This window comes from Litoribacillus peritrichatus (genome assembly GCF_039537985.1).
GTDB classification, from domain to species: Bacteria; Pseudomonadota; Gammaproteobacteria; order Pseudomonadales; family Litoribrevibacteraceae; genus Litoribacillus; species Litoribacillus peritrichatus.
In genome coordinates this window covers 1-230,686 of sequence record NZ_BAABBN010000015.1, presented here as the reverse complement: position 1 = coordinate 230,686, position 230,686 = coordinate 1, and the positions used below count along the sequence as shown (strand labels likewise).

Here is a 230,686-nt window from a genome sequence, read left to right as displayed (position 1 = left end):
CCAAAATCGCCCTCACCCATGAGAGCTTCACCACTCAACTTGAGCAGAATACGCTTATATTTAGCTTGACTGTCTTTGACGGGCATAAACCTAATCTCGCATATTTTAAATCACGCGCAAGTATACACGATTTCAAAAAAAAAGCGTCCAATGGACGCTTTTTCGAACAATCTAAGCAAGAACTTATTTACCTGCCAATTGCTCCGCAACTTCTTGAGCGAAGTCTTTCTTCTCGACTTCAATACCTTCACCCACTTCAAAGCGAACAAAAGTAACAACCTCAGCGCCAGACTGCTTAGCCAATGCACCAACAGTTAACTCAGGGTTTTTAACAAAAGGCTGCTCAACCAAGCTATTCTCTTTCAAGAACTTCTTAATACGACCACCCATCATTTTCTCAACGATCTCTGCCGGCTTGCCTTCCATATCAGGCTGCGCCTTAATGATCTCTTTCTCTTTTTCTACTTCCGCGTCAGACATATCCTCTGTTTTAACGACACGAGGATTAACTGCAGCAACATGCATAGAAATGTCTTTTGCCAACTCAGCTTCACCCGCAGTCAACGCTGTTAGCACAGCAATGCGGTTGTTTGAGTGAACATAACCATCTACCAAAGCGCCTTCAACGATCTGAAGACGACGAACTGTCATGTTCTCACCGATCTTCTGAACCAACGCCTGACGAGTTTCTTCCAACTCACCAGCCATCAAAGCTTCAACATCTGTTGATTTTTCAGCGAACGCCTTATCCAACACACTGTTTGTTAGCGCAAGGAAAGCTTCGTCACGAGCAACGAAGTCCGTCTCACAGTTTACCTCAAGAATCACTGCGTACGACTTATCTTCAGCAACTTTAACTGCAACAACACCATCTGCCGCTGTGCGATCTGCTTTCTTAGCAGCCTTCAAGCCAGAGTTTTTACGAAGGTTTTCAATCGCTAGATCTACATTACCATCTGTTTCTTTAAGTGCTTTTTTACACTCAAGCATACCTAAACCAGTACGCTCACGTAATTCTTTAACCAATGCAGCTGAAATCGCCATATCCATCAACCTCAAAAAATTTAAACGAAAAACTAGAAATAGGGGGCAAGCCCCCTATTCACAGAAAAAGATATGAAACTTAAGAGACAGAAATATTATTCTGCCGCTGCCGCCTCTTCTTTAACTTCAACAAACTCATCAGCTGATGAATCAGATGCTTCAAGAACAGTGTTAGCCACAGTCTGAGCATACAATTCGATTGCACGAATTGCGTCATCATTACCAGGGATTACAAAATCAACCCCATCAGGATTACTGTTTGTATCAACGATACCAACAACAGGAATGCCCAACTTGTTTGCTTCGTTAACTGCGATACGCTCATGATCAACATCGATAACGAAAAGAATATCAGGCAAACCACCCATATCCTTAATACCACCAATGCTTAGCTCAAGTTTAGCCATCTCGCGCTGACGCATTAACGCTTCTTTTTTGGTCAACTGGTCGAAAGTACCATCTTTAGACTGCTGCTCAAGCTCACGGAAGCGACGAATTGACTGACGAATTGTCTTATAGTTAGTCAACATACCACCCAACCAACGGTGGTTAACGTATGGCATACCACAACGAATAGCTTCTTCTTTCATGATCTTACCAGCTTGACGCTTAGTACCCACGAAAAGAACCTTATTCTTGTTAGCTGCTGCTTTTTTAACGGCCGCTAGAGCTTCATTAAACGCAGGAACAGTGTACTCCAGGTTAATGATATGAATCTTGTTACGAGCGCCAAAAATGAACTTACCCATTTTTGGATTCCAGTAACGAGTTTGGTGACCAAAGTGAGCGCCTGCTTTCATCAGGTCGCGCATAGAAATCTGAGACATCTTAACTACCTATATAGTTTGGGTTATTCGTCCGCACCCCCAACCATCCCAACCTTAAAAAAGGCACCCGGGCTAGCTCTATGGAAGTACGTGTGATGTTCCGCTTAAATAGCGGGCGGCATTTTATACCACAAAAGCCGTTACAAATAAAGCCAAGATAAGCCTGACACCATCTGTTTTTTAATCCGTCTGTCCGCTAAAATGAAACGCAATTTATTAATCATATGACGTTTCAGCTTCTCTGATGATCATGGAAGCGATACAAGAATCACTAGGACTCTCTCAATACAATGACTGCCACCATCAAAACACCAGAAGAAATTGAAAAAATGCGCGTAGCAGGACGTCTTGCTGCTGAAGTCCTGGAGATGATCGAAGAACATGTAAAACCCGGCATATCCACTGGCGAGTTGGACCGTATTTGTCACGATTACATCGTCAACGTTCAAAAAGCCATTCCGGCCCCTCTCAATTACAAAGGGTTTCCGAAATCCATTTGTACCTCGGTAAACCACGTCATCTGCCACGGCATTCCAAGCGACAAGAAAATCCTGAAAAACGGTGACGTCATCAACATTGACATCACCGTCATTAAAGATGAATACCACGGCGACACCAGCAAAATGTTTTTTGTTGGCAAGCCCACGGTACAAGCGGAGCGCTTGGCGAGAATCACTCAAGAATGTCTGTACATAGGCATCGACATGGTTAAGCCAGGCGTACGATTAGGGGACATTGGCCACGCCATCCAAAAGCACGCCGAGTCAAATTATTATTCGGTTGTTCGTGAATACTGCGGCCACGGCATTGGCAAAGTTTTCCATGAAGACCCACAGGTCATGCACTACGGTAAGCCAGGCACGGGCATGGAATTAAAAGAGGGAATGACGTTTACCATCGAACCCATGATCAATGCAGGCAAGCGCTTCACCAAACTATTGCCTGACGACTGGACAGTTGTCACAAAAGACCACAAGCTATCCGCCCAATGGGAGCACACCCTCGCCGTTACCGCAGATGGCGTTGAAGTACTTACCAAACGCAAAGAAGAAAATTTCTGATTCATACATTCAGCAAGTGCCCGACTGACTGACACAGACTTAGTCGGGCCTCCAAGTGAGACCTTCGAAAATCATGAATACATATCAGCCAGACACCTCTCTTTTTTGTAATGATTTTTTCAATAATTCCCTCTCATTTGGCAATTCCATCATCCAAACTCTCAAGCAACAAATTTCTGATGCCAACGACCGGCTCGACCAGCGTTTTAAGTCAGAAGAAGACATTCACCACCTGATTTATGATCGAGCCTGGTTTATTGACCAAATTCTGGAAAAAGCCTGGGAACACAGCTCACTGAACGAAGTAGCCACCGCCTCACTGATCGCCGTCGGGGGTTATGGCCGAGGTGAACTTCATCCGAAATCAGACATTGATGTCCTGTTATTATTTGATGCGACCGAACCAGAAGCCCATCAGGAAGCCATAGAAACCTTCCTAACTCTGTTATGGGATCTCAACTTAAACATAGGTCACAGTGTTCGGACCATTACGGAATGCAAAGAAGAAGCAGAAAAAGACATCACCGTCACCACAAACCTCACCGAAGCCAGAACCATATCAGGTAACGAAGATATTCTACTTAAAATGACATCACTCACTGGCCCATCTTTCATCTGGGACAGCAAATCATTTTTTCAGGCCAAATGGGAAGAACAACAGCAACGTCATCGAAAGTTTAATAACATCGAATACAACCTTGAACCTAACATCAAAACTTCGCCCGGTGGTTTAAGAGATATCCAAACCATCATGTGGATCACCAAACGTCAGTACGGTGCCAACACCATGAGCGAACTGGTTCGATTGAGCGTTCTCAACGAAGAAGAACTGGACATGCTGACGCGTGGGCAGGAGTTCCTCTGGCAAGTGCGTTATGCGTTACACATGATCACCGGCCGCCCGGAAGACAGATTATTATTTGACCACCAACGAAAAATTGCTGAGTTATTTGGCTACCAGGACAACGGCAGCCGCCTGGCCGTTGAACAGCTCATGCAAAAATATTATCGAACGGTGCTCCAATTAGGCGAACTGAACGATGTCATTATCCAGCACTTCAATGAAACCATTCTGTTAGCAGACGAGCCAGATGAAGTCATTGAGATCAATGAACGCTTTCAAATTCGCAATAAATTCATTGAAATCAAAGACCCCAAGATTTTCGCCAAAGAACCTTCCTCCATGCTGGAAATTTTCCTGCTTATGGCGAGAACCGACGGTGTAAAAGGCGCAAGAACCACCACCATTCGAGAACTACGCAACCATCGTCACTTGATTGATGACAACTTCAGGGCCAATCCAGTGAACACCAGCATGTTCATGGCCCTGATGAAAACCAAAACCCGCTTGGTTACTCAGCTTTGGCGCATGAGAAAGTGGGGCATACTCGGTCGCTACTTACCCGAATTCGCCAGCATCACTGGCCAAATGCAACACGACCTGTTCCACATTTACACTGTAGACGCCCATACATTGCAGGTCGTCAGAAACATGCGTCGCTTCCGGTTTGCAGACAACAAAGACCAGTTTCCCCTCGCCAGCCGCTTAATTCATGAAGTTCCGAAGGTTGAACTGGCATACATCTCCGGCCTCTATCACGATATCGCCAAAGGTCGCGGAGGCGACCACTCAGAACTGGGCGCCATCGACGCCAGAAAGTTCTGTGAAAAGCACGGATTAAACAAATGGGAGACCGACTTAATTTGCTGGCTGATCGAAAACCACCTACTGATGTCCATGACCGCCCAAAGAAAAGACATCAGCGACCCGGAAGTCATTCAGGAGTTTGCAGAAAAAGTTCAGGACAAAATCCACCTGGACTACCTGTTCATTCTTACTGTCGCCGATATTAACGCCACCAACCCCACACTCTGGAACAGTTGGCGGGCCGCGCTCATGAGACAACTTTACACCGAAACCTGGCGAACACTGCGACGCGGGTTGGATCACCCAATCAATCCTCAGGAATACTTACAGGATCGCGAAGAAGCCGTGTTGGAACTGCTTCTTGACAAACCATACCGAGAGCAGCAAATCCGAGACCTTCTGAATCAATTAGGGCAGGATTATATGTTCCGGAATACACCGGGTGAGATTGCCTGGCACACAGAAGCCATTCTGGAACACAAAGACAGCTCACAACCCCTGATTGAACTCATGGAAACCACCGACCGCGAACATGAAGGCGGCACTGAAATATTCATTTACACCAAAGACGAGCAGCACCTATTTGCAGTCACCGCCTCCGTCATGGAGAACCTGAACCTCAACATTCAGGATGCTCAGGTCATCATTTCAGACAATGGTTTTACCGTAAACAGCTTCATCGTTTTGGACGACAACGGCGACCCCATCGGGGAAAACTCATTACGCATCGAAGAAATCAAGTCCAGCCTGATTGTCGCACTTGAAGACTCCAGCAACTACCTGGATCTCATCAGTAAACGAACACCAAGACAATTAAAACAATTCAAGATGCCCACTCAAGTCGTCATTCATAACGATCCAATCAAACAAATGACCGTTCTTGAGGTAACAGCTCCGGATCGCCCCGGCGTTTTAGCCATGATTGGCCGCGTCTTTGTAGATTTTGACGTTCGAATTCAGAACGCCAAGATTGCCACACTCGGCGAGAAAGTGGACGATTTGTTTTATCTGACCGATAACGAAAACAACCCGATCAGCGATCCGGAAATTTGCAGGCTACTTCAGCAAGCCATCTGCACAACTCTGGATAAACACAGCAACAACCAATAAACGCTGACATTAAAAACATACAACAACCAAAAAGCCAATTTGACTCGATACGCTCCATCAAGGACAAAAAATGAATCCGGACTTAAACAAACTGCAACCTTACCCATTTGAAAAGCTGACAAAACTGAAAGCCGGAATCACACCGCCAGCCGATAAAAAACACATTGCCTTATCCATAGGCGAGCCTAAGCACCCTGCGCCTGAGTTTGTTCTAAAAACACTGATAGAATCTTTACCGGAAATGGAAAGATACCCAAGCACGAAAGGCTTGCCCGAGCTGAGAGCCACTATTGCTGACTGGTTGTCCAACCGCTTTTCGATCAACACGGTAAACCCGGAAACACAAGTGCTTCCTGTAAACGGCACCCGTGAAGCGTTATTTGCTTTTACACAAGCCTGCATCGACCGTACGGCAGAAGCACCCACTGTCATCAGCCCCAACCCATTCTACCAAATCTACGAAGGGGCTGCGTATTTAGCAGGTGCTACACCAGAGTTTATCCCCTGCCTCGAAGACAACAACTTCAACCCCGACTTTGGCCAAGTCACTGACGATCAATGGAACAACTGTCAAATCCTGTTCCTTTGTTCACCGGGAAATCCAACCGGAGCGGTACTTCCCAAAGAAACACTGACACAACTGATCCAACTATCAGACAAACATGACTTCATCATTGCTTCGGACGAGTGCTATTCCGAAATTTACATTAATGAAGACGAAAAACCTGTGGGGCTGCTTCAGGTTTGCGCTGAATTAAACCGAACCGATTTCAAAAACTGCGTTGTTTTTCATTCATTATCAAAACGCTCTAACTTACCAGGCCTGAGATCCGGGTTTGTCGCAGGTGACGAAGCCGTACTTTCCAAATTCCTGCTGTACCGTACTTACCACGGCTGCTCAATGGGCATTCATCATCAACTCGCATCCATCGCAGCCTGGAAAGATGAAAACCACGTCAAAGAAAATCGGGTTCAATACCAGCAAAAGTTTAAAAAAGTGTTAGAAATTCTTAAGCCAGTCATGGACGTTGAGCAAACCGACGCAAGCTTTTACTTATGGCCAAAAACACCGATTGATGAAGAAACCTTTGCACAACGCCTTTTTGCCGAAGAAAACGTCACCGTACTACCAGGCAGTTATCTTTCCAGAACAATCAACGGTATCAACCCTGGCAAGAACCGCATCAGAATGGCGCTGGTTGCCGAAGTGGACGAATGCATTGAAGCTGCACACAGAATCAAAAACCTAATTTCCAGACTGTAACCCAATCGAGGTCTCAAATGTCCACCACCATTTATGGTATTAAAAACTGCGACACAATGAAAAAAGCTTTTAAGTGGCTAGAAAGCAACAACATTGAATACAGCTTCCATGATTATAAAAAAGCAGGTCTGGAAGAGTTACAAGCCAATGAATGGGTCAACGAACTCGGCTGGGAAAATGTGATCAACAAGCGAGGCACCACCTGGAGAAAGCTTGATGATACAATTAAAGACACCATGAACAATGAAACAGCGGTTCAAGTCATGATAGAAAACCCTTCCATCATAAAAAGACCACTGTTAATACACAACGATTCGAAAACCCTTGGTTTCAAGGAAGCCGAATACCAAACTATTTTCGGCTAATTTTAAGTACCCTTTTACTCGTAATATTAAGTCAATTCACTAGGAGACAACATGGCTTTTGCATTTGCAATCGGTGTAGGCACCAAAAATGAAAAAAACGAATGGCTAGAAACTTTCTTTCAAGCACCGGTTCTTTCGCCATCAAAATCAATCATTGAAGCCGCCAAAACCACGCTGAACTACGAAGGTGGCAACGCAACCATTGAAGCCAACGCAGACCTTTTGGCCAAACTGGCCTCTGCACTTGAGTCCGAAGGCGAAGCCTCTCAGGCAGAAGTCGCTAACATCTGCGCCAAAGCTTCAGCACCGACAGTCATTGTTATTCTGGAAAGCGATGAACAAGCAGAAAGCACTCCGGAAGTGTACTTAAAGCTTCATTTGCTTTCTCACCGTTTGGTTAGACCGCACGGCGTGAACCTATCTGGTATCTTCGGATTACTTCCAAATGTGGCCTGGACAAACCTAGGCGCTATTGACCTGAACGAACTTCCTAAAAAACAACTGGAAGCCCGTGCAAAAGGCGAACTGATCCAGGTTCAATCGGTTGACAAGTTCCCTAAAATGACAGACTACGTGGTTCCGTCCGGCGTGCGTATCGCAGCCACTTCACGTGTACGCCTTGGCGCTTACATTGGCGAAGGCACAACCATCATGCACGAAGGTTTTGTTAACTTTAATGCGGGCACAGAAGGCACTTCAATGATTGAAGGTCGAATCTCTGCGGGCGTTATGGTTGGTGAAGGCAGTGACTTAGGCGGTGGTTGCTCGACCATGGGAACACTTTCTGGCGGCGGCAACATCATTATTTCTGTGGGCAAAAACAGCCTTCTTGGTGCAAATGCGGGTATTGGTATCCCAGTTGGCGATCGCTGTATTGTTGAAGCCGGCCTTTACATCACGGCAGGCACAAAAGTTATTATGCTTGACGACCAAAACCAAGAAGTCGGTGTAGTTAAAGCGCGCGAACTGGCAGGTAAAGATGATTTACTGTTCCGCCGTAACTCACAATCTGGTGCAGTGGAATGCAAAACCAATAAATCAGCCATCGAGCTGAACGAAGCACTGCATGCCAACAACTAATTTAGATTAGTTGCTCCCTTGAAAGCCCCCGAAAACACCCCGTTTATCAGGGGCTTTCATCTTTATTTCCCGACACTTCATCCGATCAGTAGTAATAAACTACTCTACATTTCTTAACCAACCATCTGAAATTTCAAAATTTTTGCATTGCGTCTCATAAATGGATTAAGTAGCATCACTAAAAATAGACTATCATTAGATGCTAGTCCGCATATTTGCCTGCGCAGGAATAATTATGGAGAATTCGAGAATGTTAACGTGCAGTTATCGCAGTATTATATATATCTTTTTTGCCTGGATGCTCGCAGCCTGCGGCGGCGGAGGCGGTGGTGGTGTTGATGCCAGTGATGGGAATATTGGTGGAGATTTAGCCGAACTTACGATTACCCCTGATATTACACCTTTCACTGAAGGGCTCCCTTTTTCAATTGATGCGGACTCTCAGCTTACTATTCGAGCTACAGTAACAGATGCATCAGGTGCTCCAGTAACTAATGCTCAAGTAAGTTATTCTATTGATGTAGGTAATATTGATACCTTATCCACTATAACTAATAGCAGCGGTATTACCGCTACAGCTGCTATTCTTTCTGCTGGTGCTACTGGTTCTGCAACTGCAGGAACTCTTAGAATCACAGCAATTTCCGGCTCTTCCGTTGGAGTAAAAACTGTACCGTATATTTCTGCTGAAAACGGGGAGGACTCGCCAGTCACACCAACACCATCTGACACTACAGTAGAATTAACGTTCTTAAGCGCTTTCGATGACTCCACAACCCCCCCTACAGAAACAGCATTTCTATCACAGCAGTCAATACCCTTTGGCGACACAATATTTGTTAAGGTTGTTGTATCACCTGCCCAAGCAGGAACCCCATCAGTTGCTATCAGCTCAACCACTACATCTAACGGATCAACGATTCCATTTGGCTCCCTAGATACCACATCTCTAGAAATAACAACAGATTCAGGCGGTGAAACAAGCTCAGGTGTAGTTGCATTAAGGCCTGGCGACCAAAGTGGCACAGCTTCAATTACCGCAACATTTGGCGAGTTTTCTGATCAAGAAGATATTTCAATCATCAACCCATCCATTCTGATTGGTTTTGCTAATGACGACAACTCAATTAACACCAGCTCAATTAAAATTAACGATGATGATTCATTGAATAGCGTAACTCTGTCCTCTGGAGGGACCGCACTTCTTGCAACAGAAATCTTTATTGAAAATACAGCAGGCACGTTTACCCATAGTGGTAACAACTATTCAAGATATACTCAGTCGGCAAAAATCGACTACACTTCAAATTGCGCAACAACGCCTGACTCACAAAATCCAGCAATTAATAGGTCATCTATTAGCTACTCATCCAGTGACAGCAACACCATCAGCGGCGTAACCTTAGCCACCTATAAAACTGTCAGCTGTACATCAACCGATACCGTTCAGGCTTCTACAACCATCAACAACACGCTATTCACTGCAACCACTGCAATTAACTTTAACCCTCAAGTTGCAAACTTAATTGAATTTGTTGATGTAAAAGATTCCGCAGGAAACAGTATTAACAGCATTGCCTTGCAGGGGTCACCATCAGTAGTTCCTCAAAGCGCTCAAGTCACTTTTAGAGTCTTGGATGACAGCAACCCTGTACAAGGTGTCAAAGTATTTTTTAGTTTAACTACGTCAAAAGGCGGTGTTAGGTTATCTACTGATGATCCTGACACTGTCACCTATCCTGATGGTATTCCTCTTTCTACTGACGCTGACGGCGAAGTCACTGTTATCGTCACCTCTGGAAATTTACCTACAGGCGTAGCTATTAGCGCAAGAATTGAAGACCCTACCGATCCAACGAACAATCCGAACAATGATGTGATTGATGGCGAAGTTATTCCTGTTACCTCCACTGCACTAGCTGTAAATACGGGCATACCTCATCAAGGAGGTTTTACAATTGCTGCTGATAATCGAGTACCAAATGCGTTTGATTATCAAGGCGTACCTGTTGAGCTAACTGTTTTCGCTACAGATGTAAGCGGTATAGCTGCACCAAATGGGACATCCATTAATTTTAAAACTGAAAATAATGCCGGACAATTGGTAAATGAAAATACTGTAGATTCAAATAACTGCCTAATTAATAACGGGAGTTGCAGTATTACGTGGAAATCACAACAGCTTTCAAACAAACCTGATGTTAGCCAGGCTATAGATAAATTCATTGATACAGCAAACCCAATCAGCGGTAAAAACATTAATGATGTAGACATTTTACTTGCTACGCTTTCTAACGGTAAGACACTCTACCAAGCAATTGTAGAATTTGGAGATGACATAGTCACGTCAAATACTGAGGTCATTCCTGTTAGCCCTGGAACCTTTACGACAGACCTTACCAGCTTTGGGATCACAGCAAACGACCTTTTGACTGACTCAACCAGCAGTGAAAATAGCTTAGGTTCTACTTATACCACGTTAATTGACTTAAGTGCTTTTGACGCTTCTCCTGTACCAGTGTTAAGACATCAGATGCCGAACGATACTCTGATAGCAAATTACACAATTGCCGATGTACTTGCAGCCGAATCAATTGCTTCATTAACATCTATGAATATTTCAACTCTTCCATTTTCTTCCTACATTAGTAATAAAAATGACCGTTACGGCAGAGTTCAAGTTCTTTCCTGGACTACAGGTGAAGAAACATTTACTGACGATGGTGGCGACGGTTTGTTTAACGGAAACCTTGCAGCAGAAGAAATTGATGATTTACCTGAAGCATTCACAGACAACAATCAGGATGGTGTTCGAGATCAAGACCCTGGCGTAAACCTGGAAGAGTTTGAAGACTTCAATGGTAACACCACTTATGACGCAGCAAATGGCATCTACAACGGGTTTAGGTGTGATGATGCTGCACGTACTGCAGGTCACTGCCCCGACATCAATAAACTAGTAGATGTACGCGCCTCAGCAACAATAATCGCGGCAACTAAATCTCTGAATCTTGCATTTGTCGCTCCTGGCACAGACCTGACACTTGCCGACTACAGAGGAACTAATACATTTAGACCTCTCACTCAGAAAAGCGCTATCTATAAAGGAATGCTAAGACCTGTAACCAACGGAGTCAAGTTCGACGATAACGGAAATATAACGGAAATCAATATCGATGAAACTCCCAGCAGCAGTTTTACTTTTACAGTGATTGTTTATGATGAAAATGGGAATCCTCCTCCGTCAGGCACAACCATTGATGTAGTCGCACCTACAACTGCAAAGCTTGATAGCCCAACTGCGACGCTGACCACTCCCTCTACAGATGACCCTTATTCTTTTACAGTAACGATCTCCAGAGATCCCGATGCTGAAGATACTAGCTCTGGCCTAAGTATTACCTGGACAACACCTGCCAACGTGTCAGGACCAGCACTTTCGGCCACCAGAACAATAACCATCGCTCAAAACCCTTAAATAGCCCAAGCCCCTCCCCGAGGGGCTTTTTCTTTTCTGCTCATCTTCCTGTAAAATCCCCATCTTATTATTCACCTCCTCATTGTGAGCTTAAGATGTCCAACGTTTCTTCAACACCTCTGTCCCCAACACTTGATCTGGCTTTTGATTTAATCAGCCGTGATTCCGTCACGCCAGACGATAAAGACTGCCAGCAAGTCATGATTGATCGCCTTGAAAAGTGTGGTTTTAAGATTGAGAAACTGCGTTTTGGGGAGGTTGATAACTTCTGGGCTCGCCGTGGTGAAGGAGAACCCGTACTGGCATTTGCAGGCCATACCGATGTGGTACCTACTGGCCCACTTGAGAAATGGGACACCAACCCATTTGAGCCAACCATTAAAGACGATGGCATGCTTTATGGCCGTGGTTCTGCTGATATGAAAGGTTCGCTTGCAGCTATGGTCGTGGCTGTGGAACGCTTTGTAGAAGAGCATCCGAATCACATTGGCTCGGTTGCATTCTTAATCACCAGTGACGAAGAAGGCCCGGCCAAAAACGGCACGGTAAAAGTGATTGAGCACCTACAGGCTCGTGGTGAACATATTGATTGGTGTATTGTCGGTGAGCCATCAAGCACCAACCAGTTAGGTGATGTGGTTAAAAACGGGCGTCGTGGTTCCTTAAATGGTTACTTAACGGTTAAAGGTCAACAGGGGCATGTTGCCTACCCGCACTTGGCCAACAACCCGATTCACATGCTGGCCGACGCCCTTTCTGAGCTGACTAACCATGTATGGGATAACGGCAATGAATTCTTCCCTGCCACCAGTTTTCAGGTAACGAACATTGAATCAGGCACTGGAGCCACGAACGTCATTCCTGGTGATCTGAAAATGGTCTTTAACTTCCGCTATTGCACGGAAGTGACGGCCGAACAGCTAATGGAAATTACCGACGCCATTCTTAACAAGCACGGCGTTGAATTTGAAATTGAATGGGCCTTGTCTGGTCGGCCGTTTTTGACTTCCGGCGGCTCATTGATTGAGGCGGTTAAACACAGCGTCGAAAAAATTACAGGTTATCAGCCAGAGCTATCCACATCCGGTGGTACTTCAGACGGCCGCTTTATTGCACCAACGGGTACTCATGTGGTCGAGCTGGGCCCTTCCAACGCCACCATTCATAAAATTAACGAATGCGTGTGTGCAGAAGACCTCAACCTTCTGACCGATGTTTATCAGCAAATACTGACGGACTTACTGGCAGAAGGTTAATTTTGCGATTATTAAGACTGATTAGCCCCCGAGGTCTTACATCGAGTGAGATATTCAAACGTTTCGTTATCTCCGTCTCGGTGTTTGCGTTGGGCGCTATGATGCTCTTATTGGCAGAGTCAAACATAGAACCGTCCATCAAACAGGAAGTTGTCGCTCTCATAGGCGTAATATTAGCCAGTCTTGGCGGGGCTTATGCTTTCATTCACTATCTGGCATTACTATTCTCAAGATTGAGAGGCAAATAACTACATGTACCCAGACATAGAAATTTACATCAAGAATACAAGCATCGAAGACATCACGGCCTGGCTGACGTCTGAACTGGGAACCACCAAAGACCTGGGCATCATTAAGTCAGGGCTGCACCACTTCACAGTGGAATATCAGGATAAAACCTTACCTGTTATGATTTTCCCCAACGCTGTGGGTAAAGCCTGGACCAGCGTCTGGTTTGATACTGCAGACACCCCGTGGGATGACGATCTGACTTGCGGAACTGTTGCTGCAAAAGCACTGGAGACGGAAGTGCGTTGCACCAGAAGTGGCTGGACTGAAGACCAAGATCCTGACGAATGGACTAAGATATCCGCCACCGGCGAAACAGAGGATTTTCTTTGGAAAAAGTAAGGTCGGCTTAGAAGCAAAAATTAAGACCTATATTTAAGAAACTAAGCTAACGAACCTAAAACGCCTTTTTAGTGTAGATATCGAATCGTCCTGATTTACCTTTTATTTGCACCGAAGGCGTTTTCCCTGCCAAAAACGGTGCAGCTTTTGGTCTCTTAACCACTACTCGATGCTTTGCAATCCGAAACGCTGGGTCAAATAACTGGTCAGCGTCTTCGTCACCGCCTATCAACTGCTTAAAAACGCGCATTTCTTTTTTCACCAGTGCCGACTTATTACGATCAGGAAACATCGGATCAAGGTAAACCACATCCACACTGTTATCTTCATAAGCACCACTGCCAGAAATGAAGTCCTCGGTGTGAAGCTGCATTCTTCCAGCAATGGCCATTACTTCAACCGACATACTGGCCCGATCCAATCCATCAAGCAATAATTCTCGCACCACAGGGTTACGTTCAAACATTTCAACATGACAGCCCAGCGCGGCCAAAATCAAGCTGTCTCGCCCAAGCCCTGCGGTTGCATCAATGACTGAAATCACCCGATCAGCCGCCACCTTACTTAAGCCAACGGCTTTAGCCACTTGCTCGCCTTTGCCACCACCATGCTTCAGGCGATGCACCATGGTATTTCCTTCGAAAGAAACGACCACAGGCCCCGGAGCTTTTTTCCCCACCGCTTGAAGCGACACGTCATCAGCAAAAATGAGCGCCTGATGCTTTTCTGCGTCCAATAAAGACAGGTCCAACTCAGCATCCCCTTTTATGCCAATAAGCTGCCCACCATGGGATTCAATATAAGCTTTGGCTTGAGCTTCTCTATGAGGCGTAGCCAAGACAAGTAACGCCTGCTTGACCCGCGATGGCTGAATCTTAACAACTGACCCCACAACAAATCGCCCCTATTACTCTTCTCTGACCCAGTGCATTAGATGGACTGCACAGGAACCCAATACGCCGTTGCAATTAAGCAGACACCCAGAACACAGCGATAAATTACAAACGGCATGACACCAATTCGGTTAATGAAGACCAAAAAAAGCTTAATGCACAAATAAGCACTGATTGCTGCCAATAAAGCACCGACGCCCGCTGCCATGAGCGAAGCATCGCCGCCTTGTTCGGCCAGATCTTTTCCTTTAAACAAACCGGCGCCCAATATCACGGGTATCGACAGCAAGAAAGAAAAACGCGCAGCACTGTCTCTCGTCTGCCCTAAAAATAAAGAAGCCGTCATGGTCACTCCTGAGCGAGAAGTCCCTGGAATTAAAGCAAATACCTGCGCCAAACCCACTGCAAACGCACCTTTGAATCCTAAAACTTCAAGCGGTTCTTTTCTGGAACCGGCTTTATCCGCCCAAAGCAGTAACAAACCAAAGAAAATAGAAGCTGCACCAATAACTAAAACCGAACGCAGATTCCCTTCAATAAAGTCTTTCAATGTTGCACCAAAAATCACCACAGGAATGGTCGCAATAATAATCCACCAGCCCAACTGCGCTTCTTTGGTAAACCCTTTTCCTGCAAAGCTTGCAAACCAAGCCACTGCTATTTTATAAACGTCTTCCCGGAAATAAATCAAAACAGCGGCCAATGTCCCCACATGAACGGCCACATCAAAAGTAAGCCCCTGATCTTCCCAGCCGAACAACTGAGCAGGCAAAATTAAATGCGCAGAACTGGAAATGGGTAAAAACTCAGTCAATCCCTGAATCACTGCCAAAAAAACTACTTGAAACCATCCCATCGAACTCTCCTTTCTGGTGGGAAACCATCGACCATTAGACTATTTGTTTTGATCAGACTTCTTTTTCGCTACGTTATTTCTCACGTACACTGGCTCCACCTGATCAGCACTTTGCCATTGCACCAAGTCAGCGTGAGCAAGTGCGTAGTCAATCATGGCGTCAGCCCTTGGTCTTTGTTCTGCATCCTGAAGAACATCCGACGACAACCCCACAAACTGGTTTTCGTAAACAAGCCCTGTCCCCGTGATCGCCTTAACGCCTTCAAAAGTAAGCTGATCCGCCGATGTAACATTCGGCCCTTGGTTCAGTTCCAGCCCATTACCGGTTATGGAATAACGCGCCCAATACAACTCATTCATACGAGCATCAATGGTCGCTAAAACATAGCCATCGGTCACGGATTCACTTTTAGCCACTTGATAGGCCAGTGCTGCCAATGTCGAGATAGCAGCGACAGGTTTATTAACTGCAAAAGCCAACCCCTGAACCACACCAAACGCAATTCTTAATCCGGTAAAGGAGCCTGGCCCAGCGCCTACAATAAAGCCTTCAACGTCCGCTATTTCCACCTCATTACTTGCCAGTAAATCCTGAATCATCGGAAGAATATTCAACGTATGTTCTCTGGGTAATAACTTGTGGGATGCATGAATAACCCCGTTATGGAGTAGCGCCACAGAACAAGCATCTGTAGAAGTGTCTACAGCCAAAATGCAAGATTTCATAATATTTTTTAGTGTGAAGTAGAAAGTAAACAGACAAAGAAAAGGCCCAAAAACAGAGTGTTTTCAGACCTTTCAAGCGTATCAAGTTATGTCAACTAGCCTTTTAAAGCAGCCATCACTCGATCACTGATTTCAGCAACAGCACCGACACCCGCCACCTTATGCAGCTTAGGAGCTTCGGAATCGGCCGCAGCCCAATCAGAATAATAACCAACCAAAGGTTTTGTTTGCTCATGATAAACGGCCAAGCGCTTACGCACTGTATCTTCGTGGTCATCATCACGCTGCATCAAAGGTTCACCCGTGACATCATCCTTACCTTCTTCTTTTGGCGGATTGTATACAACATGATAAACACGGCCGGAGTTTTCATGAACGCGGCGACCACTCATACGCTGTACGATTTCTTCGTCAGCCACGTCAATTTCAAGAACGTGATCAATTTTAACGCCTGCATTCTTCATTGCATCCGCTTGAGGAATGGTACGCGGGAAGCCATCAAACAAAAAGCCGTTGGCGCAATCGTCTTCTTTAATACGCTCTTCGACCAATGCAATAATAATGTCGTCAGAAACCAGTCCACCAGTTTCCATAACTTCTTTGACTTTTAAGCCTAACGGGGTGCCAGCTTTTACTGCTGAACGCAACATATCACCTGTAGAGATTTGAGGAATTCCGAATTCCTCGGTAATATTTTGGGCTTGAGTCCCTTTCCCTGCGCCCGGAGCGCCTAACAGAATAACTCGCATAGGGTTCACCTAAGTTAAATAAAATTGGCAGGAATTATAGGTCTTTATATAACGATTATCTAGACATCAATTGGGATATAACCAATAAGCCTGACTTTACGAAATTGAAGACTTGAAATAACAACACTGATAGTAGAATTTTTTCCTTTACAATTTCAAACATAACTTTCAAAAACGACCACATTAACTTTGAAATCTTGATCTAAACTAATGATTAGAGAGATAGAGTTAACGCAAACGGGATTGAAGTAATGAAAAGACTGCAAGCCTTACTTGAAGAATGGCAATCACACTCCATTCAGAATTTGGAAGAAAAAGAGTTTTCCGTTAAGTTGTCGAAACAAGATGCCGCCCGCATCAATGCACTGTCCGATCTGTACCCCAGATTAAGCACTCAGGACGTAGCCCGAGAATTGCTTCACATTGCGCTGGATGAAGTAGAAGCGTCCTTTCCTTACGTCAAAGGCAAGAAAGTGGTCGCAGAAGATGAAGAAGGCGACCCAATTTATGAAGATGATGGCCTAACGCCCAAATATTTACAGCTCACCCGAGAGCACATTAAACGCTTAAAAAGCGCTGCCAATTGCAATGACAGTGAGTCAGCGTAATACGTTACTCTGACTTATCTGAATTATTCGGCCTTTCAAGTTGTTTCACTCTCGACCAGTAGTTGTCTTGCTGGTCGAGTGAAAGCGATGAAAAATCCACACCATCCTGCTCCGCCAATGCTTCCATTGCTCTGAACCTACGTTCAAATTTCAGATTCGCTTTAATGAGCGCCGTTTCTGGGTGCACTTTATGATGCCTCGCTAAATTAACGCAGCAAAATAATAAATCGCCAATTTCCTCCTCCAGATGCGCCTCATCTGAGGCTTCCTCAACTTCCTGAAGTTCGGACAACAACTGCTTTTTAACGGACTGAACATCATTCCAGTCGAAGCCAACGGAAGACGCTTTTTTCTGTAGTTTCCAGGCTTTAATTAAGCCAGGTAAACCATCAGTGAGATTATCCATCGCGGATGGCTTTCGTTTACCAAGATCGCGTTTACCAAGATCGCGCTTACCAAGCGACTCATCCCGCTCCTGATCTTTAATCGCATTCCACTGCTGATGTAAGTCCTGATCCGTCAACAAAGGTTTTTCAGGAGAGCTTAGACCCTCCCCGACACGTAACTCACCATCAGGAAAAACATGAGGATGACGGCGTAACATTTTAGACACTAAGCCATCAATCACATCATGAAAATCAAACCAACCTTTTTCGTCTGCCAGCTTGCTGTAAAAAATGGCCTGAAAAATCAAATCTCCAAGCTCTTTTTTTAATTCATCCCAGTCCTGTCTGGCAATGGCGTCAGCAACTTCATAAGCCTCTTCCAATGTATGAGGAACAATAGTCTCAAATGTTTGCTTTTGATCCCAAGGACAACCGCCCTCAGGATCTCGCAGCTGAGCCATCAAATGAATCAAATCGTCCAGATTATAAGCCATTCGCTATAATTACCTTAACCTTCGCTGTGTCGATGTGCATCGATAATGTTCGGCAGCATATCGATTTTAGTGATGACCCGGCTCAAATCTGAAAGATCTGAAATTTCTGCGGTAATCACCATCGTAGCGATGTTTTTATCCTTATTAGAGCTGGTATGCATGGCGGTCAGGTTAATTCCCTCGTTCGCCAACACCAAAGTAATATCACGCAACAAGCCCGCTCGGTCATAAGCTTTGATCTTAATATCAACCGGGTAGGTGTCGGTGGGTTCAACCCCCCAATCCACCGAAATCATTCGCTCGTCATCCGTTTTGCGTAAATACAACACATTAGGGCAATCTTGACGGTGTACACTGACGCCCTTACCTCGCGTGATGTAACCCACGATCGGGTCACCCGGAACCGGTTTACAACACGAAGCCAGGCTCGTTAACAAACTACCAACCCCTTGGATCTGAATATCCTCTGTGCCACGAGGCTTAGGCGCACGCAAGTTTAGCGGTTTCGGGTGCTCTTCCGGCGTCAGGAAGGACTGAGCGGCATGAATCACTTGCCCCAGCCGAAGATCGCCGGCTCCGATGCGCGCAAACATATCTTCTTCGCTCTTTAAATCCACCTTTTTAGCCAGTTCTTTCAGGTTGATTTTCTGAAGGGAAACTTTCCGCAGTTCCGGCATCAAGAGTTCACGACCATCAATAATATTCTGGTCCCGAGCTTGCTCTTTAAACCAGTGCTGAACTTTGGCTCGCGCACGTCCGGTATGCAAATAACCCACGTCTGGGTTTAGCCAATCTCTGCTTGGTTTCGCTTCTTTGGCGGTAAGAATCTCTATTTGTTCGCCCGTTTTAATTTTATACGTCAGCGGGACTATCTTTCCATTTACCTTCGCTCCCCGGCATGCGTGCCCAACTTCCGTATGAACACGGTAAGCAAAGTCTAACGGGGTCGAGCCCGCAGGAAGGTCCACCACATGACCATCCGGAGTAAACACATAGATTCGCTCTTCAGAAACGCCTAAGTCCAGGTCATCACCAAGACCATCCAAACTCCCCATGTCGTCTTGCCATTCAAGAACCTGACGCAACCACATGATTTTTTGTTCATAAGAATCTTGCTTCGACTTGGTGTCCGTTCCCTTGTACAGCCAGTGAGCACAAACGCCCAGCTCCGCTTCTTCGTGCATGTCTTTAGTACGAATTTGCACTTCAAGTGTTCGGCCCTGATGAGTGATCACAGCGGTATGCAACGAGCGATAACCATTAGGTTTCGGTTGCGCAATGTAATCATCAAACTCCTGCGGAATATGTTTCCATATCGAATGCACAATGCCCAACACCGCATAACAGTCCCGGATTTTGTTCACCTGAATACGAACGGCACGAATATCATAGACCTGATCAAACGGTATCTTCTTGCGCTGCATTTTTCGCCAGATACTGTAAATATGTTTCACCCGGCCATTAATTTCAGCTTCGATACCCATACGGGAAAAGGACTTTTGCAGCATATCGATCACATCTTCGATGTATTTTTGACGATCGATACGCTTCTCTTCCAGCAAACTCGCAATACGTTTATACGCAATGGGTTCCAGGTAACGGAACGATAAATCTTCCAATTCCCATTTAATATGACCAATACCGAGTCGGTGAGCTAACGGGGCATAGACATGAAAAACTTCTTTCGCCACTCGCATTTTTCGTTCACGTGAGGCGTTTTTAACCGCTCGAATCGCACAAGTTCTTTCCGCTAATTTAATCAGTGCCACTCGAACGTCATCAATCATGGCCACCAACATCTTCCGAATGTTGTCCATCTGGCTTTGTTGTTGACCTAAGACCATCTGGTCGGTCGGACTGATTAAAGTACCAATGGCCGCCATTTTAAGGACACCTTCAATCAGGTCAGCGACGTTTTGGCCAATTTCATTACGAACGCGCTCAATGGATATGCGCCCCTCACGGACAGCTCTGTAAATAATCGCTGCAACCAAGGTGTCCTGGTCTAACTGAAGATCCGCAAGGATTTCGGCCATTTCAATGCCGACGTTCATGCAGCCGTATCCATCCGGCCACGTGTTTTCACCCAAATTTTCGTCAAACTGAGCAACTTCCGCTAAGTGACAAGCAAAGCGAATCTGGGCAATGTTCTGAACTTCAACTTTATCGGAGAGCAATTGGAGCCATTGTTCTGCATCCAAATGACCATTTTCTTTAAGAGGCTGGTCTTTCCGTACAGTCACCATAATCCAACATGTCCTTATGGAATAAGCATAAATCAGGCATTCTAATCGACTGAATGAGTTCCGTCGATGAACACCCCTCGTCTTTGGTTAAGCCTTTCGCTCAAACATGAGCAAAGTCTCAATATGTGAAGTTTGTGCAAACATATCAATCAACTGTGCTTGCGTTATGTCATACCCTTGGGCAAGAATTTCTTTGCTATCCCGAGCCAGCGACAATGGATTGCAAGAAACATAAGCAATTTTCTTAGCTCCGGTCCGGCCAATATGTTGTGAAATTAGCTCAGCCCCGGCTCTGGGCGGATCTAAAATAACTTTATCTGCGCCCTGATCGAGCCACCCCAAGGCATCTTCATCAAAAAGATCTTGTTTCACAGAGTTAACGTTAGACAATCTATTCTGTTTTGCATTCAGTTGGGACTTATCAACCATTTCAGCAATCGCTTCGACCGCCGTTACCGACTTTGCGACCCTGGCTACCGGTAAAGAAAAATTGCCCAACCCACTGAAAAGGTCTAACACGTGATCATCTTCGGTAATCTCCAACTGAGTAATCACCTCAGAAACTAAAGACTGATTCACACTCGGGTTTACTTGCAAAAAATCTTCCGGGGTATAAGCAATCTTTAAACCACCTTCAAGTTGGTACTCCGATTCATGGCCAGAAATAAGCGTTAAGGGGCCTTCTCCGACCCGGAACCACAGTGACACACCGGCGGATGCAAAGGCTTTAACCATATCCTGAATAACATCTTCGGGAATCGGCTTCATCAAACGAAAACAAACAGACCGTGCATCTTGATCAGCAATGCACTCTATGTGTGCAAATAATTGTAGACTCTTTAGGTAAGACGCATTTTGATGAAGGTCATTTAATGTACAATTGACTAATTCTAAAGCCGCCTGAAGCTCCGGGTGAACAACTAAACATTCTTCAAGTTCAATAATTTTTTTACTTTTAGCAGCCCGAAAGCCCACGAGTAGTTTTTGCTTACTCCGATCGAAGTAACAAGCCAATCGGATTTTCCGGCGATAGCCAAAACCTGTCGCAGTGTTCTCTGAGGCCTTAGCTACAATAGGCACGCCCCAAGGAATGTCATCACAACCCAAACTGCGGCTTAGCATTTGATTAACAGACGCTTGCTTGCTTTTGAGCTGACCTTCATGGTTTAAATGCTGCAAATCACAGCCGCCACAGAGTTGAAAAATTGAACATGGCGGGTTGACTCTGAGCTCAGAAGGTTCAAGTACCTTAAGCAGTTTAGCTTCTACACGTTTATTGTTTGCTGCAACAACTTCAGCTTTTATGAGCTCACCCGGCAATGCCCCTTCAATAAAACACGCACGCCCATCAACACGAGCAATGCCCCGCCCATCGTACCCCAAAGACTCGACCGTCAACTCCAGTGGTGTTTGATCTAAGTTCAGCGCGTCAGCGGCCTTGGGTTTTCGAAATCCTGATTTTCTGTGCTTCAAAGTTTTATCGGAACGATGTGATTTACGAGACATAACACTACTTACGGCTAATAATAAAATACGGCTAAAAATAAAGGCAGAGTAAAACCCATGGGTTCTACTCTAAACAAAGGAAAATCGATTTTACTGGCTGAAAACACCGGTAGAAAGATAACGATCGCCACGATCACAAATAATAGCAACAATCGTAGCATTATTGACTCTTTCAGAAAGGTCCAACGCTGCAGCAACAGCACCACCGGATGAAACGCCACAAAAGATGCCTTCTCGGGTGGCCAGGTCTTTCATCGTTTGTTCTGCTTTTTCCTGCCCCATATCGACTTTTTGATCCACCCGGAAGTCTTCAAAAATGGATGGCATATATTCCTGAGGCCATCGGCGAATTCCGGGAATGGCAGCCCCCTCTACAGGCTGCAAGCCTATGATTTGAATGTCCGGGTTTTGCTCTTTCAAATACCGGGAAGTGCCCATGATGGTTCCGGTGGTTCCCATTGAGCTTACAAAATGGGTAATCTGGCCCGAAGTCTGCTGCCAGAGTTCGGGACCAGTGGATTCATAATGAGACAAAGGATTATCAAAGTTACCAAACTGATCCAATACCCGGCCTTTGCCTTCTTCCTGCATTTTCAAAGCCAAATCCCGGGCGGCTTCCATCCCCGCCTCTTTGGTGACGGTAATCAGTTCCGCACCGTACGCAGACATCGCAAGCTTCCGCTCTTCACTCATGTTATCCGGCATGATAAGCACCATTCGATAACCCTTGATCGCTGCAGCCATGGCCAAAGCGATACCGGTATTGCCACTGGTGGCTTCAATCAATGTATCACCGGGCTGTATGTCTCCCCGTTGCTCTGCGTGATTAATCATGCTTAACGCAGGCCTGTCTTTGACCGACCCCGCCGGATTATTCCCTTCAAGCTTTACAAGCACCACATTACTAGGATTTGGGTTCAATCGTTGTAAACGGATAAGAGGTGTATTACCGACACACTGCTCAATCGTAGGGTAATCGTGATTCATGATATGGTGATCCAACTATTGCTTAACAATCAATTCATTAACTGGGAAGAGTGCGTTAAAGTAACTCTATATTAATTCGATGGCACATCATACGACGTTTAAGTGTCAACTAATAAGAATATAACGCACTATTTTTATTCATCTTAAGCATAATCCGTTTCAAAAAAGAGATATTCCATGAAAAACTGGGGCATTCAATCCCGTATATTGCTTATAACTTTACTGCCTTTGATCACGATTTCCTGCGTGTTAGGCGGCTATTTCATCAAAGTCCGATTGAATGACCTGGATACTCTTGTTGAGCAGCGAGGGCTAGCCACCATTCGTCAACTCGCACCGGCCTGTGAATACGGTTTAATCACCAACAACACCCAAGTACTTCAGAAAGTCGCCAACAGCACCCTGAACGAACTGGACGTCAGAGCCGCCAAAATTTACAACAAGTACCAACAGCAACTCGTTCACTCCGGGCCGAACATGCATAATGTTGAACGGGACAGTGAGCTTCCGCACGAGGTAACCATCTACCGTTATGGAGATACCATTCGGTTAATCACACCGATTTTCGCTCAGAATCTTCCTAACCTTCAAAAAGTTGAGGCCACCTTGAACCCGACTTTAGGAGAAGAACTCTTCTCTGAAAAAATTGGTTGGGCCGAACTTGAGCTCTCTCTAACCAATACTGAACTGAAAAAGTATCAGGCCTTACTGACTTCCTGCCTGCTCTTATTCTCTGGCGTATTGGTTTGCGCGGTCATTACTATTCGCTTTAGTCGGGAAATCACGACCCCTTTAATCAAACTGACTCACGCCGTCGAAAGCATTAAACAAGGTAATCTGGATGTACGAGTCAACTCTGAGTCGGGTGGCGAACTTCGGATTCTTGAAAGTGGTGTTAATTCAATGGCGTCCTCACTTAAAACAGCGTATGACGAAATGCAGCAAAGCATTGACCAAGCCACGGAAGATTATCGTCAAACGCTGGAACAAATTGAAATTCAAAACGTCGAGTTAAACCTGACTCGAAGAGAAGCGCTGAAAGCCAGCCAGATTAAATCTGAATTCTTAGCCAATATGAGCCATGAGATCCGAACACCACTCAATGGAATCATCGGCTTTACTAACCTCATTCTGAAAACGCAACTGACAGCACGACAACTGGATTACACCAGTACCATTAAAAAATCTTCAGAAGGCTTACTGGCCATCATTAATGATGTGCTCGACTTCTCCAAGATTGAAGCAGGCAAGCTGGTATTGGACAAAACACCCATGAACCTTCGGGATTTGATCGAAGAAATCCTGACCATGATGGCACCTGCAGGCCAGGATAAAAGTCTTGAACTTGTTTCACTGGTTTACAGCGATGTTCCCTCCGACTTGATCGGAGATCCATTAAGAATCAAACAAATCATTACCAACCTGGTTAACAACGCCATCAAGTTTACCAACAAAGGCAGTGTCATTGTTCGCACCATGCTGGAAGAGCAGAAACAAAACACCGTCACCTTAAAAATCAGTGTCACAGACACTGGCATTGGAATGACCGATGACCAACAACAAGAACTCTTCAGAGCCTTCACACAAGCAGATACATCAACCACTCGTCAATATGGTGGCACCGGACTTGGACTGGTAATTTCGAAAAAACTGGTCGAACAAATGAGTGGTGACATTGGCATTGAAAGTACCTTAAACCAAGGTTCCACCTTCTGGTTCACCATAAAAGTTCAAACAGAAGATGACGCATCGACCATTTACGAAATGAATCGCCTGATGAAGAAAAAAGCGCTGATTTTTGATACCCATCCAACCGCTCGATTAGCGCTTTCTCATGCCATGCAACAATGGGAAATGGAAGTTGATGAAGTGGACGACCTGGAAATTCTTGAAGAACTGGCGTTTCAGGCCAACAACAACCAGGCTCCGTTTGATGTCGTTGTATTAGGCATCGGCAAAGACCAGTTGGAAAACAAACAAATCATGGACTCTATCCGAAGAATCCAAGAGCACCTAAACCTGAAAACCATAGTTTTAATCAACACCACAGAACAACAGGCGGTACAGCGCTTCCAGTTGCTCAACGTCACCTGTTTGACCAAGCCGATTATTTCTACCAAGCTCCATGCTGCACTGATCAATGGGATTTTTGAGAAAAATACGCCGTTACTACCTCAGAAATCGGAGCCAACCTATAATGAACTATCCCACCCCGGCAAAGTATCCATTCTTGCGGTTGATGATAACGAAGCCAATTTAAAACTGATTAAGACACTTTTGACCGACATGGGGCACACCGTTTACGAAGCAAAAAATGGCGCGGAAGCGGTTGAGCAAGTTCAAATCAACACGCCAGATCTTGTTTTTATGGACATTCAAATGCCGGTTATGGATGGCGTCGAAGCAACAAAAACCATTCGTAGCCTCGATGAACGAAAATACCTGCAAATTCCTATCATTGCACTCACCGCCCACGCCCTTTCCGGGGAAAAAGAAACGCTGATTAAAGCGGGCTTAAATGATTACATGACCAAGCCCGTATCTGAAGATCAACTCATTGCAACCATCAATAAATGGGCCAATATTGAGAGTAATAACACAACCTCAAACACTTCACCGGGTGCTCAGGAAGAAAGAGCCCTGGTTGAAAAACCATTTACTCCGCCTGAACTGGACGAAACCTTGGTCAGTGTTGATATTCAGGAATGTATAAAGTTAGCAGCAGGCAAAGAAGATTTAGCCAGAGATATGCTGGGCATGCTGATTGAAAGTTTCCCCAGGGACATACCGCCAATCACAGAAGCGTTCGAGAACGATCAAAATAACGACCTTTTAAATACCGTTCATAAAGTACACGGCGGTACCCGCTATACAGGCGTTCCCAAACTCAGGAGCATTTGTCATGCCTTTGAAACCGCGATTAAAGAGAATAACGGTAAAGCCCAACTGGAAGTCTTTTACCGAAAACTCATTGAAGAAGTGGAAAGTGTAAAATTGTGGACTGAAAACAACGACTGGCTGGATTAAGCCAGCCGTCTTGCCTCGTGCGGGCTGAGTTGAACTTATGTGTTTCCAGTTCAACTCAGCAACAGGCCTTGTAAATGAGCTAAATAGCTAACGTTCCAGAATCACAAACCCCACAGCATAGTCCCGTTCGTCCGAAAGGGTAATATGCAGCGAAGTCACCCCCTTTTGGGTCGCTATCTCTAAAGCACGCCCTGCTAACGTCAGCACAGGTTGCCCGGAATCAAGATTCGAAATTTCAATATCTTGCCAGGTAATCCCGTTCGCCAGCCCTGTCCCCAACGCCTTCAATGCGGCTTCTTTTGCCGCAAAACGGCTTGCCAAATAACGATGAGGCTCCGCTTTATCACTGAACACGGCCAGCTCATTTTCAGTCAAAATACGTTCGGCAAACTTCTTTTGGCGATCATAGGCTCGCTCTATACGGGAGATATCACAAATATCCGTACCAATGCCGACAATCATGAAACGGCGGAATCTCTGATGATCGACTTCATTTCAGATACAGCTTCAGCCAGACCGCTGAACACCGCGCGCGCTATGATAGCGTGCCCAATATTCAATTCATTGATTCCCGGAATTGCGGCAATAGGCTGAACATTATGATAATGCAGTCCGTGACCCGCATTAATGACCAGCCCTTTCGATAAACCATAGGACACCGCATTTTTGATACGCTCCAGCTCCAATGCTTGTTCTTCTGCAGTTTCTGCATCAGCATAAGCACCAGTGTGTAATTCCACCACAGGTGAGCCCGTTCGAACAGCCGCATCCAACTGTTCAGGTTCCGGATCAACAAATAAAGAAACTTCCACACCAGCCTTAGCCAACCGCGCAACCGCAGCCGAGATATGCGCTTCATTGCCAACCACATCCAACCCCCCTTCGGTGGTCAGTTCCTCTCGTTTTTCAGGCACTAAACAGCAATGGGCGGGTTTTATTCTTTCTGCGATCGAAACCATTTCTTCGGTCACAGCCATTTCCAGATTCATTCGAGTCGTCAGTGTTTGACTTAAAATCTCTATATCCCGATCAATAATATGTCTGCGGTCTTCTCTTAAGTGAACCGTAATACCGTCTGCTCCCGCTTGCTCCGCAATTGAAGCAGCATACACAGGGTCTGGGTACCGAGTCCCCCTTGCCTGTCTTAGCGTTGCGATATGATCAATATTAATTCCAAGTAATACTGGCTGACTCATGCCTGTGTTCTTCCTTTAATTGACTAAAAGTAATTTCATTCGCTTAAGCTAACACCCTTTTTTCTTAAAGCTAGTAAATAATGTCCGGCTTTTCAGTGTTTCGCCTTTCAATGTCGAGTGTATTAATATCCGCATTAAGCGTTTGATATCCGATAAAGATACTTCGGTATCCAAACAATTGGCTTCAAATTTAAGTAAATGTTCGCCCAAAAAACATTGTGTTCGATTTTTTTCAGTAAATCGCTGATCAACTTGAGTCAGTCCAAAACCCAACTCGGAGTGATTAATACAGCGATAAAAGTGGCCTGAATTCAAAGGCGCACCAGTCAAAACATCGGAGAAAATATCCGAAATATTGCCAGTTTCAACCAACAGCTGAAGTTCATACGCTCGAAGTATGGGTTCAATATAGAGCTTTTGCGCCATAGACTCTAGCAGCCAAACATAATGGCTGTACAGTTCTTCAGAGGCAGCAAATTCGGGCAACAACTTATAGTTCAGTTCATTGACGTAAAATGCACTGTATAGAAAATCAGAAACGATGGAAGAATGGCAAATCAGAGGATGCTGACGATTAATTTCAATATGCGTTAATTGCAGAGATGTTTCAGAGGCTCGCCAGGAAATCAGCAAGGGCTTGAACAAGGGGATTTGACCTTGCTCACTGTACTTACCTTTTACCCAAACATTCAGGCGGCCATATTCGCGGGTGAAAAACGTACAAAGTGCGTCTTTCTCACCCACACAACGCTGATGTAATAAAAATGAAGGCTGAAACTCAACGTGTTCAGACACGGATTGAAATCTTCTGAAGTTATTCCATTTGATCTAAATAGCCAAGACTTTGAAGCGCTCGTTCATCATCAGACCAACCACTTTTAACTTTCACCCACAGCTTAAGCACGACCTGATTATCAAACAAAAGCTCCATATCCCTACGGGCGTCGATGCCTATTTGCTTAATGCTTTCACCTTTATTACCAATCAGAATCAACTTTTGACCTTGCTTTTCAACATAAATGGTTGCATCAATATGGATACGACCTTTAATCACTTTAAAGCGTTCAATCATAACCGTCATCTGATAGGGCACTTCTTCGCCCATCAAACGCATGACTTTTTCACGAACAATTTCAGCCGATAAGAATCGCGAACTTCGGTCAGTCAGTTGATCCTCAGGGTAAATATAGGGGCTCTCAGGGAGCAAGGCTTCGACTTTTTGCTGAAGTACATCGACTTGTCTGCCCGTTTTAGCAGACAAAGGAATCATCTCAACAAAATCATGTTTCGCACTGATCTCCTGAAGAAACGGCAGCAAAGACTCTTTGTCTTCCAGCCAATCCACTTTATTCACCGCTAAAATGGTAGGAATGCCTGAGCGTTTTACCTTTTCAAGAACGTAGTCTTCTTCTTCAGTCCAAGCGGTTCTATCAATAATAAAAACAACCACATCCACACCGTCCAGTGCTGATGCAGCCGCCTTATTCATAAAACGATTCAGGGCTTTGTCTTTGTTTAAGTGCAATCCAGGGGTGTCGACATAGACGGTCTGGACACCCTCTTCCGTTTTCACACCCATGATCTGATGACGGGTTGTTTGAGGCTTACGGCAAGTAATGCTGATCTTTTGCCCTAAGATTTTATTCAACAACGTTGACTTCCCAACGTTAGGTCGACCGACAATCGCTACATAACCGCAACGTGAATTTTCATTACTATCTAAGCTCATTAACTACTCTCCAAGCTTTAAACGTTCTCACGGGTATCAACGCCTAATAAAATAAGCGCTTCAGCGGCTGCTACTTGCTCTGCGATCCGACGGCTTGTTCCCGTTCCTGTGGCGACCTCTTCCGTACCTTCCACTCTGCATTCGACATGAAATGTCTGCTTATGTGACAGGCCTTTCACCTTGACCACTTCATATTCAGGTAACGCCAATTTACGAGACTGCAAAAACTCCTGTAAGCGGGTTTTAGGATCTTTAAGGGTATCTTTAATGGATAATTTATCGAGCCGTGACTGATACCAAGCCAAAATGACTCGCTTACAAACGGACATGTCGCCATTATTCTCAAGATGAATGGCCCCAATAATAGCTTCCACGGCATCGGCCAGAATGGACTCACGACGATAACCGCCGCTTTTCAGTTCACCTGCGCCCATTTTCATGAAGTCGCTCAAGCCAAACTCCAGCCCTAACTCAGCTAAAGTAGCACCCTTCACCATTCGGGCCCTTAAACGACTTAGATGCCCTTCCTGAATATCTGGAAAACGACGATAAAGATCTTCACCTATCACAAAATTGAGGATGGAGTCGCCCAGAAACTCAAGGCGCTCGTTATTAGTGTTTCCGACACTTCTGTGGCTCAGCGCCAACTCTAATAACTCAATGTCTTTAAAACTGTAACCCAGCTTTTTATCTAAACTTTTATACTTACTTGTCATTGAAATGCAGTTAGTTGCTCTGAATGTTTACATGATTTTTAAAAGTTAAAACCACATCGATGTTGGAAACCATTGGAATACGTTTCTCATAATCAATTCTTACCTGAAGATGGTTTTCATTTTCAACATAGGTAATGTCTTTAGGCTTGATCGAATAAATACTATTGATATCTAGGCGCTTAACTATCAACGTTGAAATTTCGTCATAAGAAGCTTCAGATAAAGAGCGATCCTGACCTAAGGGCTTTAATACTGATCTAATTGTATTGTTATCCAAATACTCGGGAACAATTTTCAATCCCATCCATGCAGCAAACCCAACAACAAATAAAGTAAACATTAATGACCACATGGTCCAACCAGCTTGTTTTCTAGCCTGCATTTTCTACTCCATAAGTGTTCAATAAATTATCCAAAAGCCGGAATCAGATCACTCAATCCATCGACTTTCAGAGAATGAAGGTAAGTTGAAAATGCCTTCCCAGTGCATCCACACTGCGAACGCCTTACCCACCACCAATTCGTCAGGAACAAATCCCCAGAAACGGCTATCGTTACTGTTGTCTCTGTTGTCGCCCATCACAAAATAATGCCCTTCCGGTACCGTCCAGGTTTTATTCACCCGCGCCATGGAGCTCGCTTTATAAATCTGATGAGAAACCTCTCCTAACTGTTCAGTATAGCTCCCCATTCTGTTTTGTAAGCTTGGTGGCTGAATGAGCGTTTCTTCGACCAGTTTATCATTGATAAAGAGCTGCTTATCTTTATAAGTAATTCGGTCACCCGGTAAGCCAACCACTCGTTTAATAAAGTTGATTTTAGGATTGTTTGGGAATTTGAACACCATAACATCACCACGGGCAGGATCTTTGTACGGCACCACCTTAGTACCAGCCACTGGGAGTCTTAAGCCATATTCAAATTTATTCACCAAAATGAAGTCATTAACTTTTAACGTCGGTAACATCGAACCCGAGGGGATTTGAAAAGGCTCTGCAACAAACGAACGCACAACCAAAACAACAAAAAACACAGGAAAAAAGGACTTCCCCAGCTCAATTAGGTATGGCTCCCGAGCCAACTTATCCAGAACTTCTTGCTGTTCAGAGGATGGCGTGTCCGTTGCTTTAATACCCAACTTCGTTCGCATCTCGGAGATTTTTTGTTTTCTGGGTTTCTGGAATACCAACACATCCAATAACCAACCCAGGCCACAAGCGAACGTTAAAACCACTAAAACCAGCGGAAAATCGATATCCATATCAGTCATCTACCCTTAATACCGCCAGGAACGCTTCCTGCGGAACTTCAACACTGCCCACTTGCTTCATTCGCTTTTTACCTTCTTTTTGCTTCTGAAGCAGCTTCTTCTTACGGCTCACGTCACCACCATAACACTTAGCGGTCACATTCTTTCGCAAGGCTTTTACATTTGAGCGAGCAATTACCTGGTTTCCGATACTCGCCTGAATTGCCACATCATACATTTGACGAGGGATCAATTCTTTCATTTTCTCAACAAGTGCTCGGCCTTTGCTCTGGCTAATATCTCTGTGAACAATGACCGCTAAAGCATCAACCCGGTCACCGTTGATCATGATATCCAGGCGAACCATGTCCGATTGCTCAAAACGCTCAAAGCTAAAATCTAATGATGCAAAACCTCGACTCACCGATTTAAGACGATCGAAGAAGTCCATCACCACTTCACTCATTGGAATTTCATAATTCAGTGAAACCTGACCGCCAACAAACTGCATGTCTTTTTGAACGCCGCGCTTAGACACGCATAAAGTAATAACATTACCAAGGTAGTCCTGAGGAACAAGAATGTTCGCCCGAACAATCGGCTCTCTCATTTCAGCAATTGACCCCACCGGCGGCAAACGAGAGGGGTTATCAACCTGTACGGTCTCGCCTTTAGTGGTTACTACTTCATACACCACGGTAGGAGCCGTAGTAATCAAGTCCAGATTATATTCACGCTCCAAACGTTCCTGAATGATTTCCATGTGCAGCATGCCTAAGAAACCACAGCGGAAACCAAAACCTAACGCATCGGAAGACTCTGGTTCATAAAACAAAGAAGCATCATTCAACGTCAGTTTGGCCAATGCTTCACGAAAATCTTCGTAATCATCGGAGCTGACAGGGAAAAGGCCTGCGTACACCTGAGGTTTTACTTTCTGGAAACCCGGCAACATAGGCACATCTGGCGTTTTAGCCAATGTAATGGTGTCACCAACGGGGGCACCATGAATGTCTTTAATACTGGCACAAATAAAGCCCACTTCCCCAGCTTTAAGAATGCCCGTTTCAGTCCGTTTTGGGGTAAAAATACCAATACGATCAACGAGGTGCGACTGCCCCGTGGATTTAATAGTAATCTTATCGCCTTTCTTCAATGTTCCGTTTTTCACCCGGACTAATGAAATAACGCCAAGATAATTATCAAACCAGGAATCAATAATCAACGCCTGTAAATCACCGTCTACCTCACCCTCAGGTGGAGGAATTTTCTGAACCAGTGCTTCCAGCACGTCTTCCATACCCATGCCGCTTTTAGCACTGCAAGGGGTGGCATCAGTCGCATCAATACCGATAATGTCTTCAATTTCTGCCTGAACTTTTTCAGGTTCGGCTTGAGGCAAGTCCATTTTATTTAAAATCGGGACAACCTCTAACCCTTGCTCAATTGCGGTATAACAATTCGCTACGGATTGGGCCTCCACACCTTGAGCAGCGTCCACCACTAACAGCGCGCCTTCACAGGCCGCCAAAGACCGGGATACCTCATAAGAAAAATCGACGTGTCCGGGAGTATCAATGAAATTTAACTGATATGTATTTCCGTCTTTACTTTTATAATCCAAAGTAACACTTTGGGCTTTAATAGTAATTCCGCGCTCACGTTCAAGATCCATGGAATCCAAGACTTGAGCAGCCATTTCCCGCTCACTAAGGCCACCACACATCTGAATAAAACGATCTGCAATGGTAGACTTACCATGATCGATATGGGCAATAATCGAAAAATTACGAATATGATCCAAGGAACTCACAAAACCCTCGCCGTACGTCGACATCAAACTAAAAGAGCCGGGCATTTTAAACCATATTGATCACACACACACCAGAAATCATCAAATTCCTAAAATTAACCCCACTTTTTGAATCCACATCGGTCATCATCAGACAGTTTAAACAGACAAACCGGAAAGGTTTTAATGAGAAGGTAACCTTAATAAAACAGCCTAAAGCGCCCAACTTGTCAGCCTAGGAGCCGAGAATTTTTCATTTAAATTCAACGCTTTTACTAGCAATAATAGTGAAGAGTTCTATACTTGGTGAGCTTTCATAAAAAAAATAATCACCTTAAGTGTTTGTACTTCATACAAACAAAAACATCGACTGGAGCTAAGCATATAGACTCTCAATGACATGAAGAAAGGTCTTTTATTCGTACACCCACATTCATTGATGGTTTATCAACCACTTGCTTCCTATTGCCTAAAAACAGCCCCTTGTCCACTTACCATTAAAAACAAACCGCCTGCTCAGAAGCATAAACGCCTCTTCACCTTACTCCTGTTCCTCTTATTAAACTGCTTCTCAAATGTCGGAATTGCACAAACGGTCGATCAAAAAAAACTGCTAAAAATCGAAGCAGCTTACCTTTATAAATTCACCAAGTTCATTAAATGGCCCGATTCACGGTTTGTTACAACTTCAGACTTAAACATCTGTCTGATAGGCAATGATTTACAGGAATTAAACACCCTTCTTTCTCGGGGCATATCCGGGAAACAATCGAACGGACGAACATTAAAAATTTTTCACTTCCCAAATGGCATGCTAACTACTGACAAAAGCAGTTGCCACATGATTTACCTCAATCAAGACACCCAAATTCCGTTCGATGAAGCTATAGATCTGTCTTCTACTTTGATCATCAGTTCACCGAAAAACAAAAATACAGAGAACAGCTTATTGTTTTTAAAAATCGAAAATGGAAAGTTGGTCTTCTCGCTTGATCAGACTCACCTCACGCATTCTTTATTAGAAATCAATGCTGCACTTCTGTCACTTGCGAGGAAACGGTAATGAGCAAGTGGTTTAATAAGCTGACGTTCCAAAGCAAAGTTCTGTATTCCATCGTCGCTGTCAGCGTTCTGGCCGTTGTGGTGAGTGTCACTCCCCAACAAATCAATACCATTAACCAACAAAAACAAAGTCTGATCCAGCAATCCAGATTACAGGCTAAGTTTATAGGTCAAATTTCAGCGGCAGGGATCAGCTTTGAGCAAACAGAAGCCGTCAGCGACTTACTGTCATCCTTGAAAGTGTCTCCAAGTATTTTGGCTGCAACCATTTTAAAACGAGACGAGTTCACGCAAGACCTCAGTATCTTTGCTACGTTCGGTAAACCCATCAGCATCCAACAATTCAATACATTACTGGATGCTAATGACATCCAACTAAGTGACAAACAAACACATATATTTGAGCCCATTCTTCTCGATGGGTCTGTCATTGGTTACACAGTGCTCACCATAGATTTACTGCAATTGCAGAATCAGGTTTTCAACAGCATTTTTCTCACCATCATATCGGTGATTGCAGCATTAGGGATCTCGCTATACATCTCCAGAATTGCACAAAGAGCTCTGACCAAACCCATCGAATTGCTTACGGAAACCACCTCTAAAGTAGCATCACAAAAGGACTACAGTGTTCGAGCAGATATAGCGAGCGATGACGAACTCGGTGCACTCAGCGAATCATTCAACCGAATGCTTGAAGAATTAGAGCATTACGACATCGAGCGAAAAGAACAAGAACAAGAAATTCTAAGGCTCAACCAAAGCCTTGAGAAGAAAGTTGAACTGCGGACCGAAGAGTTAAACACCACCAACCAAAAATTATCCAGCAGCCTATCCCAACTGCAAAACACTCAAAAACAAATGGTGGAGCAAGAAAAAATGGCTTCTTTAGGCAGTTTGGTGGCCGGGGTTGCTCACGAGATTAACACCCCCATAGGAATTGGTATTACCGCCATTTCTCACCTCGAACACATCATCGAAGACATCGAAGAACCCTTTAAACAAGGAAAGCTAAGTAAAGGCAAATTTGAAAGTGCATTAGACAACTTAAAAGAGTGTCATGATTTGGTATACACAAACCTGGATCGAGCAGCACAACTGGTAAAAAGCTTTAAAATGGTTGCAGTAGATCAATCCAGTGAAGAAATGCGGTTATTCAATCTAAAGAGTTACGTAAACGACATCATCACATCACTCAGACCTGAACTCAGAAAGAAACAGCTTCGACTCGACCTCGAGATTGAAGATTCACTCTTCCTGAACAGCTTTCCTGGGGTATTTTCCCAAATACTGACCAACTTAATCATGAACTCCGTCATTCATGGCTTTAAGAAAGAAGCGTCCGGCGCCATCTGCATTTTAGCCAAGCTCGAAGACAATCAGCTGATCATTGACTACAGAGACGACGGAAAAGGGATTCCCGAAAGCGTAGCTTCGAAAATCTTTGACCCCTTCTTTACAACCAACCGCGACACAGGTGGCAGCGGCCTAGGCACACACATCATCTACAATCTGGTCACTCAGGCCCTTCACGGAACCATCACTCTCGCAAACGACTCCCACCAGGGCGCTCATTTTGTAATATCCATTCCATGGGATCATGTAAAAGCCGAATACTTATAACCCTGCAACATCCGGCAATAACCACTCAACACCCATATTTCCCTTTCCGTTCAGATCCATTAAACTGGCAAACCAATGAATACCTGAACCCAATAATCGGTACCAAAGCTAATGGATCATAAAGAAAACTTATTTGCGACAGCCATTTCAACGGTAGTACTTTTATCATTGGCTTTATCTATCAATTACTTTCTGCCACCACCTTCCCAAGATGATCTGTTATGGCTGATTGGTGCGGTATTACTGATATCAACAACAACCCGCTGGGCAGCCAAAAAAGTATACAGACAATACGTTCTTAAAAGACCGGCAGAATAATGACAAGACGTCTTAGCTCAAACGCTCCAATAAACACTAACTGAGAATGAGTAACAACCGGCTAAGCGCCTTGTTTCAGATATTTAACCAATAGACGTACATTTCTCGTATTCGCTCGGTAGGCCAGATCGAATATATCCCCCAGCACGGGCACAGACCCCACGACCACATCAACCATAATGTTAATGATCATTCTCACATAAATTCTCTTAGGCAAGTGCAGCGCTCTTGCCTTCCAAACCAACCAGCAACTCAACAACCCCGTAAATACATCCCCGGCCACAGGAAACAGTCCCAAAAGGAAATCCAGCCCAACCGGAATGTTTGTTCCCGGTATTCGCCATCGTGTTTCCATCAGGTCTGCAAAAGTCTCCAAACGTTTAACCAATGCCTTTTTGTGCTCTGTTTCTAAGGGCTTATCCATTACCTACTCACCTCCATTTACCATAAAAAAGCCAGAAAGCCGTTTGACAGTACGTAAAAAAACGACTTACCTTCAACCAAAATACCCTCTCAGAGGCGCCCTAGTAGGAACATTCTAATTTTTACATTTATATTTGAACGCATAATCAAACCCATAAAAGTTTTACAGCTCTATTACATCGTACAGCAAGGCAGCATTTACTTTACAGAGACGTGCATTAAATCACGATGAGAGTTGAGAGTAACCGCAACATGAGATCACCTGCTTACGTCATATGGGATCGTAAGCAAACATTTTACGAGAATATCAGCATGAGTGTACAAAAGACGTTGAACAATCAATTAGAGCAAGCGAAATCAGCACAAGCTAAAATCCAATCTGTCATGAACTCGCAGTTCGACAAAGCAGGTCTTGAAGTACGAAAAATCCTGAAAGACATGGGTGCAAACGTTGTAGATAACGAGCCAGTAAAAATTAAGGATGCACTTTTCGAGATTAAGCAGAATACAAGCTCCGTTCGCCAACTGGTCAACAACATTGATATCGCAACGTATGACGTTCGTAACCGTGTTTCCTGGAACGCTCACATGCTAAGTGCTTTGGCAGAACTAAAAGCAGTTAAAGCGGTTGAACAAGCCGTTGAAAACACAAAGCCAAAACTTGCCGCTTGCAAAGGCCAGGTTGAAAGCACAGTAAGCCCATACATTGAACAAGCAAACGGCTACACACAAAAAGTGCTTGAGCAAGTAAACGGTTACCGTAGCCAGGTAGAAACGGCTGTCGCACCTTACCGTGAAAAAGTAAATTCTCAGCTTGAGCTTTTAACAGCACAAGCCAGCTCTTTAAAAGAGCAAGTGAACAGCAAGTTGGGTCGTTAACAGATCTGACTTCACTGAATTACCTTCCCTTCTAGTCGGTAATTTCCCTTGTTTGCTGCCCAACTTAGGGCAGCTTTTTTTTGCCCTATCATTTTAGCTCTTTGCTTTATCCCAAATAGCAGGCAATAAAAAACCTCCCTTAGGAGGCTTTTCAGACAAACAAATGCAGATATTATTGCTTCAGAATAGCAACGTCATCTGCCTGAAGTCCCTTGTCACCTTTAATGACATCAAACTTCACTTTTTGCCCTTCTTTTAAGAAACGATGTCCACGACCACGAATTGAACGAAAATGAACGAAAATATCTTCACCTTGATCCCTGGTGATAAAACCAAATCCTTTTGAAACATTAAACCACTTAACCGTTCCTGTTTCTCTTACGTCTTCCTGCTCTGTAACGTAACGACTGCTTGCGGCATCACCACCTTCAGCCTTATCGGTTACTGAGCTAACAATCAATTGAACAACCAAAGTTGCAACCGCAAGAACAACGTAACCAATTAACATTGTTTCCACGGTGATAGTCTCAGGAAGCAGGCCTGCTACAGACAAAGCACCACCACCCACTAAAGGAGCAACAATTGAAGTAACAAGCGTTTTTATTATATTTTTCGAAGAATCACTATTACTCATACTACATACCATCTCTTATAAACTATAAACAACAAACTAATACAGATTTCCGAGCGCCATTATACACAGGATCAAACGTTCCTCGCCCAGTTATTCACAGGCAATCACCCAATAAATACAGCTAATCAGGTATTTTCCCCGGATAATGACTGTATACGTCGGCTAAATTGCAAACGTAATTCCTTAGATTATTACAACTACAGTATACTAACATCTGAACCATAGCATTATATGATTGTAAAAAATTTCCATACAAAACAAAATATTGCACAGTAAATTTATAGCAGGTTATTTATGGGCAGCAAAATCGAAGACTTGGAAATTAGACTGGCCTTTCAAGAGGACACCCTTGAAACGTTAAACCAAGTCATCATCGACCAGCAAAAAGAAATTGATAAACTGAACAGCTACGTGAGAATCTTGAAAGATAAAATTACCTCGGTAGAAAACACATCGACGTCACCGGAAAAAGAAGCACCGCCACCCCACTATTAAAAAAAACCCGGTAAGCATTGCTGACCGGGTTTTTCAATTACCTTGCTCGTTTTTTACGCCGAGACATTGCCACAAAAATCACTATTATCGTCAACACAGAAGGGATCAACAATATATTGATCAACTTCAGCTTAGTGCCTAATGCTTCAATATCCTGATCTAGATTCAAGCGAACTTCCCTCAAACGCTTTCTGATATCCAGTTTTTTCTGAATAAACGACGCCAAGGCCTGCTCTTGCTCTGCTGTGAGCGAAATTTCTTCACCACCCGGCCCCGGCTGCAACTCATTTAACTGCTGCTCGGTCTCCACCAATTGCTGCTCTAATACCTCTTCCTCGGCTCTGAATTTTTCTTCAGCCTCACGTTTTAGATCATCAACCACTTTAAACGAGCGTGTATAGCGACCACGACTGCGGATATCAATCAGATCAGCACTGCCTGCTAAGTTATCAAGCGAATTAATCACAAAACCTGCGTTATCAGCCCATGGCGTTGGTATCCGCTGACCAAAGAAATTTTGCACCTGAACCCACAAACGATCGGACAAAATATCTGTATCACCCACCAGAATCACATTGATCTTATCACTGGATGTAATAGCAGGCATGATCGTCTGCGTTTTTGGTTCAGCACTCTCTGCTTCGGTACTCTCTTCTTCAGCGGCGTCTTGCTCTTCTGCTGCTATGACAACATCCACCCCGTCCGGAAAGGCGGTTACCGCATTACCAGTCACCCGTGCCGCTAACACCAGAGGCAGGGACTTTGCTTCAAACTCACTGTACAACGACGTTGGGTCGGCCAAATTAGCCAGCAAGTTAGCATCCATTAACCCAGACTGCTCAGAAGAGCTCAAAAGCGGGGTAAAGCGGCTGGTGCCATCTTCCAGTTTGGTAAACGACATCGCAGAAGAAAACGTAATGCTTTCCAGGTCAGCCGTCGTGATATCGTCCGAAGAAATCACCGCATTATCTTCATCATTTAACAAATTTAATAACGCTAAATGTCGAACAGGTCGCTGAGATTGAGACAAATTGACCGCCATGGCGTATTGGGCGTCCGCCACAAACTGGCCACTGGAAGGCTCAACACCCCAGGCTTCCAACAACAATCTCAAATCAGACCCTTCATTACCGTCAAGGGGCGACATCTGCTGCTCTTGTTCTGCCTTAGGATCAACAAACACCATCGCCTTTCCACCGGAAAGCACGTACTGGTCTATGGCTAACAAGGTATCGTCGTTTAAATCCTTAGGATGAATCAGCATTAACACATCTACATCCGAAGGAATTTCAGTCACACTGTCTTCCAGCTCTCGCACATCAAACAACTGCTTAATTTGTTCAATCACCATCCAAGGTTCTTTCTGCTGTCGTGTCATGAAGTCCATGCCACCGTTAACGTCCAGCGTCGAAAGTATCCCCACCACAGGTAATTTAGGGTGAGCGGCGGTATAGATCAGCTTACTCAAGTCGTATTCCAAATACGATTCCTGATCCAGCTGAATGAAAGGAATCACTTGCGAATTCGATGTACTGATGTTTTCTAATGCCGACTTGTCTTCGGCGTCTTCGGAAGCAATTTCAGCGACCAAGCCAAAGTATAAATTTGCACCACCGGCATCGAGAGGAACGCCCTGCAAACCGTACTCCGTTGCTTCGTCTTCCTGCTCAGAAAAGGCCACCGGATCAATGATCTCCAGCGATAATTTACCATCGGAATAAACCACGTACTCTTCGAGTAACTCCTGTACTCGTTTGGCGTAATCCCGAATAGCTGGCAGCCCTTCGGTTTCTTTCCATGAGAAATAAAACTTCAGAACCACAGGTTCTTCAAGATCCGACACGATATTTTTCGTACCTTCCGAAATGGTGTACAGGTTATTGTCGGTCAAATCCACCCGGGCGCTCGAAAACAACCACTGAATCAACATCACTAACACCAGAAACGCACCGCACAAAGCGAATAAACCGGTGCGAGAATAAAATTTACTACCCATTTTCATCACCCCTTTACTCGGCTTTTTTCATATCAAGAACAATTGCGGTTGCTACTAACCAGGTCGATATCACCAAAGCAAAATACAACACGTCCCTTACATCTAACACCCCACGGGAAATGGCATTAAAATGAGTTAAGAAGCTCAAAGATGAAATCGCATCTATCAACCAAGCCGGTGCCCAGGATTGAAAAACATCCAGCACCATCGGAAAACCACTGACAATAAACAAGAAGCAAACCACTACGCTCAAAATAAACGCAATCACCTGATTGTTGGTTGTTGCAGATAAACAGCAGCCAATCGCCAAAAAGCCGCCAGCCATGAACCAGCTGCCTAAATAACTTGCTACGATCACACCATTATCCGGATCGCCCAAATAATTCACCGTTACCCAAATCGGGAAGGTTAATAGCAATGCCACTCCGATGAATAACCAAGACGCTAAAAACTTACCGACGATCAGATCCCGGGTTGGAATCGGCAACGTCATAATCAATTCAATCGTGCCGGTTTTACGCTCTTCTGACCAAAGACGCATCGCCAATGCAGGCACTAAAAATAAATACAACCAAGGATGAAAACTGAAAAAAGAGACCAGATCAGCCTGACCTCTTTCGTAAAAATTCCCAAGATAAAACGCAAACACACCATTCAGCACCAGAAAAATCACGGTAAAAATGAACGCCAATGGCGTCGCTAAATAACTGGCGAGTTCTCGCTTAATGACCACACCTAACATGCTCATTGAGTGCCCTCCCTTGTCATTGTTCGAAATACATCGTCTAACCGACCGCGCTCTACAAAGATCTCTTCAGCGTGCAAATTGGACGCTTCAAGAGCCTGGTTAACACGCGACAAAAGACCCGTCGCATTATCCGGAATTAATGTCAGCCAATCCCCTTCATTCAATACCTCAGCAACGCCCTCAATAGCGGACAGTAGCTCAGTATCTACAGCGTCGTTGAACCTAAGTGAAACGGCGTTATGATAACGGGACATGGCTTGCAATTCGGCTGGTGTTCCGTCCGCCACTTTGGTGCCTTGAGCAATGATCATCGCTCTGGTACAGACTGCCGTGACCTCTTCCAGAATATGCGTGGAAATAATAACAATCTTATCTTTAGACAGGTTTTGGATCAGTTCGCGTACATGTTGTTTTTGGTTTGGGTCCAAACCATCGGTCGGCTCATCCAAAATCAGAATTTTGGGATCATGCAAAACGGCTTGCGCCAAACCCACTCGGCGCTTAAAACCTTTGGACAAAGTTTCAATCGGCTGTAACCGAACCGACTCCAACTCCACTTTTTGAATCGACGTCTCAATACGACGTTTTGCCTCTTCGCCTTTAAACCCTCTCACTTCAGCAATAAACTGCAAGAAGGATTCTACGGTCATCTCTCCGTAGCTCGGAGCACCTTCAGGCAAATAACCAATCAGACGTTGGGCAGCAATCGTATCTTTAACAATGTCATGACCATCAATATTCACTGTACCGGCACTGGGCGCCAGAAAACCTGTAATCATTTTCATTGTGGTGGATTTCCCTGCGCCATTAGGCCCTAGAAAACCTAACACTTCACCCGGCTTAACTTCAAAAGACAAGTTATTCACCGCAGTAAAAGTGCCAAATGCTTTCGTCAACTGCTTGACTGTAATCATTGACCTCTCCGTGACTAGCTTAAAACTATCAAGAAACACTATGAGTTTTATAATCCTGCAGAGTTCCGTACCCGAACACCTGCAAATACCAAAATAATTTCGGGCAATATCATTGGGCCTAAAGCCAATTTTTTCAAGCTATTATCTGTTTGATTAGGTAGGTTTATTCTTTTCTTACTTAATAAGTTAGTTGTAGGCAACTCAAGACTTACCTTTAGTTAGCTATAAATCAAGAAAACTTCCTTCGGTAAAACCAGGAATTCCAGTCGCAAGGTCTTGGTTTTTTCTATTCAACCCCGATTATTAAAGAAATCCTCTTTAATTAGATACAAAAGAATGACATTAAAGGTACCTTTCAGGATTGGGATTCCCAATTATTCAGGGTACACTTGCCGCATCGTGGACAAGGGTAAAAGCCGACTCATGAAGAATTTCAACTTTGCCGAACTTATTTTCCGTTTCTTCCGAACCATTCTGGCAAAATGGATGAAAACCACCGTTCAAGGTGGCAGCCCACAGGAATTAGGGCTCGATCCGGAGCAACCCGTACTGTACGCAGTCAGGGTTCCGTCACTTTCAGCACAATTGGTCATTGATCAGGAGTGTACCACCCGAGGCCTGCCTTCAATTCGTTCGCCGATGCCCCAGTTTGGCGAAAAACGAAGTTACATCACGCTCAATCAGCGAAAAGGCAGCATTTTTAACAAGCGGCTGGTACCGGCGCCCTCGGAGCGCCTGATTAAAAGCATCGAAACGTTAAACGAGAATGAAGATCTCGATCTTCAAGTCATACCGGTCACCGTGATTTGGGGTCGTAATCCCGACAAAGAAAAGTCTCTGTTCCGCTCTTTATTCTCGGACAACTGGTCTTCTGCCGGTAAATTCCAGCAGTTCCTGACCGTTCTGATTCACGGTCGTGACACCTTAGTGCAATTCAGCAAGCCAATTTCGTTACGCTCTATCATGAAAGAGAACGAAAGCGCTGAAAAAACCGCACGAAAAATCCAACGTATTCTGCGTGTTCACCAGCGCCGCTCCCGAGAGGCCATCGTTGGCCCCGATTTATCTCACCGCCGTACGTTGATGCGCTCGCTTCTGCACAGTAACGTCATGCGCCAGGCGATCAAGCGAGAAGCAGAAGAGCACAATATTACGATTGAAAAAGCCGAAAAACGAGCGTTGAAATACGCCGATGAGCTGGCTTCCAACATGTCTTATTCAACCATTCGCTTCCTGGAAGTTATTCTATCCTGGGTTTGGAATAAGATTTACGATGGTATTGAAATCAATCATCTGGACAATCTGGAAAAAGTCGCTCGTGGTAATACCGTCATTTACGTACCATGCCACCGTAGTCACATTGACTACCTGCTGCTGTCTTTTCTTCTTTATCAAAACGGATACCAAACACCCCACATCGCGGCAGGTATCAATCTAAACCTACCGATTGTCGGCAGTATTCTGCGACGAGGCGGGGCTTTCTTCATGCGCCGCTCTTTTAAAGGCAACCCGCTGTATTCAAGCTTGTTTAACGAATACATGCACAACATGTTCACCCGAGGCTTCTCTGTTGAATACTTTGTCGAAGGTGGCCGAAGCCGAACCGGCCGAACGTTAAGCCCGAAAGCCGGTGTATTAGCGATGACGGTTCGCAGCTTCCTTCGTGATTCTAAAAAACCGATCAAGTTCATGCCGGTGCATGTGGGTTATGAAAAGATTCTAGAAGGCAATACCTATCTGGGTGAGCTGCGCGGCGCTAATAAAGAGAAAGAGTCGGTAGGTGTGCTATTCAAAGCACTGAAACACCTGAAGAATTCATTTGGTAAAGTTCGAGTTAATTTTGGTAATGCCATTGACCTGAAAACCGAACTGGACGCTTTCAGACCTGGCTGGCGCGACGAGGACTTAGGCGAAGATTTTCGTCCTGAGTGGCTGAACGAATTTGTCGATCAACTGGCCAACCGTGTTGTCACCCACATCAACAGCAGTGCCTCAGTGAACCCAATCAACTTGATTGCAGCGGTGCTGTTGTCCACGCCAAAGCAAGCGCTGAGTGAACATGTTTTAGTTGATCAGTTAAACCGTCTGAAGCGACTCATGGTTGATACCCCATACAGTGAGTTGGTAACGCTGCCGGAAGGCAACGGAGCCGACTGGGTCAAATACGCAGAAGACATGAAAGCCATCAGCCGTAAAGAACACTCACTGGGCGACATCATCCTGACCGATGAAACCCAGGCGGTACTGTTGACCTATTATCGCAACAGCATCTTACACTTGTTGGCCATTCCATCCCTGATTGCAACGCTTTGCTCGAACAACCCATCCATTGAGCGGGGCTATGTGGTGCGCTTATGCCGCTGGATTTACCCATATTTAAGGAATGAACTTTTCATTCATTGGAATGAAGATCAGGTAGAAGCCAATGTAAATTTATGGATTGACCACCTGGTTGATCAAGGGTTAATCAAGCTGGATGGCAACTGTTTACTCAGCCCGGAAGCAGGCAGTTCCGAGTTTGTAACCTTGCAATTAACAGCACAACCGATCACAGCAACCATGGAGCGTTACTACATTGCCATCGAATTACTGCGCATTCGGGGCAAAGGGGTGCTTGATGCCAAAGAATTGGAAAAACAAGCAACGGCGATGGCTGAACGCCTATCCATTCTGCACGGTTTAAATGCGCCAGAGTTCTTTGATAAAGCCTTGTTCAGAGGCTTGATCAACATTCTTCTGGAACGAGGTGTGATCACTCAGGCCGAAGACGAAACCCTGCATTTCGATGAACAGATCGATACCATTGCAGATGACGCGCGTCTGATCCTCAACTCACAGGTCCGACACAGTATCCTTCAGGTGACTCGACATAGCCCGGAAGAAGAGCAAGAAACAAAAGAGGCAGAAAAAGTCGAAGACGCATAAATTCTGAGGAAATAGAAAACCAACAGGAATACAACCCAAAAAGCCCCGTATTTGTAAAAATACGGGGCTTTTTATTTGGAGTACTTGTTTGCAGAGTGCTTCAGGTTTCGAGCGCTATAGCAGCCCTCGAATGGATTTAGAAACCACCAAAGACTTCAGCTCATCCGGTGCAATGTGATTGCTCATTCCCAAACGCACCAGCGTCTGTAAATAATACTTTAGAGCCTCGTTCGAGCTTTGCTTAATCAGTGGCGTAGTATCAATCAATACGTTCAGCCGCTGAATCAACTGATCCGCCAACCCGTTTAAATAGGCCTCAACAGAGCCACACGTTTTATACAAATCCATGGCATTCACTGCGATCCCTTCTGTTCGGGGAAAGTGGGACAACATCAGATTCCAGGCGTCCCCCTCAGCATCCTGATCGCCGCTTTGCCGAAAATCGCTTCGAAATAACACCGTCGGAATATCCAACTGTTTTGCCACCATAAACTCAGCAACTGTACCTGAATCAAGCTCTGGCCCATCAAACTGGGCCAGTAACAAGTCACAACCAATCAGCGCCGCATAGTCCGCATTTCGAATATCCTTGGAACGATGCGTGGGCAATTCCAAAGATTGAGGTAAGACCGCCTTGAAACGGCCTTCAGAGCGGCGTTCTATAGCATTGGCCAGCATTTCATTGCCAATCAGACTTTTGTAACTGAACAGCTCTCCGGCCAAATAATAACTGTACGACTCAGAACTCATGCTTGCTGCTTCCTGTTATCTGACATCCCTTTATTCGACAACCTTTTGTCCGACACCCTTTTATCCGACATCTAGCCCTCTGAGCGCCAGATAGATTCTGAAATAAAGCATTATTAATCGAACAATAAGCAAACAACTATAAGCCACCCAGCAAGTCATTTAATAGCTTCTTAGTACCGTCAATGTCACCAGACATCCCTAAATAATCGGCTTTGATGGTATCGGCATCCGACAATTCATCCTGCAACATGGCATCCAAACGCTCGGTCACTTCCGCTTTATAGGTCGCAAGTTGACCTTCCAAGGCTTTGTTCAACACCGAACTCAGTACATCATCCAGATTGGATTTAATCGCCACTCCAGGTTGATCCAAACTGCCACTGAGAGTGGCATCAGCATCAATGTTCGAAATGGACGCCAGCGCATCTTTTGCAGATGGGTACTTCTCAAACATATCGCCCGTCGAGGTCAAAGACACAGCACTCATGTCCATGTTGACAGTACCCGATAATTGCTCATCTTGCGTTTTGATCTTGGCCACAATGTCGGCTAACCCTTTCGATAATTCAAAGTCGCCGGATAAAGGCAGCTTATCCACCTGATAGCCCTGCATGTTGGTTTCCAGCGCTATGATCGACTGCTTTCTTAAATCCACTGAAACCGCCAAATCGGCCGACTTCACTTGGTCGTTTAATAACTTAAGATCCAGTGACGTGGGTTTATCCGTAAGTTTTTGCTGATCGGTTATATCAGACGCCGTTCCGTTAAAACCAAACGGAACACCCAAACCACTAAAGTCACCGCTGACTTCGGCCTTCTTAAACCACACCAGTGGTTGCGGTCGCTCCTGATCAAAGCGAACAAAAATACCTTTTCCTCGCTCAACCACTACCTCTTCAGGCTCTGAAGCTTTAGCTTCTCCCATTCCCGAAGTCATTTCTTTCAGCTGTTTCAGATAACCTTTAAGCTCTGGCCCGAACAACATTTGAGCCACCTGATCGGTGCCCCCTTCGACTCCGACTTTATGCAATAAGTGATCGGCCTCTTGTTTCGGCGAATCCTTGAGTTCAGCCACCCGACGCTTTATTTCCGCCACGGTTTTGTCGAAATCTTTACGAAGTTGCTTGGCTTCTTTCAGATCACCATCGATGTCTTCCTTAAGGTCTTTCGCTTTGGACACCATTTTCAGCTTACCCATAAACCCTTTAGCGCTTTTAATTTCTTTAAAGCGGGCTTTATAGTCGTCTATTTTCTTTTCATCTTTCAGCGCATCAATGCGTTGCTTAAATGCCTCTTTGTTCGCATCAACGTATTGCTTTAGTGCTTGGTAACGCTGATAGGTCAATGAATTTTCTTTTTTCACTAACTCATCAATGTCTGGCAAATCCAAACCTGGCAGTGACAACGCTTCACCCGCCGACTCAGTCACTTTGTCGTCAACATTGTCCAACGTAACGATGTCACCAATCTCGCCGGAAGTGGTTCTTTCGGTATTAAACTGAATGCCTTTTAACTTGGCTTGATCGGAAATCAAGTGACCCGACAAAGCTTCAAAAGCATCAATGCTGACCGAAATTTCATCCACCTCTAACTGGTTTCTCATCGGCTGTTTTTTATCGGCCACTTCAAGCCCGGTCAGAGCCAAAGACGGCTTCGCCCAATCAACACTGACTTCATGCAAGGAAACTTTAGTGGATAAGGCGCGAGTTCCCGCCTGTTCAATCACAAATTTCAAAAGAGGCTCAATAACGAAATACGCAAGAATTACCAATACCGCAGCAACGCCTAAACCAGACCAACGAATCATCCCTTTCATGATTAAGCCCCCAACCCTTCGTACAACTTATAAAATTTGCTTCCTTTCAACATCTGGACAATCTTAAATTTCTCGACAAACTTCTGAACATTGCCCCGATATTTCTTCACGAAGAGAATCGTCAGCAGATAAACAGGCACCCACAACACAAGAATGGTGGCTGTCGCGCCCATCACTAAGGAATTATTAAATGCCGTCAGTTTCCAGAAACTGGATTGAATCAATCCTCCCCAAAGTTCCGCCAGAGAAGGGTTGGTCAGTAAGTTGTAACCCACCTGATGCAGAGCAGGATCAAAGATATAGGCAACCCCTTCAAATAACCCCCACACCAATAAAAACAGGGTCAAATTTGCTTTGAACACACAAACCAGGATGAATAAAAACAATAAGAACATGGAAAAACCAGGCATCAAACCAATGGCTAAGCCAAAACAAACCGCCAACGCCAGGTGACTGGGGTTTTGATCTGAATTCAAAAGTTTCAAGAGTTTGGCAAATATTGTCAGCATGTCCGCTCCCTAGAGGTTTGCTGTAGAAACTGTAAGAAATAAAGCTGCGTTAATTTTTTAAGTAAGTGTAACTGTCTACTCATGTTTTCACCAACCCAAATCCGAATGACCAACTAATGTTACTCAAGCTATCTAAGATTCAGGCTGGTAATTTCTTAAGAACTTTGAAATGATGACCGCCATAAAGTTTCAAACAATCGTTTGATTAACCGTCAGACACAGGAATCCTCTATGGCTACTTCAGCAACATCGAATGACCAGCGTGTTCTTTTTAATGTAAAAGATAACATCGCCTATGTTTCATTAAACCGACCAGAGAAACACAACGGTTTAGATTTGGATGTTTTTAAACAGCTCATCGACACCGCCAAAAAAATCACAAAAGACAAAAGTATTCGAGCGGTGATCCTAACCGGTGAAGGGGACTCTTTCTGCGCAGGACTGGACTTCAAAGCCGTCAGCAAAAAACCAAGCATGATACCCCAACTGTTTCTGAAAATGCCGTGGACCCAGTGGAATGATTTCCAGAAGGTTGCATTAATTTGGCGAAACATTCCTGTGCCGGTGATTACAGCCATTAAAGGCAACTGCTTCGGCGGCGGCTTACAAATTGCCTTAGGCAGTGATTATCGTATTGCCAGACCGGATGCCAGCTTATCGGTCATGGAAATTAAGTGGGGATTAATTCCGGACATGAGCGGAACAGTCACTCTGACGACGCTGACACGCTATGATATCGCACAAGAATTAACAATGACTGGCCGCCAGTTTTCAGGCCAGGAAGCTTATGATTTCGGTATCGTCAGTAAATTAAGTGACGACCCATTGGCAGAAGCCACCGAACTGGCAAAAACCATTGCCGAGAAGTCACCCGATGCCATCGCTGCCACCAAGTTCCTTTTCCGCAAGACCTGGAAAGCCAACCCGGTAACAGCCTTACTATGGGAGCGTTGGACTCAAATGCGCTTACTGGGCCGCAAGAACCAACGCATCGCAATGAAAAACGGATTGTCTGGTAAGAAAGACCCCTTCATCGATCGCTCTTCTTTTTGATACGCAGGCGAAAGACCGGCATCGAGTAAAATAGAAAAGAGCCTGAATCATGGCTCTTTTTTATTTACCAAAGATTTTTTCCTTCACTTGCGACGTCACCACCTCCAACGGCTTTTTTAACCGTGTCGGACGACGAACCAACTCGCCTGCACAATTCGGGCACACGCAACTCATCGCTTCAGTACAGGTTTTGCAAAACGTACACTCATAAGAACAAATATACGCTTCTTGCTGCAACCCGGTTTCTGCATTGCATTTTTCACAGTGTTTTTTCATTTTAAGCATGAGTATCTCCCTTGTTGACTGACGCAGTGTATAAAATCCGGTGTAAACAACAATGGTCAAATCGGTCATCTCAAGTTTGAATTTTGCCTTTTAAAGCACCGATCCTAATGAGCAAAAAACAAACAAATTTAAGTTACAAATCTTCAACAAGTAAATGATTCATTTTTAGTTGCATTCCCCAATATACTCCAATAGTTGAACAACTATTCAACAAACGGATTTAGAATTCCACCAAGTACGGTTAACGTAACATTCACGATAGAGGTATTCATGTCTCCAGAGACTTTATTTAACTCCCTTTGGGAACAGTACATTGCGTTAAACCCTGCCGTTGCTGAAATCCACCAGCTGTTTGCTGAGCATGAAGACCAGGTCATTAATGATCACATTGCCCTTCGCACCTTCCAGCACGAGAAAGTCGGCATCAGTAAAGTCGCCAAAGTCTTCGAAGAACTGGGCTATCGCCGTTGCGGAGAATATACCTTTGTAGAAAAGAAACTAAGCGCCGTTCATCTTGAACATCCAGAACAACCCTCACTGCCAAAAGTGTTCATCAGTGAACTAAAGCTCAACGAATGTTCTGAAGAGTTACAGCGCATTATTCAAAGTGAAGTGATAAACAGCATTGACCCGGACTTAGCCAATTCAGCGGAATTTTGTTTTTCAGGCCGAAGCTGGGATAACATTTGTTACGACACCTATGAAATGCTGAGGCAAGAATCCGAATACGCCGCCTGGATGTACGTTTATGGCTACATGGCCAATCACTTCACGGTAAAAGTCAACGCGTTAAGCCGCTTTGAAAGCCTGGAAGACGTGAACGCATTTGTAGAAAGCCATGGCTTCCAGCTCAATCAAGTGGGCGGTGTGATTAAAGGCTCTCCAGAACAGTGCCTTGAGCAATCATCCACGATTGCAGAAAAACGGCCGGTTACCTTTATCGAAGGCAACCGCGAAATTCCAAGTTGTTTTTATGAATTTGCCCGCCGCTACCCAACCGAAAATGGCATCGAGTTTTCGGGCTTCATTGAAGGCAATGCCGACAAGATCTTTGAAAGCACCAACATGAAGTAACACCAAGTCAATTTCAAAGGCCGTCTCAAGGGCAAAATCAAAAGCAATCCAGAAACAAAAAAGTCAGAGCATTGGCTCTGACTTTTTCGATATCACTGGATATCATGTCATAAATCGGTGACATCAACCCGGTATAAGCATTACTTAGTCGATCAACCCGTATTCATCGCGCAGCACCTGAATGATCTCTGCTTTCGGGTTATCCGAAATGTTCAGCGTTTCACCGATAACTTTTTCGGCAATGCCTACGTAAGTTTCAGAGACATTCATTAAGACCTCTAACGGCAGCTCATTATCTCTGGCCAGCGCCTGGCGTTCATCCATTCGGTCTTTATTCAACAAAATGTCCGGGTCAGGAAAATGATTTAACAATAACTGTCGGAAGCCTTCTTTCGAGTTTTCCACAACCTTACCGTCACGATACTGCGGGCCATCCCAAATACGAGAAGAATCCGGCGTGCCCACTTCGTCCATATAAATCAGTTTTTCATTCCCGGCCGCATCGTTCACATAGCCAAATTCAAATTTGGTGTCCACAAACACCTGATCCAGCTCCGCCAATGCATTTGAAATCACGCCAAAGCCATCTTTCAATAGCTTCTCATACACATCAATGTCGGACGATTGAGTAAAGTTAAAGGCTTGAAAGTTGTTGGTAATGTCATCGCGGGTAATGTTCACATCATCCACTTCTGGCACGCCAGGAATGCCTTTCAAAATACCTTTGGTTGAAGGCGTAATCAGAAGCTCCGGTAATTTCTGATCTTTTTTCAAACCGTCCGGCAGCTGTATACCACAGAACTCTCTTTCACCTTTCTCATACGAACGCCACATAGACCCCGTAATGTATTGGCGGCAAATGGCTTCAATCATCACCGGACGTGCTTTTTGAACAATCCACACAAACGGATGAGGAATGTCGAGAATATGGCTGTCGGCCAAACCTTGCTCACGAAACAGCTTAAACCAATGATTGGAAATCGCATTTAAAGCCGCGCCTTTGCCCGGAACGCCTTTCATGCCGCCTTCGCCTTGCCAGATACAGTCAAATGCCGAGATGCGATCACTGATGACCATAATCGCCAACGGCGCATCTTCGGCCACGTCGTACCCTTTTTCCTGAATCAGGCGTTTGCTGTCGGCTTCTGTTAACCAATAAACAGACCGTACTTTACCACTGTGCACCGGCTTATCTGTACGAATGGGCAGGTCATCATTTACAGCCAAAACTTTATCAGCAAGACTCATCATCTAATTCCTGTTAACTCATGTTGAGAATTTAAGGTAAGCTATCGATCGCTTGAAAACGCGCATACTACCAGATTTGATCTTCCTAGGGTATTTAGCAGTCATGAATAACCAACCATTTTCGCCAGCCAAACCCACCGCTCGACCGGCAACACAACCCACAACAAAACCCAGGCAAGCCAATGCGTTTGAGCGACTCCGAAACCGACGGTTAAACAAAGCCACCAAACCTTTTCAAGCCCGGGGCGCCTCCGTTGAACGATGCGGTGACTGCTTTCTCAGTTCCGCCGCCTGTATTTGCAGTTGGCGAAAACAAATGCATTGCAACATCGACATTGCTTTGCTGATGCATAATAAAGAAATCCTGAAACCAACCAACACAGGTCGATTGATTGCGGACTGTTTTCCCGAACAATGCCATGCGTTTGAATGGTCTCGTACCGAACCATGCCAGGACATCATTCACCTGCTACAAGACCCGAACCGTCAGTGTTTCATTCTCTTCCCCGGTGAACTTGTACCCGACCGGGAGGTTTATCATAACCCTCAACAAGACCAACTGGCTGACCTCTGCCAGCACAAAACACCCACCGTCATTTTATTAGACGGCACCTGGAAACAAGCCCGTAAAATGCTGTATCAGAGTGAGTGGTTACAAACCCCGCCCATTCTATCAATATCGCCAGAGCACTCCGCCACTTATGCATTACGCAAAGCGCCGAAAGAGCACCAGCTATCCACAGCCGAAGCAGGAGTTATGGTACTGAACGCCTTTGGGGAAGCGAAACAAGCCCGTCTGCTCCATCAATATTTCGAATTATTCAATCATCACTACCGGGCCATTCGTCGAACCATGGCGCCTGAAATGAACATCATCCACCAGCAAATGGCTGCAATAGACGAATAACCTGCCTTAATTAACCATGACCGCTTCAAGCTGGAACACGCTATTTGTTGTGGCTGCCATCACACATCGGAGGATTTAGCGTAGACTTACAGCCACAGAAAAACACCGTCGTTGACTCGGTCGCTTCGTATTTCATCGGTGAAAACTCACTGCCTTTATGCGAGCCATCACAAAATGGCTGGGAAGCACTTAATCCGCATGCGCACCAAAAGTATTTTTTACCCGCTTCCACATCCACAGCAAACGGCGTATCAGAAGCTCGTTTGGGTCTCGTCATTTTGATGCTCCTCATCTCATCAAGCATTAACGCTAAGCATAGATAAGATTTGGTCGGTGCCAAGCGAATCGTTTACCGCTCAGTAATAAACATTCCACAAAAAAGCATCGTAAAAAAGCCCCGTATGTAAAACACCGGGGCAAAGGTGGATCTAACAAGGAAAAGGGAACAACAAATCAGAAGTTATAATTCACTCCTACAGATGAAATAAACAGGCCGTCTTCATCCACAATCGAACTGTCTTTAATGCCATCTCCCAAGAACACATAGGCAGCATTTAAATCCACATCCCAATTTTCCGTGATTTCATAACGGCCGCGAATTCCCGCATACCAATTCAAAGCACTCTTGCCTTTGTAAGCATCGCGGTGCCCATTGGCTTCCTGATTACTGACCCCGTAAAAGTGGTCAACCGACTCGGCACTGGCCCATGTAGCACCGACGGTGGGGTTAATGTTCCAATCACTGTATTTGAAGTCGAAAGTGTAGTGCAGGTCAGCAGACTGGCCACCATGTTCTCCGGTAATCTCATCCAACACCGTCAGTTTTAACCGGCCCATCTCATTGGTATAGGTAGCATATAAACCCGCATCCAGCGTGCCGTCGCGCTCTTTCAGTCCATCCAGCTTTTCGTTGTCGTCGTACTCATCCTTATCCGATAGATACGAGTACTGGCCGGTCAAGACCGCGCCAAAACTGAAGCCATGGGTGCGATATAGAGTCACGCCCAGTTCACCGTCTCCGATGAAAAATGTTTCACCACGATATTCAATATTTGGAGTTAAAAAGCCAAGACTATCTTCATCGGCATATGGGTTAGTCATGCCACCAATGTAGCCGCCAACCACCCATTTACTGTCGCTGTCGCCCGGACTTGCCGCATCACTGACAAGCGCTTCTGAGTAAGCGTTGATTGTGATCAAAGATGAAAAGAGTGCACCCGCTGTCATTTGAAGTGCTTTTTTGGTCATGTTCATAATAAGGTTCTCGTTATGCCTGCGCCTTGCGCGGTCTTTAGCCTGTTAACGAGAACCATATTAATGAGGGCCGATGAACCCAAGCTTGCCGGTAGCTGAACCTCAGCTGAACCATCAAATTAATTCAGATTTAATCAATCGGCTCGCGGCATTCATACACAATGGTCCATGGGGAATAGATTGAAACGTAAGGCCAACTTAAACTCGCCAACCCGTTAATGAAGGTTCTTTCAACGGTAATGCTGTCCCATTGCTGATTGGCGCAGTTGTAGTCCACATTCATTGGTTTGCTGAATTCAATCAAGCCATTAAAGCCGAGGTGGTGCCATTGCTCACGAACAACGGTTTCTTCCATCTTAGGGCCGTTCTCAAATTTCATGGTACCGCACCCGGTCACCACCAAAGTACACAATGCAACGATCGTCTTTTTCATTGGTTACCCTCCGAGCGCTCGGCGCACCAGACCCGGGCTGAACGAGGATAATAAATCCCCAACGTAAACACCTGCCCTAAAATATCAACAAAAGTATCCACCGACTGCATTTGAATCACTGGCCGACCAGCACAGATTTCACGGACATTGACAGAATACTCGCCTTTCAACCCCCAAAACCAATAATGAAAACGCTTTTGATAGGTCGGCGCAGCACTCGACTCTTTTTGATGATCCGTCCGTAAAGTCACAGATGAACAGGCACTTAACGAACCAATCAAAAGAATAATCAATAATTTTCTCACGACACATATCCCTTGGTTGAGAATGTAATTTTGAACATAGCCCCTCCTAACATAGAAACGTCCGTCTCTATTTTCCCCTCATAACTTTTCACAATATCAAATACCACAGCCAGACCGATGCCCTGCCCCAGGCCTTGATTATCCAGTCGCTCACCGCGTCCAAATATTTTTTTACCCTCATGACGACTGAACCCGGCACCGTCATCCTCGATAATAATGACCTGCTGATTCTGTGCTTCAGTCACGCTCACCCGCACCTTTTGCTGACAGTGTTTAAACGCGTTATCCAACAAATTACCAAATATTTCCATCAAGTCATTTTCATCGCCACGAAAAGACAGTTGATCCGACGCCTGAACCTCCACCTCAAGTGCCTTATCCCGGTACACTTTCTTTAAGGCGTCCACCACCATCGTTAATACACTGCTGATTTGAGTGCCCTCACTCAATAAACTGTGGCCGGATATCACTGCACGTTTAAGCTGATATTCAATGGTATTGTTAATTCTTTGTAACGCAGTATTCATAACCTCATTACTGGAGTCCCGGTCAATTTCTCCACGAATGATGGCTATCGGAGTTTTTAAACTGTGAGCCAGATCAGCCATGCTGGCTCGATACTTTTCACGTTGACGATGTTCCTTATCAATCAAAGCGTTCAGGTTCTCTGTGACGCCCGTTAACTCCTCAGGGTAACGACCGAGTAGGCCATGTTGTTGACCTTGCTCTAAAAGTCGAATTTCTTCACCCAAGGCCGCAATCGGCCGGAATGCCATTCTTAACGCCAATAACTGGCACATCAATAAAACAGCTGTGATCGTGAAAAAACCACCAAACAGCCATAGCCGAAAACGGCCGATAACCGCATCCAGAGACGACTCATCTTCACCCACGATTAAATGATAATTAAATAAGCGACCATCCACATCCCAGGATATTTTATACGCCGCCGTCATGTATTCCGTGCCAGCTAAGGTATAACGATCAAAACGCCACGCCCCGGTATTCTCTGCCAATGGTAAATTTTTAACGGGTACCGTCAGCGATAATGAATGCCAAAGAGACGTTTGCTGATCGTCCACCACCACCGCCCACAAACCTGAATTGGCAGTATTAAATCCGGGGTTATGCAATATGGCAGGAATATACAGGTTGCCTTGATCCGTTTGGGTGACGGATAATAACGAAAAGATATGCAGTTTCAGTTTTTCGTGTGTATTTTTTTCCAGCTCTTCAGTGTAAATGATGTCCACCAGAAACATGCCCACCATCATGACCAAAGTCGCCACTAAAATGGTATAGCTGAAAAACCTTGTTCGCAGAGAAACCGGTTTCATATCAGGCTTTCACCGAAAATCGATAACCACGACCACGTAAGGTTTCAATGGGCTTAATTTGATTGTCCGGATCAAGCTTTTGTCGAAGCCTGGCCACCAACACTTCAATGACATTACTGTCCCTTTCCAATTCCTCTTCATACAGGTAATCCGCCAAAACGGCTTTTGAAGCCACTTTATTCGGATGCAACATAAAGTACTGGACCAGTTTATATTCAAAAGCCGTCAAACTGACGCTGTTGTCATGCACTAATACTTCCTGACTGTGTAAATCCAGCTTAATTGGCCCTTGCGTCAATTCACTGTTTGCGTAGCCGCCCGCTCTGCGCAACATCGCCTGTACTCGAGCGATCAGTTCTTCCAGTTGAAATGGCTTGACTAAATAATCATCCGCCCCCGCATTCAAAGCATGAACCTTATCCTGCCAGCTGCTCCTCGCAGTTAACACCAAAATCGGAATGGTGATGTTTTCCTTCCTGAGCTGGGTAATGACCTCAATGCCAGACATGTTTGGCAATCCAAGATCAATAATGGCGAGGTCATACTGATATTCTCTGGAACGGTACAAACCTTCTTCACCATTCAGACTGGCATCCACATAAAATCCGGCTTGCGTCAGTTTTTCCGACAATTGAGCCACCAAAGACGGATCATCTTCGATCAACAATAACTTCATGGCGTATCACTCACCTCAATTTGTTTCACTACACCCTCTTTGGACAAAATTTTAACTCGATAAACCAACTGGCCTTCTGAGGTGATTTTATCGGCGCTCAAAACCGTGCCTTCAAACTCGGCCCGTGCTTTTTCAATCGCGCCACGCAAACCCATGCCTTTAGCGGGTTCAGGCGAAGTCTCCTGAACGTACACCGAAGGTTTCATGATGTCTGTGTTCTGAATTTTATCTTCCACCCAGTGGGTAAAAGGCATGACAAAGCTTTCAACCTGATAGCCCGGCTGCTCCACATGGGTTTCAAACCAATCGTCTGAGGCACTTTGTTCTGCGTCTTTGATAACAGGAGGATCTATCGTATCGACACCCGATTCGGAAGGCAGCTGTGATACCTCGTCTGCACGAACCAGACAGGCATTCCCAAGCACGGCCCCAAAAAGCAATAACGTTCTGATGTATGTATTCACTAGGCACTTATGTTCATTAGGTACATATGTTCATTAGGCACTTTGACTGCAATCTTAAATTAATCCGAAGTATAGAGATTTAAACTGAACCTAAGCTGAATGAAAAATAACTCGGCCACTCTATAAAGTATCACAACCGCTTCAACTCAGAAAATCTGTGCTCCAGACCAAAAAGCCATCTAAACTTTCTACTCAGATAGCTTACTTTGTACCCGCAGTTTTAACTTTAATGGCTTCGAAGGAGAACCCTGTGAGCCAACTCAGGACATTCATCATCGCCGGCCTGTATCTCATGCTAATGGCGTGCTCTTCGGTCACCATTCACCCGACAGCAACCTTCAAATATTCCTCTGAGCCGACTTACCAAGATTCTCGTCATTTTTTCTTTTGGGGATTGGTCGGCCAAACACGGGTCGACGTAAAACAAATCTGTCAGCAAAAGCGTGTTGTTCAAATGCAATCGCAAGCCACCTTTGTGGACGGCTTACTGACCCTCATTACACTCGGAATCTATGCACCGCACTCAGTCAAAGTTTGGTGCGAATAAACAATAATGCCAATCAACTCAAACAGCTTAGGAGCGGGAAGCAATGAAATTATTAACGACTTTAGTCTCATTAATAATACTAAGTGCTTGTACGACCATTCATTTTGATAATGGGGAACCCATCGAAACCTTAGCCAAAACGGAACAGTGGCACCATAACGTGGCGTTAGATCTGGTTGAAGTCTCGGACGCCGTCAATCTGGAAAGGCGCTGCCTCAACCAAGAATGGACGTCCGTGAAAACAGAATTGTCGTTTTTAAATGGTCTGGCAAGACTGGCAGTGAACTGGATCGCACCCATTTGGTACCCAAAAACGGTGGAAATAAGTTGTGACTTCACAGACAAAAAACAACCATCAGCTCAAACTTTAAAGCTATGACCGCCTCTTTGCCCCAAACATCTCTGATTTTCTGATTAAACAGACCAAAGCGGTGCCTTTATTGACCTGTAAGCATTACGTTTCTTCAGAAACGAGTGCTAGAATTGGCCAATGCCGTATGAACACGTTTTCCTCTTTCCAACACATCAGAGAAAACGAATAACAACTGAATACAATTACTAGGGATACCCACAATGTCGAAGGGACAGCAAGTTCGTAAGACCATACAACATATTTCCAACTTCAAAAAAAGTGCATCGTCTGCCGATGTTTACCAAAATGTGGTCAACCACCCTTGGGCACAACCGTTGGTGAAAGCACTGAATTTACCCGTCCCTTTGCCATTAAAGCGCCAACAACAAGCCAGTGAAGAGTTTTTAAGAGGCAAAGCTCTGTTTGGTTCTGCCTCCACAGGCAACAAAGAAGCCAGCCCGGTGGCCAACGCCATTTTAACAACGTTATCGCACGGCTCTGCCAAACTGTTTTACCTTAAAGAGAATGATAGCCAACAAGACTTATTATCTGCCAGTAAAACCCACCCATTACGAATATTAACGGACGCATCTCAAAAGCTGTCTGCTCTGATCTACGACGCCACCAGCGTTGCAAACCCGGAAGAACTGACGGCAGTGTATGACTTTTACCATAACAACATCCGCCGACTTGGGGATCACTCCCGTATCGTGGTCGTAGGTTTAACACCTTCCAGCTGCAAAGAAGCGGCACAAGCGTCTGCAATGTATGCCCTTGAAGGTTTTATTCGAAGTACCGCCAAAGAAATTGGAGGCAAAGCCGCTACCGCAAACTTAATTCAGTTAGAAACTGGCGCCGAGCACTTACTGGAGTCTCCTTTGCGTTACCTTCTGTCTCAGCGTGCCGCTTTCATTACCGGGCAAGCGGTAACCCTCAGCAAAGTCAGTGGCAGCAATGAAAAAATCAACTGGCGCCAACCCCTGATGGACAAAACAGCACTGGTGACTGGTGCTTCAAGGGGTATTGGGAAAGCCATCGCCGAAACACTGGCAAGAGACGGAGCCAAAGTCATCCTGCTCGACATAGAACCCTGCAAGGAAGACCTTGAAAGCTTGGCTCGCCGCTTGGGCGGGCACGCCGTGATCGCGGACGTCAGTGATAAAAAAGGCCTGAACAAACTGATCAAAGACGTTCAAAAAGGCTCAGAAACGATCGATATTCTGGTCAACAACGCAGGAATTACTCGCGATAAAACCCTGGCACGGATGGATATCAAGCGCTGGCAGAGCGTCCTCGATATTAACCTGTCGGCCGTTCAACGCATCACAGAAGCGCTTGTGGATAAAAAAGTATTAAAAGTAAACGGCCGGGTGATCTGCATTTCATCCATTAACGGCATCGCAGGCTGTTTCGGTCAAACCAACTACTCAACCTCAAAAGCCGGTGTGATTGGCTACGTTGAAGCGATGGATAAAGTGCTTGCCCGCCGTAAAATCACCATTAACGCCATTGCCCCAGGCTTTATCGAAACTCAAATGACCCAGGCGATTCCTTTCTTAAGCCGTGAAATCGGTCGTCGGATTAATTCGTTATCGCAAGGCGGACAACCGGAAGACGTGGCCGAAGCGGTAGCAATGTTTGCTAACCCGGCATCGGCAGGGCTGCGCGCGAATACACTGAGAGTATGTGGTCAGAATTTAGTTGGTGCTTAGATTTATTTATTAATATCTTTAACGAAGTATTTAATCGCGTATCCGGAACTCGCTTCGCTCAAACAACGGATTCGCTAAAAATACTTCATTGAAGATATCCTGCCTACAGAAATCACCATCAAAGTTTTATGTACATATTTAAAGAGAATTCACTGTCTGAGCGTAGCGAGTTTTGAATGAACGGCTAAATAAGTACATAAAAATCTGTTTATGTAGCTCGGTACAAAAGAAACGTCATGAGCGAAGATCAGACAATGCTAAATTTTTCGAAGTCGCGGAGTTTATGTTTGATAAATGAGCATGCTGAGAGAAATTTCAACGCAGTATGATCAAGCGCAATAGTTTCCGCACGCAAGAAAGAAATAGGGGTCGCCTTGGCGACCCCACGTGAGCCTTTGTAAAGGCTCGTTCCAAGCGGCCCCCGTCTGATCACTGATCAGCATTTCAGGGCCTGGTCTTATATCAGAGCGTTACGTTCCGCTCAATGTAACGACTTTCGGTCAGAATACAGTCCCTCCCAAAACAATAGAATTGTGTCTAAGAGATCATCTGCGGAGTTCATGAAGTGTTCTTCGTTCACAACATGATTAAAGTAGTAATGTTCTAACTTCTTCATCCGCGCCATTCGATAAGCATCCTGATGCTGACCATTCCAAGTAAACAAAGAGACAGGAAAATCAGCAATACCGTTCGCATGCTTGTATCGAATCAAACCAGCCAAAATCTGATCCCAAAACCCTTGCTCCATCCAAAACTCCAGGGCAAACGCTGAAGCATAAGAGACTTCAGGGTCAGGGTGGCTGTAAAACTTTATCAGCTCTCGGCACACAAAGTCGGTGCTGTCTGTCGCCAACTCTTTCTGGCCGAGAATTTCAAAAGGCATTCCCAAGTGTTCAGCAACTTTAACGATCAGGTTCAAGTGTGGCGTCATAAACCGTAACAGACCGCCTTCAAGCTGATGGGTTTTCATATCACTGAAGTTCTGATCGCCACTCAGATTAAGGCTTAGCTGAGAGAAAGGATTGCCATTTAACCCTTTCATTTCAAAGCCATCCGCAATCATATCTTCAATCGCCGCTTGCTGAGCACTGTCGATGCTCTGCATTTGACTGAACTGTGCATGAGCAAGATTTTCTGCAAAAATCGCAAACTGAATCAAAAAATGCTGTACATCGTAATCGGTCAACTCCCGATCACTGAACCAATCCAAAAAATGATTTTCAGTAAATACTGGATGCTGAGCTACTTCTTGTGTAATTCGTTCTTTGAACCGAAGAAAGTTCTTCAATTCAACCGGTGTATATTTACCATCCAGATACGACATTAATGTGCTATCACTCAGGCCTTCCAAACCGTTAAGATCAAACTGTTGTATCGCAACTATTGGTGACTTCATTCAGACCTCGACTGGCTCATGACCGCTGAGAAAGAGCGTAGGGAAAACACTCCTGAACTACGAGCAACCGATTGTTTTTGTTAGGGCTTATTTCTCTGCCTTCCTGTATTTCAGAGTAGATGCCGTATCCATATGCCGCAAATTTCACATTCCAAAAACTGATAGACGGGTTCACATTTTTCACTTTTTCTTTGGGCAGTTAAAAGGTACTCTAGGGGTCTTCTGATCAAAGAATTATTAAGCACTAAAATCAGAAATTACAAGTCCATTACTTTAAAATTTAAGACTACAACTTCATGCCAGTATACCGCACTCCTGCTGCTCCACACATTATTGAATTTGAAGAAAAACGCAGCCGATTTGTCGCCCACCTGGCCCATTTCAATTCTGACAGCGAATTTAAAGCGTTTCTTGCACAAATACGGGAAGATCACCCCAAAGCCAGCCATCATTGCTGGGCACATATACTGCGTATGCCGAACGATGCTAAGGGCTGGAATCAAAGTGACGATGGCGAACCCAAAGGCACAGCAGGCAAACCTATGCTGAACATTCTGTCTCATGCCGATGTGGGGGAATGCGGTGTTGTCATCGCGCGCTACTTCGGAGGCACTAAACTAGGAACCGGCGGATTAGTCAGGGCTTACTCCGCCGCCACCAAACAAGTACTCGAGGAAGCCAGCTGGTCACCATTGGAAGCGAAAAAAATCCTGGAAATCGTCTCCGATTATCAGGAAATCAACCACGTTCAACGTTGGATGCAATCACATCATATCCAACCTCTGAATCAAATATTCGACGAAAAAGCACAAATAACACTACAAATCACTGAATCCCAATTTGACGAATTAGTTTCTATCGTTGAGGATTTAAGACATACCGCAGTAAAGAATGCATAAGTCATCATGCATTCCACGAAAAGGACACCCACCATGGAAAGACATCCTAAGCGACTCAAACCCAGCGAACTGACAGCTGCGTTTACGGTCTCTGAAAACGAATACAGCGCCACCAGTGAAGTTGAGCCATTCGATGGCATCTTAGGGCAAGACAGAGCCGTTACCGCCATAGAGTTTGGTGTTGCCATGGATCGTCCTGGCTATAACATTTATCTGATGGGCGAATCCGGCACGGGCCGGTCTTCTTACGTACAAGATTACTTAGCGAACATCGCCAGCGACGAAGACACCCCGAGCGACTGGGTATACGTCAACCACTTCGAAAACCCGAAAGAGCCGATGGCCATTGAGCTGCCTGCGGGGTTGGCCAATGATTTCAAGCACGACCTGGAGCGGTTTGTGGATAATTTGATGAGCACCTTTCCATCGGTGTTCGAACATCCCACCTACCAGCACAACAAAAACCAGATCGACCGGGCCTTTAACCAGCAATACGACAAAGCCCTCGACAACGTAGAACGAGAAGCCCTGCGCTCGAATATTGCGGTCTTCAAGGACTCCGGCTCCATTACCTTTACCCCAATCCGTGAAGGCAAAGCACTGGATGAAACCGAGTTTGCCCAATTACCCGATGAAGACCGTGAAATCATTCACCAGACCATCAGTGATCTGGAAGACATGCTCAACAATGAGCTGATTAACCTCCCGCAATGGCGCCGTGAAAGTAACGAGCTGCTGAGAAAGTTGAACCAGGAAACCATCAGCGAAGCCGTAGAACCTTTACTGAAACCGATTAAAAAAGCGTATGGCAAATACAACGGCGTTAAACTTTTCATTGAACGCACCAAAGAGCATTTACTGAAAACCGTGATTGATCAACTGGTGGAAGAGCGTGTTCTGGAAAAGGTAGAAGACTCCCAGAAACGCACCATGCTTCTGGATCAGTACGAACCAAGCATCATGGTCTCCCGCTCCCAGAACAATGGGGCACCGGTCATTTACGAAAGTCACCCAAGCTACCGAAACCTGTTTGGCCGCATTGAGTACACCCCGGATCAAGGCACACTGACCACCAACTACCGTCAAATAGTGCCGGGCGCATTGCATAAAGCCAATGGCGGCTATTTAGTGATTGAGGCGGATAAATTGCTGTCTGAACCCTTCGTTTGGGACGCACTCAAACGAGCGATTAAATCCCGCAAGCTGACGATGGAATCACCTTATTCTGACTTGGGCCTACTCAGCCCTGCGACCCTGTCGCCGGACAGTATTCCGTTACATGTAAAAATTATTCTGATCGGCTCCCGGGAAGTTTATTACCTGTTGCAAGACTACGACGATGAGTTCCGCGAACTGTTCAGAGTGCTGGTGGATTTTGATGAACGTTTGCCCCGAACCCCCACAGCGATTAACTTCTTCACCCAATTACTCAAAAGCCGGGTGGATGAAAAAGGACATAAAGACATCTCAGCAGACGGCGTCGCCCGGATGATTGAATACAGCTCCAGACTGGCCGACAACCAACGTCATTTATCCGCACGCATCGGTGACATTTTTGAACTGCTGGGAGAAGCCGAGCTGGTGCGCAAATTGGCGCGAGACCCGCTGATCGAGCGTAAGCACATCGATAAAGCGCTGTCGGCCAAACAAAACCGGACGGGCCGCATAGCCGATCGCATTTTGGAAGAAATGCTCGACGACACCATTCTGATTGACACCGAAGGCGAAGCCATAGGTAAGATCAATGGTCTGACGGTGCTGGAAATTGGCGACTCCATGTTCGGAACACCGGCCCGAATCACTGCTGTGGTTTACCCGGGTTCTCGCGGCATTGTGGACATTGAGCGCGAAGCCAATCTGGGCCAAGCCATTCACTCCAAAGGCGTGATGATCATGAGTGGTTACATGGGCAGCCGCTACACCACGGACTTCCCGTTAGCCATGTCAGCCAGTTTGGCGATGGAACAAAGCTACGGCCACATCGATGGCGACAGTGCATCACTGGCAGAGCTTTGCTGTTTGTTATCTGCACTGACCAAAACGCCGATCAAACAATCGCTGTCGATGACCGGCTCCATGAACCAACACGGAGAGGTACAGGCCATTGGCGGCGTTAATGAAAAAATTGAAGGTTTCTTCCGTCTTTGTGAAGCTCGCGGTTTAACCGGCGATCAAGGGGTCATCATCCCGAAATCCAACGTTCGTAATTTAGTGCTGGATAAGAAAATCATTGATGCCGTAGAAAATGGCCAGTTCCATATTTTCTCAGTACAACACGCCGATGAAGCGCTTGAGTTGCTGACTGGCGCCGTGCCTGGCGAAGAAGACAAAGACGGCACGTTCCCAGAAGACACCTTCAACGGTAAGGTCGTCAGCCGCTTAAAAGAACTGGCGGAAATAGACGAAGGCATGGAAGAAGAGGAAGAAGCCGACGGTTCAGAACAAGCTGACGAGGGCGAACAAACCAGCGAAGGTGGCGCACCGAAAAAAGCAAAACCAATTCACTGATAACGCTGTTAGCTGATTAATCATAAAAAAACCGGGGCCATCCCCGGTTTTTTTGTTTTTGATTCATAGCTGATTCGATAAGCCGCTTATTCAATAGACAGCCAGCCAAACCCTTCATCCTGATCGGCGACCCGAATCCATTGTCGCTCCCGTTGAATCACGGCATCGAGCGCATCGAGCGACAACTGAACATCATTATTCTGATGGCTGACATGAGACACCACCAAGTGCTGCAATTTGTCCTGATCCACATGGCGCACAAACTCAGCCGCTTGCTGATTGTTCAAGTGGCCATAATCGCCCGCTACCCGACGTTTCAAAGATGGAGGGTATGGGCCTTGGCGCAACATGTCCAGGTCATGGTTGCATTCCAACAGGATGGCATCGCAATCTTTGTAATGATTAATCACATACGGCGTGTAACTGCCTAAGTCAGTCAGCACGCCCAGTTTCCGTTCCTGGTGACTCACCACAAATTGCACCGGCTCTTGCGCATCGTGTGGCACGATCACAGGCTGAATCTTAAAAGCACCTACTTCAAATAACTCATGGCTGCAAATGACTTGCAGCTGCTGGTGTGCTTCCAGTGATTTTGCCCGAGCCGTACCATAGGTCATATACGCCGGAATTTTGTATTTACGTGCGAGCACAGGCACACCTTTGATGTGATCACCGTGCTCGTGCGTGACTAAGATTGCGGAGAGGTCATTCGGAGTAAGCTCAAGCGCCGCCAAACGGCGCACGGCTTCTTTGGCGGTAAAGCCACAGTCAATCATGATGACGGTGTCTTTGGCCTTTATGAGCGTTGCATTTCCTTTGCTGCCACTGCCAATGGATGCAAACTGCACTAGTACAAACGATCCTTAACAAACTCCAGCACTTCAAGCGCTTCGGATTTATCAATCTCGTTACCGTCTTTATCCGTGACCCGAACCTGAGCGCGATACTCGTCAATCTCAATCACTTTCAGAATCAGTTCACGATCACTTTCTTCAATCAGATCAGCACCAAAGATACGCGCGAATATGCCAGGCTCTTCTTCTTTCGCTCTGTGATTGTAGGTGACGAAAATATTCCCTTCGGAACGGTTTCGGTCAGTCACTTTCAAAATGCGCTCGTCTTCAGAGTTCACCACCGACGCCCAGGCACGATCAAAACGGGCTTCCAGCTGAAGTACCACGTTCGTCTCGGTATTCTCAATCGACACCCGCGATTCACCGACAATGCCTTCCGCTAGGAATGACGTGGTTTGACCAGAAACCACCTGCTTGGCCAAATAGGTAATTAATTCGTCTATTACCGCCGCCGAAAGCGCCAGATTTTCGGATTGTTTCGGCCAGGCTTCATTTGGCTCATACACAACAGGTGCGGAAACGCTGTCGTATAAGCCCACCGAACGCTGAACCACATGCACTTCGGTCAAACCGCTACGGATGCCCTGCTCTACCGAAACACGGTACTTATCCAGAAGATCATCGCCCAGATAAACACGGCCCTTAACACGGCTCATCAACGACTGGCGTTCATCGTTTCGTTTCACCCAACGTGTTTCAAGCACACCTTTATTCGGTTGTTCGTACACCACCGCAATGCGGTGTAAATCCCAAAACTGACGGACCAACGGCCAAACCTGATTGGGCGGTTGGGCAACAACAATCCAACGCTGATCGTCCAGCTTGCGAAGTTGAACGCCGTCTTTGTCGTCCGTCAACGAAAGTGGTTCCGGGCGAGGCACTTCGGCAACCAACTCTCCGGCACCAAGCTTTTTCAGCTCGGGCACAGGATACAGATCAATAAACTCCGTAGGAGACTGCCCTTTTAAGCCTTGAGTAGGCTTCGTTGCCTCAATATGTTTGTACTCTTCATCAAGATCTGTAAATAAAGAACATGATGACAACACAAGCGCAGCAGATAAAAAACTGAGAGACTTTACCCACCGACCTGAACCATTAGACCTTACATTTACAGACACTCAATATCTTCCTTAACTATTTTTATATTGCAGATTTTATATTGCAGAAAAGTCTTGCTAATAAAACGATACTAAGACACGGCACCCAAAGCTTTTAACGCATCATGCACTTGCGTGCGATATTGCTCTTGCAATACCGTCAGCGGTAAACGAATACCCAAGCCAACAAGCCCCATATCCGCCAACGCCCATTTCACCGGAATCGGATTGCTCTCAACAAACATGGCACTATGAACCGCCATCATTTCCTCATTGAGTGCTTTCGCTTCTTCCGCCTTACCTTCCAATGCCAACTTACAAAGATCTGACATTTGCTTAGGCAAAACGTTAGCCGTCACAGAAATATTACCGTGGCCACCCGCCAAAATCAGCTGGTAAGCGGTTGGGTCATCACCGGAATAAACGGCGATCTTGTCACCCACCAAATCAATTACTTGCTTAGCGCGTTCTATATCACCGGTGGCTTCTTTGATGCCAACAATGTTTTTAAGTTCAGCGATTCGAGCCACCGTTTCAGGCAACATGTCACAAGCGGTACGGCCTGGCACATTGTAAAGAATCTGGGGAATATCAACTGCATCAGAAATGGCTTTGTGATGCTGAAACAAACCTTCTTGTGTCGGCTTGTTGTAGTACGGCGTAACCAAGAGACATGCATCCGCACCTGACTGGCGCGCCGTTTCTGTTAACTCTATGGCTTCTGCGGTGCTGTTGGCACCGGTACCGGCGATCACAGGTAAACGACCAGCGACACGATTTACCACGTGTTTTATTACCAGGCAGTGCTCTTTCACATCCAGAGTCGCAGACTCACCAGTGGTGCCTACGGCAACAATCGAATCAGTGCCGTTTTCAATGTGAAAATCAATCAAACGGTCAAGAGCGTCCCAGTCGACTTTACCGTTGTCGAGCATAGGGGTAATCAGTGCAACAATACTGCCAGTAATCATTTGGCCTCTCCAGTGGAATTCCAAGCCGGACATTTTAGTGGTCAGCCCAGTAGGAAACAAGAGATATCACCGTGATTAAGTCGCTTTCTATAAAATTCCTCAACATTGTTCCATTTCAACATTTAACAACACTCCGTCATCGCCTATGATTGTTGTAATACAATCGACCGAACTCTTTCATTAAAAACAGAAAATTGAAGACCGCATTTTATTAAGCGGCTTGAAGGGAAATGTATGTCACAAGCACAAAACAACCTGGTCATTACCGCGTTAGGTTCAGACCGCCCAGGCATCGTAAATGATCTTTCCAGCCTGATCGCCAGCCACCAATGCAGCATCGTAGACAGTCGAATGACGGTATTAGGTGGCGAATTCGCCATCATTATGATGGTCAGTGGCAATGAAGATGGCATTCAGGAACTTGAAAACAAACTCAGCGCCGAAGTGGAAGCGCTCAACCTGACTACCATCATCAAGCGCACCTCCGGCCGTGAAACCTGCCACGACACCATTGCATACATTACAGAAGTCATTGCCATCGACAACCCGGGCATCGTCTCCGACATCGCCGGCTTTTTCTCCGCTCGTAAGATCAACATTGACGATCTAACCACCGGCACTTACGCAGCACCGCACACAGGCACGCAAATGTTCAACCTGACCATGCGCGTGAACATTCCAAGTGCACAAAGCCTGTCACAACTGAAAGACGACTTCATTCAGTTCTGTGATGACCGCAACTTAGATTCGAGCATTGAGCCGCTTCGATAGATAACCATCCTTTGCAACAAGTAATAAACCCATAAAACGCTCATTTTCAACCCAACACAGATTTTGTACGGAAACCTTCAATGACCGAATTAGCAATAGGCAACGCAGTCCCGGATTTCACCGCTGAAGCCACCAACGACACCACAGTGACCCTGTCTGAATTAAAAGGTAAAAACGTGGTGATTTATTTCTACCCGAAAGACAACACCCCAGGTTGTACCACCGAAGGCCAGGACTTCCGCGATGCCATCGCCGAGTTTGAAGCCAACAACACGGTCATCTTCGGTGTATCCCGTGACTCCATTCGAGTCCACACCAACTTTCGCGCGAAGCACGAATTTCCGTTCGAGTTAATCTCAGACCCTGAAGAAGCGTTGTGTAAGCACTTTGATGTGATCAAGCTCAAAAAACTGTACGGCAAAGAATACATGGGAATTGAACGCAGCACCTTCTTAATGGACGGTGAAGGCGTATTACGCAACGAATGGCGTAAAGTAAAAGTGAAAGGCCATGTGGATGAAGTGTTAGAAGCAGTGAAGGCGCTTTAATCTTTTCTTTATTTGATAGCGAGTTAACCCCTCTGTTTAATCAGAGGGTTAACTTTCCAAATCTATCTTTAATAAATTTAATCAAAAGATTAAAGTAATATCCCTATCTGCTGGTAAGACTCTCACTAACAATAATTTAGTGTCAGTCACTTGGTAATACAGGTTATAGCGATCCACCGGAAAACTTTTCAGACCTTTTGTCGTATTAGCTTCAACCAGATCAGGACGATCTCGGCCAATATCAGGAAATTCAATAAGTTTTAAAATTTTTTCATGCAGCTTATCAAGGTATCGATCGGCATTAACAGGATGATCATCTGCAATATACAACCAAATCTCCAGTAAATCATTTTCTGCTTCTGGTGAGATTTCAAGTTCAAGCATTCTTGGCCTTAGTCTGAAGCTTTGCTCTTCCTTTGGCCTTTATCGCCTCCATATCTAAAGGCTTTCCCTGACCGCGCTCCAACGAGTCCAAACCCTGATTAACATCCCGCCTTAAGGCTTCCAACCTCATTGACTGAATTTCATCCTGTTCTTCCAGCAGGCGGAGCGCTTCTCGAACTACTTCACTGGCAGATCGATACATACCAGTCTCAACCTTTGATTTAACAAAGCTCTCCAGCTCAGAAGTTAAAGAAATATTCATGATTAGGCCTCTCATTTTTGGCTGATCTACTCACTCATTATAACCATAATTAGCCAAGTTCGTTATTCGCATGAGCATCCCCAATCATCCTCTCGCTATACCGCTTCAAACACTTCATCTTCCGCATGATCACCATCATGAACCATGGCCTGAAGCGCCTGAAACTCAAGCTCTGATTTACCTATAAGCTCACAGGCCAACTCACTGCTGATGTTTTTATAGCGATACAAAGCCACAGCTAATAACTCCAGAGCCTGTTTCTCATCCAAACCACATTGTGCTGCAACGGAATCTTTGATTTCGATTTTCATGGGTAACTCTCCTGACATGACTGTTAGATTTATTTTTTATGACAGAGAAGTGAACGACTATAAACGTAAAATTTTTAAGCAAACACTGATTTGCGACAAGCAAGGAGGGTTTGACTATGAAAGTAAGAAAAAAGGATGACTTTGAGATCATCCTTTTAAAATACTCAGTCAATCATCTCCGGCACCCCATCCTGATGGCTCGCTACCTTAGGCCAGGCAGTCATGATGGCTTTAATCAGTGTCGCCAACGGTATCGCAAAGAAAATCCCCCAGAAGCCCCAAAGACCACCAAAAAAGATGACCGCGATGATGATCACCACAGGATGAAGATTCACCGCTTCAGAGAACAGCAAAGGCACTAAAATATTGCCATCCAACCCCTGAATCACCAAAAAGATGACCATCACAGTGATGAATTCAGAACCAGTGCCGAATTGAATCAGCCCCACCGCCGCCACCGGAATGGTCACAACAATTGCCCCCACGTAGGGAATCAACACCGACAAGCCCACCACCAAGGCCAAAAGCGCCGAATATTGTAGCCCCATGAACACAAAGCCAATATAAGTGGTGCCGCCAACAATCAAAATCTCTATGGCTTTGCCTCGAATGTAATTGGCGATTTGTTCGTTCATCTCCTCGCCTACTTCAGTTAACATCCGGCGCTTTTTCGGCAAAAGTGAAGTGAGGTAACCAATAAAGTAGTCTTTGTCCTTCAAAAAGAAGAACACCATCATCGGCACCACCACACAGTAAATCAGAATGGTGATGACGCCAGGAATACTGGATACACCAAGCGACAATAAAAGTTGCCCGACTTGGCCAATTTCGCCTTTAGCAATGCCAAACCACTCATCCAGTTGCGCCGAACTGAGGATGTTTGGGTAATCATGACTCATCGCCACCGCATAAGATTGTAGCTCGGTACTGTACCTGGGGACTTCACCAATAAAAGAGGTTAACTGAGACCACACCAAGGGCATCAAAACCAAAATTAACGCTAAGGAAATGCCAATAAAAAACACCACCGCCAATGAAACAGCAAGCAAGTGAGGAGCACCGCGATCAGTGAGTAAATTCACCAGGCCTTGCAGCATGTACGCAATAATAACAGCGGCGATTACGGGGGTTAAAATGGCACCGAACAACCAAATACAAAGGCCGGAAATCAACAAAAGAAGCAAAAAGACCATGGCTTCTTCTTCAGCGAAATACAGGCTCGCCCAGCGCCTTAAAATATTGACCATGTTAAATTCCTTTCCGTATCCAGTAGCTGTAGACATCGTTAGTATCGTCCGCCGCAACAAGGTCATGTACTGAGTTGTTGACGAACACCTGAATATCTCGCCAAGAGCCTGCATCGGTCGCAATGACCTTCAGCAGTTGGCCGCCCGATAACTTATTTAATGCTTGTTTGGTTTTTAATAACGGCAACGGGCAATTGAGTCCACTGGTATCTAATAATTCATCAAAAGTTTGTGGAACTGGCTGTTCAGTCATATTGTCTCAACTATTCTTAAGGAGTAAGGTCGTCTGTTTGTGATTTACTGAGCGAAACGCACCATTTTTGCGAGTTAGCTTTAGTGACATAACACTCAGATACATGCCATGGATATACATAAAAGAAGACTTGATATAGTCTAAGAAAAAATACTTCGGGTGTCGCTAGCATAAATGAATAAAACCTACCGCATAATCGCTTTTTTGTGTTGTTTTCTGATCACCTTTCAGTCAACTGCGTTTGCGGCTGCTCAATTACCGACCCTGGGAGATTCCACGTCCGGTTTTATCTCACTCGACCAAGAATACCAGCTGGGTCGTGGCTGGTTAAGAGCATTACGCAGTCAAACGCCAATTTTGGAAGATCCACTGCTCAACGATTACCTGGAATTCACAATCTATCGTCTGGCTGAGAACAGTCAATTAACCGATCGTCGTATTGAGACAATTATTGTTGATAATAAATCCCTGAACGCATTTGCAGTTCCTGGCGGCGTGATCGGGGTGAACACCGGGTTATTCCTTTATTCTCAGTCCGAAGGCGAATTCTCTTCCGTACTCAGTCATGAATTGGCGCACATCAGCCAACGCCACTTTGCCCGGCGCGTTCAGGATGCTCAAAAGCGACAACCACTGACACTCGCAGGCTTATTAGCGACCGTTTTACTGGCCGTAACCACCGGCGGGACAGCCGCCATTGCTGCTGGTTCCACGGCTTATGCCGCGAATGCACAGGCGTCATTAGCATTCAGTCGGGACATGGAGCAGGAAGCTGACCGAATCGGCATGGAAACCCTATACAATTCCGGGTACAACCCAAATGAAATGACCGACATGTTCCGCAACATGAATGACGCCAAACGCTACTTTGGGACAAACCCACCCGAATATTTGTTAACTCACCCGTTAACCGAGTCACGAGTCTCTGACAGCGCCAACCGCGCATCCCAATACCCGGCCGTCAAAAACGGACGCACCAACTTCGAATACCAATTAATGAAGCGCCGTGTGGAAGTCCACACACTAAAATCCGCCGACGCTTGCACCAATAAATACGAATCCGCCGTCCAGGAAAGCAAAGGCACCAGCAAACATACCGCACAATACGCTTTGGCCATTTGCTACACCGAAGACAAACAATTCGAAAAAGCCTTAGCCACCCTGAAGCCTCTGCAAGAGCTGTGGCCTCTCAGCATTACCATCAATGTGCTGGAAGCTGAAATCCTGTCAAAAAAACGGGATTTAGATGAAGCTGAAAGCATTCTCAAAAAAATGCTGAAAGACAACCCGGAGAACTACGTCATTACTATGTATCTGGCGAATACTCTGGGTAAAAACGGCAAAGCCCGAGAGTCTGCCTTTCTACTGCAAGACATGAGTTTTAAACGCCCGGATGATGCTCATGTCTGGAACCGTTTAGCAGAAGCCCAGCGCATCAATAATAATCAAATTGGTTATTACAAGGCCGCCGCCGAGTATTACCAGTTGAACGGGGATTTCACCAACTCACAACGCCAGTTAATGCGCGCATTGAAACTTGCCGAGTTTGACTTCCACGAGAAATCCATCATTGAAGAACGAATCAAGTACATAGAATCGTTAAAAACCGAGTTTAATCAGTAACTTCTTCTTTCGTCACTCTCAGCTTCCAGCCATAGAAGCTGTGAGCGATGTGTTTGTATTTTCCCCCTTTGAAACCATTTCGACTTATTTGGACGTAATATGAATTTTGGCAGTGACAACCAAACCGGAGCCTCGCCTCAAGTACTTGAAGCCATCATGAAAGCCAACGACGGCTTTCTACACGGTTATGGCGATGAGGATTACACACGACAAACCGTGGAGCAGCTCAAGCGACTTTTTGACTGTGACCTGGAGGCTTATTTTATACCAACCGGCACTGCCGCCAACTGTTTAGCCTTATCCAGCCTGGTTAACCCGTGGCAGACCATTTTATGCCACCCTGAAGCCCACATCATTCAGGATGAAAATACCGCCCCAGAGTTATTAACAGGCGGCGCGCGACTGAAAGCCATCGCAACCGAACAACCTAAAATCCATCTGGAAGATTTAAAAAAAGTATTAAGTTATCAAGCCAAAGAAGCGCCACACAACAGCCTTGCTGGGGCAATGAGCCTGACTCAATGTACAGAGCTGGGCCAGGCATACCAACCAGAAGAAGTGAAACAACTTTGCTTGCTGGCGCATCAGCACGGCCTGAGCGTACACATGGATGGAGCGAGATTCAGTAACGCAGTGGCCCATCTTGGCTGCCATCCGAAAGAAATCAGCTGGCAAGCCGGGGTGGACGTTCTTTGTTTGGGCGCTACCAAAAATGGCGCACTGGCGGCCGAAGCGGTGATATTTTTTAATAAAGAACTGGCGGTGGATTTTGAACAACGTCGCAAACGCGCTGGCCACTTACTGTCCAAAGGACGCTTATTCAGTGCTCAGTTTCAGGGTTGGCTTGAAAATGACCACTGGCTGGAACTGGCCACGCACGCAAACCGGATGGCCGAAATGATGGCCAAAGGCCTTTCAGAAAAACCAGGCTGTCGCATTATCTTTCCGGTGGAGGCCAATGAACTGTTTGTAACGCTCCCTAAGAGCACCACAGAGCGTCTTCAACAACATGGAGCAGAATTTTATGAATGGCCAACATCCGGCCTTGCTGAGCATCTGCAGCCATCTGAAGGTGAACAAATGATCCGACTGGTCACTTCGTTTATAACCAAAGAACACGAAGTAAAGCAATTCTGTGATCTGATTTAAACCACCAAAGCCCTATCTAAAACGAAAAAAGCCGTGCTTGGTAAATCAAGCACGGCTTTTTTATTCAAGGTGACCCGTAAAGAACACCAATCACTCCAACCACACCTAAGATAAGTTACTTGGGTGCGTTAAAGTCCAGCATACGCTGCAATGGAATCATGGCTTTTTGGCGAACGTCTTCGTCCACAAAAATTTCTTCTCCACCATGTTTAAGCACGTTTTCAATACGCTCTAATGAATTCATCGCCATCCAAGGGCAGTTTGCACAGCTCCGGCAAGTCGCGCCTTCACCTGCCGTTGGCGCTGCAATCAGCTCTTTCCCCGGAGCGGCTTGTTGCATCTTGTAGAAAATACCGCGATCCGTCGCAACAATGCATTGCTTATTTGGTAACTCGGTAGCGGCCTTAATCAACTGGGACGTTGAGCCCACCACATCCGCCAATTCAACCACCGCTTCAGGTGACTCAGGATGAACCAAAACTGCCGCATCCGGATACACCTTCATCAGATCTTTCAGCGCTTTGGCCTTAAACTCATCATGAACGATGCATTCGCCATCCCAAAGGATCATGTCAGCACCAGTCATGCGTTTCACATAACCGCCCAAATGCTTATCCGGCGCCCAAATCACTTTTTCACCTTTGGCAGCAATGTGCTCCGCCACTTCCAACGCAATGCTGGAAGTAACCACCCAATCGGCACGAGCTTTCACTGCGGCAGAGGTATTTGCATAAACCACCACCGTTCGATCAGGGTGCTGGTCACAAAAATCAGAAAATTCTTTTTCAGGGCAGCCAATGTCCAACGAACATGTAGCATCCAGTGTCGGCATTAAAATACGCTTTTCAGGGCTTAGGATTTTAGCCGTCTCGCCCATGAATTTAACGCCAGCCACAATCAAGGTATCGGCAGGATGATTTTTACCGAAACGAGCCATTTCCAGTGAGTCGGCTACACAACCGCCCGTCTCTTCTGCCAAAGCCTGAATGTGCTCATCACAATAATAATGCGCGACCAAAGCGGCATTATGTTCTTTTAACAGGGCGCCGATACGCGCTTTGTAGGCCAGGACTTCTTCTTCAGACAAAACTTTAGGGGCCGATTGGAAATGCTGCTGAACAAACAAACGATCTAAATCAATTTCAATTCTGGGCTGGCTCATCGAAAACTATCTACTTATCAGTCATTAGTATCACGGTAATTTCGAAAGTATTTTAACACAACGGAGCGATTAGGACTAAAAAACAGGGAAAAGTTCGTGATTCAAAACAAAATCACCGACAAAAAGAACGAGACCATAAGCCACGCAAGAGGCAATAAATTACAGATAAAAAAAGGGCGCTTTTTATAGCGCCCTTTAAAAGAATGGTGGGTCGTGCAGGATTCGAACCTGCGACCAATTGGTTAAAAGCCAACTGCTCTACCAGCTGAGCTAACGACCCATTATCTGGTTTCAAATAAGCTGACCAGGTCAACTTCTTACAATACGTGGTGGGTCGTGCAGGATTCGAACCTGCGACCAATTGGTTAAAAGCCAACTGCTCTACCAACTGAGCTAACGACCCATCATTCGGTAAAACATAAAGCCGAAATACATCAACTTTATTTAAAAACTGGTGGGTCGTGCAGGATTCGAACCTGCGACCAATTGGTTAAAAGCCAACTGCTCTACCAGCTGAGCTAACGACCCGGAGAGGCTGCGTATAATAACGTCAAAATAATCAAATGCAAGACCTTTGGAGAAAAATCTTGGATTTTTTTGAAAATTTCTCGTTATTCAATTCCCCCTAAACAAAACAATCCTACTTACCAACAAACGTGACTTATTGGTATCGCGTAGGATCAACCAAACCCGCCTGCTCAAAACCCACCTGACGAAGACGACAGGCATCGCATTTGGCACAGGCACGACCATCGTCATCCGCCTGATAACAGGACACAGTATCGGCGTAGTTAACACCTAACTCTGTTCCTTCCGTAACGATATCCGCTTTAGAAAGCTTCATAAGCGGTGTATTGATAGTAATCTTCTGACCTTCAACGCCCATCTTAGTTGCCAGGTTAGCCATGCGCTCAAAGGCCTCAATAAACTCAGGGCGACAATCCGGATAGCCAGAGTAATCCACAGCATTCACGCCAATACAAATATCCTGAGCCTCGATGACCTCTGCCCAACCCAAAGCGATGGATAAAAATACGGTATTACGGGCAGGGACGTAAGTGACCGGAATACCGTCACTCTCTTCTTCCGGCACATCAATGCTGTCATCCGTCAGAGCAGAGCCACCGATATCATCAAGATTAAGGGTGACCACCTTATGTTCTTTGACGCCCATTTGTTGAGCAACACGCTGAGCCGCCTGCAATTCAGAGGTATGACGTTGACCATAATTGAAGCTCAAGGCATAACATTCAAATCCCTGGGCTTTGGCCATGGCCAAAACGGTTGCTGAATCCAGTCCCCCTGAAACCAAAACTATGGCTTTTTTCGTCATTGTCTTCTTAACCTCAATATTTAATCATCTTAAGCGCGTCAGGCATTATTGACGCATTAATTTGTGATTCGTAACGTTCTAATGAATTACGCTTCAATCTCAATAAATTATCTGCCGGGTTCATCGTTCCAAAGTAATTTGTGCAACTGCAACTGCATTCTCACCTGAATGCCATCTTCCACAATCCAGTCTGCCAGATCAGTTGCGGACACCTGATGAAAGCTGGGTGAAAAAAGTACGTCATCCACCCGGTCCAACAACTTGTATTGATCAACTTGTAATTTAGACCAGTCGTAATCCTGTCGGCTGCAAATAACAAACTTCACCTGATCCTGCTGATTCAAATGCGCAATGTTGTCGTACAAATTGCGGTGACTCTCTTTGGAATCCGGTGTTTTTAGATCCATAACCTTCACTACACGAGCATCGACCTTCGAAACATCAATCGCACCACTGGTTTCCAGTGAAACTTCGTAGCCTTTATCGCAAAGTCTTTCCATCAACGGCCAGCAATTTGGTTGAGCCAAAGGCTCACCGCCGGACACCGTAATGTGTTTTGCAGGGTACTTTGCAACTTCGTCCAGAATTTCGTCCAGCGTAAACCATTCGCCACCACTGAAAGCATATTCAGTGTCACAATATTCACAACGTAAAGGACAACCGGTTAACCGGATGAAGACAGTAGGCAGACCAACCGTGCGAGTCTCCCCCTGAAGAGAATAGAAAATCTCAGTAATTCGTAATTTTTCCGCGTCGGACATAGCTCAATAATTCGCCAGATGAAACATGAGGCGCGATATTACCCGATGCAGGGCCGAGTTTAAACCGATGATTACCCTATCGACAGGTAATCACCGATAAAAACATAACCAACAAGGCAGCAATTTAACAAAAACTCAAAGCTAAGCTACTGAAGACTTTCAAGTTTTGCTTTCGCTTTAACCGCTTCGGCAGACTTTGGATATTTCTTTAGCAAATCCCCCCAAAGTACTTTCGCGTCTTCCTCTTGGCCATTCGAAGCTTTAAGCGCCGCAAGGGAATACAAGCTGGATGCGGCCTTAATGCTGGTTGGATATTCCTCAAGGACACGGTTATAAAAGCTTTCCGCTTTCGTAACTTCACCGCCACGCTTATAAATCTGCGCTAACCAATAATACACATTCGGTTTCAGTGGCGTATCAGGGTAATCCCTAAGCAATTTAACAAACTCTAAAGCCGCTTTTGTATCGCGACCACCCTCATCCAAAATCGCTTTGGCTTTTCGGTAGCGAGTCTGATCCGTTTCTTTCGAAGCTGCGTCATCAGCGCTAGTCACATCGGCTTCTGAATCAACTGAATCCAATGCAACCGGAGAAGCTGTCGCTACTGAAGGTTTGCGCTTTTCCAGCACCACGACTTTTTCCGACAACAGCTGAATTCGTCGATCCAAATCCTGATACAAGGCTTTGTTGCGCTGCTTCAACTCACCGATTTCTTTCGCTTGTTGCTCAACCACAGCACGTAAGGTCTGAAGTTCACCCACCAACAATGAGCGATCATCCGCCAACGGATTGGCAGCCTGCACCGAGTCTGTAATGATCCCAAAGTCTTCCACATCATCGGTTTCATCCTTAGCGGCAACCGCCTGAGATGATTCATTGCCAACGTATTGGGAGGAAGATTTGTTTTCCGGATTTTGTACCGTATTCTGATTTTTAACTGTCGTGTTCTGGGTAGCAGGTTTTTGAGCAGGCACCACCGGGTTATTACCTCGCACACCAGGCGCAACATAAACCGGAGTTGACTCAGTTACCTGAACCGCATAGGCACTGACAGCAAAAAGGGGCTGCACCAGGCAAGCCCCCAAAAGATAATTAAACCATCTTTTCATATATTATCTAACCGATTAGTAGCTAAGCTCTACACGACGGTTTTTAGCAAGATCTGAATCAGACTTACCAAATGCAACTGGCTTTTCTTCACCGTAGCTGATCACTTCGATTTGAGAAGAAGCAACGCCTTCCGCCATCAAAACGCGAGCAACTGCTTTACCACGACGCTCACCCAAAGCAAGGTTGTACTCGCGAGTACCGCGCTCATCTGCGTGACCGGCCAAGTTTACCTTAGCACTGTCGTTTGCTTTCAAGTACGCAGCGTGTGCTTTAAGCGCATTCAATGCAGCCGGTCTGACTTCAGATTTATCGAAGTCAAAATAGAATACAGTCAAGGCATTCATAGCCGCTTCTTTTACTGCATTGGCTTCGGCGTTTGCATACTCAGCGCCAGACTCAACAGTTTGACCAGAAACAGACTGACCACTAACAGCCCCTGAAGTACCAGAGGTAGCTGTAGAAGTAGTTGAACCCGTGTTCTGTGTTTCTGCCTGGCTAGAAGTACCAGTAGTAGTTCCGGCCGTTTCAGTACCCGTGTTAGTTGGGGTCGATTCACAAGCAGCCAAGACAGCAGCAGACAAAGTTACCAAAGCTATTTTTTTAAATGGCGTAAAGTCCATAATTATTCCCATAATTCAGTTAGATTTGCAGTTTATAAATTCTCAGTGTTCATTGGCTCTAGGCTAAAGTCCTGTTTAGCTTTCGCTAATTGCCTACCACTAACGAGCCCTAAAGCTCAAACTTCAAGTTATCGTCTTATGTACGGCGACCAAGCAGGTTCACGAACATCACCCTTATTTGATGGAAGTCGCATACTGACATCTCCATCAATTGAAACCACAGATAACACGCCTTGACCCCGATACTTAGTAGCATAGATCACCATTCCGCCATTTGGAGCAACGCTCGGTGATTCGTCAAGATCACTTTCAGTTAAGACTTTAATACGTCCTGTTTGCAAGTCTTGTCTAGCAATATGAAAAACATTTGTATTTCTGTGCACCATTACCAAATAGCGTCCATCTTTGGTCATTTGTGCTCTCGCATTGTAATTGCCCTTATATGTTAAGCGTTCCACCTTGTTTGTTTCAAGACTCAGCCTGTAAATCTGGGGGCTTCCACTGCGATTTGAAGTAAAGATAATGCCTTTTCCGTCCGGAGTCCAACTTGGCTCGGTATCAATTGCATAATGTTTCGTCTTTCTGGTCAATTTTTTTGTTCTGAGATCAAGCACATAAATCTCCGGATTGCCATCACGAGACAAAACAAACGCCATTTTTTGATCGTCCGGCGACCAACTCGGAGCTCCGTTTAAGCCTTCAAATGACGAGACACGAACGCGCTTCCCTGTTTCTTTATATTGAACATAAATCGCAGGTCGGCCCAGCTTTTGGCCTTTTCTGCGTTCGAACGACACATAGGCCAGTTTTTTACCGTCGTTCGACCAATTCGGAGAAATGATTGGCTCATCGGAACGAAGCACATAACGAGCCCGGCCACCGTCCGCATCGGCAATGTTCAGTTGATAAACAGGTTCTGTTTTCACATTTTCAACCGTAACATAAGCAATTTCAGTAGAGAACGCACCGGGTTTACCCGTGATCTTTTCGTATACTTTATCACTGATGTAGTGGGCTATGTCCCTTAACTGATGCGCATCGCCGGGGACAATTTCAGCCAGCACCGACTGTCCCAGGAAAATATCAAACAGTTCAAACCGGACTTTGTATTTTTTTGAAGCACTGTCAAAGTCAATTTCACCAATGAGCACAAAATCACGACTGGTCCGCTCCCAGTCAGACATCACAAAGTCTGCCGCTTTATTCGGCAAGCTGTACATATTCTCGATGGGAAGCAGGTCAAAGTATCCACTGCGATAGAGATCATTCGAAATAATATCGGACACTTGTTCAGGCAACGCATTGCTGCCTTTCCAGGAAAAAGGCACCACAGCCACAGGAATGGCACTTTCGACGCCTTTAGTGATCAAAATTTTTAGTTCTGCTTTAGCATTCACTGATGTAATGAGCACTACAAACAGGATGAAAGCGCGCCATAGAACCATAGCTATTTATTCTCCTGATTCTGGAGCAAACTCCAGCTTAATACGTTGAATTTTTTTAAAGGTTGCTTCATCAAGATCACGAATTTCAGGAATAGTTCCCATCCGCCAAGCTGCTTGTTCCGCACTTCGATCAAAACCTACATTCCCAGAGGAGCGAACGGTTTCAACTTTTCTCAAGTCACCATCAGGCTGAAAGTACAATCTTAAGACAACATTCCACTGGCTATCATATCCAGGTGGTAGCTCCCAATTCGCATTTACCGACTCTTTAATAATCGCAGATATTTGAATAATCATATTATTCTGGCTTTCCTGGTTTTTCTTGCGCTCACTTGCCTGTCTTTCCAGCTCTGCAAGTTCTTGCTCAAGAAGTTCCAGCTCTTTCAACTCTTGCTCTTCCTGCTCTTTTTCCTTCCTTTCCAGCTCCAAACGTGCCAACTCTTCTTCCTGTTTACGAAGCTCTTCTTTGGCTTTGCGCTCTTCTTCCTGCTTTCGTTTTAACTCATCCGCTTTTTTCTTTTCTTCCGCCAAGCGCTTGTCCTCGGCTTCCTTTTTCTTTTGCGCCTGCTCTTTCTTCTTCAGGGCCAGGGCTTCTTGTTTTTTCTTTTCTTCCGCCGCTTTTTTCTTGGCTGCATCCTTTCGTTTTTGATCTGCCAGTTTTTTCTTGCGCTCGGCTTCTTTGCGCTTCTTATCTTCTATCTTTTTCTTTTCCGCCAATGCGCGCTTACGCTCCTGATCGGCTTTGCGCTTGCGCTCCGCCTCCCACTGCTTACGCTTCTCGGCCATGTTCTGTTGTTTTTTATATTTTAACGGGTCATCCGTTACCACCGAAGCCTTGACGTGCTGAGGCACCACAACCTGTTCTTTTTCGGTTTTTTCACTGCCCCAATTAATCAATAGCAACAGCGCAAACAGAACATGCAGTGCTCCGGAAATCAGCAGCGGTGTTTTAAGCGTTTTCAAAGCATTCATCGATTTAATTGGTCTCTACTGGCTCAGTAATCAAACCGACATTTTCGACGCCTGACTGTTGCAACTGCCCCATCAAAGCCACGACTTTACCGTAAGGAACGCGCTCATCTCCCCGAATCAACACCGCTGTATCCGGTGCCTGACTCCGCTTGGCTTTCACCCGAATCAGCAGTTTCTCCAATTCAATGGCTTTTCGGTTTGAGCTGCCTACTTCCAGAAAATAATCGCCTTGCTGGTTGATAGAAACAACCATAGGGTCTGCCTGTTTGGTTTCATCAATCAATTCAGAATCCACTTTTGGCAGCTCAACACTGACCCCTTGCGTTAATAAAGGCGCCGTTGCCATAAAAATTACAAGCAGCACTAACATAACATCAATGTAAGGAACCACATTGATCTCAGACATAGGCCTGTGCTTTTTATTTGAGCCACGAATAGGATGAGGAGCCGCCATGTTTATACCCTGTTTAACAATTTGACATCAGCTGTGTTTACAACGCCTTCTCCCTGAAGGCGTTTTAAATCGACTTACCCCTGAACGGAGTGGACTTTACGGTGAAGAATGGCTGAGAATTCATCGGCAAAGGTTTCGTAACTGCTGACAATATCGTCCGCGACGGCGGTAAAACGGTTATAACCAATCACAGCCGGAATCGCCGCAAACAAACCAATGGCCGTTGCAATCAACGCTTCAGAAATACCAGGAGCAACAACAGCAAGCGTTGCCTGCTTCATGGTTGCCAAACCACGGAATGAGTTCATGATGCCCCAAACCGTACCAAACAAACCTATGTACGGGCTGGTCGAACCTACGGTTGCCAAGAAAGGAAGCGTTTCTTCCAGTTTTTCTGCTTCCTTCGAGCACGCCACGCGCATGGCCCTTAACGAGCCTTCCATCACCGCATCCGGATCAACACTGGGTTGTTGTCTCAAACGACTGAACTCTTTAAAACCGGCGCGAAAAATACTTTCCATGCCACTGTCTGGGTTTGGGTTAGTCGACACTTCACGATAAAGCTGCGCCAAATCCATGCCTGACCAAAAGCGGTCTTCAAACTCTGAAGCTGAGCGTTTGGCCGCCGATAAAATTCGGGCTCTTTGGACAATGATGGCCCAGGAAGTTACGGAGGCCAGAAGAAGAATGAGCATTACCAGTTGAACCAGCAGCGATGCATCACTGATCAACTCCCATACAGATAGTTGTTCCTGCATGTATTTATCCCTTTTTGAAGATATATCCTGTAACGAAGGCCGTTACTTTGTGAAGGCCATTCGAGTTAGGTGCTTAAAGTAAGGTCTCAAGTGTACTACTTAAGAGTTTAAAAATATTGATTCGTTCATGCGTTTATGCACAAATTTATATCAATTCACACTTTTTCAGAAGAAATCAGGTTATTTATCTTCTTTTGGTACGTCTAAGCCAAAGTGCAAGTAAGCACTTTGGGTGACGACACGGCCTCTCGGCGTTCTCATAACAAAGCCTTGCTGAATCAAATAAGGTTCAAGAACATCTTCAATGGTATCCCGCTCTTCACTGATCGCGGCCGCCAGACTGTCGACCCCAACCGGGCCACCGTCAAACTTTTCGATCATGGCCAGCAACAACCTGCGATCCATGTGATCCAAACCGTGCTGATCCACATGCAGCATATTCAACGCCTGATCCGCAGCACTCTTATCCACAACCCCTTCGCACTTAACTTCCGCAAAATCTCTGACTCGGCGAAGTAAGCGGTTCGCAATACGCGGTGTCCCTCTTGATCGCCGGGCAACGACTTCCGCCCCGGCTACATCCATCGTCATACCCAGCTTTTCAGCAGAACGCTGTACGATGAAGGTCAGATCTTTCACTGAATAAAATTCAAGCCGCTGAACAATACCAAACCGGTCACGCAGTGGAGACGTCAACAAACCAGCCCTGGTCGTTGCTCCGACGAGGGTGAACGGTGGCAAATCCAGTTTAATGGATCGTGCTGCCGGCCCTTCACCGATCATAATATCCAGCTGATAATCCTCCATTGCCGGGTACAAAACTTCTTCGATCGCCGGACTTAAACGGTGGATTTCATCAATAAACAGCACATCGTGCGGTTCCAGATTGGTCAGCATAGCTGCCAGATCACCGGCTTTTTCCAACACAGGGCCAGAGGTGGTTTTAATATCCACACCCATTTCATTGGCTACGATGTTGGCCAAAGTGGTTTTCCCTAAACCCGGAGGGCCAAAAATCAAGGTGTGATCGAGTGCTTCTTCCCGCTTCCGGGCCGCCTCAATAAAGATCGACATTTGGTCGCGAACTTCATGCTGACCAACGTAATCAGCCAATCGTTTCGGGCGAAGCGCCCTGTCATGATTAAGCTCCACAGGAGCCTCTTCTGCTGAAATTAAACGATCCGGTTCTAACATGAAATCAATACCAATTCAGAGGTTTTATTAATAATTAAATTAACGGTTTAATGTGTGTTGCTTAACGCTGAACCATACTCTTTAGCGCCAGGCGAATCAGTTCTTCACTGGATTGTGCCTGACCTTTCACCGCATTCACCATCTTCGTAGCATCCTGCGGCTTGTAGCCTAATGCAATCAGGGCACTTTCAGCTTCCAGCTCAGCGTTCTGATCCGGAACAGGAGTATTACCAGAGGCAGCTTCCAGAGGCAACGCCGTTTCAGCACCCGCCCAGTCTTTAAGGCGATCTTTCATCTCGATGACCAGTCGTTCAGCAGTTTTCTTGCCGATTCCAGGCAGTTTCACCAATGCGGTAGTATCTTCTGCATGAATACAGGACACAAACTGATCAGCATCGAGACTTGATAAAATGCCCAGAGCCATCTTAGGGCCAACGCCATTCACTTTGATCAAGGTTTTAAACAAGGTTCGATCTCGTTTAGAAATAAACCCGTAAAGCAAATGCGCATCTTCTCTTACCGTTAGATGCGTATACAAAACAACGTTTGTTCCTACACTTCCTAACTGAAAAATCGTGGTCATAGGCGCTTCGATTTCGTAACCAACACCGTTCACATCAACCAACAGTTGAGGTGCATTTTTTTCTTCAAGTACGCCTTTAATCTGACCTATCACGCTCTTTCCTTTTCAAAGTTAAATCGTTCTGACCCGGCCTCGTCGCACAGCATTGGCTCCGCCCATCTTCACCATACTCAAGCGAGTATTGGCGTGGCATAAAGCAATGGCCAACGCATCTGCAGCATCGGCCTGAGGGGTCGCGGCCAGTTTCAACAAGGTTTTAACCATATGCTGAACCTGCGCTTTATCCGCACTGCCTTTGCCCACGACAGACTGTTTAACACGACGAGCCGCGTATTCAAACACGGGAAGGTTCTGGGAGGTTGCAGCCACAATCGCAGAGCCTCTCGCCTGTCCCAGTTTTAGTGCAGAATCCGCGTTTTTGGCCATAAAAACCTGTTCAATGGCCATCTCTTGTGGAATGTAAGTATCAATGACCTCATTCACACCTTCAAAAATGTATTTCAGCTTTTCTGGCAAGGTTTCACCCTTCACCCGAATGCAACCACTGGCAATGTATTCATGTTTCACGCCTACGGTATTAATCACACCATAACCCGTCACACGAGAACCGGGGTCAATCCCTAATATGATTGCCATAACTAACGCCCACTGAAATTTTAACTGGCCATCTTACAAAAGAACCCTGAACGGCTGATATAAATACCAGCCGATCAAGGTTCTTTATTACAACTTAAAAAATGGAATTATTCTTCAGTTGCTGATTTTCTAAGCTTGATGTTCAGCTCACGAAGTTGCTTGCTTGAAACTTCACCCGGTGCGTCTGTCATCATACAGCTTGCGCTTTGGGTTTTAGGGAAAGCAATAACTTCACGAATCGAGTCTGAGCCTGTCATCAACATAACCAAGCGATCCAGACCAAATGCCAAACCACCGTGCGGTGGAGCACCAAACTTCAATGCATCCAACAGGAAGCCGAACTTCTCTTGTTGCTCTTCTTCAGAGATACCAAGAATTTCAAATACTGCTTCCTGCATCGCCTGATCATGAATACGGATAGAACCACCACCCAATTCACAACCGTTAAGCACCATGTCATACGCTTGAGAAAGCGCATCAATTGGGTTTGCTTTCAGTTCTTCCGGCGTGCATGAAGGTGCAGTAAACGGGTGGTGAATAGCAGTCAAACCACCGTCCGATGTTTCTTCGAACATTGGGAAATCAACCACCCAAAGCGGAGCCCATGCACACGTATAAAGATCAAGATCTTCACCTAACTTACAACGTAGCGCACCCAGTGCTTCAGTAACGACTTTCGCAGAGTCCGCACCAAAGAAAATCAAATCGCCGTCTTCAGCCTGAGTACGCTCAAGAATTGCCTGGCGCACATCGTTTGGTAAGAACTTAACAATCGGAGACTGAAGGCCTTCTTCCACGTTAGATTTATCATTTACCTTGATGTATGCAAGACCTTTCGCACCGTAGATGCCTACAAACTGCGTATAGCCATCAATCTGCTTACGGGTCAGTTCAGCGCCTTTCGGTAGACGAAGCGCAGTCACACGACCTTTTGGATCTTTCGCCGGACCGCTGAACACTTTAAATTCTACTTCGGTCATCAGGTCAGCAACATCAACCAACTCAAGCGGGATACGCATGTCCGGCTTGTCGCTGCCGTACTTTTCCATTGCTTCTGCGTAAGGCATTCTAGGGAATGCGCCCAGATCAACGTCCAGCGTTTCTTTAAACAGGTTACGGATCATGCCTTCAGTGATCGACATGATGTCTTCTTCAGAAACGAAAGACGCCTCGATATCAATCTGGGTAAATTCAGGCTGACGATCAGCACGTAAATCTTCATCACGGAAACACTTAGCAATCTGGTAGTAACGATCCATACCAGAAACCATCAAAAGCTGCTTAAACAACTGAGGAGACTGAGGTAACGCGAAAAAGTTATTGGCGTGAGTACGGCTAGGCACCAAATAATCACGGGCACCTTCGGGCGTAGCGCGCGTCAGGATTGGTGTTTCAATATCCAGGAAGCCTTCACCGTCCAGGTGATTACGGATCGCCGTAGTGATTTTAGAACGCAGACGCAGTTTAGTCAGCATCTCAGGACGACGAAGATCCACATAACGATACTTCAGGCGGATGTCTTCACCCACACTCTGGTGCTCATCCAACTGGAACGGAGGCGTCTCTGCTTTGTTCAACACGATCAAAGAGTGACCAAGCACTTCAATTTCACCCGTAGGCATTTCTTTATTGGTCGTGCCTTCAGGACGATCACGAACCATACCCGTCAACTGAATAACAAACTCATTACGAACGCTGTCCGCTGTCGCGAAGCTGTCTTCACGATCCGGATCAAATACTACCTGCGTAATACCATCGCGGTCTCTTACGTCCAGGAAAATAACGCCACCGTGATCACGACGACGATGAACCCAACCGCACAGAGTAATCTCTTGTCCTACATGTTCTTTTCTTAAAGCACCGCAATAATGGCTGCGCATAATTTCTATTTCCTAAAATTTAATTATTTTTTCAAATACGTCATAAATTTCATCAAAGCCGCCCTTAAGATAGCTTTAATGAAATCAGAAATTTTATTCAGGCCAAATAAACCAAGGTAATCCATTGAAAAGTTAGCTATTTAAGGAAACAGCACAGTCTTTAACGTCCCAGGTCTCAAGCTATTTTTTGCTATGGCGTTTCGGTAACCAACCCAATAAGCTCATGTGATACCGAAAAAAGAGGCTTATTATAACAACAAAAAAAAGTCCGGCTACCACCAGTTAGCCGGACTTTTTACGTTATCAGAAATTTCTTTGGCCGAATACCTAAAATACTCGCTTAATTGATCGGCTCTACCAACACAAAAATCTCACGGGTGTTTGGGTTTTGCCAGGTTTGAGTCACTCTGGCTTTCACCGTTTTCGTGGAAACCTCTTCACTGCCCACCCGCTTTACTTTTGTATAAGCATTTTGGTTGTTTACTGTTTCGGTCGACATTTGAATGTATTCCACATCCACACCCTGACGAGCCGCTAACTCCTGTCTCGCCCTCGAAACAGCCAACTGTTTCTGAAAATGCACACCTTTAACATGAATCACGGATGAACCCACAGCGCCATTACCGGGATTCAAGATCCAACCTGGCATCGCAGGCTGAGCAACATGCTGCTGCACCGGTTGGCTTTGACACCCTGCCAACCACACAAACAACAGCGAACAGATCAATAAAAACGTGTTTTTCATTGATTTCCTCTTTCCTTAGTCGTTTCAGTATTCTCGAATCTCTTAGAAGAGACTTATAGTTATATTTTTCAATTCACTTATACGTATTTTTACGATTTATTCTTAGGGAACCTCTGAATAAGTCCCTCTCTGCTCAGGCCTATAAGAGAAATGTCTATTTGAGGCGCGGTTTTGAAGGCATAACGGGTTACGTCAAAAAGCCGCAACAAAAAAGAGGCATTTCTCTTAAGGCCCCGAAGGGCGGGGCTTTAAAAACGTTATAACTGTGTTGAACTTCTTGAAAAGGTCTAGACATTCTCTACGAAGCTCGCCTTGTTCTAACGTTTTTCTAGCGCCCGCTGAACTAGAGCGGACTTGTTCAGAGGTTCCTTAGTTATCAGTCTATCAGCTCTCGGCCATAACACATAGAATGGAGGAAATGTCTGACATAAAAATCAGAGGCTTAATTTACGTACTGTAAATAACGACCAACCACTTTCTTTAGGTAACCTCGGGTTTCTTTGTAAGGTAGACGAGTGGCCAAAATGTCATAGACCTCACTCGGCTCCAGCTGATTAATCCGGGCATAAGCCTTTTGCATACTTTTCTGATCAATAAAGGCTTTTGCCACGTTCGCAGTACCGGTATTGTAAGCAGCGATCGTACAGTACAAGCGACTTTCCGGGTTATGAATACCCCGCAAGTAGCGATAATTAAGCACATTCAGATAAGCCGCACCGACCCGAATATTATTTTCCGGATTGTACAAATACTTGGCTTTAAACAGCTTACTTTTACCGTAGATTTTCTTGGCTGCGTCTTTCCCGGCAGTACGTGGGACAATTTGCATCAAACCATAGGCAGGAATTCGGGAGCGCGCCATTGGGTTAAAACTGCTTTCGGTATGGATAATTGCCATCACCAATGCAGGCTCAAGCTTCCATTCTTTAGCGTATTTAGCTGTAGCCTCCCAATATCGGTCAGCTTTTTTCATCCCGTATTCTTCCGGGAGTGTTATGACGACAGTGAGGCGCCGGGAACTGGGCAAATAACTCTGGCTCACGCCATCGCCCGTGGTCAGTGCCTTTGCCACTGCCATGGAGTTTTCATTTTGGCTGGTCAACAATTCCGGTAGCATAGTGACCTGAGCACTTTCACCCTCAACCTGAATGGTCTGGTTCGATTGCTCAGCTGCCTTTTGCAATACAGGGTCATTCTCTACCGCCTGAGCCAAAGTGGAGGACAGGGTTTTATTCAGTTGTTCTGCAAGCTCAACCGACGACACCTGATCCGCATCAACATCAATAAACTCCACCACGATCTCATCAGCCTGATAGTCCACTAATGTGCGCTGAGTTAACGTTTCGTCGTATTCAACCCATTGATGACGACTGGTAAAGGTTGTATCCCCCCAGACCGCTTCAATTTCACCCATAAACTCCTGATACGCCAGATCAATTGCTTTTTCAAATGCTTCGAATTCAGCTTCAGTGGATTGCTTATACTGATCGAACTCGTTGATGACATCTCGGTAGTCAGAGGCATTCGCCTGTAAAGACCAGAAAGAAGCCGAACCACACAGCGCCGTCATGAGGGAGTAAATTAAAACGGGTTTAAAAACGTTCATAGCAGCCTGGTTCAACCCCTATCAATATAGTGTTTTTCGAATTCATAGTGATGACACACGTCGGCTCAAAAAAAATCTTAGCTGTGTGTCATATCCTTGAAAAACTGAGTGGGTGTAAATAGCTCCCCTTCCAGCAAAGATAAGCGAGACAAACGCTCTTTAAGAACCGAATCTTGGTAGGGTACAGCTTCACCTTGCCCCCAAACAGGACCAGGCCATGTTTCATCTTCGCGATAGCGAACCACATGATGAACATGCAACTGAGGAACCACGTTACCTAACGTAGCCACATTTAATTTATGGCCTGCATAAGCATCCATGATTTTCTGAGATAAGAAGGAGGTTTCCTGAATGTAATTTACCCGATCTTCTTCGACCAAGTGATAAAGTTCCGTCAACTGTGACTTACGAGGAACAAGAATAAACCAAGGGTAACGTTGGTCATTCATCATTAAGACCTGACACAACGGAAAATCACCAATATGGAACGTATCAGCGGCTAAGCGCTCATGTAATTCAAATGTTAATGGTCCATCCATAGCCTTTCTCCCAGGCAAAAAAAATTTGGTGCCTGCGGCAGTGCATTAATCGTATGCACTGCCTACAGTGTTAATTAACGCTTACCTTCGCGTCGGATCGCAGAAGAAGTGAAATTACGCTTATTCAGATTCACATCAAAGCGGTGAGGCTTATCGTCTGAAGTAATCAACCATTCTGCGTAATAGCCACCTTTCTTCAGGTCGTAAGTAAAGTTTCCTGCCGTCCATACCACAGGTACATCATAAAAACTCACTGAGTGGGCTTCACTGTAACGCCAGACATCCGGGTCGCCTTCAGCATACTCATCGGCCAGAGCAATTTGCCAGGAGTCTTCATCGATATAAAAAACCCGTTTTGCATATTGATGCTTAATACCTGCCCGCAGAGTCGCCTCTACGTGCCAAACGCGATGCGCTTCATAACGTGCAAAATTAGAATTAACCGTTCTTTCACCTAACAAATCATCCGTAGATACAGACTCACCCATCATTCGGTAAGCATTATAAGGAATGTATTTGATGGTTTTACCTACCACCTTCCACTCATACAAATCCGGAGCGCCGTTAAAAAGGTCAACCTGATCTACCGTTTTATAGCCATCACTGTTAAACAATTCATCAGCGTATTCTAAATCCGGAGTACGTCTGACACGACGCTGTCCTGGTTCGTAATACCAGGCTTTACGTGGAGACAACACCTGATCCAGCGTCTCGTGAATCAAGGTCATTTGACCAGCCACAGAAGGCGGAGAAATGTTTTTTGTCTTTCTTAAAAAGATTTTATTCTTTCTTTTTCCTTCAGAAATTTCAGGATTGGAGTAAACCCCAAAAATTTCAATTTCTTTACGCATTACTTTCTTAGCGCCGGTTTCATAAACAACCGCATCGGTCAAAACCGCTTCTGAATGCATGCCCCGATAACGAAGGATGTGATTCCAGATCATCTCTTCGCCAGTAGTAGCATTGGGAAACGGACTGGTCAGCCGAGTATTTTTCACACCCGTGCCTCTTGGTAAAAGTTCAGCCGTTTCTGAATTTTTTTTCAAAGCATCGTAGATGACATCGGAATAAGCAGCAGTTCGCCGAGTAGCGTAAACCGGAAATTTATGTTCAGGGTATTTATTCAAAAAAGCAATCTGACCGGCACTCAAGCGTTCTTTATGCTCTTCAAGGTTGGATTTTTCAATATAGAATAACGGCTTATCTTGAGGGAAAGGATCAATATAATCACCATCAAACCCTTCTGGCGGCTGCGTTAAACCACCTTCCCAATGCGGAATGTCGTTCCCGTCTCCCGCAATATCACTACCCATCGGAGTCTTCAGTTGATTTGCAACAACCTCAGTGGTCATGACCACAGTGAAGAATACCGAACTAATCAGAGTTACTGCTTTTTTCATTCCTTCTCACCCATTCGACTCAAGCGACCAGAGATTCTAGCGTCATTTCCAATCTATTGTATGTGTTTTTTGTAACCGAATCACAAAATTAGCCACGTTTTTTTGGTATTAGGGCTATACCTTGGGGCCTCCAATTTTTACAATAGCCGAATCATTTCCATTGTTCATATTAAATTCATTTTCTCGAGAATCATAATGCGCACCAGCCAATACCTGATCCCTACCATTAAAGAAACGCCTTCAGACGCCGTCGTTATCAGCCACCAGTTAATGCTGCGCGCCGGAATGATCAGAAAAATTGCATCAGGTTTGTATACTTGGTTGCCTCTGGGTTTGAAAACTTTGCAAAAAGTTGAAAACATCGTTCGCCAGGAAATGAATAAAGCCGGCGCATTAGAAGTCTTGATGCCAGCAGCGCAACCAGCTGAACTCTGGCAGGAAAGTGGTCGCTGGGAGCAATACGGGCCGGAACTGCTTCGTTTTAAAGATCGTCATAACCGGGATTTCTGTGTAGGCCCGACCCACGAAGAAGTCATCACAGACCTGGCACGTAACGAGCTGACCAGCTATAAGCAACTGCCTATGAATCTCTATCAGATTCAAACCAAATTCCGCGATGAAATTCGCCCTCGCTTTGGCTTAATGCGTGGCCGTGAGTTTTTAATGAAGGACGCTTATTCATTCCACGTTTCTCAGGACTGCCTGCAGGAAACGTACGATAAAATGCACGCGACTTATTGCAATATCTTTAATCGCTTAGGTCTTGATTTCCGCCCGGTAGAAGCAGACAGCGGCAGCATTGGCGGTTCGAGTTCACATGAGTTCCACGTATTGGCTGAATCCGGTGAAGACGATATCGTCTTCAGCACCGACAGCAACTACGCCGCTAACATTGAAAAAGCAGAAGCCGTTGCGCCAGCCACAGAGCGGACAGCAGCTACCGTAGAATTAACTGAAACAGCCACTCCGGATCAAAAAACCATTGAGGAAGTGTCTCAGTTCCTGAATGTATCCGCCGCCCAGGTTGTGAAAACACTGATCGTCGAAGGCACTCAGGAGGAAGACTCTGAAGCACCGGCGCCACTGATTGCACTGGTTGTACGTGGTGATCACGAGTTGAATGAAATCAAAGCAGAACACATTCCAGCTGTGGCAGAGCCTCTGACGTTTGCATCCGATACTCGCATCAAGGAAGTCATTGGCTGTTCTGCAGGTTCAATCGGCCCTGTTGGCCTGGAAATACCTGTCTATGTTGATCGTGCGGCAGCGGTACTGTCGGATTTCGTATGTGGTGCGAACAAAGATGATGTGCACCTGCAAGGAACCAACTGGGAGCGTGACGCTCAAATCACAGACGTTGTCGATTTGAGAAACGTGGTTGAAGGCGATGCCTCACCGGACGGCAATGGCACCCTGACCATCAAACGCGGTATTGAAGTGGGTCACATATTCCAATTGGGCCAAAAATACAGCGAAGCGTTGGGCGCCAAAGTTCTGGATCAAAACGGTAAAGCCCAGGTCATGACCATGGGTTGTTACGGAATCGGGGTGTCCCGCGTAGTTGCTGCTACCGTTGAGCAAAACAACGATGACCGAGGCATGATCTGGCCTGACGCCATCGCGCCGTACCAAATTGGTATTGTTCCTATGGGCAAATCCGAAGAAGTAAAAGAACTGACGGAAACCGTTTACAACACCCTAACCGACGCTGGCTACGATGTATTACTGGATGACCGGGACAAGAAAACCAGCCCGGGTGTTAAGTTTGCAGATATGGACCTGATTGGTATTCCGCACCGGATCGTAATCAGTGACCGGGGCTTGAAAGGCGGTACTATCGAATATAAAAACCGCCGTGAAGCGGATGCAAAAGACATCGCTAAAGAAGAGATCATTACCTTCCTGACGGAAACCGTTGGTCGTTAATCAAATGCCTGGCGCATTTCATTACTTTTTTAGACCCGGCGCTTTTCGCATAAACAAGGCCACCAGCATTTTGCTGTTGGCTTTGTTGCTTTGCCTGTTGCTGCCTGCTTTGGCCTCGGCATCCCAAACACCAAAACACCTCGACCCAGAACTCAAACAACGGTTATTGTCCGCAATGGACACCAAGAACGGTTTTAAAGACCGATTTGATGCTGACGTTTGGCTCACAGATATGGGGGCCCGGCTGAAGCGCTATATGCCCGACGATCAGACACGGCTGCAACTGCTTCTGGATATTCACCGGGAAGCCAGCATTGCAAAACTGAACCCGCAACTGGTCTTGGCCGTGATTCACGTTGAAAGTGGTTTTGATCGGTTTGCACTGTCTTGGGTAGGCGCCCAAGGGTACATGCAAATCATGCCATTTTGGAAGAATGAGCTCGGCCGAAGCGACGACAATTTAATGCACACAGAAACCAACCTGCGTTACGGTTGTACTATTCTCAAATACTACATAGACATGGAAAAAGGCAATCTTCAACGAGGCCTTGCTCGCTACAACGGTAGCTTAGGCAGAACCAAATACCCAGAAAAGGTATTTCGTTTCTGGGATCGCTATTGGAAAGTGAACTAAGTCGTTAATTTCATACCACTCGTCATATTCCTACACCCTTCCCGTCCATTTTCTTACTCAAATAATCTTTATCCCGTCTAGTCTGAATACCATGACTCATAGAAAATGGAGCAAAGACTATCGTACTTTCAATTGGCCGTATGCTGTTGGATAAGGAGATCATATGCAGCAGTCGTTACGACTAACCGTTCCTAAGGTTCATGTTTCTGGTCAGGGGCACTTGTACTCTGATCCGGGTGAGCTCAGCCGGATTTTAAGAAACCTGCCGTTTGCTGACATGCCTTCTGCGGTTATGAAGTCCATGAATATCCTATCGGTGGTTAATCGCAGCGAAGTCAGTTATCAGCTGCGACTCAAACTGATGCAGTCCTTCGATATTCCCTACGGCGTCTGTCATTTATTTTATACCCCTCAATGTCCTGAACAACTGGGCATTATTCGATCGAGATCCTTACAAGAGCAAGATGCTTTTCGTGAGTTCACTCAGGAAATGAGCTTCGGCTACAAACAGGTTCTCATCAGCGCCCTCGCTCATAACGACAAAAAACGCGCCTTTATCGCGCTCTACTCGTCTTTTTATTATTTATCTGCCTTATTGATGCTTTTCTACAGCGTTCACCAAATTCAACCTTTGAACATCTGGGGAGAAATGCACCGCCTCTATAAGCTTGCCGAAGACATGGAATGGGTTCGAATGCCACAAAAGAGCATCTCACTGACCAAAGGCATGACCCTGGAATGGCTGTATAAAAAATCATTATTGATGTTCACCGCAGACCCATATCACATGGAAACCTCGCACAATTGGTTACTTAATCACTATCTGAGTAAGTGGAGTTACTGCGCGGAGTTGATGCCCTTTCAAGAAAAACTGCCCGGCACCCATTTCAATATTGATTTAACCAAAAACCACCCTGTCACCACCAAAACCAATGGTATGTCGAATCAGGAGTCTCTCAGAACGCTTTTTACTGAGCACTTAGTCACTACCGCCACCAAACACATAGACCAAATGAACCATGGTGTTGACCTTCACTCCTTGGGCTTCATTTTAAACCCAAGCAAGCAGGACGCCGAAGAAGTGCTTGAAAATGCCATTGATCATTGGGCACAACGTTTCAACCGAACCGAAGCCAGAAGCCGTTGCAGTGTTCCGGCGACCATGACACTTGGTCTTTACCACTGTCACAAAGACATATCCAATACCGACCTGGAGTCCGAGTCCTCTTTAATAGACATTCAAATGATCGATTCCAGCCCGGCCGGTTGCTGTATTCGGGTACCCGGCACGATGAAACAAGACATCACCATCGGCCAAATCGTCATCATTCATATGAGCCGACCACACGCCAACGAAATCAATGTTATTTGTGGCGTCACCCGCTGGGTTTCTCAGGATCGGCATAAAGGCTCTAAAGTGGGTATCCGAATTCTTCCCGGTACGATCAAAGCCGGGTTTATTCGTGGCTTATCAGGCACCGAGATCGTACAACGAAACCACCCGGCGTTGGTGCTCGTAAGCCACACCAGCAGTCGTGATTACTCTGTATTAACCAGTCCCGGCTTCTATTTATGCGGCAGAACCTATGAATTATCCATTGTTCAGCCGCAACGCAGATATTTGATTAAAGCATCCAGCCTCGTCACCAATACACGCTCTGTAGAACACTTTAAGTTCCAAGCGGCCCATTAAAGCAGCGGATAATCGAAAATCACCATTAATCCTTCGCCCAACCATTCCTCCCTTCTGGGATTTTAAGTAGAATAGCGGCCTCTGTTTCTTCCACCTTGAGGTTCGTCATGTCCGCAAACGTCACCATTTACCACAACCCTCGTTGTTCCAAATCACGCCAAACCCTTCAATTGGTTGAAGAACAAGGCATTAAGCCTGAAATCAAGTTATACCTGGCAGACGCCCCCAGCGCAGAAGAACTGAAAGACGTATTAACCAAATTAGGGATTTCGGCACGCGAGTTATTAAGAACCAAAGAGCAGGAATACAAAGACCTGGACCTGAAGAACCAGGATCACACAGACGATGCCATCATCAGTGCCATGATTCAGCACCCTAAGTTGATTGAACGCCCGATCGTCATCAAAGGTGACCAAGCAAGAATCGGCCGCCCACCTGAGCAGGTTTTGGAGATTCTTTAATGCAGCCTTACGTTTTGGTGTTGTATTACAGCAGAAACGGCCATGTTGCTGAAATGGCCGATTTCTTAGGCCGGGGCGTTGAATCGGTAGGTGGTATCGAAGCCAGATTAAGAACCGTTCCGGCAATTTCACCCGTTACAGAACAAACGGAACCGAGCGTGCCGGAGAGCGGAGCCATTTACGCAACCCTCGACGACCTGAAACACTGCAGTGGTTTGTTGCTTGGCAGCCCGACACGATTTGGCAACATGGCGGCACCACTCAAGTATTTCCTGGATACCACCACATCCATCTGGCTCTCCGGTGCCCTGGAAAACAAACCGGCGGGCGTCTTCACTTCCACTGGCAGTCTTCATGGTGGTCAGGAATCCACTCTGCTTTCAATGATGACGCCCTTACTGCACCACGGCATGGTCATCACTGGCTTACCTTATTCGAACAGCGAGTTAAGCGCCACAACCACCGGAGGCACACCTTACGGAAGCTCTCATTGGGCTGGTACTCAGGGTGACAAAGCGTTAAGTGAGGATGAAAAAAACCTGTGTTATGCCCAGGGTAAACGGCTGGCCACACTGGCTCTGGCTCTCATCCATTAACCTATAAGAACAGCCTAATAACCGACGCTCTTAACTGCACGCCTCAAGGCTTACACGAGAACACAATGACTGAACGCTATCAAACGACTTTAAAAATATTCTGGGTACTTTTCGTCGGGCTGATCGCCCTGTTTGGCTTCGATAAGCTTATTCGACCAGAAACCATTGAGCGAACCCATCTTATATTACTGACCATTCAAGTACTGCCACTGCTGGCATTTCTGCCGATGCTGAGAAAGCCCACAGCGAGAACATTTCAGTGGTTTTGTTTCGCCTTGCTGCTGTATTTTATGATCGCCGTACTCAATGTATTCAGCCCGGGCATGTATTACATTGGTATTATTGAGAGCGTCATCGTCGGGCTCTTATTTGTAGCGGCTATGATGTTAGGTCGCTGGAAAATGCGCCAAAAAGATTAGAACAACTCTACTTCGCCGGCGGGTTCCTTAGCTGCATGTAACTCGCCTTGGTTCACTAATTTCTGATAACAATGAAGCTGATTTCTGCCATGTTTCTTGGCGTAATACAAAGCCGAATCGGCCTCACCAATCAACTGACCGGCTGACAAGGCTTTGTGCATCCGGGTATAGCCAATACTGACAGTCAATGGCCCGATCTGAGGGAAATGAAAAGCCTCAATGGCTGTTCGAACTCGTTCAAAAATGGCATCGCATTGCGCTTCTGTGACATTTCTCAGGATGACCGCAAACTCTTCTCCACCGTACCGAAAAAGCCAGTCATCTTCCCTGAACGTCTTAGTCATTTGCTGAGCAACCAACAATAAAACTTCGTCACCATAAACATGCCCAAAGCGGTCATTCACCTGTTTAAAATGATCAATATCAATCACACCTAAACACGCGCTGTTCTGGTTCTGATCATCATTTCGCTGATGATGGGACTGCTGTTCGAGTAATTTATACAGTTTTTCATCGAACTCGCCACGATTCATCAAGCCAGTCAATGCGTCGTGTGAACTGCTTTTCACCAGAAAAAACTGATTCGCATAAATACTCAGAAAGGCGTTTAAGAAAACTTCATCCTGAATTTTTGCTTTTCGCTCTAAGAGCAACACCGCATGCAAACCATGCCCGGTTGCAACAGGGATGGGGCGAATCTCCCCACAGTACAAGCCCTTGATACCCGTCGATTTATTATTAAACAGAGCCAGTAAATCCTGGGATTTTTCACCAAAAGGGTCAAAACCGGAAGCCAGTTCGAACAGCGCACTTCGTCCGCCTTCTCTGACAATATAAAGGGCAAAATCCCCCAGAATGATTTCTCTCAGCACGTCAGCGCAAACCGAGCTTATTTCCTCGACCTCTCGAGTCTCACTTAGGCGAATAAACGCCCGAAAAGCCACAGTCGTATCTAGCAAGCTGCCATCCTTCTGTTATGCAATCAACGCTCTAAAAATCGAACTCATCAACAATTTGTTCAACCCAGGCTTGCACCCGCTCTTCGGTCAACTCAGGCTGACAATCTTCATCAATGGCCAATCCTACGAACTCACTTTTATCGTCCGTCAAAGCTTTTGAAGCTTCGAATTCATAACCATCCACAGGCCAGTAGCCAATGACCGCACCACCCTGTTCTAATACCACATCATGCAGCATGCCCATGGCATCTAAAAAGTAATCTGCGTAGCCAAACTGATCGCCCAAACCAAACAAAGCCACCAGCTTGCCATTGAAATCTATATTACCCAGCTCTACCCAGAATTCTTCCCAGTCACTCTGAATCTGGCCATAATCCCAGGTAGGGATGCCCATAATTAAATAATCGTACTCTTCAAAAACCGACTTATCAGTAGATGAAATGTCATGCATTTCAACGGTATGACCGGTTAATAAATCACTGATTTTTTCTGCAACGGTTTCTGTATTGCCTAAGCTGGAGCCGTAAAACAAACCTATAGTAGCCAAGTGGTGCCTCTTTTAACTGACTGATTCCGTCCAAATTCGGATAATAAAAAGCTATCAAACCAGGAAGCGCCATTCTACAGGAAACTGAACCAAAACCCACTTCTTACCTCGATTGTCTTTGCTCCGTAATAATTCTGTTAAACAATGTCTGGATATTCTTAGATTTAACCCTGAGTGAATCGCAGATGAAAACCATTGCAGACTTTGAAAATACCTTCGCACGTCAGTATCGAAACTGGTTTCTCCAGAAGATTCAACTCTGCACGCCCAACCAAGCACTTACCGCGACCTTAGAAAATCATCCTCAATTACTGTGCATAATGAACCACGGTGGCTTCTTAGGGCCTTGGGCTGCAGCTCTCGGCTTTCATTACCTTTACCATCAATATGGAGGCCAGCACCGAAAACCCACCGGCATTGCCTGGCGAGGGTTTTATAAACTGCCGATTTATCGCCAGATAACTCAATTCCTAACTCAAACGAACCAACCATTGGATTTTGAACAGTGCCAGGCACTGCTGACTGAAAAAACCTTTAACGATATGATTATTCTGCCCGAAGGCACGAACTGTCACTATTTCAACGGATCAGAACTGCAACCCTTCATCAGCCACCGTTTCGTTGAATTAAGCCGGGCTACCCAAGTGCCGATGCTGCTCATGGTGCATTGCGGCAGTGAACACTGGAATATTCGTATTTCCGTGCCCAATCTATTGCTTCCTATTACCCGTTTTCTACCCAAGCGATACCGACAAGGGCTCGACAACAATAAACTGGTGAATGTTCCTCATATGTTAAAAGGCCGCATTCCATCACTGAAAATTGCTTGCAGTGTCTATCACTCTCGCCCTGACTGCCACAGTAGCGAAGAAGAAGCCCTGATCATCCGTAACATTATGCAGGAAATGTATAACCAGCTACGTCAGGATGTGACCAACCAGAACGCTTTCTTGGCACATCCATGTGCAGAGCAGAGAGTCCCTATGACTTAACCCGGATACAACCCCTAACCTCAGCTAAAACTCATATCGGATTAAAGTCATCACTACTTACATAGCGGTGATTCCATTGCAATAATTACATAGCGATCAGACTTTCAAAATATAAACCTAACTCTTTGCAGTTTTTTTGCTCCTCCGCTGAACTGGCTACAAACACGCGCCAATGCTTATCGTACTCCATGATCAATCTCCTATGTCGTGCTGACTTTGTTATTTATGGCCAACCTTTTCTGAGCACTCAACGCCCGAACAAAAGGCCATCGAAAATAAAAGCCCCAATGAGACTCATTACCTTCGCCTACCATACAAAGTAGTTCAGAATTCTCTCTGCTGGTGAGAACTACACCACATTAGTACGTTTTTTAACCAAGCATTACATATCAGTGCGAAATCGCATTTTTCGGAAAAAAAAACCTACAATTCCATGGATGAATTTTGTTCGGTAAGGTTGCTAACAAATGCTGTGGATAACTCTATGAATAAGTTATTAGCGATGAACAGGATGGCAAATAGAATAAGGGCTGAATGAAACCTATCACTTTTTAACCAGCCTCTGAAAATTGTTGAGTTTCGGCCACCCCTTGACTAATTAACAATCAACTCAATTCGTCACTTCTCACATTAAGTCAGCATCAAACACACTTAACAGCGTCTCCTGTCACACCCTCTTCTTTGGGTATTCCAGGCGAGTTAACGCGCCAGTATCGTTGTCCAGTTGCCGCCAGTGATCAATTTCCAGATCAATAAAAGCAATTCCACACGTGGGTAAATTCTCCAGATCTTCCCCGGTAACGGCAAATATCAAGTCATTTAAACCAGGGTTGTGACCAAAAATCACAGCGCTGTTCCACTTGTCTTTGATCTGCCGAATTTCGGTAATTAAGTGTTGGTAGGTCGCTTCATACAACTGTTCATTCAGTTTCAGAGTACTTAACGACCGATTACAGTACTGACCGAATATTTCAGCGGTGCGTATGGCTCGAGTAGCCGGACTGGACAACCAAATACCGGACTTTTCAAGTGCGCCGGCAGTTCGTAATGCCATCATAGGGGCATCTTGTATGCCTCTTTTGTTGAGCGGCCTGTCTTTATCAACCAGACCATCGTACTTCCAGCTGGACTTCGCGTGACGAATCAAAATCAGTTTTTTCATATAAAACGGCTCCTGTGTTAAAACAAAGCTGAACATGAAAAAAAGGGGCATCACCAAGGACGCCCCAAATAAAATCACACATCAACAAGGAAATCACACAGTTGATTCTCAGCGTTTAACGTTTCACTACCAGACACTGATCCACCCCTGAGTAATTTAGGGCACTACCTTATCGATCCAATATGTAAATTTTATGACACTGAATACTTAAAACAAATTGTTCTATTATGAAAGACAATCGTATGCAGCCTCAATCAATGCCTCCGCCCTTGGATCGACCAAAATATATGGCCCCATTAAGTTGTGAATGAACCCAAAGCCCAGCGCCTTATCCGGGTCTGCAAAACCGATACTGCCTCCGGCACCAGGATGACCAAAACTGCGCGTACCACCAAACTTAGCCAGCCTGCTTTCCTGAGACATCATAAACCCGGTGCTGAAACGGGTATCTGTGCGCAGTACCGGATCATAACCCCGAACCGTTTCAGACCAGCATAAGTTCAAGGTTTCCGGCTTTAAGATTTGTACGCCTTGATGAGCACCACCATTAGCAAGCGCCCCGTAAAGCGTCGCCAAAGCCCGGCCATTGGTATGACCGTTCGCCGAAGGCAATTCCATTTCCCGCCATGCTTTGCTGTTGGTGCCTCGTTGTGCCGAGGTGGGATTCGCAAACGCCTTTGAACAAACGCCCGTCGGATTCGTCATAATCTCTTTAAAAAGATTATCGACCATAGGGTCACCCTTCACAGGCCTTCCCCGTCCAATTTTTGCACAACGATGAAATTCTGATTCAGGTGTCCCGATAAAACAATCCAGGTTAAGCGGGCCGGCTATTTCCTGCTGTAAAAACTGGCCTATGGAGCGGCCCGTTGCGCGCTGAAACACTTCACCGATCATCCAGCCAAATGTCAGCGGCGCATAGCCGTGAGTTCCATAAGCCCACCACGGTGCTTGTTCAGCCACCGCTGCGCACATCACATTCCAGTCGTATAAATGCTCGGGCTGCACCATGTGATCAATGGCCGACACCCCGGTTTTATGACTTAAAATATCGGAGATCCTCAAATGCGCTTTGCCCTCTTGCCTGAACTCAGGCCAATGATCGGTAATCAGATCGTTCAGACTAAACAGGCCTTGTTCTACCGCTTTAAGCACACATACCGTAGCAATACCCTTGGTGCATGAAAATGCGTTTGCGATGGTATCCTGTTGCCACCCTTGCTGTTCGTCCTCATCCGCTGTGCCGCCCCAAATATCCACCACCAGCTCACCACGATGAACAATCGCCAGCGACGCCCCTTTTTCCTGGTCACTCATCAAAAGCTGTTCAAAAGCTTCCCTTACTGGATAGAACTCCGGTATTACAAATCCATTTACACTCGACATATAACGGCACACACCTGGCTAATTAAAGTTAACGAAACACATTAGAGCACGCTCTAAACTGTGAGTTCATAAATATCGAATTCTTAAACAATGAGTTTATAAACCATGCACGCATGGCCTGAACACTTGCTAAAACTCATCTATGCTGTTTATAGACTATGAGACCTTTGCACGGACTGTGAAACGATTTAGAACAAGGCAAAAATCAACAAAAAAGCGGAGTTTACTGGTCGTAAATGAGCATTTTGAGGCGATTTTTAACGCTGTTATTAGTCGTTGTAGCTTTCGAGCAAAAGTCTCACTATAAAGGTAACAAATAATATTGGGAATTACCGGATTCGATCAGGAGTGAACGAAGTTTATGAGTGAAGTCAGCATTCCAGGCAAAGACGAAATGGAAACGGCTTATGAGGTGATTAAGAAACTGCGTGTCCCTTCCGTGCCCTCTGTCATTGTGGAAGTACAAAAGTTACTGGAAGAACCCAACCTGAGAATCGATGAAATCACCGGCCACATCAGTCAGGATGCAGGTTTAACAGGCGAAGTGCTCAAATCCGCACGATCCCCGCTTTACGGACTCACAGAAGATGTGACGACCATTTCTCACGCAGTAAAAGTGTTAGGCGTTAAACGCTTAAGTGAAATATCCATCACCGTTGCCTTAAAGGCGGCACTCGACCCCATGAACGAGTTCCACCACAAGCTCTGGGAAGAAAGCCAAGTGGTTGCTACCGGATGTGCCTGGCTGGCCAGCGCGACAGGTCAGGTCGATCGGGACGAAGCCTACCTTGCCGGGCTATTTTCCAACATCGGCTGCATGTTGCTTTCTCAAACCTCCATTAAATATGAAATACTTTTCGAAAAAGCAAGATCATACCCGCTTAGCAGCCATAAACTTGAGGCCAGGCTAGTTAACACCAACCGTTCTGTTGTCGGTTTTATCATTGCCCAGCTTTGGAGCCTTCCGTTACCGGTTTGCAGTGCCATTTACCACATGCATGACGCCTCTTTATCATCCGCAAACGTGGGTTCTTTGGGTCCTTTGATCGGCGCGGTCAGAACCGCAACGCACTACATGGAAAAAATCATGTTGCTCAATGTTACTGAAACCAGCGAATTTCTGAAGTTTCACGACGCTGCAAGAGATGAAATCATGCTCGATCAACCCACTCTGGACGAGTTTACTGAATATATGGAAAGCCTGGTTTAATCTCGGTAAAGTACGCACCTCTGTGAATCAAGTGAGGTGTGTATGATTGGTGTGTTTGGCTCTGCCTTTAATCCCCCGACTCTGGGCCATAAAAGCGCCATTCAGCAAGCGGCTTTGCAATGTGATAAAATCATTCTGGTGCCCTCGGCCAGTCATGCGTTTGGCAAGAAAATGCTGGCTTACGACCTCCGGTTACAACTGTTAAAGCACTTCATCTCTGATATCCAGCCTGATGTGCCCTGCCCTCTGGAAGTATCGACCATTGAATCCCAAATGATAGCAGCAGGCTACCAGCCCATTTACACCTTCGACGTCCTCCAACAACTGGAAAACAAGCTGAACACCGATCAACTGAAATTTATCTTAGGGCCGGACAATGCTGCACCGAGCACCTGGGGAAAGTTTTACAAAAGCCAGGAAATCGACCAAAACTGGGGGAAAATCGAGTGCAATGAAGCCGTGAAAATACGAAGCACCAATCTGCGGGATGCGGTAAAAGCAGGAAATACGGAAGCGCAGCTATGGAATTTTACAACGCCCGGCGTTGCCCGGTTCATCTGCGACAACGGTCTTTACAACGCTGACGACTAATAGTCTTCCAATAACGTAAATTTAATTCCGGCCTGATCTAACCGTTCAATCAGTCGATTGCCCATGGCGGCGGCAGGCGTTAATACACCATAAACAGGCTCTAAATGCGCATTATCCAACACCAGCGCCAACGCTGATTCTGACAGCATTTTGGCGGTTTCGGTGTAACCAGGATCGCCGCCCCGCACGGAGGCCACCACCTTATGCCGGCCACTTCTGGCTCGAATGGTTACCTTAAACCATGCCCTTTCCCGATCCCCGTCTGTTGGCCCTTCGCCCTGAGGTAATAATTCAAGCAACTTGTTTCGGGTCCACTTAAACTGCGAAAGCGCGATCACCGACGAAAAGCCACCCAGAGTCATCAATAGCTTAGGCAGTCGCCTGATTTGAAGATAGTGGCCATAAGTAAATCGCCGACCATACTGCTCAAACAATTCTGCTGACCTGCGCACAACCTGGCCATCAATGGTCGGTAAAGACACCACCCAAGAACGGAGCGTGTAATCGTATTTCAACTGAGGTTTGGCCGCCCGTATTCTGCGCCCATCCACGTCTTTACCCTGAGTCAGGCTGCGCCAAAACTTTACCACATCCAAATTTTTGGCCAACCTCGAAAACGCATTAATCATGGTATGCCAGGTGCCGCCGGAGATCCGGCCACCGACTTTGACGTAACCATCAACAAACACATCACTTCGAACCAGCTCGCCCGCTTCTTCGCTCAATTGCTGAACGGCAAATAACACGCCCAAATCATGGGGAATGCTGTCGAACCCACAGCAATGAATTAATCGACACTTAGTTGAACGCGCGACCATATCGTATTTGGCGTACATACGCTCAACAAACTCCAACTCACCGGTTAAATCCAGGTAGTCGGTGCCTTTTTCGGCGCAGGCTTTAATGGCTGCCTCTCCGAACTCGGTATATGGCCCGACGGTGGTAATGAGTACCCGTGTTTTAGCCGCAAGCGCCATCATCGAAGCTTCATCAGCAACATCGGCCACCTCAACGCCAATCACTTCGTTTCCCCGGTCAATCGCAACCAGTTCATTCTTGAGCGTGTGCAGTTTATTGAAATTACGACCGGCAATGGCCAAGGAGAACGTTCCATCGACCAGCTTTTGAGACAAATACTGAACAGTTAACTGGCCGGTAAAACCCGTCGCGCCAAAAATAACGATGTCGTAAACCCTTGGCGTCATAAATTCCCTCGCTTACCATCCTGTTGTAAAGTCTATTTGTTATACTAGTTCCTTTTTAGAAAAATCTGTTGCCGCAGCACGACTTTTTCAGGCACATTTTGTCTCTGGCAGGTTGTTGAGGATAGAAACTCAACCGCCAGCCACTGGTTCATCAGTTACAGGGAAACCTTCATGACGCAATCTACCACCATCAACCATTCAGAAACTTACGGCTCAGTTTGGTATCCATATGCGCAAATGCAAAGTTTAGAGATCAACCTGGAAGTGGTTGAAACCAAAGGCGTGATACTGACAATGGCCGACGGCAAACAGCTGATTGATGCCATTTCCTCATGGTGGTGCGTAACGCATGGATACAACCACCCGGAATTAAACCAGGCAATGACCGATCAGATTAATAAATTCAGTCACGTAATGCTGGGCGGATTAAAAAACCAAACCACTCAGAGCTTTGCCGATAAGCTGGTTGAGATTACCCCTGAAGGACTGAACCATGTGTTCTTTTCCGACAGTGGTTCTGTTGGCGTGGAAGTGGCCATCAAGATGGCCCTGCAATACTTCTTCAACCAAGGTCAACAACACAAGACCAAAGTGGTTGCGTTACAGCGAGCTTACCACGGCGATACCACCGCCTGTATGTCTGTGTGTGATCCTGCCGAAGGCATGCACAAGATGTTTCATGGCATCACTCCGGAGCAGTTCTTCTTAGACGCTCCGAGTGGCGGCTTTAATGCCTCAGACGCCGAAGTGGCAGCCGACATTGAAAAAGCACGCCAGCTGTTTGAAGAGAACGGAAATAACATCGCAGCCATGATTGTGGAACCCTTAATGCAAGGGGCAGGAGGATTCAACTACTACTCTCCTAAATACCTGAATCAGTTAAAAGCACTTTGTAAACAACACAATATCCTGCTTATATTTGATGAAGTGGCCACCGGTTTTGGTCGTACAGGCAAGTTGTTCGCGACCGAGCATACCGATGTGACGCCAGACATCATGATTCTGGCCAAAGGTTTAACTGCGGGCTATCTCGGCCACGCCGCCACCTTAACCACCTCCGAGATTTTCGGCGCCTTTTTGTCCGACAGCGCCAGCACCGCATTCATGCATGGCCCCACCTTTATGGGCAACCCCACTGCATGTGCCGTTGGCCTAAAAGCCATCGAAATATTTCAGCGGGATGATTTCTTAAGCAAGATTGCACAGATCGAACAACAACTGAAAGACGAGTTACTCGATTTCAAACACGAAGAAGTGGTAGAAACCCGAGTATTGGGCGCGTCCGGATGCATAGAAGTGAAAGACCCATCGTTCCACCAAGGCATTCAGGAATTCGCTGCCGAGCGCGGGGTCTGGATACGTCCATTCGAACGTTACATATACACAATGCCTCCGTACATCATTACCCCTGAGCAGTTAAAAGCCATTACCGATGTCATGAAAGACTGGTTTTTGAGAGAGCGATAAACGCCAGAAGCGCGTAAAAGCTCAAAGAAAATAAAAAGGAGGCCTGCAAAGCCTCCTTTTTTCATCACTGTACATATATTCTTCTGGAATTTATTTAACAGACGTTTGCTCCAAACGTTTAATGTCTGAAATCACCCGTTCATTAATCGGCGCTTCCATGCCCAGGCTCCGGGCATATCGCACCACTTCGCCATTGATGTAATCAATTTCAGTCGGTCGCCCTAACGAAATGTCTTCCCACATGGATGAACGCGCCAAAGGATCAATCTGAAGCATTTTTCCGGCCACGAGTTTGAATAAAAACGTGGGTAACCTCAGAATTTTCGGAATGAATGAGGCTGGCACTGGCGATTGCACTTTGGGCTGAATACCCAACTCACCAAGAATATTCAGCACTTCATCCATGCAATCCGCCAATTGCTTACGCCAGCGGCGGTCTGCAAGTTCTTCCACCAAGGGCACGCCCGACAACGCATTGAGCGGATTATTCAGGTTCAGCAGCAACTTCCCCCATAACACCTCGTGCATGTCGTCTGCGGTTTTGATCGTCAAATCTGCTCTGCGAATAACTTCCGCCAAATCACTGAAGCGGGAATCTATGACCAGGTTTCCCTCCGTGCCGCAATGATAGCGTCCCTCATCCATAGGCATTACATTGTATGGCACCATCAGAGAACCCACGTTGTGGCTCATGAAAATGTTCTTCAGAGCAGCAGCGTTGTTGATACCGTTTTGAGCACTGACCACACAGGTATTCGGCTTGATGTAACGAGCAACCTGTTCCCCAATGGTAAGTGTGTCCTTACTTTTTACCGAGATCAGTACCACATCGGCTTCCGCCAAACAGGCTTCGTCCGCCGTCATCACCAACTTTTCAGCAGGAATGCGCATGTCTTTGCCCTGCCAACTGGTCAGGTGCACACCGTGGGTTTGTACTTTTGAAATGATTCTCGGCCGGGCCAGAAACGTTACTCGTTCACCAGCGGCCACCAAATGCGCCCCCAACCACAAACCAATAGAGCCCGCCCCTGCAATTACCCAATGCTTGCCTGAAGACGAATCGCCTGTACTTTTAGGGATAATTTTCTTCGGAGCCATCAGTATTTAATACCAAGGCGGCGATAAATAAAGCCCATCAACCAAGCTGGTCCCACCAACAAAAACTGCAAATCTTTGAAAAATGAAGGCTTCTTACCTTCGATCTTGTGACCCACAAACTGGAATATCCAGGCGATTACAAAAATAATCAGGCTCAATTGCCATAAGGGTAAACTGACATTGGCGCTCAGCCAAAAAGACAAGTAAAAGCAGGCGGCTGTAAAGGCGGCCATTCCGACCATAATGGCAACGGACATACGAACATAAAATACCATCGCCGGCACCATGGCCACCGTCGCCCAATTCATCCACACCGAATCCCCCATCCAGGCCATGCGAGGTAAATCCCACAATAACCCAACAACAGTGAAAAAGATTGCAGGCACCATGACCCAGTGAATCAACTTATTCACCTTATTTTGGTGGCTCTCGCCATACTCTTCAAACCACTGATCTGCGCTTTTGGTCGCAAACATGTAACCTCTCCTAATCTTATTTTTTATAAATTGTTATAGCGTTACTTTAAACAAAGCAGAATAACTAGACACTGGCCTGACAATATCATTAACATGTCCTGACGAGCCAAATAACAATAAACAGGTCAGACCAAGCCAATATGCAGAATAAATCCGTTGCCGCTTTCTGGCTTAAAGGCATTTTAGCCTGTGCCGAAAGTCAAAAAGTCCCCAAAAGCGCCGTATTTGAAGAAGCAGGCGTAGCCACCATTTCGGAGCTAACCACGGAACGGGTCCCCTTGGACGCAACGGTGAAAGTCTGGAATGCGGCCATTAATCTGACCGATGACCCACTGTTTGGCTTTCACATGGGCAGGCAGTTTCGACCCAACTGGTTTAACCTGATTCACCACTTGTGGGCCAACAGCCCCAACGTTCGCTCTGCCATAGCGTTAACCTTAAAATATCAGGCTCTGATCAGCGATGGCGGAGAACTCAAGCTCATAGATCAAGGGGCAACGGCACAGATCCAGTATTTACCGAAAGCGGACAAACTGCCTTTTAGCTTTCATCAAACGGACGCGGTCTTAGCAATACTGGTTTCTCTCATGCGCTGGTCTGTGGACGATGGCTTTTCCCCATTAAAAATCAGCATGCAACATGATCATCAGCAGCATCACCAAGAGTACCAGCGGTTTTTTCAATGCGAGATTGAATATCAGGCCAGTCAGCCAACGATAGAGCTGGAACGGGCCTGGCTGGATAAAACCATGATTGGGGCCGACCATGAATTACTTAAAATGCACCTGGCGCTTGCTGAACAAAAGCTGTCTGCCCTTGGAAAAGATACCCTTACCAATAAAATCAGCCATTTGCTGATTCATGTTGACCAATTTCAGGAAATCAACAAAACACAAATGGCTGAACGGCTGAACACCAGCAGCCGAACCCTTCAAAGAAAACTAACGTTAGAACAAACCACATACACCCAGATAGCCGATCAAGTCAGAAAATCACTGGCGGAGCGTTTAATCGCCCAGAATTTGAGTGTGACAGATTTAACGCACCAGCTGGCGTTTAAAGAAGTCAGCAGCCTCCATAAAGCCTGCAAACGGTGGTTTAAAATGAGTCTGAGTGAGTATCGTGTCAAAAGTCAAAACCGCTAACGTCACAGCATCCACTGTCGTTCTGACTACTTTGCGTTGTTCTGATCCGGGTTACGAATCTTCGAGCCCATCAGTCGGAACTGGTAGCGTCCGGATCTTTATCTGATGGGTTAGGAGTAGGTTTAGGCTTTTCGTTTTGAAGGGATTTTGATAGATCACCCACTAAACGATTCACTTTGCGTATTGAGCGGTATACCCCTTTCGCAGTGATATCATGCGCTTTATGAATCGCTTCTGTAGGCTTTTGTGCTGGCTTGACCGACCGGATGAGATCAAACGAGGTATCACTGATGGTTTTATGGATTTTCTCAATCGACATGGCACTCAAGTCTACGGCATCCGTGACGGTATCAAGCTTCACCTTGGGCGTTACGTTCGCCTTGGTTTTAAGAGCATCCATTGTTTCGTGGACATGAGTTTCCGTCCGAGACAACACCTCTTGAGCGTCGTCCATCATCCGCACCGACCGTTTTAATAGCACTCCGGCAATCAGAACCAGTAAAAACGACGTCAGCTGGGCAAATAACGTGAAATTTTCCATCAAGATTTAACCCTTTATCAGGAAACTTTAGCTGGAAGCATTTGCCCCGGTGTTGGCACTGGAATTCGAACTTCGTAAGCCATGAAGCTCGATGTTTACATCAATATTACGTTCGTTGAGCGCCAGCTCCAGCTCATAGGCAACTTGCTGATACACTTTATAGTTTATATAACCCGGCGAAACGGCACCCACCGCTTTGGCCAATTTTGACTCTCGCTGAGCTACCCCTTGAGGGTCCACCAACTGCAACTTAATGTAAGGCCCCACACTTTTAGGCAACGGCGTTACCAGATTTTGCTCAAATGTGACGATCCGATCCGATAGGTTTTTAATTCTCCAACTTAAAATACAAACAGCAACAAACAACAAAATAACTGCAAAAAATAACACCAACATCCTATTTTCCTATGTAATTGGACTTCATTCTGGTCGTCCATATCATGCGCCCGGCATGAGTCCACATTGCCTAAGAACGCTCTGCCATGCAACAACGTGCGACCTTTGCGCCCGTTCATACCTTTGCCACAGGCCATCATGCCGGTCCTGGTTTAAGTATTTTGATACGAATTGCTCAAACGCTTCCGGCCCTTTAAATGTAAATACCTCCAGCATAGCCGTTTGTTGTTGCCACCAGGTTTCTGAATTTCTGTGCACAAAGCTCAAATACGGCTGCACCTGGCCAATGTAGAATTTATCAAACACGGTTTTCAGTATTTTTGCCTTCGGCGTCACCTTCCCTTTTGGACAAAGCCGTTGCGCAGTTTCCGAGGTCAGCATAGCCGTTCCCAACTGAAGGTATTGGGTTAGCCCTGCTAACGTCGCCAACCACTGCCCTCCGGTATTCATCAACTGAAATTCATACAAAGCCTCTTCGAACGCAGTTTCATAGAGTGCCACGTCCTTCAACGCATTTGCATCCATCGCAATCACATCTAAGACAATATTATAAGTATCCGGCGTTAAGGCTAACGGTTGCTGCGGAGAAAGCCACTGTTGAGAAACGCCAAAATACTGCTTTAGTTCCGGCCCACCCCATAGCGCCAGCCAGGCATATCGACTTAACTCAGCTTTTTTGACCTCGACCACTGCGGCTAAGGTTTGGTACAGAGTCGGGTCTTCATCCTTTAGATAGGCCAAACACGCCCCACTTTCCTGAATAAACCGCCACTGATACAAAAACGACTGACTGTTTGACATCACCCGTCCCAAGCCACTGTTCCGCTGACCGGCGGTGATTTGTAATTGGCAGCCAGTCATTGCCAAAAAGTCCAGTAAGTCAATGGAATGATCTGACACCTTGAGGGTTAAATCTCGAGTCCGGGGGTAAGCCGCCACATTAACTGGCGGTATTTGATAGTCGTAATCCAATACATTACTCAAACGCCAGATATAATCCTTCACGGACGCCTGTTCTGTCGGTTCCTGAACGCAACCTGATACCACCAATAACGCGCAACTCATCATGGTGAAACACAGTGTTTTTAATAATCCCTTAGTACCAGACACAAGTTGCCTCCCTTTTTCTGGACTGCCTCGTTTGTTCATTTATAATGCAGCTCCTCAAATTGACCGCATCACGTGCTTGTATTTTACAAGCCCGATGGCCATTACCTTAGGAGTATAAATTTGTTTCATAAGATTCGTATAACACTCATCCTTGGGTTGACCATATTGATTGCCAGCTGCTGCCCGTCACCGGAACCCGAAACCAAGCCGGAACCCGAGCTGAAAAAAGTGACGTTGACGAACCTTAAAACGCTGTATAAGTCTCACTCCGATGCCGAGCTTCCCAACTTTCAGTGCATACAGGACGTCAAAACCAAGAAAAAGATCTTCTTTGGATTCATTCTTGAACTGGTGCGTCAACACGACGAACAGATCTTAAAAACCCGGGAAGCAGTACTCGCCATACAAAAAAACTATCATTTACAAAACAGCCATCAATTACAACAAAACCAACAATCACAACAACTCGCTGAGTCCGATGCACAAACGCCAGTCAAAAAATTGTCCGAAGTTGTGACGAAAAAACAGCATACCTGGTTAAAGAAACTGGCCAAAATACATCGTGTTACCGTGCCATTGGATGCCCCGGATTTCTTACCTAAACTGTTGTTATCCGTTGACGTAATCCCTGCCTCAATGGCCATGGCACAAGCCGCCAACGAATCCGCATGGGGCACATCACGTTTCGCCACCTCCGCCAACAACCTGTTCGGGCAATGGTGCTTCCAACCGGGTTGTGGCTTGGTCCCACAACAACGACCGGAAGGTGAAACCTATGAAGTGAAAGTATTCAGTACCCCTTCAGAAGCGGTCGGCCAATACATGCTGAATATCAATCGTAATAAGCCTTACAGCCACGTACGTAAAGTACGCCAGAAATATCGCAAACAAGACGCCGTTATTTCCGGCCTTTCGGTGGTTGAAGGCCTTGAAGATTACTCAGCAAGGGGCCATGCCTACATAGAAGAATTGCAAAGTATGATCCGCTTCAACAAGCTCTCCAAATGGGACAACCCAAACACCCAATACCCCGAATTCGGCTACATTAAGGTATCGAATTGCCTTTAGTTTGAACCTTGTCTCTTCCCTGAAAGCTCGCCTGTGTGTCATCATGTCCATCTAACAAGAATATGAGGCGCAGGTGAGTAAACAAGAAGTTGTTCACGCCCTAAAAGCGCCCCTGGCACTGCTGCATACTTAGGGATTTTTAAACCAATGAACCGCCTACTGACTCGTATTTTCATCAGCCTGATGACATTGGGACTCATCGTTTCGTCCCCTGTCCACGCAAAACAACTGAAATATCTGGATCAGCCATTCCCGGACATCAAACAAAACTGGCGTGCCGATGATTACGAACTGGCTCTGGACAGTCTGGTCACTATCCAAAAATCCCAGCCAGACTTACTGCCAAAACGCCGGGGGGAGTTTACCGGCCCGGTTTATGACCGATTCATTTCAGAAGATAACTTCCGCTTTCAGTTAGACATCAAAGAACCGGTTGAAATGCGCAGAGAAGAAGCCGTGCGGGTGTCTATTGCCTTAAAAGAAATGATGAGAACGTACTTTGACTTCAAGGCAAAAAAACAAGTCTACGGTTCTGAAGCCCTGGGGATTATGAGTTATTCACTCCGCCAGCAGGCGATTTTCTTCACTTTATCGGTGGAGTACTGGTTGTCTTTGCCACAGGAAGAAACCAAGCAACCGCAACGGTTAGGCGAACTGGAAGAACACAAACGCGGCGCGGCCTCTTTACTATCAAGCGCCTTTAAATACCTTGCATTAACGGGCTATTTTGACCGGGAAGATCTGGAAGTCTACGGCTGGGAGTTGGCTCATATCACACCGGAACTGTTTGTTCATCTTCCTCTGGCAAAACAACAAAGCATTGCCTTACAAGTAGAGAACCTCAAAGACGATCATGAATCCCACCAAGTGGTTGAGGCCATGACCAAACTGCACCCCAACCTGCTGGAATTAATATCTCAGCACCAGAAAGTACTGGAAGCTCAAAAAAATACCGATAGCGCATCGGTCAATTAATCACAAAAAGGCTGATCAAACAGTGTTTGATCAGCCTTTTCATCGTTATCAACACCTGAACATTTTTATTCTGTTTATATCTATAAAATGCCCAGCTCCCTGGCCTTGGCAATCGCCTGAGTTCGATTTTTTACGCCCAGCTTCGTATTGATCTTCCGGGCATGAGTTTTCACCGTATTCAGGGAAATAAATAACTTATCCGCCACCGCCTGATTAGAGTGGCCTTCAGCAATCAGTTCCAACACGCCATGCTCTCGGTCACTCAAGGGCACACACACATCATTGCCAATGTTCAGGTGCTCTCTCAACCCTTCCAGATGCTGTAGCCGATATATAAACTCTCCGAGTTCACCTCGCTCATTAAGCTTTGCCAACATAGGCGCTACCTGGCCGCCCAACTCCATAAATGGCGCAATGTAATTGCAGTTCATGGATTCCGTCAGCGCACGCCTCAATAGTTTGACTTCTTCTTTTTTCTCGCCCAAAGCTTCATAGCAGGTGGACTGCAACACCATCACAGGCACCAGCATCACAGGCCTGGATGCCTCCGAAAGTGCCTTCTGAAGGTGATCACAGGCATCCAGAGCTTCAGGCCACTGACCATGATGACACTGCAGGCGAATGCCCAGAATATCCAGGTAATAAGTAACGTGCGGCAGCCACTCCAACAAGGCCGGGTGCCAATTCTGGCGATTCATCAACTCCGAATACAAAGACTGGGCAATGCTCACCTGGCCTTCATCCAGTTTAAGAAACGCTTTCACCAGCGAAATCAGTGACTGATAAAAGTTGTCAGGCACATTCCAACAATGCATCAATCGTTCTAATTCAAAAATACTGCGATGGGCTTTTCTGAACGCTTTTCGGCTCCGATAAAGCATGGCTTTAACGGAGAAGCCTAAGACAATCAACGGATCTTCATTGTGCAACGCCGCTTTAATACCCCGGTCGCAAATATTTTCTGCGTTAATCCAGTCGCCCTGAATCCACAAGATAAAGGCTTTCAACATCATCATTCGGCCATAAAACGGCGTTTGAGTGCCTAAAGTTTGCTGATGTAATAAACCTATGCCCTTATCCAAAGATGCCAGTGCGGCATGCCAGTCGCCACGCAGTTGGTGTACTCGGCATAAATCAATGAGCGCAGCAGACTCAAGACGGCTATCCGACCAGTTACGCGCTTTGCGCAAGGAAGAATTTACCAGCTGCTCACCGTCCGACACATTCCCCTGAACAAGCGCAATACGTGCCGATAATGTGAGATACATGGCTTCGGTCAATTCGAGATTCGAGCCCAACGTTTTATAACGTTCCAGTAATTCTAAGGCAATGTCATACCGACCCTGATAGCGGGAACACCAAGCGCGAATTAATACAATTAAAGGCGTCAGTTCGGCTTGATCGGACTCTTCCTGAGAAATGGTGTCCAACCACTTCAATGATGTTTCAAAGTCCATAGCGTAAGCCCAAGCCCAGGCCATCGCCATTCTCAGCTTAGGGCTGGAATTCACCACCGATTGGGAAAGCAAGCTTTCTAACCGTTTCAGTTGATGAAAGCCGTGCTGTTGCATCAAATAATCACACGACCGCTCTGCGACCGACAAGATGACATCCGGTTTCCCCAAGTACGTGCACAAATGAATGGCTTCGGAAAACGCCTTATGATCAACAAACCACTCCGATGACTCCACCAGCCAAGGCTCAAGCTCTTGAGGTGAAGAAGCTTTCAGATGGGTTTCCACGAGCCAGCTACGAAACACCGGGTTAAATAAATAATACCCGGAGGTTTCGTCTTCAGGCGGCTGTTGCAGAATCAAGCGCTCTTTTAACACCTGAAAACATTGCTGGCCAACCTCCCCAAACACATCTTTACAAAACGCACCTGAAATTCGTTCCACCAACGCAAGAATCGCTAATAAATGGGGTACTTGAGATAAGACCGGATGAGAGAATTGCTCAGCCAAAAAGGTACTTAAACGTGATAACAACACAGATTCATCAGGCTCTTCAGTGTAACAATTAACTGAAGCGTCTTTGGCCATGACCTCCACCGCCAAGGGCCAGCCAAACGTTTTCACCATGATGTGACGCGCTCTTTCTTCTGCGTCCGGAATCGAGAGCTGCTGTAAACGTGTGACCACATCACTGTAACCCATGGAAAAATCAATATAATGAAGTAATTGAGGCTGAATATTGATCATTACAGGGCTGTTTAATAATTCCGCATCCTGCTGAGAAGAAATAATGATAATTTTTAAATTGGCCGGAGTGAAACGAATCAGGGTTTCAAGAATATATCTTTGATCGACACCACCATTAATCGAATTCCAACCATTGATGATGAGCAACTTATCACTGACATTCGCCCCCGACTGAACTTTTGCCGAAGACGAGGCAGAGCCTCCATACGTCGGCGAATAACTCATCCCCAATAAGAAAACTTCGAGCGCATCACGCCAGCCGGACGACATTTCCGTTTGAATGCGTTCAATACTTGCGTCAGGTAATTCCAACAATTTACTGACGGCATCCACCAAGTAGCAAAGAAACGCCTCTACCGGAATCGCTTCCCCCGACAACTCTACCCATTCTGCCGCGCCACCCTGCTTTATAAACTTGCGGGCATAAGCACCGGTTGATAGCGTTTTGCCATAACCTTTGGGCGCATGAGCAAACAACAACCTGGACATCGCCAAGCCTTTTTCGATGGAAATTTCCACTTTTGGCCGTACTTGTATGCCACCCTGTGCAGGTATCAGCCGCCTGGATGCCTGTAACTTCTTTAATAGTTTAGAAGACTGCTGATGATGACCCATGAATGCCTCGTTCCATAGCTAACTACAACCATTCATTTTAGAATGATTATTCTAATCGTGAAGGCATCATACTAAAGAGTGATGGCATTATTCAAAGCTATCATCCATTTAAATGTTAAATCTTTTCTTACGGGCATAAAAAAACGCCCGCGAGGGGCGTTTTCAGTCGATCATCTTAGAACCGATGTTATCGACGACCTGAACGACGCAATGCTGCAGGCGTATAGTCTTTCTCTGAACGCTCGAAACCGAACTCGTAAGACTTGCCTTCTTCGTTATCCAAGCCCAGTACTAAGTAACGGCCTGCAAGCAAGTCGTACAAAGCTTCCACTGAATACCAAGGAATCACTGAATCATAGAACTGCATAGAATGCGCTTCCGCCACACGCCATAGCTCACCACGGCCATCGTAGTGATCAATCACAGATGCTGACCAGCTGTCTTCATCGATGTAGAAAGTACGCTTACCATAAATATGGCGCTGACCTTCTTTAATAGTCGCTTCCACTTCCCATACACGGTGCAATTCATAACGCGTATGCTCAGGGTTCAAGTGACCTGCTTTCACAATGTCATCGTACTTAAGCTTCTTGGAGTTCAAAGCATAAGAATTGTACGGGATGTACATTTCTTTCTTACCCAACAACTTCCAGTTATAACGGTCAGGAGAGCCGTTATACATATCGAAGTTATCTGAAGTACGCAAACCATCAGCCGCTGTACCCGGACCATCGTAAGACACCTGAGGTGCACGACGAACACGACGTTGACCCGCGTTATACAACCACGCCAAACGAGGCTCTTTCACCTGGTCAATCGTTTCATGCACTAAAAGTACGTTACCCGCCAAACGTGCCGGCGCCAATACTTGCTGCTTAAAGTAGAACAAGATGTTCGAAGGCTGGCTCAGATCCACCCCTTTCAGGTTAGAACGGAAAGTAAATTCGTCCTGGAACTTAACCAAAGTATAGTTACCATTCACCTGAGGCGTTGCCTGGTTGATAACACGCTTAACCGAACCGCCACGATAACGCACGATGTGGTTCCAGATAACCTTCAAACCAGCGTCCGGGTCTTTCTGATCAATCACAGGAAAAGGCACAGCCTTAATGTAATTAATCAGACCGTTACCGCCGTCAATCAATTCTGTTTTCGTCGCGTTTTCCTTGATCACACTGTACAGCTCATCAGGATAAGCCGCCGAGCGATGCGTAGGATAAACCGGGATGTTATACGTTGAGTACTTAGTCAACATAGCCTTCTGGCCAGTTGATAACTTATCACCGTACTGCGCCATATTGCTTGCATCAATAGTGAACTTCTTTACATCCGCCGGATACGGCGAAATGTAATCTGCACCATCAAAACCTGCTGGCGGCTTAGTAATACCACCATCCCAAGCCGGAATATCACCGCCATTGCCTGCTTTCTCAGCACCAATTGGCGTAAGATCCGCGCCCAAACGTGCTGCTTCTGCTTCAGAAACCTTTGCCCATGCACTCGTTGTCGCCACTGTTAACGCCAGAGCACCACTCAACACCAAAGTGTTTTTCAGTTTCATATCAAACCCTTAAATATGTTTCCACCCATGGCCGGTTTGGTATCTCTCAATTCCTGAGTACTCAATTACCAAAACCGACCATGTCCTCACTAACTTATTATTTGTACAGATTTAGAATGAGTAGCTCGCGCTCGCGTATACATTGTCACGATCGTCTAAATCATTGTAGTCAGCGTTGTTGAAGAACGCGGTATAACCTGCAGAGATCTTGTATGCGTTCAGGTAAAGAGCATTCACACCCACATTCAACGACATACGATCTTCAATGAACTGGCTGCCTGGCTCTGGGCCATAGCCATCTACGTCATGAGACCAAGCAAAGAAAGGCTCAAGGTTCACACCGGCAAAAGCATTGTTGTACTCCAACTTACCACGGATACGGTAGCCCCATGACAGCTCAGTGGTGTAACCGTCTTGAGTACAGTAATCGGTCTGGTCATTTTTTAGACCTCCTTCGCCACAAGTACCTGGGGTCGGATCATCATTATAACCTGGCTGTACAGGCCCGAACGCACCAATACCGTATGCTCCAGAGCGACCATAACGGGCTTTATCTTGATCAGGCAGGTCTTCAACGTATGTTGCACCAACCTCACCCGCAAGTGTTAAACGGCTTGCCCCCAGCACCTGATCAAAGAACTTGATTGCTGTCATCTGAACTTGCCATATATCGAATAAATCATAACCTTTAAAGCCATCTTGGCCATAAAGTTCAGTTACATCCGATAAACCCTGCTCTTCTTTACGTTTCTGAAGAATCAAGCTGGATGGTTGACCAATTACACCATGAACCAATTCAAAAGCGTTATGCTGAATCGGAACATCCATTTTGTAGCTGATCTCACCAGATAAAGAAATTCCAGATTCTGTACTGGTATTAAAGCTGATACCGGCTAGCTTAATATTCTCTGTGTACTCCATCTCAAAAAAGCCATAATCGTTGTATGTACCATCTAAATTTCGATCGGCGACTTTTCCAGAGATTACTGGCAGTTTATTGTCATACTGCATGTAGTAGAAACCAAACTCGGTATCATTCAGTTCTTCAGCATAATAACGTAGTGCTATACCAAACTGGTCATCACCATCAGGCTCTTCATCAGCCCTGTGCTGCACTACAGGAACCGCTGGTGTAAGGCCTAGGTCAACCAAATTCTGAAAATACTCTTCATACTCTCTATCATCTAAAGGATTTCCATTCGCATCAGTTGCTGTGGACAAGAGAACACCACCACAATCTACGTTAGTTGAGAAGTCAGGATTGGTCGCAAAGAAAGTTCCACAAGGGTCAGCCTCTGTTTTACGCCATTTAACTTGCCAATATGCTTCTAAAGAAAGCGCATCTGTTAAACCCACCGATGTATAAAGCATCTCAACAGGTAGCAAAATATCTTTCACTTCAGCGCCCGGAGTACGAGCTGCTGTTGCATCGACCGGGTTAGTGGAGTTGATACCACCTTGGATAAAAGTAGATTCACCCCAGCTGATTACCTGTTTACCAGCACGAATACTCACAGGTGTTTCATCTTCACCTACGTAAGTATTCCACCATACAAAGGCATCAAGAAGATCAATATCAGAACCCGCATCATCACGTGAAGAGGCACTTAACTCTTTATGCTCACGTTTTTCATCCTGAAGTTCAAAATCATAGAAAGACTTAACACGGCCAAACGCACCGAAGTCACCATAACTGAATTCAATATCGTTGGTCATTTGAACTTTTTTAGTATAAGTCTCGCCCTTTTTAAAATTTAAAGAGCCATCATCATAGTTATAAGTGGAGCCCTTACCAAAATTACCATTGTAATCTTGGTTAAAACGAGCTACTCGATCTAAATTAGGATCTTCAGTACGCCAAGCAGCACTGACAGAAACGGTGCTATCGATTTGAAGTGAACCCTCATCACCCACATCAAACTGCAGGGCATGTACTGAGCCAACCATTGAAGCTGAAATAGCCAGTGTCAAAGGAAGCTTTTTAAAATCTTTTAATTTCATGGAATCTCTCCAGATTCGGAATTTCTTTTGCGCACCCAAGTTTCGAGTGCGCTTAATTTTATTTTTATTTAACGATTACAAGCACTGAGGGTTAGCAGCATCCGCTGAAGGATCACAGTTGCTTAATAACGTTGAATCACTGACCAGAACGGCTCGACCTGATGTAGCAAAGAAAGTGGCAATTTGACCAACCATTTCACCAAACACATTTGCATTATCTACACTGACAATTGTTCCGTGAGTACCCGCATTAAATCGGGAAGCAACGCTGATCGATTGGCTGGTTGCACCTGCATCAGCCGCTAGAGCAGCACCCGCAGCCTGGAAGCCTGCAGTAGTTTCATAAATACCTTCACTACCATGAGCACCTAAAGCAGCCTGAGGAAGATTCCCTGATAACGCAGCATTCGAACCTGATTCACGCAATAACGGCTCAGTACCAGACAAAGGCGCAGCTTCTGCAACACCAAAGCCTAGAGCAGTAAGATCTAAAGGAGCCAATGGTCTATTATCTGCATCGTTAGGTATAGTCTGATCAGGATTTACGTTGTACGTACCATTAACATCCCATGCGCCTGCAATTTCAAAAAACAAACTACCAGGTGTTGCCGTTGAAAGAGCGCCTTGTTTGAAGTTATCCATATAGTTTATTGGGTCTGTTGAATCCAGCGTTGCCTGGAAAACATTCATGAACTTCTCATAACTTGAAGTACCACGCTCAATGCCCGCATTTGATAAACCAGTCAGAATAACTGGTGCGCCAAACGTAGCATTCGATGAGTTTTCAAGTAGTTTAGGAATACCACCACCCGTCATCGCAAAGTTAGCACCCAAAACAGGGTTGATATTTGGCATATAGCGAGCAAAATTGCCGCCAGCACCCGCTACAGTACCAGCCGATAGCGCTGCCCCACCAAATCCTTTGTTATTTGAAGCGACAAATGGCACACCATTCACGCCACCTAAAGAGTGACCAACAAAGTGAGTTGTAACCCTAGGAGTTCCACCCAATGCAGCTAGAGGAGAAGCATAAGTTAAGAAACCTTCAGTGGCAGAATCAAACGCCTGCAACGCTGTATCAATCGAGCTTAACGAAGCATTCAGTCTTGATAGATCCAAGATCTGTTGACGAAGGTTGTCACGACTGTTCTGGAAGTTCAGTAGATTAATAAACAGAGAACCGGAAGAAACAAAACCGTTTGGCGATTTACCTGCGTCCCCCTGAACATTTAAGACAGTATAACCAAAGTGACGTTCTTGTAATTCAGCTGGAACTGTCCCAGGTAAAGCACCAGCAGCTTTTGCAAAGTCAACATTAGTCAAGCCCACAACTTGTGAAGCTGAACCCGTTGGAATTCCATTTGCGTCAAATGTAATCGATGCACCATGCAATGGTTGATCAATCGCGACAGTCACATAACAAGGCAGGCCAGATAGATCAAAAGTACCTTTCGTTGCTTGTTGATAACAAGCCGCACCTAGCTGATTACCTAATGGCAAACTGTTACTTCTATCATTGGTAATACCGTGATTGTAAATAATTGTTGGATAAGGGCCGTCGACTGCGGCTTCTAATAACCCAGTAGGATCAGCTGCAATCAAATTAGCTTTAGTCATACCCGAGCCAAGATAATTAGCTACAGCAGCAGCCAAGTCTGCAGCAGCCCCCCCATTAACATTTGCATCATGGAAAGAAGCTAAAATAGCAGTCTCAAGGTTAAGGCCGTCATCAATCAATGAGTCCATGCCTGGATAGCTAACAACCAGCGGAACAGTAACATCAGCTTGTTTAGCTGCAAACGGATAGTTCGCAGTCACATTATAAGCACCGTCACTATCAGCAGGAGGAAGAATACCTGTTGGATCAGTGCCTGTTAATGCGCCCTCTAAAGCACCACCTAAAGTCTGATCGGCCTTCCACTGTGAGCCTTTAATACCGGCAACACCATCATCAGAAGACTCTGTACCGTCCGGCGCATACCCATAGTATGGTAGTTTAATCCAGCCTTCATAAACTTTACCTGGAGCAGCGGTCATATTTTCTGGGAAAGTAATTCCAGAGGTAGCTTCAATTTCATTCCAGAAGCCAATCTCATCACTCGCCTCAGGCTTAGGTAAAAGCGCCTGAAGTTCCGCTGAATCTAAACCACTAAGGTCTAAATTTGCAGTAAATGTATTCAATGAGATTTGTGCTGGAGAAACTGCTCTTTCTGGATAAATTTTAACCGTATTCGCGAAAGTAGAATGAATGCCTTCTACCTCTGCTTTTTGATTAACACTCAAAGCATCAACATCATCTATTTCTTTAACATCTGCAAGCTCGTCTATCTCGTCACACGCAGCAATTCCTTTATCTTCACAGTAGCTAGCAATATTTGTAGTCAAGAAGTTATCAGCAAAAATTCCTGCAACAACTCCAGGAACTGCACCATCCAAAACTACGTTAGGGATAGTCATTCCTAAAAGTACTGTATCTACTCCACCAGTAGTAAATGTATAAGACAGAACGATGTCCGACTCTAACTGTGTTTGTTGTTCATCCGTCAAGTTTTTGGTTACATCAGCGAAACCAGCGGTGATGTCTTCCAAATTATTAATTAAAGTCTGTAGTCCACGAAGTTGAGGGGTATCATACGGGAAATTTTCTGGATCTTTTCTTAAGCCGCTGTAGCTAGCACTTGTCTTCACTGAAGCGCCAGAAGCATCTTTAACACCGTTAGCACCACCAACAAGAGCTACCACATACTTAGTCTGAGGGTCTAAAGGTGTATTCGGAGTAATTCGAAGTGTATTGTTTGTACCTCCATCTAGCGAGATAACTTCAGCCCGGTAATCACCGTCATACAAAGTTGCAGCAGAACCTGTAATGGCTAATGGGTGTGCTGTATCAAGATTCAATTCATCCACTAACTTGCTATATAAAGCAGAGCCATCATCAGCAGCTCCGTTTGTATCAATGTTGTACTGGGCATACGCGAAGCCAACATTAGTAGCTTCTTTAGTATCCGCATCAATTGAAATCGTGGTTCCGTTTAATACACCAGACGTTGTAATTGAATCAAAGGCCGCTTTAAAGCCCGCCCAAGCTGCTCCTGTATTTAAATCAGTATTAAGTGCGGCTATGTTTGCCAGCATCAAATCTCTTAATGTTTCAGGTAGAGCAAACGGAGGGAAAGTGGTTGCATTTGCAGTACCTAACGCTACTGCAAGTGCATTGGCTTCGGTTGGATCAGTTGGATCTGCAAAAGATCCCCCATTTGCAATATAAGCAGCAGCGGCTGCATAAGCTTTAAGAATATAAGATTGACGTTCTGCTTTACCTGCAATCTGAGTAATATCTAGAGACTGAACGACTGAATCAGTAGCAAGCTTAATTAAAAAGACATTCTGGGTTGAAGATGAAGAGTCTGTGTTCAACGAAGATGGGTCGATAGAGTCATCAAACGTTATATCAATTTGAGAAACCGTTGACCAACCATCCAAATCATTAATCGCCGTAGTTACCGGAGGCGTTGTATCGGCAGTATTTGCTGTACCGTCCGTATCGCCTGCTGCGGCAAATAACAAATCGCTCTGTAGCGGTAAAAGGCCTTGCTCAGGGCTGTAAATTACCTTTGTATTTCCGTCACCACCAACAGGAATTACACCACCGTTTGGACCTGTAGAACCGGTACTGTCTGTACCAGAACAGCCTGCTAGACCTAAGCCTGCAGCAATAGCTAGACTGAGAAGAGATTTCTTCAACATATGCAACCTTGTCTGACTTTTTATGTTTATCTTTATTGGAAAGCGGTGGCTATTCAAACCACTACGCACATAACATCACAATATAGCGAACTAGTTCCCGCTATAAGATCACCCTAAAGGATGATTAACCTTCTTTTCTGTGAGATCACTGCAATTTCGCAACAGGAACCGCATAGAAGTTAACATTCTGTTACAAGATAGTAAGGAATCAGCATTGTTCAAGTCCACGCAATAGGATTGCCCCTCCTTCTGTCGTATAATCCCCCGCCAATACTGGCGTGCTAAATTGTTTTGGCGAGTTTTCGGCCTGATTAGCCGCTCTTAAAACCAACCTATCTTATTAGGAGATTGGAATGTCTAAAGACGCAGTTGTTATTGTAAGTGGTGCTCGTACACCTATGGGTGGTCTTCAGGGGGCTTTAAGCGCATTGCCTGCAACAGAGCTAGGCGCCATCGCGATTGAAGAAGCCGTTAAACGCGCCGGTGTTGATGCATCAGACGTGCAAGAAGTGATCATGGGTAACGTGCTACCTGCAGGCCTGAAGCAAGGTCCTGCTCGCCAGGCAATGCGTAAAGCCGGTCTTTCTGACAATACAGGCGCTGTTACCATCAACAAACTGTGTGGTTCAGGCATGAAAGCAGCCATGATGGCGCACGATTCCATTAAAGCAGGTACCAACGACGTAGTAATCGCCGGCGGCATGGAAAGCATGTCTAACGCGCCATACATCATGGAAAAAGCGCGTACAGGTTATCGTTTGGGTCACGGCGATCAGTTGAAAGACCACATGTTCCTGGACGGACTTGAAGATGCAGAAACCGGTAAGCTAATGGGCCAGTTCGCGCAAGGCACTGCCGACGATAAAGGTTACAGCCGTGAAGAAATGGACGCTTACGCGATCTCTTCACTTGAACGCGCCAAAAAAGCGATTGATGAAGGTCTGATTAAAGATGAAATCGTTCCGGTAACCGTTAAGTCTCGTCGCGGAGAAACAGTTGTTGCTGATGATGAGCAGCCACATAACGCCAACATTGACAAGATTCCTACGCTACGTCCGGCGTTTGCCAAAGACGGCACCATCACAGCGGCGAACGCGTCTTCTATCTCAGACGGCGCTTCCGCCCTAGTCCTGATGAGCGAATCAGAAGCTGAAAAGCGCGGCCTGAAGCCGATGGCTCGTATCATTGCGCACTCGACTCAATCACAGCATCCTTCGGAGTTCACATTAGCTCCTGTTGGCGCAATTGAGAAAGTACTTGAGAAAGCGGAATGGTCAAAAGAAGACGTTGACCTGTTCGAAATCAACGAAGCCTTTGCGATGGTTGCGATGATGCCAATTAAAGAGCTTGGCCTGGACCCGGAAAAAGTTAACGTACACGGCGGAGCTTGTGCTCAGGGCCACCCTGTCGGTTCTACGGGTTCTCGTTTATTAGTAACTTTGATGTACGCGCTGCAACGCTACGGCAAGAGCAAAGGTGTTGCTGCACTTTGCATCGGCGGTGGTGAAGCGACAGCAATGGCGATTGAACTGATCTAGTCATTCGGCCAGTCGGATTCAAGACCAATAAAAAGGCTCTACTAAGTGATTAGTAGAGCCTTTTTAGTACTGCATATTTTTATATTGAACGAACAACGATTACAGCGTTAACAACTCATCCACATAGCGCCAGAAGTCATCGTGGCTTTTTAACGCTTTATCATTGACGACCATAGAGCCAGCCACAACCAATGTTGGTGTACCACGAATCTCATAGTTTTTAGCCAACTCGACAGAATACTTCAGTTTCTCTTCCAGCTCTTTGCTTTCCAGCGTGGCTTTCAGTTTTTCAGTATCCACTCCGTTGCCATCAAGAAACGCATAAATTTTATCCAGCTGTTCAGCCAGATTTTTTTCACCACCCAGGCCTTTAAAGAATACGAATAAGTCGTGGTGATTTTTATCAAAGCCCGGCTGTTGCTCCAGCGCATAGAAAAGTCTCGCATAGACGGCAGTTTGCTGATTCCAAACCACAGGCACATACGCGACTTCTTTCTTTGGATTTTCGTTGTGCCACGCCTGCAACTCTGGCGCAAAGCTTTGGCAGTGTCCGCATGCATAACTGAAAAATTCAATGAGGTCAGCATCCGCAAGATTGGTATCGCTGGTTTTTACGATATTCTTATATTTAAAATAGTGCTCACCTTCTTTCAGTTGAGACACGCCCATCAACTGAACGTTTTCCTCCACTAAAGTGTTTTCAGCTTTCTCTTCACCACAAGCACTCAACAACAGCGCTAACAAGCCAACCCAAACAACACTGATAAATTTTTTCATGATTACGCCTTATGTTCTCTCGCTAAATAATCGTGCGACTGCATTTCCAACAAACGGCTGGTCGTACGCTGAAATTCAAATTCTAATTTACCTGTGGTGTAGATGTCCTGAATTTCTTTTTCTCCGGACATGATCAACTTCACACCCCGATCATAAAATTCATCCACCATGTTAATAAAGCGCCTTGCCAGGTCATCGGTTTTCACACCCAGTTCAGGCACATTACTGACCAAAACGGCGTGATACAGGCGACCTAACTCAATGTAATCGTTCTGTGATCGTGGGCCATCACATAACGCATTAAAATCAAACCAAGCGACATCATCACAAATCGCTTTGGCAGTGATATCACGCCCTAATACTTCAACCGCGACATTTTTCTCGATGTGTTGAGCATCAGGAATCAAGCTATCGAAACTGCGCTGCAAGCTCACTTCTGCTTCGGCGTCCAACGGAGAATGATACAGCTCTGCTTGCTCCAACGCTCTTAATCGGTAATCCACGCCACTATCCACATTCACAATTTCAGTGAACTCATTCAACAGTTTAATTGCCGGCATGAAACGGTCGCGCTGTAAGCCATCTTTATAAAGGCCGTCCGGTACGATATTGGAGGTCGCCACCAGAGTCACGCCCCGATCAAACAACATGCCCAGCAAGCTGCCCAAAATCATGGCGTCGCCGATGTCGGAAACGAAGAACTCATCAAAACAAATGACCACGCCGTCTTTTGCGATTCGGTCGGCCACCAATTCAAGCGGGTTTTTCTGTCCTTTTAAGTCCACCAACTCTTGATGAACCCTTTGCATAAAACGGTGGAAATGCGTCCGAATTTTACGTTCAAACGGCAAGGCGTCGTAAAAGGTATCCACCAAATAGGTTTTGCCTCGGCCCACACCACCCCAGAAGTAAATGCCTCTCAAAGGTTCTTTCTTCTTTTTCTTCTTTAGAGATTTGGCAAAAGAAGCCACTTTGCTGCGTGATTTTGCAGACTCATATTCAGCGACCAATTCATCATATAAACGCTGCAAGTGCGTGACGGCCATTTCTTGAGCGGCGTCGTAAGAAAAGTCATCACGTTCTAAATCTTTTTTATAAAGCTCTAAAGGAGTCATAAGCCTTCAATACTGTTCAGATCATAGTCAATTTGAGGTTGGGCACTTTACCTTGCAAAGGCTGATAGTTCAACCTAGATGGCCGCCAGTCGTGATGAATACTGAGAATCACCCAAAAAAATGATTGCCAACGTTTCAGGGAATTGGCAAGCTAACCGTCAAAACAAAAACCATGAAACCTTTGGTTCAACTATTCTATTAATAACGTTCTCTCTTTTTAGCGATAAGGTAATTCTGAATGGAAAACTTGGCTATTGATTGGCTGTCTTATGGCATCACTTTCGTTGTTGGCTCCCTGATTGGCGGGTTACTTACCCTCTGGCTTCGACCTTCCGATAAGAAAACACGCGATTTAGAAAAGCAACTGCAAGAAAACGAAGAGAAGCAATCCGAATACCAAGATCAGGTCACCTCCCATTTTACTGAAACGGCTGAATTGGTTGCAGACTTAACGCATCAATACAAAAGAGTGTACGACCACTTATCCAAGGGCGCCCAAAAACTTTGCCCGGACGAACAAATCGTTCAGCAGCTGTCTTTAACGGAAGCCGTCGCCGATAAACAACTTCCTAAAGAAGACGACGAAAAAGCCGACGAGCCTATAAGCTATGAAATGCCAAAAGACTACGCCTCCAGCAGTGATAAAAATAATCACGGCGGAACACTTTCAGAAGATTTTGGCCTGCAAACTAAACGGGATACATGCCTGGATAAAGAATAACGCCAAACTAAAAACGTCTGGTTAAACGCTAAAACAAAAAAACGAGGCCCGGCCTCGTTTTTTTATTATGCAAGTTACGCTTTAATAGTTCTTGAGAAGTGCTCTCATAACCCTTTAATAATCCTCGATTATATGTCTCATAAATCGCTATACCGGATTGTCGATGTCCACGAAATGGTGTTCCAGGTCGAAATGAGAGGCTAAATGTTCTCCCAGAGACTTCACTCCATACCGTTCGGTGGCGTGATGGCCTGCCGAGTAAAAATGAATCCCTTCTTCCCTGGCGGTATGCACCACCGGTTCCGAGATTTCACCTGTAATGTAGGCATCCGCTTCCGCTGCCAAGGCTTTACCAATATAAGAATCCGCCGAACCTGTGCACCAGGCGATACGGGATATTTGCAACGGGCCACCACTGATATGGAGCGGCTTTCGGTTCAGGGCTTTCTCAAGCCGTTCAGATAACTCATCAGGTGTAACGGCAGTTTCAAGCTGACCAACTAAGCCGATACTATTAGGGTTACCCGCCTCAAGGCCGCCCGTAATTTCGACCCCCAACAACTTGGCCAATTGTGCATTATTGCCAAACTCCGCGTGGGCATCCAAAGGCAAATGGTAGCCGATCAGGTTTATGTCATTCTTAATCAAAGTACGGATGCGCCTGCCCTTCATTCCGACCAGACTTTGAGGTTCGCCCTTCCAGAAATACCCATGATGCACCAACACCGCATCAGCCCCTAACTCCACTGCCTTATCCAACAAAGCCTGACAAGCCGTCACCCCGGAAACGATCGTGGATATTCGATCACTGCCCTCAACTTGCAACCCGTTTTCGCAATAATCTTTAAACTCGTGTGGCGAAAGTAAGTTCGTCAGATACGCCATCAATTCATTTCTGGAAATGGTCGCCATATGAGTATTTCTCTCCTGATCCTGGGATTTAAACATCAACAACAGCCTGAAAGCTGCTTCTCTTTCTGTCACCCTCAACGCCAAAAATAACCTTCAAGTGACCCATAACTGAAAACTCTACTAACGTATGTTACCAAGAATGAATACAATAGCAGAATAGCATCATGCACTTACTGAAGAGTGAACAACGACCAATATGATGAATCGTGTTTTAATTCCTGCGTTAATTGGGCTCTGCATCGGCATGGGCGTTCTGTTATTTCAAAACACCAACCCCAACGCACTGACAAATTTGTTCAACGCCTCAAAGGGCCAACAAACTGAAGTCAAACCCTCTCTTGAGGTATCGAACAACAAAGCTCATGACACATCCATCAACATCGCCAAGAATACAAACCCAACGCATTCAACACCTGACTCTCAGCCTGCTGTCGCTCACCCGTTTGTTGCTGCGACCTTTGCCGATGCCGTAGACGCTTCATCACCGGCCGTCGTGAACATTTATGCCAGCCGAACGGTCACTACCACTGCACACCCACTGCTGTCAGACCCTAAATTCCAGCAGTATCTCGGCCGCTTTAATCTCCCTCAGCAACAAAAAATGGAAAACAGCCTGGGTTCGGGCGTACTCATCGGAAAAGATGGCTACGTTTTAACCAACCGTCACGTCATCAAAGGAGCACAGGAAATCGCTGTTGCTCTCAGCAATGGCAATAAGGCCCCGGCCAAAATCATAGGCACCGATCCGGTCACGGATCTGGCTGTATTAAAAGTTGAGCTGGATAACCTGCCGCAAATTCCTTTACCAAGAACCGATTACACCCTTCGGGTCGGCGACATTGTATTAGCCATTGGTAACCCGTTCGGCTTTAACCAATCGGTGTCTATCGGCATCGTCAGCGCTTTGGGCCGCAGTAATTTGGGAATCACAACCTACGAAAACTTCATTCAAACAGACGCAGCCATTAACCCCGGTAACTCCGGCGGCGCATTAATTAATGCCAATGGCGAATTAATCGGAATCAACACCGCCGTATTCAACAAAGGCGGCGAAGCCCAAGGCATTGGCTTTGCCATTCCGGTAGAAGTGGCTTTGCTTGTGATGTCCGACTTAATCGAATACGGGCGCGTTAACCGAGGCTGGCTGGGCGTCGAAACCATTGATATCACACCTGCGTTGGCAGCAAGGTTCGATATTCCTTATCACCACGGTATTTTGATCACAAAAATCTTCAAAGACAGTCCCGCCCACGAAGCCGGGCTATTACCGGGAGACATCATTACTCACATCAGCGGTGTCGCAGTGGCCAGCTTTCGTTCTGCCAGCCGACAAGTGGCCATGGTCAGACCCAACGACGAAGTAGAGATCAGGTTAATGCGAATGAATAACGCGCTTAAGAGCACCGTCATTGCCTCTGAGCACCCGAATCTAAGGTAAGTAATTAACCACTTTCAAACACATTTCTTTCAATAAAAAACGGCGATCAATGATCGCCGTTTTTTTATGGCCTGCGCTAACAACTTACATGCTTTAATCTTTAATTCGGTATTCGGCGGAACGTGCGTGAGCAGTTAAGCTCTCACCTCGTGCCAGCACAGAGGCGACTTTCCCCATTTCTGAAGCACCGTCGGCCGAGAAATGAATGATCGAAGACTTTTTCTGGAAATCATAAACACCCAAAGGTGAAGAAAACCTTGCCGTGCCAGAGGTTGGTAATACGTGATTCGGGCCAGCACAGTAATCACCTAAAGCTTCGGCCGTGTAGCGCCCCATAAAAATAGCACCGGCATGGCGAATCTTAGGTAATAGTGCTTCCGGATCTTCAACAGACAACTCCAGGTGTTCCGGTGCAATTTTATTGACCACCTCACATGCCTGATCCAAATCGTCCACCAACACAAACGCGCCTCGCTCAACCAACGAAGTACGAATAATTTCTTGTCGCTCCATGGTCGGCAATAACGCCTCGATTGAGGCCTGAACCTGATCCAAATACTCTTGGCTGGTTGCAATCAGGATGGATTGGGCATCTTCATCGTGCTCGGCTTGCGAGAATAAATCCATCGCAATCCAGTCCGGGTTTGTTTCACCATCACAGACCACCAAAATCTCAGAAGGGCCGGCAATCATGTCGATACCCACCGTACCGAAGACCATGCGCTTGGCAGTCGCAACGTAAATGTTACCAGGACCAACGATCTTATCCACACGAGGCACCGACTCTGTACCATAAGCAAGCGCTGCAACTGCTTGAGCACCACCAATGCGAAACACCCGATCAACGCCGGTCACTGCCGCTGCTGCCAACACCAAAGGATTGATTTCATTATCCGGAGTCGGCACCACCATGATCAGTTCTTCAACGCCCGCTACTTTGGCGGGTAACGCGTTCATCAGTACCGACGAAGGGTAAGATGCTTTGCCACCCGGAACATACAGCCCCACTTTGTCCATGGGTGTGATCTTCTGGCCTAACACTGTGCCATCGGCTTCCTTGTAATCCCAAGAGGTCTGCAACTGTTTTTCATGGTAACTTCTGACGCGTTGCGCCGCCGTTTCCAGTGCTTCTCGTTCATTTGCAGGCAAGCCATCCAAAGCCGCTTGCAGCTCGGCTTTAGGGATTTCCAGTTCACTGGAGTCTGAAAGCGTCAGGCGGTCAAACCGGTTGGAATATTCAATTAACGCCTGATCCCCTTTGGAGCGAACATCATGCACAATATCATGCACTCGTTGATTTACTTCTGCGTCTGAAACACCTTCCCACGCAGTCAGCTCTGTCAGTTGAGTATCAAAATCATTGTCACTTGTTGCTAATCTTTTAATCTGGATCATATGCGTCTTTCTATTATTCCGAATAAAACTGTATGCCATTCTGAGCAGGCAACGCATAAAACGCTGCCACCCAAAACCTAACTTGCTTCTTCCAACGTTTTCGCTTCTTCGATCGCTTTATTCAAGCGTTCGATAATGGGCTGAATCAAGTGGTGCTTATTTTTATAAGCCGACTTGCCTGCCACCAAACGACTGCTGATATCAGCAATGGATTCAAGCGGCTGCAAACCATTGGCTCGAAGTGTGTTGCCTGTATCTACGATATCAACGATACGATCGGCCAACCCCATAATAGGCGCTAACTCCATCGCACCATACAGTTTGATGATGTCCACCTGACGACCCAACTCTGCGTAATAACGCTTGGTGACATTGACAAACTTGGTTGCAACCTTAAGCCGACCTTCCGGCTCCACACCGTCTTTGCCTGCCGTCATCAATTTGCAACGGGCAATATTCAGGTCAACCAATTCATACATGCCGTCACCGCCATGCTCCATCAAAACGTCTTTACCTGATACGCCAAGATCAGCCGCACCCAGTTCAACGTACGAAGGCACATCCGTAGCACGGATAATCACCAAATTCACACCAGGAACGTTCGTTTCGAAAATCAGTTTCCGGCTCTTAAAAATATCTTCAACAGGCTCAATACCTGCTGCTTTTAGCAAAGGTAGAGTGTCTTTTAAAATACGCCCTTTCGACAGAGCAATGGTTAATGTCTGATCCATGGGTGATCAATCCAGTCCTATTCAGGTAATCGTGAAATATTTGCGCCAAGCAATTGAAGCTTTTCTTCAATACACTCATAACCACGATCAATATGATAAATTCGGTCGATGACAGTTTCACCGGAAGCCACCAAACCTGCGATGACCAAGCTGGCCGAAGCACGTAAGTCCGTCGCCATGACCGGCGCAGCATGCAGCTCTTTCAAGCCTCGAATAATAGCCGTATTGCCTTCAACGGTAATGTCGGCCCCCATTCGCATCATTTCCTGCACATGCATGAAACGGTTTTCAAAAATGGTTTCAATCACAGTACTGGTGCCATTGGCCACCGCATTTAAGGCCACAAACTGAGCCTGCATATCGGTAGGGAATGCAGGGTAAGGCGCCGTTTTTAATGAGACCGCTTTGAGTTCTCTGCCTTCCATATCCAGAGAAATCCAGTTTTCACCGGTCTCAATTTTAGCGCCAGCCTCTTCCAACTTGACCAACACAGCATCCAGTATGTCCGGGCGAGTGTCTTTGACTTTCACTTTTCCGCCGGTGACTGCCGCAGCAACCAGATACGTACCGGTTTCAATTCGGTCTGGCAACACGGAATAATCACAGCCATGAAGTTTTTCCACACCCGTAACTTTAATGGTATCCGTGCCGTGACCTTCAATTTCTGCACCCATGGCGATCAGACATTCGGCAAGATCCACCACTTCCGGCTCACGCGCTGCGTTTTCAATGGTTGTTATACCATCGGCCAAGGTTGCAGCCATCAAGATGTTTTCAGTCCCCGTTACCGTCACGGTATCAAAGAAGACATTGGCGCCTTTTAAACGACCATCCGTTTTGGCTTTGATGTAACCATCTTCAACAACAACGTCGGCCCCCATCGCTTCCAAGCCACGGATATGCAAATCCACGGGACGACTACCAATGGCACAACCGCCAGGCAAAGAAACCTCAGCATACCCGTTCTTGGCCAACAAAGGCCCGAGAACCAAAATCGATGCACGCATGGTTTTCACCAGTTCGTAAGGCGCTACAACCGATTTAATCTGATTACTGTCAAGCTCCACGCTTAAATCTTCATTTACCACTGGCTCAACACCCATAGAGCCAAGAAGATTAATCATGGTTGTAATATCTTGCAGGTGAGGCAAGTTGCGAATAATCACATTTTCACTGGATAGCAAAGCAGAGGCAATGATCGGCAACGCTGAGTTCTTAGCACCAGATGCACGAATCTCACCGGACAGCTTTCTGCCTCCACGAATGACTAACTTATCCATTTATATATTCACCAAATAAAAAGGAAAGAGTTCAGGTCGATATAACCTGAATTTATTGACCGGCTTCCGCAGGCGTCAAAGCTTTGATCTTAACCGCATGAATGGTGCCGTCCTGAATTTGAGCATTCAGTGCTTTATATACGGCTTGCTGACGCTTAACCGCATTCAGACTTTCAAACTCTTCAGCGATCACGGTTACTTCATAGTGGTACCCGTCTGTAGAAGCATCCACCTGGGCATTCGGAAACTCTGCCGCCAACAAAGCTTTAACATCACCTACTTCCATCACAACCTCAATTAACCAAAATTAAACAATGTTTTTACACTGTTCATCAAAATGAACGCCCCGGCTGAACACTTCAGGCGAGGCAATATATATGTTTATTTGCTGTATAAAAAACTACTCAGCTTCTGCATTTTGCTGAGTACTTTCAGCGTCGTCCGGTTCAGATTCCAGTTCCAATTGAGCATTTTCTACATCAATATCCAAACGTGATGACCAATTTGCAACCACTTGGCTGATATCACCGTTCGCTTCCGCAACTTTCCTGGCAAACTGCTGGCGATACAACAAGCCCACATTAATGCCTGCAACGGTTACATTCTGTACTTTCCACAAACCAGACTTGGTTTTATACATGCTGTACTTCAAAGGTACTTGAGTGCCGCTCGACGTAGTAATTTCAACATTAACAACCGCCGTTCTTTTGCCGTCAGGTATCGGCGCACCTTGTTTGATGCTGATTTTGTAACCTTCGTATTCAATCAATCCACCCGAGTAGGTTTCAACCAGGCTACGCTGAAAAGCATCGGAGAATTTTTTACGATCCGCCTTGGATGACTTTTTGTAATAAGACCCCATTACCATAGCAGCAATGCGTCTGAATCCCACTACAGGCTCAAGCGCTTCAGCAACCCGCTCATAAAACTTGGTCGGTGTATTTAGATAACTTTCACGCTCTTCTTCAATAATCTTCAGAAGTATTCGCGTGGTTTCCCAAACCGACTTTTCTGGTCCGGTGTACTCGTTCACTTCGATCACACCATTCAGATCATCATTATTGGCGGTATTTGCGCTCAACGTCTGGGCTGTAAAAACAGACCAAAACATAGCTATACAAACCGCACTCAATCGAGCCACTTTATTCACCAAAATCTCCTTGATACAAAATCCCAGACTTCCCTTACCCCATAACCGCGACATTGTAACATTCTTCATCGGCTGTACTCTAGTCCAGCAAACAAAACCAACCAACTCAACATTCGTGCTTTTCTGCGTTAGCCAATTAACAATGAAAACTATACAATCAGCGCCTGAATTTATTGGCCTGTTCGCCAATTAAAGACCACGCGTTATGAACGATAAAGAGAAATCCCTCTTTGACCGTGGTTTAAAAATAGTTTTCTGAACCACCGTCATTCATCGGAACTAATTAAAATGCTGATATACAACATCATAGCTATTGTCCTTGGACTCATTATCCTAGTCTGGAGTTCAGATCAATTTGTAAATTCTGCGGCTTCCACCGCAAAAATGCTTGGCATGTCAACATTGATGATCGGCCTGACCGTCGTCAGCTTTGGTACATCAGCCCCTGAAATCATGGTTGCCATCAATTCGGCACTGAACGATGCACCCGGCCTTGCCGTCGGCAACGCAGTAGGATCAAACATCGCCAACATCGGGCTGGTTCTGGGAATTACCGCGCTGGTATGCGCCCTGCCTATTCGCTCAGGATTAATCAAACGCGAACTGCCTTTATTATTGGTTGTTACTGGCGTCACAGGCGTATTAATGTATGACCTGAAACTGGACATGATCGACGGCATCATCTTACTGGCCATGATGCCTGTCACCCTGTTTATTTTTCACAAGTTTTCACACCAGGCCGGCAACGAACACGATGCCGCTGAAAATGAGTTTGAAGAAGAAATTGCCGACCTGCCAGAAATGAGCCTGACCAAAGCCTGGGGCATGTTATTTATCAGCCTGGTCATGCTCATCGCCAGCGCCCACGGTTTGGTTTGGGGTGCTTCCGGCATCGCTCGCGAGTTCGGCATCAGTGAACTGGTGATCGGTTTGACCATTGTCGCGATTGGCACCAGTCTGCCAGAATTGGCAGCTTCCGTCGCCAGTGCCCTTAAAGGCCATCATGACCTGGCCATAGGCAACATCATTGGCTCCAACTTGTTCAACCTGATGACCGTTTTATCAGTTCCTGGCTTGATCACCCTAACCCCTATTGAACCGGTTGGATTTTCAAGAGATTACTTTGTGATGTTGGCTCTGACGTTAGCACTGGCATTATTCATCTTTATTCAGGGCAGAACCAAACAAACCTCAACCGGTGTCGCGCAGACCGGACAACTGACACGGGTACACGGTTTGATTTTTTTGATTGGCTACACTGCATATATGGTTCAGCTTTATTTAAGCAGCGTCGGTGCAAATTAGTGAATTCTAATTTGTGAATAGCACCGTTAACGGCTTAGCGAATAACACCCAATACCAATATGGGATACGTTTTTACTCTTTGTATTTGACTCAAGGTACAACATGACAGATTTTGATTTCATTGCATCCGCAAGACGCACACTGTCCATTGAAGCGGAAGCCGTCAACCAATTAAACGAACGATTGGGCGAAGATTTTACAACGGCTTGTGATTTACTCATTAAATGCACAGGTCGAGTGGTAGTGACAGGAATGGGGAAATCCGGCCACATTGGAAAAAAAATGGCCGCGACCCTGGCCAGTACCGGAACACCTTCATTCTTTGTTCACCCGGGCGAAGCAAGCCACGGCGACTTAGGGATGATCACGCCGAACGACGTCGTCATTGCCATTTCAAATTCGGGGAATACCAGTGAAGTCGTCACTATTCTGCCACTGATTAAACGTATGAAAGCGCCGATGATCAGCATCACGGGTAATCCTAGCTCTACTATGGCCAAGGCCGCTGTAGTGAACCTTGATATTTCTGTAAAAGAAGAAGCCTGTCCTTTAGGGTTAGCGCCTACCGCAAGTACGACCGCAACATTGGCGATGGGGGATGCCCTAGCCGTAGCACTGCTTGAAGCGAAAGGCTTCACCGCAGAAGACTTTGCCTTTTCTCATCCCGGCGGAGCACTGGGTCGACGCCTGCTACTCAAAGTCGAAGACCTGATGCACAAAGGCAATGACATCCCTAAAGTTTCCCCTGATACGCTCATTCGAGACGCGCTTCTGGAAGTCACCCGCAAGAAGCTGGGCATGACAGCCATTGTCGAAGAAGACAAGCTTGTCGGTGTGTTCACAGACGGTGATTTACGCCGAATTCTGGATAATGAAACCGATCTGCATGTTTCCAAAATTAAAGATGTAATGACCACCACCGGAGTTACCTGTGGGCCAAAAATTCTGGCCGCTGAAGCGCTCAACATCATGGAAACCAAGTCCATCAACGGACTTTTCGTAACCGATGAAAATAAACGTGTGGTTGGCGCCCTGAATATGCATGACCTGCTTAAAGCAGGCATTATGTAATTCAATGCACTTTGTAATGCAATAGTTTGTAATGCAATAGATAGCCAAATGAACGTAACGAACCTGAAACTGGATGCCTGGACGTAAATCATGAGCAATTTGTTTGAACGCGCTGAAAAAATTAAACTGCTGTCTTGCGATGTGGATGGCGTTATGACGGACGGCACCTTACTTTTTACCTCCGAAGGTCAGGAAATCAAGCCATTCAACATTCTTGATGGTCAAGGCATTAAAATGCTTCAGAACAGCGGCGTTAAGATTGCCATCATTACCGGCCGGAAATCCCCCATGGTCGAGCAACGGGCCAAAAACTTAGGCATTGATATCCTCTATCAGGGACGGGAAGATAAAATCAACGCCATCAAAGACATAGCAAAAGATTTAAACCTTGAGCTTGATCAAATTGCTCACATCGGTGATGATCTGCCTGACCTTCCGGTCATCAGAAATGTAGGTTTGGGTGTAACAGTGCCTAACGGTGCCGATATCATTAAAGAACACGCCCATCACTGCACCACAAAAGCCGGAGGCAAAGGCGCAGTCAGAGAGTTATGCGAGCTGATTATGAAAGCTCAAGGAACACTTGCTGCTGCACATGCAGAGTACCTCAAGTAGCAAACGTCAGATTCGGCCAGCCCATCATGAAACGTTCAGATAAGATCATTCGAGCCATTAAGACACTACCGGTGATCGTCGCCACCGTGCTTATTGTTGTCTGGCTAAGCTGGTCCGAAGAAGGCAACAAAATTGTTACTGCATCGTATCAGCCGCAATCCACACCGGATCTGACGCTGATAAACTCAGCGTCGGATCATTACAACGAAACCGGCGACCTTCAATACCATCTGGTGGCCAACCAGATTGACCACTATAAAAAAGACGACTTGGCTTACCTCATTAAGCCAGACCTGACCAATCAACAGCCTGGTCTTAATTGGCACGCTTCCTCCCTAACCGGAGAGGCCAACCTGAAGACAGATAAGATCACCCTGAACGATCAGGTTGAAATCGTTCGAACTACGGCCGACAACCAAAAGCTGACATTACGTGCTTCCACGCTGACAATTTACCCAAATAAGAATTACGCAGAAAACGACGTCTTAACCATTATTCATTCGGCAAACAGCTATATCGAAACGAAAGGTTTCCGTACTGACTTTGAATCCGGTGATACTTTATTGAAATCCAATGTTCGAGGAACGCATGAAGTTCAACAATAAACGTCTGACAGCCCTTCTGATTGCTTTAAGCTTCTCAGCTTCTCTTTGGGCATTGCCTGAAGATAAAACCCAACCGATCAAACTGGAAGCCGATCAGGCAAAAATGAACAACAAGACCGGCGTATCTGAATACACAGGAAACGTCATCATCATTCAGGGCACCGCAGAATTACGGGCAGACAAAGTCTTTCTGTATTCAGAAAACAACGAAGTGACCCGCATGGAAGCCTTTGGTAGCCCAGCCAAATACCAGCAAATTCTGAATCCCGGTGAAGAACCAACCCACATCGAAGGCAACAAGCTTGACCTCAAAGTCAAAGAGAACAACGCCATCGTAACAGGCAACGGTAAAGTCTTTCGCGGCGAAGACGTTTTAGAAAGTAATAAAATCACCTACTCCCTGGATACAGGAGAACTGAAGGCCAGTGCAAGCGACCCGAAAACCAACCCTGGCGATTCTCGAGTTAAATTTATAATCAACCCCCAGATCAAAGACAAATCGTCTGACTCTGAACCCCAGAAATAAAGGCCCTTCATCGTATGAGTATTTTGGAAGCCAAACATCTGGCCAAGAGTTATAAATCAAGAAAGATCATTCAGGACGTTTCACTCTCCGTATCCAGCGGCGAAGTGGTTGGCCTGCTCGGCCCAAACGGCGCAGGTAAAACCACCTGCTTTTACATGATTGTAGGTTTGGTTAAGCCCGATAATGGCACTGTCAGCATTGATGGCAAAGACATCACCCACTACCCCATGCACGGACGAGCTGAAGCAGGGTTAGGCTACCTGCCCCAAGAAGCTTCCATTTTCAGAAAACTGACGGTATCACAGAACATTTACGGCATTTTAGAGCTGAGAACCGAATTATCCAAAGCACAAAAGCAAGAAAAGCTCGAATACCTGCTTCAGGAATTTCACATTACCCACATTAGGGATTCATTGGGTATGAGTTTGTCAGGCGGTGAACGACGTCGCGTTGAGATTGCCAGAGCGTTAGCCACCGACCCACAGTTTATTCTTTTGGATGAGCCTTTTGCAGGTGTCGACCCTATTTCAGTCAATGACATTCAAGGCATTATTAATCACTTAAAAGGGTTGGGGATTGGTGTTCTGATTACCGACCATAATGTCCGAGAAACGCTCGGCATCTGTGATCAGGCCTACATTGTTGGCGAAGGACACATCATTGCCCAGGGCCAAAGTGAAGATGTACTCAACAATCAAAAAGTAAAAGATATTTACCTGGGAGAAAACTTCAATCTCTGAGGTTTTGAGACAAACAAGACACACAAATCAACACTGTCGCTTTTTTTTTGGTTTATACTTGGTTGCCAATGGCAAATAAATTGCTTGTATGGATTTTATTTTAGATACTTTTAGGTACACCATACATGCTGAGTGAAAGCATAAGGATACGTTGTAATTTATGAAAACATCGCTTCAGCTCAAGATGGGTCAATCCCTGACGATGACCCCTCAGTTGCAACAAGCAATTCGCTTACTGCAATTATCGACCCTCGACCTTCAGCAAGAAATTCAACAAGCATTAGAAAACAACCCGATGCTTGAAGTGGAAGAAGATTTCGAACAAGGCCCGCAACAGTCCATTGAAGACAAAATGGCTGAAAAACCTCTGGATCAACAACCAAGCGCCGAACAAGAAGAAATCAACAACACCAATACTGACGAAGTTTCAGCCGAAGGGGAATGGAACAACGACATCCCGGAAGACCTTGGTATTGATACCGGCTGGGACGACATTTATCAACACACCCCGACTTCCGCCGTCGCACCCTCTGACGACGACGGTTTCGATTTCGAATCCAGAAATTCCGTCACCGAAACCTTACAAGATCACTTGAGCTGGCAGCTGAACCTGACGCCAATGACGGACACAGACAAAGTCATTGCCGAAAACATCATTGATGGTATCGATACCGACGGATACCTTCAGACGTCTGTTGAAGACATCTGCATCAGCGTTAATCAGGAACTCAACCTGCCTGACGAAGAACAAGTTGAAACGGACGAAGTGGAAGCGGTTCTGACTTTGATCCAACGCTTTGACCCGGTTGGTACCGGCGCCAGAAGCCTTCAGGAATGCCTTCAGGTTCAGCTCAATCAAATGCCTCCTGAAACACCGCATTTGCCTGAAGCCAAAATTGTGGTTTTACGCTACCTCGAATTGCTCGGCAACAAAGATTTTGCCGGCATCATGCGAAAAGCACGTCTCAAAGAAGATGTACTGAAGAAGATCATTGATTTAATTCAAACCCTTCACCCTCGTCCCGGTGAACAGATTGACCAACAAACCCCCGACTATGTTGTACCCGATGTGGTCGTTCAAAAAATACAGGGTCGCTGGCGGGTGGATCTCAACCCCGAAATCACCCCTAAGATTCGAATCAACCCAAGCTATGCGTCATTGATACGCAGAGCGGATAACAGCACCGATAATACGTTCCTGAAAGACAACATGCAGGAAGCCAAATGGTTCCTCAAAAGCCTTCAGAGCCGAAATGAGACATTGCTGAAAGTATCGACCAAAATCATGGAGCATCAACGTGGCTTTTTAGACTACGGTGATGAAGCAATGAAACCATTAGTTCTGCACGATATTGCTGAAGCTGTGGAAATGCACGAGTCCACCATTTCCCGGGTGACCACTCAAAAATACATCCATACGCCACGCGGTATTTTCGAACTAAAGTACTTCTTTTCAAGCCATGTGAGCACAACCTCCGGCGGGGAATGCTCCTCTACGGCGATCCGCGCCATCATTAAAAAACTGGTCGCAGCCGAGAACGCCAAAAAACCGCTGAGCGATAACAAAATCGCGACCTTGCTGGGAGACCAGGGCATTAAAGTTGCTCGTCGAACCATTGCAAAATACCGTGAAGCCATGAACATACCACCATCGAACGAGCGTAAACGTTTGGTTTAAACAACTTGATACATATCATTGTATTCGAAGAACGCAGGGGCTATATTAAAGGTGAAGGGGCGGCAGACCCCTCTGGTTTGCACATCGAAACTGGAAAATCACTGGACCACAATATACAAATTTAAGGAGTCCGTATATGCAAGTAAACATCAGTGGCCAACACCTCGAATTAACACCCAACATTCGCGAATATGTTACTTCCAAATTAGACCGACTTGAGCGACACTATGACCAGATAACCAACGTTCAAGTTACCTTAAGCGTAGAAAAACTAAGACAACAAGCAGAAGCCAAGTTACATGTAACCGGTGGAGAGGTGTTTGCTAACGCAGAGCATGACGATTTGTACGCAGCAATCGATGCTCTGGCTGATAAGCTGGATCGCCAACTGATTAAGCATAAAGAAAAAGCCAAGGCCCGTTAAACCACATGTAGCTGCGATGATAAAAGAACGTGATGAGCAGCATTGAATGGATTTAAAAACCATATTACTACCAGAGCGCACCTTAAGGTGCGCTTCCTGCCAAAGCAAAAAAAGAACCATAGAAGAACTTTCAAAAATATTTTCCGAGACACTGGCAGGTCCCTCTGAGCACGAAATTTTTGACGCATTTATTGAAAGAGAGCGTCTTGGCAGTACAGGCCTTGGCGACGGTATTGGGATACCCCACTGTCGGTTAGCCGCTTGCAAACAGCCAACCGGGGTGCTTCTATTACTGGAGACACCGATTGATTTTGACTCTCTGGATAAACAAAAAGTGGACTTGGTCTTTGCGCTGATTGTGCCGCAAGAAGCCAATGACGAACATTTGGACATACTTGCAACCATAGCAGGCAAGTTCAGCAGTCCTGAGTTTAGGGATAAATTAAGGTCGACCACAACCGATTCCGAACTCTTCAGAGCAATCACTGATTAATTTTGGATTTAACCTAGAGTAAGAGTTAGACCCTCGTTATGAAAATGATACTAATAAGCGGCCGCTCTGGCTCTGGTAAAAGTTCCGCCCTTCACGCTCTGGAAGATTGCGGTTTCTATTGCATTGATAATTTACCCAGACCTTTACTTACCGACCTGATAAAAAACATTGCTAACCATGTGGAGTATGAAAACACCGCCGTTAGTATTGATGTTCGCAACTTTTCAGGGGACTCAGACCAGCTGAATAACCTGCTGGCAGCCCTCACAGAATACAACATCGAACACCAGATCATCTTTTTAGACAGCTGCGAAGATATCTTAGTCAAACGTTACAACGCATCTCGCCGAAAGCATCCGCTTACTTCAGAACAACGCTCCCTGAGGGAAGCCATCCAAAAAGACAAAGAACTGTTAACGCCTCTGATGGACGCAGCGGATCTGGTTGTTGACACATCGAATATGTCCATCCATGACCTTAGAGACTTAATTCGAAATCGCATTACCGTCCATCAGTCCCATGAAGTTTCTTTGCTGATTCAATCATTTGGATTTAAGTACGGGGTCCCAACCGACAGCGACTTAATGTTCGATGTACGCTGCCTACCCAACCCCTACTGGGAACCGAGTCTTCGTAACTTTAATGGAAAAGACCCGGAAATTGCCGAATTTTTAAGTCACCATGACAGCTCAAAAAAAATGCTGGCCGACATACAAGGCTTCATTGAATACTGGGTGCCCATGTATAAGAAAAGCGGCAGAGCGTATATCACCATCTCCATTGGTTGTACCGGAGGCTGTCACCGTTCTGTTTATATTGCAGAACAATTGACTAAATACTTCAATACGCTATATTCTGAAGTTCATTTAAAGCACATACAGCTTTAAATAATATTTATAATATTATCAACAACTTCCAGTTTAGATGCTCGATCAGATTCACACTCGAAAGGAAAACATGTACATGCAGCAAATTGAAGTAACCTTAATCAATAAATTAGGACTTCATGCACGCGCTGCCGCCAAACTGGTCAATACGGCTTCCAGTTTTTCTTCTGACATTTCCATACAAAAAGGCGCTCAAACCGCCAACGGTAAAAGCATCATGGCGGTTATGATGCTGGCTGCATCCTGCGGTACCGACCTGGTGATTACCGCCAAAGGCGATGACCAGGGAAGCGCACTTGAGGCCTTGGAAAACCTGATCGCAGACCGATTTGATGAACCTGAGTAAATTTAACAAAATCAATACACTACATCTTCATTTTACTTTTATACTATTCATCATAAACAAACATCTCTGATAAACCTGAAAAAGACAAAAGAAACCGTCGTTCACAGCACAGAGATCAAACAAACAAAACGCCCAACGGCCTTCTGTTATAAAAATTTCGAACGAACACTTATCTTTTCGCAGGCGTGATATATGGCAGCAACACTGACCAATAAATCAAGCTCTTCTCGAATGAGGACGCTTAACAGAGCACTGGAATCCGGAGCGCTCAATCAGGTCAGTCGTATGCTTAACCATACACTTTCCAGAGCAGAACTCGGCCACCTGCTCGAATCATCGCCGCCGCGTACCCGTAAGATTTTATGGGAACTGCTCGATAAGAAGCGTCAAAGTAAAATTCTTCCCTTTCTCGGTGATGAGCTGATTGCAGACGTTCTGCGAGACATGAGTGCCGAAGAAGTGGCAGATGTGACCGTTGATGGTGACATCGACATTGACGATGCCGTAGACATACTTCAGGTACTTCCTGAAAAAGTTACCCAAGACGTTCTGAACGTCATGGACGATCAAAATCGTCAGCGAGTAGAGGCCATTCTGTCCTACCCGGAAGATACCGCTGGCGGCCTGATGAATACCGATACCGTCACCATTCGAGCGGACATTACCCTCGACGTGGTGTTAAGGTACCTTCGCAGGCACGAAAGCATACCAGCAACCACCGATAACCTGATCGTAGTGAACCGAAAAGACGAGCTTATCGGACTATTACCTATTTCTATCTTATTGGTTTCCGACCCGTCGATCACGGTACGTGAAATCATGGAAACTGATTTTCACCGAATCACAGCAGACACACCGGATGACCAGGTCGCACAATTGTTTGAACGGGAAGATTTGGTTACTGCCCCCGTCGTCGACGGAAACGGCAAACTGCTTGGCCGGATCACCATTGATGATGTAGTTGATGTTATCCGTGAGGATGCCGATCACTCCCTTATGAGCATGGCCGGCCTGGATGAAGAAGACGACATTTTTGCTCCGGTTTTCAAAACCAGTCGCAGACGCGCAGTCTGGTTGGGAATAAACTTACTCACAGCATTTTTAGCCTCGGCCGTTATCGGGATGTTCGAAGCAACACTGGAAAAAGTGGTGGCCCTCGCTATCTTAATGCCTATCGTCGCCAGCATGGGCGGAATCGCCGGCAGTCAAACACTGACCTTGGTCATTCGCGGCATTGCGACCGGGCACATCAGGAACAACAACTTAAGCTGGTTACTGAGCCGTGAGATTTTAGTAGGGCTGATAAACGGTTTGCTCTGGGGCAGCGCCGTTGCCATTACGGCCGCGCTGTGGTTTTCGGACATCACCATCGGCTTTATTATCGGCGGAGCCTTGCTTATCAATCTGGTTATCGCGGTATTTTCGGGCAGTATGCTTCCGTCTTTGTTAAAATCAATGAATATTGACCCGGCACTTGCCGGAAGTGTGTTACTCACGACCATTACGGACGTGGTTGGCTACCTGGTATTTTTAGGCATGGCTACCTTATTTTATAATTTAGCATAAGCACAGTAACCCGTTTCCGCCCCAAATAAATCAAGGCACTGAATTCCATGGCACGTAAAAAACGCGAAGTATTTGAAGACGACGAAATCGAAATCATCAGTAAATCTCAACTTAAACGAGAAGCGCTTGAACTACAGGAAATAGGCAAGCAACTGATCGAGCAAAAAAAGTCGGTATTGGATGCGTTGAATCTGACTGACGACTTGCATGAAGCCATTGTCGAACACAAGCGTCTCAAGCAAAACGAAGCCAAACGTCGCCATATGCAATACATCGGTAAGCTCATGCGTGAAGTGGATGCCGAAGCCATCTCCGCTGCACTGGAAAAGAACCGGGCAGGCAGTGACCAGCAAATCGGCCACTTGCATACGGTTGAGCGCTGGAGAGACAAACTGATCGAGAACGATCAAAATATTACCTTGTTTATGGACGAATACGAAAACGTAGACCGTCAACAACTCAGGCAATTAGTAAGAAATGCCAAAAAAGACGTGGAGCAAGATAAAAATCGCGGCAACACCAAAAAGCTGTTCCAATGGCTGAAGGCAACCATTCCTTTCTAAGATCAGATCAGAATTCGATCTGACCAATACCCAGTAAAACTAACCATTACTTCTGCTGGGTATTAACCTTGGACTGAGCCTCCAATATCGGCTCATCCCAAGTTCCAGACACCTGATAGTCCACCCCAACAAACTGATCTACCACACCACCCCAAACCTGCTGTCCAAGCAATAGCAACCCCCCGACAATCGGAGCGACTCCCGCTACTACCACAGCAATAGGCAGCGTGCCACTGACCGGTACGGTCAGACGCAGTTGATAGTCCAAAGTTTCTTTCGCCAGATTGGTGGTACCGGAAATCAACATTTGAGAGCTTGGCCCACGGATAGTCACAGGTGAATCCGTAACTAAGACCTCTTTATTCAAAGATAACTGACCGGAAACCTCATCAAAAGCCAGCCCGGTCGAATAAACATCGCTGAAATCCAGCTTAAGACGACGACTTAACGAGCTCAAGTTAAAGAGACCAAACAATTTCAGGGTGTTGGCCGATTCACTGACGTTTAAGAAGGCTCCGTCATTCATAGCCAGATCAACTAACCCCTGTGTTCGAAGCCGGTTAAACGAAGCCGGGCTCCCCTCCCAATAAAGAAAGGTATCCAATTGTGCGGATTTACTTCGAATGGTCGGGTCATAACCCAGTTTTTTAGATACCTCACTGACATCACCGGCCTTCAGGTTACCGTCCAGATAGGAGGTATGACGTCCATCAATGAAAGTCCACCACAACTGTCCATTAGCGGCAAACCCAAGCGTGTTGGAATCTTTAACCGTAAGCAAAGTGCCTTTCTTAATGGGCTGGAAATTTCCTCGCCAAACACCTAAATCCTGCCCTGCCACTCTCAACTGCCGAATAGAGATGTTCATTGCTGGTATCACCGACGGGTCCAGCCCGGCTAGCGGGTCATCATCAATGTTATATACCAGCCTAGATTGCAACTCATCCTTAGTTAATGGCTTCTTAGCTGCTTTTTTAAGCTTCTTCTCTCCGCCCAACCTCAGATAGTCCAGTTCGACCTGAATTGCTTCTGCATCTGACTTAGGGGCACGCACTATACCTGCAACCTGCCGGGAGCGAACCGCAACTCGGTGAGCAGAAGGAGAAGACGAAACACTCAAAGACAATTCATCCAACTGCTCACTGCCCAATTGGGCCTGTTCAATGGCTACGTCTGCATAAACAGAAAGACCGTCTGAGGGCCCTTTGTTATTTTCCACTTCAATGTCAGCAAACACTTCCAACCAAGATTTAATGTCCAACTTGGCCAGGCGCGCAAACAAGAAAGTTCCCTGATCAGGCACTCTTGAGTCCTTAGGTAATTGACCAAAAGAAATTGTCGTCCGGTCAATGCCGTCCTTGAGAGCGGTATTCAAATCTACATTTAACGCGCCTACATCAATCGCGTGTTCAGTCTCTGTCTCAGCCAACTTACCTTGATAAACAAAAATAACCGAACTTTCAGGGTCAGGTTTGGCCATCGGATGCGGCAAGAGAGAAACAACGCCTTGCAAATCCGACCGAACATCCACTGTCACTTCTCCGTGCTCAAAAACGGAGACATCAAAAAAATATTTGAGGTTGCCAGAGAGGTAGTTTTCTAAGTTCTTAGGCGCTTTCTGCCAGCTCAATAATTCTGGAACCCCTGCCGTGCCGCGCCCCTTAATGACATAACGATCCTGCTCAGTATTCAACTCCAATTCAACCGGGCCTTTTAACGCTTTCCCCTTCAGATCTTTCACCGAAAGTAACGACTGATCGTTATAGTAAATACTGCCTGTGACCTGGCTAACCTCGGGAAGATCCGGAAGTACCACCCGCGCCGCCAAAGGATTCACTTCAACATCAATGGCTGTAACTTCTTCACGATCAAGATCGAACGTTAACTTGGTGTGAAGTTTTGCGTCGCCTTCAACCTCCCACTCTCCCATAACAGCACCAAGGGTGTCATTCAGTGGCGAGTTTTCAATGAACCGGTAAAAGCGCTCCAACCGAGACTTTGACTCAACACCGATATCAAGCGAATAGGCATCTTCTTTCCAAATTTCAGGAAAATAAACGTTCAGGTTTTGAATAGGGTTCCCTAAGGCAACTGCATCGTGGACCTGAGCCGTCAGTTCTTGGTTGGTTAACGCGAAATGGCCTGAAAAGTTTTCCACTTCAGGCCAGGACGGGTCAAATTCGAGTGACTTACCAAACGCTTGGGCATCTATCAGCAACGTATCTTTCACAGGAACAATCGGGTCTATCGTCGTTGTGAACAGCAGCCGTCCATGCTTGACCGCCGTTTCCGGTAAAGAGGCTTGCAACCAGGTTAATAACGAAGGATCTAAATCAATAGGCAAGTATTCCAGAATTTGGCCTGCATCACCGCGCGTCACTTGAACATCCACCCCAAGTCGGGCTTCGTCGGCCGGCATCTCCAGTTCAAAGGCAAAACCCACGCTGGCATCAATCGATGGAGAGTCCAGCTTTAAACCATCACTGTAGGCACGCACCACATTTTCATCGTACCACCAATCCACACGACCAGAGACACGATCAAAATGCTGAGACCTTTGAAAAACTTCCGGGAACGACAAGGCCGTAGAGCCTGCTTCGATGTTAATAAAGCCACGGTCCTGCTCCAGGACTAACTTACCATGGATGTTGGTCGCACCCGGGGCACCTTCCCAGGGTTCAGCGCTCAAACCTTCAACCTGAGCTTCAAGTCGGAACTCGCCTTCGGAGTTCAGCCAGGCCACAGGGTGATTCAGTGTCCCTTTGGGCGACAGCACAGAAATGTCTTTTTTTAAGGTCTCCAGTTCCGATGGCAACCAACTGACTGCGTCCACCAGAGTCTCCAAATGTACCTCAGGCGTTGTCCACCACCAATTTCCTTGATAATCACAAATGACACGATGGGCATCGCTGGATTTAAGTACTCCGTTTAACTCAACCTGGGCCTGTGGAATATTGATCGAGCAATGATTGTCCGAAAAATTACCCGCTACCAGGACTTCTTTCGAAGACAACTTGAAATGTCGGCCATCTTCTTTATTTCGGACAGTAAAGTCACCCAACTCTGACTGACTGACAAAATCCACACCCCGATAAGACCAGTTAATCCAGGTTCTGACGGTCGTTGCCAAACGGTCGATCTGATAGGTTTCAGACAGCGTAATTCGATCGGTCCAGTCCAGCGAATCCAGGTCTTCCACTTCAATAAACAGATCGAAATTGAAATCCGGGTCGCCAGGCAACTCAATGGCTTCGCCACGAAACGTCATATCAATGGGGTTACGACTGCCTTGCACTTCACCTTCAATTCTGGAGTAGTCCCCTTGTTTGGATAACACCAAATCGAGCTCCATGGCTCGATCAAACGGCTCATCCGCATGATAGAGGTGCAGTAAAGCCCCTCTTATATCAATATTACCCTGATAAAAAAGCAAATCGATCCAACGGTTTATTTCCAGGCTTGCATCGTTTGACACAGGCGAATCGGACACCACCAAACCATCCAGCGACCAGGACAAGTCGCCCTGTTGCCGTATCGTCATTTCCAGTCCATCGACCACAACTTCATTCAGCACAGGTCGAAAATACCAAATCGATTTCAAGGTATTCAGCTCGATGATTATATTCTTAGCATGAGCGAGCGGCTTGCCACTTTCTTGATGAACCACTTTCAGATCTTTAAACGCTAACAGAGGATTTACGCCCGACATCTGATTGTAAGTCTGAGCAAACGACAGATCATAGCCAGACTCTGTTTCAATCCAAAGCTCAATGTCTTTACTGTAGCGGTTGTATCCCCATAACATCACCTGCGCTAATGACCAGGACACCATAAAAACAATGGTGCACAGAAAGAACACCAGCCACAGCCAGCGCTCTATTTTTCGGGTCATTGAGGTAATCGGTAGAGACATATTTTTAACGAAGCACTACATCAAACTGCTCTTGGGAGTAATCCAAATCAACCTGAAACTGAATGGGTGCCCCAATAAATTGTTCTAAATCCGCAACACTGGCGGATTCTTCATCCAACAACATATCCACCACCGCTTGTGAAGCCATCACCATATAACTGGTGCTGCCATACGCTCTGGACTCTCGGATGATATCGCGGAAAATCTCATAGCAGACAGTTTCCGCAGTTTTCAGGGTGCCCCGACCTTCACAGGATGAACAAGATTCGGTTAACAACTGCCCCAAGCTTTCACGCGTTCGCTTACGGGTCAGCTCGACCAAACCTAAATCAGATACACCACTGATCTTGGTCTTGGCATGATCTTTTTCAAGCTGTTTTTCCAGCATTCTCAAGACCTGCCGCTGATGCTCCTGATCTTCCATATCAATGAAATCAAGAATCACAATCCCGCCCAGATTTCGTAATCGCAGCTGACGACCAATCGCGGTCGCGGCTTCCAGGTTGGTTTTAAAAATGGTTTCTTCCAGATTTCGATGACCAACAAAACCACCCGTATTTACATCAACGGTGGTCATGGCTTCGGTCTGGTCGATGATAATGTAGCCCCCTGACTTCAACTGAACCCGGCGGGTCAGGGCTTTTTGTAATTCATCTTCCACACTGTAAAGGTCAAAAATAGGCCGCTCACCCGGATAATACTCGAGCTGAGACACCACTTCAGGAACGTACTTTTCAGAGAAACCAATGCACTTTTGGTAGGTTTCCTTAGAGTCAATCCGGATTTTTTCAATATTAGGACGAACCAAATCCCGAAGTGCCCGCTTATACAACGGAAGGTCTTCGAAAATAAGAGCCGGTGCTTTGACATTGCTCATACTGGCACTGATGTATCCCCACAGCCGTTTCAAAAAACGAACATCGGCCAGAATATCCTCACTTGGAACGCCATCTGCGGCCGTTCTTAAAATAAAGCCATCGGCATGGGCACCACCTTCATTTTCATCCTCAACGCTTTCACTGACGATGGTTCTAAGGCGATTCCGCTCTTCCTCGTCCTCTATTCGTTGCGAAATGCCTACATGATCGTTGTCTGGCATATACACCAAATAACGAGAAGGAATCGAAATTCTGGTGGTTAATCGCGCCCCTTTACTTCCAATCGGGTCCTTGGTGATCTGAACCACAATCTCCTCCCCTTCATTCAGGAGAGAACTGATGTGATCCGGTTTTTGACGAGCAAACTCCGAATCTTTGATGGGTAAATGCACATCCGCAGCATGAATAAAAGCTGCCCGCTCCAGGCCGACATCCACAAACGCCGCCTGCATTCCGGGTAACACCCGAACCACCTTGCCTTTATATATGTTACCGACAATACCCCGGGTATTGCTCCGCTCAATATAAACTTCTTGTAACATGCCGTTTTCTACAACGGCTACACGCGTTTCCACAGGCGTAACATTTATCAGGATTTCCCCGTTTTTTATTCCTGATGCCATGACCACCACCCCTCAATTTTTGCTTCCATCAATAAATCTGCGGTCTCTGCCAAAGGCAAACCTACGACCGAGCTATAACTTCCATCAATCGATCGTACCAGCATACCACCCAGCCCTTGTATTCCATAACTTCCTGCCTTATCGCAAGGCTCTTCCGTCGCCCAATACGCCCTGGCCATGGACTCCGTTATTTCACGAAAACAAACCTGCGTGGATACCACCCGGCTCAAAACCTTCTCATCCTTCACCAAAGCAACCGCCGTCAACACCTGATGGGTTTTACCAGATAAAGACAACAACATCGAGACTGCGTCTTCTTCATCTTCTGGTTTGCCCAGAATCGCTTCTCCACGCACCACTGTGGTGTCTGAACCCAACACCCAGGTACCTGATTGGCTCCTGGCAATGCAACGCGCTTTTTCAATGGATAACCGCAACACATAGTCCATCGGTGACTCACCAGAAAGCGGGGTTTCATCAATGTCTGCAGGGCGCGTCTGAAACTGAACACCTAACTGGGATAATAACTCTTTTCGCCGGGGGGACTGGGAAGCAAGAATAAGACTCATAGTTCTGAATAACACCGCATCAAAGTTTGCTGTAGAGCATCATTAGCTGTTGAATAAAATCAAACATGCCAACGACGATTCATTCTGCGCAGCATGTAATACATAGACGGCCACATCACTGCGCTGACCAACGAAGGAAGTAAAAACCATAAAACATCAGACACCGAGCCAACCCGTTCTTGCCACCAGTAGCTCATTAACTTCGTTAACCCCAGCATCAGGAACACCATCATCGACTGCTGTAACAAATTAAACATGCGCATTCGCTGATACAGAGTAAGGCATAAATATGCAACGATCGCATACTTCATCGCATTCAGGCCGAGATAATCCCCTTTAAAAATGTCGAGCAGCAACCCCACCAGCCAGCAACTCACCACACCAACGTGGTAAGGCAAAAACATCACCCAAAAAATCAGCACCAGCGCCATCCACTCAGGCCGGGCTACCGCTAACCACCCAGGTAATGGCCAGAGTTCCATGAGTAAGGCACATAAAATGCCAACAACAAATGGCCAGAACCAGTTTTTTTTGGCGCTAACGTTCATGCTCAGCATCTCCGGTCGCGACTTCTGGAGCCTCCGTGCTTAGCTCACTGTAATCAACAACGTCGGATTTCAACACCAACCATTGACGACTGCGGTCCAGCTCTGCCACCGGCAAGGCCTTGACCAACGCATACGGACGACCCGGATCATGGTATACAGAAGTGACTCGCGCCACCGGGTAGCCAGGAGGAAAACGACCACCCAGGCCTGAAGTGAGTAATAAATCGCCCTCCTCTACATCCGCAGTATCGGCCACATAAATCAGCTTTAACTGATCCAGACTGCCCGTACCGACAGCAATTGCCCGTGTTCCGTTTCGGTTCACTTCCACTGGCACGGCATGTGTACTGTCTGTAATCAACAGCACACGAGAGAACTGATAACCGGCTTCGACGACCTGACCAACCAACCCTTTGGCATCAATCACCGGCCAACCGACTCTAATACCATCGTTGATGCCTTTATCGATCACCGTTCGATGAACAAACGGGTCTGGATCAACAGCCACCACTTCCGCCAGCATATGCTCGGCATTAATCCGCTCTGAGCCCCCCAGGGTTTCGCGCAAGCGGATGTTTTCGGTGGTCAATGCGGCCATCCGCTGCATGTTCTTTTTCAGAATGATGTTCTCAGAACGCAACTTGTGATTTTGCTCTATGAGGTCGGTTCGGCTGGTCAGCATATCGTCCATGACCTCCGCCGTTTCATAAGGGATATCCATTAGGTTGTAAAACGGCACCGCAGTTAATCCCAGCACCCGCTTTACCGGATCGAGCCAATCAGTGTACTTATCAATTAAGATCAGACCACCCGACAAAACTGCGACGATAAACAAACGCAAAAAAATCGAGGATCTCGAACTAAAAATTGACTTCATAGATTTCCGTTCCTGAACGACAAACGCTTTGTCTAAAATATTCCACGCTGATACAGCAAAGCCGCTTACAGTTTCCTGCAAACGGCTTTATATTTCTGGATAAGGCTAGCGGGAAAACCCAGTCTTACCTGTCACAGACTTATTCGCCTGCCAATAAACTGAAGGTCTGCTTGTCCATCATTTCCAACGCTAAGCCACCACCACGAGCAACACACGTCAGCGGATCTTCAGCCACGATAACCGGCAAACCGGTTTCACTGGTGATCAACTTATCAAGATCACGCAACATCGCACCACCGCCGGTCAAAACGATACCTCGTTCTGCGATGTCGGAAGCCAGCTCTGGCGGACATTGCTCAAGAGCACTTTTTACCGCCTGAACAATTTGAGAAAGTGCTTCCTGAAGCGCTTCCAAAATCTCATCGCTGTTCAGAGTGAAACTGCGTGGAACCCCTTCCGCCAGGTTTCGGCCACGAACATCAATCTCGCGTACGACACCACCCGGGAATGCAGAACCAATTTCTTGCTTAATACGCTCAGCGGTTGAATCACCGATCAGAGAACCATAATTACGACGAACATAAGTCACGGTTGCGTCATCAAAACGGTCACCACCCACTTTAACCGAATCCGCATAGACAATACCGTTCAGAGAAATAATGGCGATTTCAGTCGTACCACCACCGATATCAACCACCATGGAGCCGTTCGCTTCTTCCACTGGCAAGCCAGCACCGATCGCAGCAGCCATTGGCTCATCAATCAAATAAACTTCGCGGGCACCTGCGCCCTGAACCGATTCTTTAATGGCTTTGCGCTCAACCTGAGTCGCTTTGCATGGCACACACACCAACACTCTTGGGCTAGGGCTGATCATGCTGTTTTCGTGAACTTTATTAATAAAAAACTGAAGCATACGCTCAGTCACATGAAAGTCGGCAATCACACCGTCTTTCATTGGTCGAATCGCCGTGATGTTTTCAGGCGTTCGACCTAACATTCTCTTCGCATCAGTGCCAACCGCAGCAACCGATTTTTTCCCGTTGTGATTACGGATGGCTACCACTGAAGGCTCATCTAAAATAACGCCCTGACCACGCACATAGATCAATGTATTAGCGGTACCCAAATCAATGGATAAATCACTGGAGAACATCCCACGGATTTTCTTAAAAAGACTCATATTCGCATTAACGCTCTTATGTCATAGAATGAGTGTGGCTAGAGGAAATTAGCGACTCACAAAATATGTAAAAAATTGACGCAAACTGTATCAATCAGCCACCGTTTGAGCAAGCTACAAAGAACAAAACACCAAGTTTTGTTGTTGTTTTAATTAATATTATGTGAAGCTATGTATTTTTTAGCCGAATTTCCCCTAAAATACCATGTTTATTTGATTCGTCTTATTATTTAGTCAAGTTCTCACAACTATTTTCTGAGAACTCGCAGGCACGTAAGATCTTTCTGGTTCATCAAAAGTTGACCAGAAACTATCTTCAGCACCGCAGCAAATAACTGAAGAACAGAAAATCGACGGAATTTCAAAACCCAACTTTGTCATCCTTAGGAGCAAGAAATGAGCATTGACCACGACCAAGTGGCAAAAATTGCAGAGCTGGCTCGCTTGAAAATAGAACCATCTCAACTGGATCAATATGCAGAAAATTTATCCAGCATTCTCGATCTGGCAGATCAATTACAGGCAGTCGATACGGATGGCATAGAACCACTGGCGAATCCACTGGATGCTGCTCAACGTTTGCGCGCAGACAAGGTTACTGAAACCAACCAACGTGAACATTTGCAGAAAAATGCGCCAAGCGCAGAAGCCGGCTTATTCCTGGTGCCAAAAGTCATCGAATGATCGGGTTTACACTCATCGAATTTACCTATTAATGGCGTTAGCTGAACCCATCGAGACACCTCTTGCAAAACACTCATGGTTGGCTGCGAAAAAAACAGAAATTGGATAACCTCATGCACAACAAGACACTAGCCGAATTGGCGAAAGGTCTGGAATCAGGCGAATTTTCCAGTGTTGAACTAACAACGCACTACCTGGATCGCATCAAGTCACTTGATAGCCAGACCAATGCATTCATTACTGTGACGGAAGAACAGGCGCTGCAACAAGCCGCAGATGCCGATAAAGCACGCTCCGCCGGTAACGCAACGCAATTATCAGGCATCCCGATCGCACATAAAGACATTTTTTGCACCGAAGGCGTAAAAACCAGCTGTGGTTCAAAGATGCTGGATAACTTCATCGCGCCCTACGAATCCACTGTTACTGAAAAATGTAACAATGCAGGCCTGATCATGCTGGGTAAAACCAACATGGATGAGTTCGCCATGGGTTCCACCAACGAATCCAGCTTCTACGGCCCGTCCACAAACCCTTGGGACACCACTAAAATTCCCGGCGGTTCTTCAGGCGGTTCGGCAGCCGCAGTCGCAGCTAGACTGGCACCGATTGCCACTGGCACCGATACCGGAGGTTCCATCCGTCAGCCTGCCTCCATGTGTGGCATCACAGGTTTAAAACCAACGTATGGCCGTGTAAGCCGCTGGGGCATGATCGCCTTCGCATCGAGTCTTGACCAAGCAGGGCCGATGGCTCAAACCGCTGAAGACGCAGCCATGTTGCTGAACACCATGGCAGGGCTGGATCTGAAAGACTCCACCTCAATGGACACGCCGGTTGACGATTACACCGCTGATTTAAACAACAGCCTGGAAGGTCTGAGAGTCGGTCTGCCAAAAGAATATTTTGCAGAAGGCCTGAATGACTCAGTAAAAACCGCCATTGAAGCTGCCATCAAAGAGCTGGAAAAACAAGGCGCGATTCTGAAAGAAATCAGCCTGTCCACTACCTCCATTGCAATCCCGGCCTACTACGTCATCGCGCCGGCAGAAGCTTCCGCAAACCTGTCGCGTTTCGACGGTGTACGTTATGGCTATCGCTGCGAAGACCCGCAAGACCTGATGGACATGTACACCCGAACCCGTGGTGAAGGTTTTGGCGATGAAGTAAAACGCCGGATCATGATTGGCGCTTATGCCCTGTCAGCGGGTTATTACGATGCCTACTACAAAAAAGCGCAACAGGTTCGTCGCTTGATTAAGAACGACTTTATCAAAGCATTTGAAGAAGTAGACGTCATTGCAGGACCTACGGCTCCAACAACGGCATTCGGCATCGGCTCAATCAAGAATGACCCGGTGACCATGTACCTGGAAGATATTTTTACCATTTCCGTGAACCTGGCCGGCTTACCAGCGCTGACCGCTCCTGCTGGTTTCGCAGACGGCATGCCTACGGGTCTGCAGTTGATTGGCAACTACTTCCAGGAATCAAAGCTATTAAATATTGGTCACAAGTATCAGCAAGTGACTGACTGGCACAAGAAAACACCAGAGCAGTTTGCTTAATTCATCAGCGACGCTCTAAGTAAGAGGATTAAATTATGCAATGGGAAACGGTTATTGGACTGGAAATCCACGTTCAGCTTGCCACCGAGTCCAAGATTTTCTCTGGTGCCAGCACTAAGTTTGGCGCTGAGCCAAACACTCAGGCTTGCGCTCTGGATTTAGGCCTGCCTGGCGTTTTGCCAGTCGTGAACGAAAAAGCCATTGAATTGGGCGTGCGGTTTGGCTTAGCCATTGACGCTGAAATCGGTTTGAAGTCGGCCTTTGATCGTAAGAACTACTTCTATCCGGATTTGCCGAAAGGTTATCAAACCACTCAGATGGACTACCCGATTGTCGGCGTGGGCCATTTGGACATCGAGCTGGAAGACGGCACTACCAAGCGCATTGGCGTTACCCGTGCTCATTTGGAAGAAGATGCGGGCAAATCACTGCACGAAGATTTCGACGGTCAATCCGGTATCGACTTGAACCGTGCAGGCACACCACTTCTTGAAATCGTTTCTGAGCCTGACATTCGTTCGGCCAAAGAAGCGGTGGCGTATGTGAAGAAGATGCACTCGTTGATTCAATACCTGGACGTATCCGACGGCAACATGGCCGAAGGTTCTATGCGCGTCGACTGTAACGTCTCTATCCGCCCGAAAGGTCAGGAAGAATTTGGCACCCGAACTGAAATCAAAAACGTTAACTCGTTTAAATTCATCGAGAAAGCGATCAACACGGAAATCGAGCGCCAGATTGACTTGATTGAAGACGGCGGTACCGTCGTTCAGGAAACCCGCCTGTACGATGCAGCGAAAGATGAAACTCGTTCCATGCGAAGCAAAGAAGTGGCGAACGATTACCGTTACTTCCCCTGCCCGGACTTACTGCCGATTCACATTGACCAATCTTATGTGGATAACATCAAAGCAAGCCTGCCGGAACTGCCTGACCAGAAACGTGATCGCTTCCAGAAAGACATGGGACTAAGCCATTACGATGCGTCAGTACTTTCAGCAAGCCGTGACTTGGCCAACTACTTCGAAGCAGTGGCAGACGAAGCCAAAGACGCTAAGCTGGCAGCAAACTGGGTTATGGGTGAACTGTCCAAGTTCCTGAACCAAAGTGAACTTGATATCACACAAAGCCCTGTTTCGGCCTCTCAGCTTGCTGGCATGCTGGTTCGCCTGAAAGACGATACCATCTCAAGCAAAGGCGCCAAAACGGTCTTTGAGGCCATGTGGGAAGGTGAAGGCTCTGCCGATGAGGTCATCGAGAAAAAAGGCTTGAAACAAGTCACTGACTCGGGCGCCATTGAAGCCATCGTGGATGAGGTCATCAGCAACTGTCCTGCCCAGGTTGAACAGTACACCAGCGCAGAGCCGGACAAACGCGGAAAAATGGTTGGCTTCTTCGTTGGCCAGGTCATGAAAGCGTCTAAAGGCACGGCGAACCCAGGCCAGGTAAACCAGGTTCTGAAGAAAAAGCTGGACGCCCTGTGTTGATTACTGAATGAAATACGCGATGGCGTGTTGACGCCAGACTTGGATTTTAAACCCCAAGACTCAACATCAGTATTTCCAGAAAAGACCGCTTAAAACATTAAGCGGTCTTTTTTATTCTGTCCAGAAATATACCTTGAATCTGACCTCCCCTCGCAGTTCACATTAGCTTTGCATTCTAACCCCATAAAAAACCAACCAATTCTCAAATACTTAAAATTATTAATGTTCAAAAATCTGAAACAGTCTGTTGGCATCCTAGTTGCTATAACCTTATGTGAGTTAAGGAATCTTAAAATTATAATCAGGATCTAAGAGAGAATTCAGGATGGGTGCAGCCGAAGAGATATACGCTGATCTAGCAGACACAAAAATAATTGAATCGCTGGAACCCCCGAAAGAAAAGGGGCGCAGAGGAAGAAAGAACACATCAGTCAAAAGACTTGCCGCTCGAAGAAACATTGAATCCTATCAGGAAGAGCGTGCACTCAGTAAGAATATGGAAGAATTTTGGTTTGACGACCTGTAACGTGAGTTTTTATTCGTAACCCATAGGTAACAACCTCTGTTACCTATGGGTACAATCTCATCAACCAATCAGAAGTATCGCCCCTCAACCTGCAACACAATCCCCCTCATCAGCCCATACCTGTTTCAATAAACTAAAAAAGCCAAACCTTAGTACCAGCCTACTAAAAAACGAACGAACGATAGTTTAGCAGACCGCTGTTTTTCGTTATTAAAACAGAACAACACAGATGGAGTATCAGCCACCTGCTAGGACAGAGGAGCATACCCCCAACGAGGTACCATCGACTGATCAATTCCCAGCTGATCTAAAATGCGCGCCACCACAAAATCAACAATATCATCAATGGTTTTTGGATCGTGATAAAAACCAGGCGAAGCAGGCATAACCATCGCCCCCATTCGACTCAGTTTCAGCATATTTTCCAGGTGGATATCCGACAAAGGCATCTCACGAACCAATAAGATCAGCTTTTTTCGTTCTTTAAGCACCACATCCGCAGCGCGCTCAATGAGGTTATTACTGGCCCCACAAGCAACCGCAGAAAGCGTCCCCGTACTGCAAGGCACGACCACCATCTGCCCAGGACCACTGGAGCCTGAAGCAACAGGAGCCAACCAATCTTCCCGGCCAAACACCTTCAACGCACCCTCACCTAATGAATAACGTTCGGTTAAATAAGACTGGAGCGCTTCTGGGTTTGCAGGCCATTTTTCCGAAGTTTCCGTAGCAATAACCATCTGCGCCGCTTTCGACACCATTAAAAACACCGGCACCTTGGCGTCAAACAAACATTCCAGCAAACGAATGCCATATTGCGCCCCGGAAGCCCCCGTCATTGCAACTGTCACGGGCGGATACGCTGCGCCCTGCTCCTGCTGTATCAAGCGTCTACCTCTTCTACTGCCAGTTGATCCAACAACTTCTGGTGAATTCCTCCAAAACTGCCATTACTCATACACACTATGTGGGTGCCTGGTTTGGCTGCCGCGCAGACTTGCTTAACCAAGTCATCCAACTCCCCCACCACCGTATTATGCGGCCGATCTCCAAGCCAGGAGCGCAGGTCATAATCCTTGGTGTTCGCCTGAAACCAATAACTGCGATCCGCAGAACGTACACTTTGCTCCAAAAGCTCATTGTGAACCCCCATTTTCATGGTATTAGAGCGAGGCTCAAGCACGGCAATCACCGGTTGCTCACCCACACGGCTACGAACGCCTTCCAACGTCAACCGAATAGCGGTGGGGTGATGAGCAAAGTCGTCATACACAGTCACACCCGCTACCTGCCCTTTGACTTCAAGACGACGCTTAACACTCTCAAAGCCGCCCAAAGCATCGGCGGTGACTTCCGGTAAAATCCCGATACTTCTGGCCGCCGCAAACACGCCCAGCGCATTAGATACGTTGTGCATGCCCAGTAATGACCATTCAACCCGTCCCACACACGCTTTCTCAAAATACACATCGAATGCAGAACCGTCCGGGTTGATTAACTCTGCTTGCCAGTCGGCCTCCGCTTTTTCACCGGCGGTCATTTGGCCCAAGCTCTGAGTCGTGCTCCAGCAGCCCCGGTTTAAAACATCGTCCAGCGCTTCATCACCACTGGGCGAAATCACCATGCCATGAGCAGGCACCGTTCTGACCGCATGATGAAACTGCGTTTTAATGGCTTCAAGATCGCGAAAAATATCTGCGTGATCGAACTCCAGATTATTCAACAACAAGGTATTGGAATGGTAATGAACAAACTTTGACCGCTTATCAAAAAACGCGCTGTCGTATTCATCCGCCTCAATGACAAAAAAATCACTTTCGCCAATACGGGCTGAGACACCAAAGTTCTCCGGCACGCCTCCGATCAAAAAGCCCGGTTTAAAGCCTGCAAATTCCAAAACCCACGCCAGCATACTCGACGTTGTTGTTTTGCCATGGGTTCCAGCCACCGACAACACCCAACGATTTCTTAAAAGATTATCGCCCAACCACTGAGGGCCAGAAGTGTAAGGTATGCCTTCGTTCAGTATCCGTTCGACACAAGGGTTACCACGGCTCATTGCATTGCCGACCACCACCAGGTCGGACTTGGCATCCAGCTGATCCGGATTAAAACCTTCAATTAAATCAATACCTGCGGCAATTAATTGATCGCTCATAGGAGGGTAAACATTGGCGTCTGACCCCGTCACTTTGTGCCCTAATTGCTTGGCTATTTGAGCCAATCCGCCCATAAAGGTGCCACATACACCCAGGATATGGATATGCATACGATGAATCCCTGACTTCGCATTAATCGGCAAAGCATAGCATCTTGGCTTTTCCCGTCGCAAAGAAATCCTTTTTTCGATAGAATCAACGGCATTTTTTAATGGCCAAACGTTTGGAGCTTATAGAATGACCACACTTAATGACTCTTTGAAGCAGCAAGAGTGCGACATCTCTCTGATTGATGTAATTCAGAGAATCCTGTCTGCCAGCAAAGACATTTCTTTTAGACTGCAACAAGGGGCATTAGCCGGAATTCTAGGCGCCACGGAAGAGGAGAACGTTCAGGGAGAAACCCAAAAGAAGCTGGACGTCATTTCCAACGACCTGCTAAAAGACGCATTAAAAGCATCACCGTACGTGTACGGCATCGCGTCTGAAGAAGAAGACTTTGCCGTGCCAGGCAACGACGGCGGCGAATATCTCGTCACCTACGATCCGCTGGACGGTTCTTCCAACATCGACATTAACGTTTCGGTTGGTACTATTTTCTCAATAATGAAAACCACCGGAAATTCAGATTTAGCTCAGGATTTCCTACAAGCCGGAACAAATCAGGTGGCTGCCGGTTACGTACTTTATGGCCCTTCAACCATTTTGGTCATTACCACAGGTAAAGGCGTTTCCATGTGGACGCTGGACAATCGGATCGGTGAGTTTGTACTGACCAACGACAAGGTTCAGATTCCGGCACAAACCAAAGAGTTCGCCATCAATATGTCGAATCAACGTTTCTGGGCAGAACCGGTTCAGGCATACGTAGCAGACCTATTGGCCGGTGAAGAAGGACCGATTGGCAAACGTTTTAACATGCGTTGGGTGGCAGCCATGGTCGCCGAGGTTCATCGTATTCTGACTCGCGGCGGTATCTTTATGTACCCTTGGGACGGCCGCGAACCTTCGAAACCGGGCAAACTGCGCCTGATGTATGAAGCAAATCCGATGGCTATGTTAGTCGAGCAGGCGGGCGGTTTATGTCGCACTGACAGCGAACGCATGCTTGAAGTTGCACCGACAGAAATTCACCAGCGCGTGCCTGTATTCCTTGGTTCAAAGGAAGAAGTGGAACGTGCTGTAAGTTACAAATAAGCGTCGTCTTCACCCACGACACCCCATCTATCAAGCGCATCGCGCCACTGCGATGCGTTTGACGTCAGCAATCTTGCTGACCTTATTTATTATCAGGAGAGTAAAATGGCTGGTTTACTAAAAAAACTGTTCAAACCAAAATGGCAACACAAGTCGGAAGACGTTCGCGACGCAGCAGTACAACAATTATCAGAAAACGACCCGGAACAACTTCAGACGCTGATCAAAGTCGTTACCACCGACGCATCGGATCGAGTTCGAAACAGTGCCTGTGTCCAGCTAAACAACCTGGGCATCATCATTGAACTGACCCAACACCAAGACAAAACCACGCAACGCATCGCCAAACTTCGCTTAGAGAGCATCCTGTCTCTCGAAAACATGTCGCTATGGCCAACCTCCGAGCAACAACTGGCAGACCTGGTCATCTCTCTGCCGAACTTACCCACCATTCCCGAGCTTCTGGCAAAGATACAATCCCAACCGATTCTTGCCCAGGTAGCGGAACAAGCCAGAGTCACCAGCGTCAGACAACAAGCCGCACAGGCAATCACCGAAGAACCCGTGCTGGAAGGACTGGAAAAAGCACTGAAAGGCAAAGACAAAGGTTCTCAAAAAATCATTAAAGAGAAGCTAGCGGTGATTCAAACCGAACGCCAAAAGCAGCAAGCACAACAGGAAGAAGTCAATCAGGCCATCGCCTCAGCAGAACAACAAGCCAAACTGCCGTTCCAGCCACTGTGTGAAGCCAAGCTCGAAACGCTAAACAGCCGTTGGGATAAAATCAAAGCCAACGCCTCTGAAGCACAAAGTGCTGCCTTCCTGGCGGCAATCACTCAGTGCAAAGAAGTGATCGCCGAACACTATCAGGCTGAAAGCGAAGCTAAGGCCGAAGCAGAAGCCCACAAAGACGCCAGAGAAGAACAGGAAGCGACCGTTGAGTTATTAGAGCGAGAGCAAGACCAGATTGTTGAGCAAGGTGACTTCAACAGCCCGGCATTGAACGCACTGCTTAAAACGCAGGACAACCGCTGGCAAGACAGCTGCGAAACCACCCGTCCGGCCAAAGCACTGGCCAACCGTTTCCAGCGCGTGCGTAATTCGTTAACTCAATTTATCCAGGCACACGACAATCTGGAAGAGCATAAAGCCCGTATCGAAGAACTGTTGGCCGATGAAACACCGAATATCGCTGAACTAAAACAGCTGATTCACGCCATTCACTGGCCATCAGAACTGAATGAGCCTGAGCTTTTAACTCAGGTTCTGAACATCTTTGGCGACGTCCAGAAAGAACAACGTCGCGTCAGAAGTAACTTAAAACAAGACAGTAAAACCTCTGAAGAATTGCTTGATAAAGCGGAAGCCATGTTGGCAGACGGAAAACTGAAAGGCATTTTCCAGAACATCCGCCAAGCCCAGGACATCATGAAGAACTGGCCGAACGAGCGCAAAATCAACAAGCGCATTCGCCAACTCCAATACAAATTCAAAGAAATGAAAGACTGGCAGGACTACGCCGTTTTACCAAAGCTTGAAAGTTTGTGTGAACGCATGGAATCTTTGGTGGATGCTGACGTACCCTTGGATAACTTGGCAAGCCAGCTAAAACAAGCCAGAAATGACTGGAAAGAGTTAGGCTACAGCGACAACAACTACGGGCAAGCGCTCTGGCATCGCTTTAAAGACGCCTCAGACAAAGTGAATGAGCGATGCAAGCCGCACTTCGAGTCCATCAGTCAGCTTCGTGCCGACAACCTGCAACGCCGCAAAGACATCATCACTCAGTTAACTGAGTTTGTGGCTAAGGTCGACTGGAATAAAACGGACTGGAAAGTCATTGATCAGCTTTATAAGCAATCCATCGAAGAGTGGAAAAACTGCACGCCGGTTAACCGCTCAGACGTAGAGAAAATTCAGAAAGATTTTGATACGCCGCTTCATACCCTTAAAGACAAACTGAAAGAAGAGCGTGATAACAACACGGCCATCAAGCAAACCTTACTGGACGAAGCCAAAACGCTGCTTGACGAAGAAAACCTCAAGAAAGCCACCGATCAGGCCAAGGATTTACAAAAAAAATGGCAACAAGTTGGCGTTTGTCACCGTCGTCAGGAGCAGCACCTCTGGAAAGATTTCCGTGCTGTCTGCGACCAGTTATTCGGCAAACGCTCTGAGCAATGGCAAGAGCAAAAAGAGCAACGCGATGGCAACTTAGTTAAAGCCAAGGAAATCATTACTCAAATTCAGCAGTTGGCCGAAAGCGATGTATCCAGCAGCAAAGAGCTGTCCAACCAGCTTCGTGAGCTGCAAACCAGCTACGGTAACATCGGCAGCATTCCGAAAGAGCACTTCGACGGTCTGGAAACAGAATACCGAGCGGCCAGCGACGCCATTAAACAAAAAATGTCAGAACTGAAGCGCGCTCAAAAAGCCAAACAGGGCGAAGCCTTATTCACAAAACTTAAGATCTACCATGCCACTGGCACCCAGCAGTTGTCACACGACGATGGCGCTGAACAGTGGCAAGCCATTTCAGTGGACGATAAGAAGCTGGGTAAATTACTTGAAAGCGCCTGGAGCAACTTGCTGTCCGGTAAGTCAGCGTTAACTCCTGTTTCTGAAGACAAGCTCCGTGAACTGTGTATCCGCAGTGAAATCGTCGCCGACAAGCCTTCACCGGAAAGCGATCAAAGCTTACGCATGTCATTGCAGGTAGAGCGTTTATCGAAAGGCATGAACAACGGAGAAGAAAACAAAGAAACGTCCACCAGCTTATTATCTGAGTGGTTGTCTCTGGAAGTGCCTGAACAAAGCTTCAATGAATATTTGAATCGTTTACTGGTTGCACTCGAATACAAATAATCGGTTCAGTATCTAAGCCCCTTTGACCAGCCAAATTACGGGTTGGACAAAGGGGCTTTATTCATTTCATTGTTGACAGAATGATTGATTGAACCATCGATTAAACCATTGATTGGACTATTAATTGCATGAACGCTTAAAAAACGCTCACGCATTTTGACTAACTCGCCTTTCTGCTTCAGCTCCTTCATAGCTTGATTAAACTGTCGGATAACCTCTGCACCATCTTCACGCTGTTTAGACACGATAAAATACAAACTGGCTTCAAACAGCGCGTTTTTAAAATACATAACACCTTGATTAACTCCGTGATCCCTCAAAATAAACTGCCCTGTGATCGGGTCAATTGGAATTAAATCCACCCGTCCTTGTTGCAATAACCGAAAACAATCCGGCAAATCCGAAGGCTGATAAACCTCAAACATGCCACTGGCTAACAATGGCTTTTCCAACTCCTTTAATGAATAACCGTTGGGGCGACAAATTCGAGTCCACTTTTTGGCTTTCAGGATTTCGAACGTCCAGGTTTGGTTCTGCCCTTCATCCCTGGCATACAGGTGACTGGAAATATCATAAACCGGATCGGAGTAATAAAAGGCTTTATCCCGCTTCTCATCCCAAACGTAAGGAAACGTCCCTAAGTGGACCCCTTGGCGGGTCTGCTCATAACCTCTTGCCCAGGGTTCGTAAACCATTTCCACATCAAAATAATCTTCCGTTAAATCCAGTATTTTCAGAATGGCGGGCACCATCAAACCATTGTCCTGCAAGCCACTGTCCACGTACGGAGGATAAAGGTCTCCGGTGGTCACCGTTTCAGTGGCATACGCCTGATTCTGGATTAGCAAAAGAGCCGTCAACAGAAGTACAGTCAACAGAAATTCACCCGACAAAAGTATCCTCCAAAACAAGGGAACCTTCCTTATGGGCTCTGACCCGCAACTCAGAACCGGTTCTGTAATAAATCGCCACACCCGTTGAAATTCACTGCAATGGCTTTTTTCAGCAATCATTTTTGCTTCCCAGTTAACATCTTTATATGATGTGGTCGCTATAAAATAATTAAAAAAATAATAATTACTTAAGGATAGAACATGCGTACGCGTCTAGCTGCCTTGCTAATGGTTTGTTTTGCACTTTCAGGAACGGTTCACGCCGACTTTCAAATAGACTCCCTCGGCGCCGGTTATTGGTTTGAGGAAGGAGAATACATCGAAGTTTACCAAGAGACTGACTCAGGCTTTCATCCCCAGGTTTTTCTTGGGACCAGCGTTGTCGGCCTCAATGTAAAAACCGACCCCCTGTATGAAAAATACGGTGTGGAAGTGGCTCCGTATTTTGGTCTGGCCGCTGCAGACGGTGTCGAAGGACTGCTGGGTGCCGAGGTATCCAAAGACCTTAACATTCAAAACAAACGCTTAAATATGTACTTTCGCCTCAACATAGACTTTGAAAATGCCGATTACATGGCGGGCGTTCGCTACTTCTTTGATTCTGAATAAAAAGGAGGCCGGATTTGTTGATTCAGAAATTCCTTATCTCTGGCCTGTTGGGCTTGAGTTTATTGGCGCCCATGGCAACGCATGCCGATGGTAATCACGCTTCATTGTTATTGATGCTAATCAGCAACAAAATCAAAATGGAAAAGCTGGTGAAGGCGGCAGAAGATGATCCATCCCTTTGCTCTGAAAACAGCCAACAGATTTCAAATCTGATGAAGCCGTCCATGCACATGCTGGCTGAATATTCCCAGGAAAAATCCGGGAATTACGTTAACCAGTCGGCTTACGCGGACAGCTTGGTGCAACGAGCCAAAATGATGGAAAACTACTCGGTATTACTTGAGCGTTATTTCAGTTTAAGAAACAGCTGCCCGTTAAATTCATAATCCCCCAAGAATCAGCTAAGGGTTGAAGTTTGAACGCTTCTGCGAACTTCAGCCCTCGGCTTGCTCTGCTCGCTCCAGAACAAATTTAATCACATCCCGCCAAGTCAGAATGCCTAATAAATTACTTTCATCGTCCACCACCGGTAAGCAAGATACGCCGTTTTCAATGATGTTACGCAAAGCGCGGGTGGCACTGGTATTCGGGTAAACCGTCAGCGGCCCTCTGCTCATGAACTGATGGGCAGGCTTACGGAGCACTTCGATTTCAGCCACCGTTGCATTGCCCGATTCCACCCTTGGCGAAATATTAAAGAGTACGTCCCGATCAGAAATCATTCCGATTAATTTTTGATTTTCATCCACAACCGGCAAATGATGAAACCGGTGCTGCTTAAAAATTTTCCAAACGTCGGACAAAATGGTGTCCATACCTATCGTTTCTACGTTAGATGTCATTAAATCAGAAACCTTCATGCTCACTCCTTGCTTTCGCGTCTGAAACATTTTCGAGCCTAAAAACTTAATAGTATAGTCAATAATTCATCTGGCGCGCCGCACACCTTATTTCAGTATATCCTTGAGGAAGCCACCAACGCGTTGTTCAATCCAGTAGCTGCCATCGTTGTTAAATGAAACAAACCCTACATGACCACCGTTCGCTGGCGTTTCCAAATACAACATGGATGACGCATCCGCCTCATGATAAGGGTAGGCTGACTCTGATAAGAATGGGTCATCTTGGGCGTTGATCAATAACGTCGGCAAACAAATATCGGGTAAATACTGCAAACAACTGGATTGCGTCCAGTAATCCGTTGCGTCTTTAAAGCCATGCAGCGGTGCGGTATACAGATCATCAAACTGCTTGAAATTACGAATATCCTGGTAATTATCGATGCAAATGTCGTCTGGAAACGCCTGCTGTTTAGCCGCCATTTTATGATGAAGGTCTCTCAGAAAGCGTTTCATATAAATCGAATTCTGAGGTTTGGCCAATTGGTTTGCACAGCCTTCCAGATCGCAGGGTACGGATATCCCAACCACGCCAATCACCGCTTTATTCAGTGAGGCTGACTCACGGCCAGCATGCAGCAAAGACAAATTGCCTCCCATGCTAAAGCCAACGAGAGCAATTTGCTGATAGCCCCGTTCACTGGCATGTTGAATCACCCGTGCCAAATCATCGGTAGCACCGCTGTGATAAAACCGTTTTTGACGGTTCATCACAGGTCCACAAGTACGAAAATTCCAGGCTAAAGCATCCCAACCCAGTTTATTTAAATGATTCGCCATGCCCAGGACATACGGTCTTTCACTGTGCCCTTCCAGGCCATGAGAAATAATCACCAAACGCTTAGGCTCACTGAGATCTGAATGCGAAAGGTCATCGAGGGTATACCAATCTAAAAAGAGGAAATCGTTATCCTGAGTATCGATTTGCTCGCGATAGCACATCGTTGGTTTCAGTTTTCTGAACAACGATGGGTAAATCGTATTTAAATGGCCATTCCTTAAAAATAACGGGGCCCGATAATCACTGACTATATTTGGCATAGGTATCCTCCTGTCAGGTATTAGAACCAACACGAACCAGAACTGCAATTCTAACTTGACCCAAAAAGTGAATAGTGATTCACTTTATAAAAAATGAATATAGGTTCATAGTATGGTTTATCGTGCAACGCCTCTGACCGAATCTAAAAAGTCCCAATGCCGCGAACGGCTTCTGGCCTCCGGCTTAAAGCTTGTCCTGGAAGGCGGATTCAGCAACCTGACCATAAGTAAAGTAGCTCAAAGAGCACAAGTCGCCACCGGCACCATGTATCGATACTTCTCTTCAAAAGGCGCGCTTTGCGAAGACATTTTCCGAACAGCCACCAACATCGAATTAGCCAAAGTCACTAAAACCTGTCAACCGCCGGGCACGCCCACAGAGCGAATGGTGACCACCCTGACCGAGTTTGCACAACGAGCGATCAAGGGCCGCCGGTTGGCCTACGCACTGATAGCAGAACCCGTAGACAGTATGCTCGACGAAACGCGCCTTCAGTTTCGACAAGCCTACGCCGAACAATTTGCTCAACTGATTCAAGAAGGCATCGAGTGCGAAGAATTTCACCCACAATCCCCGATGATCAGTGCCACGGCCATTGTTGGAGCCATATCCGAGGCTTTAATCGGGCCGCTTTCGCCTGAGAATTGTAACCCCATTGAAAGCCAACAGCTGATCAAAGACATTGTCAGCTTTTGTCTGAGAGCGCTGGCCACCCAGCACACAGCGATATAACAATAATCACAAACCACACACGGCCCAATTATGACAAACAACACCCACGATCTGTCTCAAACACACCAGGTCACGAATCAGCTTCATCCTTTAGAGAATAACAACCTGTTTACTCAGGACACGGCCCTTCAGGAAGCCATCAAGCGAGAGGGTGGACACTGGGCACATCAAGCGTTGTCCGATTTTGGAGCGCTGACCGGCAGCTCAGAAAACATAGAATGGGGCCACTTAGCCAACCAGTTTAAGCCAACGTTTAAAACCCATGACCGCTTTGGCCACCGGGTTGATCAGGCAAATTTTCATCCGTCTTATCACCAACTGATGAATCAGGCCATTCAGCACGGTTTGCACGCCAGCCCCTGGACCAACCCCGGAACCGGCGCACACGTCGCCAGAGCCGCCAAAACGTACATGCAGTCGCAAGTGGAGGCAGGTCACGGCTGCCCGATTACCATGACATTCGCCTGCACTCCCACCTTGTTAAAACAAGCAAACGTTGCCAAAGAGTGGCTGCCTCTCGTACACAGCACACAATACGACAGTGAAAACAAACCTTACTTTGAAAAAGCTGGTGTCACCATTGGTATGGGCATGACCGAAAAGCAAGGCGGCTCAGACGTCCGCGCCAATACCACCCGAGCCCACCCTGTGGGCCAACCGGGCGCCGGGGAGCTGTATGAACTGATCGGCCATAAATGGTTTCTCTCCGCGCCTATGTGCGATGCCTTCTTGGTGCTAGCGCAAGCGCCGGGCGGTTTATCTTGCTTCTTACTCCCTCGTTGGCGGCCGGATGGTTCAAAAAATGCCATGCACATTCAGCAACTCAAAGACAAAATGGGCAATGTTTCAAATGCATCCAGCGAGGTGGAATTCAGAGGAGCCTTAGCCTGGCTGATTGGCGATGAAGGCAGAGGCGTGGCAAACATTTTGGAAATGGTGGCTCTGACCCGTTTTGATTGCATGGTCGGCTCATCTGCTGGTATGCGTCAGGCTGTCAGCCAAGTCATTCACCATTGCCAACATCGCAGCGTATTTGGCAAGCCGCTTATTCAACAACCCTTAATGCAAAACGTGTTGGCGGATTTAGCACTGGAAAGTGAAGCCGCCATGTCTCTTTCCTTCAGAATGGCCAAAGCCCTTGACCACATGGCCAACGATGAACACGAAGCCATGATCATGCGTTTAGGCACCGCCATTGGTAAATACTGGATTTGCAAGCGCACCCCGCCACACGCCTACGAGGCGATGGAATGCATTGGCGGCTCCGCCGTAATGGAAGACTGCATCATGCCCAGACTCTACCGGGAAGCCCCCATCAACGCCATTTGGGAAGGCAGCGGAAATGTGCAATGCCTGGACGTATTAAGAGCCATAACCAAAACACCCAAGTCGCTTGAGGCCCTTTCGGCAGAACTCCACGCCGCTGAAGGCCGCAACCCGGATTATGACAAACGTCTTTCCTGCATCAGCCAAGCCCTTAAATCCGTCGACGACTTTGAACAGCAAGGCCGTTGGCTTGTAGAAAACCTGGCGCTTTTATTTCAGGGCAGCGTGCTCATCCAAGCGGGTAACGAAACGGTTTCAGACATGTTTTGTGCTACGCGATTGAGAGATAACAATGCACAAATGTTTGGCGCCATTCCCAAAGGCTTTAATCTGGCGCAATACATTCAGCGAGCTGCCTTATAAAACTGCGTATGCTGAAACTATCAGTCAATTTATGAACGCCATTAAAACCATCCCCTGATGGTTTTTTGGCGAACAAGCCAAAGAAGTTACCAAACGTGATCCATATCACAATTTTGAATAACACAAAGACAACAGACTATTTTATGAACAAGTGTGACAATGGTCACATCCTTTCACAAATTGTGAGCGTTTGAGAGCGTTTTGGATCTTTCATTTTTGTTTTAACCATCAATTTATATTGATGGTTTTTTTATGCCTGAAAGAAAACCATCGGCAAAAACCGCATTAAAAAAGTTCCCCAAAGTCAGGTCAAAATCGGCCATTATATTTGGAACGATCCTTTCCAAAATTACCTACAGACCAAACTCGATAAGCTTCATATACTCATTCATAGATTAACTGCGTTGCTGCTTTTTTGACGATTACGTCATCAGCGTCAACGGGGTTAATGCTTCCTTAAGTGCTAGCTTTTGTTATTTAGGTTCGGGTTTCCGGGCCTTTTTTTTTGCCTGCTTATTAGTGCTGCTGTCCCCGACACACAACCCCGCCTCACGCTTTTTTCGACAACATGACTTCTTTTGCCTGAGCGACCAGCCGCGTTAGGTAATCACTGCCTCCCCGATCGGGATGCACCTTTTGCATCAAGGATTTATAAGCTTGGTTGATTTCCTGCTTACTGGCCGTTTCAGTCACACCCAAAATTTCACTGGCTTCTTTGATCGACATCTCACCCGGCGAATGTGGCGCATCAAACCGTTGCTCACGATGATTGTTCAACACATCCGAGAACGCTGATTGCCATTGTTCGCCATAAGTTTGCTGTAAAAAGACCGCCAACAACTGCGTTGACTTGGTATCGGATTGCAGACACGAAGCCAGCAAAGACTTTAATTCTGATTCAACCAGCTCGGAGAGCTTTTTGTTTTCCAGCTCTCCTTTTAAAACCACACCGTCCACTCGCCCCTGCAGTGGATTCACCGACAACTGCAACCACTCACCTTTCAACCGGCCTTGCTGCTCTGCCCGTCCTTTCTGCCACTGCCAGGCAAACGGGATCAATCGTCGTAAATAAGGGAAGCCAGATTTCAACACAGGAATCAAAGCCCCCACCGCAGCGGTAATCCAGTGGGTGCGCCCTGTCAAAGCCATCAAAATCAAAACAGCCACGCCACCCCACAACACGTAAGTTAACAACGACTTTCTGGCAACCGCAGGGTCTTGCTGCTTATACCAACGCACCGAATACCATACGATAAAACCACCGGCAAACAGCATTAATAACTTAGCCATACACTTTTAACCCGTTACAGATAAAGATTTACAATCAATCCAACAACATATTGTTTCAAACAGTTTACAAAATCCCAGTAAACCCGACATCCCAAAAACCGTATACTGCCAAAACCAAACCTTAAAGAATGGATAATTAATGTTTACAGCACTGGCTAATCATACCATTACCTGCCACCAAGATTTTGCCGTTGTAGTGCCACACCCGGGGTCCGAACTGACAGAAGCCACTTTAGTTGCGTTCGAGCAAAAATTCGGACAACCACCTAAACGGAATTTCGCCATTATTTTCTACCCGCACCCACAATATTCAATCCGTTTTTGTGCCATGCAATACTTAATGAGCCTGCCCGACAACATTTACATCGGCGTTGTTAGCGGTTCCCGACACACTCGAATGGTGTTTGACCTGCTGAAACAAATGAACAGCCAAATAAAGATATTTTCATCCCAGGTAAACGCACACCATTGGCTGAATCAAACGACCGGGCTAAAAACATAAATCAGTGACGCTTGCAGCTGTTCTCTACTGAGTCACAGTTCAGCCAATTTCATTAGAAAAAGACGAAAAGTCGATTGCATCAACCAATAAAATACGACAGGATAACCTAACGATGTCGCGTCTAAACAACAAACCGCATCCAATAAGAATAACGAATAATTAAACATTGTGATTCCGAACCTAGAAAAAGCAGCCTCAGAAGCGCTGGTTAAAGGCTTTAGGCAACTCAAATTCGATGACATCCAGCTTGAGCGTGCTTTCGAGCGGCACTATTTCGGCCAATTTTTCCAAAAAGCGATTCCGGCATTAACCGTAGGGGTTTTATTGTACTTCGGATTCATCTTTGGCGACCGGTTCATGATTCCGGAGTTGTTCGAAGAGAGCATTATTCTCCGGGTATCCATTGCAATCCCAAGTATCTTTGCACTCTTTGTCATTAAATGGGGTCGGGAAAGTCATTGGCAATACCTTGTCACCTGCTCCATCTTTTGCGCCGTAAACGCCTCCATCTCGCTTTTGGGTTATTGGGCAGCCTTACAGGGTCAACATTACTATCAAAGTGGCACGCTACTGGTCATCATGCTTTGCTGTACCTTAGCCAGATTACCTTTCCGTTATGCATTTCTCACCACCTGCCTGATGCTCACCACCTACGGCTTGGCCATTGGCGCAACCCAGGCATCACCTTCCGATATCTTTCTGAATAACCTGTTGGTTTTCAGTGGTGTCGCCTTTTTAGGTTTGGTCAGTAACTATCAGCATAATCACGATGTCCGCAAAGACTTTCTTCAAAGCCTACTGTTAAACGTTGAAAAAGAACGCCTGACATTGGATAAACGAAAATTTCAGCACATTTCCAACACCGATGGCTTGTCCGGTTTGTACAACCGACGTTTCTTGGATCAACGTTATGCCCTTGAATGGCAGTCGGCAATGCAGTTAAAAACGTCACTGTCGGTCATGATGATTGATATCGACCGTTTCAAAAACTTTAATGACAAAGCCGGTCACCATGAAGGGGATCAGGTCATTACTGATGTGGCAACCACCCTGAAAAACTCAGTTCGACGAACTCAGGATTTTGTGGCGCGCTACGGCGGAGAAGAATTTATTATCATTTGCCCTTCCATGGAAAACGAACGTGCGTTCGATATGGCCGAACAGATTCGTAAGAAGGTAGAATCCATGAACATTCCCCACCCGGACGGCGGCGTGGTGTCTGTCAGCATTGGTGTCTCGACCACCATTCCGGAAGAAAGCGACCATCCGTCCTCTCTTCAGAAACAGGCGGATTTTGCGCTTTATCAAGCCAAAAAGAGTGGTCGTAACCGGGTTCACCAAGCCAACATGACGGAAGAATTAGGCTAACCGAAGATCATCAATTCCGGTCTTCAGACCAACTCATCATTGCGATAATCAATCACCGCCTGATTAACCTGATCCATGGTGTTCATCACAAACGGCCCATACTGAACCACAGGCTCATTCAATGGTTTACCGGAAAGCAATAGCACCCCGGCGTTTTTACCCAATTTCAAATCAAAGTCGGATAATCCCTCAACCAACAACATCTGGCCACGCTTCGCTGCCCGCTGGTTAATTTGCGCTTCGCCCTCGTAAACGTACAACAGAAATTTTTGATTCTCCGGGTGAGCAACCTGCACCTGAACGGCCTGTTTCGCTTTTAAGGTGTATACCGAGGCCTGAGTTTTCGGGCGGATCACCGGCGCCGTAAAAGGCTCCTCATTGACGCTTAACACACCACCAATGCCACGCACCTGTACGCCATCAATGTTTGCTTCTACCCAGCTTTCAGCGGCCAAATCCTGATAAGAGGCCCGCTGCATTTTTTCTTCCGCTGGTAAATTCAGCCAAACCTGGAAGCCGTGCAACAAGCCTTCGTCCTGTTCAGGAATTTCTGAGTGAATCACGCCCCTGCCTGTGGTCATCCACTGGCCACCGCCGGCTTCAATCACACCATTATTGCCCAAATGATCTCGGTGGCGCATTTTACCCGCCAGCATGACGGTAATGGTTTCAAACCCCCGATGAGGGTGGGAAGGAAACCCTTCGATGTAATCGTCCGCATCTTCGGAGTGTATTTCATCCACCATCAAGAAGGGGTCCATCATGGCAGCATCAGACATTCTTGAAATCCGGTTAATTTTAACACCGGCACCGTCCGACGCCGGTCGGGATTGAATCAGTTCTACGCTGTTCATGATTTACCTCCTCAATTTAGCCAGTCACGGGGACTTAAAGTGCAGCTACGATTTGTTCGATTTTCTGATGCGCCTGATGAATTGCGGCATCTTTCTCACCCATGTTCAAAGCTTCTGCGTACACAAACTCAACATTGTTAATGCCCAGGAAGCCCAGAACGTCCTTCAGGTAATTTGTTTGTGTGTCTTTTGGCGTGCCTTGATAAACCCCGCCTCGTGCCGCAGTCACGATGACTTTCTTCACATTCTCAACCAGCCCTTGTGGCCCGTTCTCGGTGTAGCTGAAAGTCAGACCGGCACGCGCCACATAATCAATCCAGGCTTTTAAAGTCGAAGGAATGCCGAAGTTGTACATAGGTACGCCCAACACCAAATAATCCACAGATTTAAGTTCCGCAATCAACTCATTCGACAATGCCAGTGCTGCTTGCTGCTGCTCCGACAAAGACGCAGGATCTTCTGCCATAAAAGCGCCTACTGCGTCACCGTCCAGATGGCCAATGGGTGACGTTGCCAAATCGCGTTCAATTAACTCCATGTCTCCGAACTGCTGCTTCAATGCCGCAATGCTTTGCTCAACCAGTTTTGAAGATTCACCGTGACCTGAAAACATAGAGCTCTTGATTACCAATACTTTCGTCATAATTTTGTCCTGTTCGTTCGTAAGTAAATAATGCGTTTTTAAGCGACTGCTTTGAGGAAACAGTTTATATCGCCTAGACTGATATAAAAGAAGATAATATTGATATGAACAATCGACCACCTAGATATATAATACCTAAGAAATTCACACCCTCGCCTCAACGTATCAAGGAACTGACATGCCAAAAGTGACTCTCGATCAATGGAAAATGTTTCATGCTGTTATTGAAGAAGGAGGCTACGCTCAGGCAGCAGATAAACTGTTTAAGAGCCAATCCACCATCACTTATGGCATTCAAAAGCTCCAGGATCAGATTGGCGTCAAAGTCCTCGCCATCAAAGGCAGAAAAGCGGTTTTGACCAACGAAGGGGAGGTATTACTGAGGCGTTCCAAAACTCTGCTCAGGGAAGCGGACGAGCTGGAACGGGTTGCAACCAGTTTATCCCAAGGCTGGGAAGCACAGATCAACATCGTAATGGACGCCATCTTCCCCACCTGCATTGTCACTGAAGCACTTAATCAATTAGCCGAATTAACCCCGGACACCCGAATTGAATTCCGCGAAACGGTGCTTTCCGGCACAGGTGAAGCCTTAATTGAAGGCACCGCAGACATCGCCATCACAGGTCGGGTGCCTCAAGGCTTCCTCGGAGAACCTTTATTGAATGTGGAGTTTCAACCGGTCGCCCATCCGGATCATCCCCTGATTCGTTCAGGTAAAGACATCCTGCTTCAAGACCTCAAACGAGAGCGCCAGATCGTAACGATGGACTCCGGTAAAGTTCGCACCGACTCGGGCTGGCTTGGTGCAGAACAACGCTGGTCGGTGAACCACATGGGCATCGCCATTGAACAAGTCTGCCAAGGGCTGGGGTTTGCCTGGCTGCCCATTACCCGAATTCGCAATCAGATTGAACAAGGTCTGCTTAAGCCGATTCCACTGAAGGACGGCGGCACCCGTTACGTACAAAGTTATCTGGTGTTCAAAGACCCGGATCAGGCAGGACCAGGCACACGCAAGCTGGCAGAAATCCTAACGAGAGTATGTACCGAAGGCGACTGTTCAGAGAAAAGTACCCTCAGCGAGTAACATCCGCACGCATGAAAACCTACGATCAATGGCGGTCAAGTGCACAGAATTCTCATCACTCTATTGAAATCAGGGCCATAGCAGCGTAAAAAATACGCTATAACAATAAAACAAACGAGATAAAGTATGAAAATCAAAACTGCGATGTCTTTAGCCCTGTTGTGTGGTGCGCTTTCCGGGTGTGCAAACCAGCCTTACAGCCACCCGAACCTAGAAGCCGACAGCAACTACCCTTACCAACAACTGAATACCTTTTGCATCACGCCAAAGCAGTTCGTTGGCAGCGCTACAGACGTGGAACAAATCATCACCGACGGTTTAAATAACGCACTGACGGCCAAAGGCTACCAACAGGCAAGCTGCGAAAAAAGCGACTTTGAAGTGGAGTTTTACGCACGCCGAACCGAAGAAAAACAAATGGCAACGCGTCAAATCCCGAGCGCAGCAGGTACATTCACAGAATACCGAATGGAAGATGTGTTAACCGGTGCGTTAGCCATCCATTTGAAAGACCAAAAAGACACCACCTTCTGGAAAAACCTGATCAGTAAGGAATCCCGCACGGCGCCTTCGGAAGAAGGTCAGACCAAGCGGATTCATAAAGCCATTGATATTCTGTTGGAACCCTTCCCCGGAAAAACGGCCGCCTATTGAGCAGTCATTAACAGCAGTCACTGGAACAACAGAGCGAGCAAAACAGAGCGGGCAAAGGCCGGCTCTGTTCTGATTCCTCTGTCCATCAAATGACAACGCATCCACCAAAATTCATCAAAGAACAGCCAATGATTACTGTTTCACGATGCAACATTTGATAAAGTCACTCATTCATTCACTATGAATCAAACACTCTGCATGGGCAAAAAAACAGAAAATGCACAACCTTCCAAGCTGTTACTCTGTCCGGATTGCGACCTGTTAATGGACAAAGCGGAGTTATCACCAAACGAGACCGCCTATTGCTCACGCTGTAATGCCCAGGTTTACAGGCACCCGAACAACAGCTTCAACAAGGTCATTGCCTTCACTCTGGCCGGATTATTATTTTACATCCCCGCCAATTTTTTACCGATCATGTCCTTTGAAATGCTCGGCTTTGAAGCCACCAACACCATGCTTAACGGCGTGGAACAATTATTTAACGAAGGCTATTACTGGATGGCCTTTTTAGTACTGATGTGCAGCGTGCTGGTCCCCCTTTTCGAATTAAGCCTGTTGTTGATCATCGCCTTACAAATTAAATTGAATAAAACCTCTAAAATGACCGCCAAAATGTTGTTGAGTTACCAAAGCCTAACGGAATGGGGCATGCTGGAAGTCTACATGTTAGGCATTTTAGTGGCCTACATCAAAATGGTCAGCATGGGCACCATCCTGATCGATTTAGGGCTGTTCTGCTTCATCGGTATGTTGCTCTCTGCGTTGCTCGCCGCATCGTGTTTCGATGCCCAATACGCATTTGAACAACTGGAGCAAAGTAAATCATGAGCCGAGGCAAAACACACAACCTTGCCCGCTGTCACCACTGCGGACAGGTGCAGTCCCTTCCCGAAGACAACGCTGGCGGCCACCATGTCCACGCCCAATGTGTACGTTGCGAAAGCCACGTTTCCCTTCGGATTCCGCAAAGCATCCACAAAACCTGGGCACTGCTCATCACTGCAGCCATTCTGTTTATTCCGGCCAATATTTATCCCGTCATGACCGTAGTCACTTTTGGCTCTGGCGAACCAGCAACGATACTCTCGGGCGTGATTCAGTTGATTCAGGCCGACATGCTGCCCATCGCCGCCCTTGTCTTTGTTGCCAGTATTTTAGTGCCGTTGTTTAAATTGGTCGGCATGGCGTTTCTGTTAATCGCCATTCAAAACCAATGGTCGATCAACCAAAAATACGCCACCCTCATGTACCGCTTTATACACTTCATTGGCCGCTGGTCGATGCTCGATTTATTTATGATTTCAATCTTGGTCACGTTAGTCAACATGGAGTCAGTGGCCCGAATACTGACCGGCCCCGGTGCCACCTCATTTGGCGCTTTGGTGGTGGTTACTATGTTTGCAGCACACACGTTTGATCAACGACTGATATGGGATTTACTGGATAAGGACACTCAACCATGAATGCACAATCTAATGCCCCCATCGCCAAGCCGGTGGTTAAATCCGGCGGCGCCAACTGGTTCATCTGGTTACTCCCCGCCATTGCCTTAGCCGTTGGCAGCTGGTTACTCTACAAAAGCATTACCGAAGCCGGAGTTGAGTTCGTTTTACACTTCGACGTCGAAGACAACGTCGACATCGTGCCCAACAAAACCGAAGTACGGTTTTACGGCATGAAAATCGGCGAAGTGAAATCAATGGACTTATCCGAAAACCTGGCAGGCATCGACGCCATCATCGAACTTGACCAACGCGCAGCAGCGATTCTGCAGCCCGACACTAAGTTTTGGCTGGTCAAGCCCGAAGTCTCCATCACTCAAATCACAGGCCTGGACACCATCGTTTCCGGCCGCTACATCACCTTCCAGTTTGGCCCGGAAACCAGCAAGCTGGCAAAGTCCGAAATATCCAAATTACCTCCCAGGCAATTTGAATATGACGCACTAAAAGAAGCCCCGCCCAAACCAGAATACTTAGGAGGGTTGCACTTAAAGCTGAAGTCCAGCCAAGTGGGCAGTATTCCAACGGATGCCCCCGTCTATTATAAAAAAATACTGGTGGGCCATGTCGAGAAGTCCACGTTAGCTTCCGACGATGACCTGATGATTAATGTGTTCATCCAGGAAAAATACAAGCACCTGGTCAACACTCACTCTCGGTTCTGGAACGCCAGCGGCATCAAAGTTGAAGGCAGCTTAAACAACCTCGACGTTCAGCTGGAATCGCTGACTTCTTTGATGATTGGCGGAATTTCGTTTGATACCGCCGTATTACCCGGCAACTATGACTCGGTATCCAATCATCATGAGTTCGATCTTTATCCACAAAAGAAAGACGCACTCACCAAAAGCAAGCGCATCCAGATTACCTTTAACAGCGGCGAAGGGCTGAAACCTAAAACCTTAATTCAATATCAAGGCATTAATATTGGTGAAGTTGAGTCGGTGGAATTGAACCCGAATGCCAACGGCGTAATTGTCACTGCCCAACTGGTGGAAAGTGCATCCGGCCTCGCCAAAGAAGGCAGTAAATTCTGGATCGTCAAACCCGAAATCGGTTTAGCCTCCACCAAAAATATCGGCACCTTACTGTCTGGCTATTACATCACGATTAAACCCGGAACCGGTAAACCCGCCTACAGTTTTAAAGGCCAAGAAAAGCCGCCGACCATTCAGACGAAACACAAAGGGCTGAAAATCACCTTAACCACACCGCAACTAGGCTCCATCAAAGCGGGCGTTAAAATCTATTACCGCAACTTCCCGGTCGGCGAAGTGGATGGCGCAGAACTGGCCGACAACGCCCAACAGATGTTGATCTACGCCACCATCGCCCCTAAATATGCACCGCTGATACGACAAAACACCAAATTCTGGAATGCCAGTGGCATCGGCCTGGATTTCAGCCTGTTCCAAGGCGCTAAAATCGAGACGGAATCGCTCGAATCCTTACTGGAAGGCGGCATTGCATTCGCCACCCCCAACAACGAAGACATGGGCGATGCCGTGGAAGCAGGGACTCAATTCAAACTATATGATGAGTCGGAAGATGACTGGAAGGCTTGGGCACCGAATATTCAGCTGGGGAAATGAGTAAGAAACTCATCCTTGCTCTCTCAACATTTGCCTCTAACAACACCCGACCGCCTTTTTAGAACAAAAAAGGCCTTTAAATGTGTCCTGTAATGCGGCTTGTTAGGGGTATTTATTAAGATTAGAATGACCTAGATCGTATTCCTTTAGGAGGCTTTATGTCTACCGCCGCTCTTGATCAATTGAGATCACAAATAATGACATTACCTGAATCTGAGCGAGCAGAGCTGGCTCATGATTTAATTGAAAGCTTAGATGCTCCAAACGACAACGACGTTACAGGTGAATGGGAGCTTGAAATTGCAAAACGCGCAGCCCACGTAGACGCCGGAAATGCGAAACTAGTAGACCGCAAAACATTTCGAAGATGTATGGAATCAAAACTGAAGGGACAATAGTTTGCCTATAGAAATTTTAGATAAGGCACTCGAAGAAGCATCTGAAGCGGCCGCATGGTACGAAAAAGAATGTAAAGGGTTAGGTTATGATTTCTACAACGCCATAGAAGCCGCCTTTGATATTATTGAAAGTAAAGCTATTCCATTAAGCCCCATACCTTACAAAACTAATCGCATTGATATTAAACGCTTACCCCTCAAACGATTCCCCTTTGACATAGTTGTTTTAGAACGCTCTCAAAAAACGATTATTATTGCCATCGCTCACCAATCCAGAAAGCCTGGGTATTGGAAAAAACGTATTACCCCCTAGAAATAATCCCCCCACAAATGAGTTTTGCCTTCAATTCGAGGGCTAGCAAAGCCAACACAAAAAATTTGTTGAAACAATTGATTGAAATAACTCATACATTCTTCTTTCCCTGTGTTTGTAAGTTTTCAACTCTTTTCACGACCAATAATACAAAGCACCTCAATGGAAGAAGTTATGAAGCAACAATTAAGGATATTGCATGCCTCTAGAGTTTGAGCAGCTAATCAGAGAACAAGCTGGTCGTATCCGAGCAATAGCTAAGCGGTATGCAGACAACGGAAGTGAGGACGACCTTTATCAGGAGATTCTCGAGCAACTATGGCGTAGCTTTGACAGTTTTCGAGGTCAATCCAAGCCTGAAACCTGGGTTTACCGAGTCGCTTTTAATACCGCGATGACCCGCCTCCGTAAAGTCGTCAAACAACGTGAAATTGAGCAGAAGCTTCAGAGCTTAAAACAACCGAACGTATCAACTGGTAACCGCTGCCAAGCAGAAATATTAGAAGATTTCATGACGTCACTTAACGACATCGATGCTTCAGTGCTGATGATGTATCTCGATGGATTAAGCGGGCAGGAAATGGCTGATGTTCTAGGCATCCAACTGAATGCGGTTCAAGTGCGTATCAGCCGTTTGAAAAAGGCGTTTACTGACCGCTATATGGAGTTTTAGTTATGCAGTTAGATGATTTGAAAAGCACATGGGAGAAGGAAGTAACAATGAAAGAAGGAACTATTGATTTTGACAGTATCAGAAAACAGGTGAATAAATTGGATCGTAGTGCCAAAGCGACCTGGGCCATAGAGTTGTTCGCCTGCACTGGAGTCATAATTGTCTTAAGTGCAGTTTGGTTAACTTGGTTGACTACTAAAGAGCTCCATCCCTTGTTTCACTTAGGCATGCTTGCAATGATCGTAAGCTGTTTTTTTGTTTCCTGGAAAATTATTTCTGGGCGAAAAGTAACCACCAATGACGACTGGACACTGTCTGCCAAGCTCAATACTCAGATAGAAAAACGAGAAAAAGAAATCAAACTTTTGAAGAGCGTAGCCTACTGGTATCTCAGCCCTCTGTTTATTGCAATCTTATTGTCGTCTTACGGCGGGTATGTCCAGCGAACCGGAAGCTATATTCCCGATACAGACACTTGGGTCTATTGGACGCTTTGCTTAGCGCTGCATATCGGGATTTACTTCCTTAACCAACATTCAGCGAAAACGAAAGTGCAGCCCGTATTAGACCAGCTTTATGCGCTGAGAAGAGAGTTAGAAAGGTGATGTACTCTAATCGGGACGAATATAGGGTCTAGCAGGCCCTTCTCTCTACAACCCCAGCCTCATCACGATCGGAAGATGATCCGATCCAATATCCGCTCCTAGTTTCATTTCAAGCACCTCAAATTCGTCTGAAACCAGGCAATGATCGATAGGAATTCCAAACACAGACGACTGGGCGGGCCAGGTGGGTAAAACGCCAAATCCGATCCGGGTGTTTTGCATGGACGTGGACGCCTCCAGACGCGTGTAGTCATCCGACCACATGGTGACGTTCAAATCACCCATCAATATCTTTGGAGTATCAATAAGACTCAGTTCATCAGCCAAGGCCTCTAACTGCTGATTTCTATCACTGAAAAACATCGGGTTAATCGGTGGAAGCGGGTGCGTGGCAATCAAGGTATACGGCTTCTCCCCGATTGAAGATGAGACTTTGATACTCGGCAGGCCTGCCTGACCAATGTGCACAATTTCAGCACTGTCGAGAGGCGCTTTACTAAAGAGACCGATGCCAAAATTGTCGTTTTGAGGCCGGGTAATTTGGTATGGATATTGGCTTTTCAACCGCTGAAGTGCATTAAGCCACGCTCGATTCATCTCCAAAACAATGAACACATCCGGACTTTCTGCTTTGACGAAATTAATGAATTCATCGTAACGGTCATTGCCGGAGTGAACATTACTCAGTACAAGCTTAATATGACTTGAAGAGCCACCAGCATTGGCTTTGGTTTGACTAAAAAATGAAACCACATCGTAGGCGTTCGCTGATAGAACCACAGCAGCCAAAAGCCCAAACCGGTATTGCCTCAAAAAAAGAAACACGACCGATAGCCCAAAAGATAGCCATAAATACTGAATTCTGAAATGCGATAACAATTCAAAACTGAGGTGTGAGTGGCTGAAGTAGCTTAATCCACTCACGAGCGTCAGTATGATCAGGAAAAGTTTCGAGATTCTGGTCAAAGACAGTTTAAGTTGGGTCCACATTGTCCGAATCCCTAATGAAATAATCCTTAATAAAGACACCTACACGCATCTGGCAAACGTTCTTTGGGTGAGTATCCATCATCCTGCTGCTCTATTTTTAAATTTCCATTTTTATCAGCTTTGCTGATACCGGTGAGTCAGCAATTTAATCAGAAAAACAGATTTTATTCTTATCCAAATCTCTCACATACGCAGAAAAACGAGGCCCCCGTTGATTGGGCTCCCCCTCACAAGTACCGCCTAATTCAATCGCCTTTTTGTGAAGCCTTTTTACTTCGTCGGTAGAGCCAACACTGAAACCAACCATGGTTCCATTTCCATTCGTAGCCGATTCCCCATCAAAGGGAATCGCTACTGCAAATGCAAAATCCTCTCCCAACCAATAGGTCATTCTTTCTGTCGGTGCTACTTTCTTAAAGTCCGTTTTCTCGAAAAGTGAATCATAGAACGGAATTGCAGATTCCATGTTGTTTGTGCCAACAACGAAATAGTTCATTTTCATAACTTAGTTTCTCCTACTGAATAGGAGATGAATTCTATCTCCGCTCCACTGACAGCTGATGTCAGGAGAGTTAAGAAAGCTTAGCAGCTTGAAAAAGCTCAACTTGAATGGTTTCTTAGTACGAGCATAAAATAAGGTGTATTCGTTGGTTTCGAAGCCGATTCCAGTCTTTTATTTATAGCCTCTTTGCTTGACTCGGCTCAAACAACTTACAATCCATGTTCGATAATATACTGATTCAACAGCAAGCATCATTAGATACATTGTATGACCACACCGCAAACTTGGTATCAGCCTTTTGATAACAGCCTGAAATCCATCCGAGTGATGATTTCAAAACATCTGTGGGCGCAAATTTTAATCGCGCTGGTACTGGGTATCAGCGTTGGCCTAATGCTCTCGCCAGAAGGCGGCGGTTTACTTTCAGAGTCATCTGCGGAAGTTGCCGCAGAATGGATTAAGTTACCAGGCAGTATTTTTCTTGCTCTGATTCAAATGGTGGTCATTCCTTTAGTCGTCAGCTCCATTATGCTTGGTGTTGCGACCGCAGGAGACCCCGAATACCTAAAACGCATAGGCTTGCGTATTTTTCCCTATTTTGTACTGACAACCTGCGTTGCTGTCAGCATCGGCGCCTTACTTGCCAATTGGATTGAGCCCGGTCGGTTTATTGATGGCGCACTGGTTGCCTCGGTCGAACAATCCGCTCCAACCGTCACGAATACACTCGATTCAAGCCTGCCGGAACGTCTTGTTGCGCTTCTACCGAAAAGCATGACACAAGCCACCGTAGATCAAAGCATGCTGCAACTGGTGGTCTTCGCAATGATCATGGGCGTCGCTCTCATCTCACTGCCTCAAAAGAAAGCCAAACTACTGCTGCAATTATTGGATACCGTACAGTCCATTTCAATGAAGGTCGTTGGCTGGGCGATGATGCTTGCGCCCTACGCCGTATTTGGGTTGTTATGTGACATTACCATTAAGATTGGCGTGAATGCGTTACTTGGAATGCTGGTCTATGTACTGACCGTATTAACAGGGCTTGTTTTCTTACTGGTGTTCTATCTGATTCTGGTGAAAGTCCTGGCCGGGCGCTCTCCTCTGGGCTTCTTGAAAGAAATTCGTTCCGTTCAACTGTTGGCGTTCTCCACATCCAGTTCCGCCGCTGTCATGCCGCTTTCATTAAAGACCTCGGAACAGAACCTCAAAGTCAATCCGGCAATCGGCCAATTCGTGGTGCCTTTGGGCGCAACCATCAATATGGATGGCACCGCGATGTATCAGACCATTGCGGCGCTATTTCTGGTGCAAGCCTTTGGTATTGATCTCAGTTTCAGTGCCATGCTGCTTCTCATGATTACAACGGTAGGTGCATCCATCGGTGCACCCAGTACCCCAGGTGTCGGCATCGTCATTCTCGCCACGCTATTAGAAAGTGTCGGCGTCCCCGGTGCGGGCATCGCCTTAATACTGGGCGTGGATCGTATTCTTGATATGAGCCGCACCGCATTAAATGTTACCGGCGATATGACCGCATGTTGTGTCATGGACAAATGGCTGCCCGTTTCTGACCGCCAAAAGCCCATTGACTACTGGGAGAGTTAATAGCTCTCTTTAACACTTAAGATCAGCGTTAAAAAATCCAGCAGTGGTTACAACTTAAATTTGGCGTTCAAGCCAATTTCACTTTACTCTATTTCCTTTGATGGCAATTAAACAAGCATTTATTCAAGGGAAGTTCGCCGTGTTTAAGACCCCGATTTTCGTTTGTGTATTAACCTTATTTTCGACGGTGCTTACTGCTCAAGAAAGACAGGTTGAGTTGATTATCTCTGGGCTTGAAAGCCCTTGGGCAATCGAACAAATCGATGACCAAACACTGATCATTACAGAAAAAACAGGTCATGTGGGTCTGCTGAATCTTTCGAACAAAAAATACAAGCGCATCGCGACCATCCAAGAATCCGCACTGCACGGCCAAGGCGGATTGCTTGATGTGGCAGTCTCCCCTTTTGCACCTAATACGCTTTATTTTACTTACAGTAAACACGTCAAAGTGGGCTACGAAACCACACTGGCCATAACAACACTCAAAGAAAACAAGCTGGTTAACTGGCGGAATCTGCTAATCACTCAATCCAACTCCGACACAGGTCGTCACTTCGGTAGCCGCATTACCTTCGACGATAACTACCTCTTCTTCAGTGTCGGTGACCGAGGGGTAAGAGATAACGGCCAAGACCTATCCACCCATGCTGGCACTATTATTCGGCTGCACCCTGACGGCCGTGTCCCGGACGATAACCCGTTTGCGGGTCAAGCGAATGCCCAGCCCGAAATTTGGAGCTACGGACACCGAAACCCACAGGGCCTGTTTTATGATCATCAAGACAAAACCCTATGGTCCATCGAACATGGCCCGCGCGGTGGCGATGAAGTCAATCTCATTGTCAAAGGCCAAAACTATGGCTGGGCCAGAGCCTCCCATGGCAAAGAATACTGGGGGCCTTTCAGCGTTGGTGAAGCGGAAGAACTCCCCGGAATGGAATCGCCTAAAAAGGTCTACACCCTCTCTATCGCACCAAGTTCACTGATTTTTTATCGCAGTAAGACCTATCCGGAACTGACCGGAAAGCTCATTGCTGGCGCACTTAAACTCACCCACCTCAATGTATTGAGTGTCGATGAACATCAAAACATCACCCATGAAGAACGTATTTTATCGTCGCTGAATGAGCGAATAAGAGATGTGTTGGCATTAAAAAACGGGGATATTCTGATCGCAACGGATGAGGGGAATATTTATCGGTTGGTGCCTTGAAATGTATTCGATCTCAGTAAAGCTGAAGCCTTACCAAAATCACTGTAACCGTAAAGAACTTTTGCCTATTCAAGATACTCTTTAAGAAGGCTTTGATACGCTTTTGATGTTCTGACTTCATTCAATGAAGCATTGAACGTATTTAAAAAGGCATTACCATTAGGATGTTTTTTGGACACCAAAAGGTGCATGCTTTGCGTCAACAAAATACGCTCATGCATCTTAAAGTCGCCGGTTGGCAAACCAGCTTTTCTAATGGATGCGTATCCAACGTACTTATCCATATCCACCAAGTCCACACGACCCTGGTTTAACAGTAAAAAACAGGTCTCAAGCTTGTCGGCCCAAAGAATCTCAAGGGAGGCACTGTCCAAAAAATTTTGTACTGCATTGACGTTATAACCAACAGGTTTGCACCCTGTCACTTTCTCGAACTGCTCAAGTTGATTATAGTCCCGATGATCATCAACCCTGACAAACAGCCGTTCTTCAACACCAATAACGGGGTCTGAATAGAGAAGGTGTTCGGCTCGTTCAGGCGTATGAACATAAGGAAAAGTGGCAATGTATTTTCCTTCAATGGTTTCCAAATAACCTCGACGCCAAGGCAACCACTTAAGTGAGTATTCCCCTTCCACCTGAAGCATCACCATGTCAATCAGCTTAACTAACAAGCCGCCCGCCGGATAGTCAGGATCGGTATACGGTGGAAAATCAGGGCCCGTCACAATAACCCAGTGAGAGCTATCTGTGCTTTCATTGGCTGAAAGCCATCCGCTGAAGATAAGAATCCATATAAGAAAAATTCGGCTAAGCATGAGGCTAACTTACCTGACGAGTCCTCATAACCATAGCAGGGAAATTCATTATTCAGGAAAAATATCAGACATAAGGGCGCCCCATCAGAGTCAAAATACAACCATCTTTGACCTTGACCGATAACCAGTAAATTCCCCAGTAATACAAACTTACAGCCAGTTATTCTCAAGGTAGGCGTCTCTATTTCTCCAAACTTTTAAAAACAGCCCAAACTGTCAACTTTTAATCAACAGTATTATTCAATTCACCTATCTTATCCACCAAAAAGAAACAATTTAAGATCCCTTACACGATTTGGCTGCAGCGACAATTAGGCTTCGGGTTCTGAAGTTGATCCGAACATTCACTCGAGTTGGCCACGAATGTTATTTACTTAAGGAGTTTCTGATGAAAAACGTTTTATCTTTTACAGTGCTGATAGTAACGCTGTTGTTTAATGGCTTGCTCTTCGCCTCCGAAGCAAGTTCAAGCAAAATCAAAATTCTGATTGTACTCACCAGCCATACCGAACTGGGCAACACGGGTAAGAAAACCGGTTTTTGGTTGCCCGAGTTGACCCACCCGTATTATGAGTTCACAGAAGCCGGTTTTCAGGTGGATGTCGCCAGCATCGAAGGAGGCATGGCGCCCGTGGACAGCAAAGCCTTTAAGGAAGAAGATGAGTTCCATGATCGCTTTTTAAATGACCCAGTGCTAATGGCGAAAGTCATTCGCAGTCTTCCCTTGTCGGAGGTCAACCCGGACGATTACCAAGCCATTATGTTCGCGGGTGGTTCAGGGCCTATGTGGGATTTCCCGAACAATGCTGACATCAGCCGTGTATCCGCCGCCATTTACGAGAATAACGGCATCGTATCAGCGATCTGCCACGGGACTGCCGCACTGGTGGATCTGAGATTATCGAACGGTAAGCTACTAGCAGAAGGAAGACGAGTTTCTGCCTTTACCAATGAGGAAGAAGCGAGCTTGGGCACCACAAAAATCGTCCCCTTCTTGTTGCAAGATAAGATGGCTGAAATTGGCGCGGTACACATTCCGGGTCAAGCATGGCAAGAAAACGTGGTAGTCGATGGCCGTTTGGTCACTGGGCAGAACCCGGCTTCAGCCAAGAAAGCAGCTCAGAGCATCATTGCCATGTTGCAGAAGAAATAGTTTAGATACCTAATCCATCGCTTAGTTTGGAAGAAAGCTTTAGCGGTGGATTAGGGGCTGTGCTTTTAAGTATTGACGTGGTCAAGCATATTTGGACAACCCAGTTAAGCAACATTTCTCAGTTCTGCCATTTCCTGTTCAAATTCATTTGGACTTTTGTAACCCAAGTAGGAATGCAAGCGCTGACTGTTATAAAACATTGATATGTAGTTCAGAATATCCTGCTGAGCTTCATATCTTGTTTGATAGCTTTTCCATTGAACTCGCTCCTGTTTCAAGCTACCAAAGAAGCTCTCGACAACAGCATTATCCCAACAATCCCCTTTGCGACTCATGCTTCCACAAAACCCCTGGATCTTCAGTAAGTTTCTGAAAGCTTTACTGGCATATTGGGAACCTCGGTCTGAATAATGAATCAATCCCGGTTGAGGCCGACGTTGCCAGATAGCCATTTTCAGCGCGTCGCAAACTAACTTCGACTTCATTCGTGATCCCATACTCCAACCTACAACTTTTCGGGAATAGAGGTCGATGACAACTGCAAGATATAGCCAGCCTTCCTGTGTCCAGATGTAGGTGATATCTGAAGCAAAAACCTGGTTAGGCTGATCAACTTTAAACTCTCTATTCAGTAGGTTTTCATACACGGGTTGCTTGTGATTACTATTCGTTGTGACTTTGTATTTCTTTCGGCTGCGAACTTTAACTCCAGCTTCTACCATGAGTTTTTTAGTTTTGTTTCGGCCAACCGGATAACTCAGGATATTCAATGCAGCTTTCATTCGCCGATAGCCATAGGTGTAGCCACTGGACTCGGCAATATCTTGTATCCATTCCAGCATTTCCTTGTGTTTTGGGTCATCAGGCTTGTTCTTATTACGTTTTTGAAAACTGTAATAGCCTGAGCGAGTTACTCCCATTAATCGACACATCAGGTCAACGGGCCAGGTCTTCTTCTTTTGGGCGATAAACGAATACTTTACTTCGTTTCTTTGGCAAAGAAGACCGTCGCTTCCTTTAAAATTTGTTTCTCCATTTCAAGGCGTTTCACTTGCGCTTTGAGCTTTCGTATTTCTTCTTGATCTGGAGTTAACTTTCCATTCCCGCGAAAAGCCAGGGCATCATCTGCTTCACTTTCTTTGATCCAGCGTCCGAGCATATTGGCATTAATCCCTAGACTTCTGGCTGCTTCTGATCTGCTATAGCCTTGCTCCAATACCAAGCTAATTGCATCAAGTTTAAATTCTTTTGAATACTTATTTCTTGTGGTCATATTTACTAACTCCAGTTTGGATTATTATCCTTAACTGGACTGTACAAATCTATTAGACCACCTCATATGCACACGCCTATGTCAGAGGAGCGCAAGATCTTGCTTCTGTATTAGCACAGCCAACTGTACTTGGCCCAAGATCCTATGGGTGGAATGGAAATGCAGATGCAAAAGTTCCAAGTTTAGCAAAAGGTAAAAAAGGTATTATTTGCTATATGGGGATTCCTGGGTACTCTGGGCAAGGTCATATTGATTTATGGGATGGAGAGGGGCCAGTAGGGTCAGACTATTGGGATGCAAAGATTATTTGGCTTTGGGTGTTAAGTTCATGAAAAAAACATTAGTTTGTTTGTTGCTCTCTGCATGCAGTTATGCAGCAAGTAATGAGATTATTCGGTTATTTGATACCAACATCATGATGAACTCTGTTTGTTCATTATCGTTTACAAAGAATGAAACAACTGCATCGTACTCGCCAGTTTTTTCTGAGCAGGGTGATTGCAGAATTGTAACTCACCCTGAAAGTAATGTTCCTCATATTGAATTTATAAACGGGATGTACATTTTCTTTGTAGAAAATAATCTTAAGCTTGGGAATAGTTGTAAATCAGAGTACACGGCTATGGGTGTGACGAAGACCAATGAAGTCAGAGCAACAAGAGTAATTAAAAAAAGCTCATCATGCTATCAGGCTAGAGAAATTCAAGCGTATCAATATTTTTCTACAAAACTAAACGCAAAAGATAAAATTCTATAATTAAAATGGCTGGGCTTAAGAGCTCAGCTTTCTAGCAAAACGAAAAAACGGACAGCCATCTTAATAAAAGTATTATCGATCACTCTTCTTAGGATGAGTGATCGATTTGTCAGTACCAAAACCATCAGCCAAAGCTCTTATCATGGATGATGAGATGGACGCCCCTGCTAAATCGGCGTCGATGCGCCAAACTGAGTTTCTAACCTTCAGTTAATTGAGAGGCATCCACCATGAATAAGCTTAATACCATTTCCATCGATTTGGCAAAAAATGTATTTCAGGTATGTATCATGTCATCTCAAGGAAGAGTGCAAAAAAACGTATCAGTTTCCAGAAACAAACTAGCCGATTTAATGCGACAACAACCAAGGTCGATTGTTGCTATGGAGGCCTGTTATTCCAGTCACTACTGGGCAAGAGTCTTTCAGTCTATGGGGCACCAGGTTCGGTTAATTCCAGCGCAACACGTTAAGCCTTTTGTTCGTGGAAACAAAAACGATCACAACGATGCTTTGGCTATTGCAGAAGCCTCCATGCGGCCCAATATCCGATTTGTGCCCATTAAAACAATTGAGCAACAGGATATTCAATCGCTTCATCGAATCCGGGAGCGTCTTGTTAGACAGCGAACAGGATTGGTTAATCAAACTCGTGGCTTGTTGAGTGAATACGGTATTATCTTCCCAAAGAGTTACTCGAACTTTAAGACTAGAATTGGGTTGCTGGCTATTGAAGGTCACATCCACTTAACACCGCTTGTGTATGCTCAAATCAAGTTAATTGTGAATGAACTTGATCTCATTAATTTACACATCACCAAACTTGAAAAGCAGCTCCATACGATTTTAAACATTCACCCTACCTGCCAGCTGCTGCATAGTATTCCCGGTATTGGGGTGATTAATGCCACAGCGTTATACAGCGCCATTGGCAATGGGCAGCAATTTAAACGAGCCAAAGATCTATCGGTATGGTTAGGGTTGACGCCAAGGCAATACGCCAGTGGTGAGAAATCGACCTCAGGGAGTATCACTAAACGCGGTAACCGATACCTGAGAAAGCAGCTAGTACATGGAGCACGCGCCTATTTAAGCTTCTGCCATGATAAAACGGACAAGCTTTCTTTATGGGTGAAACAACTGGCAGAACGACGGGGAAGCTGTAAAGCGATCGTTGCACTAGCTAATCGCTTGGCAAGAATTGCCTGGATTTTACTCCACAAGAATGAAAGGTACGTGCAAGCATAATAAAGACGATGAACTCTGGTAATCATTATGAGTGATGAAAAAGCGGGTAACCCGTACTTGATGTAAGCCTGTCATGGACAAGGCATTTAATGCCGAGTGGATGTTTTTGGCCATCAAGTGCGGATCTCATTAGGGCCAGGTAGAACAAAGCCTTAGGCCGGATATATGTCAGCATTACCCTGACCTCATCTGACAAGACGTGATACCAGTAAAGTGATAAACAAGGGCTTTGGAGCTTAGAAGGCTCAAGGCATTGCTAGCCTGTGCCTTGACACCGCAGGGGCGTCCATATATGTCCATTATTATTTTAGCTAGGGGTATAGATGGCATTATCTTCCATTACCTTGATCCTGATAGGTGACTGATACGGATCACTACCGACACCATATGATTGAAAAAATTGGGTGTTCACAGAATTAACGGTATTACAGAAATAAACTTTAAGGACAACCTTAAATTGCCCCTATCAGCATCGTGCGGACTGTTGACTCCGGCTGGCTAATGAGTGACCCTTTGATTCATTGTTCAGAGACTACCATCAAGCAATATCGCCGAAAAAATCAACAAGAAAATAATATATCACACTTCCCAAAACCACGGTTAAGATCAACCCACTAATTCTAAAATATGCACATAGACCTACGGCAAATAGAGAAACAATTGCAGGCACTGGAGCAACGTTAACCTCTTGAATAACGATATACACTATAAAATTTAAGAATACGGCTGAGGGGATGATGTGCTCAACCCAAACCTTAGCACTAGAGTTTATCCTAATATTAATGAACGCAGGAAGGATTCGAACCAACAGACTAGTACTGAGCAAAGCAAGAACAGCCATATAAGCATAGTCATTCATTTTTTACCCCACAGATATAGAACTATCGTCGTTACCGCTACCCCAGGAAGCCAAAAATAAACAGGACCCAAAACATAAATAAAAAAGATAGTAAGCATACAGCAAACCATCACAAGGATTACTTGAAGCCTGTAGACCCCCCTCATTCGCACCTTCAATTGAACAACAGATAAATAAACCAACACAACACTGGCAGGGAATCCCAAATATATGTCTTCTCCGATCCAGTCATTGGGAATAGCTTGCCCCAGCAGACCACCAACAACCCCCGAAACAACCCAAGTAAGAAAAATAATAACCCTTACTCTCGATATAGTATTAATAGAGTCGCTATCCCTCTCTGTTGCATAGGCTTCATCTCCAAGCATATGAGCAACGGAAATACGCTCAAGAAAAGACTTTGGTAATCTTGAGTGTGTAGTCAAACTTATAGGCAAATAACGACTATTAATAGAAGCACAAAGCAATAACATCGTCATAAAACCAGCGCCAGATTCAGTTAATGGTAGAAGGGCAAACTGCCCACTACCGGTGAAACCAAACAAACTAGCAGCCAATATTTGAATTAAATCCCAATCAGCCCTTACTGCCAGAATACCAAAGAGCATACTGACCGGAATGATTGCCAAAGCGGGAGGTAATGCCCGGAGTATAGCCTCCCGAGCTACAGATTTACTCCCCGCTATCAGGTGTTCACGAGAAACACTCATCGTTTAGATCCCAAAGCCTTACGTTCATGCGCAGGGCCATAAGCTCTATTTTCCCAAGGACTGATTTCAATCACCCAAATATCACGATAACCAATGTCGCCTTTATCTGCTTCAATAGGCGTCGCGTAATGGATAAAACGCTCATCATCAATCAGAATCGCCTGATTTTCTGACAAAGTAGTCTTGTAAAGGACTTCGTTCGTATTCGGATCTATAACCTGAGTCTCACCTCCCGTCACATTATGCCGCTTCGCTATTGCAATAATGCTATATTCATGACCATCTCGATGAGGTCCTTCAGGAACAGTAATACCCTTAAATTCACTGTTCGCTATTACACGAATCTGGTTAACATTTATTTGATACATTCTTTCTCGATCTACGGGAAGACTCTCTAAAACCGTTGAAACAAGCGAAGAAGGATCAACTGTTAATTGCTCTCTATGTCGAGGAACACCACCAGCTTCACTGAGCTTTATATAATCTGCAGACTGCACATATTTACGCTGTGGTAGAGTAGCAAATACCCACTCAATTTCATCCCAAAAACCAAAATATTGAGTAAGACGTATCTTTCGAAGCCTACTCAAACTATGTCCGTCTCTAGGCATATGATTAAATGAATCTAACTCTTCATCGGAAAGAGTGGGCATATCAATAACGCAAAACCCCTGCTTGAGATAATCTCCGTCTACAGAAAGTTTTGGGTCTGTTTGTTTAAGCACCGAGTTCATAGTCGTTAATCTCCCTTCTGTAAATTACACTGGCTGTAAATTAAATGTTGCTATTTCAAAAGGCTGAATTGCTTCAATATGTTTACGAGTGATTCCACGATAAAAGTCACAAGCAGACACCTCCACAGCACCAATAGAATCAAACTTTTTCTCTAATGGGCCGAGACAAAGACCACCACAAAACCCTTCAATCTCACAACCGTTACAGAACTCCGGATTATCTCGTCGAAGTCCTGCATGCTCTAAATATGGAGAGTCATTCAAAATTTTGGATTCATCTAGAATATTCCCTAACAAAGTAGAACCAGCTTTACAGGCAAAAACAGACCCGTTTGGTTCAATACTGAACTGAGCACCTTTCGCCGAACAGTTTTTAAAACCACGATGACTGACGGTGTCAAAACCAAGCATAACCTGAAAAATTTGATGCCAATAACCTGTTAATACGACTCCTTTTGTACGACCATATTTCACTACACGCCATAAATGCTCAACAATATTATCCGCACCATATTCCGAATAAAAAGTCGGGTCAAAATCAACAACAACTCCAATTTCTTTAGCACCCACATCTACAGCTAGGTCAACAATTGATTCATTGAAATCATCCCATGTCGAAGAGGTTAAAGCGGCATTAATGGCAATTCGATTTTTATATTTTTGCAATAAACGAAGACCCTGCATAACCGTAGGCATACTGTCGTCGCCATTCTTTAATGGTCGACTAGGACTATTAGGAGAGTCAACGCTTACACATACTGCCACTTCAAATTCAGCAAATACTTTGGCGACTTCATCTGTAATAAGAGATCCATTAGTAACGGTGGAATAGTTGATAATGATATCTTCTCGTTCTCCCCGCCCAAAGTGCTCAAGTACTGCTCTTATGGTCCTCCAGTTAAGTAGAGGCTCCCCTCCAAAAAATTGGATCATAACCTCCCTTACTCCTTCAGAACGAGCAACATTCAGAGCCGAAGTGACGTAGCTAATACCATCTTCAGGCTTCATTGATCTATTTTGAGGACTATACTGATGCTCAAAACGTTCCTTGGAAGCATAGATTGAGTCTTCGATATTTACTTTGATGGCATCTTTCGCAATAATTCGTGACTCATCTACCTTATCAGCCTCTTCTTCAGCAGACATTTCTTTACCCTGAACGCCCTCAAAGCAATAAGTACATCCAAAGTTACAAGCATTCGCTAAAATCAATTGAATAATATTAACCTTTTTTTCAACCTCTTCATTTTCAAAAGTTATTTCAGGCTTTGTAGTTTCAACAAGAACTCTTCTGGCGATTAATTGCTGTATTAATTCTTCTTTACGAGTTCTTGCTTCATTACCCAAAACTCTTTCAGGCACAGGTAAGGAGCGTTTGAACTCCATCAACAAATCATTAGCAGCGTCATCAAGGAAAAACAACCCTCCTAAAAGGCGGTTATACGCAGCAGTTCGATTACCAACCCGATGCTGAACAATATCGTTCGATAAGATAAAGTTTCTAGTTTTTACAACGTCAGCAGTTATCATTAAATTCCCTACATGTATACAGAGTTCTTATCAAAAACCGCCTGTAGGCAACAGGCGGCTAACAATTTACTTAGTCAGACTAGTGGCAAGCTTAATACTATCTAGACCAAATGTTCCGCCTACAGTCCCACCAACAGTCCCACCAACAGTTCCGCCTACAGTGCTTTCTAGTGAATTAATTTTGCTATCCAATTTCATAAATATTCCTTTCGTTGCTGTAAACCAGTAAAAATGCCCTTAAGCAATGCGCTCAAGAAGCCATTTAGACTTTGCAATAAGTCACAGCTGACACAACTGAAGTCAGTCATGCAGTTTGCTCTTTACTAAGTCTCGAAAGATTCTATGGATAAAAAAAAGAAGGATCTTGTATGATCCTGCAAGTTTTAGAAAAGAATTAAGCGCTTAGAATCTCAGCCCAACGCCCAGGAGTAATACCGTAGTTTTTAGTGAAATGATGTGTCATGTGGCTTTGATCCGTAAAACCACAGCTTATCGCCGTATCAACCAAAGCCATGTCCTGCCGAATCATAGCTCTAGCTTTATCAAGACGCCTCAATGTCAGATAACGATAAGGGCTAGTGCCATACAAAGCTCGAAAATCCCTTGAAAGACTCCAGCGGTCAGTATCTGTTATCAACTCAAGATCCTCTAAAGTCACAACCCTGTCTAAGCAGTTCAGGATGTACTCCCTAGCCATTTCTGCAGCGGAATAATTAAGTTTTCGACGTTTAATTTTTTGATTCGATACAGCCGACATTGCCTGTACAAGATCATAAACACCGTCATCTTCTTCAAGAGACTCTAAAGGATTATCTAGTCGATCCAATAGACCAGAAACAGCTGAAGTAATTCTGGTGTCTTTTGAAACACCATCAGGAACAAAAGGAAGTGACTGGCCTCCTAAAATATTTTGGATAAGTTCAGGCTGGATATAAAGGATTTTGTAATGAAACCCTTCCTGAGTTCCAGCTTCACCATCATGCAATTCATCAGGATGCAAAATTACTGCATTACCGGGTAAGCTATGTCTTATAACCTTACGGTAATTGAAGTTATGTACTCCAGCCACTGTCAGACCAATCGCATATGTATCATGACGATGCGGTGCGAAACCATACCCAGAAAAATACGCTTCCATTCTTTCAAGCTTAGCTGACGGTGCCGCTAACCTCGCCCAATCCTTTGTTTTCATTATTAAACCTTTTTTCATTTTAATGGCAACACTAGAAAACAGTATATTCTTCATAAGATTGATGTCTATCAATAGCTTATGAACCTTTTACAACCAGTGCTAATAAGTATGTAGAACAGCAGACTATAGTATTACTTTCTGGCTCGATGTGAAGTACCTTGAGAACCATTGACTCCGATTTACCTCAAAATGAAACTCGTTCAAATTGCCCATTTCCACCAGGTATTCTTTCTTCTCCCCTACTCAAAATCAAGACCACGATTGTCTACTTTCATTAATGAAATCACCACGGGCGTAACTGCCGAATAGCCAGATCATGGCGACCTCTTTCTTGCTGGTCTGGTGAATCAGTTTCACAGCCGTCGTCAGTTCAGCCTGAATAATAGCCGGAACGTTGGGCCAATGAGGTATTAAATTCGGAGCTTGGGGCTGTCATTGCAGTGAGTAGACCTTTCCATGTCAATTAAGGTGTTATTCACTTAAGTAAAAAAAATAAAGAACCAAAGTAATAAACCATGAAACAACCGTTCAATCGCCTTGTTCCACCGATTATTTACTTTAAAAAACCGCCCTATTTCCCCACTGCCGCCAAGATCCCTTTGATCTCCGGTACACAAGAGCCGCAGTTGGTGCCCGCTTTGCAGCATTGCCCTACTTCTTGGTGGGTTTTGAGGTTGCCTTCCTGAATGGCTTTTTCGATGGTTTTTTCACCCACGTTAAAACACGCACAGATGATTTTGCCTACGTCCGGCGTGCCCAGCGGTGGTTTACCAGTCAACAGTGCCATACGTTCGTCGATTTTGAGCCCTTCCTCTTTGGCAGAGTCAAACAGTGAGCCGATCCAGTTTCGGTCCGGCAATGCGTAATCCGGCCCGGTGACCAACACGGCTTGCAGCTCGTCGTCATGGAAACAGGCGGTGCGGAACAGCGATTTGGCCGGGTCATGGTAGGTTTGCCATTCCAGCTCGCCGGAATGAGGCACCAACTGGCTGGATAAGTGCGACTGCCAGCTGCGAATGGAGCGGGAGCCCGCCAGTTCGTATCGGAAGTAGCCTTCGCCCTTCACCAACACCACGTAATCAATGCCATCCAGAATCAGCGGGTGGCGAGAAATAATGAAGCCGTGCCAAGCGGCCTCAAATGGTGCAATGCTGACGGGGGTGTGTTTGCTTTCAGGTTGGAACGAGATTGGATCAACCACAGGGTTGACCACCACGCCCATTCGGCCGTGGTTACTGAACTGGGAGGTCCAGTGCATGGGCACGAATAAATCGCCTTGCGGTAAGCGGTCGGTCACTTCCACTCGGGCCAGCATTTCGCCCCACTGGCTTTTAATGATTGCCAAATGGCCGTTTTGCAGCCGGTACTTTTCAGCGTCGGCAGGGGTGATTTCCACAAAGGGTTCCGGCTTATGTTGATTCAAGCGCGAAGCCAAGGCTGTGCGGGTCATGCTGTGCCATTGGTCCCGAACCCGGCCGGAGTTTAATACCAATGGCCAGTCTTTGTTCGGCAAGTTTTCAGGCTTGCGAGATTCCACCGCCACCAGCTTGGCTTTTCTATTTGGGGTGTAGAAACCGCCGTTGGCAAAGAAGCGATCCACCCCGTTGGGTGTATCTTGCGTCACCGGCCATTGAACGGGCATCAGGGCATCGTATTCTGCCTGGCTGATGTCCGAAAACTTGGAGATATTAAAATCCCTTAAGCGTTCATTCTCAGAATTTTCAAAGCCGGATAACTGCGCGTGTTCACGGAATATGTCGGCATTGGTTTCGTAGGGGAAGCTGTCTTTAAAGCCCATTCGGTGGGCCAGTTGGGTGATGATCCACCAATCGGGTTTGGAATCACCCGCCAGTGGCAACAAAGCTCGCTGGCGGGAGATACGGCGTTCGGAATTGGTCACAGTACCGTCTTTCTCACTCCAGCCTGCGGCGGGTAATTTCACGTGGGCCAAATCCAAAGTATCAGCATGAGCCACACAATCGGACACCACCACGAAATCGCAATTTTCAATGGCGCCTCGCACTTTATCGGCATTGGGCATACTGGCCACGGGGTTGGTGGCCATCACCCAAATGGCTTTGATTTTTCCGTCTGCCACGGCATCAAATAAATCCACGGCTGGCAAGCCTGGAGCTTGAGTCAGTGACTCGGTGTTCCAAAAACGGGCGACGCGATCCAAGTCATCCGGGTTGAACTCCATGTGCGCGGCCAAGGTATTGGCCAAACCGCCCACTTCACGGCCGCCCATGGCGTTGGGTTGCCCTGTGAGAGACAAAGGCCCGGTGCCCGGCTTGCCCATTCGGCCAGTGGCCAAGTGGCAGTTTAAAATCGAATTCACTTTGTCGGTGCCGGAAGAGGATTGATTCACCCCTTGGCTGTATAAGGTTAAAGTCTTGTCGGTTTCCTTAAACCAGCGGAAGAAGGTCTCCACCACGTGCGGGGCGAGATCGCATTTTTCGGCCACGGTGTAAACGTTAAAGGCATCCGTCTGGGCGGCCTGAATGGCGTCTTCAAAACCTTCGGTGTGGGCTTGAATGTAGGCTTGATCTAAGGCGTCTTCTTGGTACAGATAACTCAACAAGCCATTGAATAAGGCCACATCGCTGCCGATTTTCACCGGGATGTGTAAATCCGCAATGTCACAGGTGTTGGTTTTGCGGGGATCAACCACCACCACTTTTAAATTCGGGTTGGCTTCTTTCGCAGCCCGGATGCGCTGAAACGATACGGGGTGACACCACGCGGTGTTGGAACCGACCAAGACGATTAAATCGGCCTCGGTGAAATCGTCGTAACACGCAGGCACCGTATCGGTACCAAAAGCGCGTTTGTGGCCCGCCACCGAAGACGACATACAGAGACGACTGTTGGTATCGATGTTAGAACCACCAATGAAGCCCTTCATCAGCTTATTGGCGACGTAGTAATCTTCGGTTAATAACTGGCCGGAGCCATAAAAGGCCACCGCTTCAGGGCCGTATTCATCGATGACTGCCTGAAACTTCTCTGCCACCAGCGAAAGCGCATCGTCCCAACTGGCTGGGCGGCCATAAACCTGAGGTTGTAATAAGCGGCTGGAAAGACCCAAAGTTTCGCCCAAGGCGGAGCCTTTGGAACACAAGCGGCCATAATTTGATGGATGTTCTGGGTCGCCTTTCACTGAAACCACGCGGTTTTCCACATCCACTTCGGCTTCAATACCACACCCGACACCGCAATAGGCGCAGGTGGTTTTGATGGTTTGAGTATTGCTCTCTTCTTTCGCGATGAGATTCTGTTCGTTCTGCATGACTATCCAACCTCACCCGCTAATTCCGTCTGAACTAATTCCGTTTGAAAATAGGCCTGTCCGAAAATCAGTAATTCCCGCATATCTTCTATGTTCGTCCGTTGTTCTAACAAGCTTTGATACCAGGCACCGTCTTTGGTGTCGCCGTACAAGACCACGCCCACAATGCAATGATTTTTGATCACCAGTTTTTTATAGACACTGGCGGAAGGATCAGAGAAACGAATGATCTCGCACTCTTCGTCACCCAAGAAATCCCCTAAGGAAAACAAGTTAATGCCGGTGACTTTCAACTTGGTGGCACTGGGTAGGGTTTTGTATTCCGCCACGCCGTGACCGCTTAAATGGTTGGCGCAGACTTTGGCTTGTTCAAACAAGGGTGCCACCAAGCCAAAAGTATCGCCCCGGTGCTGAATGCATTCACCCACCGCGTAAACGCTTGGATCATAGGTTTGTAAGGTATCACTGACTACAATGCCCCGTTCGCAATGAATGCCGGCGGATTCCGCCAGTTTCATGTTCGGGCGCACGCCAATGGCCATCACGAATAAATCACAGGTAAGCTCTGAACCATCAGCAAATTGAACTCCGGAAACGTGGCCTTCGCCGTTATCAATTAACGCTTGGGTTTTGGCCGGCATTTTGAAATGCACGCCGCGTTTCTCCAGTTCCAATTGCAGCAGGTGTCCGGCGGTGCCGTCCAACTGACGGTTCAACAACACTTCGTTGCTGTGCACCACCGTTACGTGCATGCCCCGCTGGGCTAAACCGTTAGCGGCTTCCAACCCCAACAAACCACCGCCTAACACTACGGCGTGCTGTTTGGTTTCGCTGTAGCTCAGCATTTTGTTGACGTCGTAGATGTCTCTGAACGCAATGACGCCTTCAAGATCGTTTCCGGGAATGGGGAGAATAAACGGGTTGGAGCCTGTGGCAATCAGCAAACGGTCGTAATGCGCTTCGGTACCGTCTTTCGCAGTCACCACCTTGCGCTGACGATCAATGTCCACCACGGCCTTATCCGGCCCGGCATGCAAGGTAATGTGGTTATCCTGATACCACTGGCGATCATTGATGATGATGTCTTCGATGGACTTTTCCCCGCACAACACCGGGGAAAGCATGATTCGGTTGTAATTACCGTATGGCTCTGCACCAAATACAGTGATGGAAAATTTTTCAGGCGCAGCGGCTAACAGCTCTTCAACGGCCTTCATGCCAGCCATGCCATTACCGATAACGACCAACTGCTGTGTCATTCTTAAACTCCCAATGATCTAGCAGGTTGTTGATTTTCTATCTGCGTTGCCCTAACGGCGTTAAAATCAGGCTCAAAATGCTCATTTATTATCTCTAAAATCCGCGTTTTTGCCTGATTAGTCCTGCCTCGATAACGAAAATCAACAGCCTGCAAGACAGACCTGATTCTTTGCCTAAATTCAGCAAGTTACATACCATCCAGACAAAACACCAGCCTTGTGCAGGTTTTCTTTTGGCAAAGCCCCAGAACCCGCGCTCATCTGGCTATCATCTTAATTCTAACACATAGAAAATCGGTGCTTTTTATTTCACCACCCACGCTCCTTGCACCAAAACAACGCACAACAAATCCACCTTTGAGCAATCATTTGTTGCTGATCCACAACACCTGATATGGACTCATCGCAAGTTGGCCAGAGATGTTCTGAAGATAGTCACCGGTAATCAAATCTCGCCACTCATCAAGATCAATCAGGTTCACTTCAGATAAGTTCAGGATCTGCTCTTCATTGGATATATTGTAAATGCAGAAAATGCTTTGGCTGCGATCTATGCTTTGCCGCCAAAAGCCAAACAGCTGATCACCTAAATGCAAGGTAAACTGTGTGGCATTAGGGTGAAACGCCGCCTGCTTGGTTCGAATTGCCAATAGGTTTTTTAATTCATTAAATACTTTATGGTGGTCAGACGTTTCTTCCGCCAATTGCTGCTGCAGTGCCTGGTAATCCCAACGGTGACGGTTAATAGAACGATTGTGGTTGGTGTGTTTTAGTTTCTCGTAATCATTATGAGTGCCCAGTAAACTGTGGATATACAAACCAGGAATGCCTTCCAAAGCAAACATAATGCTGTGTGCGCATACAAACCGGGCAATGCCCCAACGATCCGGCCCTTCGGTTGTGCCTTGAAGCGCATCCACCAGCGCTATGTTAATTTCATATGGTTTGTTTTTACCGTTGTCCAGCGCACGCATGGAGACCCGACCACCGAAACTTTGCATGGTACTGATCATCACATTCAGTTCTTTCTCACTGAGCAGCCCTTCTGCCGGCCTTAAGCCAATGCCATCGTGGGAAGCAATGAAATTGAAGTAAGCCGTGCCTTGTTGCGCGGGCGGCATACTCATCATCCATTGTTTTAAGTGCTTACAGCTGCCGGTTATTAAGGTGTTCACCAACAGTGGCGGCAGGGAAAAGTTGTACACACAATGGGCTTCGTTGGCGTTGCCGAAATAGGCCAGATTTTCTCGGTTGGGGATGTTGGTTTCGGTGATGATCACCGCATCCGGTTGGGCGTGTTCAATCAAGGTGCGCAGCAAGCGGACAATCTCATGGGTTTCTTCAAGATTCAAACAAGAAGTGGCCACTTTTTTCCATAAAAAAGCAACGGCGTCCATACGAAATATTTTGACGCCGTTATCCAAATAAAGGCGGATGATCCAGACAAATTCCAACAACACTTTTGGGTTTCTGAAATCAAAGTCCACCTGATCGTGACTGAAGGTACACCACACATGTTTGATGCCGTCCGCCGTCTGAGTTTCCCTCAACAGGGGCGAGGTTCTCGGCCGCACCACTTGCGAGACATCTTCGGAAGGATCACAGGTAAAAAAGAAGTCGTGACCCGGCCCTTCGCCTTTGATGAAATTATCAAACCAGACACTGCGGCTTGAACAGTGATTGATTACCAGATCAGCCATAACTCTATAGTCTTCTGAAATGGCATTAATATCGTTCCAGCCACCGAGAGACTCATTCACCGCCGAATAATTAATGACAGCAAAACCATCGTCGGAACTGTAAGGATAAAACGGCAAAATATGAACGCTGTTCACCACATCCTGACAGTAATCATCCAGAAAGCGCTTCAGGGTGATTAAAGGCTTTTGCTGAAGCAGGCATTCACCCGGTGGGATTTCCTCTTCCTGATTCGCTCGTTGCTGAACCAGGCTGTCGCCATAGGTGATCAATACCACATCCTGTTCAGACCAGTGGTTCTGAAACGCCACAGGTTCATGGGGACCAGTTTCTCCATGCGGCCCTTCATACAACCCCATGGCCGCCATCAAAGACGAGGCCAATGCCCGATAATCCTTCACCTCATCCACGTCTTGGTAGATGAATTCCAACTGTTGTTCCAGTTTCAGATGCAAAGTATTCATAAGCGCTTACACCCTTAATTCATGCCAAACTCTTGGTTGTCGAGTTCAACCGCTTCTTTCAGGCGCTCCAACACGTCCGGCATGGCACTGACTACACGGTTCCAGCTTGGAATGAACGGCCGTTCCATCGGGCGCTCCAAGAAGTGCTGCCCGGCCTTCATGATGTTTTCCGCGAACATTTCCACCGCTTTTTCTTCGTTATGAATGTCCAGTTTCAGGCCATTCATTACGGCGTCATTGTGGTAGGTTTCCACAAAATCGAGCGCAATTCGGTAGTAAGTCGCTTTCAAAGAACGGAAGGTTTCAGTGGTGAAGGTTTCGCCCTGAGTCGCCAGCTTTCTGAACAGCGCCTTGGTGATATCGATCGACATTTTCGACAAACCGCCCTGATCATCACCAATCGATAATTTCTGGTGTTTGTGATCGTAGGTTTTGGCAATGTCCACCTGACATAAACGATTATGTGCGTAGTTGCGGTACATTTCTGACAACACACCGATTTCTAAACCCCAGTCACTTGGAATACGGATGTCATGCAACACATCCCGACGGAAAGAAAACTCACCGGCCAGTGGATAACGGAAACTGTCCATGTATTCCAGATAATCGCGATAACCAATGACTCGCTTAAACGAGCGAAGCAGCGGCGTGACCAATAACCGGGATACACGGCCATTCATCTTGCCATCGGCCACGCGCGCGTAGAATCCTTTACAGAATTCGTAGTTAAAACGGGGATTTGCTACCGGATAGATCAAGCGGGCCAGCAACTCTTTTTCATAAGTCACAATGTCACAATCGTGCAACGCCACCGATTCCGCCTTACCGGACGCCAAGGTATACCCCATGCAATACCAAACGTTACGGCCCTTGCCCATTTCACGGGGGGCCACGCCTAACTCCATCAGTTCCGCATCCAGAGCTTTCAGTCGCGGCCCATCATTCCATAACACCCGGTGATGTTGTGGCAGTTCTTTGAAGAAATTCAGCGCATGGCGATACTGGGCTTCATCGGCGCGGTCCAGACCAATCACAATTTCCGATAAATACGGCACGTCTTTCAGGTGGCCAACGATGTTCGGTAACGCATCCCCTTCCAGTTCGGAAAATAACGAAGGCAAAATCAAAGACATCGGCCGGCTTTTGGAAAACTCCATCAGCTCCTGTTCCAGGTCTTCATTGCTTCGATCCGATAAATTATGAAGCGTAGTAATAATTCCATTTTGATAAAAGTCTGCCATAACGGGCCTCAATATTTAGCAATAGATAAAAATCGGTTCAAGGTTTCACTCCACCCTTCAGGGCCACATTGTCGGCTGATAATAATGGGTTGGTGGGTGGTTAAGTTAGGTGGGTGCTTGGTGGGCGATTTGATAATGATGGGCTGATCGCTGGCCTCTAACATGGCCACGTCATTGTGGCTGTCCCCCAACGCAATGGTGAACATGGATTGATCCGGGGAGTTCGACTGATACACGGATGTTAACCATTTAAGCGCCTTGCCTTTATCGCAACCATTACTCAGGTGCAAAAAACGCCCCCCTTCAATGACCCAAATACCATGCTCTGCCAGCACCTGTTTGAACTCTGTTTTTCGCTCTTCTGTCCCTATCCACAAAATGGGTTCACTGTATTCGCGCTCGTTCGCTGATGCGGCATCCGCTTCCGATAAGCCGGTGGCTTTTACTATGTCCGTGACGCCCATTTTCGAAAAATAAGTGAACTGGTCTTTGAACCGGACAAACAGAGACTCCAACAGTTGAGTCCAATACAAACGTTTGGGAGAGAACGAACGCACCCAAAACTCGTCAACCTCCTCCACGTCCTCTGGCGGGGTCGGGAAATAGGCTTTCGGGATAAACACCGCCGCCCCATTCTCGATCACAAACGGGTGCTGATTCTTCAGATCCTGACGTAACTGAATCAACTCCGCCCGGGTTTTACTGGTAGTGGGAATCACCGGAATTTGCTGACGTTCCAATGCCTCTAACGTTGGTTCCGCCGCCTGATAACTGTAGTTGTAATGATCCAGCAAGGTGCCGTCTAAATCCGTAAACACCAGATATTGGGCCGTCATGAAACACCGTCCTTAATCAGTGAAGAAAATGCCTCGGAAAACACCATAGATTCAATCCCTCGGTTTGAGTCCAGCGCCCAAACTACATCCGAGCTGTTGGGTAAATGCACCAGCAGGTGTTCCGTCAAACGTTGATAATATTGAATAAAGCGGCTGATTTGATCGGGAGACATCACCCCCGATGCCTTCTTAGCTTCCGCTTCCGACAAAGCACCTACCAGCTTTTGTTCTTGTTCTAAACGCCATTGATACACACAATCAAAGGAAGGCGCTTTCAGCATCAGCCAGACATCCATAAACTGGTGCAACACCGGATACTGAGTTGCCAGGCATTCATTCACATAACGGCGCCAAATGCCCGCTTCGTCATCATTTGCTTCCATGGCATTCACAGGTGTCTTCAATTCGTCTTCGTGCTGAGGGGTCGCCCCCCAGCACCAACCTTCGATCAAGACCACATCCATCGCTTGTTGGGTCACTCGCCACTCGGATTCAGGAACCCGATCGTCTTGTGCTTTGTTGAATGCAGGAATGCGAATGCCTGTTTCACCATTGGCCAGTTTGGATAACACCGTCCGGGCCAATTCGGTATCGTGGGTGCCGGGCACACCGCGCGTTGCTAATAACGGATGCACCGTTCGGGCAAGCGCTGAACGTTGCGACTTTCCATAATAAAAGTCGTCTAAAGAAATACTGATGGCGTTCAGGTTGTGCGCAGAAAACCACGCGAGTAAATAACTGGCCAAGGTCGTTTTCCCTGAACCCTGACAACCATTCAAACCGATAAACAACGGACGGGACATTTGAGTTTGCTGAGCGGCAAGTGCTTCAGCCACAGGATCAAAATACCTGCGCGCATGACTTTCATAGCTATCAGGCAAGCAATACTGAAGAAGAAAGTTCTGAATGAAACCTGCCATTGCAAATACACCTCGATGAAAGTCGTCATATCTGAAATCGATATACTATCTCAGCACGATGCATACCAATCTTGGTAAGTCGCGCAGTTAAGGGTGTAAAAAGAATAGAACAAATAAAAAGAAGAGAATTTAAACGCTGTGTGCACCTAAACTAAAATAGAAATGTTATCTATTCAGTCAAGATGCACCAAAAAGAATCACGACAGAATGGTTAGTGCATTTCTTTCCCGGCCAGCTTAAAGCCGAACTGGACAAGGATCAGTGTCAGTGCACCAGCAAGCACACCAAAAATCGCAGTGCCCACGGTTTGAACCACCATCGAGCCGATGGAGATGACCGACTCGGAACTTGCCAAGCTGCCCATCATTGACTCTGCTGCATGATGCAGCCAAGCTTCACCACCAGGAATACCGTGCACCAATATCCCACCACCGACCATGAACATCGCCAACGTGCCCAAGACCGATAAAGATTTCATCAGGAATGGCGCAAACGCCAACACACCAAAACCGATAGACTCTTGAAGCTTAGTTACAACCGATTTTTCAGACGCCGCCTGAGCTTTATTGACCAGATACAAACCGGCATCGTCCAGCTTAACAATACCAGCCACCAGCCCGTAAACCCCAACGGTAATCATCACAGCCAAAGCCGAAATCGTTAACACTTGCTCTAAAAACGGCGCACTTTGAATGGCACCCAAAGAAATCACAATGATTTCTGCGGATAAAATGAAATCTGTGCGTATCGCACCTTTAATTTTTTTCTTTTCCAACGCAACCAGGTCCACTTTTTTATCCTGAATTGCTTTTAACTTTTCCTGATGGTTAGCTTCTTTTTGTTCCTTGCTCTCAAAAAACTTATGAGCCAACTTCTCTACGCCTTCAAAACACAAGAACAAACCACCTAACATCAGCAACACAATAATCAGCGCCGGTAAAAATACACTGATGACCAACGCCGCCGGCACCAAAATACACTTATTCAGAAACGAGCCTTTAGCCACCGCCCAGACCACGGGCAGTTCTCGATTGGCTTTTACGCCGGAAACCTGCTGAGCATTCAAAGCCAAATCATCGCCCAGCACACCCACCGTTTTTTTAGCCGCAACTTTCGACAAAACCGCAACATCATCCAGCAACGTTGCTATGTCATCCAACAGGGCCAATAAACTTGAAGCTGCCACAAAACCTCCTTGTATTCTCGATATCGTCTCATTCAGAGGCGTTAATGTAAGCGGAAGTCATGACAATTCATAGCCTTAAAATGTAACAAGCATAAAAAAGGCCGAGCACAAAGCTCAGCCTAATTTAGCCAATATCAGTCATACAGTGCTTAACGCCTTAGAACTTAGCACTCACCCACAACCAGGCTTTATCAGTATCGACCAGCTTCTTACCGCCATTATTTGCATCGTCTTCCGCAGAATACATCGCATACTTCACACCGGCAGAGTAGTTATCCGAAAATTTCTTGGATACCAATAAATCCAGTTCACTACCAAGATCATCCGTGTTGTCAGACGAATCATCTGCTTCAAACTCATGGTAAACAGCAGCCAGTTTAAGGCCGGCTAATTTGCCACTGACCGTCACCGACATATCCACCAAACCTTCGTTTGGCGTGCCTAAGAACTGATCCGCCCAACCGTTGAACTTATGAAGGGTTGCTAATGGTGTGGAGAAACCATAGTTACTGTCATCAGACCCTAGCACTTCGTAGCCCAGTTTAGCCGTTACACCGTTGAACACCGCCCCCGCTTCCAGGTTCATGTAATCAGCATCGGCATCTGCAGCGCCTTCTTTTTCAAAATCCTGAGTTGCGTATTCCAGGGTATATAAGGCTTTCAGGTCGGAAGACACGTCCGTTTTGCCACTGAAACGCACACCGTAAGTATCAACCGAAGTTTCATCTCTGTTGTCTTCTTCTAATAGATACGCGTAGCCCGTTACTTTACCGAACGGCGTTTGGTAAGACGCATTGATTAGATGATCTTTCGAGTCAAGGTCTGCGTCTTCACCAAAAATACGATTACGCTGTTCAAGATACGCATAATCCAGAGACAAGTTCTTCATTGGCGTGACTTTCAGGCTATAACCATCAAACGTCTGACGGTCTTGTCTCCAACCCACATGCCCGACAAAACGATGATTATCCATGGTAATCACTTGTCGGCCGACTTTGGCAGTGACCATGTCGTTCTTATATTGAAGGTAAGCCTGATCCAGTTCCGTCGTTTCCGGATCAGCAATAACCGATTTTTCGCCAGCATGATGACCGTTGGCGTCACTATAATCATCTAAACCAGCGACCACGCGGGAATCTTCAAACTCAATGCCCGCCGAAAACCCTGAAACTTCACCCGTTTTATAACCAAGACGTGAACGTAGTGTCATGCCTTTGGCGTTATCGAGGTCATTGTCTTGATCGACAAATTCGTACCTCAGTCGAAAATCAGCATAAGCCTTACCGTTGGTTAACGCTTCCGTAATTTCTGCACCGTCCACGGCGAATGCCGCCGAAGAAAAAGATGATGCAACCGCACCCGCGATAGCAAGGCTAAGTACATTTAAGCTAGCTGTTTTCATATCGAACTCCAGTAGGTGATTCCTCATCAAGGCTCACCAAATCTTGTCAATTATGGTTTGTTGGATTCGAACTCTGCGTTCCAACATGCGCCCATACTACTGCGCTGAAATTAGCCACAACTGATCTTGATCAATACTTGAGCGTTTTCATCAATCTTTTTGTTTGACGAATAAAACTGCTTTCAAATCAGTAAAATAGAACAAAATTGATCTAAAAAAGGGTCAGAGGTAATCACATGACCCAAAGGAGCGAAATCTCAAATTCGATGAATTCAAGACGTCTGAAGAGATACATAAGGCTCAGAAAAACACGCCACCGGACGCCCTATCGATTAAGCACATCGTCTTTCACGCTCAACGCGATATCAACAATCTCATTAATGTGTTCTTGAGCTACGTCCAGTTCCGTCAATGTCCCGATCAGGCATTCCGCCACGGCATCGAAATGCTCTTCTGTCAGATTCATGCGTTTGTGAACCGCCCGCATTCCCTTACCGGTGTATCGGTTTGGCCCGCCAAATGCCATCGTCAAAAAGGCTTTTTGTTTTGCCCGTTGCGCTACCATATCGACGGAATCGAAGAATGCACTGATTCGATCGTCCTTCAGAACCTTTTGATAAAAAATATCCACTGCCGCATCAACGGCCGCCTCACCTCCAATCTTTTCATACACAGACATACATTTTCCCTCATCATTGTTTAGTTGCATTCGCCTGAACAAAACAAGCTTTCATCAGAATAGGCCGCATTAGTGCATTCAAAGAAATATAAATCCGTTTTTTATTAGATAAGGTTTATAAACAATCAAAAAGATTCGAGGTGATCGAAAGGCATCGGCACAAATACCTTTCGATCTGTCGCACTAAGTTTTAGAACTTAGCACTAACCCACAACCAGGCTTTGTCTGTATCGACTTTGCCTGCAGCTGAGTCACCAGCAGAGTACATTGCGTACTTCACACCAGCGGAATAGTTGTCATTGAATTTCTTCGCGACCAACAGATCCAGTTCACTACCCAGATCATCAATGTCTGACGTTGAATCATCCGCTTCAAACTCATGGTATGCAGCCACCAGTTTTAAACCCGCCAGCTTACCGCTCACCGTTAAAGACATATCCACAAGACCTTGAGCCGGCGTACCCAGGAATTGATCCGACCAACCGTTAAATTTATGCAAGGTCGCTAATGGCGTGGAGAAACCATATGCGCCATCATCAGAGCCAAGTACTTCGTAACCTAACTTGGCAGTCACGCCTTTGAATACGGCACCGGCTTCAATGTTCATGTAATCAGCATCAGCATCTGCAGCCCCTTCTTTTTCAAAATCCTGGGTTGCGTATTCCAGGGTATAAAGCGCTTTCAGGTCTGAAGACACTTCGGTTTTACCACTGAAGCGAACACCGTAAGTATCAATAGAAGTTTCATCGCTGTTGTCTTCTTCCAGTAAATAGGCATAACCCGTTAACTTACCGAAGGGCGTCTTATAACCAATATTTAACAAATGATCTTTTGAATCCAGATCTTTTTCTTCACCAAAAATTCGATTCCGCTTGGTTAGATAAGCATAATCCGCCGTTAAACCCTTCATTGGCGTCAACTTAAAGCTATAGCCATCAAACGTTTGTCGATCTTGCCTCCAGCCCACATGTCCGACAAAACGATGATTATCCATGGTAATCACTTGGCGACCGGCTTTCGCGGTCACTAGGTCATTCTTATATTGAATGTAGCCCTGATCCAGCTCCGTCGTTTCGGGGTCAGCAATTACTGAATGTTCACCTAAATTGTGGCCATTGGTGTCGTTGTAATCATCGATGCCAGCAACTACTCGGGAATCTTCAAACTCAATGCCCGCAGAAAAACCGGATACTTCGCCCGTTTTATAACCCAGGCGCGAACGTAAGGTCATCCCTTTTGCTTTATCTATACCTAACGAGTCAGGCGTGTCCTGATCCACAAACTCATAACGCAAACGAAAATCACCATATACTGTGCCTTCTTTAAACGCAGTAGACACTTCCTCACCCAAATTTGCAGAGGCTGTCATAGGCGCAGCGAGTGCTGAAGCGATGGCTAAGCTCAGTAAATTGATGCGTGTGGTTTTCATATACTTCTCCAAGTGCTGATGTTTAAAAATTGTTAAAACTATTGTTATTAAGCCGAGCAAACCCTGCGCGCCTTCTGGGGGCACGTCTGATTTGGGTTTACTCGTTGAAATTAAGTTAAATAAGTTTCTTCGATGATAACTTTATGAGTGAAGCAGCCGTTTAAGCCGCATCTTCCGTTGTTTCCTGAGGGGTCTTCGCCACTTTAGAAATAGGTTCAACTTTGCGTTGTTTTTCATATAAGAATTTAAGGACTTCTGAACGCAAACGGTTGTATTCAGGGTCTTCTGCCAGCGCCAGTCGATGGCGAGGACGCTCCAGTTTTACATCCAGAATTTCACCAATGGTGGCCGCAGGGCCGTTGGTCATCATCACGATTCGATCAGAAAGCAGAACCGCTTCATCCACATCGTGCGTAATCATAATGACGGTGTTATTCAGTTCGTTCTGAATCTCCATTAACGAGTCTTGCATGTGCGCTCGGGTCAATGCGTCTAAGGCACCAAAGGGTTCGTCCATTAACAGCACATCTGGCTGCATGGCCAATGCACGGGCAATCCCAACGCGTTGCTTCATGCCTCCCGAAATTTCGTCCGGCCTTTTGTGCATAGCATGATCCATGTGCACCAGCTTCAAGTTGTGCTCAACCCATTCTTTGGTTTCTGCTTTGGATTTATCTTTTCCAAATACCTTCTTCACGGCAAGTTCAACGTTTTCATAGGCCGATAACCAAGGAAGCAACGAATGATTCTGGAAGACAACCGCACGCTCAGGGCCAGGCTCATTCACTTCTTTGCCATTCAGTACCACACCACCGGTCGTTGCCTGATACAAACCCGCCACCACATTCAATACGGTCGACTTACCGCAGCCGGAGTGACCAATCAAAGAAACAAACTCACCTTTGTTTATTTTCAAATCCACCCCTTTCAGTGCCGTGAACGGGCCTTTCGGAGTTGGAAATACCATGTCCATCTGGCTGATATCTAATAAAACGCTCATAGTTGTTCTCCAATATTTTTTAATGATCAATTAACGTGCTGCGCTGGCTTTATCCCAGGAAACATAACGCTGTATTTGCAACATCAAGCGATCCAATAAGAAGCCAATGAAACCAATGACAACTACTGCGGCCATAATTCGGCTTAACGAGTCTGAGCTGCCGTTTTGGAACTCATCCCAAACAAATTTTCCTAAACCTGGGTTTTGCGCCAGCATTTCTGCGGCAATCAGTACCATCCAGGCGATGCCCAAAGACAAACGCATACCGGTAAAGATCATAGGAATGGACGCAGGCAAAACAATTTTCTGAACGTGCTTGATCGCAGGTAATCTCAACACACGGCTGACATTCACCAAATCACTGTCGATGGAGGCAACACCCACCGAAGTGTTAATCACCATCGGCCACAAGCAGCACAGAGTTACGGTAATCATGGAGTTCAAAAAGGATTTAGGAATGGTAGGGTCCGGCGTTGCGTACAAAGCACTGACCACCATAGTCACCAGAGGTAGCCAAGCTAACGGCGACACTGGCTTGAAGATTTGAATGATCGGGTTTACTGCGGTATTCAGTGTTTTATTCAAGCCAACAGCAATCCCAAGCGGTATGGCGATAACAGCGGCGGCTAAGAAGCCACTTAACACGGTGACCAGACTGGTAATAATTTGATCCCAAAATGTTTCTTTACCAGTGTAAGCGCGTATTTTTGGCACATAATCCGGGTCAGCTTTCATGCGCTCGGCATTTCTGGTTTCCTGTCGCTCATAAAATGCGGTCTCTTTTTCACGGGACTCTACGTGTTCGTTGTATAGATTTCCGAACTGCTCCCAAACGGCCGAAGGCCCCGGAAATTTACCTAAAGATGTATCAATGTTTTGTGCGGCAGTAGACCACAAAAATAAAAACACCAAGATACCAGCCAAGGGAATTCCCACCAGCTGAACACTTTTTTTGATCAGCTCCTGCGCGTAACTCGGCAGTTCAATGCGCTCTTCTATTTTCTTTACTAATGATGTGGCAGACATGCTATTCACTCCTTTCTCAACCTTATATTTTTTATGAGCCAGACCACTGCAAGCAGTGGCTTGGAGGCTCTTAGCAACAATTAAAGTTTGTCGCCTTGTTTTAGACCGATTGAGAATTTATTGATGTATTCGTTTGGCTTAGTACCGTCGTAAACAATGTTATCGATGAAGTGCGTCTGTGGATCACGGAAACCGTCTTCCGTAGCGAAGTCCGGGAAATCTTTAGACATCACCAGGCCGTCTTTGATTAGAGACTTAGCCGCTTTCTCATAGATGTCCGGGCGATATACTTTCTTAGCCAGATCTTTGTACCAATCATCCGACTTGTCTTCGCTGATTTGTCCCCAGCGACGCATTTGCGTTAAATACCAGATGGCATCCGAGTAGTAAGGATAGGTTGCGTTGTAACGGAAGAACACGTTGAAATCAGGCACTGCACGCTTGTCACCTTTTTCGTATTCGAACGTTCCGGTCATGGAGTTCGCAATCACATCGTAATCAGCGCCCACGTAGTTCGACTTGGATAAAATCTTCACTGCCGCCGGGCGGTTGGCGTTGTTATTGGCATCCAGCCATTGTGCCGCACGAATCAGTGCGCGAGTTAAACGAACGGTCGTGTTCGGGTACTTTTCAGCAAACTGCTTGGTGATACCAAATACTTTCTCCGGGTTGTCTTTCCAGATTTCATAGTCGGTCACCACAGGTACACCAATGCCTTTAAATACCGCTTGCTGATTCCAAGGTTCCCCTACGCAATAGCCATAAATCGTACCGGCTTCCAACGTCGCTGGCATTTGAGGCGGAGGTGTCACGGACAACAAGGCATCCGCATCAATCTGACCGGAAATGTCCCCTTTGTGCGGCGCATAAAAACCTGGGTGAATGCCACCGGCCGCTAACCAGTAACGCAACTCGTAGTTATGGGTGGATACCGGGAATACCATGCCCATGTTGAAAGGTTTGCCTTCATCCTTGTATTTTTCAACAACAGGCTTCAGGGCATCGGCTTTAATCGGGTGAACGGGTTTGCCATCGGCTTGCTTAGGAATGTTTGGCTTCATTTGATCCCAGATTTCATTGGAAACCGTAATGCCATTCCCGTTCAGGTCCATTGAAAAGGGGGTAATAATTTCAGCTTTGGTACCAAAGCCCATGGTGGCCGCAATGGGTTGGCCCGCCAACATGTGAGCGCCATCCAGGCGGCCATCAATGACTCCGTCTAATAACACTTTCCAGTTTGCCTGTGCCTCAATGGTGACGTAAAGACCTTCATCTTCGAAATAGCCATTTTCATAAGCCACAGCAATCGGAGCCATATCCGTCAATTTAATAAAACCAAACTTCAGTTCTTCTTTTTCCGGGTAGCCCAATTTCTCAGCTTGAACTGCGGTGGCAGTCAGGCCTATACATGCAGCCATCGCTGCTAACTTGAACGGTTTAAACCACTTCTTCATGGCTAGGTCCTCGTCTACTTTTGTTATGCAAAAACTGTTAATTGTTTTTAAAATTCCAAAAAAAAGCGCCCACCAATCCATTACTTATTGAGAAGTAATGATCAGTGAGCGCCTTTGCTCATCCTCTTAATAAACGCCGTTGTTTACCGAGGAAATGTTTGTATTGCCACCTCCGTTGGCAGCAATAAATAATCTATTCGTTTACACCTTTATATAAAGCATACGGTGTGCCAACTTTTAAAAAACCTCAAAAGAAGGCTACTAATTAGTCAAATGGTTAATTTAAACCGCAATACGAGCCAAAAGTTCACCCTTAAAAACACCATGCACTTCACCTGTGCATTCACCTCTCCTTAATGTTCAGGTTTGTTCTGCCTCTTCGCCCTAAAACGACCATCACCATAACAAACCGACCCATTTAGAAGCAGCCCCGCCCGCTTAGTAAAAGACATCCCCTCACAGCGATAAAATATCCACTACCGACTCAGCCACGCTTGCCAAATTTTTGCCTTTATCCATCGACATTTTCCGCAACTTTTTATACGCCTGATCTTCCGTCAGACCTTGGTGCTCCATTAACAGGCCTTTTGCCCGATCCACCAACTTTCTGTCCGCCAGTTGAGTTTGTGCGTTTTTCAGTTCAGTCAATAACGTTTGCTGTTCTTTAAACCGAATCACCGCCACCGAAATGGTCGAACGAATGCGATGAGGATGAATTTCAGCCACCACATAGGCACTGACGCCTGAAGCCACCACTTGTTTAATCACGGACGGCGCGTCATATTCTGCAAACATAATGACCGGTTTAGGCGAGCAGGCATTCAGCTCTGTCAGTTGTTCCAACACAAACGCATTAGGCGAGTCTAAACAGAGCACCACAATTTCAGCACCGGACTGATCCACTTTGTTCACCAAGTCATTTGCCTCGTTAACACTGGCAACCACTTGATAATCATCATCTTCCAAGGCTCGCTTCAAAAAGGAGCTTTGTGCTTCTGTCATATTCACTAAAAATACTTTTGACATCGGCACCGTAACGTCTTCCTTATTTAGCCCATTAATCATGGATGTACCTTTTCCCATACTGAATATCCCATTCTTTACACCGTCAGCATTAAACACATATCAAGCCAATACAATTAAAACAATACAAATCAATAAGTTATATACAAAAACAAGTAGCAACGGAAATATTTAAGACTGTAATTGGTGCCAACTTCTTTTTAATGGCCTGAAACAGGACACAATTAAGCTCAACCAAAAATAAAAAAGCTCAACCAGAATAAAAAAAGCCCAATACAGAGTATTGGGCAAGCGGGGGAAGATGTTACCGAAGTAACAAATCAAAAACTTTTCATGTTAGAAACGGCTTATCATTTAAGCCTGAACTGCAACCTTGTCATCAGACGCTTTTACTTTATAAACATTTAACTTCACTTCTTCATCTTCAAGACACGCACCCGTTTCCAGGCAGAAGTGTTGTTTATAAATAGGCGATGCAACCACAATCTTGTCGCCCAAAGAGCCGACGATACCGCGCGAAAGTACATTCGCTTTACTGAATGGATCGTGATTATCAATCGCAAACAGGTCGTTGTTTCTGGTTCTGAACAAAGCCACTTGCTTATCATTCACCAAGGCACAAACACCGGTATCAGGAACAATGTCATCTAACTTACAAACTTCTATCCAATTGTCGCTCATGTTATGAATCTCTCTATATCTGTGTGTTTCGATTTACAGTGAAGTTACACAACTTCAGCCACAGGGATTTTCTTTTCATCTTCTGTTGCCGGGCGGATCTGACCACGCTCTTCAACAAAAACTACGTTGTTATCCTTCTCATCAGAGTTCACGAAATGACGGAAGCGCTTCAGTTTTTCAGGATCATCAATCGCTTTCTTCCACTCACATTCGTAAGTATCAACAACGTGCTGCATATCTTCTTCAAGCTCGGCACATAGCTCCAGCTTGTCATCGATGATCACACTCTTCAGATAATCCAGACCACCTTCCAGATTATCAAACCACACAGAGGTACGCTGTAGACGATCTGCGGTACGGATATAGAACATCAGGAAGCGATCTATGTACTTGATCAGAGTTTCTTTATCCAGGTCAGAAGCAATCAGATCTGCGTGACGTGGCTTCATACCACCATTACCACAAACGTATAGGTTCCAGCCGTTTTCAGTAGCGATAATTCCTACGTCTTTACCTTGTGCTTCGGCACACTCACGAGTACAACCAGAAACCGCGAACTTAATCTTATGAGGTGAACGCAGACCCTTATAACGATTCTCAACCTCAACCGCTAAGCCCACACTGTCATCAACACCGTAACGACACCAGGTACTACCTACGCATGACTTCACCGTACGAAGAGACTTTCCGTATGCATGGCCTGTTTCAAAGCCTGCATCCACCAAACGACGCCAGATCTCAGGAAGCTCTTCAGCACGAGCACCGAACAAGTCAATACGCTGGCCACCGGTAACTTTGGTATACAGGTTGTAATCTTTAGCCACCTGACCAAGAACGATCAGTTTCTCAGGTGTTACTTCACCACCGGCCATACGAGGAACGATTGAGTAAGTACCGTCCTTCTGTAGGTTCGCCATGTAGTAATCGTTAGTGTCTTGCAGCGGATGAATGTCTGCATCCATCACGTGCTCGTTCCATACGGAAGCCAGGATAGAACCCACCGTTGGCTTACAGATGTCACAACCGTGACCTTTACCGTGCTTTTCTAACAATTCGTAGAATGTCTTAATTTTTTCTACTTTAATGATGTGGAAAAGCTCTTGACGGGTATACGCAAAGTGCTCACAGATGTCGGTGTTTACTTCCACACCCAGCTTTTCAAGCTCACTGTTCATCACCTGAGTAACCAAAGCGGCACAACCACCACAACCTGTCGCGGCCTGTGTTGCATCCTTAACTTCGCCGATGGTCTGAGCACCGTTCTGAACACTGCAACAGATCGCGCCTTTACTCACGTCATAACAAGAACAAATCTGAGCCGTATCAGGCAATGCATCCGGGCCAAGACCCGCTGGTGCTGCACCGTCACGGTTCGGAAGAATCAAACCGTCCGGATGTTCAGGAAGGTCAATACCGTTTAATGCGTATTGAAGCAAAGTACCGTAGTCTTCAGCTTCGCCCACCAACACAGCACCCAATAACTTGGTTTTGTCTTCGCTGACAATAATGCGCTTATACACTTCAGCAGGTTCATCAACGTAGGTATAACTGTGGCTGCCTGGGGTACGGCCCAAAGAGTCACCGATACTTGCCACGTCAACGCCCATCAATTTCAGCTTGGTGGACATATCTGCACCGGTAAATGCGTTTTCTGTCTCACCGCTGGTAACGATGTGATCGTGCGCAACCTGCGCCATTTGATAACCCGGTGCAACCAAACCAAAGATCTGATTATTCCAAAGCGCACACTCACCGATGGCATAAATATCTTCATTGGAAGTCTGGCACTGATTGTTCACCAGAATTCCGCCACGAGGGCCAATTTCAAGACCTGTTTTTCTGGCCAGCTCGTCTTGAGGACGAATACCCGCCGAGAATAAAATCATATCTGTTTCTAGCGACTCACCGTCCGCAAACTCCATGCGATAACGCGCATTCTCACCGTCTGCAATGTTTACGGTATTCTTTGAGCAGTGAACCTGAACACCCAGGTTTTCAATTTTGTGCTTCAACATTGCGCCGCCGCCAACGTCTAACTGAACGTCCATCAGACGATCAGAGAACTGAACAACGTGCGCCTGAAGATCCAGATCATGCAATGCTTTCGCCGCTTCCAGCCCCAGCAAACCACCACCAACAACCACGCCGGTCTTGGAGCCTTTTGCTGAAGCCTTAATTGCTTCTAAATCTTCAATGGTACGATAAACCAAACAATGCTCTTTATCGTGACCAGGAATTGGGGGAACGAACGGGAAAGAACCTGTTGCAAGCACCAGCTTGTCATAAGCAACGCGTAAACCGCTTGCGCTGATAACTTCTTTTGCATCCAGATCAATATCAACGATTTTCTCATCAATATGAATTTCTACACCGTTTTCTTCGTAGTAGCCAACAGGAGCCATTAATAGGTCGTCAGCGGAGCGTCCTGCAAAGTATTCCGTAAGATGTACACGATCATACGCTTGACGAGGTTCTTCAGAGAACGTCACCAACTGATATTGATCACGTGACTCACCATTTAGAACATTGTCGATAAATTTATGACCAACCATACCATTACCGACAATTACTATTCTTTGCTTACTCATGGTAACTCTTCCCAATACATGTTTAATTCTATTACCCAGAGAAAGCAGTTAGTGTGCCAACTTAAATTTTATTTTTTTATTACATAAAAATCATAATGTTACACGACAAATAAGAACCATTCTTTTTAATATCAAAACCCCACGAAAAATAAGTGCACCAAAAAAAACCACGAATACACAATCAATCTCCCAAAATGATGCAACCTGAAAGTGCATTAAGAAAACAGGTCATTTTTGTATTAGTACAGTGCAAAAAAAGCACCCGGATGGACAGAATTTCAGAATTGCCCCAACTCTTTGCAAGATTTAAGCGGATCTCAATCACTCATCGAAAGAAGACAGCGATATCCTAATTATTCAAAGACTTAAGCAAGCCAGTATTGCTAGAATGAAGGGCAAGCAGATTGTAGGAAGAAGCCATGTCATTAGGTCAGTTCTTTAAACGTTTCACCAAAAAAAACACGTCCTCCCAATACCCGGAAGACCTTCTTTCTGAAAAAGATATTCACCATTTAAATAACACGTTCAGCATTGCGCTTCGTAAATGTGAAAGCGACCCTCAGCAATTATTTAACTTGTCCAAACAGTATTCAGAGCAAGGGGCGCCCCTTGCGCTCTATCACCTTGGCCATTTTTATGAGCAGGGCGATGGCCAGCAACAGTACCCGGAGTTAGCAGCTGAGTGTTTTTGGCGCGCAGGCAAACAAGACTTACCCGAAGCCCAGTACAGCCTGGCATTGCTTTATGCACAGGGAACCCTGGGCAAAGTGGATTTGGTCTCAGCGTTCTATTGGTTTTCTGAAGCCGCCAAATTAGGACTCAGCGCAGCCCAATTTAACCTGGCCACGTTTTATGAAGACGGGCTGGGTTGTGTTGAAGATAAAAGCCTTGCCTTTCAACTCTACCAACAAGCTGCAGACGCAGGCTTTACCAAAGCCTGGCATAATTTAGGCGTCATGTATTATTCCGGCAACGGCGTAGAACAAAACAAACCTCTTGCTTACGCCTGGACATTGTTAGCCGCCAAAGCAAACGTTCAGGAAGCCAAAGATGCCGAGCCAATTATGACGGCAGAACTGACGAATGAGGAGCTGGTTGAGGGCAAGGAACAACTTGAGCTGCTTATCAACAAACATCAAAACCAGCTGCCAACCGATGATTTTTACCAAGCTTAAAGTGATTTAAGAACCGCACTCAATAAAAAACCCAGCACTCAGGCTGGGTTTTTTATTTCATTTTATTTCACTGCAAGCTTAATGCAAATCAGCAATCACACCCACTTGCGGCATTTCCGCCAAGCCAATGTCCCTCGCATGTTGCTCAAACCCTTTGTTCTTCCAGAAAAACGCACCCGGCATCGTCGTTGGAATCACAAGAATGTAGAACAAGGCACGGCCCATCAGTAATGCAACCGTTATGGCCAATGATGCTAAAGCTGCAATCACAACACTGGTCGCGTTATCGCCAGCAAACACTGCCAACAGAGTCATAACCACAGCGCCAACACCTACCAGTACATTACGCAAAAGGTAGGTTTTACCAAACGTGGTCCACTGAATGTAATGAGCTGCTGCACCTTCACCACTTTCAGTGTTGAGGTAACGCGCATGCGCAACCAAACCAATACCTTCAGCCACCAGCCCAATCGCCGACAACGCAGCAAGCATCGGCAACATAACCTCAACCGACTGACCGTTAATTAACATCGCCGGAATAACAAAAACTCCCAACAACACAGCACCTAAGCTGAACATCGTACCAAAAAAGGACGTTAACACCTGCCAATGATTCCAGAAAGGACGCGCCTTAATCCGATAAATGCAGTGCATGAAGTACAAACCAATCAGGCCCGAAATCAAAGCAAACACCGCAAAACAAGTGCTGATTAAGTCAATGATGGACAGCTCCAGCCAGCGGTTCACTAACTCAAAGAAAGTGAAGCCTGCTAAACCCGCAAAGAACATGGCAATACCAAGCGCTTCTCGGCTCAGCGGCGAACTCTGTAAGTTATTAAAACCACGGTAGAATCGCAACGGCTTACCCAAGTGCAAAGTAGAGAGCACCAGAACTAAGGCCTGCAAACCAATCATGCTAAACAACAGTGGGAAATACACAGAGCTTTGCTGAATCGCCTCTATGGACTCCACACCCATCATGGAACCAACAAACAACATTAAGAATGCGCCCAGAATGGCCTGTGTTGATAGCGTAAATATCACCAGCGGGTTTTCACGGGAGCTAAGGCGAGATAAGTTCCAGAAACGGTCCTTACCTGCTTTTTCATCCACCACCGAGCGGAATGAGCCGTCTTCCTCTTTGCGATATTTAATCGGCATCGAGTCGGTACGCTCCATCTCTTCCGGCATAGTACGGGTTTGCTGGAAACGAATGTTTGGCTGAGTAATCGAAGTATCCGGGAAGCCAGGAATTTCTGTTTTAATTTGATCCCGGTTTTCCGGCGTATTTTCCACTACACCAAAGTTCAACGCGTTGCCTAAACAAGCCGACACACAAGCAGGCTTTAAGCCCACTTCCAAACGGTCAACGCACATATTACATTTGGACACTCGACCTTTGATCGGGTCCAGCTGCGGCGCATTGTAAGGACACACCCAAGTACAGTAGCCACAACCAAAACAGGTTTCCGGGTCCTGCAGAACAGCGCCATATTCACTGTGTTTGGTATAGGCTTTGGTTGGACACCCTTTCAGACACACAGGATTATCACAGTGGTTACACGCCATTGAAATATTCAAACGCTTGTAGTCCGGATAAGTCCCGCCCTCCACATAACCCACCGAACGGAAGGCAATGTGCGCCGGATTCTCATTCTTTTCACTGCAAGCCGCTTCACAAGCATGGCAACCGATGCAGTTATCTGCAGTAAAATGGAAACCGTGTTGCTTATTACGGTTTGGGTTCGTTCCGACCTCAGGGTTACCATTAATAAATAACGACGACCCCGGCGAGCCGGTACTGTTCGACCATTTTAATAAATCAATCTTTTCACCATAACGGTTTTCTTCACTGACCGTTATGTCTTTCAGCTTCGCGTAATCTTGTTCGCCCTGACGAACCTCAAAAATCGGACGTTCTGTCGGGTCTAAATCCGAATTATCGGTACCAATTTGATCCAGACGATCACGGAGCTTATACCAAGCACTCATCAACATTTTCTAGCCCCTCTTAATACGTTCTGCGTTCAGCATTCAATTCGCCAGCTAATTGCTGATCTACTTTTTCAATTCTTACTGCACATTGTTTAAATGCAGGTTGTCTTGAATGCGGGTCCAACAAGCCAAGAGATACACGATTGACACAATCGTGGAAATGAAACGGAATAAACACCATGTTTCTTGGTACTCGCTGAGTCAGCTGAACCATAACCACCGCATCACCACGACGGCTGACCAAACGGACATACGATTGATGTGCAACCCCCAGTTCACGAGCCGCATCCGGATTCATTTCCATGTAAGGTGTCGGGCTGAATTTATTCAGATTCCCCAACTTGCCGGTACGAGTTCGCGTATGGAAATGCTCAACCACCCTGCCCGAGTTCATCCAGAACGGGTAGTCATCGTCCGGTACTTCGTTATTATTAATGAAAGGCAGTGGAATCAGGTTCGCTTTGCCGTCAGGCGTTTGGAACACACCATCGCTGTACAAACGCGGGTTTCCTTTGGCAACTGCGTCATCCTGATGATCATCTTCACGATACGGCCATTGAATACCACGCGACTTCTCAATCAAATCGTGGGTCATTCCTGAAATATCCAAGGTACGTTTATCGCCTTTGGATAGCTGCTTCATTTCTTCAAACGCACCTTCCGGGGTTTCCGGAAAGTGAATTTTTTGCCCGTTCGGGAATCGTTTTGCTAACTCTTTGAAAATCCAGAAATCAGGTTTGGTGTTACCTTTTGGCTTAACTACCTGACGAACGATATTGACGCGACGTTCGGTATTGGTGAAACAGCCTTCTTTCTCCGCCCAGACAGCAGCAGGTAGGAACATATGCGCGTACTGAGTGGTTTCCACATCCGCATAAGCGTCCTGAATCACTAGGAAATCAAGTTTTTCCAATGTCTTACGAATACGAGCGGTATTCGGCATGGAAGTCATCGGGTTGGTCGCAACCAACCATAAGCCTTTAATTTGTCCGGTTTCAATGGCCGGGAAAATATCTGTTTCGGTCAAGCCACGCTTTTTAGGGAAAAACTCTTCATCAATGCCCCAGAACTCCGCTATTTCTTTACGGTGCTCAGGCTTCTCTAACGCACGATAACCAGGAAGGCCGGAACAAGATGACCATTCGCGTGTACCCATCGCATTACACTGACCAGTAATAGACAAGCTGGTACCACCCGGCTTACCAATGTTTCCTGTGATCAGGTTCAGGCTATTAATCCCTACCACACCGTCAGAACCATGCGTACTTTGGTTGATGCCCATAGTCCAGATCGACATCGCCGCGCCCGCTTTAGCGTACAAACGAGCCACATTACGGATGGTATCTTCATCAATGCCACAGATCTTCGACGCCGTAATCGGATCATAATCCTTTACACAAGCTTCGACTTCTTCTATGCCCTTTGTGTGTGCATTTATGTATTCGCGATCTTCCAGGCCTTCCGCCAAAATAACATGCATCAAACTGTTCATCAGCACCAAGTCGGTGCCAGGCGTAATAGGCAGGTGCATATCGGCAAACTGAGCCAGCATGGTTACCCGAGGGTCAACCACGATCAGTGGGAACTTTCGTTTCTCCAACGCTTCTTTCAAACGCCAGTAGATAATAGGGTGCTGCTCCGGCAGGTTTGAGCCCCAGGCAATCAAACATTCCGTATGCTCAAAATCGTCGTAACAACCCGGAGGGCCATCAGACCCGAACGAACGCTTATAGCCGGACACTGCAGAAGCCATACACAGCGTGGTATTACCATCGTAGTTGTTAGAACCGATACAACCGCGCGCCAACTTACCCAGAGTATAAAACTCTTCTGTTAATAACTGCCCGGTCGAAATGATGGCGAAGCTGTCTTTACCATGCTCTTGCTGAATTCGCTGGATTTCCGCGCCCATATGATCAAGCGCAGAATCCCAATCCGTTTCTTTGAAATCTTCTTCGTAAGGCTTGCTTCGGATCAGAGGGTTATCACCCCGGCCTGCAGCCTTAAACAACTCGTGCTCAAAAATACCTTTAATGCATAGCTTGCCACGGTTCACATCAGCATCCGCAACCCCTTGGGTTGCCACTGCATTACCATCTTCATCCAGGCCAACGTTAATAGAGCAACCTGTCGAGCAATAACCACAGGTTGTATATTTCCACTCTTTAACCTGTTTATCGGCTATTCGAATGGGGTTTCTGTCTTTACGACCAAAAAGCATGGGTTGACGCTCCTCAAAACAACTCGCACCATATTAATGCAGCAAATTCCAAGCACCCTCCGAATTCGCACCAGCACTAAGCATTCATCAATATAAGTTATTGTTTTTTATATATTTTAAATAATCACTGGTCTGTAAATGCAATATACGAGCCACTTTTACAACAACGATAAATATCACGCACAAAAAAAGACCAGCGCGATGCTGGTCTTTTTTGTGGTGTTATCAGAGGATCAATGAACACTGATCATTTGAACTTCACCATTTTCATCCACTTCTGCAATTTCACCTTTAGGCTCTTTCATAAAGAACAAGGTTACAAAGCCTAGAACAGCCGTCGCAGCAATCACCATGAAAAATGTTTGATATTCCACCATAGAAAGAATCGTTAGGTAGAAAACCGCACCCACATTACCGTAAGCGCCTGTCATTCCTGCAATCTGACCTGTCAAACGACGCTTGATTAACGGAACAGCAGCAAATACCGCACCTTCACCCGCCTGAACAAAGAATGAACACGCCATTGCCGCAATGATAGCAACAACCAAAGGCCAGCTTGAGTCAATCAAAGACATCACTGCATAACCCACGGCCAAACCAGCGGTTAAAATCAACAGTGTTTTCTTACGGCCGAACTTATCAGAAATCAAACCACCACCAGGGCGAGACATAAGATTCATAAAGGCGTATGCAGACGCTACCAAACCAGCCTGAACCATAGATAGCTCAAACGTTTCAGCAAAAAACAACGGCAACATAGAAACAACGGCCAATTCAGAACCAAACGTTGCAAAATAAAGGATGTTTAATACTGCAACTTGCTTGAACTGATAACGATGAATTTCAGGGACTTCTTCAGAAAAAACGTGCTTGTTTACTTTCCAAACCTTTGACGAATCGAATATATAAAGTGCAGCCAAGCCAACGTAGATTCCATTTGCAGCAACTTCTGACAACATGCTTACTCCGTTTGGAGACAGCTTCCAAGTAAGAAGTGCCAAAGCGGCATACATAGGGATCTTCATAATCAATAGCAAGAAGAAATCACCTTTAGATGTCACTTCCATTGCTGAGTTATTTTTTGGCTTAAAGTAAGTAGAACCTTTTGGCGTATCACGAACGTTGGCATACCAGATAAAACTGAACACCAAAGATAACAGACCAGTCATACCAATCGCGTATCTCCAACCATCTTCACCGCCGAAGATCAAAGCAATCGCAGGCAAACTCATGGCACCCGCTGCTGAACCGAAGTTCCCCCAACCGCCGTACACGCCTTCTGCAGTACCTAACTGTTTCGCCGGGAACCACTCAGAGACCATACGAATCCCCACAACAAAGCCGGCACCCACAAAGCCCAGAAGGAAACGAGCGATGGCTGCTTGCTCAAAGTCCTGTGCAAGAGCAAACATGAAACACGGGATACTGCCCAAGAAAAGAATCGAGGAGTAAACAATACGAGGACCGTATTTGTCAGTCAGCATGCCTATGATGACACGAGCAGGGATGGTCAAAGCAACATTCAGAATAAGAAGCGTTTTAAACTGAGCCACAGTTAAACCTAGGCTCTCAGAAATTACGCCACCCAAAGGTGCGTGGTTAAACCAAACATAAAAAGTCAGGAAGAAAGCCATCCAGCTCATATGCAGAATTTTCATTTTCCCTGAAAATGAAAACAGATTGAATTTATCAGTAGCACTCATAACGAGATCCTTACTAAGTTTAAAGTTTTGTTACCCCTACTTAGCAAGGTAGATACCTAATCACAATTTTATCTTTAATATCATTAACTTAATTGCTTATTTTTATTCTTAAAGCACAATCTAGAGATAAAGTGCACTATAGAAATGCTCGATTACCATAGCGGTGCACCCATAAATGCGTAATAACGGTGCACAATGGAGTAAATTATCAAAAAGCGTCCATCGGAGCGATGGATTGAGCGTATAACATCAACTCTTCCAACAAAAACTGTGCATCCGCTTTATCTGGAAACATAGTAAATGCTTCATTTAGCAGCTGAGGGTAAGTCGACAAACACCGTGGCGCACCATAACCTTGCTCCATAACCGAACGATACTTGTGTTGCTCCCACTGGACGCGCTCTTCATCATTAAGCGCCTCAGGAAAGTTCCTGGCTCTGCACCGAAATAGCAACTCTGCCGCTCTGCCATCCTGAAAAGCAAAAGCGTGAGGGTCCAATTGACCGATGTCCGATTTGCCAATGTAATCCATTGCTTCTTTGTCTTTACGCGGGAAAAAACCACTGTAAAGCATGCAGTCCACATCTTTTTCTTCTTTCCCGTTGAAAGCAAACACCTCGTTCAGCATCGGAATCAGGTGAGACTTGGACTGCCACTTCTTCCAATTAACCCGACATAAGGGTAAATCATGCCCCCATCGTTGAGCCAAAGGTTCCGTCAACATTTTTGCGGAAACCACCATCGGCGATTTATTCGCATGAATTGTTTTAAATGGAATGCGAGGGACGTCGCCAAGTTCATCTTTAGACTTGAACACCCGATCCTGAATTTGTTGTACAGACAATCCTTCGAGTTCATCCGGGTCAAACGATAAATCAATGGAGTGCACTGCATTGCTATTCGTCCCATCGACGCACAAAGGCAGAACCAATGCCATACAGCCACGGTCAGCACCAAACATGGAAGAAATATGCAGCACGGGTTTATTGCTGCCTACATTTAAGGTGTCCAATACTTCCTTTTTATTTCTCAGTGAGAACGCATAATCGAACAGCTTTGGCGCTTTCTCTTTAATAAGTTTGGCAATCGCGATCGTCGCATACACATCCGACAATGCATCGTGCGCATTTTCATGACCAATTCCGTTTGCAACGGTTAACTCTTCAAGCCGGAAACTGGTCGTGCCGTCTTCCTTTTTAGGCCATCGAATTCCGTCGGGTCTTAGTGCGTGCGTTAAACGAACGACATCAATTAAATCCCAACGGCTGTTACCGTTTTTGTATTCCCGAGCGTATGGGTCTATGAAGTTTTTATAAAATAAATTACGGGTAAATTCATCGTCAAATCGAATACTGTTATAACCGACGACACAAGTGCCTGATTGCGAGAAACGTTCATTGATTCGTCGGGCGAATTCGACTTCGTTATACCCTTCCCGGTTGGCTTGCTGAGGCGTGATCCCAGTCACCAAACAAGCCACTGGGTCAGGCAGGTAATCTTCAGCCTGACGGCAATAAAACATATCAGGCTCGCCAATAATGTTTAAATCTGCATCTGTTCTGATACCAGCAAACTGTGAGATTCGATCCACTTTGGAGTCCGCACCAAAGGTTTCGAAATCATACCAATAGTAAGTTCCCTGATATTGCATGCAATTGCCCTGTTGTCATGGATAAATAAGCCGAAATGGTATGTGTTTACCCTGCGATAGGTCAATGCTTGTCAGCGAATCCGTACAAATGCTTGACTACTTTCATGAAAATGATAGTGTACTAGTACATGAATACAGACATTTACATCCGCGAACTGGTCGAGCACTTACTAAAAGCCAATGACACTGAAGCCATGAACCAAACGCTTCAGGGATTGTTAACGCCTTCTGAGCTCAGTGAAATAAGCAAACGCCTGCAGATATTTAAGCTGCTGGAAGCCGGTATGCCACAAAGACAAATAGCAGAAACGCTGGGCGTGGGTATAGCAACAGTGACACGCGGATCACGCGCATTAAAAGACAAATAGGTTAGGTATGTATAAAAAGCCTGCAAAAATAGAACTGCCAAGAAAACCTCACTACATCACCATTGGTGCCGATTGTGATTTCTTTGGATTGTTCAAAAAGATTGAAAAGAAATACGACAATTGCTTTTATCTGGAATCCCTTGGCGAAGACAGCCATATTGCACGCCACTCCATCATAGGTTTTGATCCGGAACAGCTCTTTTACGCCAACGACACGACTCTCACCATCGAAGCGCGTGACGGTTCACGAGAAGAATATCAGAGTGATAACCCTTATTACTTATTAAGAGATATCGTGCCTCAGGACGTTATTTCCCGTAAGTATGCAGGGGGTCTTACCGGATATCTCGGCTACGACAGCATGAACTACTTTGAATCATCGTTGAAGTTACAAAGCAGTGAGATGTTCGACGCTTTTCGTTTTGGTCTTTTTAAAGACGGATTAATTCTCGATAAAATGACCGGCGAAGTAATTTATTTCTACTATACAGACAGCCGCCTTGAACTGGTCAAAGAATTAATTGCTGCCGAGATACCTGAAAACGGAGCACTGACAGTAACGCCAACCGGCGAGACAATGACCAAAGAAGAACACAAGGCAGCGGTGCTTAAAGTAAAACAAGACATCATTGACGGTAAGATATTCCAAACCGAAGTTGGCTTTAAGAAACGTTTCAAATTGAGCGGCGACGCCATCAATATTTATCAGCAACTCAGAGAAATAAACCCTTCTCCCCAGATGTATTACGTAAAATTTGGTGAGCAGCGCCTTATTGGTGCAAGTCCGGAGCTCCTGTTCCGTTTACGGCAGGGTGAAATGGAAACCTTCCCACTGGCAGGTACCACCTTACGAGGCAAGACACCTCAGGAAGATACCGCGCTGGCCAGAACGCTGCTCAACGACCCGAAAGAAATTGCCGAACATAATATGATCGTAGATCTGCACCGTAATGACATTGGCCGGGTTGCCCAATTTGGAACAGTAAAAGTTCGCAGCCTGATGGACATCAAACGCTTCAGCCATGTTCAGCACATAGCCAGTGAAATCGTCGGTATCATTTCAGACAAAGAAGACATGTTTTCAGCGCTCGCAAGTAATTTCCCGGCAGGTACTTTAACCGGTGCGCCCAAAATTGAAGCAATGAAAATCATTGATGACTTGGAAAACGATGGCCGCGGCCCATACGGCGGAGCAGTCGGTCACTTCTCCTTTAATGGAGACTGCACGTTTGCCATCCCCATTCGAACTGTGTTTGCCAATGGAGAAGATGCGTACGTTCAGACCTGCGGCGGAAATGTTTACGACTCTAACCCGGAAGACGAGTACGAAGAAATTCGTCGCAAATTCGCAGGCACAAAGAAAGTACTGGATAAATTTTTACCCCAAGGTCAGGAGCCAGCTTAATGAACGTTTACATCATCGATAATTATGACTCCTTTACCTACAACCTCTATCAGTTCATCGGAGAAATTCTCACCACAGAAAAAAATCAGGGAAACATCGCTGATTTTCAAATCACCGTAAAACGTAATGACCAAGTAACGTTAGAAGAGCTTCGACAAGCCAACCCGGATCGAATCATCATTTCACCAGGGCCAGGCTCACCAGACGATGAAAAGTACTTCGGTGTATGCGCTCAGGTTATTAAAGAGTTCGGCCCAAAAACGCCTCTGTTAGGCGTTTGTCTTGGCATGCAAGGCATTGTTCACGTCTTTGGCGGTAAAGTGGTTAAAGCGCCGTTACCTATGCACGGTAAAATCAGCCCTATTACGCATGACAATCAAGGCATCTTTAAGGACATTCCCGACCAGCTGGAAGTCATGCGCTACCACTCTTTAATGGCAGAAGCGTCGACCTTTCCGAATTGCTTACACTTAACCTCGGTGGTGGGTGACTTAAAGGTGGAAGAATTCTCTGACGTTGTCAGCTACGAGGCTGAACGAGATTTCGAAATCATGGCGATCCAACACAACGAATTCCCAATCTATGGCATACAGTTTCACCCTGAATCATTTGCCACCGAAGGTGGGAAAGAACTGATCAAGAACTTCCTTTTTATTTAGTCGCTGACCTCAACCTACCCAAGGTTTGATACCTTGGGTAGGCACCTCAAATCAACGCTATTTCTCAAATAGATCAGCACTCCAGCCCCTGACCAAATTACTTACTTCCTGAGTCACTTTATTCCAAATTCACTTTCTTCCAAATAAAAATCATATACCTGATCAACGTATCCCTTCACCATCAAACGTTTAACCAGTGCATCATAACCACGCATCACTCGTTCTTTATTGGGATGCTTAGACTTCTTTACAAACGCATTAAAGTAAGGCCTCGCTACTAATGGTTTAGGCAAATACACAATACGGATCTTCAGCCCTCGGTGTTTAAGTTCATAAAGCGTTTCCACAGTATTCAACGGTGCAAGATCAATTCGAGACCTCAACATATTCAACAACAATGTGTGTTTGCTTACAGGCCAAATGTTTAAACCTGCCCCCCAGAACTCAGGCGTATAAGCCCACCCGTTCACAGCACCAATGACTGCACCGGAAAGATCCGACAATTGCTCAAAACGAAACTTGGAATAATTATCTTGATGTACAAAGAAGTGCCAGGAAACAGTTTTATAAGACTGACTGGGGTAGATTAAATAATTGGTTCTGGAATCCTTAAAGGAAAAGCTCATCACCATATCAAGGCGACCCAGTTCTGCTTCTCTGATAATTCGAGCACCCGATTCAATGAGTTGAATCTCATAATCCACCCCCAGTTGCTCCATGATATGAGCAACGATATCAACATCAATGCCTTCAATACCACCTTCAAGATCCGACTTAGATCTCATTTTAAACGGGGGCTCAGGAGTACCAGCAATGATGAAAGGAGAAGCCTGAATGGCCAAACTTAATGGCATGACAGCAAAAAACAATAACAAGTTCATCGCAATTACGGATAAACAACAAGGCTGTTTGGACGGCTTTAGACGACACACGTATGAACAGAGCCACTCTGACGAAGGGTTACAATCAGTATAGCAGGCAATAAAAAACCCCGATGCGTTAGCATCAGGGTTTTGTGTGCTCTTTCGAGCGAATAAGGCGCTTGACGATGACCTACTCTCACATGGGGAGACCCCACACTACCATCGGCGCGGACCGGTTTCACTTCTGAGTTCGGAATGGGATC

General features: G+C 46.0%; 215 protein-coding genes, 3 tRNA genes, 1 rRNA gene and 1 pseudogene (1 of these 220 cut by a window edge). 88 read left to right on the top strand and 132 right to left on the bottom strand.

Going from position 1 to position 230,686, the window contains the following annotated elements:
* The 3 genes from pyrH to rpsB all read right to left on the bottom strand — a co-directional run.
* Positions 1-86, bottom strand: the beginning of a protein-coding gene (pyrH, locus tag ABD744_RS20455) for a UMP kinase (RefSeq protein WP_344800457.1). It extends 655 nt beyond the left edge of the window; the window shows 86 of its 741 coding nt (coding positions 1-86); its start codon is at positions 84-86; the stop codon falls past the left edge of the window.
* Positions 87-183: 97 nt separating this feature from the next.
* The gene (tsf, locus tag ABD744_RS20450) at positions 184-1,044 is read right to left on the bottom strand and encodes a translation elongation factor Ts (protein WP_344800456.1); all 861 of its coding nucleotides are present in this window, start codon (positions 1,042-1,044) and stop codon (positions 184-186) included.
* A gap of 95 nt (positions 1,045-1,139) precedes the next feature.
* The gene (rpsB, locus tag ABD744_RS20445; protein WP_344800455.1) at positions 1,140-1,871 is read right to left on the bottom strand and encodes a 30S ribosomal protein S2; all 732 of its coding nucleotides are present in this window, start codon (positions 1,869-1,871) and stop codon (positions 1,140-1,142) included.
* Positions 1,872-2,161: 290 nt separating this feature from the next.
* Here rpsB and map point away from each other — a divergent pair, with 290 nt between their 5' ends.
* The 8 genes from map to ABD744_RS20405 all read left to right on the top strand — a co-directional run bounded on the left by map (position 2,162) and on the right by ABD744_RS20405 (position 13,763).
* On the top strand, positions 2,162-2,932 hold the full coding sequence (map, locus tag ABD744_RS20440) for a type I methionyl aminopeptidase (protein ID WP_344800454.1): 771 nt from the start codon (positions 2,162-2,164) through the stop codon (positions 2,930-2,932).
* Between the two features lie 73 nt (positions 2,933-3,005).
* Complete coding sequence (locus ABD744_RS20435) at positions 3,006-5,690, top strand: [protein-PII] uridylyltransferase (protein WP_344800453.1); 2,685 nt, start codon at positions 3,006-3,008, stop codon at positions 5,688-5,690.
* A gap of 70 nt (positions 5,691-5,760) precedes the next feature.
* Positions 5,761-6,954 carry a succinyldiaminopimelate transaminase gene (gene dapC / locus ABD744_RS20430; RefSeq protein WP_344800452.1) on the top strand — a complete coding sequence of 398 codons (1,194 nt, stop codon included), beginning with the start codon at positions 5,761-5,763 and terminating at the stop codon, positions 6,952-6,954.
* 17 nt (positions 6,955-6,971) lie between these two features.
* A complete protein-coding gene (locus ABD744_RS20425) occupies positions 6,972-7,319 on the top strand; it encodes an ArsC family reductase (RefSeq protein ID WP_344800450.1) in 348 nt (115 codons plus the stop codon).
* 51 nt (positions 7,320-7,370) lie between these two features.
* A complete protein-coding gene (dapD, locus tag ABD744_RS20420) occupies positions 7,371-8,399 on the top strand; it encodes a 2,3,4,5-tetrahydropyridine-2,6-dicarboxylate N-succinyltransferase (protein WP_344800449.1) in 1,029 nt (342 codons plus the stop codon).
* Positions 8,400-8,649: 250 nt separating this feature from the next.
* Complete coding sequence (locus ABD744_RS20415) at positions 8,650-11,877, top strand: Ig-like domain-containing protein (protein ID WP_344800448.1); 3,228 nt, start codon at positions 8,650-8,652, stop codon at positions 11,875-11,877.
* Between the two features lie 95 nt (positions 11,878-11,972).
* A complete protein-coding gene (dapE, locus tag ABD744_RS20410; protein ID WP_344800447.1) occupies positions 11,973-13,133 on the top strand; it encodes a succinyl-diaminopimelate desuccinylase in 1,161 nt (386 codons plus the stop codon).
* A gap of 252 nt (positions 13,134-13,385) precedes the next feature.
* Entirely contained in the window at positions 13,386-13,763 is a 378-nt protein-coding gene (locus tag ABD744_RS20405) for a hypothetical protein (RefSeq protein WP_344800446.1), read from the top strand.
* Positions 13,764-13,818: 55 nt separating this feature from the next.
* On the opposite strand, the gene ABD744_RS20400 is transcribed toward ABD744_RS20405, so the two are convergent.
* From ABD744_RS20400 to adk, 4 genes are all read right to left on the bottom strand, one after another.
* Positions 13,819-14,655, bottom strand: coding sequence for a class I SAM-dependent methyltransferase (locus ABD744_RS20400; RefSeq protein ID WP_344800445.1), 837 nt, complete (start codon positions 14,653-14,655; stop codon positions 13,819-13,821).
* Between the two features lie 38 nt (positions 14,656-14,693).
* Positions 14,694-15,512, bottom strand: a complete 819-nt coding sequence (locus ABD744_RS20395) for an undecaprenyl-diphosphate phosphatase (RefSeq protein ID WP_344800444.1) — start codon at positions 15,510-15,512, stop codon at positions 14,694-14,696.
* 39 nt (positions 15,513-15,551) lie between these two features.
* Positions 15,552-16,238: a tRNA (adenosine(37)-N6)-threonylcarbamoyltransferase complex dimerization subunit type 1 TsaB gene (gene tsaB / locus ABD744_RS20390; RefSeq protein ID WP_344800443.1), complete on the bottom strand. Its 687-nt coding sequence runs from the start codon at positions 16,236-16,238 to the stop codon at positions 15,552-15,554.
* 95 nt (positions 16,239-16,333) lie between these two features.
* Positions 16,334-16,987: an adenylate kinase gene (adk, locus tag ABD744_RS20385; protein WP_344800442.1), complete on the bottom strand. Its 654-nt coding sequence runs from the start codon at positions 16,985-16,987 to the stop codon at positions 16,334-16,336.
* A gap of 251 nt (positions 16,988-17,238) precedes the next feature.
* On the opposite strand from adk, the gene ABD744_RS20380 reads away from it, so the two are divergent.
* Positions 17,239-17,595, top strand: a complete 357-nt coding sequence (locus tag ABD744_RS20380; RefSeq protein WP_344800441.1) for a type 1 pili tip component — start codon at positions 17,239-17,241, stop codon at positions 17,593-17,595.
* Between the two features lie 4 nt (positions 17,596-17,599).
* On the opposite strand, the gene mazG is transcribed toward ABD744_RS20380, so the two are convergent.
* From mazG to cysM, 4 genes are all read right to left on the bottom strand, one after another.
* Complete coding sequence (mazG, locus tag ABD744_RS20375; protein ID WP_344800440.1) at positions 17,600-18,475, bottom strand: nucleoside triphosphate pyrophosphohydrolase; 876 nt, start codon at positions 18,473-18,475, stop codon at positions 17,600-17,602.
* A 14-nt stretch (positions 18,476-18,489) separates the two neighbouring features.
* Positions 18,490-20,721 (bottom strand): GTP diphosphokinase, encoded by a 2,232-nt coding sequence (gene relA, locus ABD744_RS20370; protein WP_344800439.1) that lies wholly within the window; start codon positions 20,719-20,721, stop codon positions 18,490-18,492.
* A gap of 87 nt (positions 20,722-20,808) precedes the next feature.
* Positions 20,809-22,227 (bottom strand): 23S rRNA (uracil(1939)-C(5))-methyltransferase RlmD, encoded by a 1,419-nt coding sequence (gene rlmD, locus ABD744_RS20365; protein ID WP_344800438.1) that lies wholly within the window; start codon positions 22,225-22,227, stop codon positions 20,809-20,811.
* A gap of 90 nt (positions 22,228-22,317) precedes the next feature.
* A complete protein-coding gene (gene cysM, locus ABD744_RS20360) occupies positions 22,318-23,214 on the bottom strand; it encodes a cysteine synthase CysM (RefSeq protein WP_344800437.1) in 897 nt (298 codons plus the stop codon).
* Between the two features lie 177 nt (positions 23,215-23,391).
* Here cysM and ABD744_RS20355 point away from each other — a divergent pair, with 177 nt between their 5' ends.
* Positions 23,392-26,241 (top strand): response regulator, encoded by a 2,850-nt coding sequence (locus tag ABD744_RS20355; RefSeq protein WP_344800436.1) that lies wholly within the window; start codon positions 23,392-23,394, stop codon positions 26,239-26,241.
* 87 nt (positions 26,242-26,328) lie between these two features.
* Here the strand turns inward: ABD744_RS20355 and acpS are convergent, their stop codons facing one another.
* The 8 genes from acpS to lepA are packed head-to-tail and all read right to left on the bottom strand — an operon-like array spanning position 26,329 to position 32,944.
* Positions 26,329-26,703 (bottom strand): holo-ACP synthase, encoded by a 375-nt coding sequence (gene acpS, locus ABD744_RS20350; protein WP_344800435.1) that lies wholly within the window; start codon positions 26,701-26,703, stop codon positions 26,329-26,331.
* Positions 26,700-27,437, bottom strand: coding sequence for a pyridoxine 5'-phosphate synthase (gene pdxJ / locus ABD744_RS20345; RefSeq protein WP_344800434.1), 738 nt, complete (start codon positions 27,435-27,437; stop codon positions 26,700-26,702). Before pdxJ ends, acpS begins: the two co-directional genes overlap by 4 nt.
* A gap of 48 nt (positions 27,438-27,485) precedes the next feature.
* The gene (gene recO, locus ABD744_RS20340; RefSeq protein ID WP_344800433.1) at positions 27,486-28,232 is read right to left on the bottom strand and encodes a DNA repair protein RecO; all 747 of its coding nucleotides are present in this window, start codon (positions 28,230-28,232) and stop codon (positions 27,486-27,488) included.
* A 19-nt stretch (positions 28,233-28,251) separates the two neighbouring features.
* Positions 28,252-29,166, bottom strand: a complete 915-nt coding sequence (gene era, locus ABD744_RS20335; protein ID WP_344800432.1) for a GTPase Era — start codon at positions 29,164-29,166, stop codon at positions 28,252-28,254.
* A gap of 17 nt (positions 29,167-29,183) precedes the next feature.
* Positions 29,184-29,882, bottom strand: coding sequence for a ribonuclease III (rnc, locus tag ABD744_RS20330; RefSeq protein ID WP_344800431.1), 699 nt, complete (start codon positions 29,880-29,882; stop codon positions 29,184-29,186).
* 10 nt (positions 29,883-29,892) lie between these two features.
* Entirely contained in the window at positions 29,893-30,264 is a 372-nt protein-coding gene (locus ABD744_RS20325) for a DUF4845 domain-containing protein (protein WP_344800430.1), read from the bottom strand.
* A 48-nt stretch (positions 30,265-30,312) separates the two neighbouring features.
* The gene (lepB, locus tag ABD744_RS20320; RefSeq protein WP_344800664.1) at positions 30,313-31,137 is read right to left on the bottom strand and encodes a signal peptidase I; all 825 of its coding nucleotides are present in this window, start codon (positions 31,135-31,137) and stop codon (positions 30,313-30,315) included.
* A 7-nt stretch (positions 31,138-31,144) separates the two neighbouring features.
* Positions 31,145-32,944, bottom strand: coding sequence for a translation elongation factor 4 (gene lepA, locus ABD744_RS20315; protein ID WP_344800429.1), 1,800 nt, complete (start codon positions 32,942-32,944; stop codon positions 31,145-31,147).
* Positions 32,945-33,323: 379 nt separating this feature from the next.
* Here lepA and ABD744_RS20310 point away from each other — a divergent pair, with 379 nt between their 5' ends.
* From ABD744_RS20310 to ABD744_RS20300, 3 genes are all read left to right on the top strand, one after another.
* Positions 33,324-33,986 carry a YfiR family protein gene (locus tag ABD744_RS20310; protein ID WP_344800428.1) on the top strand — a complete coding sequence of 221 codons (663 nt, stop codon included), beginning with the start codon at positions 33,324-33,326 and terminating at the stop codon, positions 33,984-33,986.
* The gene (locus ABD744_RS20305) at positions 33,986-35,608 is read left to right on the top strand and encodes an ATP-binding protein (protein WP_344800427.1); all 1,623 of its coding nucleotides are present in this window, start codon (positions 33,986-33,988) and stop codon (positions 35,606-35,608) included. Before ABD744_RS20310 ends, ABD744_RS20305 begins: the two co-directional genes overlap by 1 nt.
* 111 nt (positions 35,609-35,719) lie before the next feature.
* Entirely contained in the window at positions 35,720-35,926 is a 207-nt protein-coding gene (locus ABD744_RS20300) for a hypothetical protein (protein WP_344800426.1), read from the top strand.
* Between the two features lie 61 nt (positions 35,927-35,987).
* On the opposite strand, the gene ABD744_RS20295 is transcribed toward ABD744_RS20300, so the two are convergent.
* Positions 35,988-36,350 carry a DUF4112 domain-containing protein gene (locus ABD744_RS20295; protein ID WP_344800425.1) on the bottom strand — a complete coding sequence of 121 codons (363 nt, stop codon included), beginning with the start codon at positions 36,348-36,350 and terminating at the stop codon, positions 35,988-35,990.
* Between the two features lie 311 nt (positions 36,351-36,661).
* On the opposite strand from ABD744_RS20295, the gene ABD744_RS20290 reads away from it, so the two are divergent.
* Positions 36,662-37,228 (top strand): hypothetical protein, encoded by a 567-nt coding sequence (locus tag ABD744_RS20290; RefSeq protein WP_344800424.1) that lies wholly within the window; start codon positions 36,662-36,664, stop codon positions 37,226-37,228.
* A 172-nt stretch (positions 37,229-37,400) separates the two neighbouring features.
* On the opposite strand, the gene ABD744_RS20285 is transcribed toward ABD744_RS20290, so the two are convergent.
* Positions 37,401-37,862, bottom strand: coding sequence for a cold-shock protein (locus tag ABD744_RS20285; protein ID WP_344800423.1), 462 nt, complete (start codon positions 37,860-37,862; stop codon positions 37,401-37,403).
* Positions 37,863-38,156: 294 nt separating this feature from the next.
* On the opposite strand from ABD744_RS20285, the gene ABD744_RS20280 reads away from it, so the two are divergent.
* The gene (locus ABD744_RS20280; RefSeq protein ID WP_344800422.1) at positions 38,157-38,357 is read left to right on the top strand and encodes a SlyX family protein; all 201 of its coding nucleotides are present in this window, start codon (positions 38,157-38,159) and stop codon (positions 38,355-38,357) included.
* Positions 38,358-38,394: 37 nt separating this feature from the next.
* On the opposite strand, the gene ABD744_RS20275 is transcribed toward ABD744_RS20280, so the two are convergent.
* The 3 genes from ABD744_RS20275 to ABD744_RS20265 are packed head-to-tail and all read right to left on the bottom strand — an operon-like array spanning position 38,395 to position 42,015.
* Entirely contained in the window at positions 38,395-40,353 is a 1,959-nt protein-coding gene (locus ABD744_RS20275; RefSeq protein ID WP_344800421.1) for a GldG family protein, read from the bottom strand.
* 13 nt (positions 40,354-40,366) lie between these two features.
* Positions 40,367-41,101 (bottom strand): ABC transporter permease, encoded by a 735-nt coding sequence (locus tag ABD744_RS20270; RefSeq protein WP_344800420.1) that lies wholly within the window; start codon positions 41,099-41,101, stop codon positions 40,367-40,369.
* Positions 41,098-42,015, bottom strand: a complete 918-nt coding sequence (locus ABD744_RS20265; protein WP_344800419.1) for an ABC transporter ATP-binding protein — start codon at positions 42,013-42,015, stop codon at positions 41,098-41,100. The genes ABD744_RS20270 and ABD744_RS20265 overlap by 4 nt, the downstream gene beginning before the upstream one ends.
* A gap of 423 nt (positions 42,016-42,438) precedes the next feature.
* Here ABD744_RS20265 and plsB point away from each other — a divergent pair, with 423 nt between their 5' ends.
* Positions 42,439-44,940, top strand: a complete 2,502-nt coding sequence (gene plsB / locus ABD744_RS20260) for a glycerol-3-phosphate 1-O-acyltransferase PlsB (protein WP_344800418.1) — start codon at positions 42,439-42,441, stop codon at positions 44,938-44,940.
* 114 nt (positions 44,941-45,054) lie between these two features.
* Here the strand turns inward: plsB and ABD744_RS20255 are convergent, their stop codons facing one another.
* The 3 genes from ABD744_RS20255 to ABD744_RS20245 all read right to left on the bottom strand — a co-directional run bounded on the left by ABD744_RS20255 (position 45,055) and on the right by ABD744_RS20245 (position 48,015).
* Positions 45,055-45,690 carry a nucleoside 2-deoxyribosyltransferase gene (locus tag ABD744_RS20255; RefSeq protein ID WP_344800417.1) on the bottom strand — a complete coding sequence of 212 codons (636 nt, stop codon included), beginning with the start codon at positions 45,688-45,690 and terminating at the stop codon, positions 45,055-45,057.
* Positions 45,691-45,826: 136 nt separating this feature from the next.
* The gene (locus ABD744_RS20250) at positions 45,827-47,506 is read right to left on the bottom strand and encodes a TIGR03545 family protein (RefSeq protein WP_344800415.1); all 1,680 of its coding nucleotides are present in this window, start codon (positions 47,504-47,506) and stop codon (positions 45,827-45,829) included.
* Positions 47,507-47,508: 2 nt separating this feature from the next.
* Complete coding sequence (locus ABD744_RS20245; RefSeq protein WP_344800414.1) at positions 47,509-48,015, bottom strand: TIGR03546 family protein; 507 nt, start codon at positions 48,013-48,015, stop codon at positions 47,509-47,511.
* A gap of 231 nt (positions 48,016-48,246) precedes the next feature.
* Between ABD744_RS20245 and ABD744_RS20240 the strand changes: the two genes are divergently transcribed.
* Positions 48,247-49,068, top strand: a complete 822-nt coding sequence (locus ABD744_RS20240; RefSeq protein ID WP_344800413.1) for a crotonase/enoyl-CoA hydratase family protein — start codon at positions 48,247-48,249, stop codon at positions 49,066-49,068.
* 60 nt (positions 49,069-49,128) lie between these two features.
* Here the strand turns inward: ABD744_RS20240 and ABD744_RS20235 are convergent, their stop codons facing one another.
* Positions 49,129-49,353, bottom strand: coding sequence for a DUF1272 domain-containing protein (locus ABD744_RS20235; protein ID WP_344800412.1), 225 nt, complete (start codon positions 49,351-49,353; stop codon positions 49,129-49,131).
* A 270-nt stretch (positions 49,354-49,623) separates the two neighbouring features.
* Here ABD744_RS20235 and ABD744_RS20230 point away from each other — a divergent pair, with 270 nt between their 5' ends.
* On the top strand, positions 49,624-50,427 hold the full coding sequence (locus ABD744_RS20230) for a DUF1338 domain-containing protein (RefSeq protein WP_344800411.1): 804 nt from the start codon (positions 49,624-49,626) through the stop codon (positions 50,425-50,427).
* Positions 50,428-50,571: 144 nt separating this feature from the next.
* Here the strand turns inward: ABD744_RS20230 and ABD744_RS20225 are convergent, their stop codons facing one another.
* Complete coding sequence (locus tag ABD744_RS20225; protein WP_344800410.1) at positions 50,572-51,675, bottom strand: phosphoribosylaminoimidazolesuccinocarboxamide synthase; 1,104 nt, start codon at positions 51,673-51,675, stop codon at positions 50,572-50,574.
* 103 nt (positions 51,676-51,778) lie between these two features.
* Between ABD744_RS20225 and ABD744_RS20220 the strand changes: the two genes are divergently transcribed.
* Positions 51,779-52,582 carry a tRNA-uridine aminocarboxypropyltransferase gene (locus tag ABD744_RS20220; RefSeq protein ID WP_344800409.1) on the top strand — a complete coding sequence of 268 codons (804 nt, stop codon included), beginning with the start codon at positions 51,779-51,781 and terminating at the stop codon, positions 52,580-52,582.
* A gap of 40 nt (positions 52,583-52,622) precedes the next feature.
* Here ABD744_RS20220 and ABD744_RS20215 read toward each other — a convergent pair whose 3' ends face one another.
* From ABD744_RS20215 to ABD744_RS20185, 7 genes are all read right to left on the bottom strand, one after another.
* A complete protein-coding gene (locus ABD744_RS20215; RefSeq protein WP_344800408.1) occupies positions 52,623-52,859 on the bottom strand; it encodes a CDGSH iron-sulfur domain-containing protein in 237 nt (78 codons plus the stop codon).
* A gap of 176 nt (positions 52,860-53,035) precedes the next feature.
* Complete coding sequence (locus ABD744_RS20210; protein WP_344800407.1) at positions 53,036-53,836, bottom strand: MipA/OmpV family protein; 801 nt, start codon at positions 53,834-53,836, stop codon at positions 53,036-53,038.
* Between the two features lie 130 nt (positions 53,837-53,966).
* A complete protein-coding gene (locus ABD744_RS20205) occupies positions 53,967-54,269 on the bottom strand; it encodes a Bor/Iss family lipoprotein (RefSeq protein ID WP_344800406.1) in 303 nt (100 codons plus the stop codon).
* Entirely contained in the window at positions 54,266-54,574 is a 309-nt protein-coding gene (locus ABD744_RS20200; RefSeq protein ID WP_344800404.1) for a Bor family protein, read from the bottom strand. The genes ABD744_RS20205 and ABD744_RS20200 overlap by 4 nt, the downstream gene beginning before the upstream one ends.
* Positions 54,571-55,911: an ATP-binding protein gene (locus ABD744_RS20195; protein WP_344800403.1), complete on the bottom strand. Its 1,341-nt coding sequence runs from the start codon at positions 55,909-55,911 to the stop codon at positions 54,571-54,573. Before ABD744_RS20195 ends, ABD744_RS20200 begins: the two co-directional genes overlap by 4 nt.
* A gap of 1 nt (position 55,912) precedes the next feature.
* Entirely contained in the window at positions 55,913-56,587 is a 675-nt protein-coding gene (locus tag ABD744_RS20190) for a response regulator transcription factor (RefSeq protein ID WP_344800402.1), read from the bottom strand.
* Complete coding sequence (locus ABD744_RS20185) at positions 56,584-57,051, bottom strand: PepSY domain-containing protein (protein ID WP_344800401.1); 468 nt, start codon at positions 57,049-57,051, stop codon at positions 56,584-56,586. The genes ABD744_RS20190 and ABD744_RS20185 overlap by 4 nt, the downstream gene beginning before the upstream one ends.
* A gap of 250 nt (positions 57,052-57,301) precedes the next feature.
* On the opposite strand from ABD744_RS20185, the gene ABD744_RS20180 reads away from it, so the two are divergent.
* The 3 genes from ABD744_RS20180 to ABD744_RS20170 all read left to right on the top strand — a co-directional run bounded on the left by ABD744_RS20180 (position 57,302) and on the right by ABD744_RS20170 (position 59,662).
* The gene (locus ABD744_RS20180; RefSeq protein ID WP_344800400.1) at positions 57,302-57,598 is read left to right on the top strand and encodes a Bor family protein; all 297 of its coding nucleotides are present in this window, start codon (positions 57,302-57,304) and stop codon (positions 57,596-57,598) included.
* Between the two features lie 43 nt (positions 57,599-57,641).
* Positions 57,642-57,977: a Bor/Iss family lipoprotein gene (locus ABD744_RS20175; RefSeq protein ID WP_344800399.1), complete on the top strand. Its 336-nt coding sequence runs from the start codon at positions 57,642-57,644 to the stop codon at positions 57,975-57,977.
* 194 nt (positions 57,978-58,171) lie between these two features.
* Positions 58,172-59,662, top strand: a complete 1,491-nt coding sequence (locus ABD744_RS20170; protein WP_344800398.1) for a 3-oxoacyl-ACP reductase — start codon at positions 58,172-58,174, stop codon at positions 59,660-59,662.
* Between the two features lie 481 nt (positions 59,663-60,143).
* On the opposite strand, the gene ABD744_RS20165 is transcribed toward ABD744_RS20170, so the two are convergent.
* Positions 60,144-61,058, bottom strand: coding sequence for a hypothetical protein (locus ABD744_RS20165; protein ID WP_344800397.1), 915 nt, complete (start codon positions 61,056-61,058; stop codon positions 60,144-60,146).
* A 296-nt stretch (positions 61,059-61,354) separates the two neighbouring features.
* Between ABD744_RS20165 and ABD744_RS20160 the strand changes: the two genes are divergently transcribed.
* Together ABD744_RS20160 and ABD744_RS20155 are read left to right on the top strand one after the other, a co-directional pair.
* Positions 61,355-61,957: a YigZ family protein gene (locus tag ABD744_RS20160; RefSeq protein ID WP_344800396.1), complete on the top strand. Its 603-nt coding sequence runs from the start codon at positions 61,355-61,357 to the stop codon at positions 61,955-61,957.
* Between the two features lie 33 nt (positions 61,958-61,990).
* Positions 61,991-64,465, top strand: a complete 2,475-nt coding sequence (locus ABD744_RS20155; RefSeq protein ID WP_344800395.1) for a Lon protease family protein — start codon at positions 61,991-61,993, stop codon at positions 64,463-64,465.
* A gap of 86 nt (positions 64,466-64,551) precedes the next feature.
* Here the strand turns inward: ABD744_RS20155 and ABD744_RS20150 are convergent, their stop codons facing one another.
* The 3 genes from ABD744_RS20150 to dapA form a co-directional block, all read right to left on the bottom strand.
* Positions 64,552-65,313, bottom strand: coding sequence for an MBL fold metallo-hydrolase (locus ABD744_RS20150; RefSeq protein ID WP_344800394.1), 762 nt, complete (start codon positions 65,311-65,313; stop codon positions 64,552-64,554).
* Positions 65,313-66,437: an NlpB/DapX family lipoprotein gene (gene bamC / locus ABD744_RS20145; protein ID WP_344800393.1), complete on the bottom strand. Its 1,125-nt coding sequence runs from the start codon at positions 66,435-66,437 to the stop codon at positions 65,313-65,315. The genes ABD744_RS20150 and bamC overlap by 1 nt, the downstream gene beginning before the upstream one ends.
* Positions 66,438-66,508: 71 nt before the next feature.
* Complete coding sequence (gene dapA, locus ABD744_RS20140) at positions 66,509-67,387, bottom strand: 4-hydroxy-tetrahydrodipicolinate synthase (RefSeq protein WP_344800392.1); 879 nt, start codon at positions 67,385-67,387, stop codon at positions 66,509-66,511.
* 234 nt (positions 67,388-67,621) lie between these two features.
* Here dapA and ABD744_RS20135 point away from each other — a divergent pair, with 234 nt between their 5' ends.
* Complete coding sequence (locus ABD744_RS20135) at positions 67,622-68,158, top strand: glycine cleavage system transcriptional repressor (RefSeq protein WP_344800390.1); 537 nt, start codon at positions 67,622-67,624, stop codon at positions 68,156-68,158.
* Between the two features lie 80 nt (positions 68,159-68,238).
* On the top strand, positions 68,239-68,706 hold the full coding sequence (locus tag ABD744_RS20130; protein ID WP_344800389.1) for a peroxiredoxin: 468 nt from the start codon (positions 68,239-68,241) through the stop codon (positions 68,704-68,706).
* Between the two features lie 81 nt (positions 68,707-68,787).
* Here ABD744_RS20130 and ABD744_RS20125 read toward each other — a convergent pair whose 3' ends face one another.
* The 5 genes from ABD744_RS20125 to ABD744_RS20105 all read right to left on the bottom strand — a co-directional run bounded on the left by ABD744_RS20125 (position 68,788) and on the right by ABD744_RS20105 (position 71,163).
* Positions 68,788-69,090 (bottom strand): type II toxin-antitoxin system RelE/ParE family toxin, encoded by a 303-nt coding sequence (locus tag ABD744_RS20125; RefSeq protein WP_344800388.1) that lies wholly within the window; start codon positions 69,088-69,090, stop codon positions 68,788-68,790.
* Positions 69,083-69,352 carry a type II toxin-antitoxin system ParD family antitoxin gene (locus tag ABD744_RS20120; RefSeq protein WP_344800387.1) on the bottom strand — a complete coding sequence of 90 codons (270 nt, stop codon included), beginning with the start codon at positions 69,350-69,352 and terminating at the stop codon, positions 69,083-69,085. The genes ABD744_RS20125 and ABD744_RS20120 overlap by 8 nt, the downstream gene beginning before the upstream one ends.
* 95 nt (positions 69,353-69,447) lie before the next feature.
* On the bottom strand, positions 69,448-69,663 hold the full coding sequence (locus ABD744_RS20115; RefSeq protein ID WP_344800386.1) for a UPF0175 family protein: 216 nt from the start codon (positions 69,661-69,663) through the stop codon (positions 69,448-69,450).
* 164 nt (positions 69,664-69,827) lie between these two features.
* Positions 69,828-70,910 carry an AI-2E family transporter gene (locus tag ABD744_RS20110; protein ID WP_344800385.1) on the bottom strand — a complete coding sequence of 361 codons (1,083 nt, stop codon included), beginning with the start codon at positions 70,908-70,910 and terminating at the stop codon, positions 69,828-69,830.
* Between the two features lies 1 nt (position 70,911).
* The gene (locus ABD744_RS20105) at positions 70,912-71,163 is read right to left on the bottom strand and encodes a sulfurtransferase TusA family protein (protein WP_344800384.1); all 252 of its coding nucleotides are present in this window, start codon (positions 71,161-71,163) and stop codon (positions 70,912-70,914) included.
* Positions 71,164-71,337: 174 nt separating this feature from the next.
* On the opposite strand from ABD744_RS20105, the gene ABD744_RS20100 reads away from it, so the two are divergent.
* On the top strand, positions 71,338-72,786 hold the full coding sequence (locus ABD744_RS20100; RefSeq protein ID WP_344800383.1) for a M48 family metalloprotease: 1,449 nt from the start codon (positions 71,338-71,340) through the stop codon (positions 72,784-72,786).
* A gap of 99 nt (positions 72,787-72,885) precedes the next feature.
* Complete coding sequence (locus tag ABD744_RS20095; protein WP_344800382.1) at positions 72,886-73,935, top strand: threonine aldolase family protein; 1,050 nt, start codon at positions 72,886-72,888, stop codon at positions 73,933-73,935.
* 115 nt (positions 73,936-74,050) lie between these two features.
* Here the strand turns inward: ABD744_RS20095 and nadA are convergent, their stop codons facing one another.
* From nadA to ABD744_RS19995, 20 genes are all read right to left on the bottom strand, one after another.
* Positions 74,051-75,097, bottom strand: a complete 1,047-nt coding sequence (gene nadA, locus ABD744_RS20090; protein WP_344800381.1) for a quinolinate synthase NadA — start codon at positions 75,095-75,097, stop codon at positions 74,051-74,053.
* Between the two features lie 204 nt (positions 75,098-75,301).
* Positions 75,302-75,377 (bottom strand) — tRNA-Lys (locus tag ABD744_RS20085).
* A gap of 47 nt (positions 75,378-75,424) precedes the next feature.
* Positions 75,425-75,500: transfer RNA gene (locus tag ABD744_RS20080), tRNA-Lys, on the bottom strand.
* A gap of 49 nt (positions 75,501-75,549) precedes the next feature.
* A tRNA-Lys gene (locus tag ABD744_RS20075) sits at positions 75,550-75,625 on the bottom strand.
* A gap of 133 nt (positions 75,626-75,758) precedes the next feature.
* Positions 75,759-76,448, bottom strand: a complete 690-nt coding sequence (gene queC / locus ABD744_RS20070; protein WP_344800663.1) for a 7-cyano-7-deazaguanine synthase QueC — start codon at positions 76,446-76,448, stop codon at positions 75,759-75,761.
* A gap of 89 nt (positions 76,449-76,537) precedes the next feature.
* Positions 76,538-77,191, bottom strand: a complete 654-nt coding sequence (queE, locus tag ABD744_RS20065; RefSeq protein ID WP_344800380.1) for a 7-carboxy-7-deazaguanine synthase QueE — start codon at positions 77,189-77,191, stop codon at positions 76,538-76,540.
* Positions 77,192-77,337: 146 nt separating this feature from the next.
* Positions 77,338-78,300 (bottom strand): tetratricopeptide repeat protein, encoded by a 963-nt coding sequence (locus ABD744_RS20060; RefSeq protein ID WP_344800379.1) that lies wholly within the window; start codon positions 78,298-78,300, stop codon positions 77,338-77,340.
* Positions 78,301-78,315: 15 nt separating this feature from the next.
* Complete coding sequence (pal, locus tag ABD744_RS20055) at positions 78,316-78,921, bottom strand: peptidoglycan-associated lipoprotein Pal (RefSeq protein ID WP_344800377.1); 606 nt, start codon at positions 78,919-78,921, stop codon at positions 78,316-78,318.
* Between the two features lie 128 nt (positions 78,922-79,049).
* On the bottom strand, positions 79,050-80,366 hold the full coding sequence (tolB, locus tag ABD744_RS20050) for a Tol-Pal system beta propeller repeat protein TolB (RefSeq protein WP_344800376.1): 1,317 nt from the start codon (positions 80,364-80,366) through the stop codon (positions 79,050-79,052).
* Positions 80,367-80,372: 6 nt separating this feature from the next.
* Positions 80,373-81,338 carry a cell envelope integrity protein TolA gene (tolA, locus tag ABD744_RS20045; RefSeq protein ID WP_344800375.1) on the bottom strand — a complete coding sequence of 322 codons (966 nt, stop codon included), beginning with the start codon at positions 81,336-81,338 and terminating at the stop codon, positions 80,373-80,375.
* 4 nt (positions 81,339-81,342) lie between these two features.
* Positions 81,343-81,792, bottom strand: coding sequence for a protein TolR (gene tolR / locus ABD744_RS20040; protein WP_344800374.1), 450 nt, complete (start codon positions 81,790-81,792; stop codon positions 81,343-81,345).
* A gap of 74 nt (positions 81,793-81,866) precedes the next feature.
* Positions 81,867-82,550 carry a protein TolQ gene (gene tolQ / locus ABD744_RS20035; RefSeq protein WP_344800373.1) on the bottom strand — a complete coding sequence of 228 codons (684 nt, stop codon included), beginning with the start codon at positions 82,548-82,550 and terminating at the stop codon, positions 81,867-81,869.
* 180 nt (positions 82,551-82,730) lie between these two features.
* Positions 82,731-83,744: a Holliday junction branch migration DNA helicase RuvB gene (gene ruvB, locus ABD744_RS20030; RefSeq protein WP_344800372.1), complete on the bottom strand. Its 1,014-nt coding sequence runs from the start codon at positions 83,742-83,744 to the stop codon at positions 82,731-82,733.
* A 61-nt stretch (positions 83,745-83,805) separates the two neighbouring features.
* A complete protein-coding gene (ruvA, locus tag ABD744_RS20025; protein WP_344800371.1) occupies positions 83,806-84,420 on the bottom strand; it encodes a Holliday junction branch migration protein RuvA in 615 nt (204 codons plus the stop codon).
* 18 nt (positions 84,421-84,438) lie between these two features.
* The gene (ruvC, locus tag ABD744_RS20020) at positions 84,439-84,963 is read right to left on the bottom strand and encodes a crossover junction endodeoxyribonuclease RuvC (protein WP_344800370.1); all 525 of its coding nucleotides are present in this window, start codon (positions 84,961-84,963) and stop codon (positions 84,439-84,441) included.
* Positions 84,964-85,070: 107 nt separating this feature from the next.
* Entirely contained in the window at positions 85,071-86,843 is a 1,773-nt protein-coding gene (gene aspS, locus ABD744_RS20015; protein WP_344800369.1) for an aspartate--tRNA ligase, read from the bottom strand.
* Between the two features lie 340 nt (positions 86,844-87,183).
* On the bottom strand, positions 87,184-87,588 hold the full coding sequence (locus ABD744_RS20010) for a hypothetical protein (protein ID WP_344800368.1): 405 nt from the start codon (positions 87,586-87,588) through the stop codon (positions 87,184-87,186).
* Positions 87,589-88,030: 442 nt separating this feature from the next.
* Entirely contained in the window at positions 88,031-89,194 is a 1,164-nt protein-coding gene (locus ABD744_RS20005) for a murein transglycosylase domain-containing protein (protein WP_344800367.1), read from the bottom strand.
* A 77-nt stretch (positions 89,195-89,271) separates the two neighbouring features.
* Complete coding sequence (locus ABD744_RS20000; RefSeq protein ID WP_344800366.1) at positions 89,272-89,733, bottom strand: HIT domain-containing protein; 462 nt, start codon at positions 89,731-89,733, stop codon at positions 89,272-89,274.
* 74 nt (positions 89,734-89,807) lie between these two features.
* Positions 89,808-91,133 carry a DUF1329 domain-containing protein gene (locus tag ABD744_RS19995; RefSeq protein WP_344800365.1) on the bottom strand — a complete coding sequence of 442 codons (1,326 nt, stop codon included), beginning with the start codon at positions 91,131-91,133 and terminating at the stop codon, positions 89,808-89,810.
* A gap of 195 nt (positions 91,134-91,328) precedes the next feature.
* On the opposite strand from ABD744_RS19995, the gene ABD744_RS19990 reads away from it, so the two are divergent.
* The 6 genes from ABD744_RS19990 to ABD744_RS19965 all read left to right on the top strand — a co-directional run bounded on the left by ABD744_RS19990 (position 91,329) and on the right by ABD744_RS19965 (position 96,862).
* Entirely contained in the window at positions 91,329-93,059 is a 1,731-nt protein-coding gene (locus ABD744_RS19990; protein WP_344800364.1) for a proline--tRNA ligase, read from the top strand.
* Entirely contained in the window at positions 93,049-93,693 is a 645-nt protein-coding gene (locus ABD744_RS19985) for a lytic transglycosylase domain-containing protein (protein WP_344800363.1), read from the top strand. The genes ABD744_RS19990 and ABD744_RS19985 overlap by 11 nt, the downstream gene beginning before the upstream one ends.
* 163 nt (positions 93,694-93,856) lie before the next feature.
* Positions 93,857-95,386 (top strand): hypothetical protein, encoded by a 1,530-nt coding sequence (locus ABD744_RS19980; protein ID WP_344800361.1) that lies wholly within the window; start codon positions 93,857-93,859, stop codon positions 95,384-95,386.
* Positions 95,387-95,493: 107 nt separating this feature from the next.
* On the top strand, positions 95,494-95,847 hold the full coding sequence (arsC, locus tag ABD744_RS19975; protein ID WP_344800360.1) for an arsenate reductase (glutaredoxin): 354 nt from the start codon (positions 95,494-95,496) through the stop codon (positions 95,845-95,847).
* Positions 95,847-96,443, top strand: a complete 597-nt coding sequence (wrbA, locus tag ABD744_RS19970; RefSeq protein WP_344800359.1) for an NAD(P)H:quinone oxidoreductase — start codon at positions 95,847-95,849, stop codon at positions 96,441-96,443. The genes arsC and wrbA overlap by 1 nt, the downstream gene beginning before the upstream one ends.
* 65 nt (positions 96,444-96,508) lie before the next feature.
* Complete coding sequence (locus ABD744_RS19965; protein ID WP_344800358.1) at positions 96,509-96,862, top strand: DUF2069 domain-containing protein; 354 nt, start codon at positions 96,509-96,511, stop codon at positions 96,860-96,862.
* Here ABD744_RS19965 and ABD744_RS19960 read toward each other — a convergent pair.
* Both ABD744_RS19960 and fldB read right to left on the bottom strand, forming a co-directional pair.
* Positions 96,859-97,821 (bottom strand): GGDEF domain-containing protein, encoded by a 963-nt coding sequence (locus ABD744_RS19960; RefSeq protein ID WP_344800357.1) that lies wholly within the window; start codon positions 97,819-97,821, stop codon positions 96,859-96,861. The two genes, ABD744_RS19965 and ABD744_RS19960, sit on opposite strands and share 4 nt — an antisense overlap.
* A gap of 31 nt (positions 97,822-97,852) precedes the next feature.
* Positions 97,853-98,368, bottom strand: coding sequence for a flavodoxin FldB (gene fldB, locus ABD744_RS19955; RefSeq protein WP_344800356.1), 516 nt, complete (start codon positions 98,366-98,368; stop codon positions 97,853-97,855).
* A gap of 185 nt (positions 98,369-98,553) precedes the next feature.
* Between fldB and ABD744_RS19950 the strand changes: the two genes are divergently transcribed.
* The gene (locus ABD744_RS19950) at positions 98,554-99,360 is read left to right on the top strand and encodes a hypothetical protein (protein WP_344800355.1); all 807 of its coding nucleotides are present in this window, start codon (positions 98,554-98,556) and stop codon (positions 99,358-99,360) included.
* Between the two features lie 667 nt (positions 99,361-100,027).
* On the opposite strand, the gene ABD744_RS19945 is transcribed toward ABD744_RS19950, so the two are convergent.
* Both ABD744_RS19945 and ABD744_RS19940 read right to left on the bottom strand, forming a co-directional pair.
* Positions 100,028-100,522 (bottom strand): SixA phosphatase family protein, encoded by a 495-nt coding sequence (locus ABD744_RS19945; RefSeq protein WP_344800354.1) that lies wholly within the window; start codon positions 100,520-100,522, stop codon positions 100,028-100,030.
* A gap of 225 nt (positions 100,523-100,747) precedes the next feature.
* Entirely contained in the window at positions 100,748-101,908 is a 1,161-nt protein-coding gene (locus ABD744_RS19940; RefSeq protein ID WP_344800353.1) for a serine hydrolase domain-containing protein, read from the bottom strand.
* A gap of 361 nt (positions 101,909-102,269) precedes the next feature.
* On the opposite strand from ABD744_RS19940, the gene ABD744_RS19935 reads away from it, so the two are divergent.
* Complete coding sequence (locus tag ABD744_RS19935) at positions 102,270-103,118, top strand: HDOD domain-containing protein (protein WP_344800352.1); 849 nt, start codon at positions 102,270-102,272, stop codon at positions 103,116-103,118.
* Positions 103,119-103,160: 42 nt separating this feature from the next.
* Positions 103,161-103,709, top strand: coding sequence for a nicotinate-nicotinamide nucleotide adenylyltransferase (locus ABD744_RS19930; RefSeq protein ID WP_344800351.1), 549 nt, complete (start codon positions 103,161-103,163; stop codon positions 103,707-103,709).
* Here the strand turns inward: ABD744_RS19930 and ABD744_RS19925 are convergent.
* On the bottom strand, positions 103,706-104,914 hold the full coding sequence (locus tag ABD744_RS19925; protein ID WP_344800350.1) for a saccharopine dehydrogenase family protein: 1,209 nt from the start codon (positions 104,912-104,914) through the stop codon (positions 103,706-103,708). The genes ABD744_RS19930 and ABD744_RS19925 overlap by 4 nt on opposite strands.
* Positions 104,915-105,085: 171 nt before the next feature.
* Here ABD744_RS19925 and bioA point away from each other — a divergent pair, with 171 nt between their 5' ends.
* A complete protein-coding gene (gene bioA, locus ABD744_RS19920) occupies positions 105,086-106,381 on the top strand; it encodes an adenosylmethionine--8-amino-7-oxononanoate transaminase (RefSeq protein ID WP_344800349.1) in 1,296 nt (431 codons plus the stop codon).
* A 90-nt stretch (positions 106,382-106,471) separates the two neighbouring features.
* On the opposite strand, the gene ABD744_RS19915 is transcribed toward bioA, so the two are convergent.
* Together ABD744_RS19915 and ABD744_RS19910 are read right to left on the bottom strand one after the other, a co-directional pair.
* Positions 106,472-107,479, bottom strand: a complete 1,008-nt coding sequence (locus ABD744_RS19915) for a 2-dehydropantoate 2-reductase (protein ID WP_344800348.1) — start codon at positions 107,477-107,479, stop codon at positions 106,472-106,474.
* A complete protein-coding gene (locus ABD744_RS19910; RefSeq protein WP_344800347.1) occupies positions 107,479-107,955 on the bottom strand; it encodes an Mpo1 family 2-hydroxy fatty acid dioxygenase in 477 nt (158 codons plus the stop codon). The genes ABD744_RS19915 and ABD744_RS19910 overlap by 1 nt, the downstream gene beginning before the upstream one ends.
* A 140-nt stretch (positions 107,956-108,095) precedes the next feature.
* On the opposite strand from ABD744_RS19910, the gene ABD744_RS19905 reads away from it, so the two are divergent.
* Positions 108,096-109,100: an AraC family transcriptional regulator gene (locus tag ABD744_RS19905; RefSeq protein WP_344800346.1), complete on the top strand. Its 1,005-nt coding sequence runs from the start codon at positions 108,096-108,098 to the stop codon at positions 109,098-109,100.
* Between the two features lie 70 nt (positions 109,101-109,170).
* Here the strand turns inward: ABD744_RS19905 and ABD744_RS19900 are convergent, their stop codons facing one another.
* From ABD744_RS19900 to ABD744_RS19890, 3 genes are read right to left on the bottom strand one after another with little or no spacing between them, the layout of a single operon-like run.
* Positions 109,171-109,641, bottom strand: coding sequence for a hypothetical protein (locus ABD744_RS19900; protein ID WP_344800345.1), 471 nt, complete (start codon positions 109,639-109,641; stop codon positions 109,171-109,173).
* 27 nt (positions 109,642-109,668) lie between these two features.
* Positions 109,669-110,037: a hypothetical protein gene (locus ABD744_RS19895; RefSeq protein WP_344800344.1), complete on the bottom strand. Its 369-nt coding sequence runs from the start codon at positions 110,035-110,037 to the stop codon at positions 109,669-109,671.
* 42 nt (positions 110,038-110,079) lie between these two features.
* The gene (locus ABD744_RS19890; RefSeq protein ID WP_344800343.1) at positions 110,080-111,186 is read right to left on the bottom strand and encodes a DUF3080 family protein; all 1,107 of its coding nucleotides are present in this window, start codon (positions 111,184-111,186) and stop codon (positions 110,080-110,082) included.
* Between the two features lie 81 nt (positions 111,187-111,267).
* Here ABD744_RS19890 and ABD744_RS19885 point away from each other — a divergent pair, with 81 nt between their 5' ends.
* A complete protein-coding gene (locus tag ABD744_RS19885) occupies positions 111,268-112,215 on the top strand; it encodes a glucosaminidase domain-containing protein (RefSeq protein ID WP_344800341.1) in 948 nt (315 codons plus the stop codon).
* A 147-nt stretch (positions 112,216-112,362) separates the two neighbouring features.
* Positions 112,363-113,190, top strand: coding sequence for a hypothetical protein (locus ABD744_RS19880; protein ID WP_344800340.1), 828 nt, complete (start codon positions 112,363-112,365; stop codon positions 113,188-113,190).
* 80 nt (positions 113,191-113,270) lie between these two features.
* On the opposite strand, the gene ABD744_RS19875 is transcribed toward ABD744_RS19880, so the two are convergent.
* The 4 genes from ABD744_RS19875 to ABD744_RS19860 all read right to left on the bottom strand — a co-directional run bounded on the left by ABD744_RS19875 (position 113,271) and on the right by ABD744_RS19860 (position 123,315).
* Positions 113,271-116,006, bottom strand: coding sequence for a LuxR C-terminal-related transcriptional regulator (locus ABD744_RS19875; protein ID WP_344800339.1), 2,736 nt, complete (start codon positions 116,004-116,006; stop codon positions 113,271-113,273).
* 187 nt (positions 116,007-116,193) lie between these two features.
* The gene (locus ABD744_RS19870) at positions 116,194-117,567 is read right to left on the bottom strand and encodes a DUF1329 domain-containing protein (protein ID WP_344800338.1); all 1,374 of its coding nucleotides are present in this window, start codon (positions 117,565-117,567) and stop codon (positions 116,194-116,196) included.
* 111 nt (positions 117,568-117,678) lie between these two features.
* Positions 117,679-119,568, bottom strand: a complete 1,890-nt coding sequence (locus tag ABD744_RS19865; RefSeq protein ID WP_344800337.1) for a DUF1302 domain-containing protein — start codon at positions 119,566-119,568, stop codon at positions 117,679-117,681.
* A gap of 75 nt (positions 119,569-119,643) precedes the next feature.
* Positions 119,644-123,315 carry a hypothetical protein gene (locus ABD744_RS19860; RefSeq protein ID WP_344800336.1) on the bottom strand — a complete coding sequence of 1,224 codons (3,672 nt, stop codon included), beginning with the start codon at positions 123,313-123,315 and terminating at the stop codon, positions 119,644-119,646.
* A gap of 353 nt (positions 123,316-123,668) precedes the next feature.
* On the opposite strand from ABD744_RS19860, the gene ABD744_RS19855 reads away from it, so the two are divergent.
* On the top strand, positions 123,669-124,853 hold the full coding sequence (locus tag ABD744_RS19855; RefSeq protein ID WP_344800335.1) for a thiolase family protein: 1,185 nt from the start codon (positions 123,669-123,671) through the stop codon (positions 124,851-124,853).
* 99 nt (positions 124,854-124,952) lie between these two features.
* Here the strand turns inward: ABD744_RS19855 and ABD744_RS19850 are convergent, their stop codons facing one another.
* Positions 124,953-125,630: a DsbA family protein gene (locus ABD744_RS19850; protein WP_344800334.1), complete on the bottom strand. Its 678-nt coding sequence runs from the start codon at positions 125,628-125,630 to the stop codon at positions 124,953-124,955.
* A gap of 2 nt (positions 125,631-125,632) precedes the next feature.
* Positions 125,633-126,745, bottom strand: coding sequence for a cell division protein ZapE (zapE, locus tag ABD744_RS19845; RefSeq protein ID WP_344800333.1), 1,113 nt, complete (start codon positions 126,743-126,745; stop codon positions 125,633-125,635).
* Positions 126,746-126,983: 238 nt separating this feature from the next.
* Here zapE and ABD744_RS19840 point away from each other — a divergent pair, with 238 nt between their 5' ends.
* Positions 126,984-127,466, top strand: a complete 483-nt coding sequence (locus tag ABD744_RS19840) for a Z-ring associated ZapG family protein (protein WP_344800332.1) — start codon at positions 126,984-126,986, stop codon at positions 127,464-127,466.
* 147 nt (positions 127,467-127,613) lie between these two features.
* Here the strand turns inward: ABD744_RS19840 and ABD744_RS19835 are convergent, their stop codons facing one another.
* Entirely contained in the window at positions 127,614-128,450 is an 837-nt protein-coding gene (locus ABD744_RS19835; RefSeq protein ID WP_344800331.1) for a Nif3-like dinuclear metal center hexameric protein, read from the bottom strand.
* Between the two features lie 124 nt (positions 128,451-128,574).
* On the opposite strand from ABD744_RS19835, the gene ABD744_RS19830 reads away from it, so the two are divergent.
* On the top strand, positions 128,575-129,816 hold the full coding sequence (locus ABD744_RS19830) for a trypsin-like peptidase domain-containing protein (RefSeq protein WP_344800330.1): 1,242 nt from the start codon (positions 128,575-128,577) through the stop codon (positions 129,814-129,816).
* A 93-nt stretch (positions 129,817-129,909) separates the two neighbouring features.
* Here the strand turns inward: ABD744_RS19830 and hisD are convergent, their stop codons facing one another.
* From hisD to ABD744_RS19805, 5 genes are all read right to left on the bottom strand, one after another.
* Positions 129,910-131,211: a histidinol dehydrogenase gene (hisD, locus tag ABD744_RS19825; protein WP_344800329.1), complete on the bottom strand. Its 1,302-nt coding sequence runs from the start codon at positions 131,209-131,211 to the stop codon at positions 129,910-129,912.
* 77 nt (positions 131,212-131,288) lie between these two features.
* Positions 131,289-131,942 carry an ATP phosphoribosyltransferase gene (gene hisG, locus ABD744_RS19820; RefSeq protein WP_344800328.1) on the bottom strand — a complete coding sequence of 218 codons (654 nt, stop codon included), beginning with the start codon at positions 131,940-131,942 and terminating at the stop codon, positions 131,289-131,291.
* Between the two features lie 17 nt (positions 131,943-131,959).
* Positions 131,960-133,222 carry a UDP-N-acetylglucosamine 1-carboxyvinyltransferase gene (gene murA, locus ABD744_RS19815; protein WP_344800327.1) on the bottom strand — a complete coding sequence of 421 codons (1,263 nt, stop codon included), beginning with the start codon at positions 133,220-133,222 and terminating at the stop codon, positions 131,960-131,962.
* 52 nt (positions 133,223-133,274) lie between these two features.
* Positions 133,275-133,508, bottom strand: coding sequence for a BolA family protein (locus ABD744_RS19810; protein WP_344800326.1), 234 nt, complete (start codon positions 133,506-133,508; stop codon positions 133,275-133,277).
* A gap of 114 nt (positions 133,509-133,622) precedes the next feature.
* On the bottom strand, positions 133,623-134,441 hold the full coding sequence (locus ABD744_RS19805) for an MlaC/ttg2D family ABC transporter substrate-binding protein (RefSeq protein WP_344800325.1): 819 nt from the start codon (positions 134,439-134,441) through the stop codon (positions 133,623-133,625).
* A 219-nt stretch (positions 134,442-134,660) separates the two neighbouring features.
* Here ABD744_RS19805 and ABD744_RS19800 point away from each other — a divergent pair, with 219 nt between their 5' ends.
* From ABD744_RS19800 to yjgA, 13 genes are all read left to right on the top strand, one after another.
* On the top strand, positions 134,661-135,677 hold the full coding sequence (locus ABD744_RS19800) for a calcium/sodium antiporter (RefSeq protein ID WP_344800324.1): 1,017 nt from the start codon (positions 134,661-134,663) through the stop codon (positions 135,675-135,677).
* 102 nt (positions 135,678-135,779) lie between these two features.
* Entirely contained in the window at positions 135,780-136,748 is a 969-nt protein-coding gene (locus tag ABD744_RS19795) for a KpsF/GutQ family sugar-phosphate isomerase (protein WP_344800323.1), read from the top strand.
* Between the two features lie 90 nt (positions 136,749-136,838).
* Positions 136,839-137,363: a KdsC family phosphatase gene (locus tag ABD744_RS19790; protein WP_425562198.1), complete on the top strand. Its 525-nt coding sequence runs from the start codon at positions 136,839-136,841 to the stop codon at positions 137,361-137,363.
* Positions 137,364-137,389: 26 nt separating this feature from the next.
* Positions 137,390-137,968 carry an LPS export ABC transporter periplasmic protein LptC gene (lptC, locus tag ABD744_RS19785; protein WP_344800322.1) on the top strand — a complete coding sequence of 193 codons (579 nt, stop codon included), beginning with the start codon at positions 137,390-137,392 and terminating at the stop codon, positions 137,966-137,968.
* Positions 137,952-138,494 (top strand): lipopolysaccharide transport periplasmic protein LptA, encoded by a 543-nt coding sequence (gene lptA, locus ABD744_RS19780; protein WP_344800321.1) that lies wholly within the window; start codon positions 137,952-137,954, stop codon positions 138,492-138,494. Before lptC ends, lptA begins: the two co-directional genes overlap by 17 nt.
* 14 nt (positions 138,495-138,508) lie before the next feature.
* Positions 138,509-139,234: an LPS export ABC transporter ATP-binding protein gene (lptB, locus tag ABD744_RS19775; RefSeq protein WP_344800320.1), complete on the top strand. Its 726-nt coding sequence runs from the start codon at positions 138,509-138,511 to the stop codon at positions 139,232-139,234.
* Positions 139,235-139,394: 160 nt separating this feature from the next.
* Positions 139,395-140,912 carry an RNA polymerase factor sigma-54 gene (locus tag ABD744_RS19770; RefSeq protein WP_344800319.1) on the top strand — a complete coding sequence of 506 codons (1,518 nt, stop codon included), beginning with the start codon at positions 139,395-139,397 and terminating at the stop codon, positions 140,910-140,912.
* A 136-nt stretch (positions 140,913-141,048) separates the two neighbouring features.
* Positions 141,049-141,336: a ribosome hibernation-promoting factor, HPF/YfiA family gene (hpf, locus tag ABD744_RS19765; RefSeq protein ID WP_344800318.1), complete on the top strand. Its 288-nt coding sequence runs from the start codon at positions 141,049-141,051 to the stop codon at positions 141,334-141,336.
* A gap of 46 nt (positions 141,337-141,382) precedes the next feature.
* Complete coding sequence (ptsN, locus tag ABD744_RS19760) at positions 141,383-141,829, top strand: PTS IIA-like nitrogen regulatory protein PtsN (RefSeq protein WP_344800317.1); 447 nt, start codon at positions 141,383-141,385, stop codon at positions 141,827-141,829.
* A 38-nt stretch (positions 141,830-141,867) separates the two neighbouring features.
* On the top strand, positions 141,868-142,716 hold the full coding sequence (gene rapZ, locus ABD744_RS19755; protein WP_344800316.1) for an RNase adapter RapZ: 849 nt from the start codon (positions 141,868-141,870) through the stop codon (positions 142,714-142,716).
* Positions 142,717-142,792: 76 nt separating this feature from the next.
* Positions 142,793-143,062, top strand: a complete 270-nt coding sequence (locus ABD744_RS19750) for an HPr family phosphocarrier protein (protein WP_344800315.1) — start codon at positions 142,793-142,795, stop codon at positions 143,060-143,062.
* A gap of 192 nt (positions 143,063-143,254) precedes the next feature.
* On the top strand, positions 143,255-144,628 hold the full coding sequence (gene mgtE, locus ABD744_RS19745; RefSeq protein WP_344800314.1) for a magnesium transporter: 1,374 nt from the start codon (positions 143,255-143,257) through the stop codon (positions 144,626-144,628).
* A 47-nt stretch (positions 144,629-144,675) separates the two neighbouring features.
* The gene (yjgA, locus tag ABD744_RS19740; RefSeq protein ID WP_344800313.1) at positions 144,676-145,191 is read left to right on the top strand and encodes a ribosome biogenesis factor YjgA; all 516 of its coding nucleotides are present in this window, start codon (positions 144,676-144,678) and stop codon (positions 145,189-145,191) included.
* 46 nt (positions 145,192-145,237) lie between these two features.
* On the opposite strand, the gene ABD744_RS19735 is transcribed toward yjgA, so the two are convergent.
* The 6 genes from ABD744_RS19735 to ABD744_RS19710 form a co-directional block, all read right to left on the bottom strand.
* Positions 145,238-149,083, bottom strand: a complete 3,846-nt coding sequence (locus tag ABD744_RS19735) for a YhdP family protein (RefSeq protein ID WP_344800312.1) — start codon at positions 149,081-149,083, stop codon at positions 145,238-145,240.
* Between the two features lie 25 nt (positions 149,084-149,108).
* Positions 149,109-150,605 (bottom strand): ribonuclease G, encoded by a 1,497-nt coding sequence (gene rng, locus ABD744_RS19730; protein WP_344800311.1) that lies wholly within the window; start codon positions 150,603-150,605, stop codon positions 149,109-149,111.
* Positions 150,590-151,174, bottom strand: coding sequence for a Maf family protein (locus tag ABD744_RS19725; protein ID WP_344800310.1), 585 nt, complete (start codon positions 151,172-151,174; stop codon positions 150,590-150,592). Before ABD744_RS19725 ends, rng begins: the two co-directional genes overlap by 16 nt.
* Positions 151,175-151,233: 59 nt before the next feature.
* Positions 151,234-151,722, bottom strand: a complete 489-nt coding sequence (mreD, locus tag ABD744_RS19720) for a rod shape-determining protein MreD (protein WP_344800309.1) — start codon at positions 151,720-151,722, stop codon at positions 151,234-151,236.
* The gene (mreC, locus tag ABD744_RS19715; protein ID WP_344800308.1) at positions 151,712-152,599 is read right to left on the bottom strand and encodes a rod shape-determining protein MreC; all 888 of its coding nucleotides are present in this window, start codon (positions 152,597-152,599) and stop codon (positions 151,712-151,714) included. Before mreC ends, mreD begins: the two co-directional genes overlap by 11 nt.
* 139 nt (positions 152,600-152,738) lie before the next feature.
* A complete protein-coding gene (locus ABD744_RS19710) occupies positions 152,739-153,782 on the bottom strand; it encodes a rod shape-determining protein (RefSeq protein WP_344800307.1) in 1,044 nt (347 codons plus the stop codon).
* 396 nt (positions 153,783-154,178) lie between these two features.
* Here ABD744_RS19710 and gatC point away from each other — a divergent pair, with 396 nt between their 5' ends.
* The 4 genes from gatC (at position 154,179) to ABD744_RS19690 (ending at position 158,047) form a co-directional block, all read left to right on the top strand.
* A complete protein-coding gene (gene gatC / locus ABD744_RS19705) occupies positions 154,179-154,466 on the top strand; it encodes an Asp-tRNA(Asn)/Glu-tRNA(Gln) amidotransferase subunit GatC (protein WP_344800306.1) in 288 nt (95 codons plus the stop codon).
* Positions 154,467-154,579: 113 nt separating this feature from the next.
* Positions 154,580-156,034 (top strand): Asp-tRNA(Asn)/Glu-tRNA(Gln) amidotransferase subunit GatA, encoded by a 1,455-nt coding sequence (gene gatA / locus ABD744_RS19700; RefSeq protein ID WP_344800305.1) that lies wholly within the window; start codon positions 154,580-154,582, stop codon positions 156,032-156,034.
* A 35-nt stretch (positions 156,035-156,069) separates the two neighbouring features.
* A complete protein-coding gene (gene gatB, locus ABD744_RS19695) occupies positions 156,070-157,521 on the top strand; it encodes an Asp-tRNA(Asn)/Glu-tRNA(Gln) amidotransferase subunit GatB (protein ID WP_344800304.1) in 1,452 nt (483 codons plus the stop codon).
* Positions 157,522-157,846: 325 nt separating this feature from the next.
* Positions 157,847-158,047, top strand: a complete 201-nt coding sequence (locus tag ABD744_RS19690) for a PA3496 family putative envelope integrity protein (protein ID WP_344800303.1) — start codon at positions 157,847-157,849, stop codon at positions 158,045-158,047.
* Between the two features lie 248 nt (positions 158,048-158,295).
* Here the strand turns inward: ABD744_RS19690 and ABD744_RS19685 are convergent, their stop codons facing one another.
* Together ABD744_RS19685 and mpl are read right to left on the bottom strand one after the other, a co-directional pair.
* On the bottom strand, positions 158,296-158,886 hold the full coding sequence (locus ABD744_RS19685) for a flavin prenyltransferase UbiX (protein ID WP_344800661.1): 591 nt from the start codon (positions 158,884-158,886) through the stop codon (positions 158,296-158,298).
* A 44-nt stretch (positions 158,887-158,930) separates the two neighbouring features.
* Positions 158,931-160,316, bottom strand: coding sequence for a UDP-N-acetylmuramate:L-alanyl-gamma-D-glutamyl-meso-diaminopimelate ligase (gene mpl, locus ABD744_RS19680; protein ID WP_344800302.1), 1,386 nt, complete (start codon positions 160,314-160,316; stop codon positions 158,931-158,933).
* A 127-nt stretch (positions 160,317-160,443) separates the two neighbouring features.
* On the opposite strand from mpl, the gene ABD744_RS19675 reads away from it, so the two are divergent.
* Positions 160,444-161,403 (top strand): class 1 fructose-bisphosphatase, encoded by a 960-nt coding sequence (locus tag ABD744_RS19675; protein WP_344800301.1) that lies wholly within the window; start codon positions 160,444-160,446, stop codon positions 161,401-161,403.
* Between the two features lie 105 nt (positions 161,404-161,508).
* Positions 161,509-164,268, top strand: a complete 2,760-nt coding sequence (locus ABD744_RS19670; protein ID WP_344800300.1) for a DUF349 domain-containing protein — start codon at positions 161,509-161,511, stop codon at positions 164,266-164,268.
* A gap of 35 nt (positions 164,269-164,303) precedes the next feature.
* Here ABD744_RS19670 and ABD744_RS19665 read toward each other — a convergent pair whose 3' ends face one another.
* Positions 164,304-165,161, bottom strand: a complete 858-nt coding sequence (locus ABD744_RS19665) for a substrate-binding periplasmic protein (RefSeq protein WP_344800299.1) — start codon at positions 165,159-165,161, stop codon at positions 164,304-164,306.
* 201 nt (positions 165,162-165,362) lie between these two features.
* On the opposite strand from ABD744_RS19665, the gene ABD744_RS19660 reads away from it, so the two are divergent.
* On the top strand, positions 165,363-165,770 hold the full coding sequence (locus tag ABD744_RS19660; protein ID WP_344800298.1) for a hypothetical protein: 408 nt from the start codon (positions 165,363-165,365) through the stop codon (positions 165,768-165,770).
* Positions 165,771-165,784: 14 nt separating this feature from the next.
* A complete protein-coding gene (locus tag ABD744_RS19655; RefSeq protein ID WP_344800297.1) occupies positions 165,785-166,156 on the top strand; it encodes a hypothetical protein in 372 nt (123 codons plus the stop codon).
* A 48-nt stretch (positions 166,157-166,204) separates the two neighbouring features.
* Here ABD744_RS19655 and ABD744_RS19650 read toward each other — a convergent pair whose 3' ends face one another.
* Together ABD744_RS19650 and ABD744_RS19645 are read right to left on the bottom strand one after the other, a co-directional pair.
* Positions 166,205-166,630 (bottom strand): CBS domain-containing protein, encoded by a 426-nt coding sequence (locus ABD744_RS19650; RefSeq protein WP_344800296.1) that lies wholly within the window; start codon positions 166,628-166,630, stop codon positions 166,205-166,207.
* A gap of 87 nt (positions 166,631-166,717) precedes the next feature.
* Positions 166,718-167,710 (bottom strand): YheT family hydrolase, encoded by a 993-nt coding sequence (locus ABD744_RS19645; protein WP_344800295.1) that lies wholly within the window; start codon positions 167,708-167,710, stop codon positions 166,718-166,720.
* 112 nt (positions 167,711-167,822) lie between these two features.
* Here ABD744_RS19645 and ABD744_RS19640 point away from each other — a divergent pair, with 112 nt between their 5' ends.
* A complete protein-coding gene (locus ABD744_RS19640; RefSeq protein WP_344800294.1) occupies positions 167,823-168,443 on the top strand; it encodes a TetR/AcrR family transcriptional regulator in 621 nt (206 codons plus the stop codon).
* Between the two features lie 30 nt (positions 168,444-168,473).
* Positions 168,474-170,132 carry an isovaleryl-CoA dehydrogenase gene (locus tag ABD744_RS19635; RefSeq protein ID WP_344800293.1) on the top strand — a complete coding sequence of 553 codons (1,659 nt, stop codon included), beginning with the start codon at positions 168,474-168,476 and terminating at the stop codon, positions 170,130-170,132.
* A gap of 549 nt (positions 170,133-170,681) precedes the next feature.
* On the opposite strand, the gene ABD744_RS19630 is transcribed toward ABD744_RS19635, so the two are convergent.
* On the bottom strand, positions 170,682-171,422 hold the full coding sequence (locus tag ABD744_RS19630) for a DnaJ domain-containing protein (protein WP_344800292.1): 741 nt from the start codon (positions 171,420-171,422) through the stop codon (positions 170,682-170,684).
* A gap of 139 nt (positions 171,423-171,561) precedes the next feature.
* Here ABD744_RS19630 and ABD744_RS19625 point away from each other — a divergent pair, with 139 nt between their 5' ends.
* Positions 171,562-171,924 carry a hypothetical protein gene (locus ABD744_RS19625; RefSeq protein WP_344800291.1) on the top strand — a complete coding sequence of 121 codons (363 nt, stop codon included), beginning with the start codon at positions 171,562-171,564 and terminating at the stop codon, positions 171,922-171,924.
* Positions 171,925-172,092: 168 nt separating this feature from the next.
* On the top strand, positions 172,093-173,292 hold the full coding sequence (locus ABD744_RS19620) for a GGDEF domain-containing protein (RefSeq protein ID WP_344800290.1): 1,200 nt from the start codon (positions 172,093-172,095) through the stop codon (positions 173,290-173,292).
* Between the two features lie 23 nt (positions 173,293-173,315).
* Here the strand turns inward: ABD744_RS19620 and ABD744_RS19615 are convergent, their stop codons facing one another.
* Together ABD744_RS19615 and ABD744_RS19610 are read right to left on the bottom strand one after the other, a co-directional pair.
* Complete coding sequence (locus ABD744_RS19615) at positions 173,316-174,146, bottom strand: pirin family protein (protein ID WP_344800289.1); 831 nt, start codon at positions 174,144-174,146, stop codon at positions 173,316-173,318.
* Positions 174,147-174,180: 34 nt separating this feature from the next.
* On the bottom strand, positions 174,181-174,789 hold the full coding sequence (locus ABD744_RS19610) for an FMN-dependent NADH-azoreductase (protein WP_344800288.1): 609 nt from the start codon (positions 174,787-174,789) through the stop codon (positions 174,181-174,183).
* 178 nt (positions 174,790-174,967) lie between these two features.
* On the opposite strand from ABD744_RS19610, the gene ABD744_RS19605 reads away from it, so the two are divergent.
* The 9 genes from ABD744_RS19605 (at position 174,968) to ABD744_RS19565 (ending at position 181,619) form a co-directional block, all read left to right on the top strand.
* On the top strand, positions 174,968-175,879 hold the full coding sequence (locus tag ABD744_RS19605; RefSeq protein WP_344800287.1) for a LysR family transcriptional regulator: 912 nt from the start codon (positions 174,968-174,970) through the stop codon (positions 175,877-175,879).
* 126 nt (positions 175,880-176,005) lie between these two features.
* Positions 176,006-176,533: a DUF4136 domain-containing protein gene (locus ABD744_RS19600; RefSeq protein WP_344800286.1), complete on the top strand. Its 528-nt coding sequence runs from the start codon at positions 176,006-176,008 to the stop codon at positions 176,531-176,533.
* Between the two features lie 198 nt (positions 176,534-176,731).
* Complete coding sequence (locus ABD744_RS19595; protein ID WP_344800285.1) at positions 176,732-177,364, top strand: paraquat-inducible protein A; 633 nt, start codon at positions 176,732-176,734, stop codon at positions 177,362-177,364.
* Positions 177,361-177,999 (top strand): paraquat-inducible protein A, encoded by a 639-nt coding sequence (locus ABD744_RS19590; protein ID WP_344800283.1) that lies wholly within the window; start codon positions 177,361-177,363, stop codon positions 177,997-177,999. The genes ABD744_RS19595 and ABD744_RS19590 overlap by 4 nt, the downstream gene beginning before the upstream one ends.
* A complete protein-coding gene (locus tag ABD744_RS19585; RefSeq protein WP_344800282.1) occupies positions 177,996-179,630 on the top strand; it encodes a PqiB family protein in 1,635 nt (544 codons plus the stop codon). The genes ABD744_RS19590 and ABD744_RS19585 overlap by 4 nt, the downstream gene beginning before the upstream one ends.
* Positions 179,631-179,788: 158 nt before the next feature.
* A complete protein-coding gene (locus tag ABD744_RS19580) occupies positions 179,789-180,028 on the top strand; it encodes an addiction module protein (RefSeq protein ID WP_344800281.1) in 240 nt (79 codons plus the stop codon).
* Between the two features lies 1 nt (position 180,029).
* Positions 180,030-180,341 (top strand): hypothetical protein, encoded by a 312-nt coding sequence (locus tag ABD744_RS19575; RefSeq protein ID WP_344800280.1) that lies wholly within the window; start codon positions 180,030-180,032, stop codon positions 180,339-180,341.
* A gap of 199 nt (positions 180,342-180,540) precedes the next feature.
* Positions 180,541-181,014 carry an RNA polymerase sigma factor gene (locus ABD744_RS19570; RefSeq protein WP_344800279.1) on the top strand — a complete coding sequence of 158 codons (474 nt, stop codon included), beginning with the start codon at positions 180,541-180,543 and terminating at the stop codon, positions 181,012-181,014.
* 2 nt (positions 181,015-181,016) lie between these two features.
* Positions 181,017-181,619 carry a hypothetical protein gene (locus ABD744_RS19565; RefSeq protein WP_344800277.1) on the top strand — a complete coding sequence of 201 codons (603 nt, stop codon included), beginning with the start codon at positions 181,017-181,019 and terminating at the stop codon, positions 181,617-181,619.
* A gap of 45 nt (positions 181,620-181,664) precedes the next feature.
* Here the strand turns inward: ABD744_RS19565 and ABD744_RS19560 are convergent, their stop codons facing one another.
* Positions 181,665-182,609, bottom strand: coding sequence for an endonuclease/exonuclease/phosphatase family protein (locus ABD744_RS19560; protein WP_344800276.1), 945 nt, complete (start codon positions 182,607-182,609; stop codon positions 181,665-181,667).
* A gap of 145 nt (positions 182,610-182,754) precedes the next feature.
* On the bottom strand, positions 182,755-183,111 hold the full coding sequence (locus ABD744_RS19555; protein WP_344800275.1) for a VOC family protein: 357 nt from the start codon (positions 183,109-183,111) through the stop codon (positions 182,755-182,757).
* A gap of 267 nt (positions 183,112-183,378) precedes the next feature.
* Here ABD744_RS19555 and ABD744_RS19550 point away from each other — a divergent pair, with 267 nt between their 5' ends.
* Both ABD744_RS19550 and ABD744_RS19545 read left to right on the top strand, forming a co-directional pair.
* The gene (locus ABD744_RS19550; protein ID WP_344800274.1) at positions 183,379-184,719 is read left to right on the top strand and encodes a dicarboxylate/amino acid:cation symporter; all 1,341 of its coding nucleotides are present in this window, start codon (positions 183,379-183,381) and stop codon (positions 184,717-184,719) included.
* A gap of 139 nt (positions 184,720-184,858) precedes the next feature.
* Positions 184,859-185,935: a PQQ-dependent sugar dehydrogenase gene (locus tag ABD744_RS19545; RefSeq protein WP_344800273.1), complete on the top strand. Its 1,077-nt coding sequence runs from the start codon at positions 184,859-184,861 to the stop codon at positions 185,933-185,935.
* A gap of 65 nt (positions 185,936-186,000) precedes the next feature.
* Here the strand turns inward: ABD744_RS19545 and ABD744_RS19540 are convergent, their stop codons facing one another.
* Entirely contained in the window at positions 186,001-186,753 is a 753-nt protein-coding gene (locus ABD744_RS19540) for a substrate-binding periplasmic protein (RefSeq protein ID WP_344800272.1), read from the bottom strand.
* A gap of 388 nt (positions 186,754-187,141) precedes the next feature.
* On the opposite strand from ABD744_RS19540, the gene ABD744_RS19535 reads away from it, so the two are divergent.
* Complete coding sequence (locus ABD744_RS19535) at positions 187,142-187,906, top strand: type 1 glutamine amidotransferase domain-containing protein (RefSeq protein ID WP_344800271.1); 765 nt, start codon at positions 187,142-187,144, stop codon at positions 187,904-187,906.
* A 104-nt stretch (positions 187,907-188,010) separates the two neighbouring features.
* Here ABD744_RS19535 and ABD744_RS19530 read toward each other — a convergent pair.
* Positions 188,011-189,179 (bottom strand): IS3 family transposase gene (locus tag ABD744_RS19530; RefSeq protein ID WP_344800270.1). Its coding sequence is split into 2 segments (ribosomal slippage): positions 188,011-188,933 and positions 188,933-189,179, totalling 1,170 coding nucleotides; the frame shifts between segments, so codons are not numbered across the junction.
* Positions 189,180-189,262: 83 nt separating this feature from the next.
* Here ABD744_RS19530 and ABD744_RS23210 point away from each other — a divergent pair.
* From ABD744_RS23210 to ABD744_RS19520, 3 genes and pseudogenes are all read left to right on the top strand, one after another.
* Positions 189,263-189,511, top strand: a pseudogene (locus ABD744_RS23210) (T6SS effector amidase Tae4 family protein); the annotation flags it as partial.
* Positions 189,508-189,936 (top strand): hypothetical protein, encoded by a 429-nt coding sequence (locus tag ABD744_RS19525; RefSeq protein ID WP_344800269.1) that lies wholly within the window; start codon positions 189,508-189,510, stop codon positions 189,934-189,936. The pseudogene ABD744_RS23210 and the gene ABD744_RS19525, both read left to right, overlap by 4 nt.
* 230 nt (positions 189,937-190,166) lie before the next feature.
* A complete protein-coding gene (locus tag ABD744_RS19520) occupies positions 190,167-191,183 on the top strand; it encodes an IS110 family RNA-guided transposase (protein ID WP_344800267.1) in 1,017 nt (338 codons plus the stop codon).
* A 538-nt stretch (positions 191,184-191,721) separates the two neighbouring features.
* Here the strand turns inward: ABD744_RS19520 and ABD744_RS19515 are convergent.
* The 21 genes from ABD744_RS19515 to nirB all read right to left on the bottom strand — a co-directional run bounded on the left by ABD744_RS19515 (position 191,722) and on the right by nirB (position 218,383).
* A complete protein-coding gene (locus ABD744_RS19515) occupies positions 191,722-192,042 on the bottom strand; it encodes a hypothetical protein (protein ID WP_344800266.1) in 321 nt (106 codons plus the stop codon).
* On the bottom strand, positions 192,039-192,752 hold the full coding sequence (locus ABD744_RS19510; RefSeq protein WP_344800265.1) for an AzlC family ABC transporter permease: 714 nt from the start codon (positions 192,750-192,752) through the stop codon (positions 192,039-192,041). Before ABD744_RS19510 ends, ABD744_RS19515 begins: the two co-directional genes overlap by 4 nt.
* On the bottom strand, positions 192,749-193,486 hold the full coding sequence (locus ABD744_RS19505) for a 2OG-Fe dioxygenase family protein (protein WP_344800264.1): 738 nt from the start codon (positions 193,484-193,486) through the stop codon (positions 192,749-192,751). Before ABD744_RS19505 ends, ABD744_RS19510 begins: the two co-directional genes overlap by 4 nt.
* Before the next feature lie 24 nt (positions 193,487-193,510).
* Positions 193,511-195,016 (bottom strand): radical SAM/SPASM domain-containing protein, encoded by a 1,506-nt coding sequence (locus ABD744_RS19500; protein WP_344800263.1) that lies wholly within the window; start codon positions 195,014-195,016, stop codon positions 193,511-193,513.
* 394 nt (positions 195,017-195,410) lie between these two features.
* Positions 195,411-196,262, bottom strand: a complete 852-nt coding sequence (locus tag ABD744_RS19495) for an AraC family transcriptional regulator (protein ID WP_344800262.1) — start codon at positions 196,260-196,262, stop codon at positions 195,411-195,413.
* Positions 196,263-196,779: 517 nt separating this feature from the next.
* Complete coding sequence (locus ABD744_RS19490; protein ID WP_344800261.1) at positions 196,780-199,497, bottom strand: molybdopterin-dependent oxidoreductase; 2,718 nt, start codon at positions 199,495-199,497, stop codon at positions 196,780-196,782.
* Between the two features lie 2 nt (positions 199,498-199,499).
* Positions 199,500-200,756: an NAD(P)/FAD-dependent oxidoreductase gene (locus ABD744_RS19485; protein ID WP_344800260.1), complete on the bottom strand. Its 1,257-nt coding sequence runs from the start codon at positions 200,754-200,756 to the stop codon at positions 199,500-199,502.
* 365 nt (positions 200,757-201,121) lie between these two features.
* Positions 201,122-202,918, bottom strand: a complete 1,797-nt coding sequence (locus ABD744_RS19480; RefSeq protein ID WP_344800259.1) for a sugar phosphorylase — start codon at positions 202,916-202,918, stop codon at positions 201,122-201,124.
* A gap of 14 nt (positions 202,919-202,932) precedes the next feature.
* A complete protein-coding gene (locus ABD744_RS19475) occupies positions 202,933-204,159 on the bottom strand; it encodes a glycosyltransferase family protein (protein WP_344800257.1) in 1,227 nt (408 codons plus the stop codon).
* A gap of 8 nt (positions 204,160-204,167) precedes the next feature.
* A complete protein-coding gene (locus tag ABD744_RS19470) occupies positions 204,168-204,995 on the bottom strand; it encodes an HAD-IIB family hydrolase (protein ID WP_344800256.1) in 828 nt (275 codons plus the stop codon).
* On the bottom strand, positions 204,992-205,915 hold the full coding sequence (locus ABD744_RS19465; RefSeq protein ID WP_344800255.1) for a hypothetical protein: 924 nt from the start codon (positions 205,913-205,915) through the stop codon (positions 204,992-204,994). The genes ABD744_RS19470 and ABD744_RS19465 overlap by 4 nt, the downstream gene beginning before the upstream one ends.
* A 211-nt stretch (positions 205,916-206,126) precedes the next feature.
* Positions 206,127-207,101 carry a DUF808 domain-containing protein gene (locus ABD744_RS19460; RefSeq protein WP_344800254.1) on the bottom strand — a complete coding sequence of 325 codons (975 nt, stop codon included), beginning with the start codon at positions 207,099-207,101 and terminating at the stop codon, positions 206,127-206,129.
* Between the two features lie 157 nt (positions 207,102-207,258).
* On the bottom strand, positions 207,259-208,503 hold the full coding sequence (locus ABD744_RS19455; protein ID WP_344800253.1) for an alginate export family protein: 1,245 nt from the start codon (positions 208,501-208,503) through the stop codon (positions 207,259-207,261).
* A gap of 325 nt (positions 208,504-208,828) precedes the next feature.
* Positions 208,829-209,182 (bottom strand): group I truncated hemoglobin, encoded by a 354-nt coding sequence (locus ABD744_RS19450; RefSeq protein ID WP_344800252.1) that lies wholly within the window; start codon positions 209,180-209,182, stop codon positions 208,829-208,831.
* Between the two features lie 190 nt (positions 209,183-209,372).
* Positions 209,373-210,611: an alginate export family protein gene (locus ABD744_RS19445; RefSeq protein WP_344800251.1), complete on the bottom strand. Its 1,239-nt coding sequence runs from the start codon at positions 210,609-210,611 to the stop codon at positions 209,373-209,375.
* 160 nt (positions 210,612-210,771) lie between these two features.
* A complete protein-coding gene (locus tag ABD744_RS19440; RefSeq protein WP_344800250.1) occupies positions 210,772-211,611 on the bottom strand; it encodes an ABC transporter ATP-binding protein in 840 nt (279 codons plus the stop codon).
* A gap of 30 nt (positions 211,612-211,641) precedes the next feature.
* A complete protein-coding gene (locus ABD744_RS19435; protein ID WP_344800249.1) occupies positions 211,642-212,637 on the bottom strand; it encodes an ABC transporter permease in 996 nt (331 codons plus the stop codon).
* An 80-nt stretch (positions 212,638-212,717) separates the two neighbouring features.
* Complete coding sequence (locus ABD744_RS19430; RefSeq protein WP_344800660.1) at positions 212,718-214,055, bottom strand: CmpA/NrtA family ABC transporter substrate-binding protein; 1,338 nt, start codon at positions 214,053-214,055, stop codon at positions 212,718-212,720.
* Positions 214,056-214,547: 492 nt separating this feature from the next.
* Positions 214,548-215,174, bottom strand: coding sequence for an ANTAR domain-containing response regulator (locus tag ABD744_RS19425; RefSeq protein WP_344800248.1), 627 nt, complete (start codon positions 215,172-215,174; stop codon positions 214,548-214,550).
* Positions 215,175-215,468: 294 nt separating this feature from the next.
* Positions 215,469-215,795, bottom strand: a complete 327-nt coding sequence (gene nirD / locus ABD744_RS19420; RefSeq protein ID WP_344800247.1) for a nitrite reductase small subunit NirD — start codon at positions 215,793-215,795, stop codon at positions 215,469-215,471.
* A gap of 44 nt (positions 215,796-215,839) precedes the next feature.
* Positions 215,840-218,383, bottom strand: coding sequence for a nitrite reductase large subunit NirB (nirB, locus tag ABD744_RS19415; RefSeq protein WP_344800246.1), 2,544 nt, complete (start codon positions 218,381-218,383; stop codon positions 215,840-215,842).
* A 419-nt stretch (positions 218,384-218,802) separates the two neighbouring features.
* Between nirB and ABD744_RS19410 the strand changes: the two genes are divergently transcribed.
* Entirely contained in the window at positions 218,803-219,558 is a 756-nt protein-coding gene (locus ABD744_RS19410; protein WP_344800245.1) for a tetratricopeptide repeat protein, read from the top strand.
* Positions 219,559-219,636: 78 nt separating this feature from the next.
* Here ABD744_RS19410 and ABD744_RS19405 read toward each other — a convergent pair whose 3' ends face one another.
* The 4 genes from ABD744_RS19405 to sbcB all read right to left on the bottom strand — a co-directional run bounded on the left by ABD744_RS19405 (position 219,637) and on the right by sbcB (position 227,128).
* Positions 219,637-221,556, bottom strand: a complete 1,920-nt coding sequence (locus tag ABD744_RS19405) for a DmsC/YnfH family molybdoenzyme membrane anchor subunit (protein WP_344800244.1) — start codon at positions 221,554-221,556, stop codon at positions 219,637-219,639.
* 13 nt (positions 221,557-221,569) lie between these two features.
* Complete coding sequence (locus tag ABD744_RS19400; RefSeq protein WP_344800243.1) at positions 221,570-223,774, bottom strand: molybdopterin oxidoreductase family protein; 2,205 nt, start codon at positions 223,772-223,774, stop codon at positions 221,570-221,572.
* A 233-nt stretch (positions 223,775-224,007) separates the two neighbouring features.
* Positions 224,008-225,477, bottom strand: a complete 1,470-nt coding sequence (locus ABD744_RS19395) for a NarK family nitrate/nitrite MFS transporter (protein WP_344800242.1) — start codon at positions 225,475-225,477, stop codon at positions 224,008-224,010.
* A 208-nt stretch (positions 225,478-225,685) separates the two neighbouring features.
* Positions 225,686-227,128 carry an exodeoxyribonuclease I gene (sbcB, locus tag ABD744_RS19390; RefSeq protein ID WP_344800241.1) on the bottom strand — a complete coding sequence of 481 codons (1,443 nt, stop codon included), beginning with the start codon at positions 227,126-227,128 and terminating at the stop codon, positions 225,686-225,688.
* A 128-nt stretch (positions 227,129-227,256) separates the two neighbouring features.
* On the opposite strand from sbcB, the gene ABD744_RS19385 reads away from it, so the two are divergent.
* The 3 genes from ABD744_RS19385 to ABD744_RS19375 are packed head-to-tail and all read left to right on the top strand — an operon-like array spanning position 227,257 to position 229,560.
* A complete protein-coding gene (locus ABD744_RS19385; protein ID WP_344800240.1) occupies positions 227,257-227,496 on the top strand; it encodes a Trp family transcriptional regulator in 240 nt (79 codons plus the stop codon).
* 7 nt (positions 227,497-227,503) lie between these two features.
* The gene (locus ABD744_RS19380; RefSeq protein ID WP_344800239.1) at positions 227,504-228,901 is read left to right on the top strand and encodes an anthranilate synthase component I family protein; all 1,398 of its coding nucleotides are present in this window, start codon (positions 227,504-227,506) and stop codon (positions 228,899-228,901) included.
* Complete coding sequence (locus tag ABD744_RS19375) at positions 228,901-229,560, top strand: anthranilate synthase component II (protein ID WP_344800238.1); 660 nt, start codon at positions 228,901-228,903, stop codon at positions 229,558-229,560. The genes ABD744_RS19380 and ABD744_RS19375 overlap by 1 nt, the downstream gene beginning before the upstream one ends.
* A 113-nt stretch (positions 229,561-229,673) precedes the next feature.
* Here the strand turns inward: ABD744_RS19375 and ABD744_RS19370 are convergent, their stop codons facing one another.
* Positions 229,674-230,441 (bottom strand): substrate-binding periplasmic protein, encoded by a 768-nt coding sequence (locus ABD744_RS19370; RefSeq protein WP_344800237.1) that lies wholly within the window; start codon positions 230,439-230,441, stop codon positions 229,674-229,676.
* 159 nt (positions 230,442-230,600) lie between these two features.
* A 5S ribosomal RNA gene (gene rrf / locus ABD744_RS19365) occupies positions 230,601-230,686 on the bottom strand; the annotation flags it as partial.

What these genes read in the sequence shown, in the direction of transcription:
- tsf (WP_344800456.1), bottom strand. Translation starts at nt 1,044, where the DNA reads ATGGCGATTTCAGCTGCATTGGTTAAAGAATTACGTGAGCGTACTGGT.
- rpsB (WP_344800455.1), bottom strand. Translation starts at nt 1,871, where the DNA reads ATGTCTCAGATTTCTATGCGCGACCTGATGAAAGCAGGCGCTCACTTT.
- map (WP_344800454.1), top strand. Translation starts at nt 2,162, where the DNA reads ATGACTGCCACCATCAAAACACCAGAAGAAATTGAAAAAATGCGCGTA.
- ABD744_RS20435 (WP_344800453.1), top strand. Translation starts at nt 3,006, where the DNA reads ATGAATACATATCAGCCAGACACCTCTCTTTTTTGTAATGATTTTTTC.
- dapC (WP_344800452.1), top strand. Translation starts at nt 5,761, where the DNA reads ATGAATCCGGACTTAAACAAACTGCAACCTTACCCATTTGAAAAGCTG.
- ABD744_RS20425 (WP_344800450.1), top strand. Translation starts at nt 6,972, where the DNA reads ATGTCCACCACCATTTATGGTATTAAAAACTGCGACACAATGAAAAAA.
- dapD (WP_344800449.1), top strand. Translation starts at nt 7,371, where the DNA reads ATGGCTTTTGCATTTGCAATCGGTGTAGGCACCAAAAATGAAAAAAAC.
- ABD744_RS20415 (WP_344800448.1), top strand. Translation starts at nt 8,650, where the DNA reads ATGTTAACGTGCAGTTATCGCAGTATTATATATATCTTTTTTGCCTGG.
- dapE (WP_344800447.1), top strand. Translation starts at nt 11,973, where the DNA reads ATGTCCAACGTTTCTTCAACACCTCTGTCCCCAACACTTGATCTGGCT.
- ABD744_RS20405 (WP_344800446.1), top strand. Translation starts at nt 13,386, where the DNA reads ATGTACCCAGACATAGAAATTTACATCAAGAATACAAGCATCGAAGAC.
- ABD744_RS20395 (WP_344800444.1), bottom strand. Translation starts at nt 15,512, where the DNA reads ATGGGATGGTTTCAAGTAGTTTTTTTGGCAGTGATTCAGGGATTGACT.
- tsaB (WP_344800443.1), bottom strand. Translation starts at nt 16,238, where the DNA reads ATGAAATCTTGCATTTTGGCTGTAGACACTTCTACAGATGCTTGTTCT.
- adk (WP_344800442.1), bottom strand. Translation starts at nt 16,987, where the DNA reads ATGCGAGTTATTCTGTTAGGCGCTCCGGGCGCAGGGAAAGGGACTCAA.
- ABD744_RS20380 (WP_344800441.1), top strand. Translation starts at nt 17,239, where the DNA reads ATGAAAAGACTGCAAGCCTTACTTGAAGAATGGCAATCACACTCCATT.
- mazG (WP_344800440.1), bottom strand. Translation starts at nt 18,475, where the DNA reads ATGGCTTATAATCTGGACGATTTGATTCATTTGATGGCTCAGCTGCGA.
- relA (WP_344800439.1), bottom strand. Translation starts at nt 20,721, where the DNA reads ATGGTGACTGTACGGAAAGACCAGCCTCTTAAAGAAAATGGTCATTTG.
- rlmD (WP_344800438.1), bottom strand. Translation starts at nt 22,227, where the DNA reads ATGTCTCGTAAATCACATCGTTCCGATAAAACTTTGAAGCACAGAAAA.
- cysM (WP_344800437.1), bottom strand. Translation starts at nt 23,214, where the DNA reads ATGAATCACGATTACCCTACGATTGAGCAGTGTGTCGGTAATACACCT.
- ABD744_RS20355 (WP_344800436.1), top strand. Translation starts at nt 23,392, where the DNA reads ATGAAAAACTGGGGCATTCAATCCCGTATATTGCTTATAACTTTACTG.
- acpS (WP_344800435.1), bottom strand. Translation starts at nt 26,703, where the DNA reads ATGATTGTCGGCATTGGTACGGATATTTGTGATATCTCCCGTATAGAG.
- pdxJ (WP_344800434.1), bottom strand. Translation starts at nt 27,437, where the DNA reads ATGAGTCAGCCAGTATTACTTGGAATTAATATTGATCATATCGCAACG.
- era (WP_344800432.1), bottom strand. Translation starts at nt 29,166, where the DNA reads ATGAGCTTAGATAGTAATGAAAATTCACGTTGCGGTTATGTAGCGATT.
- rnc (WP_344800431.1), bottom strand. Translation starts at nt 29,882, where the DNA reads ATGACAAGTAAGTATAAAAGTTTAGATAAAAAGCTGGGTTACAGTTTT.
- ABD744_RS20325 (WP_344800430.1), bottom strand. Translation starts at nt 30,264, where the DNA reads ATGCAGGCTAGAAAACAAGCTGGTTGGACCATGTGGTCATTAATGTTT.
- ABD744_RS20310 (WP_344800428.1), top strand. Translation starts at nt 33,324, where the DNA reads ATGAAGAAAGGTCTTTTATTCGTACACCCACATTCATTGATGGTTTAT.
- ABD744_RS20305 (WP_344800427.1), top strand. Translation starts at nt 33,986, where the DNA reads ATGAGCAAGTGGTTTAATAAGCTGACGTTCCAAAGCAAAGTTCTGTAT.
- ABD744_RS20300 (WP_344800426.1), top strand. Translation starts at nt 35,720, where the DNA reads ATGGATCATAAAGAAAACTTATTTGCGACAGCCATTTCAACGGTAGTA.
- ABD744_RS20295 (WP_344800425.1), bottom strand. Translation starts at nt 36,350, where the DNA reads ATGGATAAGCCCTTAGAAACAGAGCACAAAAAGGCATTGGTTAAACGT.
- ABD744_RS20290 (WP_344800424.1), top strand. Translation starts at nt 36,662, where the DNA reads ATGAGTGTACAAAAGACGTTGAACAATCAATTAGAGCAAGCGAAATCA.
- ABD744_RS20285 (WP_344800423.1), bottom strand. Translation starts at nt 37,862, where the DNA reads ATGAGTAATAGTGATTCTTCGAAAAATATAATAAAAACGCTTGTTACT.
- ABD744_RS20280 (WP_344800422.1), top strand. Translation starts at nt 38,157, where the DNA reads ATGGGCAGCAAAATCGAAGACTTGGAAATTAGACTGGCCTTTCAAGAG.
- ABD744_RS20275 (WP_344800421.1), bottom strand. Translation starts at nt 40,353, where the DNA reads ATGGGTAGTAAATTTTATTCTCGCACCGGTTTATTCGCTTTGTGCGGT.
- ABD744_RS20270 (WP_344800420.1), bottom strand. Translation starts at nt 41,101, where the DNA reads ATGAGCATGTTAGGTGTGGTCATTAAGCGAGAACTCGCCAGTTATTTA.
- ABD744_RS20265 (WP_344800419.1), bottom strand. Translation starts at nt 42,015, where the DNA reads ATGATTACAGTCAAGCAGTTGACGAAAGCATTTGGCACTTTTACTGCG.
- plsB (WP_344800418.1), top strand. Translation starts at nt 42,439, where the DNA reads ATGAAGAATTTCAACTTTGCCGAACTTATTTTCCGTTTCTTCCGAACC.
- ABD744_RS20255 (WP_344800417.1), bottom strand. Translation starts at nt 45,690, where the DNA reads ATGAGTTCTGAGTCGTACAGTTATTATTTGGCCGGAGAGCTGTTCAGT.
- ABD744_RS20250 (WP_344800415.1), bottom strand. Translation starts at nt 47,506, where the DNA reads ATGAAAGGGATGATTCGTTGGTCTGGTTTAGGCGTTGCTGCGGTATTG.
- ABD744_RS20245 (WP_344800414.1), bottom strand. Translation starts at nt 48,015, where the DNA reads ATGCTGACAATATTTGCCAAACTCTTGAAACTTTTGAATTCAGATCAA.
- ABD744_RS20240 (WP_344800413.1), top strand. Translation starts at nt 48,247, where the DNA reads ATGGCTACTTCAGCAACATCGAATGACCAGCGTGTTCTTTTTAATGTA.
- ABD744_RS20235 (WP_344800412.1), bottom strand. Translation starts at nt 49,353, where the DNA reads ATGCTTAAAATGAAAAAACACTGTGAAAAATGCAATGCAGAAACCGGG.
- ABD744_RS20230 (WP_344800411.1), top strand. Translation starts at nt 49,624, where the DNA reads ATGTCTCCAGAGACTTTATTTAACTCCCTTTGGGAACAGTACATTGCG.
- ABD744_RS20225 (WP_344800410.1), bottom strand. Translation starts at nt 51,675, where the DNA reads ATGAGTCTTGCTGATAAAGTTTTGGCTGTAAATGATGACCTGCCCATT.
- ABD744_RS20220 (WP_344800409.1), top strand. Translation starts at nt 51,779, where the DNA reads ATGAATAACCAACCATTTTCGCCAGCCAAACCCACCGCTCGACCGGCA.
- ABD744_RS20215 (WP_344800408.1), bottom strand. Translation starts at nt 52,859, where the DNA reads ATGACGAGACCCAAACGAGCTTCTGATACGCCGTTTGCTGTGGATGTG.
- ABD744_RS20210 (WP_344800407.1), bottom strand. Translation starts at nt 53,836, where the DNA reads ATGAACATGACCAAAAAAGCACTTCAAATGACAGCGGGTGCACTCTTT.
- ABD744_RS20205 (WP_344800406.1), bottom strand. Translation starts at nt 54,269, where the DNA reads ATGAAAAAGACGATCGTTGCATTGTGTACTTTGGTGGTGACCGGGTGC.
- ABD744_RS20195 (WP_344800403.1), bottom strand. Translation starts at nt 55,911, where the DNA reads ATGAAACCGGTTTCTCTGCGAACAAGGTTTTTCAGCTATACCATTTTA.
- ABD744_RS20190 (WP_344800402.1), bottom strand. Translation starts at nt 56,587, where the DNA reads ATGAAGTTATTGTTGATCGAAGATGATCCGTCTTTGGTGGCTCAATTG.
- ABD744_RS20175 (WP_344800399.1), top strand. Translation starts at nt 57,642, where the DNA reads ATGAAATTATTAACGACTTTAGTCTCATTAATAATACTAAGTGCTTGT.
- ABD744_RS20170 (WP_344800398.1), top strand. Translation starts at nt 58,172, where the DNA reads ATGTCGAAGGGACAGCAAGTTCGTAAGACCATACAACATATTTCCAAC.
- ABD744_RS20165 (WP_344800397.1), bottom strand. Translation starts at nt 61,058, where the DNA reads ATGAAGTCACCAATAGTTGCGATACAACAGTTTGATCTTAACGGTTTG.
- ABD744_RS20160 (WP_344800396.1), top strand. Translation starts at nt 61,355, where the DNA reads ATGCCAGTATACCGCACTCCTGCTGCTCCACACATTATTGAATTTGAA.
- ABD744_RS20155 (WP_344800395.1), top strand. Translation starts at nt 61,991, where the DNA reads ATGGAAAGACATCCTAAGCGACTCAAACCCAGCGAACTGACAGCTGCG.
- dapA (WP_344800392.1), bottom strand. Translation starts at nt 67,387, where the DNA reads ATGATTACTGGCAGTATTGTTGCACTGATTACCCCTATGCTCGACAAC.
- ABD744_RS20135 (WP_344800390.1), top strand. Translation starts at nt 67,622, where the DNA reads ATGTCACAAGCACAAAACAACCTGGTCATTACCGCGTTAGGTTCAGAC.
- ABD744_RS20130 (WP_344800389.1), top strand. Translation starts at nt 68,239, where the DNA reads ATGACCGAATTAGCAATAGGCAACGCAGTCCCGGATTTCACCGCTGAA.
- ABD744_RS20125 (WP_344800388.1), bottom strand. Translation starts at nt 69,090, where the DNA reads ATGCTTGAACTTGAAATCTCACCAGAAGCAGAAAATGATTTACTGGAG.
- ABD744_RS20120 (WP_344800387.1), bottom strand. Translation starts at nt 69,352, where the DNA reads ATGAATATTTCTTTAACTTCTGAGCTGGAGAGCTTTGTTAAATCAAAG.
- ABD744_RS20115 (WP_344800386.1), bottom strand. Translation starts at nt 69,663, where the DNA reads ATGAAAATCGAAATCAAAGATTCCGTTGCAGCACAATGTGGTTTGGAT.
- ABD744_RS20110 (WP_344800385.1), bottom strand. Translation starts at nt 70,910, where the DNA reads ATGGTCAATATTTTAAGGCGCTGGGCGAGCCTGTATTTCGCTGAAGAA.
- ABD744_RS20105 (WP_344800384.1), bottom strand. Translation starts at nt 71,163, where the DNA reads ATGACTGAACAGCCAGTTCCACAAACTTTTGATGAATTATTAGATACC.
- ABD744_RS20100 (WP_344800383.1), top strand. Translation starts at nt 71,338, where the DNA reads ATGAATAAAACCTACCGCATAATCGCTTTTTTGTGTTGTTTTCTGATC.
- ABD744_RS20095 (WP_344800382.1), top strand. Translation starts at nt 72,886, where the DNA reads ATGAATTTTGGCAGTGACAACCAAACCGGAGCCTCGCCTCAAGTACTT.
- nadA (WP_344800381.1), bottom strand. Translation starts at nt 75,097, where the DNA reads ATGAGCCAGCCCAGAATTGAAATTGATTTAGATCGTTTGTTTGTTCAG.
- queE (WP_344800380.1), bottom strand. Translation starts at nt 77,191, where the DNA reads ATGTCCGACGCGGAAAAATTACGAATTACTGAGATTTTCTATTCTCTT.
- ABD744_RS20060 (WP_344800379.1), bottom strand. Translation starts at nt 78,300, where the DNA reads ATGAAAAGATGGTTTAATTATCTTTTGGGGGCTTGCCTGGTGCAGCCC.
- pal (WP_344800377.1), bottom strand. Translation starts at nt 78,921, where the DNA reads ATGGACTTTACGCCATTTAAAAAAATAGCTTTGGTAACTTTGTCTGCT.
- tolB (WP_344800376.1), bottom strand. Translation starts at nt 80,366, where the DNA reads ATGGTTCTATGGCGCGCTTTCATCCTGTTTGTAGTGCTCATTACATCA.
- tolA (WP_344800375.1), bottom strand. Translation starts at nt 81,338, where the DNA reads ATGAATGCTTTGAAAACGCTTAAAACACCGCTGCTGATTTCCGGAGCA.
- tolR (WP_344800374.1), bottom strand. Translation starts at nt 81,792, where the DNA reads ATGGCGGCTCCTCATCCTATTCGTGGCTCAAATAAAAAGCACAGGCCT.
- tolQ (WP_344800373.1), bottom strand. Translation starts at nt 82,550, where the DNA reads ATGCAGGAACAACTATCTGTATGGGAGTTGATCAGTGATGCATCGCTG.
- ruvB (WP_344800372.1), bottom strand. Translation starts at nt 83,744, where the DNA reads ATGTTAGAACCGGATCGTTTAATTTCAGCAGAAGAGGCTCCTGTGGAG.
- ruvC (WP_344800370.1), bottom strand. Translation starts at nt 84,963, where the DNA reads ATGGCAATCATATTAGGGATTGACCCCGGTTCTCGTGTGACGGGTTAT.
- aspS (WP_344800369.1), bottom strand. Translation starts at nt 86,843, where the DNA reads ATGCGCAGCCATTATTGCGGTGCTTTAAGAAAAGAACATGTAGGACAA.
- ABD744_RS20010 (WP_344800368.1), bottom strand. Translation starts at nt 87,588, where the DNA reads ATGAAAAACACGTTTTTATTGATCTGTTCGCTGTTGTTTGTGTGGTTG.
- ABD744_RS20005 (WP_344800367.1), bottom strand. Translation starts at nt 89,194, where the DNA reads ATGAACGTTTTTAAACCCGTTTTAATTTACTCCCTCATGACGGCGCTG.
- ABD744_RS20000 (WP_344800366.1), bottom strand. Translation starts at nt 89,733, where the DNA reads ATGGATGGACCATTAACATTTGAATTACATGAGCGCTTAGCCGCTGAT.
- ABD744_RS19995 (WP_344800365.1), bottom strand. Translation starts at nt 91,133, where the DNA reads ATGAAAAAAGCAGTAACTCTGATTAGTTCGGTATTCTTCACTGTGGTC.
- ABD744_RS19990 (WP_344800364.1), top strand. Translation starts at nt 91,329, where the DNA reads ATGCGCACCAGCCAATACCTGATCCCTACCATTAAAGAAACGCCTTCA.
- ABD744_RS19980 (WP_344800361.1), top strand. Translation starts at nt 93,857, where the DNA reads ATGCAGCAGTCGTTACGACTAACCGTTCCTAAGGTTCATGTTTCTGGT.
- arsC (WP_344800360.1), top strand. Translation starts at nt 95,494, where the DNA reads ATGTCCGCAAACGTCACCATTTACCACAACCCTCGTTGTTCCAAATCA.
- wrbA (WP_344800359.1), top strand. Translation starts at nt 95,847, where the DNA reads ATGCAGCCTTACGTTTTGGTGTTGTATTACAGCAGAAACGGCCATGTT.
- ABD744_RS19965 (WP_344800358.1), top strand. Translation starts at nt 96,509, where the DNA reads ATGACTGAACGCTATCAAACGACTTTAAAAATATTCTGGGTACTTTTC.
- ABD744_RS19950 (WP_344800355.1), top strand. Translation starts at nt 98,554, where the DNA reads ATGAAAACCATTGCAGACTTTGAAAATACCTTCGCACGTCAGTATCGA.
- ABD744_RS19945 (WP_344800354.1), bottom strand. Translation starts at nt 100,522, where the DNA reads ATGAAAAAACTGATTTTGATTCGTCACGCGAAGTCCAGCTGGAAGTAC.
- ABD744_RS19940 (WP_344800353.1), bottom strand. Translation starts at nt 101,908, where the DNA reads ATGTCGAGTGTAAATGGATTTGTAATACCGGAGTTCTATCCAGTAAGG.
- ABD744_RS19935 (WP_344800352.1), top strand. Translation starts at nt 102,270, where the DNA reads ATGAGTGAAGTCAGCATTCCAGGCAAAGACGAAATGGAAACGGCTTAT.
- ABD744_RS19930 (WP_344800351.1), top strand. Translation starts at nt 103,161, where the DNA reads ATGATTGGTGTGTTTGGCTCTGCCTTTAATCCCCCGACTCTGGGCCAT.
- ABD744_RS19925 (WP_344800350.1), bottom strand. Translation starts at nt 104,914, where the DNA reads ATGACGCCAAGGGTTTACGACATCGTTATTTTTGGCGCGACGGGTTTT.
- bioA (WP_344800349.1), top strand. Translation starts at nt 105,086, where the DNA reads ATGACGCAATCTACCACCATCAACCATTCAGAAACTTACGGCTCAGTT.
- ABD744_RS19915 (WP_344800348.1), bottom strand. Translation starts at nt 107,479, where the DNA reads ATGGCTCCGAAGAAAATTATCCCTAAAAGTACAGGCGATTCGTCTTCA.
- ABD744_RS19910 (WP_344800347.1), bottom strand. Translation starts at nt 107,955, where the DNA reads ATGTTTGCGACCAAAAGCGCAGATCAGTGGTTTGAAGAGTATGGCGAG.
- ABD744_RS19905 (WP_344800346.1), top strand. Translation starts at nt 108,096, where the DNA reads ATGCAGAATAAATCCGTTGCCGCTTTCTGGCTTAAAGGCATTTTAGCC.
- ABD744_RS19900 (WP_344800345.1), bottom strand. Translation starts at nt 109,641, where the DNA reads ATGGAAAATTTCACGTTATTTGCCCAGCTGACGTCGTTTTTACTGGTT.
- ABD744_RS19895 (WP_344800344.1), bottom strand. Translation starts at nt 110,037, where the DNA reads ATGTTGGTGTTATTTTTTGCAGTTATTTTGTTGTTTGTTGCTGTTTGT.
- ABD744_RS19890 (WP_344800343.1), bottom strand. Translation starts at nt 111,186, where the DNA reads ATGAACAAACGAGGCAGTCCAGAAAAAGGGAGGCAACTTGTGTCTGGT.
- ABD744_RS19880 (WP_344800340.1), top strand. Translation starts at nt 112,363, where the DNA reads ATGAACCGCCTACTGACTCGTATTTTCATCAGCCTGATGACATTGGGA.
- ABD744_RS19875 (WP_344800339.1), bottom strand. Translation starts at nt 116,006, where the DNA reads ATGGGTCATCATCAGCAGTCTTCTAAACTATTAAAGAAGTTACAGGCA.
- ABD744_RS19870 (WP_344800338.1), bottom strand. Translation starts at nt 117,567, where the DNA reads ATGAAACTGAAAAACACTTTGGTGTTGAGTGGTGCTCTGGCGTTAACA.
- ABD744_RS19865 (WP_344800337.1), bottom strand. Translation starts at nt 119,568, where the DNA reads ATGAAATTAAAAGATTTTAAAAAGCTTCCTTTGACACTGGCTATTTCA.
- ABD744_RS19860 (WP_344800336.1), bottom strand. Translation starts at nt 123,315, where the DNA reads ATGTTGAAGAAATCTCTTCTCAGTCTAGCTATTGCTGCAGGCTTAGGT.
- ABD744_RS19855 (WP_344800335.1), top strand. Translation starts at nt 123,669, where the DNA reads ATGTCTAAAGACGCAGTTGTTATTGTAAGTGGTGCTCGTACACCTATG.
- ABD744_RS19850 (WP_344800334.1), bottom strand. Translation starts at nt 125,630, where the DNA reads ATGAAAAAATTTATCAGTGTTGTTTGGGTTGGCTTGTTAGCGCTGTTG.
- zapE (WP_344800333.1), bottom strand. Translation starts at nt 126,745, where the DNA reads ATGACTCCTTTAGAGCTTTATAAAAAAGATTTAGAACGTGATGACTTT.
- ABD744_RS19840 (WP_344800332.1), top strand. Translation starts at nt 126,984, where the DNA reads ATGGAAAACTTGGCTATTGATTGGCTGTCTTATGGCATCACTTTCGTT.
- ABD744_RS19830 (WP_344800330.1), top strand. Translation starts at nt 128,575, where the DNA reads ATGATGAATCGTGTTTTAATTCCTGCGTTAATTGGGCTCTGCATCGGC.
- hisD (WP_344800329.1), bottom strand. Translation starts at nt 131,211, where the DNA reads ATGATCCAGATTAAAAGATTAGCAACAAGTGACAATGATTTTGATACT.
- hisG (WP_344800328.1), bottom strand. Translation starts at nt 131,942, where the DNA reads ATGGATCAGACATTAACCATTGCTCTGTCGAAAGGGCGTATTTTAAAA.
- murA (WP_344800327.1), bottom strand. Translation starts at nt 133,222, where the DNA reads ATGGATAAGTTAGTCATTCGTGGAGGCAGAAAGCTGTCCGGTGAGATT.
- ABD744_RS19810 (WP_344800326.1), bottom strand. Translation starts at nt 133,508, where the DNA reads ATGGAAGTAGGTGATGTTAAAGCTTTGTTGGCGGCAGAGTTTCCGAAT.
- ABD744_RS19805 (WP_344800325.1), bottom strand. Translation starts at nt 134,441, where the DNA reads ATGAAGAATGTTACAATGTCGCGGTTATGGGGTAAGGGAAGTCTGGGA.
- ABD744_RS19800 (WP_344800324.1), top strand. Translation starts at nt 134,661, where the DNA reads ATGCTGATATACAACATCATAGCTATTGTCCTTGGACTCATTATCCTA.
- ABD744_RS19795 (WP_344800323.1), top strand. Translation starts at nt 135,780, where the DNA reads ATGACAGATTTTGATTTCATTGCATCCGCAAGACGCACACTGTCCATT.
- ABD744_RS19790 (WP_425562198.1), top strand. Translation starts at nt 136,839, where the DNA reads ATGAGCAATTTGTTTGAACGCGCTGAAAAAATTAAACTGCTGTCTTGC.
- lptC (WP_344800322.1), top strand. Translation starts at nt 137,390, where the DNA reads ATGAAACGTTCAGATAAGATCATTCGAGCCATTAAGACACTACCGGTG.
- lptA (WP_344800321.1), top strand. Translation starts at nt 137,952, where the DNA reads ATGAAGTTCAACAATAAACGTCTGACAGCCCTTCTGATTGCTTTAAGC.
- lptB (WP_344800320.1), top strand. Translation starts at nt 138,509, where the DNA reads ATGAGTATTTTGGAAGCCAAACATCTGGCCAAGAGTTATAAATCAAGA.
- ABD744_RS19770 (WP_344800319.1), top strand. Translation starts at nt 139,395, where the DNA reads ATGAAAACATCGCTTCAGCTCAAGATGGGTCAATCCCTGACGATGACC.
- hpf (WP_344800318.1), top strand. Translation starts at nt 141,049, where the DNA reads ATGCAAGTAAACATCAGTGGCCAACACCTCGAATTAACACCCAACATT.
- ptsN (WP_344800317.1), top strand. Translation starts at nt 141,383, where the DNA reads ATGGATTTAAAAACCATATTACTACCAGAGCGCACCTTAAGGTGCGCT.
- rapZ (WP_344800316.1), top strand. Translation starts at nt 141,868, where the DNA reads ATGAAAATGATACTAATAAGCGGCCGCTCTGGCTCTGGTAAAAGTTCC.
- ABD744_RS19750 (WP_344800315.1), top strand. Translation starts at nt 142,793, where the DNA reads ATGCAGCAAATTGAAGTAACCTTAATCAATAAATTAGGACTTCATGCA.
- mgtE (WP_344800314.1), top strand. Translation starts at nt 143,255, where the DNA reads ATGGCAGCAACACTGACCAATAAATCAAGCTCTTCTCGAATGAGGACG.
- yjgA (WP_344800313.1), top strand. Translation starts at nt 144,676, where the DNA reads ATGGCACGTAAAAAACGCGAAGTATTTGAAGACGACGAAATCGAAATC.
- ABD744_RS19735 (WP_344800312.1), bottom strand. Translation starts at nt 149,083, where the DNA reads ATGACCCGAAAAATAGAGCGCTGGCTGTGGCTGGTGTTCTTTCTGTGC.
- rng (WP_344800311.1), bottom strand. Translation starts at nt 150,605, where the DNA reads ATGGCATCAGGAATAAAAAACGGGGAAATCCTGATAAATGTTACGCCT.
- ABD744_RS19725 (WP_344800310.1), bottom strand. Translation starts at nt 151,174, where the DNA reads ATGAGTCTTATTCTTGCTTCCCAGTCCCCCCGGCGAAAAGAGTTATTA.
- mreD (WP_344800309.1), bottom strand. Translation starts at nt 151,722, where the DNA reads ATGAACGTTAGCGCCAAAAAAAACTGGTTCTGGCCATTTGTTGTTGGC.
- mreC (WP_344800308.1), bottom strand. Translation starts at nt 152,599, where the DNA reads ATGAAGTCAATTTTTAGTTCGAGATCCTCGATTTTTTTGCGTTTGTTT.
- ABD744_RS19710 (WP_344800307.1), bottom strand. Translation starts at nt 153,782, where the DNA reads ATGAGTCTTTTTAAGAAAATCCGTGGGATGTTCTCCAGTGATTTATCC.
- gatC (WP_344800306.1), top strand. Translation starts at nt 154,179, where the DNA reads ATGAGCATTGACCACGACCAAGTGGCAAAAATTGCAGAGCTGGCTCGC.
- gatA (WP_344800305.1), top strand. Translation starts at nt 154,580, where the DNA reads ATGCACAACAAGACACTAGCCGAATTGGCGAAAGGTCTGGAATCAGGC.
- gatB (WP_344800304.1), top strand. Translation starts at nt 156,070, where the DNA reads ATGCAATGGGAAACGGTTATTGGACTGGAAATCCACGTTCAGCTTGCC.
- ABD744_RS19690 (WP_344800303.1), top strand. Translation starts at nt 157,847, where the DNA reads ATGGGTGCAGCCGAAGAGATATACGCTGATCTAGCAGACACAAAAATA.
- ABD744_RS19685 (WP_344800661.1), bottom strand. Translation starts at nt 158,886, where the DNA reads ATGACGGGGGCTTCCGGGGCGCAATATGGCATTCGTTTGCTGGAATGT.
- mpl (WP_344800302.1), bottom strand. Translation starts at nt 160,316, where the DNA reads ATGCATATCCATATCCTGGGTGTATGTGGCACCTTTATGGGCGGATTG.
- ABD744_RS19675 (WP_344800301.1), top strand. Translation starts at nt 160,444, where the DNA reads ATGACCACACTTAATGACTCTTTGAAGCAGCAAGAGTGCGACATCTCT.
- ABD744_RS19670 (WP_344800300.1), top strand. Translation starts at nt 161,509, where the DNA reads ATGGCTGGTTTACTAAAAAAACTGTTCAAACCAAAATGGCAACACAAG.
- ABD744_RS19660 (WP_344800298.1), top strand. Translation starts at nt 165,363, where the DNA reads ATGCGTACGCGTCTAGCTGCCTTGCTAATGGTTTGTTTTGCACTTTCA.
- ABD744_RS19650 (WP_344800296.1), bottom strand. Translation starts at nt 166,630, where the DNA reads ATGAAGGTTTCTGATTTAATGACATCTAACGTAGAAACGATAGGTATG.
- ABD744_RS19645 (WP_344800295.1), bottom strand. Translation starts at nt 167,710, where the DNA reads ATGCCAAATATAGTCAGTGATTATCGGGCCCCGTTATTTTTAAGGAAT.
- ABD744_RS19640 (WP_344800294.1), top strand. Translation starts at nt 167,823, where the DNA reads ATGGTTTATCGTGCAACGCCTCTGACCGAATCTAAAAAGTCCCAATGC.
- ABD744_RS19635 (WP_344800293.1), top strand. Translation starts at nt 168,474, where the DNA reads ATGACAAACAACACCCACGATCTGTCTCAAACACACCAGGTCACGAAT.
- ABD744_RS19630 (WP_344800292.1), bottom strand. Translation starts at nt 171,422, where the DNA reads ATGGCTAAGTTATTAATGCTGTTTGCCGGTGGTTTTATCGTATGGTAT.
- ABD744_RS19625 (WP_344800291.1), top strand. Translation starts at nt 171,562, where the DNA reads ATGTTTACAGCACTGGCTAATCATACCATTACCTGCCACCAAGATTTT.
- ABD744_RS19615 (WP_344800289.1), bottom strand. Translation starts at nt 174,146, where the DNA reads ATGAACAGCGTAGAACTGATTCAATCCCGACCGGCGTCGGACGGTGCC.
- ABD744_RS19610 (WP_344800288.1), bottom strand. Translation starts at nt 174,789, where the DNA reads ATGACGAAAGTATTGGTAATCAAGAGCTCTATGTTTTCAGGTCACGGT.
- ABD744_RS19605 (WP_344800287.1), top strand. Translation starts at nt 174,968, where the DNA reads ATGCCAAAAGTGACTCTCGATCAATGGAAAATGTTTCATGCTGTTATT.
- ABD744_RS19600 (WP_344800286.1), top strand. Translation starts at nt 176,006, where the DNA reads ATGAAAATCAAAACTGCGATGTCTTTAGCCCTGTTGTGTGGTGCGCTT.
- ABD744_RS19595 (WP_344800285.1), top strand. Translation starts at nt 176,732, where the DNA reads ATGGGCAAAAAAACAGAAAATGCACAACCTTCCAAGCTGTTACTCTGT.
- ABD744_RS19590 (WP_344800283.1), top strand. Translation starts at nt 177,361, where the DNA reads ATGAGCCGAGGCAAAACACACAACCTTGCCCGCTGTCACCACTGCGGA.
- ABD744_RS19585 (WP_344800282.1), top strand. Translation starts at nt 177,996, where the DNA reads ATGAATGCACAATCTAATGCCCCCATCGCCAAGCCGGTGGTTAAATCC.
- ABD744_RS19580 (WP_344800281.1), top strand. Translation starts at nt 179,789, where the DNA reads ATGTCTACCGCCGCTCTTGATCAATTGAGATCACAAATAATGACATTA.
- ABD744_RS19570 (WP_344800279.1), top strand. Translation starts at nt 180,541, where the DNA reads ATGCCTCTAGAGTTTGAGCAGCTAATCAGAGAACAAGCTGGTCGTATC.
- ABD744_RS19565 (WP_344800277.1), top strand. Translation starts at nt 181,017, where the DNA reads ATGCAGTTAGATGATTTGAAAAGCACATGGGAGAAGGAAGTAACAATG.
- ABD744_RS19560 (WP_344800276.1), bottom strand. Translation starts at nt 182,609, where the DNA reads ATGTGGACCCAACTTAAACTGTCTTTGACCAGAATCTCGAAACTTTTC.
- ABD744_RS19555 (WP_344800275.1), bottom strand. Translation starts at nt 183,111, where the DNA reads ATGAAAATGAACTATTTCGTTGTTGGCACAAACAACATGGAATCTGCA.
- ABD744_RS19550 (WP_344800274.1), top strand. Translation starts at nt 183,379, where the DNA reads ATGACCACACCGCAAACTTGGTATCAGCCTTTTGATAACAGCCTGAAA.
- ABD744_RS19540 (WP_344800272.1), bottom strand. Translation starts at nt 186,753, where the DNA reads ATGCTTAGCCGAATTTTTCTTATATGGATTCTTATCTTCAGCGGATGG.
- ABD744_RS19535 (WP_344800271.1), top strand. Translation starts at nt 187,142, where the DNA reads ATGAAAAACGTTTTATCTTTTACAGTGCTGATAGTAACGCTGTTGTTT.
- ABD744_RS19525 (WP_344800269.1), top strand. Translation starts at nt 189,508, where the DNA reads ATGAAAAAAACATTAGTTTGTTTGTTGCTCTCTGCATGCAGTTATGCA.
- ABD744_RS19520 (WP_344800267.1), top strand. Translation starts at nt 190,167, where the DNA reads ATGAATAAGCTTAATACCATTTCCATCGATTTGGCAAAAAATGTATTT.
- ABD744_RS19515 (WP_344800266.1), bottom strand. Translation starts at nt 192,042, where the DNA reads ATGAATGACTATGCTTATATGGCTGTTCTTGCTTTGCTCAGTACTAGT.
- ABD744_RS19510 (WP_344800265.1), bottom strand. Translation starts at nt 192,752, where the DNA reads ATGAGTGTTTCTCGTGAACACCTGATAGCGGGGAGTAAATCTGTAGCT.
- ABD744_RS19505 (WP_344800264.1), bottom strand. Translation starts at nt 193,486, where the DNA reads ATGAACTCGGTGCTTAAACAAACAGACCCAAAACTTTCTGTAGACGGA.
- ABD744_RS19500 (WP_344800263.1), bottom strand. Translation starts at nt 195,016, where the DNA reads ATGATAACTGCTGACGTTGTAAAAACTAGAAACTTTATCTTATCGAAC.
- ABD744_RS19495 (WP_344800262.1), bottom strand. Translation starts at nt 196,262, where the DNA reads ATGAAGAATATACTGTTTTCTAGTGTTGCCATTAAAATGAAAAAAGGT.
- ABD744_RS19490 (WP_344800261.1), bottom strand. Translation starts at nt 199,497, where the DNA reads ATGCAGAACGAACAGAATCTCATCGCGAAAGAAGAGAGCAATACTCAA.
- ABD744_RS19485 (WP_344800260.1), bottom strand. Translation starts at nt 200,756, where the DNA reads ATGACACAGCAGTTGGTCGTTATCGGTAATGGCATGGCTGGCATGAAG.
- ABD744_RS19480 (WP_344800259.1), bottom strand. Translation starts at nt 202,918, where the DNA reads ATGAATACTTTGCATCTGAAACTGGAACAACAGTTGGAATTCATCTAC.
- ABD744_RS19475 (WP_344800257.1), bottom strand. Translation starts at nt 204,159, where the DNA reads ATGGCAGACTTTTATCAAAATGGAATTATTACTACGCTTCATAATTTA.
- ABD744_RS19470 (WP_344800256.1), bottom strand. Translation starts at nt 204,995, where the DNA reads ATGACGGCCCAATATCTGGTGTTTACGGATTTAGACGGCACCTTGCTG.
- ABD744_RS19465 (WP_344800255.1), bottom strand. Translation starts at nt 205,915, where the DNA reads ATGGCAGGTTTCATTCAGAACTTTCTTCTTCAGTATTGCTTGCCTGAT.
- ABD744_RS19455 (WP_344800253.1), bottom strand. Translation starts at nt 208,503, where the DNA reads ATGAAAACAGCTAGCTTAAATGTACTTAGCCTTGCTATCGCGGGTGCG.
- ABD744_RS19450 (WP_344800252.1), bottom strand. Translation starts at nt 209,182, where the DNA reads ATGTCTGTGTATGAAAAGATTGGAGGTGAGGCGGCCGTTGATGCGGCA.
- ABD744_RS19445 (WP_344800251.1), bottom strand. Translation starts at nt 210,611, where the DNA reads ATGAAAACCACACGCATCAATTTACTGAGCTTAGCCATCGCTTCAGCA.
- ABD744_RS19440 (WP_344800250.1), bottom strand. Translation starts at nt 211,611, where the DNA reads ATGAGCGTTTTATTAGATATCAGCCAGATGGACATGGTATTTCCAACT.
- ABD744_RS19435 (WP_344800249.1), bottom strand. Translation starts at nt 212,637, where the DNA reads ATGTCTGCCACATCATTAGTAAAGAAAATAGAAGAGCGCATTGAACTG.
- ABD744_RS19430 (WP_344800660.1), bottom strand. Translation starts at nt 214,055, where the DNA reads ATGGCTGCATGTATAGGCCTGACTGCCACCGCAGTTCAAGCTGAGAAA.
- ABD744_RS19425 (WP_344800248.1), bottom strand. Translation starts at nt 215,174, where the DNA reads ATGGGAAAAGGTACATCCATGATTAATGGGCTAAATAAGGAAGACGTT.
- nirD (WP_344800247.1), bottom strand. Translation starts at nt 215,795, where the DNA reads ATGAGCGACAATTGGATAGAAGTTTGTAAGTTAGATGACATTGTTCCT.
- nirB (WP_344800246.1), bottom strand. Translation starts at nt 218,383, where the DNA reads ATGAGTAAGCAAAGAATAGTAATTGTCGGTAATGGTATGGTTGGTCAT.
- ABD744_RS19410 (WP_344800245.1), top strand. Translation starts at nt 218,803, where the DNA reads ATGTCATTAGGTCAGTTCTTTAAACGTTTCACCAAAAAAAACACGTCC.
- ABD744_RS19405 (WP_344800244.1), bottom strand. Translation starts at nt 221,556, where the DNA reads ATGTTGATGAGTGCTTGGTATAAGCTCCGTGATCGTCTGGATCAAATT.
- ABD744_RS19400 (WP_344800243.1), bottom strand. Translation starts at nt 223,774, where the DNA reads ATGCTTTTTGGTCGTAAAGACAGAAACCCCATTCGAATAGCCGATAAA.
- ABD744_RS19395 (WP_344800242.1), bottom strand. Translation starts at nt 225,477, where the DNA reads ATGAGTGCTACTGATAAATTCAATCTGTTTTCATTTTCAGGGAAAATG.
- sbcB (WP_344800241.1), bottom strand. Translation starts at nt 227,128, where the DNA reads ATGCAATATCAGGGAACTTACTATTGGTATGATTTCGAAACCTTTGGT.
- ABD744_RS19385 (WP_344800240.1), top strand. Translation starts at nt 227,257, where the DNA reads ATGAATACAGACATTTACATCCGCGAACTGGTCGAGCACTTACTAAAA.
- ABD744_RS19380 (WP_344800239.1), top strand. Translation starts at nt 227,504, where the DNA reads ATGTATAAAAAGCCTGCAAAAATAGAACTGCCAAGAAAACCTCACTAC.
- ABD744_RS19375 (WP_344800238.1), top strand. Translation starts at nt 228,901, where the DNA reads ATGAACGTTTACATCATCGATAATTATGACTCCTTTACCTACAACCTC.
- ABD744_RS19370 (WP_344800237.1), bottom strand. Translation starts at nt 230,441, where the DNA reads ATGAACTTGTTATTGTTTTTTGCTGTCATGCCATTAAGTTTGGCCATT.